Here is a 228677-nt window from a genome sequence, read left to right as displayed (position 1 = left end):
GAAGACCGCCAGCACCAGCACCGATAGCAGGATCAGCGAGCCGATGACCGCCGCCGGATTGCGGCTGAAGCGATACCACATCATGTAACCGGCGCTTAAGCCCCGATCGGTGGGTTCGAGCATTTTCATATCAGCCATCAGCGAGCCTCCTTGCGGCGCAGGCGCGGGTCGATGATCGAGATCAGAACATCCACGATCAGGTTCGCAACGATGAAGAACAGGCCGGCCACCAGCACCACGGCGGTCACGGCATTGAGGTCTTTCTGCAGGATGGCGTTCAGCCCGTAAGAAGCGAACCCGCCCCAGGCAAAGACCATCTCGATCACGAAGGCATTGCCGATCAGCGACGCGAATTCGAGACCCATGATCGTCAGCGGCGCTATGGAAGAGAGCTTCAGCAGGTAACGGAAGATGATGACCCGCTCCGGCACGCCGAAGCTTTGCAGGGTGAGCACATGGTCCTTGCGCTGGTTCTCGATCATCGAGGAGCGCGTGATGCGGGTGATCTGGCCGATGCCGGCCATGGAAAGTGCGAAGGCCGGCAGTGCGAGATGCTTCAGCGCATCGAGCACGACGTCGAAACGTCCGGCCAGCGTGCCGTCGATGAGGATGAAGCCCGTCGGGCCGCCCTGCCAGCCAAGCCCGTGATCGAGCCTGCCGATGATCGGCCAGCCGGAGAGAAACCGGGCGGCCAGCAATTGCAGCGTGATGGCGAAAAGAAAGCTCGGGATCGTGACCCCGGTGAGCGAGAGGATGCGACCGATATGGTCAAGCGGCCGGTCGCGGTAATGCGCCGTGATGACGCCGAGAGGGATGGCAACGGCAAACATGAAGATGACCGAGACAAGTACCAGCTCCACGGTAGCCGGAACGGTCTGCGCCAGATCGGTAGTCACCGGGCGTTGCGACACCAGCGAGAAACCAAGATCGCCGTGCAGGGCATTGCCGATGTAGTCGAGATATTGGACGGCCAGCGGCTTATCGAGGCCCATCTCACCGCGCAGCGCATCCACCTGCTCCTGCGTTGCCGCGGGGCCGAGCGCCATGCGGGCGGGATCGCCCGGCACCACGCGGGCCAGCACGAAAATCATGATGGACAGGGCGATCATGACCAGCACGAAGGTGCCGAGCCTGTTCAAAATCGCGACCAGCGGATGTTGCTGCATCGGTGGAACGTTCCTTGTGCATCGGTTGCGTGAGCACAAGTTTTCACCACATGTCCCTTTGAACAATCTGGAAAAGGTATAGTTTTTTGAAAGATGAGTATAGGTTTTCAAGATTAAATCCCCTATGCCTTTGCGAATGACGCTGCTTCCCCGCACCCGCCTCTGCCGTCGCATCGCCAGCGAAACCGCCGGCGTGGTCTTTCTGCGGGCGCCGGCGGGTGCGGGAAAAAGCGTGCTGCTGGAAATGCTCGCAAAAGAGCTCGGAACCGACGTGTGCCGGACGCACCAGCCGCGAAGCGACGAGATCGAAAATGGCTGTCTCCTGTGGGACGTGCCGGTTTTCGCGCGGGCGGCCCGCATGCCCGCCGCCATTCTGGAGGCGGTGCGTCTGGTGGTCATCGCCTGCCGGCCGGATCAACGGATCAGCGGACTGGCCCGGCAAATCCTGCATCGCGGTTCGCTCACCATCGGGCCGAATGAACTGCTTCTTGGTGAGGACGAGGTGAAAGACCTGCCACCTGAACAGAAGCGCCTCGCACTCCACGACTATGCGGGTTGGCCGGCTTTTCTGTCACTGGCGCGTTTTCCGAATGAAACGCTGTGTGTCGACTATCTGCGGGAAAACTACCTGCCGCATCTTTCTCCCGCCCAGACGGTTGAGCTTTCGTTCTGGCTGGAAAACCCCTCTGCGGAGCCAGAGGCGGACTGGACCGAACTGCTGCCGCCTTTCCTGACTGGAAATCCCGACAGCCACCCCACCCTGATACGGCTTCTGGGCGTGGCTGCTCGGGAACGTCTCGCCACGCTGCAGGCCGGCAGCGCGGTGGTGGAGGTCGCATCGGCTTTCGAAAAGGAAGGCCGGGCGCTTGCGGCCATGGCGATGCTGCTCGACCGTGGTTACGAGACCCATGCCGCGCAAATCCTTGAACGCGCCCATGGGCGCGAGCTGATCTATCGAAGCAGCGTCGACAGGTTTCGCGAGATCATCATGCGGTTTTCGCAGGATATGATCGCAACGAATGAAACCGTGCTCTTCGCCGTCACCCGCGCCCTGCTGAAACAGGGGGAATTGCAGCGCGTGCGCCATCTGCTCGGCAAAAGTCTCGGGTCGGATTATCTCGATCCGCTGAAAGTGCTTGCCCGTGGCTCGCGGTTTTCCTTCGCCGCACGCACCTTCCGGCTGAACCTGATGATTGCCGAGGACCTGACGCCCAATGACGCGGTGATAACCCGCCTCGCCGAGTTCATGGCCGACTACCCCATGGACGACCACGGCAAATGGGCGGCCTATTATAATGCGTTGCTGGAATTCGAAATCCGCCGCCGCAATTTCCGCGAGGCCGAGGCCGCCGCCGCACGCGCCCTGATCTATCTGCGCAAAATGGGCGGACAGCCGCTGCTCCAATTTTTCATCCATCTACACCAGATCGTGCTGCGGCTGATGAGCGGCGATACGCTTCTGGCGCGCCACGCGGCGCAGGAGGCGCGTGCGCGGCTGGAACAGGTGCCGCATGACGCCGTGCAGGAGTTCCGGATGCTGCGGCTGGCGGAAGCGTGCCTTGCCTATGAGGCGGGAAAACCGCGCGATCTCCTGCATTTCGTCGAACATGAATTCGATCATTTCGCCGCGGCCGAGATATGGCCGAGCCTGATGCAGTTCGCCCTGCATTATGCCTCGCAGGTGCTGATCGATCATTTTCCGATGACTGTGCGCCCCGGTTTTCTAGACGGTCTGTGGATCCACCTTTCGGAAGGGCTGCAATTCCACGCGATGATGGAGATCAGGACGGCCATCGCCTATCAGAACGCCAACCGCTGGGCGGATGCGGCCGCGACGCTTTCGGCGATCCGCATGCCAATGGGCCGCAACTGGGTGGAAAGTGCGCATGAGGATCTTTCCCGGCTGACACGCCGAGACGAAATCGCCTATGTCATGGCATGGCTGCGCGATGCGGTGCATCTTTTCACGCCACGCGCCTATCTCTCCCGGCAGATCGACGCGATGATCGCCAATCCCAAGGTCACCAACCGTGAGAAGGTCGCGCTGAAAATCTGGCAGAGCTATGCCGCGCACCAGCGCCGCGACAATGCCGCCGCACGCGCCCATATCCTCACCGCTCTTGAATCGGCAACCCGTCTTGGCTGCAGCGGCGTCCTGTCGGAGGAGCGCATCTTCCTCTCACCGCTCCTGAACAATCGCCGCATCCGCAGCTTCATCGAAACCTCGTCCGATGTCCGCACCGCGCTGTCGATTTTCGCCGCCTCGGTGAATTCACCGCAGGCCCGCGCCCTGCATGGCGGGCTTTCGCAGCGGGAAGCGCAGATGCTGCAACTGCTGGCCAGCGGCATGTCGAACAAGAAGATTGCCCAGACGCTCAACATCTCGGAAGTGACGGTGAAGTTTCATCTCGGCAACCTGTTCCGCAAGCTGGATTGCAAACGCCGCGCGGAGGCGATCCGCGCGGCGAAAGCACTGGGCTGGCTATAAGACTCAGCGGTTGTTCTTCTTGCGCCATTCGGCAAAAGCCGTCTGGTGCTCTTCCTTCGTGCAGGGGTAAAGCCCGATGATCGTCTGGCCGGCCTTGACCTGTTCCACCACGAAATCCTCGTAAGCCGTCATTTCCACCGCCTCGGTCGCCACCTCGTCGGCAATGCCAGCCGGGATGACGATAACGCAATCGGCGTCACCAACGATGATGTCGCCCGGAAACACCGGCGCATCGCCGCAGCCAATCGGGCCGTTGATCTCGATTGCCTCGTGTTTGGTGAGGTTGGTGGGGCTGGAAGGGCGGGTGTGGTATGCTGGAATATCCAGCTCGGCAATGGTGGCCGCATCCCGGAAACCGCCATCGGAAACGATGCCGGCACCGCCGCGAACCATCAGGCGGGTCACAAGAATATCGCCGGCCGAGGCGGCGGTCGCATCCTTGCGGCTGTCCATGACGAGCACATGGCCCGGCGGGCATGTTTCGATGGCGACGCGCTGCGGATGGGCGGGATTGCGGAATTCAACAAGCTGGTTGCGGTCTTCGCGCGCCGGCATATAGCGCAGGGTAAATGCCGGGCCCACCATGTTCTTGCCTTTGTAGCCGAGCGGGCGCACACCCTGAATGACCTGGTTGCGCAGACCGCGCTTGTAAAGCGCCGTCGCCAGGGTAGCGACGGAAATCGTCATCAGTTTTTCGCGCGTTTCATTGTTCATGTCTGTCTCCTCGCAATGGGCGGATGGATGTGTTTCAAGTCCTGTGAATGGGCTCGTCTGTGAAGACGCCGCCCTGATATTTCGCTATCGCGGCCTCCGGGTCGGGGTGCGGTACGTCGCGTTCGATTTCCGCCCGGTAATGTGCAGCATTGTCGCGCCGCTGCCAGCCGAGAAAATCGACATGGGAATTGTCCCACCAGCTGTCGTCATTGGCCGAAACGCCCCAGATGACCGGGCAACCGAGTTTCTGCACGCGGAAGGTGGCCTCGATCAGCGAGACGAAGTCACCGTAGCTGAGCCAGGTCGATAGCATCCGCCAGTTGGAGGGCTTTTCTTCGCAAGACCCTATACGGACGATGGCCGTCTCCTGGCCGAATTTGGAGTGGTAGAGGCTTGCCATCGCTTCACCGAAAATCTTCGAGACGCCGTAAAGGCCGTCCGGCAGAAAGGGCGTTTCCGGCTCGAGCTGCTGTCCCTGCGGATAATAACCGATCGTGTGGTTGCTGGAAGCGAAGAGAATGCGCGGCAGGCCGTTCTGCCTCGCCGCTTCGTAAAGATTGTAGACGCCGCGAAGATTGGCGGCCTCGATGGGATCAAAAGCCTTTTCTACCGAAATACCGCCGAGATGGACGATGCCATCGCAGCCCTTCACCAGTTCATGAACCGCCGCCTCCTCTTCGAGCCGGCAGCGAACAAGCTCCTCATGGGGTGCTGCCTCACCGAGATCGACGACGTCGGAAAGACGGATCGTCTCGGCGACATGGCCAAGCCGCCCGCGCAGCATGCTGCCAAGCTTGCCGCCGGCGCCGGTGATGAGTAATCGCTTTAACATGTCGCGTCCTCAGAAAATATCGGGCTCGCCGGCGGTGCGGCCGAAATCCGTCTGCAGGAAGTCGAAATCGCAGCCTTGATCGGCCTGCGTGACATGCTTGGAGAAGAGATAACCATAACCGCGTTCATAACGCGCTGCCGGCGCCTGCCAGGTGGCGCGGCGGCTGGCGATTTCCTCTTCGCTGACCAGCATGTCGAGACGACGCTGCGGCAGATCGAGGCGCACGATATCGCCGGTCTTCAGGAGCGCCAGCGGGCCGCCGACGAAGCTCTCCGGTGCGACATGCAGCACGCAGGCGCCATAGGAGGTGCCGGACATGCGGGCATCGGAAATGCGCACCATGTCGCGGTGACCCTTCTTGATCAGCGCCTTGGGGATGGGCAGCATGCCCCATTCCGGAAAACCGGGACCGCCGAGCGGACCGGCATTGCGCAGCACCAGCACATGATCCGGCGTGACATCGAGGTTTTCGTCGTCAATCGCCTTCTTCATCTCCGGATAGCTGTCGAAGACCAGCGCCGGGCCCTCGTGAACATGGTATTTCGGATCGCAGGCGGCGGGCTTGATGACAGCGCCATCCGGACAAAGATTGCCGCGCAGCACCGCAAGCGAGCCTTCCGCATAAACGGGATTATCGAGCGAGCGAATGACGTCGTCATTATAGACCTTCGCACCCTCGAGGTTTTCGCCCATGCTGCGGCCGGTCACGGTGAGCGCCGAACAGTCGAGACGGCTTTCGAGCTGCTTCATCAGCGCCCGCAGACCGCCGGCGTAATAGAAGTCCTCCATCAGATAGTCTTTGCCGGAGGGGCGAACATTGGCGATGAGCGGCGTGACCCGGCCAAGTTCGTCCAGTTCATCCAGCGTCATCGGCACGCCGGCGCGCCGCGCCATGGCGATCAGATGCACGACGGCATTGGTGGAGCAACCGGTCGCCATGGCGACGATGGCGGCATTGCGAAAGGCGGTCGCGGTCAGAATACGGTCCGGCGTCAGCTCCTCGGCCACCATTTCCACGATACGCCGGCCGCAACCTGCCGACATGCGCTGGTGTTCGGCATCCACCGCCGGAATGGAGGAAGCTCCCGGCAGGGTGAGGCCAAGGGCGTCGGTGATGGCGGTCATGGTCGAGGCGGTGCCCATGGTCATGCACACACCGGCGGAGCGGGCAATGCCGCCCTGCACGCCACGCCATTCCTCGTCCGTGACGTTACCGGCACGGCGCTCGTCCCAATATTTCCAGGCATCCGAACCCGAACCCAGCACCTTGCCGGCATAATTGCCGCGCAACATCGGGCCTGCCGGCAGATAGATCATCGGCACACCGGCCGAGATCGCGCCCATCACGAGGCCGGGTGTCGTCTTGTCGCAACCACCCATCAGCACCACCCCGTCGAGCGGATGCGAGCGAATCATTTCTTCCGTCTCCATCGCCAGCATGTTGCGATAGAGCATCGATGTCGGCTTGGTGAAGCTTTCGTCCACCGAGAGCGACGGCATTTCGACGGGGAAACCACCGGCCTGCAACACGCCGCGTTTCACGTCCTTCACCCTTTCAGGGAAATGCGAGTGACAGGTATTCAGCTCCGACCAGGTGTTCAGGATACCGATGACGGGTTTGCCGACAAAATCCTCCTCCGCATAACCGAGCTGCATCATGCGTGAGCGGTGGCCGAAGCTGCGCAGGTCGTCGGGAGCGAACCAGCGGTCGGAACGGAGTTTTCTATCGGTCATGTCAATGGTCCTGCGTTGCGGGTTGCGCCAAAGGCTGTCAGTCCTGCCGGAGCGTCAGCCCGCTCGTCGTATCGAAAAGATGGATATGTTCCAGCGGCGCCGACAAACGGATGACTTCGTCCGCCGATGTCGAGGTCTGGCCGGAAAGATGCAGCGTCACCCGGGTGCCATCGCCGAGATTACCATAGAGATAGGATTCCCCGCCCAGCTGTTCTGCGGTGCGCACAGACATGGTCAGCGCGCCGCCCTCACCCGGCTGCACATGGTTCGGGCGGACGCCGAGCGTCACCTTCTGGCCGGGCTTGTAGGAAAAGCCGGTCTGCGGTAGCGGGATCAATTCGCCGGTGGCGATCTTCAGCGACGGCGTTGCATCCGACGTCACTTCGCCGGCAAAAAAGTTCATCTTGGGCGAACCGATGAAGCCTGCCACGAAGAGATTGGCCGGGCGGTTATAAAGATCGAGCGGCACACCGAATTGCTCGAGCTTGCCGGCGCGCAGGACGGCGATCTTGTCGGCCATGGTCATGGCTTCCACCTGATCGTGCGTCACATAGATCATGGTATTGCCGAGACGCCGGTGCAGGCTTGAAATCTCGCCGCGCATGTCGACGCGAAGTTCCGCATCGAGGTTGGAAAGCGGCTCGTCGAAAAGGAACACGCGCGGCTCGCGCACCACCGCGCGGCCGATGGCGACGCGCTGGCGCTGGCCGCCCGAAAGGTCCTTCGGACGACGCTCCAGCAGCTGGTCGATCTGCAGCATCTTGGAAACCTGGGAGATCTTTTCGGCGATGTCCTTTTTGGAGGTGCCGATGTTCTCAAGCCCGAAGGACAGGTTTTCGCGCACCGTCATATGCGGATAAAGGGCATAGGACTGGAACACCATGGCAAGGCCGCGATCCGCCGCCGGCACGGTGTTGACCACGTCGCCGCCGATGACGATATCGCCGCCGCTCAACTCCTCGAGACCGGAGATCATGCGCAGCAGGGTCGACTTGCCGCAGCCGGAAGGGCCGACGAAAACACAGAACTCGCCGTGTTTGATATCGAGATCGACACCCTTGATCACATCGAGGGCACCATATGTCTTTTTGACCTGACGAAGCTGAATACTTGCCATTGTCGTGTTTCCTCCCTGAGGATTATTTGCCGCCCGTCGATGCAATGCCGGTGGCGATGTATTTTTGCAGGAACATGAAGACCAGCGCGATCGGGGCGAGTGTCAGCACCGTCATGGCCAGAAGATTGCTCCATTCCGTCGTCATCTCCCCCTGGAAGGAGTTGAGCGCCAGTTGCAGGGTGAAGTTGTCGTTGCGGGTCAGAACGATCAGCGGCCAGAGGAAGTCGTTCCAGCGCCACATGATCGCAAGGATGGCAAGAACGGCAAGCGCCGGAGCCGAAAGCGGCAGGATGATGCGCCAGTAGATTTTCCACTCGCTCGCCTTGTCCATACGCGCCGCATCGAGGATTTCATCCGGGATCGTCAGCATATATTGCCGCAGCAGGAAGACGCCCGTGGGTGTCGCTGCACCGGGAATGATGACGCCCCAGAGACTATTGATCATGCCCAGCTGGCTGGTGATGAGAAACAGCGGCACGAGCACGACGGTCTGCGGGATCATCAGCGTACCGACAACCAGCGCCAGCACCGCACCCCTGCCCTTGAACTGGTATTTCGAGAGCGCGAAGGCCGCCATGGAATTGACGATCAGCATGATGATGGTGGAGGTCACCGTGATGAAGGTCGAGTTCCAGAAATAGAGCGGGAAATTGAAGCGCTGGAAAAGCTCGGTGTAGTTTTCCGTCGCCAGCGCCACTTTTTCAGCCGGTTTCAGCTCGTTGAACGGCATCTTCAGGACTTCGGTTGGCTTGGCCGGGTCAACCACCTGGGCCACGAGGCCGATGCGGCGGACCATGCCGAACTTGCGGCCATCCTTGTCGACATAGGCCGGCAGCGGCGCTGCCTGCCCATCCACCACCACGGTTTCCTGGCTATAGGGCAGAAGGCGCGGCGGAAAGCGTTGAAGGTCGGCCTCAGTCTTGAACGATGAGAGCACCAGCCAGACGACGGGACCGAACATCATCAGCACGGCCACGCCGAGATAGGCGTAGGACAGCCAATCGGTCCAGTGCAGCTTGCCGTTACGGCCGCGGGTACGGGTCAGAAATGCGCCAATCCTAGCCATCGACCTTGCTCCTGTTTGCCCGGAATTGCAGGGCGGTCAGCACCACGAGCACCACGGCGAGCAGCAGCGAAGCGGCAGCCGCAAGGCCGAAATTGCGGGGCGTCCCGGCAAAGCCGGTCTGATAGATGAACTGAATGATGAAGGTCGTCGCCGAACCGGGGCCGCCACCCGTGAAGGCAAAGACTTCGTCGAAGGTCTGTACGCCCTTGATGAGCGACAGGACGAGAACGACGAGCATGGTGGGTGCCAAAAGCGGCAGCGTGATGCGCCGGAAGATACGCCAGGGGCTCGCCTTGTCGAGCTGCGCCGCCTCATAGACATCGCGCGGGATCGCCTGCAGGCCGGCCAGAAGAATGAGCGTGTAAAAACCCATATGCGCCCAGACCGACAGGAAGACCGACCAGCCGAAGGCAAGATTGGCTTCGAGCAACCAGTCGACCGAACCGAGGCCCAGCCCCTCCATCGCCGCATTGAGAACGCCGAAACGCTGGAGAATCCACTTCCAGATCAAGGCCACAACGACGGGCGACAGCAGCACGGGGAAGAAGAAGACGGCACGGAAGAACCCGCGCGCCCGGATATCGCGGTTAAGCACGATGGCCGTGATCAGCGAGAAGCCGACCATGAAACCGACCTGCAGCACCACGAAGAAAACCGTGTTCCAGACGGAGCGCCAGAACAGGTCACGCTGACAGGAATTGGGGTTGAGGTAATTCTGACAGGAAAGAAGGACCGAGAAATTTTCGCCGCCCACGGCAGGGCGTTCGGAAAGCAATATGTGTTCGCTGCCTGTCACGGAATAGGCCATGTTCAGCACGATCGGCAGAAAGGCGAAGACCGCAAACAGAATCAGGTTGGGTGTGAGAAACACCCAGGCAATTCGCCGATGGCCGAGAACCTTTTGCAGAAAGGCAAAGGGCAGTTCAACGATGCCCATCACGGGCGCAAGAAATTTATACATGAGGGTCCTCCTTCGATCCGGCGCGGCGCGGCATGCGCCGCGCCGGAAGGCGATGGATCACTTCGCCTGTTTCAACGCTTCCTCGAGGTCCGTCTTCGCGCGGGCCATGGCCTCATCAACGGTGCTTTCACCGACGATGGCCTGCGTGATGCGCTGGACGGAGATGTTGAACATGGCGCGATTGTTCTTGTAACCCTGATAGGCATAGGCAATCGGGCTGAGGCCGGGGATCTGGTCCAGCCAGGCGTTCATGGCCTTCTGCGTCGCAGGCGTCGCACCGGTATAGGTCACGCCCTTGTCGGCCACGGCCTTATGGGCCGGAACGTTGCGGGTGCGAACGGTGAAGTCGAGATAATTCTCGTCCTGAGCCATGAAGTTCAGGATATCGGCAACGATCTTCGGGTTTTTGGTCTGCTTGAAGCCGACGATGCCGGTACCACCAGGCATGCCGGTGCAGGCTACGCCACCGCAGGGCTGCGGCACGACTTCCCAGTCAAAGGCATCGCCCACCTGGCTGTCGAAACGCGCGGTCTGCCAGCTGCCGGAATAATAATAGACCAACTGGCCGTTGATGAATTCCTGCGCGGCGTCACGGTAGGTATTGCCGCCCTGTCCAGCCCAGACGTCACGCGCCATGGTGCCGTCCTTGTTCCATTCCACGAATTTCTTCACGAAGGTCGTGAAGCCTTCATCAACCAGAATGGGCTTACCATCGGCGTCGAAAATCTTCGCGCCATAGGAAATGGCCGGGCCGGCAATGCGGTGGCCGGAACGGTCGATGGCCATCGGGTAAGGCGTGCCGGTTGCCTTGGCGACGGCATTGGCGGCCTTCGCCCAGTCGTCCAGCGTCGCATCCTTGCCGGGAACGGCGACATTGGCCTGATCGAACAAAGTGCGGTTGATGAAGGCGCCGGTGATGGTCAGCTGGGTATGCATGCCGTAGATGCCCTTGTCGTCAGGGCCGCTGCGATACCATTTCAGCACGTTGGAGAAATTGTCTTCCCAATATTTCGCGTCCACATAGGGCGTGAGATCGAGATAATAGCGGTTGAGGCCGCCAAGGTCGGTCACGGTTGCGAAATCCGGGCCGCTGCCGCCGGCAAGCTGCACGGGCAGGCCTTCCAGCAGCGCCTTGTAGGGCACGACGTCGGTGACGATCTTCACGTCCGGATGCTGCTTTTCGTAACGCGCGAGAATGTCTTTCAGAATTTCGCAGCCGTTGCCGTCATAAGCGCAGGTGAAGCGCACTTCCTCAGCCGCCTGGGCCGCGCCCGCAAAGGACGCCGCGCCAATGGCGAGCGCCAATGCCATGCTGTATTTACCGATCATCTCTTTTCCTCCCTTAGATGATTATGCGTTGGCGGATGCGCGCGGAGCCCAGCCCTTGATCCATTCGCCTTCTGCGGCGTCGGACAGGCGGACCGGCTTTCCTTCCCGCACCGAGCGATAGATGGCGGTGACGAGTTCGATGGACTGCAAACCATCGTTCACAGTCACTTCCTTACCGCCGCGTCCTTCCATCGCGTCAGCAATGGCTTCGACAAAACCGGCAAAGCCGTTTTCGCCATCGCCGACCGTCGCCAGAACGGCGTCGATCTGGTCCTGCGTGGTCGGTGCACGGGCGATGAAGCGCCATGTGTCTTCGGCCGGGCGATAGGGCAGCGTGCCGCTCTCGGCGGTGAAGCCTTCGAAGCAGAAACGGAGTCGCGACGTATCTTCGGCGGCACCGAGCGTCACCGAGCTCGTCGCCAGCGCACCGCTTTTCATGCGGAAGCTGAGCGCCGCGCAATCTTCGGTTTCGATCGTGTTGACGCGCGTATCGGCCATGGCGAACACTTCGTCGACCGGGCCGAGAACGTGGCAGAGAAGATCATGGGCGTGGATGGCATGGCCAAGGATAGCGCCGCCGCATTCGCCCTTCCACGTACCGCGCCACGGAATGTCGTAATAGCTGGCGCCACGGTTCCAGTGAACTTCCGAACTCGCGACAAAGGCCTTACCCGCAAGGCCGGCATCGATGAGCGCGCGAAGCTGCCGCATCGCATGTCCGAAACGGTACTGGAAGACGGGAAACACGCCACGGCCGGTCTTTTTGACGGAGTCGATCAGCGCATTTGCCTCCTCAAGCGAGCGGACGAGCGGCTTTTCGCAGACCACATCCTTGCCCGCCGCATGTGCCTTCAGCGTCACGGGAAAATGCAGGTGCGGCGGCAGGCAGACGTCGATGAGCTGAATGCTCTCATCGGCCAGAATCTCATCGAGATCGGTCGTCAGACGGATGGACGTATCCTCACCCGCCACGGAGCGGGCGCGCTCGAGATCGAGGTCGCAGATCGCCTTGACGGAGAAGCGCTCCGGCAACGCCTGATAACCCTTCAGATGCAGGGCGCCGATGCCGGCACCAACGATTGCAACGCCAATCATGCCTTTGCTCCTTCGGCCTTGGCCTGCGCCTGAAGCGACAGGTCGCATACCTTGAACACATGCTCCTGCGTCATCGCCGTTTCGGTGCGGTTGCGGATGTCGTCGCACAGCCGGCCGAAATAGGGCAGGCCGGCACCGGAGGCGTCAATATATTCGCAGCGGTCCCCATTCACGAGAATGAGACGGTCGGTGCCTTCCTTGTTGCCGACATCGACATATTTGCGCAGTTCGATGTAACCCTCGGTGCCGAGGATCGTGAGGCGGCCGTCGCCCCAGGTCGGCAGCGCATCGGGCGTGTACCAGTCGACGCGGATATAGCCGTGGCCTTTGTCGCCGCGCAGCACCACTTCGCCGAAATCCTGCAGGCCCGGATCGCGCGGGTTGGCATAATTGGCAACGGTGGCAGCCACGATCTCCACTTCGGTCGAACCGGTGAAGAACATGAACTGGTCGATCTGGTGGCTGGCGATATCGGTGATGATGCCGCCGTAAGCTTCACGCTCGAAGAACCACTTCGGGCGGATCTGGCGGTTCAGACGGTGCGGGCCGAGACCGACGGTCTGGATCACACGGCCGATCGCACCCTGCGCAACGAGTTCGGCGGCCTTGGTCACGCTCGGAACTTCAAAACGCTCGGAGAAATCGACAGTCCAGATGCGCTTGGTCTTCGCCACCGTCTGGCGAAGGCGATCGAGCTGTTCGAAGGTGGTGCAGCCCGGCTTGTCGGACATGACGTCCTTGCCGGCTTCCATGGCGGCGATGGCAAGATCGGCGCGCTTGGAGGGAATGTCGGCGATCAGCACGAGATCGATGCTGCCATCGGCCAGCAGAGCTTCCTTCGAGGTCGCGCGCGGCACATCCGGGAAGCGCTTGACGAAGCCTTCCACCACGTCTGGCTCGCCTTCGGTCCACCAGCCGGCGAATTCTGCGCCAGCATCCAGCATGTTCTGGGCCATGCCGAAAATGTGCCGGTGCTCTATGCCGAGAGCGACGAACTTGATTGCTTTAGTCATCCTGCAGTTCCACTTCCTTGCCGGTGTCGGCCGAGTTGATGATCGCGTCGATCAATCTGTGAGACAAAAGAGCCGCTTCGCCGGTGACGACCGGGACGCGCCCTGAGGAGATGGCGTCTGCGAAATCTTCGAAGACGCCCTGATGCCATTCATGCGTGAAAGCCATGGGGTCGGCCCCGCCGCCCGTGCCGGATGCCGCGCCGCCAAAGGTCTCCTGCCGGCCATCGCGCCAGTCGACATGCAGGAGGCCCGAGGCGAGCCGCAGGCTGGCATTGTCGAAATGCAGGACAATCGATTCCGGAGCGCCGGGGAAACTTGCGGTGCTTGCGACCAGCGAGCCGACAGCGCCATTCTTGAAGCGCAGGCCGGCCGCGACATAATCCTCGGTTTCCATGCGATGAAACCGCGTCGTCGCCGCCATGGCCTGAACGCGCGAGACCGGCCCTGTAAGGCTCAGCGCCAGATCGATGGTGTGGATTGCCTGGGAGATCAGAACACCGCCGCCGTCACGCGCCAGGGTGCCGCGACCGGGTTCATCATAATAGGATTGCGCGCGCCACCACGGCACGGAAATTTCGCAGAGACCAAGCGCCCCGAGCGTCCCGCCATCCACAAGCTCACGGGCTTTTTGCGATGCAGCCCGCATGCGGTGCTGGAAGATGATGCCGAGCGTGACGCCGGCCTCACGACAGAGGGCGACAAGGCCGCCGGCTTCCTTCGTGTTCCGGGCGACGGGCTTTTCCATCAGAATGTGTTTGCCCGCCTTTGCGAGCTGTCCGACGATATCGATGCGGGCATTCGGCGGCGTTGCGACGATGGCGAAATCGACATCCGCATCGCGCGCGGCTTCCTCGACCGAGGAGTAAACGACGATCTCATATCCGGTATGTTTCGACGCTTCGGCGGCCAGCGCGCTGGCGCGGCCGGAGCCACCGTCGACTAAGCCCTTCAGGCGAATTTTTTCCGGACTTGCCGCACAGGCGAGCACATGCGTCTTCGCCACCATTCCGGCGCCAACGATGACGCAGGTCTTGATATTTTGCATTTCGGGAGCCTCCTTCCCAATACGCGATCATTTGCATACCGGTATGCCGGTTGTCAACAGACTTGTGTTCCGGTATACCGGTTATGAAAGTGCTGGAGGGTATATGCCAAAAATTCCCGTAACAGGTGGGACCGTGCCGACAATGGAGCGATTGGATCTTAATCGTCCGGTCGTGGACCAGATCTATTCCGCGCTGAAATCGGCGATCCTTTCCCGGGAGCTTTTTCCCGGCCAGGCGGTTTCGGAGAACGAAATCGGACAGTTGTTCAATTCCAGCCGAACGCCGGTGCGCGAAGCGCTGAGCCGCCTGCGGGATGACGGCCTGATCGTCACCCTGCCAAGCCGCGGCACCTATGTCTCCAGATTATCGGAAAAGCACATTCGCAGCGCGCAGTTCATCCGCGAGGCGCTGGAGGTCGCTGCGGTTTGCAGGCTATGCCAGATCGGCATAACGGCGGAGGCCGAGCAGGAGATCGAACACGCCCTCACCGGCCAGCGTGCAGCCATGCACCGCGGGGACAGAAAGGCTTTCCGTGTGCATGACGACCAGTTCCACAGCGCGCTTGCCGCCGCGACGGGGCTTGAGAGGCTGGAGACGCTATTGATCCGCGAAAAGGCGGGGCTGGACCGTCTGCGCGCGCTCGCCATCACCGACGAGGCGCATATGGCGCGGCTGCTCTCCGAACATGAGGCGGTTTACGATGCGATCAAGGCCGGGGACGAAGCCCGTGCGACCGATGGTTTGCGCAAACACCTGAGACGCGTCCTCGGCATTCTTTCGCAGGTTTTCGAGAACCACCAGGACTATTTCGAATAATTCCGCACCATCATCTTCAACGGTTCGAGCATCATGAATACGGCAAATCCTGAAAAAGCGCTCGCCATGTCGCAGGCGAAACTTCTGTGCGACACGATGAGCACGCTTGCTGAATCCCCCGTTTGGGATGAGCGGCGACAGGCGCTTTTCTGGTGCGATATACTCGGCAAGGCGGTGCGGTCCGCAGCGCTCGAGCCCGGCCTTTATCGCGAATGGGCGTTTCCCCATACGGTCTCGAGTCTCGGTCTCTGTCGGAACGGCGACCTCATCGTCGCCTGCGGTATGGATATTGTCATCCTCGATCCGGAGAGCGGCAAAACACGCCTTCTCCATTCCCTGCCGTCACCGGACGGCATTCCCTGCCGGCTGAACGACGGACGGATCGGCCCCGACGGCGCCTTCTGGGTGGGAACCATGCACAATGTGCCACTCGCGGACATGGAGCCCCATGGTGAACTTTGGCGGATCACCGAAAAAAGCGCCGAGCGCATGCAGACCGGCCTGACATGCCCGAATGGCCTCGCCTTTTCCCCGGACGGCTCCATCATGTGGCAGAGCGATTCCGTCCAGAAATGGATACGCCGGCGAAAATTCGATAGCAGAAACGGCACATTCGATGAGGGCGTGCTGGTGGCCCGGATGACGGAAGAGACGGGAAGACCCGATGGCGGCTGTCTCGACAGCAGCGGCACCTATTACAGCGCTGGCGTTTCCGCTGGCCTGTTGAACGTTTTCACGCCCGATGGCAAGCATGCGGAGGTGCTCGCAGCGCCCGTCCCGCACCCCACCATGCCGTGCTTCGGAGGACCTGATTTCAGCCTCCTTTTTCTGACGTCACACCGCCACAACATGTCCGAAGACCGGCTGGCGAAAGCACCATTTTCGGGCGGCGTCTGGGCGATCCCGACAAAAACGAAAGGCTTTGCCGCCTTTCGTTTTGGCGAAGGCGGATAAAGCCCGGAAACCGGATCAGGATTCCTACTCTTCCCGGAAGGCGCGGCTGATCTGGTCGGTCAGCGGCTTGGCGATATAGGACAGCGCCGTCCTTTCGCTGGTCTGAATGAACGCCTCGGCCGGCATGCCCGGCACCAGCGGCGCATTGTTCAGCTTCTGCCGCTCGGAAACCGGCACGGAAATCCGCGCCAGATAATAGGAGAGACCGCTGCGCTGATCGGTGGTGATATCCGCCGCGATGCGGCTGACATGGCCTTCCAGTTCCGGCGTGACACGCTGGTTGAAAGCGGTCATGCGCAGCATGGCCTTTTGCCCCACCTGAAGCTGATCGATATCCTTCGGCACGATCTGCACCTCCAGCGCCAGCTCGTCTCCGTCAGGCACGATGAACATGATCGGATCCGCCGGCGTCACCACGCCGCCCACCGTGTGCACGGCCATTTCATGCACCACGCCGGATTGCGGCGCGACGATATCGATGCGCTTCAGCTCGTCTTCGGCGGCAACCTTGCGCTCGACGAATTCGCCCATCTGCGCCTGTATTTCCCGCAGTTCCCGCCCGACCTCGGTGCGCAATTCCTGATCGATCTGCAGGATTTGCAGCCTGGTTTCGGTGATGCGCCCTGCCGTCTGCGCCTGATAGGCGATTTTTTCGCCGCGCTCGCCGCCGAATGTCGCGGCCTGCGTCTGCAGGCTGTTCAGCCTCTGCACCGAAACGATACCCTGTTCGCGCAGCGATTTCTGCGAGGTGATTTCAGCCTCCAGCACGGCAAGGCCGTTATCATAGGCGACTTCCTGCGCCTTCAGCCCCTCAATCTCATGTTCGAACTGGGTGATGCGTTCGGAAAGCTGTGCTTTGCGCCCTTCGCGATAGGATTTGCGGAATTCGAACAGCTTGGTCTCGCTGCGCATGGCGGAGGCGACATCGGCATCGTCTTTTCGCGCCATCAACGCCTGCGGAAAAACGAGCTCCGGCAGATCGTCGCGCTCGGCCTCCAGCCTTGCCATGCGCGCATTCAGCTCATCCAGACGCTTGGTCACGATGGCGAGATTGGCGCGGGTCTGGGTCGCATCAAGGCGCATGACGACATCGCCGGCCTTTACCCTGTCGCCCTCATTCACCAGAATTTCGCCGACGACACCGCCACTCGGGTGCTGCACCTTCTTGCTGTAAGAATCCACAACCAGATGGCCGGAGGCGACAACCGCGCCGGCAAGATTGGTCGTCGCGGCCCATCCGCCGACGCCGACCAGCAGCGCAACACCCGCGGCAAGGCCGGCAACAAGATGTTTGCGGATGGAGCGGGACACATGGCTGCGCTGGTCAATGTTTGACATCCGCCTCTCCTTCCTGGCTGTTCTCTTCACGGACGTCTTCCAGCACCAACGCCTGCGGCTGGGTATTGGCGACGACGCGCAGCGGCGAGATCGTCTGGGCGGATGCGGTAAATCCCTTGGCCGCCTGCGCCTGCGGAACGCGCAGTACCTTCGACAGAACCTCGTCGCGCGGGCCGAAGGCCTTCATCCGCCCCTCTTCCATCATCAGAATGAAATCGACAGCACCGATGGCACTCGGCCGGTGGGCAACGACGACGGCAATGCCGCCTCGCGCCTTGACCGAGGCAATCGCCTTGACCACGGCGGCTTCGCCTTCCGCATCGAGATTGGCGTTGGGTTCGTCCAGCACGACGATGAAAGGATCGCGGTATAGCGCGCGGGCAAGGCCGATGCGCTGGCGCTGCCCGGCGGAAAGCGCCGAACCCGCCTCGCCGATATCGCTGTCATAACCCTTTTCGAAACGCAGGATCAGTTCATGCGCACCCGCAGCCCTGGCCGCCGCGATGATGGCGTCAGGATCGGGATTATCCTCGAAACGGGAGATATTTTCACCGATCGTGCCGTCGAACAGCTCCACGCCCTGCGGCAGATAGCCGATATGGCGGCCCAGCGCCTCACGGTCCCATTGCTCGAAACTTGCACCGTCCAGCCGTACCTTGCCGGCCGCCGGCATCCACGCGCCGGTGAGAATGCGCGCGAGCGTGGATTTACCCGAGCCGGAGGGACCGATGACGCCGAGCGCGTTTCCGGCGGTCACGATGAAGCCAAGCCCGGTGACGGTCGGTTTTCTTTCTCCCGGCGGAACGATGGCGACGTTTTCGACCCGCAGTTCCTTTTCAGGCTTCGGCAGGGCCATGGCGGCGGCATTGGCCGGCATCTGTGCAAAAAGCTCCCTCAGCCGCGCCCAGCTCTGCCGGGCGGCCACGAAGGACTTCCAGTTGGAAATGGCGAGATCAACGGGCGCGAGCGCCCGGCCCATCATGATCGAACTGGCGATCATCACGCCGCCGGAGGCCTCCTGATTGATGACGAGCCACGCGCCGACCGCCAGAATGGCCGATTGCAGCACGACCCGCAAAGACTTCGCGATGTTGCCGAGACCGCCGGCCACATCTCCGGCCTTGCGATTGGCGGCGAGATAGGCCTCGTTGGAAATTTGCCAGCGTTTTCCGAGCCGGCCGCCAAGCCCCATGGCCTGCACGACTTCGGCATTGCGGCGCGAGGCCTCCAGCTGCCGGTTGCGGGCCATATTCTCGACCATGGTGTCGCGGATCGGCTTCTGCGAGAAGATATTGGTGAGGATCGTCAGGGAGACAAGCAATATCGCGCCGGCGAGCGCCGTCACACCGATCCAGAAGTGAAACAGAAAACATATGCCAAGATAAAGCGGCATCCACGGCAGATCGAAAAAGGCGGTCGGCCCCGTGCCGGAGAGAAAACCGCGCACATTATCGAGATCGCGCAGCGGCTGGAGACCGTCGCCCGGCATGCGGTTGACGAGCGGCAGACGCACCACCGCATCATGCACCCTGCCGGAATAACGCATGTCGAAATCTTCACCGATGCGGATCAGAACGCGGGCGCGGATGATATCGAGCAGGCACTGGAAGCCGTAAAGGCCAAGCGCGAGAATGGCGAGCCCGACCAGCGTCGGCAGGCTGCCGCTTGCCAGGACCCGGTCATAAACCTGCAGCATGAAGAGCGGCGACGTGAGCGCGAGTATATTGACCACGCCGCTGACGAGCGCAACGCCGAGAAATGTGCTTTTAAGGGGCGAAACAACCGCCGCAGTGAGGGACTGCGGCGGCGTCTGCTGGTGGTTTTGAAAGCCCACAGCCTGATTTTCCTTTACGCGGCAAGCGCCGATGCGCTGGCGAAAATGAAGTCCGATGCGTCGAGCACATTTGCATCGACGCCATTCAGTGTGACGGAGACGGACGTGTCTGTGGCAGAAAGGATAACGGCATTTCCATTATCGTTATACCACAACAAATCGTCCACCGAAGTTGCCCCCCAGGCGGAAACGTCAAGCGTATCCGTGCCATCCTGGTAGCCGTAGGTGCCGGTCGGGCCAGTCGCCACAACGTCGTTGCCGCCGGAGAATACGAAGGTGTCTGCGCCGGCAAAGCCGGTCAGGGTGTTGGAGGCAGCCGTATCCTCGATGACCGTGCCAGTGGCCGCGAAGTAATCATAAAAACCGGCAAGCGAACCGAAGCGGGCGAGCTGATAAACGGCAAGATCGAGAAGATCGCGGGCACCGGCAAGCGAGTAGGCGCTGTCGGGATCGATCAGCAGTTCCTGCTGGCTGACGGCGATGCCGCTGGTGGACTGGCTGTAGCCAGTGCCCAGAACGATGCTGTCGACCGAACCCGTCAGGTTGCCCTGGGAGTACTGCAGAGCGCCGCTCATGACGATGCCCTTGCCGCCGGTGCTGCCATCGCCCCACGCCTCATAGGTCGTGTTCGGATCGATGGTGGTGGTGGCGAGAGAGCTGGTCTGAGCGTCGTAGAACGCACCGTATGTCGAACCGAAACCGCTCGTCCAACCGTTGAGGTAGCCGATCAGATCGGAGGAAGACTGCGTCAGTTGAATTGTGGTAGCCATAGGTGTACTCCTTTGCTGGCCAATATCGATACCTTCGTCCTGTGGCGAAGGCGTTTCATCTCCGGGACGGGCTGCAACCCAGCCCGGAGAATTTCTTCCACGGTTCAGAACTTCACGTTCATCGTCGCGATAAAGGTGCGGCCCGGCGCCGTGTAAGCGCTTGCCGCCGGGATGTATTTGCGGTCCGTCAGGTTGTTGACGGCGAAGCGAAGCGTGGCCTTGTCGTTGAAGGCATAGGAACCGTAGAGATCCACCGTCGTGTAAGGATCGGTCACCTCGCGCAGATTGCCTTCCGTATCCAGCGTGCGCGACTGTGTCGGCGTAACGTGGTTGAGCCTTGCGCCCAGCGAGAATTTTTCATCGAAGAAACGCATGCCGCCATCGAGCGTCAGCTTCACCTTGGGCGCGACGTCGCCCGGCCAGGCAACGATTTCGCCCGTTGTGGTGGTCGTGCCGTTGGAAAAAACCTGCGTCTTTTCAGGCCATTCTGTTTTCAGAAAGGTTGCCGAACCGCCGATCCAGAAACTGCGGGCATCGTAATTGCCCTCGAATTCAAGCCCGCGCATATAGGTCGTGCCGTCCAGATTGACGAAGCTGGTATAGGTGCGGTCGAGCACCTGATCCGTAACGAGATAACCGAGCGCGATATAGTCCTTCACCTCGCGGCGAAAGGCAGCCATTTTTATGCGAATGGAGTCGTCGTCCAGCAGCACGCCGTCGAAGCTCATATTCGCGCCGACTTCATAGGTCGTCGCTTTTTCCGCACGCAGGGCCTGGTTCGGAGCGTATTCGTATCCGGGGCTGTCGCCCGGACGCGCTCCAGCGAAAAATGCTTCGAGAATTGTCGGCGGACGCAAGCTCTGGGAATAGCTCACATAGGGGCGGAACCAGTCGACGGGTTTCAGTTCAATGGTGGCGGAGGGCAGCCAGGCGCTGTAGGTGCGATCGATATCGACATTGTGCGATGGATATTCGGGGACCGGCGTACTGGTGGTTATACCGGTGCCCGGCATGCAGTTGGCCGATGTACGCGGCCAAATGCTGGCGAGAAAAACATTATAGCGGGATGCCCATATGGGGGAATTTGCAGGCAGAAAGACCCGATTGAAGTATTCCAGGGCCGTATAGTGATTGCGAACAAGGTCGCAAGGCACACTTGTCGTTACTATCGATTCCTTGACACTATAATAGGTCGCAGATCCTTTCAGGCGCGACCAGTCGTAACGCACACCGCCACTCAGCGTGATCCACTCGGCCGGCTCAAGCTCGCCATTAAGGAATAGGCTGGCGACATCGCGCCGCCCGGCAGGGCTGAATGACGTGTAGCTGCTGGCGAAAGAAGGATTTTCCGCGATTTTGGCGCTTGTCGCAACGGATGTGGCAATGTCCCGGAAGGCTTCTGCCCCATAGTTCAGACTGAGCGCGCCCGCCGCCGTATCAAAGCGACTGGTATTTTCCAGGCTGCCGCCGAAGCTGCGCAGGCCCATGTCAAGGTTCGTTTCGGCCGCGTATCTCTCTCGTTCCGCCCGCAGTTCATGCGTCATATTATCGTTCAGCCACAGCGACGACTTGAGGTCTATGAGTTCGCTCTCGGGGTCCCAGTCCAGCTTTGCGACGACGCTGTCGTTTCGCACGCTTTCCCGGTCGATCACCGTGGAAGCGCCTTGAACGAAATCATTCTCCTGATGCATCCAGGAAAGCGAAGCCTTCACGTCGCCGAAGTCGCCTTCGCCCTTGAAAAAGGTCGACCAGCCGTCGCGGCCGAGCAAATCCTTCATCGTCAGCGCGGTGCTGCGAGCCTCGCCTTTTGTTCCGATCTTGTATTCATCCATGATCGTGCGGCTGTAGCCGGCGACGAAGGAGAGAGGACCATCCGGCGAGCGAACGGCGCCGAGAACCGAGCCCTGAAAATCATAGCCATTGGTGCCGCGAGAAACATTCGCTTCCCCGCCCTTGTTTTCACCCTCGGCAATCAGATCGTCGGCGCTGACGGTTCGGAACTCGACCTTGCCGCCCAGAGAGCCGACATTGCCTGAGCGCGCATTGGTTATTTTCTCGATCTCGACGGCACGGATGAAAGCGACATCCACATAACCCTGCCCGGCACTTGCGGTGTAGCTCGTGGCGCCGCCGAAGGCCGCACCACGCTGCGCATTCTGCCGCGCGCCATCGATGGAGACGACCACGCGGCCGCTTTCCTGCAAACCGCGCACATTGGGCGAAACGGTTGGAAAGCTGCCATTGCCCTCGCCGGCATAAACACCGGAAACCCGGTTGAAAACATCGCGCGTGTTGCGCACCCCGGCCGACTGGATCGCCTCACGGCCGACCACGCTGACACTGGCGGGCGTTTCATAAACCCAGTCGGGCGTCCCCTGATAACCGGAACCGGCAATGGAGTTGCGCCCGGTCTTGCCGGTCAGGGTAATGGTTTCCAGAACCGTCGTACCCTCCGCCGCGGAAAAATCGACGGTCGATTGCCCCGTGCCGATGACGACGGTTCTGCCATTGCCGGCGATACGGAAATTGACGCCCGTTCCCGCCAGCAACCGCGACAGCGCCTCCCGCACCGTGAAACTGCCGGTGACGGCATTGGTGCGCACATTTCCGGCCGCGGGCGTGGCAAGCGTGACCTGAAGGCCGGATTGCCGCCCGAAAGCACCCACGACCGATGACAGCGACTGGGCGGGAATGTTGAACGGCCGCGTCGCCCCCTGCTCGCCGCCTGGACGCTGGGAATTGGCGGTGTCAGCTCCGGTCTGGGCCAGAACGGGCGTCGCGAATGAAACGGCGACTGCCGTTGTCGCCAGCAGCACGGCCCTGCGAGCCTGCTTTGCTGCTTTTTCCCCTGAACCGGTCTTGCATGTCTGGAGGCGCATATTGCTTTTGTCTTCCTGTCTTTCGCTCCGGATATATCTTGACCGGATTACTCAACAAAAAGACGATTGCCTCGTCGATTTTTTTCAGGCTTTCGGAAGAAATTTTATAAATGACTGAAAATAAATATGATTTTTTGTTTCGGAATGTTTCAGAAGCGGGTGATGATGCGCGCGCTGCCGCCAATCGCATGCACCTTGCCCTTGTAGGGTTCCACCAGGGCTTCCAGCGCGCGATCCGGGTCGCGCAGATCGTAAAAGCCCGTCACCCTCTGCTCGGCAAGCCGCTTGTCGGCCATGGTCAGCCATGCCGGATGGTACCGCTGGATCTGCTCCACGACCGAGCCTATCGTCGCATCGACCACATAGAGTTCGCCGTTGCGCCAGCCGCCAATATCCTCGACGGAAACAGTCTCTTTGCGGATTGCGCCGGAAGCGTCGACAATCAGCATCTCGCCCGGCACCAGCCGCGTTGGCGGCGCATTGCGGAAAGACGCCTCCACGGAACCGTGCGCCAGCGCCACCTGGGTTACGCCGTCCGTCAGGTCGACGTCGAAAGCCGTGCCCAGCACCTGAACGGTCACGTTTTTTGCCTCCACGACGAAGGGACGCGTTTTATCCGGCACGACGTCGAAAAAGGCTTCCCCCTTCAGCACCGTCACATTGCGGCGGCCATTCGTGAAATCCGTTGACAGCGCGCTCGCGGCGGCAAGCTGCACTTTGCTACCGTCTTCGAGGATGATCGTGCGGCTTTCGGCAGTGGTGGTCTGATAGTCCGCCTCCAGACGAACGAAAAATGCCGGAACGAACAATACCGCAAGACAGAGGGACGCCGCCGCCACGGCCGCGCCGGCATAATGCCGCACGGACCAGCGCCGCCGCTGCGGCTTTGTCACGGCCTTGCCGGGCAGATGCGGTGCATCTTCCCAGAGGTTCTTGAATTCTGGCTCCACCAGGCCGAGATTGCGCCACGTCTTGCATGTTCGCTCCCAGGCGAGACGGTTTGCCGGCGCTGCCGCCAGCCATTGCTCGAACTCCGCCTTGAGCCGCGGTTCCGCCGAGCCAGACTGCAAGCGCAGCAGCCAATCGGCCGCCTCCTCCGCCTTACCGGCCGGCAATTCAATTTTTTTCTCTGGATCAATGGTCATTGAACCGGGCCAGTTCCTTTGCGGGGCGGAGGAGAAGCGTCGTCTTCTGCATTGCTATAAAGACGTTTGAGGAAGAGATTTTTTTCACAAGGCAGGACAATCGGGACTATTTTACTTCATTTCTTTGGTAATCGCGGCAATGCTGCCCTTGATCAGACGATGTGCGCTGGCCACGGACACGCCAAGGTGACGCGCAATCTCTTCCATATTGTAACCACCGAATCTGTGCATTTCCAATGCCACCCGCGCCTGAACCGGCAGGCCGGCCAAAATAGTCCGCATCTGCCGAACTTCGTCGCAGAAAAGGGTATGCTCTTCCGGCGTACCATTGTCCTGCGGCACACCCCAGAACGGCGTATCGTCCGGCCGTTCCCGAAGGTCCTGGCGGCTGCGCCGGCGATTGTCGAGCGCAAGATTGCGAACGATGCGGAAGAGATAGGATTTGAGGTTGGAAGGATTGCCGGAGGCCTCGGGAACGAATTTCAGGAATGCTTCCTGAACCACGTCCTCCGCATCCGCCCGCGACCCCAGAATGAGGGTGGCGTATTTGATCAGGTCGACCCTATGCGCGACGTAAGCGTTATAACGCTTGTCATCTTCCCGTATGCCCATGTCTCAACCGAGAGAAATTTCAAGGATCGACGAAACCTGCCGCCCCCGAATGGCCGCACAGCTCTGCCGCTCAAAGCTCTAGCATCCAAACCGTGGATCGAACAGATATTTCATGACTATTATCATCAAGAATTTGTGCAGGCTGCATCGAGCGGACCCGGCAGCGAAGGCGGCCGGGTCTTGACCTGTCAGATGGCCCCGTCGACAATGACCATGGGTCTGCCCTGCGAGCAGGGTTCGATACGGGCATCGATGCGATAAATATCGCGCAGCATCTCCGGGGTTATAACCGCCTCCGTGCTACCGCTCACTACCATTTCACCACGCGCGATAACCATCGTATTTGCGCAATAACGAAGCGCGTGGTTGAGGTCATGGAGAGCGATCAGCACGATCATGCCGGTCTTCTGCGCCAGATCGGTAACGAAGCCCAGAACCTCGATCTGCCGGTGAAGATCGAGCGCAGACGTCGGCTCGTCCATCAGCAGCACTTCCGGCTTTCGCGCGAGTGCCTGCGCCAGCGAAACAAGCTGCCGCTGACCGCCCGACAATTCGCCAAGCCCGCGGAAAGCAAGGTCATGGATTTTCAGCGCCTTGAGAATGGCGTCGATCTCGAAAAGCTCATCGTCATGGACCCGCCAGCCGCCGCCCTGCTTGGCGGAAAGAAGCACGGATTCATAGACGGTCAGCACGGCATTGGCGCCGGTATCCTGCGGCATGTAGCAGATGGCGCGGTTGCCGCGAGCCGTATCGGAGAGCTCGACCAGTCCGGGGCCGGAAATCAGGCTGGCGATGCGCTTGAAAAGCGTCGACTTGCCGGCGGCATTCGGGCCGATCACCGCCGTCACACTGCCGCTTTCCAGCGTATCGATGCCAACCTTGGAGAGAACCGTGATGCGCCCATAGGCGGCGCCGACATCTTTCAGTGCGAGCGCTACCATGCGCGCCTCCTGTTGCCGAAAATAAGCGCGAAGAAGAACGGAACACCGACGAGCGCCGTGATGACGCCGATAGGCAGAATAGCGCCTGGAATGAGAATCTTGCTGATGACCGAGGTTGCCGACAGAAGCAGCGCGCCGCAGATCACCGAGCCGGGCAGGAAGAAACGCTGGTCCTCACCCACCACCATGCGGGCGATGTGCGGACCGACCAGCCCGACGAAACCGATTGTGCCGACAAAGGAAACCGGAATGGCCGCCAGCAGGCTGACCGTCAGCATGGTCGTCAACCGCAGCCGCCGGACATTGATGCCCATGCTGGCCGCCTTGTCATCGCCGAGCCTCAGCGCCGTCAGCGCCCAGGCATTGCGCATGAACAACGGCACGGTGACGAGGAGGATGGCGGCGGTGATATAGACCTTGTCCCAGGTCGCCTTCGTCAGGCTGCCCATGGTCCAGAAAACCACGGCGGCAAGCGCCTGTTCGGAGGCCAGATATTCGAGCAGCGACAGCGCCGCATTGAAGGTGAACACCAGTGCGATGCCAAGCAGCACGATGGTTTCGACCGTCACCCCGCGAAGCGTCGAGGCGAAATGGATGAAGAGAGCCGCGACCATGGCCATGATGAAGGCGTTGATCGGCACCATGTAATGCACGGCGCCCGGAAAGATCGCCACGCCGCCAACCAGCGCCAGCGCAGCACCGAAGCTTGCCGCCGCCGAAATGCCGAGCGTGAAAGGGCTTGCGAGCGGGTTCGACAGGATGGTCTGCATCTGCGCACCCGCAACCGAAAGCGACGCTCCGACGGTCACCGCCATCAGCGCGATCGGCATGCGAATATCCCAGATCACCACCCGGAGCTGGTTTCCAACGGCGGCCGGATCGGCAATCGTCGCCAGAACCTCGGAGAGCGAATAGCGCGCCGGACCGAGCGCCATGTCGGCGGCCATGCTGAAACACAGGGCGATAAAAAGCCCGAAGAGGATGATTATCCTGCGCGCGGCAAGGGCGCGATATTGATCGCGCCCACTGATGCCAACCGCGCCTTCATTCAGCGAACTCATTGGTTCAAACCTTTTTCGAGCGAGGCGAAATAGCCCGGCTTGTAGGTGACGGGGAGAAATTTGCGGTGAAACTCCTCGAAATTCTTTTCCGGATCGAGATCGGCGAAGAGATCGGGATGGAACCACTTGGCGAATTGCTGGATCGGGAAGAATTCGTAGGGCGCGCCGTAGAACTGGTGCCAGACGGCATGGACATTGCCTTGCTTCACGGCCTTAAGTTCCGGAAACGGCGTGCGCTTCATCAGATTGGCCAGTCGCTCACGGGAGAGAGCCATATCCGCCCCGCGTCCGACAGGAACGAACTGGTTGATGTCGGATTCGGCGGCCCAGTTGGAGCCGGTGACGATGACGTGGTCAGGATCGGCAACGACGAGCTGTTCGGGATTGAGATCGCCGAAGGTCGTCTTGATGATGCCGTCGGCGATGTTGTGGCCGCCGGCAAGATCGACCATCGCGCCGAAATTGACCGGTCCGAAAGTGCGGCAGCAATTGTTTTCGCCGGAAATGCCGGGCGCGCGTTCGATGAAGACGTTCGGTCGCTTCAAGTCCTTGACGCTGGCGAGCCGGTCGGTCACGCGGGCGATTTCGGCACGGCGATAGGCGATGAATTCCTTCGCCCGCTCTTCGGCGCCGAAGAGTTTGCCGAGAATTTCGACCGAGGCTTCGCTGTTCTTTTCAGGATCGATGCGGAAATCGAGATAGATGATCTTGATGCCGGCGGCGGCGGCCTTTTCTTCGAAACCGCTCTCATTGGCGGACTTCTCCGCTTCCAGATTGAGGGTGATCACATCGGGCGAAAGGGTGATGGCCGTTTCCAGGCTGAAATCGCCCTGCGGCACGTAACCGAAGCGCGGCAGTTTCTCGATCTGCGGAAAACGCTCGACATAGGCGGTGTAGCTGTCGGGGTCCTTCTTGAGAAGATCGTCACGCCAGCCGACGATGGTGTCGAAGGTCTTTTCGCCCTTGAGCGCGGCAATGACATGTACCTGGCGCGCCTCACCGACGATGACGCGTCTGGCCGGCAAATCCAGCTCGACTCTGCGACCGGTGACATCGGTAATCTCAGCCGCCAGAACCGGCACGGCGAGAAGGGAGAAAGCCAGCACCGCAAGATGCCTGAGAGCGTTGAGCCGCATGAGCAGTCCTCATTGAGTTCCAAAACAAAGCGATAAAGCCGCATGGCTGCGGCTTTATCCATCGGTCGGACGGCGCTCCCCTTCACCGTCCCTTTATTACCTGGCGTCCTTCAGCGAAACGAAGTAGCCGGGCTTGTAGTCGAGCGGCAGGAAGCGGGCATGCAGTTCCTTGAAGGTCGCCTCCGGGTCGAGATCCTTGAAGAGGTCCGGATGCAGCCACTTGGCGATTTCCTGAACGGCCACGAACTGATAGGGATTGTTGTAGAACTGATGCCAGATGGCGTGGACATTACCGTCCTTCACCGCCTGCACGCCGGTGAAAGCCGGGCGCTTGATCAGGTTTTCAAGCTTGCGATGGGCTTCCTTCAGATCCGCGCCATAACCGACGCCGACCCAGTTGCCGCCCGGAACATAACCGTTCCAGTTGCCGCCGGTGATGATGATCTGCTCCGGGTTGGAGGCAATGATCTGTTCCGGATTGACGGTGCCGAAAGTGCCGGGAATGATGTCCTTGGCCATGTTGATGCCGCCGGCAAGCTCCACCATCTTGCCGAAATTCTCGTTGCCGAATGACATGCAGCAATCGTCGGAATAACCGCCGGCGCGCTCCATGAACACCACGGGCTTCTTCGGATTGGCCTTTTCGAGCGTATCGGTGACCTTGGCGATGGAGTCGGCGCGGAACTTGATGAAGTCCTCGGCGATCTTCTCCTTGCCCGTCAGCTGGCCCATGAGGCGCATGCTCGGCTCGGTATTTTCCATCGGCTTTTCACGGAAATCCACGTAGACCAGCGGAATGCCAACCTTGGCGAGCTTTTCGATATAGCCCGCTTCTTCGGTGGCCGTCTTGGCGTCGATATTCATCAGGATCACGTCAGGCTTCAGGGCAACAGCCTGTTCTATGTCGAAAGTGCCGTCCTTCATGCCGCCGAAAGTCGGCAGCTTGGCGATCTCCGGATACTTGGCGAGATAGGCCGCATAGGTTTCCGGGTCGGCTTTCGCCAGATCGTCGCGCCAGCCAACCACGTGCTGGAAAGGGTTTTCCTTGTCGAGTGCAGCCAGGAAATAAATCTGGCGGCCTTCACCGAGGATGACGTGCGATACCGGCACATTCACCTCGACATCGCGGCCCGTCACATCCTTGACGGTGACCTTTTCGGCGAATGCAGGCCATGCGGCGGATACGAGAAGGCCAAGGGCAAGTGCCGCAGATTTGGCTGAGATGCGCATCGGATATTGCTCTCCAGTGTTGACTGGCGCGGCTGTATTATTTTCTGACTGTACTAGTCAACATTTATGTTTTAGAGCCATTCTTAACTGACCGGTACATGAGTTGAAGACCGATGATCGACACAATCCAATATGGCAAAAACGACAGTCTGAGAGACGAAATCAAATCCTATTGGTCCGGCCGCGCCGCGACTTTCGACCTTTCCCCCGGACATGAAATTTTCTCCGAAGACGAGCGCGAGGCCTGGCACGCGCTTATCCTGAAACATCTCGGCCGCGGAGAAGGCCGCAGGGCGCTCGATCTTGCCAGCGGCACCGGCGTCATCTCGCACCTGATGGACGATCTCGGTTTTCAGGTCACCGGCATGGACTGGTCGGAAACCATGCTGGCGCTTGCCCGTGAAAAAGCGAAAAGCCGTGACCGCAGCATCCGCTTTTTCGTCGGCGACGCCGAAAACACGATGGAGCCGGATGAAAGCGCCGATGTCATCATCACCCGTCATCTGGTCTGGACGCTGGTGGACCCGCAGGCAAGCTTTGCCGAATGGTTCCGCGTTCTGAAACCGGGCGGACGGCTTCTGATCGTTGACGGCGATTTCGTAAATACCGGCTGGCGCGAAAAACTGGTGAAGAAACTGGCGGCCGGTCTCGAAAGCATCGGCCTCGTCAAACCGGACCAGCCGCACAAGCCGGCGGACCCGGAAAACACCTTCAACAGCATTCTTTCCCGCGTTTATTTTTCGAAGGGCGCAAGGGCTGGCGATGTCGCGGCGCTGTTGCGTGCGACCGGCTTCGAACCTGTCGCAATCGATCAGGAGCTTCAGGCCATTCACCGCGCCCAGGCGAAAAATTTCAGCCTGCTGAAAGGCATTCTGCGCGGGCTGCAGCATCGTTATGCGGTGTGCGCAGTGAAGCCGGGGAACTACTCCGTCACCCCGGACTAGATCCGGAGTCCAGTGCGATCAAGTCCTTGATCGCAAAAGACTCTTCCGACGGCGCAGACGCGCCGCGGCTGGATGCCGGATCTAGTCCGGCATGACGGATGGGAGCTCAGTGCAGTCTCATTTTCCAGCCCGCTCGAATAATTCCTCCAAGCGCGGCTTCGCCCGGCCGGGCACATCCACCGTCCTGTAGCTTTGCGGCAAGGCCGCCTCGCCGACCTTGATCAGCATGACCATGCCCATGCCGTAATGCGGCGAGCATTTGATGCCGTAAAAGCCCGGCTTTTCAAAGCCGGTCTCGAATTCGTCATTGATCCGGCTTTTGAAACCTTCGACACCTTCCGGGATCATGCCATCGATGGTCGCGGCATTGTGGCTCTTGTGGGTGGGCACGAAGCGCACACGGTCGCCGGGGACGATTTCCAGAAAGTCGGGTTCGAACACCATCGGGCCTTTTTCTCCCCGGTTCAGCATTTTCACCTCGAAGGTCTCGGCGGAAGCATGAAAGGGAAAACCCATGCTTATCGCCACGGCAATCCCGGCAAAATTCAGCAATTTCATCATCGTGCCAGTACTTTCCTTGCATGCTCGGCCCGCCCGTGGGCCGGCAGAAAACGAATATGGGAAAAGCCGCCCTCATCCGTGGTGACGACGCATTCTACCCCGAAGACGGCGGCTATTCTCGCCGGTGTCAGAACCTCGCGCGGCGGACCGACCGCAATCATCTCGCCCCGGTGCATGATGGCGACCCGGTCACAGAACATGGCGGCGTGATTGAGATCGTGCAGCGCCGCCACAACGGTCAGGCCCTGCCGGCGCACCAGATCGAGCAGGCCGATCTGGTGGCCTATGTCGAGGTGGTTGGTCGGTTCGTCCAGAAGCAGGATATGCGGCTCCTGCGTCAATGCGCGGGCGATATGCAGGCGCTGGCGTTCGCCGCCGGAAAGATGGTGCCAGTTGCGCTCCGCCTTATCGGCCATATCGACATTGGCAAGTGCTGCATCAACAATGGCGTCATCCTGCTGCGACCAGGCGGAAAGCGGCCCGAGATAGGGCGTGCGCCCAAGTTCCACCGCCTGTCGTGCGGTGATGCGTTCGGTGGTTTCGGCCTGCTGCTCCACGAAGGCAAGCCGGCGGGCAAGGTCTCGCCGTCCCAATGAGGCAAGCGGCTCATCCCCGAGCGTAACGTGCCCCCGGCGCGGCTTGCGAATGCCTGCCAGCATGGAAAGCAGTGTGCTTTTGCCGGAACCGTTCGGTCCGATGATGCCGAGAAACTCACCCGAACCGACATCGAGCGAGACCCCACGCACAATATCGATATTGCCGGCATGGAAATGCAGGTCGTGAGCGGATAATTTCATGAACGCCCCCTCTTCTGCCCAAGGATGAAGGCAAAGGCGGGCGCGCCGACGAGCGCGGTGATGACGCCAATGGGCAGCACCTGCCCCGGGATGACAATGCGCGAGAGAATATCCGCGACGATCATGAAAACCGCGCCGGTCAGCGCCGTCACCGGCAGCAATATGCCATGGCGAACGCCGACGAAGATGCGTGCGGCGTGTGGAATGACGAGTCCCACGAAGCCGATGGAGCCCACCAGCGACACCATCGCAGCCGTCATGATCGCCGAAACGGAGATCAGCACCGCATAGACCCAGCGCACCGGAATGCCGAGCGAGGCAGCAGCCTGACCGCCGAAGGCGAAGGCATCGAGCGCCCGGGCATACCAGAGACACACCGCAAGTCCCGCAAGACTGATCGGCAGCGCAAGCCAGACATCCGGCCAGCGCACCCCGGAGAGGTTGCCCAGCAGCCAGAACATGATGCCGCGCGCCTGTTCGGCATTGGCGGATTTGGTGACGATGAAAGAGGTCATGGCATTAAACAGCTGCGACCCGGCCACCCCCGCCAGAATAATGGCGCTGTTGCCGTGTCCCGCCCGCACCGCCAGAAGGCTGACCAGCGAAAACGCAACGAAGGCACCGATGAGCGCCCCGGCCGGCATCGTCAGGAACCCCGCTCCGAAGCCAAGCAGCGCGACAGCGACGGCACCGGTGGAGGCGCCAGCGGAAATGCCGAGAATATAAGGATCGGCAAGCGGATTGCGCAGAAGCGATTGCAGCACCGCCCCGGCCAGCGCCAAAGAAGCGCCGCAACAGGCGGCGACGACCGCGCGGCTGAGACGATAACTCCAGACGATGCCCTCATCCAGCGGCTCCAGCGGATAGGCCGCATGGAAGACGCGGTTGGCGATTGTTTTCGCCACGACGTCGAAAGGAATGGCGGTCTCGCCGATGGCCGCCCCGGCCATCAGCGCGACGAGCAGCAGTGCGAGCGCGGCAAAAGCCAGCCCTACTCTGCCGAGAGGGATGGAAAGACCGTTCACTTCGCGAGGCCGGCAGCCGAAATCGCCTCGGCCAGCGTTTCGATGCCTTCAATGGTGCGAATGGTCGGGTTCATCGCCTGCGCGTCCATCTCGAACACATGTCCTTCCTTGACGGCTGGCATGATGCTGGCCACGGGATCGGTGGCGAGGAACTTCAGCTTGACGGCGACATCATCGGCGGGGAAACGGCGGCGATCCATCTTGCCGGCAACGATGATGGACGGATTGGCCTTGGCGATGGTTTCCCAGCCGACGGTCGGCCATTCTTCATCGCTTTCGATGACGTTCTTTAAGCCCAGCGCGGACATGATGTAGCCGGGAGCGCCATTGCGGCCAGCCACATAGGGATCGATATCCAGCTCGGCGCTGGAGAACCAGAAGACAGCCGAAAGCTTGCCATTTGCCGAGGCGATCTTGGCGCGGGCGGCTTCTTCACGCTTTTTCAGGTCGGCAACGACCTCTTCACCGCGATCCTGCACGTTGAAGATTTTGGCGAGATCGCGGATTTCCTGGTAGATCAAATCCATGGTGAAGACGGTGTTGCGCACGCCGTCGCCGCCGCCGGAATTGTCCTTGCCCATGCAATCGGCGGGCGAGGTATAAACGGGAACGCCAAGCTCGGCGAATTGCGCCGGTGTTCCGACAACGCCTTCCGGGCCGATCTGCCACTGAAACTGCGTCGTCACGAGGTCCGGCTTCTTGCCGATGACCGCCTCGAAGCTCGGATCATTGTCAGCCAGCCGCTCGACCCTGGCATTGGCCTCTTCGTAGCCCTTCAGAACCGGACCGATCCACAGCGCCGTGCCGACCACCTTGTCGGCGAGGCCGAGGAGGTAAAGAACCTCGGTCGTGCTCTGGCCGACGGACACGGTGCGGGCGGGCGCCTGCTTGAAGGTGATCTCCTGACCGCAGCTGTTGATCGTCAGGGGATAGGTCGTTTCGGCAGCATTGGCGCCGGCGACAGGCAAAGCCGCAAGCGCAGCGGCCAGAAAACCGGCATGGACAGGCAGGCGTCTAGAATGAAACATGTGTTCTCCAGTCGAAAGTAAATCTTATTCCAGAGCAGCAGGCGTCAGAACGCGCAGCAACAGCGGGACGTCTTGTACGGAGAACGGCAATAGGACGCAAACGAAATGTTATGAAATAACATTACAATCTCCTCCTCCGGGCTTCCCCGCCCGTAACGATGGTTTATATTTCGACGGCAGGTCTCCTGGCTCACGGATTTGCGTCACTCATCTGCCTTCCCGCATTCCGGAGAATACAGTGGCATGACGCCTGAAGCGTCACGGGGATGAACGACAATCCGCTTACAGTTGCGGGGGCAGCCACGGCATTGGGCGAAAAAGATCGCCGGCACCATGTTCCCTATTAATCCCTTCGCCTTTCGGCTGCAGGAACCGTCGCTTTCTCACATAAGGGGCAAGAGGCGGGGCGTCAATTGCGATAGTGCCGCACCTCAGCACAAAGACGGGCTTGCCAGGGCGAAAATCTTTGCGGAACCGGAGCCTGCCGGTTGCGGCGCGCCTTTCGACATGGCGGTGAGCGTTTCGATCCCCACCAGCCCGGATTGCGTCAGAAACTCGGTCAGAAGACCGCTATCCCGCACGGTATCGAGACGGACAAGCTGATCGTCGAGATCGGAAAAATGTCGCCTCACCAACGCAATCGCATCCGCCTCGTCACCGGCGATGACCGGGCCGACAATATGGCCCCGCCCCGCCGCACGCCGCAATGCAAAGGCGGCAAGACGATCAGCCTCGAACAGGCCGTAACCCGTATTTTCCTGAACAAGGCGTTGCAGGACGCCCCGGCGCGAAACACCGAAAGCCGCCCGATCCAGATCCACCACGGCGGACAAATGATCCCAGGACAGCGGCTCGATTCTCTGCTTTCTTCCAAGCGTCGGCATCTCGGCAGGGCAGCGCACCTTGCCGCGCTGGAGATGTACTTTCTCCGTATCCCCGGAAAAACCCAGCCGTGCGAAAAGCCGTCGCGAGGCTTCCGTGGCGTTCAACCGCAGGGAGGCATCAGGGTAGCCCGCGATGAGTTGGCCCACCAGCCATGGTCCAACGCCCTGCCCCTGCAAACGGGGAGAAACGATGACCATGCCGACCGTCGCGACACCCTCATCATAAGGAAACAGCATTGCCGTTGCGACAACGCGATCGATCTCGTCAAGCGCGGCAAGCCCGACGCCGCACTGCCGCAGGAAACACCATTCGTTTGCGTGATATCGCCATCCGACAGCCATGGACAAAGCATGCAGATGATCGGCCTCCACATCGGCGATATCCACTGTCCGCAACTCGAAACTATCGACCTTGAGCAGCTCCATGACAAACGGCTCTCATTCCCTCCGGCGCGGAACCTAGATCCCGGCAGCCCAGCTCACGACATCCGAAGATAACCAGCCTCGCCAGCAGGAATTTTCCGAAAGCGCTGGAAGGACACAACAATCTACTGAAATCACCCGTATTTCAGCAGATAAACGCCGCAGGCCGCTCTAAGCTTTTCGGCGTTGAAGCGACGGAGACAGCCATGAACGCAATCGACATTCTGGAGCGTCTTGTCGGCTTCCCGTCGGTGGTCGGAACCGCCAATGGCGACATCGCAGGATGGATCGCCGATTATCTGGAAAGCCACGGCGCAAAAGTATCGCTGCTTGCCGGCCCGGAAGGCGACCGCGCCAATCTCTTTGCCAGCTTCGGCCCGACCGATGCCAGCGGATACATCCTTTCCGGCCATATGGATGTGGTGCCTGCCGGTGAGCCGGAATGGTCCTCCGATCCCTTTACGCTGAGAACCGAAGGCGAGCGTCTCTACGGACGCGGAACCACCGACATGAAAGGGTTTCTGGCCACGGTTCTCGCCGCAGCACCGGCATTTTCACGCATGGCGCTGAAGCGGCCCGTTCACATCGCCTTTTCCTATGACGAGGAGGCGGGCTGCCGTGGCGTTCCGCATCTCATCGCCCGCTTGCCGGAACTATGCGCAAAACCGGCGGGCGCAATCATCGGCGAACCGAGCAATCTGCGCGCCGTGCGCGCCCACAAGGGCAAGGCCGCCGCACGCATCGCCATTCGCGGACGCTCCGGCCATTCCTCGCGGCCGGATCAGGGCGTGAACGCCATTCATCTGATGACCGGCATCATGGCAAAGGCGGTCGAGACCGCACAGGGTCTCACCCAGGGGCCTTTCGAAGCGACGTTCGAGCCGCCCTATTCCTCCCTGCAGATCGGCACGGCGAAAGGCGGACAGGCGATCAATATCATCCCCGATCTCTGCGCCATCGAACTGGAAGCGCGGGCGATTGCTGGCGTATCGCCGGTCGCCCTGCTCCAGCCGGTGCGCGACGGCGTCGAAGCGCTCGCCGTCAAGGGCATCGACATAGAATGGACGCCGATGAGCGATTATCCGGCGCTGTCCCTTGCCGCAGATGCGCCGCTCGTGAAGCTTCTGGAAGAGTTGACCGACGCGCCCTGCATCGCCGCCGTCAGCTATGGCACGGAGGCCGGGCTTTTTCAGGCGGCCGGCATCGATGCCATCATCTGCGGCCCGGGCGATATCGGCCGCGCCCACAAGCCGGACGAATTCATAACGGCCGGTGAACTGTCGGCCTGCCAGTCAATGCTGGAAACACTGGCGAGCCGCTGCACGGTTTAAACCTTCGGAACCACGGATTTCAGATGACTTTCTTCTTCAATTCCGACGCGAAGCGCGGCGAGATTTTCCGGCAGGCTCTGGCCCGCGACCTGCCGGAACTACCTTTTTCGATGGATGCCAAAAGCGTCGATCCGGATGCGGTTCGGTACGTCATTACCTGGACCGTGCCTGATGATATCGGCCGCTACCGCAATCTCGAAATCCTGTTTTCCATCGGTGCGGGCGTCGATCAGTTTCACATCGACACCGTCCCTGCGCATGTGAAAGTCGTGCGCATGGTGGATGAAGGCATCATCCGCATGATGCAGGAATATGTGAGCCTCGGCGTGCTGGCGCTTCACCGCAACCTGCCGGTCTATTTGAAACAGCAGCGCCAGCAACTCTGGAAGGCCCTGCCGCAGCGTCAGGCGGAAGAGTGCCGGGTGGGCGTTCTCGGCCTCGGCATGCTGGGCGTTGCGGCGCTGGAACGGCTGAAACCCTTCGGTTTTCCGCTTTCCGGCTGGAGCCGTTCACCGCGCGAGATCGATGGTGTGACCTGCCATCATGGCGAAGCCGGATTGTCCACGATCCTTTCGACCAGCGATATTCTCGTTTGCCTGCTGCCGCTGACCGACGAAACGACGGGACTTCTGAATGGCGAACGCCTGGGGATGCTTCCCGAGGGTGCGGGGCTGGTTCACGCCGGGCGCGGCAAACAGCTCGACCACGACGCCCTCATCGATGCGCTGGACAGCGGCAGGCTTTCGGGTGCCGTGATCGACGTCACCGATCCGGAACCGCTTCCGGAAGACCACGCCTTCTGGACGCATCCGAAAATTCTCCTGACGCCGCACATCGCCAGCGTCACCCAGCCGCATTCGGCAGCACGCACCGTTGTCGAAAACATCAAACGATACCAGTCCGGCCTCGAGCCGCTCGGCCTCGTCGACCGCAATCGCGGATATTGATCATCCCGTTCCAGGAAAGGACACCCATGCCGCTTCTCAAGACCATCGACACGCACCCCGCCTTCGAACCGAAAGCCTCCAAGGCCCTGCCGGAACGCCTCATTTCCGGCGATCCGTCCTTCAAGACCTGGCCGCTGGACGAAGCCCGCAACGGCACCGTCCACACCGGCATCTGGGAAGCAACGCCGGGCGAAAGCCGTTCGATCAAGGGCGAAGCCTTCGAATTCTGCCATATTCTCGAAGGCGTCATCGAAATCACGCCGGAAGGCGGCGCACCGCTGCGTTATACGGCTGGCGACAGTTTCGTCATGAAGCCGGGCTTCGTCGGCGTGTGGAAAACCATTGAAACCGTGCGCAAGATCTATGTTACGGTGAACGGATGAACTGGGAACCGGCCATTTTCGAAATCACCCGCGACGGCTATGTGCTGAGCACCGATCCGGCACGGGTGGATTTCGATCTGGTCCATGGTTTTCTCGCCCGCGATTCCTACTGGGCGCAGGGAATGACCGCCGACCGGCTGAAGCGGGCGCTTTCGCATTCGCTGCCGGTCGGCGTTTACGCCCCTGACGGTTCCATGGCCGCCTTCGCCCGCCTGGTGACGGATTATGCCGTTTTCGGCTATCTGCGCGATGTCTTCACGGTGGAGGATCATCGCGGTCGCGGCCTTGCGTCCTGGATCGCCACCGAGATACGCAAACACCCGGAGCTTTCGACGGTATCGAGCTGGATGCTGGCGACCCGCGACGCCCATGGCGTTTACGAAAAGGCCGGTTATCGCGCCGCACCGCATCCCGAATATTACATGACGGTGCCGAAACCGGGCGAGGATTGAACAACCCTCCCTATGGGTCACCTCGGCCGTCCTCATAACCTGGGGCTATGACCCTTACCCCATAAATGCTTGGCCCTTTTCCGGTCCCGATGACAGCATCGTCCGCACTGGAAAAGGAGACGGAAGAGATGGGATATCGCATTGGCGTCGATGTTGGCGGGTCGTTCACGGATTTTGCCGTGTTCGACGATGGGACCGGCGCGCTTTCCACCCTGAAAGTGTTTTCCCGCCCCGATGCGCCCGGAGAAGAAATCCTTCTCGCGCTGGACACGCTGAAAAAGCGCGACGGCATCGAAGCGAAGGACGTTTCCTATTTCACCCATGGCACCACCGTCGGCGTCAATACCGTTATCCAGCGCAACGGCCAGAACGTCGCGCTGTTCACCACCGAAAATTTCGAGGATGTGCTGGGCGTTGCACGCCTGAAAATTCCGCAGATCCACAATCTCTATTCCGTGCGGCCGGAACCGCTCATCCCGCGTGAACGCGTTTTCGGCATAGCCGAGCGCATGCTGGCGACCGGCGAGGTAAAGCTCGCCCCAAACGAAGAGAATGTAGCGCAGGCTGTCGCCGGCGCCCTTGCAGCCGGTTGCGACGGAATTGTGCTCGCCTTCCTGCATTCCTACCGCAATCCCGAAAACGAACTTGCCGTGAAGGCGATGATCGAACGCATCGCTCCGCAATTGCCGGTGGTCTCATCTGCCGAGACATGGCCGATCATCCGCGAATATGAGCGCACCATCACCGCCGTCATCAGCGGTTATGTCCAGCCGCGCGTCGCACATTACCTCGACCGTTTCGAAACAGTGCTGCGCGGGCAAGGCATTGCCTGCCCGCTCCTCATCACCAAGACCAATGGCGGTGTCATGGGCATCGATCAGGCGCGGCGGGAATGTGTGCAGATGATCCTGTCGGGCACAGCTTCCGGCGTCATCGGCGCGGGTTATCTGGCAAAGGCCAGCGGCTTTGACCGGGTGATGAGCCTCGATATCGGCGGCACCAGCGCCGATGTGGCCGTTATCCTTGATGGCGAGGCCCAATATGGGGTCGGCGAGCTGATCGGCGATTTCCAGATTCATGTCCCTTCCGTTTCCGTCAGTTCCGTCGGCCAGGGCGGCGGCTCGGTCGCATGGGTCGACAGTCTCGGCCTGTTGCAGGTGGGGCCGGAAAGTGCCGGCTCGACGCCGGGGCCGGCCTGTTACGGACGCGGCGGCAACCGCCCGACGATCACGGATGCCATGGCGGCCGCCAATCTCATCGGCCATATGCCGCTCGGTTATGGCGCGGTGACCGTCGATCACGGCGCATCGCGCGCCGCGCTCTCGCCGCTCGCCGAAAAACTCGACCTTTCCGTCGAGGCGCTCGCCGGCAACATCGTCGATATCGCCGTCTCCGGCATGTATGCGGAGGTGAACGCCCTCACCTCCCGTTTCGCCATCGACCCACGCGAATTTCACCTCTTCGCTTTCGGCGGCGCCGGCGCGATGCTCGCCTGCTTCCTCGCCCGCGAGCTGGACATGAAGGGTGTGGTGGTGCCGCCCACCCCGGGCGTCGTTTCCGCGCTCGGCGGCCTGATTGCCGATCTGAAGAACGATTTCATCCGAACCACCTATTGCGATGTGAACGACAGGGAGGTCTCCGAACTCGCCCCCCTTCTCGCCGAAATGCAGGAAACCGGCCGCAATTGGTTGAAAGAACAGGGTTTTAACGGCGATTGCGAGATGCGGCTTTCCGCCGACATGCGCTATCGCGGCCAATCCTACGAAATCGAAACCACGCTCCAGCCGGAATGGCTGGGCAGCGGCGACGCCGGCGCGATAAACAGAGCTTTTCATGAGGAGCATGCCCGCCTCTACGGTCATTCCGATGAGCGGGCGGCCGTGCAGATGGTCAATCTCAGGCTCGTCGTCTCCGGGAAAACACCGAAGCCGCCGCTTCGCGAGACAGGCGTGGCCACGGGCCCCGCAACACCGCGCTTTCACACGAAAGGATGGTTTGGCGGCATGGAGCACGACTTGGCGATCTATCACCGTGACGATCTGGCGGCCGGCCACGATTTCAACGGTCCCGCCATCGTCCTTCAGGACGACACCACCACCGTCGTGCCGCCCGGCTTTTCGGTCCATGTGGACCGTTTCGGCAATCTCGTCATTACCAAGCGGGAGTTTTGACCCATGACCATCGATCGCCGCAATCTCAAGGTGCTCGCCAATTTCTGCTCGGCCGCCGCCGATGCCATGGCCTTTACGCTGATGCGCACCGCCCATTCCGCCTTCGTCAAGGAAACCGAGGATTTTTCCTGTCAGGTGGTGACGCGCGAAGGGCTGGCCTTCGCCAATCCCCGGCAATTCGGTGCGCCCTGGTATAGCGGCATCGACTACGCGCCGCTGCTTTCCATGTTCGAGGAATATGAAGAGGGCGATATCTGCATCACGAACGACCCCTATAGCGGTTTCGTCGCCACCCACTCGCCGGATATCCACATCTGGAAACCGGTCTTCCATGAGGGCAAAATTGCCTGTTTCGTGGTCGGACACATCCACAATACCGATGTCGGCGGCGCGGTTCCCGCCTCATTGTCCCGCTCGCTTTCCGAAATCGAGCAGGAAGGCCTGCGCATCCCGCCGGTCAAGCTCGTTCGCAAAGGCAGGCTCGATCCCTTCATCATCGACATGATGAAGGCCAATGTCCGCATGCCGGAGCAGAATATCGGCGACCTCCACGCCCAGATCGCCTCCGTCAATATCGGCGAACGCAAGATGCAGGAGATCATCGCCCGTTTCGGCTTTGACGATTTTCTGGACGGTGTGCGCCAGATTTTCGACTATGCGGAAGAGCAGACCCGGCAAATCCTCACCCGGGTGCCCGATGGCGACTATTTCTTTGCCGATTATGCCGATGAGGATTCCGTCGGCGGCCGGCCATGCCGCGTGGCACTGACGCTGAAAATCCGCGGCGGCGAAGCCATCCTCGATTATACCGGCAGCGACCCGCAGCTCGGCTCGTCGCTGAACATGCCGACCGGCGGCCGAGAGCGGCATTCGCTCGTCATGGTGGGCCTGACCTATGTGCTTTATACGCTCGATAACAGCCTGCTCCTGAATGCCGGCACCCTGCGCCCGGCGCGGGCCGTGCTGCCGGAAGGCACGATCGTCAATTGCCAGCGCCCGGCCGCCGTCGGCATGCGTTCGCTGACCTGCGCCATGACCCAGATCGTCACCATCGGCGCTTTTGCAAAGGCGCTGCCTGAGCTTATTCCCGCCGCCTCACCCGGCGGAAACGCCATCATGAACATCAAGACCAGCGACAGGAACGGCCGCCCGGTCATGGCCTCCATCGGCCCGGTTGGCGGCGGCGGCGGCGGCACGCCCTTCTGCGACGGCAGCGATGGCGCGGGCGGCGCCACCGGTTTTCTGCGCAACACGCCGATTGAAATCAGCGAAGCGGAAGTACCGATCCTTTTCCGCCGGTATGGGCTCCAACGCGACACCGGCGGAGCAGGCCGTTTTCGCGGCGGGCTTTCGGCTGTCATGGAGTTTGAAATATCCTCCCCGGAAACGGTGGTCACGGCCCGCAACCGCAACCGTTCGGTTATGGCGAGCTGGGGTGTCAACGGCGCAGGTCCGGGGCTGATTTCCCGCTTCCTCCGCAATCCCGATACCGAGGGCGAAATCTCGCTCGGCAATACCGATATCGTCCATTGCGGCCCGGGCGATGTCATTCGTGTCATAGGACCGGGAGCCGGCGGTTACGGCGACCCCTTCACCCGCCCGCCGCAGGCCGTGCTGCGCGATGTGCGGCGTGGTGCGGTCTCAGCAGAAAATGCTGCAAGGCACTATGGGGTAGCGCTCAACGGTGATGATATCGACGAAGAGGCGACGGCTGCCCTGCGCGCCGCGCCGCGCCGGAAGACGGACGATATCATCAGCTACGGACCGGAGCGGCTCGCCTTCGAGGCGGTCTGGACCCGGGAACGTTATGATCTTCTGACGCAATTCCTGCAAAAATCGCCCGTGGGATGGCGCTTCTTCCTGAAACACCGGGTGTTTGAAGCGGTTGAAAACGAGGGCGATGATCCCCGCCCCCTTAGCGAGCGGATGGCCGGGATTTTCGACCGGATAAGCGCCCGCTACGGCGTTTGACCAGCGGCCTGCGTTCGCCGCCGAAGATTGCGCTGTCTGCCGGTGGCAAAACAGGATTTTCATTCACCGCCCGCGCCGCAGTCGGTCGATGCTGCTTGCCATCAGGGATTAGCGTTGGGGCATATCCAAAGAGGATTCCACATGACGCTCAGCTTCGATCCAGACAGCTTATCCCTGCCGATCGGCCACTTCATCGGCGACCGGCTGGTTCCGGCGGCAAACGGCATCGACATGCACCGCCCTTCGGACGGCATAGAATATGCTGGTTGTCCCAAGGCGGATGCGGCGCTGGTCGATGAGGCTGTGCAGACTGCCAAGGCCGCGTTGAAGAGCAGCAACTGGGGCGGCGTGCGCCCGCGCGAGCGCACAAAGGTCTTGCAGCGCTGGGCCGACCTGATCGAACAGGAAGCCGAGACGCTGGCGAAAATCGAGGCGCTCTCCTCGACGCGACCGGTGGGCCAGCTGATCGCCGGCGATATCGCCGTCACCGCCGAACAGATCCGTTTCTTTGCCGAATTCGCGGACAAGGAAGGCGGCGATCTGGTGCCGACAGACGATGCAAGCCTCGGCATGATCATGACCGAACCCTATGGCGTCGTCGGCGCCATCACGCCGTGGAATTTCCCCGTCTCCATGGCCGGCTGGAAGCTTGGTCCGGCGCTCGCCGCAGGCAATGCCGTGGTGCTGAAACCTTCTGAAATGACGCCCTTCTCCAGCATCTTCATGGCGCAGCTGGCGATCAAGGCCGGATTGCCGGCAGGTCTCATCAACATCGTGCTGGGCGACGGGCCCGTGACCGGCAATGCCATCACCGGACACCCTGATATCTCCAAGGTCAGCTTCACCGGCTCCACGGCCGCGGGCGCCGCCATCATGGCCAACATCGCCCGCACCGGCATCAAGCCCATGACGCTGGAACTTGGCGGCAAGAGCCCGCAACTGGTCTTCGCCGATGCCGATATCGAGAAGGCGGCAGCGGCCATCGCCGGAAATATCCTCTCCAATGCCGGGCAGGCCTGTGTGGCGGGCTCGCGCATCATCGTCGAAGAAAGTGCTGCGGATGCCCTTTCCACCGCGATCATCGCCCGCATGAAGGCGGTGAAGCCCGGCCCGACCTGGGACGAGACGACGCAATATTCGCCGATCATCTCCGAGGTGCAGCGCAAGCGCATCGACGGCATCGTGCAGGCGGCGGTCGCCCATGGCGGCGAATGCCTGACCGGCGGCGCGATCATGGACGGTCCCGGCTATTTCTACCAGCCGACGCTGATCGCCAATGTCGACCAGACCTCCCCTGCCGTCACTGAGGAAATCTTCGGGCCGGTGCTGACGCTGCAGACCTTCCGCACGGAAGAAGAGGCTCTGGCGCTTTCCGACCATCCGACCTACGGTCTGGCGGCGGGTCTTTTCAGCCGTGACGTCTCGCGCGTCATGCGCCTGTCCCGCGCCATCCAGGCGGGCACGATCTGGGTCAACCGTTACGGCCGCTCGCGCGACCACATATTGCCGACTGGTGGTTACAAACGCTCCGGCATCGGCAAGGATCTCGGACGCGAGGCCTATCTCGCCAACCGCAAGAGCAAAAGCGTCCTTATCGGACTGTAACAGGGGTAATGTCTTGAAAACGCATCGCATCGCACTCATTCCCGGAGACGGCATCGGCAAAAGCGTAACGGACGCCGCATGGCAGGTGCTCAACGCCGCCGCCAAAACCTCCGGTTTTGCGCTTGAAGGAACAGAATTCCCCTGGTCGTGCGCCTTCTACAAGGAAACCGGCGCGATGATGCCCAAGGACGGCATCGAAACACTGCGCGGCTTCGACGCCATTCTGCTCGGTGCAGTCGGCTGGCCGGCGGAAGTGCCGGACTCTGTCTCGCTGCACGGCCTGCTGCTGCCGATCCGCAAGGCTTTCGTGCAATATGCCAATATCCGCCCGCACCGGCTTCTGCCCGGCGTGCAGGGGCCTTTGAAGGCCGATGGCTTCGACATTCTCTGCATCCGTGAAAACACGGAGGGCGAATATTCCGGCGCCGGTGGCCGCGTGCATCAGGGCACCGATGATGAAGTTGCCGTCGAAACCTCGATCTTCACCCGCAAGGGCGTGGAGCGCATCCTGCGCTTCGGCTTCGAACAGGCGCAGAAGCGTCGCGGCAAGCTTGCCTCCATCACCAAGTCCAATGCCCAGAAATATTCGATGGTGTTCTGGGACGAGGTAACCCACAAGCTCGCTGCCGAATATCCCGACGTCGAGGTTTCCAGCTATCACATCGACGCCATGGCGGCCCGCATGGTCATGGCCCCGGAAAGCCTCGATGTCGTGGTCGCCTCCAACCTCTTCGGCGATATTCTGACCGACCTCGGCGCAGCCATTCAGGGCGGCCTCGGCTTTGCCGCCTCCGCCAATATCAATCCTGACCGCAGCGCGCCGTCCATGTTCGAGCCGGTGCACGGTTCGGCCCCTGATATCGCCCATCTCGGCATCGCCAACCCAATCGCCGCCATCTGGTCCGGCGCGATGATGCTCGAGCATCTCGGCGAAAAAGACGCGGCTGTGCGTATCATGACGGCGCTCGAAACGGCGACCGGCCGGGGTATCGGCACGGTGCCGGGCAAGGACAAGACAGACGCCATCACCGCCGCGGTTCTTGCGGCACTCGACTGATTTCGGAGACAGATGATGCAAGGTTTGAAGGACAAGGAACTCTTTCGCCAGACGGGCTTGATCGGCGGCGCCTGGAAGGCGGCGGCATCGGGCAAGGCGGTCGATGTGATCGATCCGGCGACGCAGGCGGTCATCGGCACCGTGCCGGATATGGACGGCGCAGAAACCCGCGCGGCCATCGAAGCCGCCAACGCCGCCTTCGGCCCGTGGAAGAAAAAGACCCACGCGGAGCGCGCAGCGCTTCTGGAAAAATGGTTCGCGCTGATGATCGAGAATATCGACGATCTTGGCCTGATCCTGACCACCGAACAGGGCAAGCCGCTTGAGGAGGCCAAGGGCGAGATCCGCTACGGCGCATCCTTCGTCAAATGGTTTGCCGAAGAGGCCCGGCGTATCGGCGGCGGTACCATCCCTTCACCGACGCCGGACAGGCGCATCGTGGTGCTGAAGGAACCTGTCGGCGTCTGCGGCATCATCACGCCATGGAATTTCCCGAACGCCATGATCACCCGCAAGGTCGCGCCGGCACTCGCCACCGGCTGCACCGTCGTCATCAAGCCTTCGGAATTCACACCCTATTCGGCGCTCGCGCTTGGTGTGCTTGCCGAACGGGCCGGCATTCCCGCGGGCGTCATCAACATCGTCACCGGCATGCCGACTGATATCGGCAATGAAATCATGGCCAATGAGACGGTTCGGAAAATTTCCTTCACCGGCTCCACCCGCGTCGGTTCGCTTTTGATGCGGGGCGCTGCGGACAGCATCAAACGCCTGTCGCTGGAACTGGGCGGCAATGCGCCCTTCATCGTGTTCGACGATGCCGATCTCGATCTCGCCATTGAAGGCGCGCTGGTTTCGAAATTCCGCAATGGTGGCCAGACCTGCGTCTGCGCTAACCGGATTCTGGTGCAGTCCGGCGTTTATGACGCCTTTGCGAAGAAGCTGGCGGATCGCGTCGACGCCATGCGCGTTGGTCCCGGAACGGAAGCGGGCGTCTCCATTGGCCCGATGATCAACCAACCGGCGATCGCGAAAATCCGCGCCCATATCGATGACGCCGTTTCCAAGGGTGCCACGGTCATCACCAAGCCGCGCAATCTGCCGGAAGGTCCGCAATATACAGCGCCCGTGGTGCTGACGGGCGCAACGACGGCGATGCAGCTGGCAAGCGAGGAGACTTTCGGACCGGTCGCTCCGCTCTTCCGTTTCGAGACGGAGGAAGAGGCGCTCGCCATCGCCAATGGAACACCCTTCGGCCTTGCCGCCTATTTCTACACCGAGAACCTCAAGCGCGCCTGGCGTGTGGGCGAAGCGCTGGAATTCGGCATGGTCGGCCTCAACACCGGGTTGATCTCCACCGAGGTCGCCCCTTTCGGCGGCGTCAAGCAATCCGGCCTCGGCCGCGAGGGTGCACAGATCGGTATCGAAGAATATCTGGAGACCAAGGCCTTTCATATCGGTGGGCTTGCCTGACGCCCACTTCTTTCATCCCCGCCTAAAGGGCCGCTCTGCGGCCCTTCTTTTTTTGAAGCGCGGAATTGAAAAAGCGGCATTGCGGGAATTGGAAATACAGTCCTGACACAAATAGGTTTGGAAAAGCGCAGCATTTACACTCCGTCACCCCGGACTTGGTCCGGGGTCCAGCGCAATCAAGTCCTTGATCGCAGAAGACTCTTTCACCGCGCAGACGCGCGGTGGCTGGATGCCGGATCAAGTCCGGCATGACGGAAAAACTAACAGCCCTTCTACTGAATCTTGTCCAGCATCTTGTAATAAAAGCCCACCAGCGGCAGGAACCACGGCTTGCCGAAATGACCGGGAACCGCCGGCCAATCAAGCCCCTTTAGCGGGTTCTTGTCCGGCCGTCCCAGAATGGCGTCAGCCATAATCATCCCGAGATGCGTCGAGAGCTGCGCACCGTGGCCGGAATAGCCCATGGCGTACCAGACGCCGTCATGAAAACCGGCGCGCGGATAACGGTCCTTGGTCATGTCCACCAGGCCGCCCCAGCAATAATCGATCGGCACATGGGAAAGCTGCGGGAAGATGCGATGCAGACTTTCCGTCAGGATCGCACCGCTTTTGGCGTCCGAACGCTGGTCCGACGTGGCGGAAAAGCGGGCGCGACCGCCGAAGATCAAGCGATTGTCCGGCGCAAGCCGGAAATAATTGCCGATATTCATGGAGTTGACATAGGTGCGGTTACCCGGAACCGAGGCCTGAACCTCGGCATCCGTCAGCGGCCGCGTGGCGATGATGAAACTGCCGACCGCGATGATGCGGCGACGGAAATAACCGAAGCCGGACGGCGTGTAGGCGCCGGTCGCCACCAGAACATTGTCGGCCGTCACCTTGCCGCGCGGAGTTTCCAGTTCATGGGTCCTGCCGTTCTGGATGTGCTTCGTCACCGCCGCATTTTCGAAGATCACGGCGCCATGACGGCTGGCGGCTTCGGCAAGGCCGGCCACATAGCGGCCCATATGCATCATGGCGCTCTTCTTCGAGAGCATGGCGCCATAAAAGGGCGAACCGATCTCCGACTTGAGATCGGCCGCGGAAAGAAGCGCCGTATCGGGATCGACCTCGGCGTGAACCGCTTCGAAATTCTTCGCCAGACCTTCGAAATGCTGCGGTTTCGACGCCATTTTCAGCTTGCCTGCCCGGCGGAAATTGCACTCGATCCCCTCCTCGGCAATCAACGCCTCCAGCGTATCGATGGAGGAATCGAGCGCCTTGTAGAGCGCGATAGCCCGCTCCTTGCCGAGTTCCGCCTTGGCGGAGAGATAGGAATGGGCAAGGCCATTGTTGAGATGGCCACCGTTGCGGCCCGAAGCGCCCCAGCCCACGCGCTGCCCTTCCAGAACGACGACGCGCGCACCGGCTTTCGCAAGCTGGCGCGCGGCACCGAGACCCGTGAAGCCGCCGCCGATGACGGCCACATCATAATGGCCTTCGACAGGACCTTGCGCCGCCCCGGAAAACTGGGGCGCCGTGTCGTGCCAATAGGAGACGAGCTTCATGATCAATGTCCTCTCTTACAGTCCGACAACGCCCGCAAGGCCGGAAATGTCTGAAATTTCCGTGTAACCGTAATAGGGATTTGCAGGTTCATGGCCACGGTTGACCCAGACCTTGTTCTTGATGCCGAGGTCATGGGCGGACATCAGATCGTAGCGGAAGGAGGACGACACGTGCAGGATGTCCTCCGGGCCGCAACCGAGCATGTCGAACAGATATTCGAAAGCCTTGAAATGCGGTTTATAGGCCTGTGCCTGCTCTGCCGTATAGACGGCATGGAACGGTGCGCCGAGTTTGGCGACATTCGACATGATCTGTGAGTTCATGGCGTTGGACAGAATGACCAGCGGGATCTCCTTGGCGACCTTGGAAAGACCCGCCGGAACGTCGGCATGCGGCCCCCACGTCGGAACCCGCTCATAGACCATTGCTGCATCTTCATCCTTAAAGGCTACACCATTGCGCTTGCAGGTGCGCGACAGGGCATTGTGGACGACCTCTGCATAAGGCTTCCAGTCATGCATGACCTCGTCGAGACGATAGGCGGAAAAATTCTTGATGAACTCTTCCATCTCCGCCTCTCCCAGACGATCACCGTAGAGATCGCGGGCAGCCTCTGCCATCTGGAAATGAATGAGCGTGCCGTGGCAATCGAAAGTGATGTATTTAGGGCGGAAGATGGTCATGTCGTCGTCATCCTTGCTTGGGGATTGGTGGTGGCTGCAATAATCAGATCATAGAAAGCCTTTGCCCGGTCGGCGCACCGCAATTGCCATTCGCGGAAGCAGATTGTTGCGTATGCAGCCGCCAGTTTGGCAGAGAGTTGCGTTGAGGCAAACCGGAAGCCGCCGCCAGTCCCCGGTTTACGGCCGGATGCGAACAGGACGCGGCATAAGATGCGGCGGCGGATAAAAGCAACAGCGAAACATATCGAACCTTCCCATTTGTCGGGACAATCTTCTTTCGGCATCGGTCTATCAATGAATAAGCAGAAAAACGGAGTTCCGGCATGCAGGCGAGCCTGATCGATATCCAAACGTTTCAACCGGACCACCTCGACGCGGCCGTTGAACTTTCCCGCCAGGCCGGCTGGCCGCACCGGAAAGAAGACTGGGCGCTGGTCCTTTCCCTGAGCAAGGGTTTCGTCGCCCTGGAAAACGGGCGCGTCGTCGGAACCGCCATGGCGACGGTTCTTGGAGACACCTGCGCCACTGTCAATATGGTGATCGTGGACGAGAGCATGCGCGGCCGCGGCCTTGGACGCCAGCTGATGGGCGCGGCATTGGACGCAGCAGAAAATCGCGAGTGCCGTCTTGTCGCTACGGCCGACGGTCTGCCCCTTTATGAAAAGCTGGGCTTCGCCGCCTGCGGCGAGGTGCTCCAGCATCAGGGCATTCCGGTGGTGAACGACAGACCGGAAGGTGTCACCTGGGCGGAAACCATCGATCCGGCCGAACTCGCCGTGCTCGATGCGCAGGCTTTCGGTGCGGATCGCACGACCCTCTTTGCAGCACTTGCCGACAGGGCGCGTTTCGCCCTCGTGCAGGAACGGGGCGTCATCAAGGGCTTTGCAGCACTTCGCGCCTTCGGGCGTGGCGAAGTCATCGGCCCGGTCGTCGCGGAAAATGCTGAAATCGCGAAAAATCTGATCGCATTCGTGTTTTCTGAACGTCCCGGCGCATTCCTTCGTGTGGACACCACAGCCGATACGGGGCTTGCCTCCTGGCTTGCCGAACGCGGTCTTGGCCATGTCGGCGGCGGCATCGCCATGCGCCGGTCGAAAACCGAAATCCCCGCCGACAAAAAACTGAAAACATTCGCATTGACCAGCCAGGCGCTGGGCTGAATCCGGAGAGACCCATGTTAAGCAATTCACTGATCGAACTGGATCGCGCCCATCTGGTGCACCCTGTCTCCTCCTTCCGCGGCCATGAGAAGCTGGGTGTGCGGGTGCTGCAATCGGCACGCGGCGCCAGCGTCACCGATATGACCGGCCATCAGCTCATCGACGGCTTTGCCGGCCTATGGTGCGTCAATGCCGGCTACGGCCATGACAGCATCGTCGAGGCGGCGGCAAAGCAGATGCGGGAATTGCCTTATGCCACCGCCTATTTCGACATTGGCAGCGAACCGGCCATCCGGCTGGCCTCCGAGCTTGCAGACCGCGCGCCGGGCGATCTCAACCACGTCTATTTCACGCTTGGCGGCTCCGATGCGGTGGACAGCACCATTCGGTTCATCCGCTATTACTGGCATGCCAAGGGCCAGTCGCAGCGCGACCAGTTCATTTCCATCGAACAGGGTTATCACGGCTCCACCACCGCCGGTTCGGGCCTCACCGCTCTGCCCGCTTTCCATGCCGGTTTCGGCGTGCCCTACGACTGGCAGCACAAAATCCCGTCGCACTACGCCTACCGTAACCCGGTGGGAAGCGACCCGGCCGCCATCATCGCATCCTCCCTGCAAATCCTGAAGGACAAGATCGAGACGATCGGTCCGGACCGCGTCGCCGCCTTCTATGCGGAACCGATCCAGGGTTCCGGCGGGGTTCTCGTGCCGCCTCCCGGCTGGATCAAGGCCATGCGTGACCTCTGCCGGTCCTATGGCATCCTCTTCGTCGCCGACGAGGTCATCACCGGCTTTGGCCGCACGGGGCCGCTGTTTGCCTGTTCCGACGAGGATATTGTGCCGGACTTCATCACCACCGCCAAGGGCCTCACCTCCGGCTACGTGCCGATGGGCGCCGTCTTCATGGCGGACCACGTCTATGATACAATAGCCGACTTCGCAGGCGAGGCCGCAATCGGGCATGGCTACACCTATTCCGCCCATCCCGTCAGCGCCGCCGTCGGCCTCGAAGTGCTGAAACTTTACGAGGGCGGGCTGCTGGAAAATGGCCGCCGCGCCGGTGAAAGGCTGATGGCGGGGCTTGAGAGCCTGAGAAGCCATCCGCTGGTCGGCGATGTCCGCGGGCGCGGCATGCTCGCCGCCATCGAACTCGTGACCGACAAGGACAAGAAAACGCCGCTGCCGGCCGCTGCGGCACCCGCACGCAAGGTTTTCGACCGCGCCTGGGAAAACGGTCTGATCGTGCGCGCCTTTGCGAACGGTATTCTGGGTTACGCGCCGCCGCTCTGCTGCACCGACAGCGAGATCGACGCCATCATCGAGCGGACGCTGAAGACCCTCGACCAGACGCTCGAAGACCCCGCGGTACGGGCCGCCATGGCCTGAGGCGAGCCGGGTGGCGTTGCGGCATCCTCTCGAAATGTCGCAACGCACCGCATATTCGCAATATTCTGCCGAAGAGCCGATCCATTTCGGCGAATCCGGTGTGCCGAAAGTGCCAAACTATTAATGCAAACGGCACTAAACGCCATAAAAAAGGGCGTAATCGTAAATGGGAACGGGGCAAGGATCCCGTCCGGGAACAGAATAATCTGCCGCAGGCTCCCCAAGAGGCTTAAGGCGGCAAAGCGGAGACCGACATTGCCCAAAAAACTGAGCGACTTCAAATATATGAGCTTCGACGTGGTGGGGACCCTCATCGATTTCGAAGGCGGCCTGAAATCGACGCTGGCCGCAATCGGCGCGGAAAACGGCGTGGAGGTCGATGGTGAAAAGGCGCTCGCGCTTTACCGCGCGGCCCGTTATTCCGACGCGACCGACCTGTTTCCGGATGACCTCGTCCGCGTATACCTGATCATCGCTCCCGAACTTGGCCTGCCGGCGGAACGCGCATTCGGTGAACGCCTGCGCGATGCGGCAAAAAGCTGGAAAGGCTTTGAAGACAGCCGCGCCGCCATGGCCGAACTTGCCAAGACGCATCGCCTCATCGCCATGACCAACGCCCAGCGCTGGGCCTTCGAATATTTCTCGAAGGAACTCGGCAATCCGTTTCATGCCGCTTTCACGGCGGATGACACCGGCACCGAAAAACCCGATCCCGCCTTCTTCGAAAAGGTCTTCGCCTTTGTGAAAAGCGAAGGCGCATCGAAGGACGACATTCTGCACGTCGCGCAAAGCCAGTACCACGATATCGGCATTTCCCGGAAACTGGGCATGACCAATTGCTGGATCGAGCGTCGCCACGCCCAGAAAGGATATGGCGGTACGATCGAGCCGGAAAACTTTACCGAGCCTGACTACCACTTCACCTCGATGGCCGGCCTTGCCGAAGCAGTGAAACAGACGGGCGGCTGAGCCGCCCCGCCAATGGCGTGCCGCGAACTGGGATGCGGCATGCCGGAAATTTCTTCAGACGCATTTCAACAAATCATACAAAAGGGGAAGACCATGAGTGACAGGATTACAAACTGGACCCGCTCCGACGATGCCGCCGTTGAACAGGCGATCCGGCGCGGCGCAACGCGGCGTGAGCTGCTTCACATGCTGCTGGCGGGCGGCGTCGCCCTTTCCGCCGGTTCGGCCATCCTCGGCCGCGCTTCAAATGCCGTGGCCGCAACGCCGGTATCCGGCGGCACGCTGAAAGCTGCCGGCTGGTCCTCCTCCACCGCCGATACGCTCGATCCGGCAAAAGCCTCACTTTCGACGGACTATGTTCGTTGCTGCGCGCTCTATAACCGTTTGAGCTTCCTCGATGTTTCCGGAACACCACAGCTGGAGCTGGCCGAAGCTATCGAAACGAAGGACGCCAAAACCTGGACTGTGAAGCTGCGTTCCGGCGTCACCTTCCACGACGGCAAGGCCCTGACGGCCGACGACGTGGTTTATTCGCTGAAGCGCCATCTCGATCCGGCCGTCGGTTCCAAGGTCGCAAAGATTGCCGCGCAGATGACCGGCTTCAAGGCTCTTGACAAGAGCACAGTCGAAATCACGCTCGCGAACGCGAATGCCGACCTGCCATCCATTCTGGCCCTGCACCATTTCATGATCGTTGCCGACGGCACCACGGATTTCTCCAAGGGCAACGGCACTGGCGCTTTCAAGCTCGAAAAATTCGAGCCGGGCGTGCGTTCGATCATGAGCAAGAACACCAATTACTGGAAGTCTGGCGGCCCGCACATCGACAGCTTCGAATTCATGGCGATTTCGGACGACAATGCACGCGTCAACGCCCTTCTTTCCGGCGATATCCAGCTCGCGGCTTCCATCAACCCGCGTGCACTTCGCCTGCTCGACAAGCAGGACGGTGTCGTTCTGTCCAAGACGACATCGGGGAACTACACCAACCTCAACATGCGTCTTGACCAGGCGCCCGGTAACAATGCCGATTTCGTCGCCGGCATGAAGTCGATCGTCAATCGCGAGCAGATCGTCAAGGCGGCCCTGCGCGGCCTCGGCGAAGTCGGCAACGACCAGCCGGTTCCGCCGATGAGCCCCTATCACAATCCGGACCTCAAGCCGAAAGCCTTCGATCCTGACAAGGCGAAGTTCCACTTCCAGAAGGCCGGCCTCATTGGCCAATCCATTCCGGTCATCGCGTCGGATGCGGCAAGCTCTTCCGTCGACATGGCGATGATCATCCAGGCTTCCGCCGCCGAAATCGGCGTCAAACTGGATGTGCAGCGCGTGCCTTCGGACGGTTACTGGAGCAATTACTGGCTCAAGGCGCCTGTCCATTTCGGCAACATCAACCCGCGCCCGACACCGGATATCCTGTTCTCGCTGCTCTATGCTTCCGACGCACCGTGGAACGAAAGCCAGTACAAGTCGCCGAAATTCGACAAGCTGATGCTCGAAGCACGTGGCATGCTCGATATGGACAAGCGCAAGCAGATCTACTTCGAACTGGAAACGATGATCGCCGACGAAGCCGGCACCATCATTCCCGCCTATATTTCGAATGTCGACGCCATCAGTTCCAAGCTGAAGGGGCTGGAAGCCAATCCGCTCGGCGGCATGATGGGTTATGCCTTTGCGGAATACGTCTGGCTCGAAGCCTGATAGACCATGGGGCCGGGCGCGAAAATGCGCCCGGTAGCCTTTCCGTCGTTGCGGAAAGCCTCCACAATCAGGCACGTCGCAGGAGCATGTGAATGAACAGCCGGATATTATCCCTTATCGCCAGGCGGCTGGTCGTCATGCTGACGACGCTGCTTATCGTGTCGTTTATCGTCTTTTCCGCCACCAGCCTGCTGCCCGGCGACACGGCGACGATCCTGCTTGGCCAGGCGGCGACGCCGGAGGCCGTGGCCGGCCTGCGCACCGCCATGCATCTCGACGATCCGGCCCTCCTGCGTTTCGTCCGCTGGCTTCTCGGCCTGCTGCAGGGTGAACTCGGCACGTCCTACGCCAACAACATGGCGATTGCCGATCTTATCGGACCGCGCTTCGTCAACTCCATGAAGCTTGCCGGCATTACCACCATCATCGCCGTGCCGCTGGCGCTGACCCTCGGCATCAGCTCCGCCATGCTGCGCGGAACGCTTTATGACCGGGCCGTAACCGTGCTGACCATCGGCGTCATCTCGGTGCCGGAATTCATGATCGCCACACTCGCCGTGCTGCTTTTCGCCGTCTATCTGAAATGGCTTCCGGCGCTGTCGCTGGTCAGCGAGGTTCACACGCTTTTCGATGTGCTGCGGGTCTATGCCATGCCGGTCATCACGCTGACCTTCGTCGTTTCCGCACAGATGATCCGCATGAGCCGCGCCGCCGTCATCGAGACGCTGGATACGCCCTATGTGGAAATGGCGCTTTTGAAGGGCGCGCCGCGCATGCGCATCGTGCTTCGCCATGCGCTTCCCAATGCGCTCGGCCCCATCGTCAATGCGGTGGCGCTGTCGCTTTCCTATCTCGTCGGCGGCGTCATCATCGTCGAGACAATCTTCAATTATCCCGGCATTGCCAAGCTGATGGTCGATGGCGTCGCAACCCGCGACCTGCCGCTGATCCAGAGCTGCGCGATGATCTTCTGCGTCGGTTATCTCCTCCTCATCACGACGGCGGATATCATCGCCATCATGTCCAATCCGAGGCTGCGCTGATGGCCGACAATATCAAAACAACTTCGGGGACCTCGCGTTTGGGTTACAAGATCAACGCAGTCGGCGTTTTCGGCTTTCTCGTCATTTTTTTCTGGGCCATGGTCGCAATCTTCGCGCCCTATCTCATTCCGCATCCGGTCGGTGAGATCGTCGATCTCGATTATTTCGGGCCGATGACCTCCGATCTCTGGCTCGGTTCCGATTATCTCGGCCGTGACGTGTTCTCCCGCATTCTCATGGGCGCGCGTTTCACGGTCGGTATATCGCTCGCCGCCGTCACCATCGCCTGCACCTCCGGCGTCGTGCTCGGCATGTGCGCCGCCGTCATCGGCGGCTGGTTCGATGCGGCGCTCAGCCGGTTTCTCGATGCGGTAAATTCCATTCCGAGCAAGCTTTTCGGTCTCGTGGTCGTCGCCGCCGTCGGCTCTTCCATTCCGGTGCTGATCATCACGCTCTCGGTCATCTATACACCGGGCGCCTATCGTTTCGCCCGGGCGCTCGCCGTCAACGTCAACACCATGGATTTCGTCACCGTCGCCCGGGTGCGCGGCGAAAGCCTGTTCTACCTCATCGGCTCTGAAATCCTGCCGAACATCGTCCGGCCCGTCCTGGCCGATCTTGGCGTGCGCTTCGTGTTCATCGTGCTGCTTTTATCGGGCCTCTCCTTCCTCGGCCTCGGCCTGCAGCCGCCGAATGCGGACTGGGGGGCGCTGGTGCGTGAGAACATCGGCGGCCTGCCGTTTGCGGCCCCCGCCGTCATCTTCCCGTCGCTGGCCATTGCCAGCCTGACGATCAGCGTCAACCTGCTGATCGACAATCTGCCGCAGAAAATCCGCGACAGGAGCGAATAATGAGCAATCTCGTTGAAATCCGTGGACTGAAAGTCGAGGCCACCACCGATTCCGGCCGCCGTATCGACATCATCAAAGGCGTGGACATCGACATCGCCGATGGCGAAATCGTCGCGCTGATCGGCGAAAGCGGTTCCGGCAAGACTACCATCGCGCTGACCCTGATGGGCTATGCCCGGCCGGGCTGCCGCATTTCCGGCGGCAGCGTCAAGGTGGCGGGCCAGGACATGGTGCAGCTTTCCGAAGTCGAACGCGCCAAAGTCCGCGGCACAAAAGTGGCCTATGTGCCGCAAAGCGCCGCCGCCGCCTTCAACCCGGCGCAGAAAATCGTCGACCAGGTCATCGAAGTCACCCGCATCCACCATTTGATGCCGCCGCAGGAAGCACGCACGCGGGCGGTGGAACTTTTCAAGGCGCTGTCGCTGCCCAACCCCGAGACCATCGGCGAGCGTTACCCGCATCAGGTGTCAGGCGGCCAGCTTCAGCGCCTCTCCGCCGCAATGGCGCTGATCGGCAATCCGAAGCTGGTGATCTTCGACGAGCCGACCACCGCGCTCGACGTCACGACCCAGATCGAGGTTCTGCGCGCCTTCAAATCGGCAATGCGCAAGAACGGCATCGGCGGCGTTTATGTTTCGCACGATCTCGCCGTTGTCGCCCAGATCGCCGACCGGATCGTTGTGCTGAAAGGCGGCGAGGTTCAAGAAACCGGTACGACCACGGATATCCTCGAAAATGCCCAGCATCCATACACGAAGGAACTGCTGACGGCTTTTCATGACAAGGCGCGTGTCATCACACCCGCCAGACAGGAGCAGGCAACGCCGCTGCTGGACATCGAAAAGCTGATCGCCGGTTACGGAACGAAGGGCGAAGACAAGATGCCGCTGGTGCGTGCGGTGGATAACGTCAGCCTTTCGGTCTATCCCGGTCGCAATCTCGGCATCATCGGCGAATCTGGTTGCGGAAAATCGACGCTGGCGCGCGCCATCGCCGGCATTCTGCCGGCGGCCGGCGGCCATGTCATTTTCGAAGGCCGGGAACTGGATGCGGATGCACGGCGTCGAACCGGCGACCAGCTACGCCGGATGCAGATCGTGTTCCAATATGCCGATACCGCACTCAACCCGTCGAAACCCATCGAGGATATTCTCGGCCGGCCGCTGACCTTCTATCACGGCATGAAAGGCAAGGCGCGCGACGCCCGGATCGATGAGCTTCTCGATATGGTGAAGCTGCCGCGCTCGGTGCGTCACCGCCATCCTTCCGGCCTTTCCGGCGGGCAGAAGCAACGCGTCAATTTCGCCCGCGCACTTGCCGCCGAACCCTCGCTCATCATCTGCGATGAAATCACCTCTGCGCTCGATACCGTGGTGGCGGCCGCGATCATCGATCTTCTCGGAGAACTGCAGCGGGAGCTGAACCTCTCCTATATCTTCATCAGCCACGATCTTTCGGTGGTGGAGACCATCTGCGACGAGATTGTCGTGATGTATGGCGGGCAGAAGGTGGAGCACCTGGAAACCGAAGCGATCAAATCGCCATCCCATCCCTATTCGAAACTGCTGTTCTCCTCCGTGCCAAAACTCGACCCGACATGGCTCGACAATCTCCAGCAGGATGCGGAGCTGGTGCGGGCGTTTTCGAAAAGGTGAGAATGAAATGATACGGCCCGGCAACGGGCCGCTCCCTCCACCTCACAGCGGAAACAGGCTGGTCAGCGGCATATGCGATTTGATGATCGGCGATTTCAGCACCACGAAGCTGAAATATTTGTCGATGCCGACATCCATATCGGTCAGTCGTTCCATGATCGACTGATATTCGACGATGCCAGAGGTGACGAATTTCAGCAGGTAATCGTAACCGCCCGAAACAAGGTGGCATTCCACCACCTGGTCGATCTTTTCGACAACGCCGAGGAAGCGGGCGAAATCGATCTGGCGATGGTTCTTCAGCGTGATTTCCGTAAACACCGTCAGCGTCTGGCCGAGCTTGTTGATGTTGATCTGCGCCGAATAACCCTCGATATAACCTTCCGCCTGCAGCTTCTTCACCCGCATCAGGCAGGGGCTTGGCGACAGATTGACAAGTTCCGCCAGCTCGACATTGGTGATGCGACCGTTTTTCTGCAATTCGTAGAGGATCTTGATATCGATCCGGTCAAGTTTCATCACGTGCGGAACCCCTTTTTTGTTTTTTGAACACGCGGCATAAAATTCTGGCGCGGCAAAGGAAATCTTACCACATGGGCGAGCCCTGTCGACGTGGGGATATTTTTTTGATGCAGCATAAAGAGTTGCAGAGGCCTCGCCCAACAGCAGGAGATTCCGGCAAGAGGCCCAGTCTGGCAGCGTTTACACGCCGGCTGAGGTAAATTAGGACGAATATAAGGAGTCCGACCATGCCCGCCCCGCTGCAACAGATCACGACATCGCCGGAACTGCCGACATCCGCAGACGCCGTCATTATCGGCGGTGGAATCGTCGGTGTCTTCGCCGCCTATTATCTTGCCCGGCGCGGCCTGAAAGTGGCGCTGGTCGAAAAAGGCCTGATCGGGGCCGAGCAATCCAGCCGCAACTGGGGCTGGTGCCGCCAGCAGAACCGCGACGCCCGCGAATTGCCGATTTCCACCAAGAGCCTGGCGCTCTGGGAAGAGTTTGGCGCAGAGAGCGGCGAGGACACGGGTTTTCGCCGCTGCGGGCTGTTTTACCTGAGCGACAATGAGGCCGAACTTGCCGGCTGGGCGCGCTGGCGCGACTTTGCCATTACCGCAGGCGTGACGACCCATATGCTGAGCGCCGATGAGGCGAGCGAACGCGGCCGATCCACGGGAAAGCGCTGGAAGGGCGGCGTGTTTTCGCCGACGGACGGCACGGCCGATCCTTCCATGGCGGCGCCCGCCGTGGCGCGCGCCATCATCAAGCTGGGCGGCACGGTGCATCAGAATTGCGCCGCACGCGGGCTTGAGACGGAAGGCGGCCGGGTCAGCGCCGTCGTCACCGAAAAAGGCACGATCCGCACCAAAACCGCCATCATGTCCGGCGGGGCCTGGGCGTCGTCCTTTTGCCGGCAGCTCGGCATTCGTTTCCCGCAGGCCTCCGTCCGATCTTCCATCCTCTCCGTCACACCGGGTGCGGAGGGGCTGCCAGATGCGCTGCACACCGCCGCCGTTTCGGCAACGAAGAGAAAAGACGGCGGCTACACGCTCGCCATCAGCGGGCTGGGGCGCATCGACCCGACGGCGCAGCAGATGCGGTTTGCCCGTGAATTCATCCCGATGTTCCTCAAGCGCTGGCGAAGCCTGCGGCCGGGCGGGCTGGAAGGCATTCGCGGCGGCCACGAGACGCTGAAACGCTGGCGGCTCGATGCCCCGACACCGATGGAACGGGTTCGTATTCTCGATCCGAAACCCAACGCCGCCGCCATCCGCGAGAGCCATAGAAGGGCGCTGGAGCTTCTGCCCGCCCTCGGGAAAACGCAGATTTCCGCCGCCTGGGCCGGTTTCATCGACAGCACGCCCGATGGCGTGCCCGCAATCGGCGAAACCAGCGAATTGCCCGGCTTCATTCTCGCCGCCGGTTTCAGCGGCCACGGTTTCGGCATAGGGCCGGGCGCCGGCCATCTGATCGCCGATATCGTGACGGGCTCGAACCCGATCGTCGATGCCGCCCCCTATCACCCCAGCCGTTTCCTGAACTCGTCCTGGGGCAAGGTCGCGGATTTCTGATCATCGCTTAGTGGGATGCGACAGGCTGACCAAGACGGAAACGGCCAATGTGAAAATCCGCAATCGGCGTCGCGGTGTTTCCGGTCGCTATCAGCTCCGCCATCACGTCGCCGACACCCGGGCCGATCTGGAAACCGTGACCGCTGAAGCCAAAGGCATAATAAAGGCCGGAGGTTGCGGCACTGTCTCCCATGACCGGCAGATCGTCGGCCATGTAGCCTTCCACGCCGGACCAGGTACGGATCAGCCGGGCATGGCGCAAAGCGGGCGCCAGCCGCAGAAGCTGACGCAGCTGGGCATCGAGCCCGGCGGGATCGTATTTCGCCCGGCGTTCATCCAGCGCGGCGGCGCATCGTTTCACCCCGCCGAAAATGACGTTTCCGCGCGGGATTTGCCGCATATAGATCACTTCGCCGGGAATTTTGGTGGAAACGCCAACGACCGGGTGAATGAACCATGGCAAGGGTTCCGTCACGCCCATTTGCGGGCCGGCAACCTCCAGCGGTACCGCCTCGCCCAAAGCGCCAGCAAACCCGCCGCCCCATGCGCCGCTGGCGACCAGCACGACGGGCGCGCGATAATCCCCTTCCGCCGTCATCACCCGGAAATCCTCACCGGCCTTTTCGATGGCCAGAACCTCGCAATTTTCCACGATCGTTGCACCGTCCCGCTGCGCCGCACGGGCGAAGGCGGGCGCGACGAGGCGCGGATTGGCGTGACCATCATGCGGCGACCATGATCCGGCAACCGCTTCCGGTCCGATAAAGGGGAATTTCTGCCGGATGACCTCGCGCGGGAGGATATGCAATTCCAGACCATATTGTGAAGCATCGTCGCGGTATTTCTCGACCGTGGCGATCTGTTCTTCCGTCCAGAGAAACCGGATATGGCCGACGGGCATGAATTCCACATCCGCGCCGGTCAGTTGCGGGATGCGGCTCCAGATATCCCGCGATCTGTTGGCGAGCGGAAGCTGCCCGAGGTAACGGCCCTGACGGCGCACATTGCCGAAATTGGTGCCGCTCGCCTGCTGGCCGACGAGGAAACGCTCCAGCAGAATGACGCTGACGCCGCGTTGCCGCAGGAAAAACGCCGTGGCCGTTCCGACAATGCCCCCGCCGACAATAATGACATCCGCCTCCGCAAGCGCGTTACGCATTATCGTCTCCCCTCACAATCGCCAGCGGCAGCGGTTTTACGGGCGCCTGCCCGCGCAGCCGTCCCGCCGATTCGACCGGCAGACCAGAGGCGGCGGCGACAATCTCCTGTCCCGCCTGCCCGCAGAACCGCCCCTGGCACCGGCCCATGCCGGCCCGCGAGAAAGCTTTCGAGCGATTGACTTCCGTTGCACCCTTGCCGGTCACGCTCGCGCGCAGCTCTCCCGCCGTTACCACCTCGCAGCGGCAGATAATCGTGTCGTCGGCAAGTGTCTGCGCCAACTGGTGCGGCCAGGGGAAGGCCCAGGCCATTCCCTGCGCAAAGCGCCTCGCAGCTCTCAATTGCTTCCGGCAGTGGCCGATCTCCGCGCGGGGTGGCTTCAAACCCTGATCCTCAAGAAGCGCGAAGGCGGCAAGCCGGCCGGAGGCTTCCGCACCATCTGCACCGAGAATACGCACGCCATCGCCCGCCAGATAGACATTCCGCACCGAACTGCGCCCCATATCGTCCACATCCGGCAACCATTGCCGGATCGTCGGATGAAAGGAGAAGCGGCAACCGGCAAGATCGGCAAGCTGGCTTTCCGCCCGCAGATGATAACCCATACCGACCGCATCGCAGGCGAGGCGCGTTTCCTCACCGGAGGCATTCCGGTAGCGGATACCGGTCACACCGCTCTCGGCGTCACCGATAATCTCTAACGGTGCAATGCCTCGCTCGATCCTTATCCCGCCGGCCAACAGCGCCCCAACTAGCCGCATGCCCTTGAGGAGCTGCAACGGCCGCGCCGTCATCCCCGGCAGACCCTTGATCTGCGTGGAAAACGGCGTGGTATCCAGCACCGCCACGGGGGCCGCGCCTGCCTTCATATATTGATAAGCCACGAGATAAAGCAGCGGTCCCGTGCCCATGAAAACCACGCGCCGGCCTATCGCGCAGGCCTGCGCCTTCAGGGATATCTGCGCCGCGCCAAGCGAAAAACATCCCGGTCTCGTCCAGCCCGGCAAAGGCATGATGCGGTCGGTCGCACCCGATGCGATGATAAGGGCATCGAAATTGAGAGCTTCGGCTGTCTCGGCGCGCTGAATATGAATGCGATTGTCGCGGATTGCCCATGCCAGGGTCTGCGGCCGGTAATCGATATGGCCCGAAAGCCCATCGAATGCCTCGTGCAAGGCCTTCGCCTTGCCCGCTTCCGTGCCGTAAAGGGCCGCATAGGAACGCCGGAAATTTTGCGGCTGGCGGCGATAGATCTGGCCGCCGCTGCGATCTCCCTCATCGATGACGACGGGGCGGAGCCCCGCCCGCACCAACGCCTCGGCGGCACGCGTACCGGCGGGGCCGGCGCCCACGATCACGACGCGCAAATCGGCCATAACCCCTCCGGAACCTCGGTTCTGATATCCATGCCCGGGAGTACGGCGGTGGAACACGCACGCAGCCGCTCACCTTCACCCGTCCAGACCAAGCAATCCTGACAGGCGCCCATCAGGCAGAACCCCGCCCGCTCGCCATCGGCGAACTCGGACAAACGGGCAAAGCCGCGCGAGAGCATCAGCGCCGTCAGCACTGTGTCTCCCTCCAGCGCCTCTACCGGCATGCCGTCGATCAGGACGGGGCAAGCCGCGCGTCGCTCTTCGGCGATGCGCCTGAATCTGGCCAGCATCCGCGTTTCCTTTCCCGAAATCTTCGCAGGCACCTCTCCTGCACCCTCACAGATTTCCACGGCAGAAGGTTTCCCGCCAATCGCAAATGGTCGCTTGAACAGAACCCTGGGTTATGGAAGAGATGACGCTGGAGGTTTCCATGAACGCCCGACAGCTTGAAATTTTCCGCGCCATCATGCGCGACGGCTCCGTGACGGCGGCCGCCAATTCGCTTGCCGTTTCCCAGCCCGGCGTCAGCAAGGTGCTGCACCATCTGGAAAGCCAACTGGGTTACAAGCTGTTCGAGCGCATTGGCGGGCGGCTGGTGCCGACGATGGAAGCGCATCTGATCTATGAGGATGCCGACCGGGTTTTTCGCGAACTTGAAGTTCTGAAAAAACTGACGCGCACGATTAGCGAGCGCAAGCTTGGCCTTCTGCGCATCGGCGCCAGCCTGCCGGTCACCTATTCCGTGCTACCCGAGGCGCTGCTGGCATTCCGGCAAGCGCATCCGACCGTCAAAATCCACCTCAACGCCCTGCCCAAAAAAGAGATTGCCGAACAATTGCTGCTGGGCGACATCGATTTTGCGGTAACGCTTTCCACCATTCAGGCGCCGACGGTGCGCAGCGAAATCCTCGCCTCCGTGCCGGTCGTGGCAGTAATGCGGCATGATGATGCTCTCGCCGAAATGATGACGGTCACGCCCCGCGACCTCGCCGGCAGACCGCTGATTTCCTATGGCAACCATGCGGACGAGATCGGCCCGCAGCTGAACGAGGTCTTCGAACGCGACGGGCTTGTGCGCGACGTTTCGGTGCAGGTCACCTCATCGGTCGGCGCCGTACCGCTGGTACGCGGCGGCATCGGCATCGCCCTTGTCGATGGCTTGGTGCGCTGGAACAGTTTCGAGGGGGTGACGGTGCGCCCATTCATGCCTGACGTAACGATGAATGTCGCCGTTTCCACCAACACGGCCCGGCCGCTCTCGCGTTTCTTCAAACCCTTCGTCGGTGAATTGCGAAAGCTCTTTCGCGCCCTTCCCGCCCAGAATTGACGGACTGCAATACCCGCAAGGCCTGAGCCTGCGGGTATTGCAGTCCGCCGCATGTGTTCGACCGGTCAGCTTTTCGGCAGGCCGGGAGGGTTGGTCCGCGATTCCGGCAGGGCTTCTTCCGATAGCTGCCAGCGATCCAGAATCTTCGCGTAAGCGCCGCTCTTGATCAGGTCGTTGGTGGCAAGCGTCAGCGCATCGGCCAGTCCCGATCCCTTGCGGGTGGTGATGGCGACATCGGACCGCTCCGGCCAGCCGGCGGAAAGGGTGCCGACACGCTTGATGGTCTTGTCACGCGCGGCGATGAAGACCAGCTGCGCATGCGGCTGGACGATCACATCCGCCCGCCCCGCTGAAAGCGCCACAAGCCGGGTCGCTTCATCATCGTAATATTGCAGCTCGATCGGCTTCAGTCCGGCGGCGACGTTTTCGTCGCTCCATTTCAGCAGAATACGCTCCTGATTGGTGCCGGCGCCGACGATGATCCTCAGGCCGGCCGCGTCCTTCGGCTCGCGGATGGCGGTTATGCCGCTGTCTGCCTTGACGAAAAATCCGTGCAGGCCCTGACGATAGGTGGAGAAATCGAACTTCTCCTTGCGCTGCTCGGTAACGCCCACATTCGAGATCACCGCATCGTATTTGCCGGAGGCAAGCCCCAGCGGCCAGTCAGCCCAGGCAACCGCCACCAGTTCCAGCTCCAAGCCGAGGCTGTCGGCCACCACAAGGGCGTAATCGGGATCTGCGCCGACCACCGTTTTTGCATCCGTCGCATAGGTCGCGAGCGGCGGTCCGCCGGGTGCGACCGCGACGGTGAGTTTGCCCGGCGTGACGAATTTGAAATCCTTCGGAACGGCGGCAATCGCGCCGGGGTCTTTTTCAACCCGGATGCGGCCGGGCTGATCCGGCGACAGGTCGAAAACATCCGTTGCCGAAGCCGATGCAAAACCGGCGATTGAGAGAAAGGCGCCAAGCGTGGCCGTGGCGAGACGAGAGGTGAAGGTCATTGTGGTTTCCCGATAGAATGCCCGATAGAATGACTGTGGGACGGAGGTAGCGCGGACGGGAGGATGCCCGCGCTACCGGCTGAGTGATGTCCCACCTTCAACTCAGCTTTTGGCAACTCAGCTTTTTCGAAAATCTGGCCTCAGCTCTTGGGCAGGCCGGGCGGATTGGTGCGGGATTCGGTGATGGCTTCGGAACCGAGATTCCAGCGGGCGAGAACCTTGCCGTAATTGCCGTTCTTGATCTGGGCGTTCAGCGCGGCGGTGATGGCGTCCGCTATGCCTGTGTCCTTTTTCGAAGCGACGGCGATCTCGGCCGCTTCCGGCCAGCCGCCGGAGAAGGTGCCGACAAGCTTCGTCTTCTTCTGGCTTGCCGCCTGAAAGGCAGAGGTCGCGTTGGGGCCGAGATAGGCATCCGCGCGGCCGGATTGCAGGGCGACGTCAAGCACGGCCTGATCGTCATAATATTGCACCTCGGTATCGGCCAGTCCCTTCGCCTTGTTGTCCTTGATCCATTTCAGCAGGATCTGCTCCTGATTGGTGGCGGCCCCGACGATGACCTTCAGCCCTGCGACATCCTCCGGCTTGCCGATTGATGTGACCTTGCTGTTATTGCCGACATAGAAGCCGAGCAGATCGTTGCGGTAGCTGGAAAAATCGAACTTTTCCTTGCGGGCTTCCGTCACCGTGATGTTGGAAGTAACGGCGTCATATTTGCCGGATGCAAGACCGAGCGGCCAGTCCGCCCAGGCGATAGGCACAAGCTGCAGCTCAAGGCCAAGGCTGTCGGCGACCAGCTGGGCGATATCCGGCTCCACGCCGATCGGCGTTTTTGTGTCGCTCGCATAATCCACCAGCGGCAAGCGGAAGGGAACGGTCGCGACCGTCAGCTTTCCATCGGCAATGAACTTGTGGCCGGCGGGCAGAAGCTTGATTGCCTCTTCCACCTTTTCGACGCGCACCCGCCCCTTCTGTTCAGGCGACAGGTCAACCTCCTGCGCATGCACGACCGGGATGAGCGCAGCAGTGGCGGTGAAAAGACCGCCGGCAAGCAGGGACAATAATTTCGATGAAAAAGCCATGTGAGTGTTTCCTTTGTTGTTGATTAGAGAACTTTTGCGAGAAATTCGGCCGTGCGCGGGTGGTCCGGCTTGTTGAACACTTTCTCCGGCGTGCCCGTTTCGAGAATGCGGCCCTGTTCCATGAAGACGACCCTGTCGGAGACTTCGCGGGCAAAGCCGATTTCGTGGGTGACGATGATGAGCGTGACGCCGGAGCGGGACAGCTCCTTGATGACATCCAGCACCTCATTGACCAGCTCCGGGTCGAGCGCGGATGTCGGCTCGTCGAAGAGCAGCACCTTCGGCCGAAGCGCTAAGGCCCGGGCAATCGCCACGCGCTGCTGCTGTCCGCCGGAAAGCTGACGGGGGTAAGCACCGGCCTTCTCGGCCAGACCGACACGGGCCAGAAGATCGCGCGCCTCTGCTTCCGCCTGTTCTTTCGATATGCCGCGAACCACGACCGGCGCTTCGGCGATGTTCTCAAGCGCCGTCAGATGCGGGAACAGATTGAAGCTCTGGAACACCATGCCCACTTCGGCGCGGCGCTTCAGAATGTCCTTTTCCTTCAGCTCATAAAGCGTGTCGCCTTTCTGGCGATATCCGACCAGCTCGCCGTCGATGGCGATGAAGCCGTCGTCGACACGCTCCAGATGATTGATGGAGCGCAGCAATGTGGACTTGCCGGAGCCGGACTGACCGAGAATGGTGGTGACGCTGCCTGCCGGAATGGAGAGCGTGACATCGTCCAGCACCTTCAGTGTTCCGAAGGACTTGGAAACGCCGTGGATATTGACCGAACCGCCACGATTGCCGAGCTGGAAACTTCCCGTCCTGGCGGCAGCCGGTCTTTCAATGGGGGGCGCTGGCGTCTCCACCGCTTCCGGCAAAGGCCTGCGCGGCAGGAAGGTGCGATAGAGCGTGGCAAACAGCGAGGGCGGCGGATTGCGCAGCGCGCCGCGCGAGAAGTGGCGTTCGATGTGGTGCTGAACAATGGAAAGCGCGGTCAGGATCACCAGATACCAGACGGTGGCGACCATCAGCAGCGGGATCACTTCCAGATTGCGGCGATAGATGATCTGGATCGTATAGAACAGCTCCGGCAGCGCGAGGATATAGACCTGCGACGTGCCCTTGGCCAAGCCGATAATATCGTTGAAGGCCGTGGGCAGGATAGAGCGCATCGCCTGCGGCAGGACGATGCGGGACGCCTGCCGCCTGCGCGGAAGGCCGAGCGCGGCGGCAGCTTCGAGCTGCCCCTGATCGACTGAAAGGATTCCGCCGCGAACGATTTCGGAGGCGAAAGCGGCCTGATTGAGCGTCAGCCCCAAAACGGCCGCCGCAAAGGGCGTCATCAGCTGTGTCGTATTCCAGCTGAAGAAATTGATGCCGGTATAGGGCACACCGATTGTCACGGTTTCATAGAGATAGCCGAGATTGTTGAGGATCAGCAAAAGCACGATCAGCGGGATGGAGCGAAAAATCCAGATATAGGTCCAGGAGACAGCGACCAGCAGCGGCGACCGGGAAACACGGGCAAGCGCCAGCAGGGTTCCCAACACAAAACCAAACAACGCACCGAGCGCGGTCAGGAGCAGCGTCCGGCCGAGACCCACCAGCACCGGTTCGGCGAAGAACCATTCGGCAAACACATCCCAGCCCCAGCGCGGGTTGCCGAAAACGGAATGCACGACGGCGGCAATGATGAGGACGGAGAAAACCGTGCCCACCGTCCGCAGCGGGTAGCGGGCCGGAACGATGCGGAAATGGGAGTAACCGCCCGTGATCGGTTCACTCTTCTTGTCGCCCACGGCGAGATGCGGAAAATCAGAGGCTATCGTCATCGGAAAAAGGCCTTTCACGGATGGGCGGAAGAGGGTTGCGGCCGCACAGTCGCTATCGGCGCTCCTCCCGGAACAGAGACGGGTGCGGGTTCGGACAGCCATTTTTCGAAGGGCAACGACCGGATCGTCTCGGGATCGGCCGCGGTATCGAACAAAGCGCGATAACCATTGGTGAGATAAAGACCGACCGCTTCCGGCTGACGGAAGCCGGTGGTCAGATAGACGCGGGCATAACCCTGCCGGATCGCCTGCTGCTCCAGTTCCCGGAGCACGATTTTCGCAAGCCCTTGCCGGCGATGGGCGGAATGGGTCCAGACCCGTTTGAATTCCGCCGTTTCGTCGTCGTAACGCATGAAGGCGCCGCCGGCGATCGCTTTGCCGTCGCGCAGGAGCAGCAGGAAATTGCCCGATGGCGGGCTGAAGGCTTCCGGCGGATATTTGTTCAGCTCCGCCTTGGCCCCCTCCGCATTGAAGAATGTGCCGTAGCGGCTGTCATATTCGAACAGCAACTCCTCCAGAAGCGGCGCTGCGAGCGGATCCTTGACCGATGTGTAGAAAAAACTGTCGCTCATGTCCTTGTCCTAATTTTCGCGTCAGGAGAGATAGGCTTCCGCCAGCCGCACCCAGAAGCGTGCTGCCGGCGCGATGATCGCGTCGTTGAAATCGTAGTGGGGACTGTGCAGCGGTGCGCTGTCGCCATTGCCGACGAAGAGATAAGAACCGGGCCGCTCCTGCAGCATGAAGGCGAAATCCTCGCTCGCCGTGCGCGGCTGGAACGCTTCGGCGATCTGCCCGGCGGCGAAATGCCGTTTGGCGACATCGCGGGCGAAAACCGTCTGAGGGATGTGGTTGATGACCGGCGGGAAACCGCGGGAATAGGCGACCTCTGCCTTCGCGCCGAAGCTCTCGGCCTGCGCTTTGGCCAGCGCCGGGAGCCGCTCCTCCAGCCTGTCACGCACGGCAGGCGAGAACGCCCGGGCGGTGATCTGAAGCTCGACGCTTTCGGGAATGACGTTGGAGGCGGTTCCGCCATGGATGGAGCCGACCGTCAGCACCGCCATCTCGCGCGGATCGACATTGCGCGAAACGATGCTCTGCAGGGCGGTGACGAAGCTTGCCGAGGCGAGAACCGGATCGACCGTCTCATGCGGCGCGGCGCCATGCCCGCCCTTGCCGACGATCCGCACCTTCGCCTTGTCGACGGAGGCCATGGCGGGGCCTTCGACGAAGCCAAACTGTCCGGTGTCGACACCCGGCCAATTATGCAGGCCGAAGACGGCATCGACCGGAAACCGCTCGAAAAGCCGGTCCTTTATCATCGCCCTTGCCCCGGCGCCGATCTCCTCGGCCGGCTGGAAGATCAGCGTCAGCGTGCCGGAAAAACTCGATGTTTCGGCAATATACCGGGCAGCGGCAAGCAGGATCGTCGTATGGCCATCGTGACCGCACGCATGCATGACGCCCTGCGTCTGGCTGGCATAGGCAAGGCCGGTTTCCTCGACAATCGGCAGGGCGTCGATATCGGCGCGAATGCCGACGCGTTTTTCGCCATGACCGCGTTTCAACGTGGCGACAACGCCGTGGCCGCCGACACCTTCCGTCACCTCATATCCGAACGACAAGAGATAGCGGGCAATGAGCGCCGCCGTGCGTTTTTCCTTGAGCGAAAGCTCGGGATTCCGGTGGAGATCATGCCGGATGGCGATGCTCTCGTCGATGAAGGCAAGGATTCCCCGTTCGGCGTCGTCCTGCGGACGCGCGCCGTCAATGCGGATATTCATGGTTCTGTCTCCTGCGCGGCTCGCTACGCGCCGCGTCTTGAAATCTGCACCGGGCGGCAATCGTCTCCGCCCTGCAGCAAGCTCAGGCGATGGCCTTGTTCGACCCGTTTTCGCGGCGGGAATAGACGCTTTCCCTGAAAGGCAGGCCGAGATGGTCGCGCAGCGTCGCCCCTTCCAGATGCGGATCGAAATAACCGCGCCGTTGCAGCACCGGGATGACGAGGCGGATGAAATCGTCCAATCCCTCGGCAATCACCGGGAAGCCCAGAATGAAGCCATCGGCCGCATCGTGCTCCACCCAGCGGATGATTTCGTCAGCCACCTTGTCTGGCGTGCCGATAAAACCTTCACGCGGGGTCGCTGCCTCCAGCGCCGCCTCGCGCAGCGTCTGGTTCTTTTCCTTGGCCCGCCGCTTGATGCGGTCGGTCGTGGAGCGGAAACTGTTCTTGCCGATCTCGCCGAGCTCAGGGAAAGGCTCGTCCAGCGGATAGGCGCTGAAATCATGATGATCGAAGAAACGGCCGAGATAAGCGAGCGCATCCTCGATGGTGATGAGGTTGCGAATGACGTCGTATTTCGCCTCCGCTTCCTCCTGCGTCTCGCCGACAATCGGGCCGATGCCGGGGAAAATCTTCACATCGGCAGCGGACCTGCCCTGCGCAACGGCGCTCTGTTTTACACGCTTGAGGAAGGTCTGGTTTTCCTCCAGCGAAGCGGAATTGGTGAAGACCGCATCCGCATGTTTGCCCGCAAGACCGATGCCGGCATCGGAGGAGCCGGCCTGGAATACCACCGGCTGCCCCTGCGGGGAACGCTGGATATTGAGCGGGCCTTCCACCTGGAAGAAGCGGCCCTTATGGCCGAGCGTGTGGAGTTTGGCGCGGTCGAAGAACTGTCCCGTCTCGCGGTTGCGCAGGAAAGCGTCATCGTCCCAGCTGTCCCACAGGCCCTTGATCACTTCGAGATATTCGTCGGCAATCTCGTAACGCAGCGCATGTTCGGGGTGGTTGCGGCTGTAATTCTTCGCCGTACCTTCAAGCGGCGTCGTCACGGCATTCCACCCGGCGCGGCCGCCGCTCAGCAGATCGAGCGAGGCGAACTGACGGGCAATGGTGAAGGGGTCGCTATAGGAGGTCGAAACGGTGCCGGCGAGACCGATCTTCGAGGTCACGGAGGCGAGCGCCGAAAGGATCGTCAGCGGCTCGAACCGGTTGAGGAAATGCGGGATCGACTTGTCATTGATATAGAGCCCATCCGCCACGAAAGCGAAGGCGATGCCCGCCGCTTCCGCCTTCAGCGCGGTCTTCCTGAAGAAGTCGAAATTGACGCTGGCATCCACCGGGCTTTTGGGGTGCCGCCAGGCATTCATGTGCCCGCCGGGGCCCTGTAGCATGATGCCGAAACGGATTTTCTTTCTCGTCATGTCATTCCCTCCTCAGAGAAAATTACGCCGCCCGGGAAAGGCGATGCGTGGCAAGCAGTTCTATCGAGGCAAGCCGCTGATCGGCACCGACATGCGGCGGCTCGATGATGAATTCCTCGATGCCGTGCTCTTCGGAAAGCGCACGAAGCGCCTTGTGAATATCCTCCGGCCCGCCATGCAGGACGTTGGGTTTTCGCTCTTCGATGCGGTAATCGGTATCGCCGGACTGCCGGGCGAATTCCTCCGCCTGTTCTCGGCGGCCGAGGTTGAACGCCCTGCCGTCGCTGAGGAATACCCGGTAGATGCGCTGACCTTCCACCTGTCTCGCGGCATGGGCGGGGTCGCTGGCCGCAAAAGCCGACAAAGCAAGGATCGGAGCGCTTCCGCCGCTTTCTTCCCGAAAAGCCGAGAGGCTGCGGCGGAGAACCTCCGCATCGCCATTGAGATGGCCGGCAAAGACGAAATTCCATCCCCTTGAAGCCGCAAGCCTTGCGCTTTCCGGGCTGGCGCCGAGCAGAAATCGTTCCGCAGCGACCGGTGGCGCAGGTGTCGCCTGCAGTCCGGCCTGTGCGTGGTCCTGCGGCGCGGCGCCGGACAAAAACGTGGTGAGTTCACTGAAGGCCGTTTCGAAATCCGGTTTGCGGGCAGGATCATAGGCCTGCTGCAAGGCCGAAGTCGCCAGCGGCAACCCGCCCGGTGTCTTGCCGATGCCGAGATCGACCCGGCCGGGCGCAAGCGACGACAGCACGTTGAAAACCTCGGCGACCTTGTAAGGGCTATAGTGTTGCAACATGACGCCGCCCGAGCCGACGCGGATGTGGGAGGTTTTCGCCAATATCCACGAAACCAGCGCTTCCGGTGCGGAACCGGCAAGCTCCGGCGAATTGTGATGTTCGGCCACCCAGAAACGGCGGTAACCCAGCTCTTCGGCGCGCCTGGCAAGATTGATCGTGTCGCGGAATGCACTCGCCGCGTCCTCACCCGTTGGAACCGGGCTCTTGTCAAGCAAACTGAGCGTATACATCATCACCTCGCGTGTCTTTGATGCATACTTTGTCTACCGATTTTATATTCTAATAAAGGATGATCGTTCCACGTTGCAGCGCGATCAGAGAAAATATTGTTTTCAGTGATGTTTTCCGAAGCCAGCCCTGGCAAAGCCATCGGTAAGGCAGGAGGAATGACCAAAATGGGCGCAACAGGCCGCTTTCAACGCCAAACCCGGACGAAACGGGCTTGCGCCGGAATTCGCTAAAAACTACTTAGTAAGTTAGGAATAATATGGCTCGGCGCTGCAAAACGTGCCGACTCTCTTTTCGGACCATGCGATGTTGACCAAAAAAGGCAAATACGGATTAAAGGCTCTTGTCGATCTGGCGCGGTTGCCCCAGGGCGAGACCGCCTTCGTGACCGAAATTGCAACCCGCAACAATATCCCGAAAAAATTCCTGGACACTATTCTTCTGGAGCTGCGCAATAGCGGCATTCTGCGCTCCAAGAAGGGCCCGAATGGCGGTTATTCGCTGTCGAAAATGCCATCGGAAATCATGATCGGGCAGGTCATCCGCACGCTGGACGGACCTCTGGCCCCCATCCGCTGTGCAAGCCGCACGGCTTTTGAAGCCTGTGACGACTGTGATGATCCGGAGACCTGTCAGGTTAGGGTTTCGATGACGGACGTGCGTGACGCCATCGCAACCATTCTGGACAACATGACACTCGCACAATTCGTGGCCAAGGACGGGCAGAACGCCCGCTCCATTCCGGCCGGCGAATAGGATTCCGCACGGCCCTTCATTCGAGCTTCGCCTATTGCCCGCGCAGATCGTCGTCCAGCGACGCGATCAGCCCGGCTTCACTGACGCCTTCGACAAGGCCGAGGCGCGCCATCAGGATTTCAAGCGTGATGGCATTGTTGCGAACCGAACGAAAGGTGACGTTTTCCGCTCCCACCTGGGCCGCATCGATATTGGCCGCAAGGCTGGATATTTGCGCCTTCAGGAGTTCGATGGCGAGAAATATTTCGCCTATCACGGGTCGCGCCGCGCCATCGCCGGCCAGCCTGTCGATCAGCAGCGCCGAAAGTTCACGCTGCTTCTGCCCCAGAGCCACGGCGGCTTTCAAAAGGGTGGAAACGGAAACGGCCAGATTTCCCGCGCCCTGAGCCAGAAACACCACCTGATCCGCGCGTAACAGACCTTCCCATGACGTATTGGGGCGGTTGCGCAGAACAACGAGCAAAGGCTGCCCGGCCGTGTTGACGGCCGGCACGACAATCCAGTCCGCGTCGCCCCTCACCGAGCCCGCAACGTCATCGGGAAGCCGCAGGGCGTAGTCGTCTTCCGTCACCGTAACGGCCTGATCCAGATCCGCGGCAGATATTGCCAGTGCGAAGGTCTCGCCAAGATCGAGACGGGCGAAGAGCGCCTTGCGCTGGTCTTCGCTGCCGGCATTCCTGATGAATTCAAGCGCGGTGAAATGTTCAACGAGATCATGCGCCACCGCCGCATCGGCTGCGGAAATGATGGCGAGCGCCTGCGAGAGAACATCGTTGGTGATGTCCGTTCCGCCCAGTTCCGTTGGAACGGAAAGAGCAAGAAGACCGGAACGGGCGATCCGCGCATGGATTTGCCCGGGACTTTCAACGGCGCAGTTTTCGGCGATCGTGCGGGCAACGGTCAGCACATCGATATCCGCGCCGAGGCGTGGAGGAACGAAACGAAGTCTTTCGCCGAGAGGCGTGACGGATCCCATGCTCAACTCCCTCAAAGAATGACAAAGTGAAAGCGCCGAACGACCGGCGCTCAGTCCAGAGAATGATAACGCCCGTTTTGATAGAGCAGCGAATGGCCGGAGCCGATGCGGATCGCCTCAACCTTGCCGATGACGATGACGTGGCTGTGCCGTTCGATCGTCTCTTCAATGGTGCAATCGATCGCGGCAACAGCGTCTTCGAGAATGGGCGCACCGCTCGACAGCCGTGTCCATTCCGCACCGCGATACCGGTCCGGGCCCTTCAGGCCGCCGATGCCGGCAAACTGATTGGCGACGAACTGATGGTTCGCCCCGACGATGTTGACGGCAAGATGACCGAAACGCTGCACCACCGGCCATGTGGATGAGGATCGGTTGAGCGCCACCAGAATGCGCGGCGGATCGACCGACAAAGCGGTGGCCGAGGTCACGGTCGCGCCCGTTCGCTCGTCGCCCTCGCCCGCCGTAATCACGCTGACACCTCCGCCCAGCGTTCTCAGCGCCGCCTTGAGGCTGTCGGCATCCGCCGCCCTGCCGGCGACCGGGTCGCGGAGGTTGATGAATTGTTGATCCTTGGCCGCATATTGCAATGTCATCGGGTTGCTCCTGAAAACAGCTGAATTGTTCAATAGCTAGCAGCGGCAGCGGGGGGTGAAATAGACATCGTTTTCCATAATGATAATATTCTATAGAAATAATGTTTTATGTGTCGCCGTCCGATTTAGCCCCGCCGCAAGGATATCTGCCGAAAAGGTGGGAGGCAGAGGTCGCCTCCCGTCGAAGGATCAGGATCCGGACACCAGCTTGACGTTGCCGCCATGACCGCCACCACCGAAAACCTGTTTCGCGCCGAAAGAAGATCGTATCTGGTTGCGGGGCCCGCCGAGCCCGATTTCCGGAAACAGCAGTTCGGATAGCCGATAGGCTTCCTCCAGATGCGGATAACCCGAGGCGATGACGGTATCGATGCCCAGCGCCTGATATTCCCTGAGCCGCGCCGCCACCGTCTTCGGCGAACCGACCAGCGCCGTGCCCGCACCCGAACGGACGAGACCTATGCCCGCCCACAAATTCGGAGAGACTTCCAGCCGGTCGCGCCGGCCATTGTGGAGCGCCTGCATTCTCGCCTGGCCGACGGAATCCGAAGCCCTGGAGAAGACCTCCTGAGCGGATGCGATGGTTTCGTCGGAGAGCTTCGAGATCAGCCGCTCGGCATCGGCCCATGCTTCCTCATCGGTTTCACGCACGATGAAATGCAGGCGGATTCCGAAGGTAACCTTGCGCCCTTTTTTGGCGGCGGCGGCGCGCACCTTGGCGATCTTTTCCGCCACCTGCGCCGGCGGTTCGCCCCAGGTGAGATATTTGTCGGTGATACCGGCGGAAAACTCGATGCCGGCATCGGAAGAGCCGCCAAAATAAAGCGGCGGGCGCGGTTCCTGCACCGGCGGCAGCCCGAGTTTCGCGTCCACCGCCTTGATATATTTGCCGTCGAGGCTTCCCTTGCCGGTTTCGATCAGCGAATTGAACACCTGGAAGAACTCATCGGCGTGGTCGTAACGCTCGTCATGCGGCAGGAAGATGCCGTCACCGGCCAATTCCTGCGCGCTGCCGCCAACCACGATGTTGAGAAGCAGCCGGCCATGGGAAACGCGATCGAGCGTCGAAGCAAGCCGCGCATAATAGGCGGGCGAAGCGACGCCCGGACGGATGGCGACGAGGAATTTCAGCTTCTCGGTATAAGCAGCGAGATTGGCCGCAAGGATGAAGGATTCTTCACAGGCGACACCGGTGGGGATGAGCACGCCTGAATAACCGAGCCGATCGGCAGCCTGAGCTATTTCCCGGAAATAGCCGGGATCGGCAGGACGCGAAAGATCATCCGAGCCGAGATAGCTGCCATCGCCTGAGGTGGGTATGAACCATAGAAAATCGAGTGGTTTATCGGATGTGCTCATCGGCAGTTCCTTTGCAATCTGCCCTTGGGCAATGCGCTTGATGATAAAAGGGTAGCCAATTCCCCGGCGCGTTTAAGAAATTTTGTTCCAATTTCCATCCGGCGAGGAGAGTTTCTCTCCCGGATGAACCGCGCTGCAAAGGGAAAAGGAACCCTCGCTGATGGTCGTCAGAAGACCGGATAAAGGCCGAGCATCGCAAAGTTCATTTCGCAGATCTCTTCCCGTTCGAGTTCGAGATCGCTTCTCTCCTGCCTGATGCGTCCGGAATGATCCAGAGGATGAAGGCTGACCTGTTCCTCTTCCCGCGGCTGACGCCGGGTCAAACCGAACAGATCGAAAGTAAACGCATGAAGTCCCTGCGGCATGTGCGCCTCCTTTGCTCAACTCCCCTTATCCTCAGGCGACCGTCCGAAATCGTCAATATTTTCCATAAAATTACTATTCTATAATTGGAGGATCGCCGGCAAATGTGGACTAAGGTTGCGGCGGCGGGAAAAAATCCGTTTCCGGCTACCAGTAATCGGGCACGGAACCGAACGATCAGTCATTTCCTCAAAAATGTGCTTCGCCCAGGGCAATCAATCTACGCAATCTCGATCCGGCCACCGCCTTTGTCGATGCGCCATCTGCCTTCAACCGCTCGAAAAGAGCATAACCCTCAGGCCATCGTCCGTAGCCGCTGGCAATATTGATATGTCCGACGGCGCCGAGATTGATGAGATCGCTCCCCCAAAGGCTCGTACTGCGCGCAAGCTCTTCGGCATCCATGTAGGGATCGTTCATGCTGCCCACGACTAGGCTGGGGAAAGCAAGCGGTTGCTGCGGAAACGCGCCGAACCGGACGATACAGGGATGCATCGCCTCGACGCGGTCGAGATGGGCGGGTGCGACCAGAAGCGCGCCCTTTATCTTGGCGGCCGAGAGACGAGACGCCATATTCGCCACCAGCAGGCAACCGAGGCTGTGGGCGACGATATAAGCGCTTTCGACTGTCGCCAGCGCGGCCTCGAGACGATCGAGCCAGTCCGCGAGAACCGGGCATTGCCAATTGTCCTGATCGACCAGCCGCGAGTCGGGATCATCCAGCAACCAGTGCCGCTGCCAATGTCCTTCATCCGAACCATTCAGGCCAGGGACAATCAAGGTGGTACACATGCCTGCTCCATGGGTTGTGGACGGTATGTCGCAAGCATGGTGAATTTCGCGATTTCCGTCGACTATTGCCTTGCTCACCTTTCGAAGCCTCGCGAAAAATCGATCCAGGCAATTTCGATCATGCAGAAAAAGCGTTCTCCAGGTCGGAAATAATTTCGTCCAGAGGGAATCATTTCCTCAAATTTTTTATATAGAAAATATATGCAATATAGTCTTTCCAGACGGAAAGCTTTTCCTCCGCCGCATCACAAAAGAAACGTCGCTGCTTCGCCGGGCCGCCGCCGCTTTGCCATTCTCGCAGCTGCGGAGGCTTGCGCCTCCCCGTAGCCACAAGTGGTGAAGGCCAAATGTCAGCAGGGCCATTCCACCGCACCATAAAACGAAAATTCAGGCGGATAATGTGAGCAGCACAAGCGAATTTCTCTGGTACATCCCCAATGACGTCAAACCCGGCCACCGGGGCGACGCCGTCAGCGAAGACCACAACAGTCTCGATACATTGACGAGCCATGCCAGGACGCTTGAAACCCATGGCTGGAAAGGCGCGCTGATCGGCACCGGCTGGGGACGTCCGGATACATTTACGGTGGCGGCGGCGCTTGCGGCCCGCACCACCACATTCGAGCCGTTGATCGCCATCCGTCCCGGCTACTGGAAGCCGGCCAACCTCGCATCGGCCGCCGCCACGCTCGACCAGCTTTCCGGCGGTCGAGTTCGGATCAACATCGTTTCCGGCAGGGATGAGCTTGCCGCCTATGGCGATGAAGAAGGCGATCAGGCGCAGCGTTATGCCCGCACGTAAGAATTCATGCGGCTGGTGCGGCGGCTCTGGACCGAGGAGAACGTCACTTTTAATGGCGATCATTTCCGGGTGACGAACTCCACGGTTTCGCCGCGCATCGCCGCGCGCGAGGGCCGGCCGCATCCCAAACTCTATTTCGGCGGCGCTTCCGAAGCAGCCGAGCAGGTGGCCGCAACCGAGGCCGATGTGCAGCTTTTCTGGGGAGAACCGCTCGCCGGCGTGCGCGAAAGGATCGAGCGGCTGAGAAAATTCAGCGAAAAGCTCGGCCGCGATCTGCCGCCGCTGCAATTCGGCCTGCGGATCACCACGCTGGTGCGAAAAACCACGGCCGAGGCATGGCGCGATGCGGAAGCGAAAGTTGCCGAGATGGCCGCAAACAATGGCGTACGCTGGAATGACCATCTTCAGGCCGTGGCGGTCGGCCAGCGCCGCCTGCTGGATTTGCACCGTCAGAGCGACGTGCTGGACGACAATCTCTATACCGCGCCGGGCAAATTCGGCGGCGGCGGGGCGGGAACCACATGGCTTGTCGGCTCGGCGGAAGATGTCGCCGCGTCACTGCGCAAATACCGCGCGCTGGGCATCAGCCATTTCGTGCTTTCCGACACGCCCTATCTCAAGGAAATCGAGCGGCAGGGCGAGAGCTTGCTGCCGCTGCTGCGGGATTGATGAGCGTGGCTTGAATATGGACGGCCCACCTTGGACAAGGCCGCCCGTTTGCTTTCAACCGCCCGCCGCCTTGATGCTCTGACGACCGAGAATCGTTCGGATCATATGGCTCTGCGGCGCATGCGCCCTTGCCGTTATGGCATCGCGGTGATGGCGCTCAAGATCGTAATCCCGGCGCAGGCCGCGATTGCCGCCAAGCTCCAGCGCCAGATCAGTCACCGCCACGGCATTGTCGATAACCACATGACGAACGGCCAGTGCATCGGTTCCCACCCTCTCCCCCGCATCGACATCGCGGGCGACTGAGAGAAGGAGGCGTCGGTTCGCCGCCAGCAGCACTTCGATCTGGCCGAGACCTTCCTGAATGCGGGGGATGGAGGAGAGCGGTGCGCCAAGACTTGCCGGAACATGGCCATTCAGATGGCGCAACAGATCGTCCCGCGCCGAAAGCGCGACACCGTGATAGACGGAAGCCAGCAGAACGAAGAAATTATAACCGTCCGCCTCATCGCGCCGCAGCGGCTCATCCGCCGGCTGCTCGGCGACGATATCGGCAAGCGGCACCTTCACGTCTTCCAGCACCAGATCATGGCTGGCTGTGGCGTACATGCCGGTCGCCTCCCATGCTTTTTCCTGGGCGATGCCAGCCGCATGGAGAGGGACCAGAAGCTGGATGAGGCGCGGCATCTCTTCCGTCGTCACGGCAAGCACGATCGCCCATTTCAGGCCCGGTAGGCCGGTGACGAAGCTCTTGCGGCCATTGACCACCCAGAAATCGCCCTCGATCCGCGCCGTCGTTTCCGGCAGGCCGCCATGGGCCGGCGAACCGACACCCGGCTCCGCCTGCGCATTGTTCAGGAGCGCCGGTTCCCTGCTATTGGCGGCCAGTACCTTTGCAGCAAGTGCTGCCGGCCACTTGCCGCGCCGTATCGCGGCATGAACGCTGTAATGCATGGCAAGGATGAGGGCGGTCGACGGATCGCCTTTTGCAATGGCCGTAATGACGGCATGTGCCGTTTCCATGCCCTCGCCCCAGCCGCCATCCTTTTCAGCCGTGACGAGACCCAGCAGGCCGGGTGGTTACACCCTGCAGCCGCCGCGAGCACCCGACGACATTGCTGAATTCGTCGAAAAGGTCGTGCCGGTGCTTCAGGATCGGGGTGTTTACCCGCGCCAATATGAAGGCGCGACGATCCGCGACCGCTATGGCCTGCCTTATCCAGATTGAATAGCAGCGGTGGCGCTATCGCAAATGTCGATCTCCCGCCCCTCCCGCATGAGGCGGGAATGGCGGGAACGGAACATATTATTGGCCCGTCGCCACTTTCAAAACCGGCTGCCCGCCTGAGAGCTGCGGCAGGACGGAGGCGAAATCCGTGACGATCTGGCGATAATCTTCCGGCTGGAATTCATAGGGCAGTTCGAGGCGGAATTCCGAGACGTGCGGCAGAACGGGATCGCGCGACAGTCTCTCCAGAATTTCGTCCGTCGTTCCAACGATATCGGGCAGGAAAAGCGTGCGGCGCGCGCCATGCGGCGTGGTCGTGCGCTTGTCACGCTCGGCGGCGAATTCCTTGTAACGGCGGCGGGTCGCGGGGCTCGCGCTATCGGTCGGCAGGATCACGCGGCCAAGAGCGACACGCGGCTGGCGCTCATGCGCCCATTCCTGCCGGAAGCGGCTGACCAGCGCCGCCTGCGCGGTCAGAAAATCATCGGTATTTTCGCCGCTGACGATATTGCCCGTCAGAAGATTGAAGCCTGCCTTCCCCGCCCAAAGCGCGGAATTCTGCGATCCACCGCCATACCATAGCCGGTCCGTCAGCCCCCTGGCGACTGGACGCAGGCGCGGCACCTGCGCGCCGGCCGCATTACCCGCTTCCGTCTCGCTGGATAGCGGTTCCGACCGCAGGGCCCTTGCCAGCTTTTCGGCGCGGGCATGGCTGTAATCGGCATCGGGAACCGTATCGACATAATCCGAAATAAGATGGGCGAAGGGTGGCGCGCCCACCGAAACCCCGACATTCAACCGCCCGCGCGACAGGACATCCACGGTGGCCAGATCTTCCGCCAGCCTGAAGGGATTTTCGTAACCAAGCTGAATGACGGCGGTGCCGAGGCCGATCCGTTTCGTGCGCTGCGATGCCGCCGCGAGGAAAGTCGCCGCCGATGACACGCCCCGTTCCAGATGGCGCTGGCGAACCCAGGCGCTGTGATAACCCAGCGCCTCTCCGGTTTCGAAAAGCCGCAGGGTTTCTTCCAGCCCTCGTGCCGGATCGTCGTCCTGATAATTGCCGGGAACGAGAAAGGCAAATTGGGAGATATGGGAAAGAGGCATGGCTGTACATCCGGAAATGACTGTTGAAGCTCAGCAGCGCAGATGCAGCCATCCCCGTTCCGGACAGCCGTTCAATGCGGCGCATACCCATGTAGAATGCATGATGACAGGCACGGCTGGCACGGCATGTTCGTTTATAGTCCCGGCCTTTGTTGAAAGATCATTGCGCGATTCAATAGTCTACTAAAATTATGGATTACCACCCCTCCTTTGGAATAGGCCGCGCTCACGCCTCCCGCTGGACCTTCTTCTCCGAATGGCAAGATATCCCTCAGTCGCCCTCTCACATTGAAGAGCTGTGCAACACGATGCGCAAATGGCCTTGATTTTCCGCACCAACATGTAATACAGATTATCATACATGTTGACAAATAACACATACATGTATGACATTGCAGCAATCACAAACGCTGCCATACCTGCATGAGGGAGGAATTATGATCATCACCGACGTCGAGGTCCGTGTTTTCCGCACGACGACCCGTCGCCACTCGGACAGCGCCGGTCACGCGCATCCGGGGCCGGCGCATCAGGTGGAACAGGCCATGCTGACCATCCGCACGGAAGATGGACAGGAAGGCCACTCCTTCACCGCGCCGGAGATCGTTCGCCCGCATGTCATCGAAAAATTCGTCAAGAAAGTCCTGATCGGCGAGGACCATCGCGACCGGGAACGACTGTGGCAGGACCTTGCCCATTGGCAGCGTGGTTCGGCCGCGCAGCTGACCGACCGCACATTGGCGGTGGTGGACTGCGCGCTTTGGGACCTTGCCGGCCGCTCGCTCAACCAACCTGTATACAAGTTGATCGGCGGTTATCGCGACAAAGTGCTGGCCTATGGCTCCATCATGTGCGGCGACGAGCTTGAAGGCGGGCTGGCGACTCCGGAAGATTACGGCCGCTTTGCCGAAACACTCGTTAAGCGCGGCTATAAGGGCATCAAGCTGCACACATGGATGCCCCCGGTCAGCTGGGCGCCGGATGTGAAGATGGACCTCAAGGCCTGCGCGGCCGTGCGCGAGGCGGTCGGCCCCGATATTCGCCTGATGATCGACGCCTTCCACTGGTATTCCCGCACCGATGCGCTGGCGCTTGGGCGTGGCCTCGAAAAACTCGGCTTCGACTGGATCGAAGAGCCGATGGATGAGCAATCTCTGTCCTCCTACAAATGGCTTTCCGACAATCTCGATATCCCGGTCGTCGGCCCCGAAAGTGCGGCCGGCAAGCACTGGCACCGGGCCGAATGGATCAAATCCGGCGCCTGCGATATTCTGCGCACCGGCGTCAACGATGTCGGCGGCATCACCCCGGCGCTGAAGACCATGCATCTGGCTGAAGCCTTCGGCATGGAATGCGAGGTGCATGGCAATACCGCCATGAACCTTCATGTTGTCGCCGCCACCAAGAATTGCCGCTGGTATGAGCGCGGCCTGTTGCACCCCTTCCTCGAATATGATGACGGCCACGATTATCTGAAATCGCTGTCGGACCCGATGGATCGCGACGGCTTCGTGCATGTCCCTGACCGGCCGGGCCTTGGCGAGGACATCGATTTTACCTTCATCGACAACAATCGGGTGAGGTAAGGGGCGATGAAAACGGTGCTCGCCTTCGGAGACAGCCTCACCTGGGGCGCGGACCCGGCAACGGGTCTGCGGCACCCCGCCGAACACCGCTGGCCGGAGGTGCTGGAGGCGGAGCTTTCCGGAAAGGCGAAGGTTCATCCGGAAGGGCTTGGCGGGCGCACCACCTGCTACGATGACCATGCCGGCCCGGCCTGCCGCAATGGCGCGCGGGCGCTTGAAGTCGCGTTGTCCTGCCACATGCCACTCGATCTCGTCATCGTCATGCTCGGCACCAACGATATCAAACCGGTGCATGGCGGGCGTGCGGAAGCCGCTGTTTCCGGCATGCGGCGGCTGGCGCAGATTGTCGAGACCTTCATTTACAAACCGCGTGAGGCCGTTCCAAAACTGCTGATCGTCTCCCCGCCGCCCTGCGTCGCGGGCCCCGGCGGAGAGCCCGCGGGTGGGCGGGACATCGGGCAATCGCTCAGGCTTGCGCCGCTTTACCGCAAACTCGCCGCCGAACTTGGACATGCCTTTTTCGATGCCGGGTCGGTTGCCAGCGCCTCACCGGTGGATGGCGTGCATCTGGACGCGCCGGCAACGGCGGCAATCGGCCGGGCGCTAGCAGCTCCGGTCAGAGAGATTCTTGGCTGATCCTGCGACGCCCGAGGAGGAACCGGGCGTGTGGATCAAAACGTGGAAAGGCCGTATGAACCGGCCGTATTGGGAGGAAAGATGAAACATTTTCTTGCAACCGCAGCACTTGGCGCCCTGCTGATCGGCGCCATGCCGCTCAGCGCCTTTGCCGAAACGCCGAAGGACCAGCTCATCGTCGCCACGACCATGAGCAATATCCTCACCCTCGATCCCGCCGCCATTACCGGCCGCGAGACCGTGCAGGTGCTGAACAATGTCTATGACACGCTGGTCGTGCTTTCCCCGAAAGATCGCAGCGTTCAGCCTCGCATTGCCGAACGCTGGGAGATTGCCGAAGACCGGAAATCCATTCGTTTCCATCTGCGCGCCGATGCCAAATTCGCTTCCGGCAATGCCGTGACGGCAAAGGACGTGGCGTGGAGCCTAAAGCGGCTGCTTGCCCGCAACCTGGCGCAATCCTCCTTCCTGAAAACCCGCGGCTTCAAGCTGGAAGAGGCCGACAAGCTCTTCGTTGCCGAAAACGACCAGACCTTCGTGCTGAATATCCCGAAGCCCGACGATCCCAACCTTCTGCTGATGATCCTTGCGCAGAACGGCCCCGGCTCGATCATCGACAGCAAGACGGCGCTTGAGAACGAGAAGGACGGCGATCTGGGCGGCGCATGGCTGACGCTGAATTCCGCCGGCTCCGGCCCCTTCAAGCTGACGCAGTGGAAATCCAACGAATATATCATCCTCACCCGCAACGACGATTATTGGGGTGAGAAGGCAAAAATGAAGCGCATCCTGATGCGCCATCTGCCGGAATCGCAATCGCAGCGGCTGATGCTGGAAAAAGGCGATATCGACGTTGCCTATTCCCTTCAGGCCCCGGACCTCAAATCGCTTGAGGCCGACAAGGCCGTCACCATCGAATCCACACCCGGCTCCGGTTTTTATTACCTCAGCGTTTCGATGAAGGATGAGCGCTTCGCCAACAAGAAGGTGCGCGAGGCCCTGCGCTACCTGATCGACTACGACGGTCTCGACAAGGCGGTCATGCCCTATTACGGCAAGCTGCATCAGCGCTACCTCAGCACTGGCGTCATGGGCACGCTGCCGGATCAGGGCTACAAGCTCGACATCGAAAAAGCCAAGGCGCTTCTGGCCGAGGCCGGTTATCCTAACGGTTTCAAGACCACGCTGCGCGTGCTTTCGGAAGACCCCTTCATGAAGGCGGCAACGGCGATCCAGAACACGCTGGCGCAGGCCGGCATTCAAGCCGAGCTGATCAGCGGCTCCGGCGACCAGATCTATGGCGCCATGCGCGAGCGGAATTTCGAACTGCTGCTCGGCCGCGGCGGCGGCGGCCAGCAGCCGCACCCGGACAACAACCTGCGCTCCATCGCCTATAATCCCAACAATGCCGATGATGCCAAGCTCACCAATTACCAGAGCTGGCGCACCAGCTTCTTCGATGAGAAGCTGAACAAGATGATCGAGGCAGCGCTTGTCGAGCGCGACGCGGCGAAACAGACGAAGCTTTATGAGGAGCTGCAGGGCTATATGGACGAGATCGTCATGTCCATTCAGCCCTTCTCCGAAGTCATCGACACCGCCGCCTTCCGCAGTGACGTCAAGGGCATGATCGTCAGCCCCTGGCTTTCGCGGTTTGAAGAGGTGAGCAAGGAGCGGTAATTCGCCGACACAGCGGTTACTCAGGAAAAGGCGCGGCTAACACCGCGCCTTTTTGCTGTAACAAAGCCCCACTTAGCCAATGTGTCAGGCGCAAGCGAAGCCTCCTCACTCCGTCACCCCGGACTAGATCCGGGGTCTAGTGCGATCAAGTCCTTGATCGCGTAAGACTCCTCTCACGGCGCAGACGCGCCGTGGCTGGATGCCGGATCTAGTCCGGCATGACGGAAGGCGGGTCTCGCACTATGTCAGTAGCCTATGCGTAATTGGCGGCCCGCCATCCCCGCCGTAGCCATTCCAAAAAAATGCCCGGCAGGGAGGCCGGGCAAGGAAGGAGGATGTTATTATCCGTGACGCCCCGGAGGAGGACGGTCACGGTCTTGGAGCCGTCACGCGCCTTCATATTCCAGCGAGGCGCCGATCAGTTCGCGCGCATAGGGATGCGTCGCGCCATTGCCGGCGATAGCCTCGCGCGGCAGAATTTCGGTGATTTCACCACGCAGCATCACCGCGAAGCGGTCGCACATGTGATCGACGACGGCGAGATCGTGAGTCACCATGATATAGGTGAAGCCACGCTCTTCCCGCAGGCGCTGGAGGAGATTGAGGATTTCCGCCTGCACCGAGACATCGAGCGCAGACGTCGGCTCGTCTAGCAGCAGCAGCGACGGTTCGAGGATCAGCGCCCGGGCAATCGCCACGCGCTGCCGCTGGCCACCGGAAAGCTGATGCGGGAAGCGGTCGAGGAAAGAGATGGGCAGTCCGACATCCGTGATGACCTTGCGCATCCGCTCTTCCCGGTCGCCGAGCTTATGGATCGCAAGCGATTCCGAAAGCACGGTGCGCACGGACTGGCGCGGATGCAGCGATCCGTAGGGGTCCTGAAACACCATTTGCAGCATGCGGCACCGCTCGATCAGCGGCATATCGCGCACCGACCTGCCGTCGATGAGGATATCGCCGGTCCAGAAATCGTTGAGCATGGAGACGCAGCGAAGCACGGTGGATTTGCCCGATCCGCTTTCGCCGACCAGCCCGAAGCACTCGCCCGGCTCGACGCGGAAGGATACGGAAGGCAGCACTTTCAGCGCCGTATGGCCGCTGCCGAAGGTGATGGAGAGATCGCGAGTTTCAACGGAAACGGCCATTATACGTTCTCCTCCAGCCATTCGGGGCGGCGATCGAGCACCGCAAGCGGCGCACGCGAGCCGCCGATACGCGGCTGCGCCGCCAGCAGGCCGCGCGTATAGGGGTGCTGCGCCTGATCGAGATCGCGTGCGGCGAGCGTTTCCACCACCCGGCCGGAATACATGATGAGCACACGGTCGCAGAAATTCCGCACGAGATTAAGGTCGTGGCTGATCATGATGAGGCCGATGCCGCGATCACGCACGAGACCGTCGAGAATATTCAGCACCTGCAGCCGCACCGTCACATCGAGCGCCGAGGTCGGCTCATCGGCGATGACGAGATCGGGATCGGCAAGCAGCATCATGGCGATCATGACACGCTGGCCCATGCCGCCGGAAATCTCATGCGGATATTGTTCGTAAACACGGGCGGCATCGCGGATTTTCACCGCATCGAGCATGGCCAGCGCCTTTTCCCGGGCCTCGGCTTTCGAAGCCTTGAAGTGGCGCAGATAAGTCTCCGTCACCTGGTCGCCGACCCGGCGGATGGGGTTGAGGGAGAATTTCGGATCCTGAAGGATCATCGACATGCGCCGGCCGCGAACCTTCAACATCTCCTTCTCATCAAGCGAGAGAAGATCGAGACCATCGAAATCCAGCCTGTCGGCGGTGATCGTCGCCGACGGCAGGAGGCGCAGCAGGGCGCGACCGACGGTGGATTTGCCCGAGCCGCTTTCACCGACGATGCCGAGCCGTTCCCGGCCAAGGGTGAAGGAGATGCCGCGCACCGCCTCAGTCGGCGAGCCGCCATAACGGATACGGAGATTTTCGACGTCGAGGATTGGTTTTTCCATGGCCCTATCTCCGGTTCATCTGCTTCGGATCGAGCGCATCCCGCAGGCCGTCGCCGAGGAGATTGAAGGCGAGGCTGACGGAGAGGATCGCAATGCCGGGGAAGGTGACGAGCCACCAGCTATCCAGCATGTAACGCCGGCCGGTGGCGATCATCGCCCCCCATTCCGGCAGCGGCGGTTGCGCGCCGAGGCCGAGGAAGCCGAGGCCGGCGGCGGTGAGGATGACGGTCGCCATGTTTAGCGTCAGGCGGATGAGGACCGAGGGCAGGCACATGGGCATGATCGACTTGACGATGATGCGCAGCGTCGATGCGCCCTGAAGCCGCGCGGCGGCAATATAATCCGCCTTGCGAAAAGTCATGGCTTCGGCGCGGGCAAGGCGCGCAATCGGCGGCCAGGAGGTGAGTGCAATGGCGATGATCGCATTGTTGAGGCTCGGGCCGAGCGCTGCGACGAAGGCGAGCGACAGGATGAGGCTCGGGAAGGACAGGAAGATATCCGTGATGCGCATCATCACCGTATCGAACTTGCCGCCGAGATAACCGGAGGCCGTGCCGACCAGAAGGCCAACGGGACCGACGATGATCGAGACCAGCGAGATGATGGTGAGTGTGATGCGTGCGCCCCAGAGAAGGCGGCTGTAGATATCGCGCCCCAACTCGTCCGTGCCGAAGACGTGGCCATTACCCGGAGCCTTCAGCGTATTGGCGAGATCCTGCGCGTAGGGGTCATGCGTCGCAAGCCAGGGCGCGAAAATCGCAGCGATGACCAGAAGCAGCAGCACAGCCAAACCGAAGGCCGATGTCGGGCTTTTCAGGAGGAAAACCACGATGTTCTTCAGCGCATTCAAGGGCACCGGAAGGCGGAAGGAGGTTTCTGTACGGGCCGTCATCAGCGGGTCCTCGGATCGAAAAAGCGGTAGAGAATGTCGGACAGGAGATTGAGCCCGATAAAGATGACGCCAACGATAAGCACGCAGGTCATCACGGCATTCATGTCGCCGATAATAAGATTGCTGGTGAGATATTGCCCGAAACCCGGCCAGGCGAAGACGGTCTCGATGAGAACCGCCCCTTCCAGCAGCGAGCCGTAAGCAAGCGCAATGATGGTGACGAGCTGCACGCGGATATTACCGAAAGCATGCAGCCACACCGTCTGCCGCTGCGACAGGCCTTTAACGCGAGCGGTCGTCACATATTCCTGGCCCAGCTGGTCCAGCATGAAGCTGCGCGTCATGCGGGTGATATAGGCCGAGGAGGAATAACCGAGCAAAGCGGCGGGAAGGATGAGGTGGTTGATGGCCGACCAGAAGACCTCCATATCGCCCGCAAGCAGGCTGTCGATGAGCAGAAAGCCCGTCCGCTCCTCGACCAGACCGATATAGAACTGGTCCATGCGTCCACCGCCGCCGACAAGGCCGAGATGGGCGTAAAAAACGATCAGCGCGATCATGCCAGTCCAGAAGATCGGCATGGAATGGCCGAACAGGCTGAGCACCCGCACCAGATGATCCTGCCAGCGGTCTTTATTGACGGCGGCATAAACGCCCATGGGAATGCCGAGGCCGGCGCCGATCAGGATCGCGAAGGTCGCCAGCTCCATCGTCGCCGGCATGACCCTGATGATGTCTTCGATGACCGGACGCCCGGTGCGGATCGAGGTTCCGAAATCGCCGGTGAACACGTCTCCCAGATAATAGAAGAACTGTTGCCACAGCGGACGGTCGAAACCGAGCGCGTGATAGACCTGTTCATAGGTTTCGCGCGTCGCATCCTCGCCTACGATCGCCCGCACGGGATCGGCGGGCATCAGGCGGCCGATAAAAAAGGTCAGCAGCAGCAATCCAAGCAGCGTAACCGCAATACTTCCGATGTGGCCGGACAGGCCATATAGCGAAAGGCGTCTTTTTGACATGATTCCTCCCTTGCCAGAGATCGACCGCGCAAGTGACCAGGGCGCAATCCTGTCTGACAACTATCGGCAAGTTGTCACAGGTGTTGGAGACTGTCAAGCGCATGCCAGCGAAATCCGTATTGGACGAGGTTCCGAAATATGTGTCCGGGGTGGAATTTCGGACGGGACTCACCCCGCTTTCGTTTTTTTGGGGAAAAGGGCCTGCGTTGCCGCAACCGCAAAAGCCTGTATTCTCGGCCTTGCGGAATGCGCCGATACCTGTCCCTGGCTATGATACCAATAAGGTGCGTACTTCAGGGGGAGGAAAATATGGCTGACATGACGCTTCTGGCATTTGCCGTGGCCGCCATTATCGGAATTGCAACACCCGGCCCCACCCTTTGCTGGCGCTTGCCAATGGCTGGAGATTCGGAATACGCCGCGCCATGATCGGCATGGCCGGCGCTGCTCTCTCGGGTTTCATCCTGGTCGGCGCGGTTGCATTGGGATTGGGCTGGCCTTCTATCGGCGGGCAACTGCGTAAACCATTGATATATGGTCGGGATCACTCCACCGCTGTGCGGGAGCGCAGAAGCACCTTGTAGCGCTCAAGGCTGCCGCGCAGATGCGCCGCCATATATTGGCGGGCGGCATCGGCATCGCCTTCGATGATGGCGTCAACGATCTTCGCATGCTCCTCCTGGAGATGCAGGTTGTAGTCCTTCGGACGCGACCCGGGCGCCGCACCCTGCAATTCGCCGCGGGGAATGATGCCGGAGCGAATGAGCTGAAGAAACTCTGGAAACCGCCTGTTCTGCGTCGCCTGTGCAATGGCCAGATGGAACTCGAAATCGGCGTCCCGCGTCGGCAGGCCGGCGGCGAGACAATCACCAACGCGCCGATGCGCATCCACAATCGCCTCCACCTGCACGGCGGAACGGCGCGATGCCGCAAGCCCGGCGGATTCGACCTCGAAAACGGTGCGCAATTCCAGTAATTCGATCACCGAGGAAATTCGCCCGACGGCCAGATCGTTAAAGGGCAGCTCCTTGGCCGGTTTTACTTCGACAGCAAAAACACCCGCGCCCTTGCGCGCTTCAACAAGGCCATCGGCGCGCAGAATGGCGATGGCCTCGCGCACCACGGTTCGGCTGACGGAATATTCACGCGTCAGTTCGCTTTCGCTTGGAAGACGGTCGCCGGGGCGGAACACACCCTCCGACAGATCCCGCCGTAATGCCGAACTGATTTTCGCCGCGAGCGATACCCCCTGCTTCGTGCTGCTCTCAACGTCCATTCCGGCCCACCTGTTTTAAACTTGTCTGGCATGTTAGCAAACGTCCGCTACATTGCAAGGGCCGGGCCTGCGCACCACCGGGACGAATGGCCGCCCTCACGCTGCAGCCATGGCCGAACTGCTGGAAAAGCGGCTCCTATATTCACCCGGTGAGAGGCCAAGAATACGGTGAAACACCCGGCGAAAGGCGGCTGAATCCTCATAGCCCACCGACCAGGCGATCTGATCGACCGAACGGCGGGTGAATTCCAGCAATTCCCGCGCCTTGCCGACCCGCAGATGCTGAACATATTCGATGGGCTTCATGCCGGTGGCCGCCTTGAAGCGGCGCAGGAAGGTCCGCTCCTCCAGCCCGGCATGGCCGGCCATGTCGGTAACGCTCGTCGCCCGCCCGGCGCGGGCCTGCAGCCAGTGCTGCACCTTCAGGATCGGCTCATCGCCATGCGTCAGCCTTGGAGCAAAGCTGCTATAATGACGCTGTTCGCGCCCCGAAGGATCGATCAGCAGGAACTTTCCGGTCTCGATCATCACCGAAGGTCCGAGCAGTCGGTCGACGATGCGCAGGCCAAGATCGGTCCACGCCATCAACCCGCCAGCCGTGATGATATCGCCATCCTCGATGACGATCTTGTCGATCTCCAGCCGGATATCGGGAAAACGTTCGCGGAACCGCTCGGCAAACAACCAGTGGGTAGTGGCCGGGCGACCGGACAAAAGACCCGTCGCGGCGACAATGAAGGAACCGCCGCAACTGGCGGCGAGCGTCGCCCCCTGCGCATGGCGATCCAGCAGCCAGCGGGCGTAAGGCTCGGCTTCCGCGATTTCGGCCGGCCCGGTCAACCGGCCCGGCACAACGAAGATATCGGGATGCCCCGGCCCGCCGGGCTCGGTGTCATGACAGCGGGAAAATTCACCGCCTTCGCCCATGCTCCAGTGGCTGACCCGCAATTTAGGCCCGCCGCGATCCTGTGAAAATACCGACGCGATGGCGAAAAGATCGGTGATGCCATGCACCATGGCGATCTGACAGTCCCGATAGAGGACCAACCCCACTTCCAGCGCGCTTCCCGTTACACCTGCCATGCGCCCCACACCCCGTTTTGTCAGTTTCGGCTCGTTTTCTGTCAGAAGCGCCAATCCAGCCCCGGCGGCCTCCAGAGTATCTCTATTCCCACGGGACGCAAGCAAGCTCCCTGCAACAGGAGAGAGAGCCATGACAACGATCACCACCAGAGACGGAACGCATATTTTCTACAAGGACTGGGGCCGCAAAGACGGCCAGCCCATCATCTTCTCCCATGGCTGGCCGCTCAGCGCCGATACATGGGATGCGCAGATGGTGTTCTTCGCTAACAACGGTTTCCGCACCATCGCCCATGACCGGCGCAGCCACGGCCGCTCCGATCAGGTCTGGCATAACAATACCATGGATCAATATGCCGACGATCTGGCCGAGCTGATCGAACAGCTCGATCTTCACGACATCATTCTGGTCGGCCATTCCACCGGCGGCGGCGAGGTGACGCGTTATATCGGCCGCCATGGCACGGCCCGCATCGCGAAAATCGCCCTCATCGGCGCGGTGCCGCCGCTGATGCTGAAGACGGAAAGCAATGCCATCGGCCTGCCGATCGATGTTTTTGACGGTATCCGCAAGGGCACCTATGACAATCGCAGCCAGTTCTTCAAGGATCTGACCATTCCCTTTTACGGCTACAACCGCGAAGGCGCCGTGATATCCGAAGGCATCCGCGAGGAATTCTGGCGGCAGGGCATGATGGGCGGCCTGAAAGGTCAGCTCGACAGTATTCGCGCCTTTTCGGAAAGCGATTTCCATCAGGACCTGAAGGCCTTCGACAAACCGACGCTGGTTCTGCACGGCGATGACGACCAGATCGTGCCGGTCGGCGCATCCGCGCTTTCCACGGTCAAAATCGTCAAACACGCGGTCCTCAAAATCTATGAAGGCGCCGACCATGGCCTGACGCAGACCCATCAGGACCGGTTCAACGCCGACCTTCTCGCCTTCATCAACGCCTGAAACCGCCGCACAAAGGAGACACGGACATGACACGGAATACATTTCTCATCACCGGCGCATCCGACGGCATCGGCGCGGTCTATGCCGAACGTCTGGCAAAACGCGGCCATGATCTCATTCTCGTGGCGCGGCGCGCCGAAAAGCTGAAGGCGCTCGCCGCACAGCTGGAAAAGGATCATCATATCGCAGTCGAGGTTCTCTCCGCCGATCTTTCCAGGGCGGAAGACCTCGAAAAGGTGGAGGCGCGGTTGCGTGAGGACCGGCGGATTACCGGCCTCGTCAACAATGCCGGCATTGCCGGCGAGGGCGCAATCACGGCGCTGGACCCGGCCTATGTGACGACGATGATCAACCTCAACATTCTTGCCGTCACCCGGCTCGCGGCAGCCATCGCACCGCGCCTTGCCGCCGATGGCAGGGGCACGATCATCAACATCACCTCGGTCACAGCTTTGATGCCGGCGGCGTTCACCGCCGTCTACCCGGCCACCAAGGCCTTCGTGCTTGCCTTCACCGAGGCGCTGCAGGCGCAGCTTTCGCCCTCCGGTGTGCGGGTTCAGGCCGTCCTGCCGGGCATCACCCGCACGGCGATCTGGGAAGAGGAACGGCTCGAAGCCATTCCGGCCGCCATGGTCATGGATGTTTACGACATGGTGGATGCGGCCCTTGCCGGTCTCGACCTCGGCGAAGCGCTGACCATTCCTTCCCTGCCGGATACGGCCGATCTCGAAAATTTCCTTGCGGCGCGCGCGGCGTTAAGGCCCAATCTGTCGCATGCACTTGCCGCCAGCCGGTATCGTGCAGCCAAAACCGAATAGAGGGAGACGTATCATGATCCTCGGACTGACAATTCCCCAATTCACGGCATTGCATGTGGGCTTAAGCTTCATCGGCATTGTCACCGGACTGATCGCCCTGCCCGCTTATGCGGCGGGGCGGTGGATGCCCCGCATGATGGCGATTTTCCTCGTCACCACGCTCGCCACCACACTTACCGGCTTCCTGTTTCCAATCGGAAATTTCACACCGGCACTCGGCGTCGGCATCATTTCTACCCTCGTTCTGGCTATCGCACTGGTTGCGCTTTATGGATACGGTCTGAATGGCAGGGCGCGCATCATTTATACGATCACCGCCACGATCAGCCTTTATCTCAATATGTTCGTGTTGATCGTTCAGGCTTTTCTCAAGGTCGAAACACTCAACAACCTGGCGCCGAACGGCAATGAGCCACCCTTCGTGGTCGCCCAGACGGTTCTGCTTGTTGCAGCCATCTGTCTTGGCTGGAAGGCGACACGCCGCAGGCTCGCCGTCTGAAGCGAGCCTGAATTCGAACCGGTTTTCGCGAACATGCCTTGTGCCCCAATATTTCGGGCGCAAGGCATGTTTTTGCATGTCCGATACAGGCAATCTCCGCCCACCCGTCACAAAACGAAGAAATCCCGTGTCTAGGATTTCCTTCCGAACCTTTCCTGAAAATACGGCAGGAGACATTCGGAAACGAGGGCAGTCCGCGCCCTTGCAAACATACAATATACATTATATAATAATATATATTAAATTATTACAACAGGAGGTGCCGATGAATGCCGTGAAGATCAACGAGCGTCTGACAGTTGCGGGCCAGCCGATGATCGCCGATTTCCCATCGCTCTCCGCCCAGGGTTATAAAAGCATCATCAACGCCCGGCCTGATGGTGAAGAGCCCGGCCAGCCGGGCAATGCCCAGGAAAAAAGCGCCGCCAGCGCGGCGGGCATGGATTATGGTTTCATCCCGGTCAGCGGCCCTACCATTACCGAAGCCGATATCCGCGCCTTCCAGCAGAAAATGGCGGAAGCGGAAGGTCCTGTTTTTGCCCATTGCAAGGGCGGCACCCGCGCGCTCACGCTTCATGTTCTCGGGGAAGCGCTGGATGGGCGCATCGAAAGAGACGATATCGAGGTTTTCGGCAAGGCGCATGGCTTTGACCTTTCCGGCGCCACCCGCTGGCTGGACCGGCGCGCTGCGGCGGTTCCGCACGTCAAGGCATTCTTCGATCCGCGCACATGGAGCGTGCAATATGTCGTGTCCGATCCCTCCACCGGGCGCTGCGCCATTATCGACCCGGTCTATGATTTTGATGAGAAATCCGGCGCGACCGGAACGATGAATGCCGACGCCATTCTGGACTATGTAGAGAGCCAGGGTCTGTCGGTGGAATGGATTCTCGATACCCATCCGCATGCCGACCATTTTTCCGCCGCCCATTATCTGAAGCAGAAGACCGGCGCGCAGACGGCGATCGGCGCGAAGGTCACCGGCGTGCAGAAGCTCTGGCAGGAGAAATATAACTGGCCGGATTTCAAAACCGATGGCTCGCAATGGGACCGGCTGTTCGAGGCGGGCGACAGGTTCAATATCGGCTCCCTTGAAGCGCGCGTGCTGTTTTCGCCCGGCCACACGCTCGCTTCCGTGACCTATGTGGTGGGTGATGCCGCCTTTGTGCACGATACGCTTTTCATGCCCGATTCCGGCACCGCGCGCGCCGATTTCCCCGGCGGTAGCGCCAGGGAACTCTGGGCGTCGATCCAGGACATTCTCGCCCTTCCCGACGAAACACGGCTTTTCACCGGCCACGATTATCAGCCCGGCGGCCGCGCGCCTAAATGGGAAACCACGGTCGGCGAACAGAAACGCAGCAATCCGCATCTTGCCGGCATGACGGAGGAGGGCTTCATCCGCCTCAGGGAAGCGCGGGATCGCACATTGCCGATGCCGAAGCTCATTCTCCACGCGCTGCAGGTCAATATTCGCGGCGGCCGCCTGCCGGAGCCGGAAGCGAATGGCAAACGTTACCTGAAATTCCCGCTCGACGTGCTGGAGGGCAGCATATGGTAAAGGAAAACGCGCTGGAAAAGCCCCGGCATATTGCAGAAATCCCTCTCCCCGCCATGGAAGAGCGGGCTGTCGAGGTCGCGCTGCTTCTGAAGACGCTTGCCCATCCTGCGCGGCTGATGCTCGCCTGCACGCTGGCGCAGGGGGAATTTTCCGTCGGCGAGCTGGAGGTCAAGCTGGATATTCGCCAGCCGACGCTTTCCCAGCAGCTGGGCGTCCTGCGGGAAGCCGGTGTGGTCGAAACCCGGCGCGACGCCAAGCAAATCTTCTACCAACTGAGCGAAGCGAAAGCGGCGCAACTGATAGAGGCCCTTTACACCATATTCTGCGCGCCGGAGGAGGAGACCCCGTGAGCCCCTATTGGCCCTCTCTTTTCGGCGGCATGCTGCTCGGTCTTGCCAGCATTCTGCTGTTTCTTTTCAACGGCCGCATTGCCGGCATCAGCGGGATAATGGGAAAAATGCTCGGCAGGGAGCGGCGTCTTGCCGATCTCGCCTTCGTCGCCGGCTTGCTGGCCGGGCCTTATATCCACGCCGCCGCATTCGGCCGGCTGCCTGCCGTCACCATAGTTTCACCATGGCCGCTCATCCTCATTGCCGGCCTGCTGGTGGGTTTTGGCACACGCATGGGCTCCGGCTGCACGTCCGGCCATGGCATCATGGGGCTGGCGCGATTTTCCCGGCGCTCCATCGCCGCGACCGCCACCTTCCTGATCACCGGCATTTGCGTCGCGACGATAGTGGGAGCCCTGTCATGAAAAATCCGGCCGTGGCGCGTGTTGTCCTGGCATTGGCCGCCGGAGCGCTGTTCGGCTTCGGCCTCTCGCTCTCCGGCATGGTCGATCCGGCCCGTGTTTCCGGTTTTCTCGACGTGGCGAGCGGCCATTGGGACCCGAGCCTGATGTTCGTTCTCGGCGGTGCCGTGATGGTCGCCGTGCCGGGTGTGCTGCTCAGCCGACGTCTCGCCAAACCGGTCCTCGCAGAGGATTTCAGCCTTCCAGTAAAAACCCGCATCGACCGGCCGCTCATAACAGGCTCGGCCATTTTCGGCGTCGGTTGGGGGCTTGCCGGTTTCTGCCCCGGCCCGGCACTATCGGCTCTCGCCCTCGGGCTTGTGCCGGTCGTTCTTTTCGTCAGCGCCATGATTGCCGGCATGCTGGTCCACGACCGCCTCTACGCAAAGCAGCCATAATGCAAACGCTGGTTCGGCGCGCGGGGAACGGGCCGTCGCGCGGGGCTGGAACGCTCCCGCGCGACTGCGTGTGATTAGAGGTCGATGAGGCTTTTGCCTGTCATTTCGGGCGGCAGCGGCACATTCATCAGTTGCAGCAGGGTGGGGGCGACATCGGCGAGAATGCCGTCATGCAGCTTCGCACCTTCCGGGCCACCGAAAAGGATCACCGGCACCGGATTGGTGGTGTGCGCCGTATGCGGGCCACCGGTCACCGGGTCGACCATGGTTTCGCAATTGCCGTGGTCGGCAATGACAAGCATAGCGCCACCCACTTTTTCGAGGGCGGCAACGACCGCACCAAGCCCACGATCCACGGCTTCACAGGCCTTGATTGCGGCCTGCAGATCGCCGGTATGGCCGACCATATCGGGGTTGGCGTAATTGGTGACGATCAGATCGTAACCCTTGCCGATTGCCTCAACGAATTTTTCCGTCACTTCCGGCGCGCTCATCTCCGGCTGCAGATCGTAGGTCGCAACCTTCGGGGATTTCGGCATGAAGCGGTCTTCGCCGACCTCCGGCTCTTCCTTGCCGCCATTCAGGAAGAAGGTGACATGCGGATATTTTTCCGTCTCGGCAAGGCGGAACTGCGTAAGCCCCTGCTTCGCCACCCATGCGCCCAGCGTATTGACGATATCGCGCTTGGGATAGGCCGTGGTCATGAAATCATTGTGCCGGGTGGAATATTCCACCATGCCGAGCAGCGCCGAAAGGACTGGCTTTTCGCGCGAAAAACCATCGAAATCGTCCGCCCCTATGGCAAGCAGGATTTCACGGGCACGGTCGGCGCGGAAATTCAGGCAGAACAGGCCGTCGCCGGCCTTGAAGCCCTCATAGCCGTCGATCACCGTCGGCAGGATGAATTCGTCGGTGACGTTGTTTTTGTAGCTCTGGGCAACGGCGCTCACCGCATCCCGCGCGTGTTCGCCTTTCGCCAGAACCATGGCGTCATAGGCTTTCTCGACGCGCTCCCAGCGATTGTCGCGATCCATCGCATAATAGCGGCCGATCACCGTGCCGATGCTTGCCCCCTGCGGCAGGCTTGCCACCAGCGCCGCCACAAAATCTTCAGCAGATTGCGGCGCGACATCGCGGCCGTCGGTGATGGCATGTACCACCACCTTCAGGCCGTGGCTGATCATCAGCTTCACCGCCGCCTGGCCGTGGAGGATATGGCCATGCACGCCGCCATCGGAAACGACGCACATCAGATGCGCCACACCACCCGCGGCCTTCACCGTGGCGGCGAAATCAAGCATCGCCGCATTGCGGAAAAAGCTGCCATCCTCGATAGCCAGATCGATCTGGCCGAGATCCATGGCGACGATGCGGCCGGCGCCGATATTGGTGTGGCCAACTTCGGAATTGCCCATCTGCCCGGTGGGCAGGCCGACATTCGGGCCGAAGGTGGTGAGCCTCGCATTCGGGCAGGTGGCGAAAAGCCGGTCCATGGTGGGCGTATTCGCCAGCACCGGCGCATTGCTGGAGGTGTCCTCGTTCAGCCCCCAGCCATCGAGAATAGTCAGGACAACGGGTTTGGGAGTGCTCATGGGAGGACCTTCTTCTTCATTCGGTTGCCGGCGGAGGGCGGACCGCCGGGCACCGGAGCGCCCTCTTCCGCCACTATGATCATGATGAGAAAACATGCTTCTCGTTCTTCTCTTCTATACCCGAAGATGACGAACGCAAGCCTATACCGACAGCGAAACAGTTCCGTGAAGGTCGAAAACGCGGGCTAAGAAATGCTGTCATGACACGAATACGCCCTCATTCCTGTGCTTGTCCCAGGAATCCAGCCGACGCGCGTCTGCGCGGTGGAGAGAGTCCTTTCAGCCCAAAGACTTGGGCTGGCTGGATCCCTGTGACGAGCACAGGGATGAGGGAGCACGGATCGCCTTCACTCGATGAAAATAAGCGCGGGCTTCTCCAGCAATGCCTTGACGGCCTGGATGAAGACTGCCGCATCCCACCCATCGACAACCCGGTGATCGAAGCTCGATGAGAGGTTCATCATCTTGCGCGGCACAAACCGCGTCCCGTCCCACACCGGACGCGTCATGATCTTGTTGACGCCGATGATCGCCACTTCGGGGTGATTGATGATGGGTGTCGAGACCACACCGCCCAAGGCTCCCAGCGAACTGATGGTGATGGTGGAGCCCATCAGCTCTTCCCGATGCGCCGTGCCGGTGCGGGCGGCTTCGGCGACGCGTGCGACTTCGTCCGCGCATTCCCAAAGACCGAGCGTTTCCGTGTGGCGCACGACCGGAACGGTGAGACCCGACGGCGTCTGCGTGGCGATGCCGATATGAACCGCTTCATAGTGGCTGACGACCCCTTTGTCGTCGTCAAAGGTGGCATTCATGCCGGGATGATCGGCAACGGCTTTCACCAGCGCGCGCATCAAAAACGGCAGGATCGTCAGCTTCGGTTGCCCGGAACGGCGATTGCCGTTCATGGTCGCGCGCAAATCCTCCAGATCGGTCACGTCGACTTCCTCGACATAGGTGATGTGGGGAATGCGGGAGGCGGAAAGCACCATCTTCTCGGCAATTTTGCGCCGCAGTCCAGTTATCTTCACTTCCTCGACGGCGCTATCGTGCGGCGCTACAGGTTCAGGGCGTTCCGGACGACCCCGTACCGTTAAAAACCCATCGAGATCGGCATGGGTGATATGCCCGTCCGGCCCCGTGCCCTTGACCTTGGTGAGATCAATATCGAGATCGTCGGCGCGCTGGCGAACGGCGGGAGACGCCAACGGTTTATGATGCGGTTCGGCGGCGGGCGCCGGCGGCGCCTCCTCGGGCTCTCGCGCCGTCGGCTGGGCTTCAACAGGTGGTGGCGTGTCCGTCATGTCGGCAGGCGCTTCCGTCATCTGGGTGGGCGCTTCCGCTTCCGGCACGCTGCCATTGGGAGCGGCGGCCGCGACATCGGTTTCGATGCGCAGGAGCGGCGCCTTCACAGGCACGGTATTTCCGACCGTCACGGCGAGCCAGGTGACGACCCCCGCCACCGGGGACGGGATTTCCACCGTCGCCTTGTCGGTCATCACCGCGGCCAGCACCATGTCCTCATGGACGAGATCGCCCGGTTTGACGTTCCATTCCACCAGTTCGGCTTCCGCCACACCTTCACCGACATCAGGCATCGTGAGAACAAATTCCGCCATAATCAGGCCTCCATGACTTCGACAAGGGCGCGCCCGACACGGGCAGGTCCCGGAAAATAGTCCCACTCCTGCGCATGCGGGTAAGGCGTATCCCAGCCCGCAACGCGGACGACGGGAGCCTCGAGGTGATAAAAACAATGTTCCTGCACCAGCGACACGACTTCGGCCCCGAAGCCGGAGGTCAACGTCGCCTCATGCACCACGACGCAGCGGCCGGTCTTGGAGACGGACTTCACGATGGTATCGAGATCGAGCGGCAGCAGGCTGCGCAGATCGATGATCTCGGCATCCACACCCGTCTCTTCCGCCGCCGCCAGCGCCACATGCACCATGGTGCCATAAGCGATGACGGTGACAGCGTTTCCGGGACGGCGTATCTCGGCCTTGCCGATGGGAATGGTGTAGTGCCCTTCCGGCACCTCCCCCATCTCGTGTTTGGACCAGGGCGTTACCGGCCGGTCGTGATGCCCGTCGAAGGGACCGTTATAAAGCCGCTTCGGCTCCAGAAACATCACCGGGTCGGGGTCTTCGATGGATGCGATCAGCAGCCCCTTGGCGTCATAAGGATTTGAAGGAACCACCACCTTCAACCCGCAGACATGGGTAAAAAGCGCTTCCGGGCTCTGGCTGTGCGTCTGCCCCCCAAAAATGCCCCCGCCGGTCGGCATTCTGAGAACGATGGGGCAGGTGAAATCGCCATTGGAGCGATAGCGGATACGCGCCGCCTCCTGGGTGATCTGGTCATAGGCGGGATACATGTAATCGGCGAACTGGATTTCGACGCAGGGGCGCAGGCCATAAGCCGCCATGCCGATGGCCGTGCCGACAATGCCGGACTCGCTGATCGGTGCATCGAAACAGCGGGTCTTGCCGTATTTTCCCTGTAGCCCCTGCGTGGCGCGGAACACGCCGCCGAAATAGCCCACATCCTCGCCGAACACCACGACCTCGTCGCTGCGCTCCATGGACACATCCATGGCGCTGCGGACGGCTTCAATCATCGTCATTCTTGCCATGTCTTACCATCCTGCCTTCTGGCGCTGGCGGGCGAGATGCGGCGGCATCTCCTCGTAAACGCCTTCGAAAATATCCTTTTTCGGCGGTTTGCCGCCCTCATGCAGCGTGCCGTGGCTTTCCGCCTCGCGCTGCGCATCAAGCACCTCATCGGCAATTTCCGCCTCCGTCTGCCGGTGCCTTTCCTCCGACCAGACGCCGCGCAGGATGAGGTGTTTTTTGAGCCTCAGAACCGGGTCGCCCAGCGGCCATGCCTCGGATTCCGTCTTGGGACGATAGGCGCTCGGATCGTCCGACGTGGAATGGGCGCCGACACGATAGGTCACATATTCGATCAGCGTCGGGCCGAGATTGCGGCGCGCCCGTTCCACCGCCCAGCGCGCCACGGCATAAACGGCGAGATAATCGTTGCCGTCGACCCGCAGTGCGGGAATGCCGAAGCCCAGCCCGCGCGCCGCAAAGGTGCCGGAGCCGCCGCGCGCGATGCCCTGAAAGGTGGAAATCGCCCATTGGTTATTGACGATGTTGAGAACGACCGGAGCCTTGTAGGTGGAGGCAAAGACCATCGCCGAGTGAAAATCCGACTCCGCCGTCGAGCCGTCGCCGATCCATGCTGCGGCGATCTTCGTATCGCCCTTGATGGCCGACGCCATCGCCCAGCCGACCGCCTGCACATATTGCGTGGCGAGATTGCCGGAGACGGTGAAAAAACCATGCTCCTTCGAGGAATAAAGCACCGGCAACTGACGACCATGCAGTGGATCCAGTTCGTTGGAATAGATCTGGTTCATCATGGCGACGAGTGGATAGTCATCGGCGATCAGCAACCCTGCCTGCCGATAGGTCGGGAAATTCATGTCGCCCTTGGAAAGCGCCTTTCGGAAGGCGCAGCTCACCGCCTCTTCACCCAGATGCTGCATGTAGAAGGAGGTCTTGCCCTGCCGCTGCGCCATCAGCATGCGCGCATCGAAAGCCCGAAGCCGCATCATGTTTTTGAGGCCCACCAGCAAGTCTTCATCCGAAAGCAGCCCTGCCCAGGGTCCGACGGCCTCGCCCTGGTGATTGAGGACGCGAATGATGGAATAGGCAAGATCGCGCATGCTTTCCGGCGCGGCGTCAACCTCCGGGCGCGGCACGGAACCGGCCTTGGGTATTTTCACATTGGAGAAATCCGGCTCCCCGCCGGGCCGCACCGCAGGTTCGGGAACATGCAGGCTGAGACGTGGCGTTTCGGTTATATCCATTCTACTCCTCCCGTCGCGATCTCCTCCAGACCGCGAAACAACTCTCAAAGGTTCCGCGCGATCACCATCCGCTGGACATCGCTGGTCCCCTCGTAAATCTGGCAGATGCGCACATCGCGATAGATCCGCTCCACCGGATAATCCGCCATGTAGCCGTAACCGCCGTGAATCTGGATGGCGTCCGAGCAGACGCGCTCGGCCATTTCGGAGGCGAAGAGCTTGGCCATCGAGGCCTCCGAAAGACAGGGCTCTCCCGCCTCCTTCAGCGCCGCCGCATGCAACACCAGTTGCCGCGCCGCCTCAATGCGCGTCGCCATATCCGCAAGGCGAAACGCCACCGCCTGGTGCTCCACGATTGCCTGCCCGAAGGCCTTGCGCTCGCGCGCATAATCCCGCGCCGCCTCGAAGGCGGCCTGCGCCATGCCGACCGCCTGCGCGGCGATGCCGATGCGCCCACCTTCCAGATTGGCAAGCGCGATGCGATACCCCTGCCCCTCTTCGCCCAGCCGCAATTCGACTGGGACCGCCATCTCGGTAAAGGCGATCTGGCAGGTATCGGATGAATGCAGGCCGAGCTTTTCTTCGACCCTTATGACCTCGTAACCCGGCGTATCGGTCGGCACGATGAAGGCGCTGATGCCCTTCTTACCCGCCGCCGCATCGGTAACGGCAAAGACGATGACGACATCGCCATTTTTGCCCGAGGTGATGAACTGCTTCGCCCCGTCGAGAATATATCGGTCGCCATCGCGCCGGGCGCGGGTCTTGAGGTTGGAGGCATCGGAACCGGCCTGCGGTTCGGTCAGCGCAAAACCACCGATCCATTCGCCGGAAGCCAGCTTAGGCAGGAAACGCTGCTTCTGGTCTTCGGTGCCGAATTTCAGGATCGGCACGCAACCCACCGAATTGTGAACGCTCATGATGGTGGAACAAGCCCCGTCACCGGCAGCGATTTCCTCCAGCGCCAGAGCATAAGCGACGGCACCGGTTTCCGAGCCGCCATAGTCCTCGGAGACCAGCATTCCGAGGAAGCCGAGGTCTCCCATCTCCTTCAGTTCGTCTTTCGGGAACCGGCTTTCCCGGTCACGCGAAGCAGCCCCAGGGGCGAGCCGCTCGCGGGCGAAATCGCGGGCCATGCCCCTGATCTGCTGCTGGGCTTCGTTCAGGATCATCGCCGCCTCCCCTTAATATCGCTCTATGCCGAGCGCGGTTGCTTCGCCGCCGCCGATGCAGACGGCGGCCACGCCGCGCTTCAGCCCTTGGCGCTGCAAAGCGGCCAGCAATGTGACGACGATCCTCGCGCCGGAAGCGCCGATGGGATGGCCGAGCGCACACGCCCCGCCGTGCACATTCACCTTCTCATGCGGCAGATCGAGATCGCGCATTGCCGCCATCGCCACCACGGCAAAGGCCTCGTTGATTTCGAACAGATCGATATCCTTCGCCGCCCAGCCGGTTTTATCGAACAGCTTTTTCATCGCGCCGATGGGAGCCGTTGGATATCCGGCGGGTGCATCCGCATAAGAGGTTTGGCCGATAATGGTCGCCAGCGGTGACAGGCCCCGCCTTTCCGCTTCGGAGCGACGCATGAGAACGAGAGCGGCAGCGCCATCGGAAATCGAACTGGAATTGGCCGCCGTCACCGTTCCGCCATCGCGGAAGGCGGGCTTCAGTTGCGGGATTTTTTCCGGCTTCGCCTTGCCCGGCTGCTCGTCCACCGAGATCTCCCCGACGGGTGCTATTTCCGCTTCGAAAGCCCCCTCAGCAATGGCACGCCGGGCGCGCTCCAGCGAGGTCAGCGCATAGTCATCCTGCATGGCACGGGTGAACTGGTAGGCTTCAGCACAATCTTCCGCGAAAGTGCCCATCAGCCGACCCTTGTCATAGGCGTCTTCGAGGCCATCCAGAAACATATGATCGGTGAGTTTGCCGTGGCCGAGACGATAGCCGTTGCGGGCGCGGTCCAAGAGATAGGGCGCATTGCTCATGCTTTCCATGCCGCCCGCAAGCACGATTGAAGAGCTTCCCGCCGAAATCTGGTCATGCGCCAGCATGATCGCCTTCATGCCAGAGCCGCACATCTTGTTGATGGTCGTCGCGCCAATCGTATTGGGGATTCCGGCGGCAATGGCCGCCTGTCTGGCCGGAGCCTGCCCCTGCCCGGCCGTAAGCACGCAGCCCATCAGCACATCGTCAATATCAGTGGGTGGAACCGCAGCCCGTTCGACGGCCGCGCGGATCGCCGCCGCACCGAGATCGGGCGCGGCCACCGATTTGAATTCGCCCTGGAACCCACCCATAGCAGTACGGGCGGCCCCAACGATCACGACAGGGTCATGCACAGCCAAATTCACCTCCCTTGGTCATTCTCTCACTTCAGAAAACGACCATCATCGCGATCTCCTCCAGACCTCGACAAAAGCATCGGACCGAAAAGTGTGCCGCGGTTTTCGGATAATCCGATGCCAAGCAAAAACCTAGAGCGGTCCATCGCTCTAGGTGAACGCTATCACTATCTCGAATTCATTTCAAAGCTATTTTGATTGACAGTTTTTTGATTGGCGATATCTTTGATCCAACAATTAGTCATATCATAGAGCAAATGATCCATGATTGAGCTCGACAGTTTCGACCGCAAGATTCTGCATGTGCTCGGCGATGACGGGCGGGTGAGCTGGCGCGATCTGGCGGCGCGGATAGGTCTTTCCTTCACGCCGACGCTGCGGCGCGTGCGCAAGCTGGAAGAGGAAGGCATCATTCGTGGCTATACCGCCGTGTTCGATGAGAACCGGCTGCTTGGCAATATGGGTGTCTTCATCTCCGTCACGCTGGAACGGCAGATCAAGGAAGCGCTGACGACCTTCGAACACCATGTCGCCTCCATTCCGGAAGTGGTGGGCGGTTATCAGACCAGCGGCAGTTCGGATTATCTGATCCACGCCATGGTGCGGGATCTGCCGCATTATCAGGAGCTTCTGGATTTCCTGACCACGGTTCCCGGCGTGTCGCGCATCCAGTCCAATTTCGCCATCAAGACATTCGTGCGCCGTTCCGCCGCCTTCACCGGGGGTGACGCGCCGTAATCGAGGGTTGCCGGCGCGGAGGAGGCGCCGGCCGCTGATAAAAGGGACGGCGGCAAGGGTCGTCCGGAGGAGGAGACGCGATGAGTTTGAACCTCGCCGCCATTTTCGATGCCGATCTCGGCCCGGAAATCGCAGCATTGCGCGACAGCGCAAGTGCATTCGCAGACGATAAAATTGCCCCTTTGGCGGCGGAGATCGACCGCGACGACCGTTTTCCACGTAAACTCTGGCCCGAGATGGGTGAGCTCGGTCTGCACGGCATCACCGTTTCGGAAGAATTCGGCGGTGCCGATATGGGCTATCTCGCCCATTGCGTGGCGATGGAGGAGATAAGCCGGGCTTCCGCTTCCATCGGCCTTTCCTACGGCGCTCATTCCAACCTCTGCATCAACCAGATTCACCGCTGGGGAACGCAAGAGCAGAAGCACAGATATCTGCCGAAGTTGGTCTCCGGCGAGCATGTCGGTTCACTCGCCATGAGCGAGACTGAGGCCGGTTCGGATGTCGTCTCAATGCGGCTGAAGGCGGAGCGCAAAGGTGATCACTATGTGCTGAACGGCGCGAAAATGTGGATCACCAACGGCCATGAGGCCGATACGCTGGTGGTCTACGCCAAGACGGATATGTCCGCCGGCCCGCGCGGTATCACGGCCTTCCTGATCGAAAAGGGCTTCAAGGGGTTTCGCCCGGCCCAGAAACTCGACAAGCTCGGCATGCGCGGCTCACCTACATCCGAACTGGTGTTCGAGGATTGCGAGGTGCCGGAAGAGAACATTCTCGGCCGCCTCAATGACGGCGTGACGGTGCTGATGAGCGGGCTGGATTATGAGCGCGCCGTGCTGGCCGCCGGCCCGGTCGGCATCATGCAGGCGGCCATCGACCTGGTGCTGCCCTATGCGCGTGAGCGTAAGCAGTTTGGCAAGCCTATCGGCGAATTCCAGCTGGTGCAGGGCAAGCTTGCCGATATCTACTCGTCCATGAATGCGTCGCGCGCCTATGTCTATGCCGTGGCGCGGGCCTGCGACAATGGCCGCATCACAAGGCAGGATGCGGCGGGCGCGATCCTCCTTGCCGCCGAACGGGCGACGCAGGTGGCGCTGGACGCCATCCAGCTTCTCGGCGGCTCCGGCTATGTCAATGAAAGCCCGGCCGGACGGCTGCTGCGCGACGCCAAGCTTTATGAGATCGGCGCAGGCACCAGCGAAATTCGCCGGATGCTGATCGGCCGCGAACTGGTCAAGGGCAACGGGTGAGGACACGATGAAGCTTACTTCAAGTCTGAACCGCGACCCGACCTTCGCTGCCAATGTCGATTTCATGTCGGGGCTGGTGGATGACCTGCGCCAACACGTCGAAAAAATCTCGAAAGGCGGCGGCGACAAGGCCCGTGAACGGCATCTTTCCCGCGGCAAATTGCTGGCGCGCGACCGGATCGAAACACTTCTCGACCCCGGCAGTCCATTCCTCGAATTTTCGCAATTCGCAGCTTACGAGGTCTATGACGAACCCGTTCCCGCCGCTGGCATCGTCACCGGCATCGGCCGGGTCTCTGGCCGCGAATGTGTGATCGTCGCCAATGATGCGACGGTAAAAGGCGGCACCTATTATCCGCTGACGGTGAAGAAACATCTGCGCGCGCAGGAAATCGCCACGGAGAACCGCCTGCCCTGCATTTACCTCGTGGATTCCGGCGGCGCGAACCTGCCCAATCAGGACGAGGTGTTTCCCGACCGCGATCATTTCGGCCGCATCTTCTACAATCAGGCCAATATGTCGGCACAAGGTATCGCCCAGATTGCCGTGGTGATGGGCAGTTGCACGGCGGGCGGGGCCTATGTGCCTGCCATGAGCGACCAGTCCGTGATCGTCAAAAATCAGGGCACAATCTTCCTCGGAGGCCCGCCGCTGGTGAAGGCCGCGACCGGCGAGGTGGTGAGCGCGGAAGAGCTGGGCGGCGCGGATGTGCATTCCCGGCAATCCGGCGTCACCGATCATTATGCCCGCGACGACCGCCACGCGCTGGCGCTGACCCGGCGGATCGTCTCCACGCTGAACCGCCGCAAACAGGTGGAACTGGATATTCGCGAGCCGACGGAGCCGCTTTATCCGGCTGAAGAGCTTTATGGCATCGTTCCCGCCGATACGAGAAAACCCTTCGAGGTGCGCGAGATCATCGCGCGTCTGGTGGACGGTTCCGAATTCGATGAGTTCAAGGCGCTTTACGGCACCACGCTAGTCTGCGGTTTTGCCCATATCCACGGTTATCCTGTCGGCATCATCGCCAATAACGGCATCCTGTTTTCGGAATCGGCGCTGAAGGGCGCGCATTTCATCGAACTCTGCTGCCAGCGCAGCATCCCGCTGGTTTTCCTGCAAAACATCACCGGCTTCATGGTCGGCAAGGCCTATGAGGCTGGTGGTATCGCCAAGGATGGCGCAAAGCTCGTGACTGCGGTCGCTTCAGCCAAAGTGCCGAAATTCACCGTCATCATCGGCGGCTCGTTCGGGGCCGGTAATTACGGCATGTGCGGGCGGGCCTATTCACCGCGCTTTTTGTGGATGTGGCCGAATGCCCGCATTTCCGTGATGGGTGGCGAACAGGCGGCGTCCGTTCTGGCGCAAATCCGCCGCGACGGCATCGAGGCCGATGGCCGCCACTGGTCGAAGGAAGGCGAAGAGGCGTTCAAACAGCCGATCCGGGAAAAATACGAGCGGGAGGGACATCCCTATTATGCCAGTGCGCGACTTTGGGACGATGGCATCATAGACCCGAAGGATACACGCCTCGTACTTGGCCTCGGTCTTTCCGCCGCGCTCAATGCACCGATTGAACCCACCCGTTTCGGCATATTCAGGATGTGAGGCGACCATGTTCTCGAAAATACTGATCGCCAACAGGGGCGAAATCGCCTGCCGCATCATCCGCACCGCCGCCAAGATGGGTATCCGCACCGTCGCAATCTATTCGGATGCCGATCGTGACGCCATGCATGTGGCGCTTGCCGACGAGGCCATCGTCATCGGCCCTGCCCCTGCGCGGGCCTCCTACCTCGATGGCGAAAAAATCATCGCCGCCGCCAGGGCAAGCGGCGCGGAAGCGATCCATCCGGGTTATGGCTTTCTCTCCGAAAATGCCGGATTTGCCGAGGCCTGTGCCGCCGCAGGGCTCGTTTTCATTGGCCCGCCGCCGCAAGCAATCCGCGCCATGGGTGGGAAAAGCGAGGCGAAGGCGCTGATGGCAAAGGCCGGCGTTCCGGTTGTTCCCGGTTATCACGGTGACGAACAATCGGAGAAACGACTGGCAAGCGAGGCGGATACGATCGGTTATCCGGTGCTGCTCAAGGCCTCAGCCGGCGGCGGCGGCAAGGGCATGCGTATCGTCCGGCAAAAGCGCGACTTCGCAGCGGAGCTTGCGGGTGCAAAACGCGAAGCGCTGGCCGCCTTCGGCAATGACCGCATGCTGATCGAAAAATACCTTGAACGGCCGCGCCATGTGGAAGTGCAGGTCTTTGCCGACGGCCACGGCAAGTGTGTTTCGCTTTTCGAGCGCGACTGCTCGATCCAGCGCCGGCACCAGAAGGTCATAGAGGAAGCTCCTGCCCCCGGCCTGCCCGATGCGCTTCGGCAGCGCATGTATGAAGCGGCGGTCGCCGCCGCCCGCGCCATCGATTATCGCGGCGCGGGAACGGTGGAATTCCTGCTCGACCCTTCCGGCGACTTCTATTTCATGGAAATGAATACGAGGCTCCAGGTCGAACATCCGGTCACGGAATATATTACCGGGCTCGATCTGGTCGAATGGCAGATCCGCGTCGCCAACGGAGAGGCCCTGCCGGAAGACTGGGCGAATCTGAGCATAAACGGCCATGCCATCGAGGCACGGATTTATGCCGAAGACCCGGCGCATGATTTCCTGCCGTCGATCGGCACCATCAGCCATCTGGTTTTTCCCGATCAGGGCCCTCACGTCCGGATCGACAGCGGCATCCGCGCCGGCGACGCCATCACCGTGCATTACGATCCGATGATCGCCAAGCTGATCGTCTGGGACCGAGATCGCCCCTCGGCGGTGCGGCGTCTGCGGTTGGCGCTCGAAAATCTGGCGATCTGCGGCGTCACCAGCAATGCCGCCTTTCTTATGCGGCTTGCGGGACTGGAGGCCTTCGCGAACGCCGATCTCGACACCGGTTTCATCGCCCGTAACGAAGCGGCGCTGTTTGCTCCGACAGCAACGGACGGGAACGAGATAGCTATGGCCGCGCTTGGCCTGCTGCTTGCGCGGCAGAAAAACGGAAAGCCAGGTTCGCAGGCCGATCCCCATAGCCCTTGGAACATGACGGCCGCCTTCCGCCTCAACGCGCCAGCGCGGGAAACGCTGTATTTCGTGTTTGACAACCAGCCGCTTGGCGTCGACGTCACGCATGAGGCGGACGGTTTTTCGCTGGAGATCGACGGACGGGCGATCAGCGCCTATGGCAACCTTTTCGAGGACGGTAAATTCCGTGCGACGGTGGAAGGCAGGAAAAGGCAGGGCCATTTCTTTGCAGAGGATGGCCGTTACGCACTTTTTCTGGATGGTGAGCATTATCGCATCAACCAGCCGGATCCGGTCGATATCGCGGATTCCGCTCCCCATACCGGCGGTCTGGAAGCACCTATGCCCGGCGTCATCCGCGCCTTGCTGAGCAGCAACGGTGCCGCGGTTGAGGCCGGCGAGGCGCTTGTGGTGATGGAGGCGATGAAAATGGAGCACACGATCCGCGCGCCGGCGAAAGGCACCGTCACGGCCATCAATTGCAACGAGGGCGATATGGTCGCCGCCGGTGCGGTGCTGGTGGATTTCGAGCCGGAGGCCAGTTGAGATGAGTTGGCCTCAAACCGTCAAAATCGTCGAAGTGGGCGCGCGTGACGGCTTGCAGAACGAAAGCGCCGAGGTTCCAGCCGCCATCAAGATCGAGCTGATCGAACGGCTGGCCGCAGCCGGATTGGCGGCGGTGGAAGCGGGTGCTTTCGTCTCACCCAAAAAAGTGCCGCAAATGGCGGGTTCGAAAGAGGTGTTCCAGGGCCTCGAAAGGCGACCCGGCACCGCCTATCCGGCACTCGTTCCCAATATGAAAGGTTTCGAGGCCGCCCTTGAAGCCGGCGTGACGGAAATCGCCGTTTTCGTCTCCGCATCCGAAGGTTTCAGCCAGCACAATATCGGCTGCTCGCGCGCCGAAAGCCTTGAGCGCCTGCGCGATGTCGCATCAGCCGCGGCCGGCCGGAACATCCTCATGCGCGGTTACCTCTCCTGCATAGCCGGCTGCCCCTATGACGGTACGGTTGCACAAGATGACGTGGCGGCGATGGCCGAAACGCTCATCGCGCTAGGCTGTTACGAAATTTCGCTCGGCGATACGATCGGCATCGGCACGGCGGAGCAGATTCGCAATCTCATCAAGCGGGTGTCTGCCCGCATCCCGCGTGAAAAACTCGCCATGCATTTCCACGATACCTATGGGCAGGGCGTCGCCAATGTGCTGGCCTCGCTGGATGAAGGTATCTCCGTCTTCGACAGTTCGGTGGCCGGGCTGGGCGGCTGCCCCTTTGCACCGGGGGCGAGCGGCAATGTCGCCACCGAAGACGTCGTTTATCTGCTGCAGGGGCTTGGCATTAAAACCGGTATCGACCTGATGGCGGTGGCAAAAACCGGAGACTGGATCAGCCGGCATCTCGGCAGACCGAATGCGGCCCGCGCCGGCAAGGCGCTGCTTGCAGCAAGACAGGAGGGGGACGCGCATGGCGGATGAGTTGCTGAGCGAAAGGCGCAAGGACGTTCTCTGGCTGACGCTCAACCGGCCGGAGGTGCACAATGCCTTAAATGCCGCGATGACGGACGCCCTGACGACGGCCATCCGCACGGCATCCGGTGATGGCGGCCTGCGCGCCGTGGTGATAACGGCTGCGGGAGACCGCAGCTTCTGCTCGGGGGCCGATCTGAAAGAAAGCGCCGGCGGCATGTTCCTATCGCGGGATGGAACCAACCCTATTGCCGATGTGATGCGTGCCATCGAGGGCTGCGACAGGCCCGTCATCGCCCGCATCAACGGTCGGGTTCTGGCCGGCGGGCTTGGCCTCGTCGCCGCCTGCGATCTCGCCTATGCCGCCGACCATGCCGAATTCGGCCTGCCGGAAGTCCGTGTCGGGCTTTTCCCGGCCATGGTGGCGGCGAAGCTTCTGGCGAAGATACCCCTGAGCCAGCTTCAGGAAATGGCTTATCTCGGGGCCGCGATTAACGCCGCTGATGCGGAGCGCCTTGGCCTCGTCAATCGGGCTGTCCCGTTGGCCGAACTCGATGGCGTAGTCGGGGATGTTCTCGCCCGGTTGCGGCAGAATGCGCCGGGCGCCATCGCGGCCGGAAAGGCGGCGTTGCTGAAGATGCGCGATATGCCCTCCAGCGAGCGGCTCGCCTTTGCCGAAAGTGTCATCGCCACAATCAGCGGCAGCAACGAGGCGCGGGAGGGGCGATTGGCCTTTGCCGAAAAAAGGAAACCGCTCTGGGTGGAGTGATCGCCGCCATCTGTCCCGGCACCGGTTTTCTTAAAAGTCGTCATAGGGTTAATCGATAATCCCGATGCGTCCGTTGACCCCGTTCGGCAAATCGAGTTCTATCCAGCACCTTTCGCCGGGCAGCGATTGGGGAAGCCGGAGGAGACCCATGCAGCTTGTAAAAACCGTCGCCGAATTGCGGGATGCCACCGCCGCCTTTCGCCGTGCGGGCAAAACCATCGGCTTCGTACCGACAATGGGCTTTCTCCATATCGGCCATCTGACGCTCGTTGCCCAATCCAAGGCGGAAAACGACGTGACGGTGGTTTCGATCTTCGTTAACCCACTGCAATTCGGTGCGAATGAGGATCTGGCCCGTTACCCCCGCGATCTCGCCCGGGACAGCGCATTGCTGGAAGAGGCGGGCATCGACATTCTTTTCGCACCGGAAGTCTCCGAGATGTATCCGCGCCCGATGCAGACCGTGGTGGATGTGCCCGAACTGGGAAGCCAGCTGGAAGGCGCGGTGCGGCCGGGGCATTTCGCCGGTGTTGCGACCGTCGTGACCAAGCTTTTTAACCTCGTCCAGCCGGACGCCGCCTATTTCGGCGAGAAGGATTATCAGCAGGTAACGCTGATCCGCCGCATGGTCGAGGACCTTGCCCAGCCGGTGCGGGTCGTGCCAGTCGCTACGGTGCGCGAAGCCGATGGGCTGGCCTGTTCTTCACGCAATGTCTATCTAAACCCCGCGGAACGCGCCGCCGCCGTGATCGTGCCGCGCGCACTCGATGAGGCGGAACGGCTTTATGGTGAAGGCTTCGACGACCCCGCCGCATTCGAAGCCGCGATAGAAAAATTCATCGCCACCGAGCCGCTGGCCTTGCCGGAAGTTGTTGCAGTGCGCGATCCCGATACGCTTGCCCCCGTCGCTTCATTGCAGGCGGGGCCGGTGCTGGTGGCGCTGTTCGTCAGGCTCGGCAGCACGAGGCTCCTCGACAACCGCGTCATCGGGCGCGACAGGATCAATCAACGGGAGGCGGCCGAATGAGCGCCCATGGAAAACACAAGCGGCTGACGACGGCCTCCATCCGGCAGATGAAGGGCGAGGCGCGCATTGTCTGCCTGACCGCCTATACCACGCCGATTGCCCGCCTTCTCGATCCGCATTGCGATCTGCTTCTGGTCGGCGATTCCCTCGGCATGGTGCTTTACGGCATGGACACGACGGTCGGCGTCACGCTGGATATGATGATCGCCCATGGCCGCGCCGTCATGCGCGGCGTCGAACATGCCTGCGTCATCGTCGATCTTCCCTTCGGCACCTATCAGGAATCCAAGGAACAGGCGTTCCGCAATGCCGTGCGGCTGATGCAGGAAACCGGCTGCGACGGCGTGAAGCTGGAAGGCGGCGAGGAAATGGCGGAGACCATCGCCTTTCTGGTGGCGCGCGGCATTCCGGTGTTCGGCCATGTCGGGCTTATGCCGCAGCTGGTGCACACCGCCGGCGGCTTCCGCTCGCTCGGGCATTCGGATGCGGAAACGCAAAAAATCTGGCGCGATGCGATTGCGGTCGATCAGGCCGGCGCCTTCGCCATCGTCGTGGAAGGCACCGTCGAACCGCTTGCCCGCGAATTGACCGAAAAACTCGCAGCTCCCACGGTTGGCATCGGCGCATCGCCGGCCTGCGACGGGCAGGTGCTCGTTTCCGACGACATGCTTGGCCTTTTCACCGATTTCAAACCGAAATTCGTCAAGCGTTTCGCCGATCTGGGCCCGGCGGTTTCGGAAGCAGCGGCCGCTTATGCCGATGAGGTTCGCTCGGGGGCGTTTCCCGGGCCGGAGCATACGTTTCAGGTGCGACGGCAATCGCCTTCGGGGAAGTGAGACTATTTCCGTCATGCCGGGCTCGATCCGGCATCCAGCCACGGCGCGTCTGCGCCGTGAAAGACTCTTGCGCGATCAAGGACTTGATCGCACTAGACCCCGGATCAAGTCCGGGGTGACGGGTGTGAGGGACGTCCCTATACAATCCCGCCGCTGCCGCCAACCGAAGCCGGGCGCTTCGCCGCAACATGGCTGCGATAGCCGCTCGCACGATAAGTCGCGACCGGATCGATAGCGCCGCCCGCCAATTGCCGGGCCTGCGCAAGAATCGGTTCCACATCGGTGCGATAGGCCCGCTTCAGCATATCGGAAGCCATCAGCGCATCATTATCCTGCTGGTAGCCGTCGAGGGCCGCGCGATCCACCAGCAGCGCCTGCGCATAGGCGCGGCGGATTTCGTTGGCGCTGGAGATCAGGCTTTCGATCGGGTCCGTCACATTGTGCGACTGGTCGATCATATGGGCGGGATGGAAACCCTTCACGCCGCGATATTCGGCATCCACCAGCTCGTTGAAAACGAGGAACAGGCGGTATGGCTCGATTGAGCCGGCATCCAGATCGTCATCGCCATATTTGCTGTCGTTGAAATGGAAACCGCCGAGCTTGCCGAACTGGATGAGTCGGGCGACGATCATTTCGATATTGGTGTTCGGCGCATGGTGGCCGAGGTCGACGAGGCAGAAGGCCTTTTCGCCGAGCGTATTGGCAATGAGGTAATTGGTGCCCCAGTCCTGCACGACGGTCGAATAGAAGGCCGGCTCGTACATCTTGTGTTCGGAAAAGATGCGCCAGTCATCCGGCAGCGCCTTGTAGATATCGGCCATGGCGGCAAGATAACGCTCGAAACTTCTGGTGAAATTGCTCTGGCCGGGGAAGTTCGAACCATCGCCCACCCACACCGTCAGCGCCTTCGAGCCGATGGCATTGCCGATTTCGATACATTCGATGTTGTGCTCGACGGCCTGCCGGCGCGTGGCGGCATCCGTGTGGCTGAGCGAACCGTATTTGTAGGAATGGCTCTGGCCGGGCGCATCCGAAAACGTGTTGGAATTCATGGCGTCGAAGCCGAGACCCAGCGCATCGGCATGGGCTTTCAATCGCTTCGGGTCTTCCTTGTCCCACGGAATATGCAGGGAAACGTTGGGCGTCGCCCGTGTCAGCTGGTTGATGACGGCGCAATCATCCAGCTTGTCGAAAATGCCGCGCGGCTCGCCCGTGCCGGGAAAACGGGCAAAACGGGTGCCGCCGGTGCCCACGCCCCAGGAGGGCACGGCCACAAAAAATTCCGCGACCTTGGCCGTAACGGCCTCGATATCGATATTGCGGCGCGCAAGCTGGTTGCCCAGCGCCTGATAATCGTCCTTCAGCGCGTGAGCACGCTTGTCGTTTTCCGCCGCGATCACATCGGCAGCGATTTTCGTCTCGGTCATCTCTTCCTCCCAGGCAATGAACACAACAGGTGCTTCGGCCCGCGACGCCACCACCCCGTCATTCCGGCCTTGAGCCGGAATCCAGCCAGCCCAAGTCTTTGGGCTGAGAAGACTCTCTCGCCGCGCAGACGCGCGGCTGCTGGATTCCGGCTCAAGGCCGGAATGACGAAGGTGGGACTTTCGCCACTTCTCAAAGCATCGTGTCTTTTTATATGTCGATATCCACCGACACCCTACCGCGTAAAACTCTGCGCATTACCGGCATCGACATTGATGATGTTGCCGGTGGACTTGGCGGAGGCGTCGGACGCCAGGAAGTAGATCGCCTCGGCGATATCTTCCGGGAAGACATTGAGCTTCAGCATGGAACGCTTGCGGTAATGTTCCTCCAGATCGGTCACTTCGATCTTCGAGGAAGCCGCGCGCTGCTCGCGCCACTCGCCGCTCCAGATTTTAGAACCGCGCAGCACGGCATCGGGATTGACGGTGTTAACGCGAATGCCGGCTTCCGCTCCTTCGAGGGCGAGGCAACGGGCCAGATGAATTTCCGCAGCCTTGGCCGTGCAATAGGCGGAGGCATTGGGCGAGGAAGCGAGACCGTTTTTCGAGGCGACGAACACCACGTTGCCGCCGAGATTCTGACGCCGCAGCAGCCGGAACGCTTCCCGCGAAACGAGGAAATAGCCGGTGGCGAGAATGTCGATATTCTTGTTCCACATGGCAAGCGTCGTGTCTTCCACCGGCGCGGAGGAAGCTATGCCAGCATTGGAGACGAGAATATCCACGCCGCCGAATTCCACGCTCGCTTCCGCGAAGGCTGCGATGACGGCATCCTCTTTCGTCACATCAAGCTTGACGGTACGCACCGAGTCAGTGCTGTAGCGCTTGACGAAATCGGCCTTGGCGGCTTCCAGCGCCGCTTCGTCAATATCCGCCAGAACCACGCAGGCGCCCTCCCCCGCCAGCCTTTCCGCCGTCGCCCGGCCGATACCGCCAGCACCGCCGGTGACGAAGGCCACCCGGCCGGCAAGGCTCTTCGGCTTCGGCATGCGCTGAAGTTTTGCCTCTTCCAGCAGCCAATATTCGATATCGAAAGCCTCCTGCTCCGGCAGGCCCTGATATTCGGACACGGTGGAAGCACCACGCATGACGTTGATGGCGTTGACGTAAAATTCGCCGGCGATGCGGGCAGTGGCCTTGTCCTTGGCGAAGGACAACATGCCAACGCCGGGGATCAGGAAAATCACCGGATTCGGATCGCGCATCTTCGGCGAATTGTCGTGGCGGCAGGCCTCGTAGTAGCGGGTATAATCGGCGCGGTAAGCTTCAAGCGCCTTGTCGAGACCCGCCGTCAGCGCGTCCACATCCGGCTTCGCCGTATCGAGATCGAGGATCAGTGGGCGGATTTTGGTGCGCAGGAAGTGATCCGGGCAGGATGTGCCGAGTGCGCCGAGCGGCTTCAGGTCCTTCGAGTTGACGAATTCGAGAACCGCCTCCTGATCGTCGAAATGGCCGAGCTTGCGTTCCTCACGGCCGATGCGGCCACGGATTTCCGGCATCAGCCGGGCGGCGATGGCGCGGCGTTCGGCAACGGGCAGGCTCTTCGCCACCGCGCCGCCAAAAATCGTCTTGCCTTCGGTCTTGGCCGCAAACCATTCGATCGCCTTGTTGATGATGGCAAGCGTCAGTTCGTAACACGCCTTGGCGTCATTATCCCATGTGAAGAGACCATGGCTTTCCAGCACGACACCCTTGGCCTTCGGGTTGGCCTTGACGAAAGCTTCGAGATCGAGACCGAGCTGGAAACCCGGGCGACGCCAGGGCAGCCAGCCGATATCGTCACCGAAAATCTGCTGCGTCAATTCTTTCGAATTCTTCGAGGCGGCGATGGCAATGATCGCGTCCGGATGCATATGGTCGACATGATCGTAAGGCACGAAACCGTGCAGCGGCGTATCGATGGAAGCCGCGCGCGGATTGAGGTTGAAGGTGCAATGCGGCAGGAAGCCGACCATGCGGTCCTCATCCTCGACACCCTTGTAAATGCCCTTCAGCGCTTCCAGCTTGTCGAGATAAAGCGTCGCAAAACCATCGAGCTTGATGGTGCCGACATCGCCGCCGGAGCCCTTCACCCACATGACGCGGACCTTCTCGCCCGTCAGCGGATCGGTCTCAAGCACCTTTGCGGATGTGTTGCCACCGCCATAATTGGTGATGCGCTTGTCGGCACCGAGCAGATTGGAGCGATAAAGCAGCTTGCCCGGCTCATCGAGCGTTTTGGCATAGGCATCGTCCCAACGGCTTTCGAGAAGGCGGGATTTTCCCGTCATGTCTTCCTCCCAATATCTGTCTGCATTCGCGGAGCCGATACCGGCCCGCCTCCTTTGATGGCAGATATCGCGCATCGAAAAGCATAATGTCAATCAAAAACGATCATAAATTTTCATGTTGCAGCGCGATATTGATTAATTTGATCGTTCTTGATTGACAACGTAAAGAGATTGCGAATAATCACGATCAGGAGGACCCCATGCACGAACGCGAACGCCATCGCATCATCTTGAGCGCCACACAGGAAAAAGCTGTCGTGACGGTGCAGGATATTGCCGAACTGACGGATGCGTCGGAAGCGACGATCCGCCGGGATATCGCCTCGCTGCATGTTCAGGGCAAGTTGCGCCGCGTGCGCGGCGGGGCGGAAGCCGTGCATCCGCCGCAGCTCGGCAATCTGGCCGCGCGGCCGTTCCGGGTGTCCGAATCGGTCAACATCGACAAGAAACGCGCAATTGCGCGCAAGGCCGTCGATCTGTGCCACGATGGCGATGCGATCATCCTAAATGGCGGCACGACGACATTCCAGATGGTGCACTACATGGCGGCGCGCCGCCTGCAAGTCATGACCAATTCTTTCGCCATCGCGGAGCATCTGGTCAAACATTCCAAATGCAGTGTCAGCGTGCCGGGCGGCGCGATCTATCGCGACCAGAGCCTTATCCTGTCGCCTTTCGAGAATGATGCGATCCGCAATTTTTATGCGCGGCGGATTTTTCTCGGTGCGCAGGGCGTGGGAGCGCTTGGCATCATGGAATCCGATGCGCTGGTTATCCAGAGCGAGCAGAAGCTGATGCGACAGGCGGAAGAGCTTATCGTGATGGTCGATTCTTCGAAATTTAGAAAACGTTCCAGCCTCATTTTATGCCCGCTCGAAAATGTCTCGACCATCATTACCGATGACGGGATTTCCGACGAGGCGGCGAGGATGGTGGAAGATGCCGGCGTCGAATTGTTGATCGTCGGCGCGGTGAGGGATGGCAAGACAGCCACCCCACCGGATGAAGAGGATTCTTCTTCGGTCGCCTGAGGAGCACCGGAGGGAGGAAAAAGGTTCAAAACGGGAGGAAAAGGGACATGAAACTTACACGCAGAACATTGACGAGCGCTCTTGCGCTTGGCGCGGCGCTCTCCGTCGCAGGGCTGGGCAGCGTTGCCCAGGCCGCCGATGTGAAGATCGCACTGGTGGTCAAATCGCTCGGCAACGGCTTTTTCGAAGCCGCCAACAAGGGCGCGCAGGAGGCCGCAAAGGACCTCGGCGGCGTCGAGATCATCTATACCGGCCCGACCAGCACCACGGCCGAAGGCCAGATCGAAGTCATCAATTCGCTGATCGCGCAGGGCGTCGATGCCATCGCCATTTCCGCCAATGACCCGGATGCCGTGGTTCCGGCGCTGAAAAAGGCGGCCCAGCGCGGCATCAAGGTCATCTCCTGGGATTCCGGTGTTGCGCCGGAAGGCCGCATACTCCAGCTCAACCCTTCGTCCAACGCGCTGATCGGCAAGATGTGCCTGCAGCTCGCCGCATCGCATCTGGAAGGCGGCAAGGGCGATTTCGCCATTCTTTCGGCCACCACCACCTCCACGAACCAGAATATCTGGATCGACGAGATGAAAAAGCAGCTGAAGGATTTCCCCGGCCTCAACCTTGTCACCACGGTTTACGGTGACGATCTGGCCGACAAGAGCTACCGCGAAGCGCAGGGCCTGCTTTCCTCGCAGCCGAATGTGAAGGTTATCGTCGCGCCGACAACGGTTGGCGTTCTCGCCGCCTCGCAGGCGGTGAAGGATGCGGGCAAGATCGGTCAGGTCTATGTGACCGGCCTTGGCCTGCCGTCTGAAATGGCCGGCGCCATCAAGTCGGGCGCCACCAAGGAATTCGCCATCTGGAACCCGATCGACCTCGGTTACTCCGCCACCCAGATCGCCTATCGCCTGGTGAAGGGCGAAACCGATGGCAAGCCGGGTTCGGAAATCGAAGCCGGTCGTATGGGTAAGATCAAGGTTGGCGAAAACAGCGAAGCGGCGATGGCTGATCCGTTCATCTATGACGCGAAGAATATCGACCAGTTCTCGAAAATTTTCTGATCTAGAGAAGTGACGGCAGTGTGCGGAGGGCACCCCCCTCTGCCCTGCCGGGCATCTCCCCCTCAAGGGGGGAGATCAGCCAGATTATAACACTCGCTCACTCTCAACTTTAGTGATGGCCTCAACGGTGCCGCATATCGATCTCCCCCCTTGAGGGGGAGATGCCCGGCAGGGCAGAGGGGGGTGCCCTTCACCGCTTCAATCAAACTGACCGGTAAGACGGATGATGCGTATCGAAACGAAAATTTTAGATGTCGTCGAGGCTTCAAATTCAACGCCCATTCTGGAAATGCGCGGCATCAGCCAGATATTCCCCGGCGTCAAAGCGCTGGATGGCGTCGATATCGCGCTTTATCCCGGCAAGGTCACCGCGCTGATCGGCGAGAACGGTGCTGGTAAATCCACGCTCGTCAAAATCCTCACGGGCATCTATCGCCCCAACGAAGGCGAAATCCTTCTCGATGGTCAGCCCGTCCATTTTTACAGCGCACAGGAAGCCATCGATGCCGGCGTCACCGCCATTCATCAGGAAACCGTGCTGTTCGACGAGCTTTCCGTCGGCGAAAACATCTTCCTCGGCCATGCGCCGAAAGGTCGTTTCGGTCTGATCGACTGGAAGACCATCAACACGCGCGCCAGAACCCTGCTGGAACAGCTCGAAAGCACCATCGATCCGACGATCCGGCTGAAGGACCTGTCCATCGCCCAGCGCCATCTCGTCGCCATCGCCCGCGCGCTTTCGGTCGAGGCGCGCATCGTCATCATGGACGAACCGACGGCCGCCCTTTCTCGCAAGGAAATCGATGATCTCTTTCGCATCGTCGAAAACCTCAAGCGGCAGGGCAAGGCGATCCTCTTCATCAGCCACAAGTTCGACGAGGTCTATGAGATCGCCGAGAATTATGCCGTGTTCCGGGATGGCAGGATGGTTGGAGCGGGCAATCTCGCCGCCACGCCGCAGGACGAGATCGTGCGGCTGATGGTCGGCCGTGACGTGACGAACGCCTTTCCCAAGCAGGCCGTCACCCTTGGGCCGACGGTTCTTTCGGTGCGCGATTATTCGCATCAGACGGAATTCCGCGATATTTCGCTCGAACTGCGCAAGGGCGAGATTCTCGGCCTCTACGGGCTGATCGGCGCCGGCCGCTCCGAGCTTTGCCAGTCGTTGTTCGGCATTACCCGGCCGGCTTCAGGGCAGGTATCGCTGGAAGGCCAGCCGCTTTCCATCCGCTCGCCGGAAGACGCGATCCGCGCCGGCATCGTTTATGTGCCGGAGGAGCGCGGCCGCCACGGGCTGGCGCTGGATATGCCGATCTACCAGAACATGTCGCTGCCATCGCTCACGCGCACGTCGCGCAAGGGCTTTCTGGCCGCCGCCAATGAATTCGCGCTGGCGCGCAAATATGCCTCACGGCTCGATCTGCGCGCGGCCGCCCTTTCGGTGCCGGTCGGCACGCTTTCAGGCGGCAACCAGCAGAAGGTGGTGATCGGCAAGTGGCTCGCCACCCAGCCGAAGGTCATCATTCTCGATGAACCCACCAAGGGTATCGATATCGGCTCCAAGGCCGCCGTGCACGGTTTCATCAGCGAGCTTGCGGCGGAAGGGCTTTCCATCATCATGATTTCATCCGAACTTCCCGAAATCCTCGGCATGTCCGACCGCGCCATCGTCATGCGCGAAGGCCTGATGGCGGGCCAGTTCGAACGCGCCGATTTTTCTCCGGAAAAGCTGGTGCGCGCCGCCACCGGCAATGCCTGAGAGGGGCAAAACCATGCAACGTCTACTTAAAAATCGCGAATGGCTGCTGGCGGGCATCATCGTCATCATGATCGCCGGTTTTGCGCTGCGCGCGCCCGGTTTCAGCCGGCCCGGCAATCTCGTCAATATCTTCAACGATACCTCCATCCTCATCATTCTGGCGCTTGGCCAGATGGCGGTCATTCTCACCAAATCCATCGATCTTTCGGTTGCCGCCAATCTCGCCTTCACCGGCATGGCGGTGGCGATGACCAATGCCGCCTTTCCGGGAATTCCCCTGCCGCTTCTCATCGCCATGGCGGTCGGCATCGGCGCATTTCTCGGCTCGCTCAACGGCGTGCTGGTCTGGTGGCTAGGCATTCCGCCCATCGTCGTCACGCTCGGCACGCTTACCATTTATCGCGGCATGGCCTTCGTTCTGTCCGGCGGCGGTTGGGTGAATGCGCACCAGCTTTCGCCGACCTTCCTCAATGTGCCGCGCACCATGATCCTCGGCATGCCGGTGCTTTCATGGGTGGCGATCCTCATCATCGCCGGCGCCTGGCTGGTGCTCAGCCGCACCTCCTTCGGCCGTTCCGCCTATGCGTCGGGCGGTAATCCGAGTGCCGCCGTCTATGCGGGCATCGATGTCGGCCGGACGCGCTTCTTCGCCTTCGTGCTCTCGGGCGCGCTCGCCGGTCTCGCCAGCTATCTCTGGGTGTCGCGTTATGCGGTTGCCTATGTCGACATCGCCGCCGGCTTCGAACTGGACAGCGTGGCGGCAAATGTGATCGGCGGCATCTCGATTGCCGGCGGCATCGGATCGGTGGCGGGTGCGGTGCTCGGCGCGCTGTTCCTCGGCGTCATCAAGAACGCCCTGCCCGTCATCGGCATTTCGCCCTTCGCGCAGATGGCGATTTCCGGCGTTGTCATCGTGCTCGCCGTCGTCTTCAACGCCCGCGCCGAAGCGCGAAAAGGCCGTATCATCCTGCGTGACCGCGCAGCAAGCGATCAGGCCAGGGAGGCCGCAGCATGAGCACCATGCCTCAACCAGCGCAGAATCCGCGCATCATTCCAGACAAGCTCGGCACGCCGATACGCCGCATCATGGCCAGTTGGGAAGTGCTGCTGCTTGGTGTTGCGATCCTCATCTTCATCGCCAATTCGCTGGCCTCACCCTATTTCCTCAATGCCTGGAACCTGTCGGACGCGACCTTCAACTTCACGGAAAAGGCGATCATCGCCTTCGCCATGGCGCTGCTGATCATCGCCGGTGAAATCGATCTTTCCGTCGCCGCCATCATCGCGCTCGCCTCCACCGCCATGGGTGCGGCAGTGCAAATGGGGATCGGCACGCCCGGCCTCGTCGCCATCGGCATCGGCACCGGGCTTTTGTGCGGGGCCTTCAACGGTTTTCTGGTCGCAGGGCTGAAACTGCCGTCCATCGTCGTCACCATCGGCACGATGAGCCTGTTTCGCGGCATTTCCTATATGGTGCTGGGCGATCAGGCCTATGGCAAATATCCCGCCGATTTTGCCTATTTCGGTCAGGGTTACGTTTTCTGGGTGATTTCTTTCGAATTCGTGCTGTTCATCGCCATGGCCATCCTCTTCGCCATTTTGCTGCATGCCACCAATTTCGGCCGGCAGGTCTATGTGATCGGCAACAACCCCTTCGCCGCCCGTTTCTCCGGCATACCCGTCGAGCGGGTGAAGTTCATCCTGTTCCTGCTCACCGGCCTGATGAGCGGCATCGCCGCCGTCTGCCTCACATCGCGGCTCGGCTCCACCCGCCCGTCCATCGCTCAAGGGTGGGAGCTTGAGGTGGTGACCATGGTGGTGCTGGGCGGCGTCTCCATTCTCGGCGGCTCCGGCACCATCGCAGGCGTCGTCATTGCCGCTTTCGTCATGGGCCTCGTCACCTTCGGGCTCGGTCTTGTGAATGTGCCGGGCATCGTCATGTCGATCTTTGTCGGTCTGCTGCTCATCGTAACCATCGCCATCCCCATCGTTGTCCGTCGCCTTCGCGCCATGAGAAGTTAAGCCATGCCGGAACTTGAAAAACACGCCTTCAAGATGAAACTCTTTGCCGGAAAAGAGGCCGAATATAAAAAGCGCCATGACGAGATATGGCCGGAACTGGTGACGCTGCTGCGCGACGCGGGTGTGAGCGATTACTCCATCCATCTCGACCCGGAAACTAACATCCTGTTCGGCGTGTTGACGCGCCCGAAGAACCACGGCATGGCGGCCTTGCCCGACCATCCCGTGATGAAGAAGTGGTGGGCGCATATGGCCGACATCATGGAGAGCAATGTCGATAATTCGCCGGTCGCAAAAGATCTGGTGACGGTGTTCCATCTGCCATGAGCGAGGGCATCAAACCGGGCCGCGTCGCGGTCATCGATATCGGCAAAACCAATGCCAAGGTCGTCGTCATCGACACCGGCAGCGGCGAGGAGATTGTCGCTGAGAAACAGGCGAACCCCGTCCTTCGCGATGGGATTTATCCGCATTACGATGTGGAGATGCTTTGTCGCTTCATTCTCTCCGCGCTTCAGCGTTTCGGCCAGAAGCCTGGTTTCGATGCGATTTCGATCACCACCCATGGCGCTTCTGCAGCGCTTCTAGATGCGAACGGCGATCTCGCCATGCCGGTGCTCGATTATGAACACGGCTATCCCGCTGCCATTGAAGAAGCCTATCGCGGCATCAGGCCCGATTTTGCCGAGACCGGCTCACCGCAGCTACCCGTCGGGCTGAACCTCGGCGCACAAATCCATTTCCAGAAAACGGCCTTTCCGGACGATTTCTCCAGAGTGCGCAGCATCGTCACCTATGCGCAATATTGGGCGGGACGGCTGACGGGCATTCAGGCGACCGAAACGACCTCGCTCGGCTGCCATACCGATCTATGGAACCCACGGCGGAGAAGTTTCTCCTCGCTCGTCGCGTGTCTCGGCATCGAGCAGTTGATGGCGCCGGTCCGCTCCGCTTTCGATGTGCTGGGAACAATTCGCCCGTCGATTGCGCTGGAAACCGGTCTTTCACCGCATATGCCGGTCTATTGTGGCATCCACGATTCCAACGCATCCCTCCTGCCGCATCTTCTGCGTCGGGACGGTGATTTTTCGGTCGTCTCCACCGGCACCTGGGTGGTGAATTTCGCCATCGGCGGCGCGGCGGGTTCGCTCGATCCCACCCGTGATACACTCCTGAATGTCGATGCTTTCGGCCGTCCGGTTCCCTCGTCCCGCTTCATGGGCGGCAGGGAGTACGAAATGCTGGCGCAGCAATTCGGGGCCGTGAAAGACGAAGCGATGGACGCGGCTCTCGGCGGCGTGATTGCCAATGGCATGATACTGCTGCCGAGCGTCGTCAGCGGCTCCGGCCCATTTCCGGACAAGGCGGCGCGCTGGATCGGCGAAGCCACGGCCACGGCCGCGGAACGGCACGCAGCGGCGTCGCTTTATCTCGCCCTGATGACGGAATGCAGCCTCTCGCTCATCGGGCGGAAAGGTCCGATCCTTGTGGAAGGCCCCTTCGCCAGCAACACCCTTTATCTGAAGGCGCTGGCCGGCTTTGCAGAGACCGAAGTAACGGCGGTCGAAGGGTCGACGGGCACCAGCGCCGGTGCGGCCCTGCTCACCGGCATCAAGCCGCTTGCCGGTCGCGAGCGCCATTTCACGCCACACGACATTCCCGGCCTCTCCTCTTACCGCAATGCCTGGCGAGGCCACATGGCTTGATGCGAAACGCAAAATGCGGCCGAACGCTCGGCCGCATTTTGATTTTGCAGAAGGATCAGCCCTTGATGAAGGCCAGAAGATCGGCGTTCAGCACATCGGCATTGACGGTGAGCATACCGTGCGAGAAGCCGGGATAGGTCTTCAGCGTGCCGTTTTTCAACAGCTTAACCGATTTCAGCGCGGAGTCGGCAATCGGCACGATCTGGTCGTCTTCGCCATGCAGCACCAGTGTAGGAACGCTGATATTCTTCAGGTCTTCGGTCTGGTCGGTTTCCGAGAAGGCCTTGATACCGTCATAATGGGCCTTTGCGCCGCCCATCATGCCCTGACGCCACCAGTTCTGGATAACGCCTTCATGAACGGTCGCACCATCGCGGTTGAAGCCATAGAACGGACCGGCCGGCACATCGCGGAAGAATTGCGCGCGGTTTGCGGCGAGCGACGAGCGGAAGCCGTCAAAAACCTCCATCGGCAGACCTTCCGGATTGGCCTCGGTCTTGAGCATCAGCGGCGGCACGGCGGAAACGAGAACCGCCTTGGCGACACGGCCGGCGGGTTCGCCATGTTTTGCGACATAACGGGCAACTTCGCCGCCGCCGGTGGAATGGCCGATATGGACGGCGTTCTTCAGGTCGAGGGCCTCAACGACGGCAAAGGCGTCGGCGGCGTAGTGATCCATGTCATGACCGTCGGCGACCTGGGCGGAACGGCCGTGGCCACGGCGGTCATGGGCGACGACGCGAAAACCCTTGGAAACGAAGAACAGCATCTGCGCATCCCAGTCATCGGACGAGAGCGGCCAGCCATGGTGGAACATGATCGGCTGGGCATCCTTCGGGCCCCAGTCCTTGTAGAAGATTTCGGTTCCGTCTGTCGTCTTAACAAAGCCCATGATCGTTACTCCTTCGGTTGCGTTGGCATCTCCAGCACAGCCTGTTGTGCGCCGGTTTGATGGAGGGATGATGACGCAGGATAACGGTTGCAACAATTGCAACAATAATTGGCAATGAATTGCTGTTTATGAAATTATCTTCTCGACCCGCATACCATTCCGGCACACGTGTTGACCCGCTCCGCGCCCTCATGCAAGTGTGAGAACGGGGATGAGCGGCGGACGGTTCCGTGAATTCGGTGCGGCCTCAGTCTACCTCGGGATCGTATTCCCTCGGGCTCTCGTCCTTGGAGAACAGGACACAGGGTCCGCGTGAACCGCGTGGATCATAGGCATATCCCTTGGCGGTCAGCGCCTGCATGATATCGCGAACCCCGGCGAGACCGTAAAGATGGTCATGCAGCTCCACGAATATCCGCTCCACCCCGGTCAGATCGGCCCTGCCGAGCAGATCGCGTTCCGCACCCTCGATATCCATCACGAGCGCGGTGATGCCCCGGCTGGCGATAAATTCATCGATATTGGCGGAAGAAATTTCGATGCGTTTTTCATAGGGGCCCTGATTTTCGTCCATGGACGACATCCAGAGATCCCTGCGGACGTAAAAAGGATAGGAGCTCGGCTCATCGGCGGTGAGAAGCCCCTGCGAAAACACGACATTGCCGCGGCAATTGGCCTTGATCACCCGCTCTGCCAGCGCCGCGGTGGAGGGGTTGGCCTCGAAAGCCCAGACGGAAACATCCTCGATGCCGGCGATGATCGAGGTGATGATCCCGATACCGGAGCCCAGCTCCAGTACGCGATCGCCGGGCTTGATGGCTTTCAGGACGCTGCGGGCCTCTTTCGCCTCATAGCTGCCGTCGGTCAGCGCCTGCCAGATGACCGGCGACACCTCATCGGAAGAGAGGGGAAGGGCAACTCCATGCACGTCCAGTATTTCCATGTCTCAAGCCTTTTCGCAAAACCCGGCCGCTTTGTCGCAATGATCCCATATCGACCGGGAATGCTCTACAGCATCGTTGCGGCAACCGGTATCGGTTTTCGCAAGCAACGCTATGACGTGGTAAAAAATTCAAGATACGGTCGGCGCCAAAACAGGCGCGTCTCAGACGGAACTCCAGGCCACAAGCTCCTTGGCCGGCAACGGTCTGCTGATCAGATATCCCTGAACCTGATCGCAGCCCAGACGCCTGACGCATTCATATTGCTCTTCCGTCTCGATACCTTCCGCAATCGTCGTCATCCGCAGACTGCGGCCGACACCAACCACGAATTCCACGATCGCCAGCGCGTCGCGGTCGCTGGTGATATCGCGCAGGAACGAGCGGTCGATCTTGATCTTGTCGAAGGGCACGCCGCGCAAATTGGCGAGCGATGAGTAACCTGTCCCGAAATCATCCATGGCGATCTGAATGCCGACGGCCTTCAGGCGCGACAGCGTGTTGATCGTCTGGTCGCTCTTGTTGAGCAGGATCGATTCGGTGATTTCAAGCTCGAGCCGGCTCGGTTCCAGCCCGCTTTTCTCAAGCGCGCCCATGACGTTCTGGATGAGGTTGGTACTGTGGAACTGAACCGGCGACAGATTGACCGCCACCTTCATGTCCTCGTCCCAACCCATCGCCTCGCGGCAGGCGGTCTCCATCACCCATTTTCCGAGCGAATGGATGAGACCGGTTCTTTCCGCAACGGGAATAAACACGCTGGGCGGCACATCGCCCCGTACGGGATGTTTCCAGCGCAGCAACGCCTCGAAGCCGCAAAGCTTGCGTGTCTGGGTCGCCACCTGCGGCTGGTAATAGACTTCCATCTCGTCGTTCTGCAACGCGGTCTGCAGATCGGCCTCGAAGGACTTTTTCTCGGTCAGCTGCTTTTGCATGCGGACCTTGAAAACGCTCGCCCGGCCGGGGCCGATGGCTTTCGCCTCATAAAGCGCCAGATCCGCGCGCTTGAACAATTCATCCGCGTCGACGGCGCCGTGCGATATGGCGATGCCGATGCAGGTGCCGATTTTGACCTCCTGCTCGCCCAGCTGGTAGGTGCGGCTGATCTGGTCGATGAGCTTGGTGGCAAGACGGCGGGCGGCATCCTCGTTCAGATCGTCGGAGACGACGGCAAATTCGTCGCCGCCCAGACGGCAGACCATGTCATAATCGCCGCCGATGCCCGAGAGACGCTGCGCCACGGCCTGAAGCAGCGCATCGCCGGCATCGTGGCCGAGCGTGTCGTTGACGTCCTTGAACCCGTCGAGATCAAGCAGGAGGATGGCTGTCGTTCCCGTCCCGCCGAAGGATCGGCGCAACCTTTCGATCAGTTCCTGCCGGAACAGTGCGCGGTTCGGCAGTCCCGTCAGCGCGTCGTGATAGGCGTCGTGTTCGAGCCGAACATTTTTAGCCTGCAATTCCAGCGTCGCGGCGCGCAGATCGTCCGTCAGGCCGCGCATGCTTTTCTGCGCGCGGTTCAGGAGATCATTCTGGCGAAGCAGCAATATGACAAGCGCGATACCGCACAGGATCAGGCCGCCCGCCAGCGCGGTATAGACGATATGCAGCTTGCGCACATCCTCATGGGCCGTATCGATCAGATTGACGTCATAAGCGACGGAAGACGAGGCAAGCGTCGTCATCGGCGCGTCGAGCGCGCTCATCGTCGCCAGCAGATCCGGAACCTCGGCCGGATCGAGGGTGTTCACCCGCTGCTCGAGACGGGCCAGAACGGCATCGAGGCGGGTTACGAGATCCCGCCACTGCTGTTTTTCATTGATGAAGGCCCCGAGATTGCCCTGCTTCAAAAGCTCGAGGCGGCTCAGCATGATGTCCAGACGCAGTTGCAGCTCATCCCGGTCGATCTTGCCGGGATTGAGCGCGAACACGGCCAGCTTGTTCTGGAGGCGCAGATATTCGGCTACGGTCTGGCTGACGGCCCAGGAATCATTGTAGCGGGCGAATTTCTGCAGAGCGGTCTGCCGCTCGGCAATGACGAAAGCGATATAGCCCGTTGCCAGGACGAAGCAACAGATGATCACCGCCACAAGTTTTCGCAAACGGCACCTTTATTCCACTATCAGTTTGGCAACTTGCCATGCGGACCGCGAATAATAGGTCTGCTTCTGCAGCTCCGGATCGCTGTCATAGGGATAGATGACGAACAACGGGCCCTTTTCGCGAACTGTCATGTAATTGCCATCCAGCTTGATCGCCAGGATAACGTTAAATTTCTTAAAATCTTCAATCGGTATCGTGCTGACATAATCGTTGAGAGCGACTGCCGTGACGCTGGTGCCCTTTGCGCCGACGACATCCATCAATTTTGCCAGCGAAACACCATCGAAACGGACACGGCCATCATGCCAGGGCGTCGTCGTCTCCACCGTCACCATGCCGAGCGCTTCCAGCATGTCACGATCAAATACGGCGGCACCCTCGCCATTCGTATTGGCGATGTTTCCGGATATGGTTAATATCGGTTTTCCTTGCGGTTTGGCAATTTCGCCGGCTTCGGCACAGGAAAGCCACGCGAGCGACAAGAACGCACTGAGAAGTACCCGGGCGAAACTCATACTTTTTCTCCATCGATAACGTTCAGGTCGAGGGTTTTCACCAACCTTTGAAGGTCAAGGGAACCGACGCTAGCAATATATATCAGGAATGGATGTTATATCCTTAGTGAGATTTTATCCGTATTTTCTCTAGGTTTTGAGTAAACCCTTTGGATAAGTTTTCCGTCTTATTGTATTTTTTCAGGCCACGCGTCCCATTATGACACAGGCGGCAAGCTGCGGAGACCCCTCCCGATAACTCGTCAGGTCCGACAAAGGCCGAATTGTGGCGAGAGCCTTTCCGTCGTCGCGCAGCTGCATCTGATTCGCCTGAGGCAGCCGGATAAGCGACGCCCCGTCCGCGTGCCGGATTGAAATGACGAATGGCAAATTCCACGTCACGGAAAAATCATGGCGATTGCCGGAGCACACGGTTGAAACGTACCGCCCGGACCTTAATATAAAGGCTGTCGTTTCCGTTTCCGACAATTCCAGAAGCCCCCGTCGGAAATATCCAGACACATGTTCCGCGCAGCGAAAGCCGCGATGCCGGATATCGTCCGGCCAGGAAAATTCTGTTCACGTCTCAGGGCCGGACGGCATTTCGCCGAATTGGCCGCATCATGAAGGTAGCCCCTATGCACACCTATCCCGACATCAAACTTCTCATTGATGGCGAATGGCGAGACGCCGTTTCCGGCAAGACGATCGCCGTGTCCGATCCGGCAACCGACGAGATCATCGGCGCGATTGCGCATGCCGAGAAGGAAGACCTCGATCTGGCGCTTGCCGCCGCCGAGCGCGGTTTCAGGGTGTGGCGCGACACCTCGCCTTTCGAGCGCTCGAAGATCATGCGCAGGGCGGCCGATCTCCTGCGCGAGCGCAAGGACAAGATCGCCTACATCATGACCCGCGAACAGGGCAAGCCGCTGGCGCAATCCGGTACTGAAATCATGGGCGCCGCCGATACCATCGACTGGTTCGCCGAAGAAGCCCGCCGCACCTATGGGCAGGTCATTCCGGCGCGCGCAACCGGCGTTTCGCAGCTTGCCATCAAGCTGCCGGTCGGCCCCGTCGCGGCGTTTACGCCGTGGAACTTCCCGATCAACCAGATCGTCCGCAAGCTTTCCGCAGCGCTTGCCACCGGCTGCTCCATCATCGTCAAGGCCCCGGAAGAAACTCCGGCGTCACCGGCTGAATTGATCCGCGCTTTCGTGGATGCCGGCGTACCGGCGGGCGTCATTGGCCTCGTTTACGGCGTTCCATCCGAGATTTCGGAATATTTGATCCCGCATCCGGTCATCCGCAAGATCTCCTTCACCGGCTCTACTCCCATTGGCAAACATCTGGCCGCGCTTGCCGGCAAACACATGAAGCGCGCCACGATGGAGCTTGGCGGCCATGCGCCGGTGATGATCTTTGACGACGCCGATATCGACAAGGCAATCGAAGTCACCTCGCTTGCCAAGTTCCGCAATGCCGGCCAGGTCTGTGTCGCCCCCACCCGCTTCCTCGTGCAGGACGGCGTTGCCGACCGTTTCCTTGAAGGTTTCGTGGAAGCGACGAAGGCCATCAAGGTCGGCAACGGGCTGGAAGACGGCGTCATCATGGGGCCGCTCGCCAATGAGCGCCGCATTCCGGCGCTGGAAGGCCTCATCAACGACGCCGTTTCCCATGGTGCAGAATTGAAGACCGGCGGCCGCCGCATCGGCAACAAGGGCAATTTCTTCGAGCCGACGGTTCTCGCCAATGTGCCGACCACCGCCAAAATCATGAATGACGAACCCTTCGGCCCGGTCGCCATCATCAATCGCTTCTCGAGCTTCGATGACGCCATCACCGAGGCGAACCGCCTGCCCTTCGGCCTTGCATCCTATGCCTTCACCGGCTCGGTCAAGACCGCGCATGCACTCGGCCAGCAGGTGGAGGCCGGCATGCTGACCATCAACCACAACGGCCTTGCGCTTCCGGAAGTCCCCTTCGGCGGCATCAAGGATTCCGGTTATGGCACGGAAGGCGGCTCGGAAGCGGTTCAGGCCTATCTGGAGACCAAATTCGTCAGCCAGATGAGCTGACGCTTTTTTGGCGAACCCGGAGCATCTGCACCTTCGTCACCCCGGCCTCGAGCCGGGGTCCTGCCAGCACAAGTCCCTGGGCTGAAAAGACTTTATTCGCCGCGCAGACGCGCGTCGGCTGGATGCCGGATCTAGTCCGGCATGACGGAAGAGAGGCCTTATTGATCTGAGAACAGGCAAAATCAGCCACAGCGTTTTTTCGCTGCTTCGGTCCTGCTTGCTTTCGTCTGCATCATTCCCTAAAAGAACAAAAAGTGAACTTTAAGGGGCGATATGAGCGACGCGGCGGCACCGGCACTGAAGGAAATCTTTAACCGCGAGAAACTGCGGCATATCGCCGATGAGACGAAGGCCGTTCATCCGCCATTTGACGTTTCCGCCTTCATGGCGCTCGCCACCGAAAACCTCGAAGCGCTGGGCATCATGCAGCGCATGCGACAGGTGGCGACGAGCCTGCATGCGACACTTCCCGGCGACTATGCCCGCAATATCGAAATCCTGACCGCCGCAGCGCCGGGCATCGGCAACGGTTTCGCCTCCATTTCGCTGCCGGAATATGTGGCGCTCTACGGCCTCGATGATTTCGATCTTTCCATGGAAGCGCTGCATTATTTCACCCGCTTCGGCTCCTCGGAATTCGCCATCCGGCATTTCCTGCAAAAGGATATGGCCCGCACCCTTGCCGTGATGGAAACATGGTCACGGCACGCGAATGAACATGTGCGGCGGCTGGCAAGCGAAGGCTGCCGGCCCCGCCTGCCATGGTCGTTCCAGCTCAAACCCCTGATCGACGATCCCTCGCCCGTCACCGCAATCCTCGACACGATGAAAGCCGACGAGGCGCTTTATGTGCGCAAATCCGTCGCCAATCATCTGAACGACATCACCAAGGACAATCCGGCTTTCGTGCTGGCGCTGATCGATACATGGCCAAAGGACAATCCGCATACACGCTGGATCACGCGGCAGGCCCTGCGCACATTGATCAAGAAGGGCGATGCGGCGGCGCTTGCCCATCTCGGCGCACATGAGGAAGCGGAAATTTCCCTTACGGCATTTCAGGTTACGCCGGACAAGGTTGCGCTCGGCAATCCGGTGCGGATTGCAACCTCTTTCACCTCGACGGCGAAACGGCCGCAGAAACTGGTGATCGACTACGCCGTGCACTACGTGAAGAAGAGCGGCGACGCCTCCGCAAAAGTCTTCAAGTGGAAAGAGATCGAACTTCAGCCCGGCGAGACATGTGCGCTGTCGATCAGCCGCGCCATACGTGATTTCACGACCCGCAAACACTATCCCGGCATCCACAGGGTCGACCTGACAATCAACGGCAAGCTTGTGGCAGAAAGCGCGTTCGAGCTTCTGGGCTGATAGCGCCTCACGCCGCCGGGAAAATCTTCGCCCGGCGGATGATGACGGAACCGCGGTCTCCGGCGGCGACATCGTTTTCCGGCGGCACGTCGAATTCCAGAAGGTCGCCGCCATCGGTGCTGGCAATCACCCGGCGCTCGCCCGCACGGTCGAGAACCCGCGCCACAGAAGCCGGAATGCCCTCATGCAGATCTTCCCACTCCAGATCGCCGGGGCGGGCATAGATGTCCACCGCGCCATCGCCTTGAGCATAGGAAAAAGGCAGCTCGTTATCGCCGACATAGACCTTGCCGCCGCGCGCCACGCCGGACACCCGGTTGGCATCGCCCAGAAAGCGCATGACGAAGGCGCTGTTCGGCTGGCGGCAGACCTCCTTCGGCGTGCCCTGCTGTACGATCTCGCCCTGATTGAGAATAACCACACGGTCAGCAAGATCGAGCGCCTCTTCCTGGTCATGCGTCACGAAAATCGTGGTGATGCCGAGCGAATCGTGAATCTCGCGCAGCCAGCGGCGCAGGTCGCGGCGCACATTGGCGTCCAGCGCCCCAAAGGGCTCATCGAGCAGAAGCACCTTAGGATCGACCGAAAGCGCACGCGCCAGCGCCACGCGCTGCCGCTGGCCGCCGGAAATCTGCGCCGGGAAACGGTCGCCCAGGCCATCGAGCTTCACCAGCCGCAGAAGCTCTTCGACGCGGGCATCGATTGCCGCCTTGTCCCGCTTCACCTTCGAGACCTTCATGCCGAAAGCGATGTTTTGATGCAGGGTCATATGCGGAAAGAGCGCGTAGTGCTGGAATACGAAACCGACGCCCCGGTCCCGCACCGGAATATTGGTGGCGTCCTCGTCGCCGAAAAAGATCCGGCCGCCATCGCTATATTCGAGGCCGGCGACCATGCGCAAAATCGTGGTCTTGCCGGAACCTGAGGGGCCGAGCAACGCCAGAAGTTCGCCGCTTTCGATATCCAGCGAAACATCGCGCACGGCGCGGAAGGTATCGAAGGTCTTCACCACATTTTCGAGGCGGATTTTCATGGGAATCAGGTCTCCGTGGCGATGGCGGCATCGCCGTTGGTCTTCTTGGCCCCGCGCCCGGCGCCGCGTCGTTCCAGCGCCACCTTGGCGATGATGGTGACGACGGCGAGGGTGGCGAGGATCGAGGCCGAGGCAAAAGCGCCGGCCGCCTGGTAGTCGTGGTAAAGCAGTTCGATATGCAGCGGCAGCGTATTGGTCTGGCCGCGAATATTGCCCGATACGACCGATACCGCGCCGAATTCACCCATCACGCGGGCGTTGCACAGCACGACGCCATAAAGCAGCGCCCATTTGATATTCGGCAAGGTGACAGAAAAGAAGGTGCGCCAGCCGGAGGCGCCAAGCGAGGTCGCCGCCTCTTCCAGATCGCGGCCCTGCGCCTGCATCAGCGGGATAAGTTCCCGCGCCACGAAAGGTGCCGTGACGAACATCGAGGCGATGACGATGCCGGGCAGCGCAAAAAGTATCTTGATGTCATGTGCATCGAGGAACGGGCCGAAAAGCCCCTGCAGCCCGTAAACGAAGAGATAGGCGACACCGGCGACGATCGGCGAGATGGAAAAGGGTATCTCGATCAGCACCAGCAGGAAGCGTCGACCGGGGAAATCGAACTTGGTGATCGCCCATGCGGCCGCAACACCGAAGGCCGTATTGACCGGCACGGCGATCAGCGCCGTCAGCACCGTCAGCATGATGGCGTGGCGGGTATCGGGATGGGTGATGGTGGCCGTATAGGCCTTCCAGCCCTGCGAAAACGCCTCGACGCCGATGATGATAAGCGGCGCCAGGACCAACAGGGCGCCTATGACCAGCACAAAAGAAATCAGGCTGCGGCGAACGAGAGGCGAGTCGCCGACGCGCGGCGGTTTGCGATGTGAAGAAACGGCGCTCATCTCTCAGCCCCTCACCGTATAACGAAGCGCACGCGCCTGCAGATAATTGGTCACCGCCAGCATCACGAAGGCGGTGATGAGCAGCACGGAGGCGATGGCGGCGGCGGCCTGATAATCATATTCCTCCAGCCGGATGAAGATCAGCAGCGCCGTGATTTCCGTCGAAAACGGCTGGTTACCGGCGATGAAGATGATCGCCCCGAATTCGCCGAGGCTGCGGGCGAAGGACAGCGACAGACCGGCGAGCAACGATGGCGTCAACAGCGGCAGGATGATCTTGCGGAAAATTTCGAGATCGGAACCGCCGAGCGATTGTGCCGCTTCCTCAAGTGCCGGATCGAGGTCTTCCAGCACCGGCTGCACCGTGCGCACGATGAAGGGCAGGCTGGTAAAGGCCATCGCCACCATGATGCCAAGCGGCGTATAGGCCACCTTGATGCCGAATTGCGAAAGCACCGAGCCGAACCAGCCATTACCTGCGAACAATGTCGTCAGTGCAATGCCGGCAACGGCGGTCGGAAGCGCAAAAGGCAGATCGACGATGGCGTCGACGATGCGCCAGCCGGGAAAGCGGTAACGCGTCAGCACCCAGGCGAGCGCCAGCCCGAAGATGACGTTGAACAGCGTGGCGGCGAGCGCGCAGAGCACGGTAACACGATAACTGGCCACGGCGCGCGGCGAGGAGATGATCGACCAATATTCGGCAGGGCCGAGGCTTGCCGCCTTGAACACCAGCGCCGAGAGCGGCAGAAGCACGATGATGGCAACGTAAGTCAGGGTAACGCCAAGGGACAATTTCAGCCCCGGCAGAACATTCCGCTTCAAACCCCGCCCCCCATTCATCAAAAAGCGACCCGGCGGTTTCCCGCCGGGTCTTTTACCTGTTGCGTATCGCTGTGATTAACGGCTGCCGTAAAGCGTATCAAGCGTCGCGCCGGATGCAAAATGCTCTTTCTGGATTTTGTCCCAGCCGCCGAAGACATCATCGACGTTGACGAGGCGAATGGCCGGGAACTTGTCCTTGAATTCGCCGACGACCTTTTCATTGTGGACGCGGTGGCCGAATTCGGCGGCGATGCGCTGGCCTTCCTCGGTATAGAGGAAGTCGAGATAGCTCTTCGCCAGATCGCGCGATCCGCGCTTGTCGACCACCTTGTCCACCACGGCCACCGGGAATTCGGCCAGCAGGCTGACGGAGGGCACGACGCCTTCCACCTTGTCTGCGCCATATTGCTTGGCGATGCCGCGCGTCTCGGCTTCGAAGGTGATCAGCACGTCGCCGATTTCACGCTCAACGAAGGTGGTGGTGGCGGCGCGGCCTCCCGTGTCGAACACCGGCGTATTGTCGAAGATTTTCTTGACGAATGCCTGAACCTTCGCGTCGTCGCCGTTGAACTTCTCCTTGGCGTAAGCCGTGGCGGCGAGATAGGTGTAACGGGCGTTACCCGAGGTCTTCGGATTGGGGAAGACGATCTTCACATCGTCGCGGGCAAGATCGTCCCAGTCCTTGATACCCTTGGGATTGCCGGCACGCACGAGGAATGACGGGAAGGAATAGAAGGGCGATGCGTCGTTCGCAAAATCCTTCTTCCAGTCGGCGGAAACGAAGCCCTGCTTCACCAGAAAATCGACATCGGTGACCTGATTGAAGGTGACGACATCGGCTTCCAGACCCTCGACGATGGCGCGCGCCTGCTTGGAGGTGCCGGCATGCGACTGGTCGACGGTGATGCCCGGATGCAGCTTGATGAACGCCTCGTTCTCGGCCGCGAAAACTTCGCGGGCGACATCGTAGGATGCGTTGAGAATGGTGGTCGGAGACTGCGCCTGCGCCGCACCTGCAAAAAGAGCGGCAATGGCAGTACCGATAATGAGAAGACGTTTCATGAATACCCCCGGCAATTCGAATGGTGCTCAACATAGCGGGCGGCGGCAACGCCCGCGAGAAACAGCCATGCTTTCCGGGCGCGCGGATTGGAAATTTCACCCAAAGAATATCGACTCCAAAGGCGATGATTTCATATACGGCAAGAAGCCGGATTTCTTTTGCGCCGACCTAAAGACGATGATCGGGAAACAGATTGCCGGAGTGCGCGGCAAAATAAGGCGCAAGGTCCTCCTCCCTCACCTCCTCCAGCCGTGCCGGTTGCCAGCGGGGATTGCGATCCTTGTCGACCAGCGCAGCACGCACGCCTTCGTAAAAATCATGCTGGCGCAATATTTCCGTACCGGCGGCAAATTCCCGCTCCAGGCATTCGATGAGGCTCGCGCTTTCCCGGCCGAGACGCAGCAGCTTCAGGGTCAGTTTCAGACTGGTGGGGGAGCGTTTTTGCAGGACCTCAAGGGTCTCGCGCGAAAACGCATCCTGGCGCGCCGAAAGTGCGGCGACAATCTCCTCGACCGTGTCGAAACGGAATGTCGCGTCGATGATCTCCCGATTTATGGATAAAACGCCTTCACCAGCCTCGACTGCGTGCGCCGCAATTGCCGTCTCGATGCTGTCCGTATCCGCCGCTTGCGACAGATCTTGGACCAACCCGTCGAGACGGTCCGAAGGAACAAGATAATCGGCAAAACCGGCATAGATGGCATCGGCAGCGGTAACGACATTGCCCGTTAACCCAAGCCAGGTGCCGCATTCGCCCGGCGCCCGTGGCAAAAGCCAGGAGCCGCCGACATCCGGGAAGTAACCGATGCCGGTTTCCGGCATGGCGAGTTTTGTGCGTTCCGTGACGATGCGGTGGCTGCCATGGGCTGAAATGCCGACACCGCCGCCCATGACGATGCCGTCCATCAGCGCAATGTAGGGTTTGCCGAAGCGGGCGATGCGATAATTGAGCGGAAATTCTTCCCGCCAGAAATCAAGCACCTGCGGATCGCCCGCCTTGCCGAGGTCGTGAATGATGCGGACATCGCCCCCGGCGCAAAGCCCCCTGTCGCCTTCCCCTGTAAGGACCACACAGGAAATATCGGCATCCTCTTCGAAACGCTGGAGCGCCTGAAACAGGTCGCGCACCATCGGCAAGGTCAGGCTGTTGATGGCCTTCGGGCGGTTGAGGCGGATGATGCCTGCCCCTCCCCGTTTTTCGACGATGACCTGCTCATCCGCTTCCGTTCTCTGTTCCAAGACCGCCTCCTCCGCTGCCCATTCATCCGACCATCTTGGCGGGCCGGGCGCGATCACGCAACGTTGATCTTGTTCCGCGGGAACGTCTTTCGCTCAAACCGCTTTAACGGGCAGAAAATGCCGGAAATCCGTTTTCGCAATGCAGCATGTTTGCTTGACGCCCGGAAAATCATGGCATGTAATGGGTTCTGGAAATGCCGGCATTGATTCCTGTCGAGCGTGTGCCGGACCAAAGCGGAATGTCGCCTTCTCATAGGCGCTGTAAACAGCAACGGGAGACGAGCATGCAGGTTTCGGAACACGAATGGATCAGTAAACGGGCATATACACTCTGGGAAAAGGAAGGCCACCCCCATGGGCGCGACGCGCACCATTGGGAACAGGCCAAGCATGAATTTTCGCTGCTGAAGACATCGGAAGCGACGAAACCCGCAACGCGCAAGAAGGCCGCTCCCAAGGCCGCCGCTGTGGAAGCCGCACCGGATGCGCAAGCCCCGGCAAAACCCAAGGCCCGTGCCCGCAAGGCTGCCGCCGCGAAATAACGGCTCGTAAAGCTCAACTGAAGCCATAAAAGAAAAAGCCCGACAATCATGCCGGGCTTTGTCTGTTTAGCGCGGGTCACAACCCGGATCGCCGATCCGGCAGCCATCGCGGAAATTTTCCCCGGCAGGCGCACGGCGCGTGTCATCCCACTGGCGACGCTCTGGGCGACGCTGGCCTTCATCCTGGTTCTGCTGGCCATTGCGGTCGCGGTTTTCATCTTCCCAGCGGCGGCGGTCGTCGTCGCGACGCGGCCTGTCCTGATTTCTATCACCCTGGTTCCAGTCGCCGTAGCGACGTTCCCAGCGTCCGTCATTCGGGCCACCCTGACGGGGATCACGCCACTCGTCGCGGCGACCATCACGCCAGTCGTCCCGGCGTCCGTCACGCCACTCGTCACGCGGACGCGGACGATCCCATCCGGCGCTCGGAGGCGGGGCGTTCCAGTACCCGCCGGACGGCGGCGGACGGCGCCAGCGGTCGCGCTCGCGGTAGAAGTCGCGGTCACGATAATAGCGGTCCCAATAACGGCCGACTTCGAAGGTGATCACCGGCACGCCGAGATCGCGGTAGTAACGCGGTTCCACATAAACCCGGTTCTGCCGGTAGGTCGTGGCGATATAACGCCCGGCCACCCAGCCGCGGCCGCCCACGAAGGAAACATCGCACCACGGCGTATCAGAAAGGCAACCGTGCACGGTGAGCGGCGCACCATTCGGAATGACCACGACGGCCGGATAAGCCGTGCTCGGGCCGGAGCGCATATTCACATTCGCGGTGGCGAAACCCCGCGTCGCAGCTTCGGCAAGTGCCGGCGCGGCGAGCATGGCCACCAGCGCAATTGCGCCAAATAGTTTTTTCTTCACTTCTTTCTCCTCAAGCAAAGGCCCGCTTTGCCCTTGTCGGCATCCACCCTGTTCGATGGACCAGTATGCGTTCCACATACTGCCACGACCGGAAAATACGCGGTTCTGCATGAACGCAGCATGAAACAAATGAGGCATCCAATCAGTTCCACCTGCGGCAATCAGCGCCCGATAAATCGCCGCCGGAGTGGACCGCCGGTCTTGACTTCGGGGGGCAATCATCCGACTTCAATGCAACAGCAATATGGAGCAGAACCATGAGCGAAACCGCACAGACGACCGTCGACCAGAGCGAAGTGGATCGCTTCTCCGCGATGGCTGCGGAGTGGTGGAGCCCGACCGGCAAGTTCCGCCCGCTGCACAAGTTCAATCCGGTGCGGCTCGAATATATCCGCAACCGCATCTGCGATAATTTCGGCCGCGACCCGAAGGCGCACCGCCCGCTGGAAGGGCTGCGCATACTGGATATCGGCTGCGGTGGTGGCCTTCTCTCCGAACCCGTTGCACGCATGGGCGCGGATGTGGTGGGCGCCGATCCCTCGGAAAAGAATATCGGCATCGCCTCCACCCATGCCCGCGAAAGCGGGGTCAGCGTCGATTACCGCGCCGTGACTGCCGAGCAGTTGCAGGAAGCCGGCGAAACCTTCGACGTCATCCTCAACATGGAGGTGGTCGAGCATGTGGCCAATGTCGATCTCTTCGTCACCACCTGCGCGAAAATGGTGCGCCCCGGCGGCCTGATGTTCGCCGCCACCATCAACCGCACGCTCAAAGCCCGGGCACTGGCGATCTTTGCCGCCGAAAATGTGCTGCGCTGGCTGCCGCGCGGCACCCACCAGTATGAAAAGCTCGTTCGCCCGGAAGAGCTCGAGCGGCCGCTGGTGGCGAGCGGCATGGATATCGTCCACCGCACCGGCGTCTTCTACAACGTGCTGCAGGATCGCTGGAATCTTTCGCCGGATATGGATGTCAACTACATGATGCTGGCGAAGCGGCCGGCGCAGGGGTAATCCCGGACGCTATTTGAGTGAGGTCGTCCTAAAGAAGTTCAGTTGACGTCGTCAGGCAGCACCGGCAGCGGCGCGATCTCGATACCTTCGTCCAGGAGGGCCTTGGCGTCCTGCGCCGAGGCATTGCCGATGATGCCGCGCTCATCCGCTTCGCCATAGTGGATCTTGCGGGCTTCTTCGGGAAATTTATCGCCGACATCTTCCGCATTGGCGCGGATATTGGCAACGGCCTCGCGGATTTTTGCAAGCGCCTCTTTTCGGGCAGTATCCATGGCCAGCGTCTGGCGTTCGTCTTTCTTGCGGGCGGTGGAAACCGAAGGCGCCATCAAAAGCTTGGAGACCTGCACGGAATTGCAGACAGGACAGGACAGGAAACCGCGCTGCAACTGATCGTCGAAATCGTCGCTGCCGGCAAACCAGCCTTCGAACTCATGGCCCTTTTCACAGGCCAGCGCATAACGGATCACGCCGCTTCACCTCCGGCAGGTTTCAGGGGAATAACCGTATCCAGACCGAACTCGCGGGCATTGCGGAGATTGGGAATTTTTCCGCGCGCGGCAGCCACCAGCGAGGTATCGATCTCGGCGAAGATGATCTCTTCGCCAGCGCCGCCGGCAACGGCCAGAACCTTGCCCCATGGGTCGATGATGATGGAATGGCCGAAGGTCTCCCGCCCGTCCTCATGCACGCCGGCCTGCGCGGCGGCGATGACGAAAGCGCCGTTTTCGATGGCGCGGGCACGCAGCAGGATTTCCCAATGCGCCTCCCCCGTCTGTCGGGTGAAAGCCGCCGGAACAGTCAGAACCTCCGCACCTGCCAGCGCTTCCGCGCGGAACAGCTGCGGGAAACGGACGTCATAGCAGATTGCGAAGCCGAATTTCCCCAGCGGAAGTTCGGCGATACGCGCCACTTCGCCGGGTTGATAGGCAGCGCTTTCACGCCAGCTTTCACCGTTGTCGAGATCGACATCGAACATATGGATCTTGTCATAGCTGCAGATGCGCGAACCATCCGGCGCGAAGAGAAAACCGCGATTGGCGATCTTGCCATCCGGGCGGGCAATGGCCGTGGAGCCGACATGGACATGAATGCCGAGTTCGCGGGCAAGACGGGCCGCCGTCGCAACGATGATATCGCCATCGTCATCACGCAGTTGCGCACGCAGCGCCTGCCGGTCCTTCTGGATTGCGCCCGTCATTTCCGGGGTCTGCACATAAACGGCGCCCTCGGCCGCAGCCGCACGCACCAGCCGTTCCATATCGGCGGCGTTTCTTGCCGGATCGACGCCGGAGCGCATCTGAATGGCGGCAGCCTTGAAAACCATCACATCCTCCATACCCGCAAGGTCGCGGCCGATCAGGCGGCCAGCAGCGCGTCCAGTTTACCGGCGCGCTCCAGCGCGTGCAGATCGTCGCAACCGCCCACGTGCTGGCCGTTGATGAAGATTTGCGGGAACGTCGTTCCGCCGGATTTCTCGATCATTTCCTGCCGGTATTCCGGCGTCGTCGTGGCGTTATATTCGGCATAATCCACGCCCTTGCTGTCCAGCAGCGCCTTGGCGCGCGCGCAATAACCACAAAAATCCCGCGTATAGATCGTCACCGGTGCCATGTTTTCAAAGCCCTCGCAAACGTGCGGTAAAACGCACGATAAAGTCATGTCATTCAGGTTTCATATAGGCCCGGAAATGGCCATTGCAAAGGTCAAAACCGTCACATCCGCGGCACCGGCCCTGCGCAGGGCGCGGCTTGCCGCACCCACCGTCGCACCAGTGGTATAGACGTCGTCCACCAGCACCACGCGCCTGCCATGAACATCTGTTTCCCGGCCGGGTGCGAGCGCGAAAGCGCCGCGCACATTATCCCGCCGGGCGAGTGCGGAAAGCCCCACCTGCCGCTCTGTCGGCTTCACGCGCAGCAGCGTGCCGGCAAGCAAGGGCTTGCCGGAGGCCCTGGCCAGATGCCGCGCCAGCTCGGCGGATTGATTGAAGCGGCGGCGCAGGAAGCGGTTGCGATGCAATGGAACGGGCACGATGCAATCGCAGGCATCCACCGTTCCGTCGCTTGCCCTCAGCATCCACAGCGCCATCAGGCGGGCGAGATCGGTCCGGTCCTGATATTTCAGCCGGTGCACCAGCTTGCGGGCGGTTCCCTCATGGCTTGCAACGGCGCGCAGCCGGTCAAAAGGCGGCGGTTCGGCAATCGCCTGCGCGCTGACGAAACCATCTCCGTGGTCCCGCGCGAAGGGAATGCCCAGAACCTCGCAAAAAGGGCGATCGATAAAGGCCACATCCCGCCAGCAATCCGCGCATAAGGCGCCCTCGCCGCCGGTCATGCGGGTGCAGCCCGCGCAGGTTGGCGGGTAGACCATACGAAAGACCGCACGCCACATGTCTCCCGCCGCTGCCGGCACGGCCGCAGACTTCGACAGCAAACCCGAAAACAGACTTTCACCAGCACCCATGAGGTTGACTTTACCGCCGAACGGGTGCCTTTGCGAGAGCGATAGTTCCTTCCCGACACCGGGAAAACGGTGCCCAAAACGGCATGAGACCAACGATACGGCCCGCCGATCCCAAAGGCGTTTGAGGCCGAGCAGGCAAGATGATGGATATTCTCTTTGACCAGGCCCTGATCGAACAAAACCGTCGCCGGGCGTGGAACCGGCGCGACGACAAGGCCCTGTTTCTTCTCGATATGGCGGCCGAAGAGCTGGCCGACAGGCTTGCCATCGTCGAGCGCCAGTTCGAGACCGCAATCGAACTTCACGGCGGCACCGGCGTCACCGCCCGGCGGCTGGCGGAGACCGGCAAGGTGGATACCATTCGCCGTATCGAAACCGAGAGCTGTTTTGCGACGGATGCGAATATTCCCGACGCCGCTTCCATGGAACATCTGCCGCTCGAGGAGGCCTCCGCCAACCTCATCGTTTCACCGCTTGCCCTGCATCTGACCAATGATACGCCCGGCGCGCTGATCCAGATCCGGCGGGCATTGAAACCGGACGGCCTGTTTCTCGGCGCCATTCCCGGCAGCGGCACCCTGCAGGAACTGCGCGACGTGCTGCTGACCGCCGAGGCGGAACTGACCGGAGGCGCCAGCCCGCGCGTCATTCCCTTCGCCGATGTCCGCGATGTCGGCGCGCTTTTGCAGCGCGCCGGCTTTGCGCTCCCCGTGACCGATGCGGAAAGCTACACCGTGCGTTACGATTCGATTTTCCCGCTGATGCGCGATCTGCGCGCCATGGGCATGGCCAATCCGCTGGCAAGCCGCAGCAGAAAGCCGCTCAACCGCGCCTTTTTCCTGCGCGCGGCGGAGCTTTACGCCGAACGATATTCCGATCCTGACGGGCGGATAAGGGCGACATTTTCCATCATCTATGTATCGGGCTGGGCGCCGCACGAAAGCCAGCACAAACCGCTGAAACCCGGCTCCGCCAAGGTGCGGCTCGCCGATGCCTTAAAGACAACCGAGGTGAAGCTGTCCTGAGCGGTCAGCCGAAAGGCTTCAACTCGCCAATGTGTCTACGATGAACTGAAACACGGCATTGATATTGCTGCTTATGCTGCCTGCGCCAGCGATGAGGGCGGCGGAAATCAGCCCGGCGATCAAGCCGTATTCAACCGCTGTCGCACCGTCTTCGCTTTTGCAAAAATTGATAAAAAAATGCAGCACAGGATATTCCCCATCCGCCATCCGGTGCGTTGCGACAACCGGCATCTGCCCTGTTGAAATCAACTCCATCGTAGGTCGGCGATGTGAGGAATCCGTTACCTTTGATGGTAAACGATCAGCAACCGCTCTCGTTGCTATAACCCCTGACCACGCAGGGCATTTCCGGCATTGGCTGGGTGATGCTGCGACGGATGGAATAGGTCTTGCCCACATCGGTCTTCTTGATGGAGCCCGTGCTGATCATGTCGTAATTATCGGGAAACTGCGCCACCCGCGTGGAGGATTTTCCGGCAAGCATGGGAGTGACGATGAGTGAGAGCGCGATAACCGCCGTGCCGAAAAGCAGCGCCACATTGAGTACGCCGGTGCGACGGGATTTGTGGGAATACAAGTGACGACCTTCCACCGTCTTCCAGAAATCCTCGTTCATGAGCAACCTCGTCTCGCGCAGTTTACCGCTTCTTTAGCTTAACAATCTGCCAGAGGGTGCTGAACGATCTCTTAACACAGCCCCGTTTTGGCACGGCAAAGCGCTGCAAACGGGGCATTTTCACGAAGCTGTGACGGGATAATACGCGAGGACCTCGGGGGCTTCCCGATTTTATAGCAAATCCTGCAGGAAGGGGATGAGCGGCTCATCGGCCGGCGGCATGGGGTAATCGCGCAGTGCCTGCGGCTTCACCCATTTAATCGCCTGCCCTTCCCGGCCGTGTGCAATGCCCTCATAACGGCGGCACACATAAAGCGGCATCAGGAGGTGAAAGGTCTCATAGGTGTGGCTGGCAAATGTCAGCGGTGCGAGGCAAGCGACCTTGGTTTTGATACCCAGCTCCTCGTCCAGTTCACGAACAAGGGTTTCCTCCGGCGTCTCGCCATGCTCCACCTTGCCGCCCGGAAATTCCCACAGGCCCGCAAGCGACTTGCCTTCCGGACGCTGCGCCAGAAGAATGCGGCCATCCTGATCGAGAAGGGCGCAGGCGGCGACCAGCAGGATTTTTTTGCCTGCCTCGCTCATTCGCCGGCTCCCTTGCGCCAGTAACGATAACGATAGGCCTCGGAGAACCCGAATTTTTGATAAAGGGCGATCGCCGGCGCATTGGTGGAAACCACCTGCAGCCAGGCGGTTTTTGCGCCGCTGATTCTTGCCCAGCGCAGTGCCGACGACAAAACCTGCGTGCCGAGGCCCTTTTTACGCTGCGACTTTTCGACATCGAGGGAGATGATGCCGGCAAGGTCATTATCCTGCACGCAGATCACGGTCGCGAGCGGATTGCCTTCCACTTCCTCATTGATAAAGAGGCCGAGCGCCGGCTTGATGGAGCTGACGATTTCCGCAATCGCCGGACGGAGCGCCGGATCGCTATCGCTGACCTTGATGCTCGCCTCGACAAAACGGCCGATATCGTGGCTCGGCAGGCTGACCAGCGTTTCGGGCAGCTCCATGCCGGAGAGATCGGCCGTCATGACCGTGACCTCTTCGAACACGGACCAGCCGTCATTCGAGAGAAATTCTCTCAGCTGCGGCGGCATCAGTGTCGTTTCGCGCACCACCAGCGGTCGGCCGAAATCTTCAAAACGCTTGCGCGCCTTTTCCAGCCGCACCGCGCTGTTTCCGTAATCGGACGGGTCGAGCGGCACCACGCAGTTGATGCGCTTGGAGGGGTGCGAGCCCGTCAGGCGGATTTGCCAGCTACCGTCATAAATCACCGACGAGGCAGGCCATGCCCGGAAGCTGACGGCTTCCAGACGGCGAACCAGCGGCAGATTGACGGCCTTATTGTCCTGCATTCTCTTCGGCTCCAACGGTCAGCTCCGATAGTCGCCGTTGATCGCAACATATTCTTTCGTCAGGTCACAGGTCCAGACGGTGGCAGTGCCCTGACCGAGACCTATATCCACCTTCACCGGAATGTCTTCGAGACGCATCACCGCGCTGGTTTCCGCCTCCGAATAATCCGGGTCGCGCTCGCCGTTGACAGCCACGCGCACGCCGCCGAACCAGATGGCGAGGCGGTCACGGTCGGCCATTTCGCCGGACTTGCCGACGGCCATGACGACGCGGCCCCAATTGGCGTCTTCGCCGGCAACCGCGGTCTTCACCAGCGGCGAATTGGCGATGGAAAGGGCAATCTTCTTGGCGGCGGCATCGTTTTCCGCACCCGTTACGGTGACTTCCACCATCTTGCGCGCGCCTTCACCATCGCGAACCACCTGCAAGGCAAGGTCCTTCAGAAGATCGTTCAGCGCGGCGCGGAAGCCGGCAAGGCGCTCGTCGTCGGCGCTCGTTACCTTCACCTGGCCGTCTTCAGCGGCAGCACCTGTCGCAAACAGCATCAACGTATCGGAGGTGGAAGTGTCGCTATCGACCGTCACGGAATTGAATGTCGGGCCAACACCGGCAGACAGCAGCGACTGCAGGGCGGCGGGCTCGATATCGGCATCCGTCACCACGAAAGAGAGCATCGTCGCCATATCCGGCGCAATCATGCCAGCACCCTTGGAAATGCCGTTGATCGTCACGATCACGCCGCCGATCTCGGCGGTGCGGGTCGAAACCTTGGGATAGGTGTCGGTCGTCATGATCGCCTTGGCGGCTTCCTGCCAGAAATCGGCTTCCGCCCTGACATTCATGTCGCCGAGAACGCCGGCAAATTTCGAAGCATCCAGCGGCTCACCGATCACGCCCGTCGATGCCAGGAAGACCTCGCCCTCGGAGCAACCAACGGCAGCGGCGGCGGATTTCGCCGTCAATTCGGTCGCGGCCTTGCCCTTGACGCCGGTAAAGGCATTGGCATTGCCGGAATTGACCACCACGGCGCGCGCCACGCCGCCGCCGAGATTGGCGCGGCAGAAATCGACCGGGGCGGAAGGGCATTTTGATTTGGTGAAGACGCCGGCGACGCTTGCCGGTTTGTCGAACACCATCAGCAGAACGTCGGTGCGGTTCTTGTACTTGATGCCGGCGGCGGCCGTCGCCATGCGAACGCCGCGCAGCGCAGGCATGTCGGGATAGGATTTCGGAGCGAGCGGAGAAACGGCAACGGACATGGGAAGCGCCTGAAATTCTGGAAAAGGGGTCTGGAATGCCTGAGATGAAACGGGGCGGCCCATAGCCGCCCCGTAACATTTGTTTTTACTGCTGCGGCTGAGCCTGCTGTTCCTTCGTGGCTTCGTCGTAGCCCTTCTTCAGCGTCTCATCCATGATTTCGATCTTCTGGTCGGCCTTTGCCTTCTCGATGAGGGCAACGTACTTGTCACGCATGACAAGCTGACGAACCTGCGGCTCGACCTGCTCGAAAGCCGGCGGCGGTGCGATGCGCTTGTCTTCCAGCTTGATGACGTGGAAGCCGAACTGGGTCTTCACCGGAGCCTTGGTGTAGGCGCCCTTTTCGAGGCCGAAAGCGGCTTCTTCGAATTCCGGCACCATGCGGCCCTTGCCGAACCAGCCGAGATCGCCGCCGTCATCCTTGTTGGAATCGGTCGACTTTTCCTTGGCGAGCGCGGCGAAATCCTTGCCCGAATCAAGCTGCTTGATGATGTCCTTGGCTTCGTCCTCGCTGGCGACGAGAATGTGCGCGGCCTTGATTTCCTCTTCCTGCGGCAGGGCTGCGACTTCCTTGTCGTAGCGAGCCTTTACTTCGTCAGCGGTAACGGCATCGACGACATGCTTGCGGAAATAGGCGTTGTGCAGCTCACGGTCCTGGATGAATTCCATGCGCTTCTTGAAATCTTCAGTCTTTTCCAGACCTTCGGCGCTGGCGTTCTTCACCAGAAGCTTGACGTCGATCGCGCCGGAAAGGGCTGCAACCTTCTTCTGCTCATCGGGAAGCTGCGCGAGCTGCGGGTCGAGGTTGCTCATGGCGAGGTCGAGTTCGGACTGGTGGATTTCCAGATCGCCGACCTTGGCGACAACCTTGTCTTCCTGTGCGAAAGCCGGAAGCTGGAGGCCGAGCGTGGCCACAATCACCGCAGCCGCAATTTTATTATAGCGCAACATTTTGAACCTTTCGGGGACAATGCCGGCTCCAGACATGGTTTCCGGCTCTGAAAAAACTTCCAAACACCGGATTGTGGCCATTCTGTAACGGGCAGAACCGTTGACATCATTTGCCCCCCCTCTTATCTGTCACGCAACCTCGCGTCCAGATACGTTGAAGGGCGAAGTCCGTCATTTATGCTGAAATCGGCGTGACGGAGAAAAGCGCCCGGCAAAACGGAATTTCAGAAAGGGCCAGTAAGATGGTCAGTCTCGGCGGAATAGCCCGCAAGTTGTTCGGTTCGGCAAATGACCGCCGCGTCCGCTCCTATAGAAGCAAGATCGCAGCCATCAATGCGCTGGAAGAAGCCACCAAGGCGCTCTCCGACGAAGCGCTGGCGGCCAAGACCGCTGAGTTCCGCCAGCAGCTTGCCGATGGCAAGACGCTGGACGACCTGCTGATCCCGGCTTTCGCCGTCGCCCGCGAAGCGTCGCGCCGCGTTCTGCATATGCGCCCCTTCGACGTGCAGCTGACCGGCGGCATGATTCTGCATGGAGGCGCTATCGCCGAAATGAAGACCGGTGAAGGTAAGACGCTGGTGGCGACCCTTGCGGTCTACCTCAACGCCCTTGCCGGCAAGGGCGTGCATGTCGTCACCGTCAACGACTATCTCGCCAAGCGTGACGCGGCCACGATGAGCAGGCTCTACGGCTTCCTCGGCCTGACGACCGGCGTGATCGTCCACGGGCTGGACGACGACCAGCGCCGCGAGGCCTATGCGTGCGACATCACCTACGCGACGAACAACGAACTCGGCTTCGATTATCTGCGCGACAACATGAAATATGACCGCGCCCAGATGGTTCAGCGCGGCCACAACTACGCGATCGTCGACGAAGTCGACTCCATCCTGGTCGACGAGGCGCGCACGCCGCTCATCATTTCCGGCCCGCTGGACGACCGTTCCGACCTTTACAACACCATCGACGCCTTCATTCCGCTGCTGACGCCGGAAGATTACGAAATCGATGAAAAGCAGCGCTCGGCCAACTTCTCCGAAGACGGCACCGAGAAGCTCGAGAACCTGCTGCGGCAGGCGGGACTGCTGAAGGGCGAATCGCTTTACGACGTCGAAAACGTCGCCATCGTTCACCACATCAACAATGCGCTGAAGGCCCACAAGCTCTTTACCCGCGACAAGGACTATATCGTCCGCAACGACGAAATCGTCATCATCGACGAGTTCACCGGCCGCATGATGCCGGGCCGCCGTTATTCCGAAGGTCAGCATCAGGCTCTCGAAGCCAAGGAAAAGGTGCAGATCCAGCCGGAAAACCAGACGCTTTCCTCCGTCACCTTCCAGAATTATTTCCGCATGTACGAAAAGCTGGCCGGCATGACCGGCACGGCCGCGACGGAAGCGGAAGAATTCGGCAACATTTACGGCCTCGACGTCATCGAAGTGCCGACCAACCTGCCGATCCAGCGTATCGACGAGGACGACGAGGTTTACCGCACTGGCGAGGAGAAGTTCCAGGCGATCATCACCGAGATCAAGGCGGCGCATGAACGCGGCCAGCCGGTTCTGGTGGGCACGACCTCCATCGAAAAATCCGAGCTTCTGGCCCATCTCCTGCGTCAGTCCGGCTTCTCCGATTTCCAGGTCCTGAACGCCCGTTACCACGAGCAGGAAGCCTATATCGTTTCGCAGGCCGGCGTTCCGGGTGCGGTCACCATCGCCACCAATATGGCCGGCCGCGGCACCGACATCCAGCTCGGCGGTAACGTCGACATGCGGCTTGAGCGCGAGCTCGAAGGCATCGAACCCGGTCCGGAACACGACGCCAAGGAACAGGCGATCCGCGCCGAGATCAAAGTTCTGAAGGAAAAGGCGCTCGCCGCCGGCGGTCTTTACGTCATCGCCACCGAACGCCACGAAAGCCGACGCATCGACAACCAGCTGCGCGGCCGTTCCGGCCGTCAGGGCGACCCGGGCCGTTCAAAATTCTACCTGTCGCTTCAGGATGACCTGATGCGCATCTTCGGTTCCGAGCGTATGGACAGCATGCTGCAGAAGCTCGGCCTGAAGGAAGGCGAGGCAATCGTCCACCCGTGGATCAACAAGGCGCTGGAACGCGCCCAGAAGAAGGTCGAAGCCCGCAACTTCGAGACCCGCAAGAACCTTCTGAAATATGACGACGTGCTGAACGACCAGCGCAAGGTGATCTTCGAACAGCGCCTCGAGCTGATGGAAGCCGACAATATCGGCGAAACCGCAGCCGATATGCGCCATGAAGTGATCGAAACGCTCGTCACCAAGCATATTCCGGAAAATGCCTATGCGGAACAGTGGGATATTGCAGGCCTGAAGGCCGGCATCGCCCAGTTCCTCAACCTCGACCTGCCGGTGGAGGAATGGGCCAAGGAAGAAGGCATCGCTGAGGACGATATTCTTGAGCGTGTTACCGAGGCCGCCGACAAATACGCCGCCGAGCGCGCGGAACGTTTCGGCCCCGAGATCATGACCTATGTGGAACGCTCGGTCATTCTTCAGACGATCGACCATCTGTGGCGCGAACATATCGTCAACCTCGACCATCTCCGTTCCGTCGTCGGTTTCCGCGGTTATGCCCAGCGCGACCCGCTGCAGGAATACAAGGCGGAAGCCTTCGAACTGTTCCAGGCGCTGCTCGCCAATCTGCGCGAGGCCGTGACCGCCCAGCTGATGCGCGTGGAACTGGTGCAGCAGGAACCGCAGCAGCCGGAACTGCCGGAAATGACGGCGCATCATCTCGACCCCAATACGGGCGAAGACGAAATGGCGCTGGGCCAACAGGCCGCGCCCGCCGCCTTCGTGCCGGCCGAGGATCGCGATCCGGAAAACCCCGCCACCTGGGGTCGCATCGGCCGCAACGAAATGTGCCCCTGCGGCTCCGGCAAGAAATACAAGCACTGCCACGGCGTTTACGAACAGGCCTGAGGCAGTTGCTGACAGACAAACGAAATCGCCCGCACCCTCGGTTGCGGGCGATTTTCGTTGCACCCCTCGATCGCTGTTGACGGATATCGGCAATTTCCAATATGGGAGCCGGATCGTCTTCCGGAAAAAGCTTTCATGGCCCCTCGCGACTTTGCCGCCTATGTTTTTCTCGCACTCGCGTGGGGAATGTCCTTCCTGCTGCTTTTGCATGTCGTCGAGGCCTTCGGCTGGATCGGCGCGGTCACGCTCCGTTCGCTGGTCACCGCCGTCACCCTGTTTCTGATCGCGATTGCGGCGCGCCGAAAGCTCGCATTTTCCGCGAGCTGGCGCGCCTTCGCCGTCGTCGGCGCAACAACGGTCGCGGGACAGTTGATCGGCCTCTCCTATGCGACGCCGCTGGTCGGCACCGCCATGGCGGCCATTCTGGTGGCCACCATCCCGCTTTTTTCCATGCTCATCTCACAGGTCTGGGGACTTGAACGCCTGACGAAACAGGGCTTTGCCGGACTCATCATCGGCTTTAGCGGCATCTTGCTGCTTGTCGGCTTCCCCGCCGTGCCCGTCACGACCGGCTTCGTCATCGGCTGTGCCGCCGCCCTCGCCGCCTGCATCTGCGCCGCCTATGGCAGCAACTATGCCAGCCGCTATCTCAAGGGCGTGGGTTCGTGGGAAATCACCATCGGCTCCTTTCTCACGGGCGGGCTGATGACATTGCCGCTTCTTCTGGCCGTGCCCCTGCCCGGAGCACCGCGCCTCATCGATTACGGTTATCTTCTCGTACAGGCGGTGGTCATGAGCGGCCTCACCTACATCACCTATTTCAAGCTTGTCTCCTCGATCGGCGCAACCAGGGCGATCAGCGTGGAATTCGCCGTGACCGTCGTTGCGGTCCTCGTCGGCGCGCTGGTGCTGGATGAGCCGCTTTCGCTTCCCCAGCTTTTCGGCGCCGGCATCATCATTCTGGGCTGTGCGCTGGTCCTCGATCTCATGCCAAGGAAAAAGGCTCCGCCCACACCCTCCGGGGCGTGAAGGGTTTATTAGCGTTTTCCACCAATAGTCGTGCTGGTCATTGCTGATCACACGGGATCGCGCCTGCGGCGCGAGGGAAAAATGCAACCGGGCAAATCAGACTACGAGCACTACTGGGACCCGCTAAGGGCGCTCCTCATGCTGCTCGGCATTCCCTATCACGCCTCCCTCCTCTACAGCTATGCCCTGCCATGGGACATCAAGGATTTCGACACCAGCCCGCTTCTGAGCGCGCTGGGTTCCGCACTCGTCACCTTCCGCATGCCGGCATTCTTTCTGGTGGCCGGCTATTTTTCCACGATGGTCATCGGCAAGAAGGGCAAGATGCGCTGGCTGAGACAGCGTTTCCTGCGCCTCGGCGTGCCCTTTATCATCGCGGTCCTTCTGCTCGGGCCATCACAGCTTTTCCTGCTGCAACTGGCCCGCGTCGCCAAAGGCGATATCCCGGCCGACCGGCTGCTTGAGAGCCTGCCCGGCCTGCTGCGCCCGAGCGAACAGTGGATCATGCATCTATGGTTCCTGCCGGCCCTTATCTTCTATTCGATCCTGCTTGCCGGCCTGCTGTTTCTCTTGGAACGTCCGCCAGTAGCCTATGTGAGAGATTGGTTCGGCAGCCTGCGGCAGTGGCATACCTCCCTGTTTTTCGCAATGCTCTGCCTCGTACCTGTTGTGTGGGAATTGATGATCTACGGATCCGGCCAGCTTGCAGCAAAGAGCGGAAGCGGCCTCTTTTTTCTCTATGAACGCGCTTCCGATCCCTATGCGCGTTACCTGCCATTCTTCCTCATTGGCGCGCTGCTGCACCGTGACCGCGCCCTCTTTCACCGCTTTCGCCAGACGGGCCTTCTCACCGGCGTCATCGCGGTGGGCGCCATCGCGACGGCGGTGACCCTGCGCCTGCAACATCCCTTTTCGAATTCGGCCCTGCTGGTGCTGGTGTCGACAATTGCGGCGGTGACGGCAAGCCGTCTGTTGATAGACCTCGCCTGCCGCTATTTCGACAGGCCGAGCCGGCTTGCCAGACGCATGACGGATGCGTCCTTCACCATCTACCTGTTCCACCATCCGCTGATCTACGCGTTCGGGACGCTCTTCATCCTCATTGCGCTGCCGCCCATCCTGGAATTCACCATCATCGTCGCGGCCACCACGACGGCGGCCTATATGCTGCATCAGGCGATACGCCTCAGCCCGCTCGCCCTTTTCCTGTTCAACGGCATTCGCAAGCCACGCGTGGCGGACGATATTGGCACACAAGCCGGCGCGTCCCAAACCCTTCGTTAAGGATGAAGCGCGTATGATCGGCCTGCCTATTCAACTGGAAATGATGGCGTGTGGATCATGGCTATCCTCAACACGGCGGAAAAAGCCTTACCCGCAGGCCTGCGCGCGAAGCTTTCGCCGCTGGTAGCGAAAGTCGCCGTTGTTCTTTCCGGCGGGGATGAGGTCTCCCGCGCGCAGCGCATGGCGCTGGTTGCGTTTGCGGTGCGTATCGTCAGCGCCGGTATAGCCTTCATTTCCCAGATCATTCTTGCCCGCCTGATGGGCGAATTCGAATATGGCCTGTTCGCCTTCGTCTGGGTTCTGGTGATCCTGTTCGGCAATCTTTCCTGTCTCGGTTTTCACACCACCGTCATCCGCTTTTTACCCGGCTATCGTCTGGAAGATGCCCATGACAAGATCATGGGGCTGACCTCGACGGCGCGGGTCTTCGCCATGCTTTCGGCCAGCGCGCTTGCGATTTTCGGTTTCGTTTTCCTGTATTTCTTCGGCGAGCGCATCGCCTCCTATTATCTCATTCCCGTGTCGCTCGCGCTTTTCACCCTGCCGATGGTGGCGCTGGGCGATGTGCTGAACGGCACCGCGCGCGCCAATGGCTGGGCGGTCTCCGCACTCAGCCCCACCTATATCGTTCGCCCGGTGCTGATCCTGCTGTTCATGCTGGTGGCAATCGGTCTCGGCGCGGAAAAGACCGCAACGACGGCCATGCTGACGGCCCTTCTTGCCACCTATGTCACCACGCTTTTCCATTTCGCCTTCATGAACCGCAGGCTTAACCGGCATTTCCGCAGCACGGTCCGCAGGGTGCATTTCCGCCACTGGATAAGGTTTGCCTTCCCGATGTTCCTGATCGACGGCATCGGTTTTCTGATGACCAATTCCGATGTGGTGATCGTCGGGCTTTATCTGCCGCCGGATCAGGTGGGCATCTATTTTGCCGCGGCAAAGACCATCGTGCTGATGCAATTCGTGTTTTTCTCGGTGCAGGCGGCCGCCGCCCCGCGCCTGGCCGCCCTCATGTCGGCCAATGACCGGCAGGGGCTCGCCGGTTTCGCCAGCCAGGCAGCGCGCTGGGCCTTCTGGCCATCGCTCGGCGTCGGCAGCGTGGTGCTTCTGGCCGGCCCGTTCCTGCTGTCGCTGTTCGGTCCCGGCTTCGTTGAGGGTTATGAGCTGATGTTCTTCCTTTTCGCCGGTTTCCTCGCCAAGGCGCTGATCGGCCCGGGGGAAACATTGCTGAACATGGCCGGCAAACAAAAATTGTGCGTCGTGCTTTATATTATTATCTTCGGTTGCAACATTGCACTCAACATGGCGCTCATTCCGGTCTATGGTCTGGCAGGGGCAGCAGCAGCGGTGGCGATAGCCATGTGCATAGAAGCTGTGCTATTGCATATTGCCATTCGCCGCACACTCGGGATCGTCCTTTTTGCCTTCAACGATCCCCGGGCGGGTCAAAACACTGGGAAGGCGGTGTAACGATAAGCATGTCCAGCGATCCAAAGAATCCGGATTTTCAGGACCCGCGCATCGCGGCACTGATGGCGTCTGCGGAGCGTGACCGCCCCGTGGCCGACAGCAGCCGACGCGTGGGCCGCGATGGCCGGGAATTCTGCATCTATCCGGGTCAGCTCGGTTATGACATGCAGGAAGAACTCGACTTTCTGTCCAACCGCGTCATGGAGGCGAATGTCTTCTTCACCGGAAGGCTTCTCGCGCCCGCCATGCCGCGCATCGAGGACAAGTCCGTGCGCTTCGCCCTCATTCGCGATGAGAATGGCGCCAGAAGCCGCATGCGCTTCCTGATGCCCTTTACCGTGGAAAAGCCGGGCTTTTCCATCGGTCCCTCCATCATTCGCGTCTGGGCCAATCCATTCGGGCCGCTCGGCACGCCGCTGGTCGACACCGAGGGCGCTGCCGAAACCCTCGACAATCTTTTCGATGCGCTTTCCGACAGCAACATGCGTCTGCCGAATGTTCTGGTTCTGCCGGACATTCGGCTGGAAGGGCCGTTTGCCCGAATGTTCAAAGCCATCGCGCTCAGCCGCAACCTGCCGGTGACGACGACGGGCAATTATTACCGGCCGATGCTGGAGAGCCTTCTCGATGGCAGGGCCTATCTGCGAAACGCCCTTGCGCCGCACCATTTGCGCGAAATGAACAGGCAGTGGCGGCAGCTCGAAAAACTTGGGGCCCTCTCCTATACCGTTACCCGGCAGCCAGCGGACGTGCGTTACCGCATGGAGGAGTTTCTGGCGCTGGAGGCGAGCGGCTGGAAAGGCCGCAAACGCACCGCGCTGGTCAACGACCGTTATCGCGCCGCCTTCGCCCGCGAGGCGATCACCAATCTGGCCGAAGCGGATGCAGTGCGTATCCACACCATCGATCTCAATGGCAGCGCCATCGCCTCCATGGTGGTGTTCATCACGGCGGGCGAGGCCTATACGTGGAAGACCGCTTTCGACGAGAGCTATGCGCAATTTTCTCCCGGCAAGCTGCTCGTGCAGAAACTGACCGACTGGCATCTGGACGATGCCAATATTCTGCGCAGCGACAGCTGCGCCGTGCCCGATCATCCGATCATGAGCCGCTTCTGGCAGGAACGTCAGGAAATGGGTACGCTGGTCGTCGGGCTTGCCCAGAACAGCGACCGGGACGTGCGGCAGGTTTCCACGCAGGTGGACATGTACCGCAACACCCGCAATCTCGCCCGCAGCCTGCGGCAGAAAATCCTGTCCTTTGGACGCAAGGGCAATTGATCCGAAGGGCGCCAGTGGCGCCCTTCGAAGTTTTCTGACACGGGCAAAGCCTGCTTCAGCGCGAGGCCGTCCGGATCATCTTGCACAGTTTCGTCAGCGCCGCATCGTATCCGCCGCCCAGAATATCGACACAACGGCGGGCGAGCTTGATCTGCTCGGTCCGCGACATATCGTTATAGGCTTGCAGGGCATTGCGCATCGCGCCCGGAGACACCGTGCCCGAGCCGCCGGGACTGGTGGTGCTGCCGCCGGGATTTCCGGGCGTGCCGGTCGAACCGGAGCCGCCGATACCGACGCCAACGCCGAGACCGACACCGCTCGAGCCCCCCACATTGGCCCCGACATTGGCATTGATGCCATCCGAGCCGCCAACGGAAGCGTTCACACCGGCATTGACGCCACTGGAACCGCCGACGGATGCATTGACATCCGCATTGACCCCACTGCTGCCGCCGACCGATGCGTTGACATCCGCACCCAGCCCGCCGCCGCTCCTGCCGCCGACATCCGCACTGGCGTTAACGCCACTGCTGCCGCCAACGGAGGCATCGACCCCAAGCCCGCCGCTGCCATTATCGCCAACACTGGCGTTAACCCCATTCTCGCCACCGATCCCGATATCCAGCGCATGGGCGTTGATCGGCAGGATCAGGCAGGCGGACAGTAATAAATTGCGAGAAAAAGCCCTCATAATTTCCTCCCTATGAGTTTGGCCATTCCCGCCCCGCGTGGAAACTCCACCCTGACATCATAATTCAATTAGTAATTGCGTATATTCTAATTTATTAGAGGTACCTAATATTACCCTAATGCCGCAACTGCAGGTGTCGCGATCCGGCACAGCCACCCTTCGCAATATTTTGATCGGCGGCCCGGCAAAGACGGAAAACCGCACGCGCAAACACGCGCAATTCAAAAAGGATAAGTCAGCTTTGGGGTTGCACGCATGGCCTTGAGCATGATAGACGCCGTGGCATTACCACCGTTGCCCCAATGGCGGAATTGGTAGACGCGCCGCACTCAAAATGCGGTTCCGAAAGGAGTGCTGGTTCGATCCCGGCTTGGGGTACCATTTCCTAAAAGCGCATTGATTTCTCTAAGCTTTGACCAGCATGCGTCAGTGAACTCTTCGACGGTCTCACGCCGCCGAAAAGCTCACGAAACTTTGCTTCCGCGCCTCCGAGTATTACCGGGCTTTCATTTGCCAGATGCGGCGGACTCGATTAGACGAATCCCGTTACACCCCGTGAAGACCGGCGACTTAATTTCGCCATCACGCCCGCCTTTTTGAAAGCCCGTCCGGGATATCTGCTTCTTCGCGAAGTTTGAGGAAAACAACATGGCCAATGCGACCACCGCCGACAATAGCCGCACGCTCGCCGCTCTCGGCGTCACGGCGGGAATGATCTTCACCGTCGGCTCCGCCCTCGGTTTCCAGCATATTGGCGGTTATACGCCCTGCGCGCTGTGCCTGCTGCAGCGCGATCCCTATTATTACGCGATTCCGCTGGGCATATTGGCCATTGCGACCAGCGTCTTCAAATTGCCGGTCCAGATCACCCGGCTGCTGCTTGCCCTTATCGGCGTGGCGATGCTGATCGGCGCCGGGCTCGGCGTTTATCACGCCGGTGTGGAATGGGGTTTCTGGGAAGGGCCGATCACCTGCGCAACCGGGGCGCCTTCCATCACCACCAATGCCGGCGATCTGCTGGGCAATCTGAACGCCATCAAGGCCCCCTCCTGCAACGACGCTGCCTTGCGGGTGCTCGGCCTTTCCTTTGCGGGCTGGAATGTCATTGCAAGCGTTGCACTTGCGGCAGTCGCCTTTTTTGGCGCGAGCCGTAAAAGCCGGTAAGCGGAAAACCGCGTTGCAGTCCTCGAAAGATCAGGGCTGCAGCTCGGTATCCCAGTAAAGATAGTCCATCCAGCTTTCGTGCAGATAATTGGGCGGGAACAGCCGCCCGTTATTGTGCAGATCCTGAACCGTCGGCTGGAAGGGCTTCTGCGCCGGGAACATGCCCGCCTGCTTGGGAAGCTTGCTGCCTTTTTTAAGGTTGCAGGGAGAGCACGCCGCAACGACATTGTGCCAGGTGGTTTCACCGCCATGCGCGCGGGGAATCACATGGTCGAAGGTCAATTCGTCCCGCGTGCCGCAATACTGGCATTCGAACTTGTCCCGAAGGAAAACGTTGAAGCGGGTGAAGGCGGGGTTGCGGGTGGGCTGCACATAGGTCTTGAGGCTGACGACGCTCGGCAGCCGCATGGAAAAGCTGGGGGACGACACCGCGTGATCATATTCTGCAATGATGTTCACACGGTCTAGAAAGACGGCCTTGATCGCGTCCTGCCAGGACCATAACGACAAGGGATAATAACTCAGTGGCCTGTAGTCTGCGTTCAGAACGAGCGCCGGCAGGGCCTGTGGTGAAACTGCAATCGTCAAGGGCTTCTCCTGAGCGATTCGGCATCTGCACTTGTATATTAGGTCCGTTGTTACAGGATTGTGAAGCCTATAAATGCAGCGGCGAAGAGCTTAATTTTTGAGCCGCAGAATGGCCTTTTTCGCATTCCTGACGATCGAACGGCACGGGACACCTCCTGGCGCTGTGACACCGCTGGCCGATGCGGCAGGAAGGCGATTCGGGCCTTCGCCAGGCACAAATCCTTCTCACACCGGATGCACTATCGGTGATATGATTACCCCCGACGGACGACTGGAAAATCAATGCGCGCCGGGCATGGCAAATGTGCGGCGGCGGCATTCATCATTTCCGTCAATGGAGGAACGGTCATGAGGTTGGGCAGGCAGCAAGCAGCAGCATTGCGGGGCGGTCTGGCGGCCGGCGTCCTGACCGCCATGATCTTCCTCTCCGTGGGCGCCCACGCCCAGCAATATCAGAATTTCGAAGTGACGCCGGATGGCCGCGGCGGAGCGCAGGGAACGATCGGCGGGCGCAATTTCGAAGTTTACCGAAATTACGACCGGCCGCCGGCAAGCCGCGCCTCCCCCGAGACCCGGCGTGAACTCAGGCGGGCTGTCCCGCAGCAGACCTGTATTGTCGACACCGAGGGCAGGACCCGCTGCAGGTGAGCGCGAACCCGGCTTTCCGGCTGTTTTCAGCGCGCTGTAACAAAATTAGATTTCGTTAAAATGCAATCTATCGACTTAAACGGCCCGCAAGAATGGGTCGCTATGGTGCCAGGCACAAGACAAGACAAAACAATTGTGCAGGGGCAAGGACATGGCGAAGAGAACAATCCGTCTGGCAAAGATTTTTGCCGTCGCTGCCGGCGTGGCGGCAAGTGTTGCGACAACGGCGTCCGCCGTCCAGCTCGGTGGCCTTGCCCAGAAGCCCGGCGCCTCGCGGCCCGGCCAGTTCATGACCACGAGCCGTCCGACCATCGCACCCATTGCCTTTGCGAAATTCTGTGAAAGCGCCGCCGACCAGTGTCTCCGGATTGGCGACCGCGATACAGTGGAACTGAGCAAGCAGAAGCGCACGGAACTCCAGCGCATCAACGCCGAGATCAACACCTCGATAATCTATGCCAGCGAACAGGACGGCGAAGACGACTGGAAACTGAACCCGGCAAGCGGCGACTGCGAAGATTTCGCGGTGACCAAGCGGCAACGCCTCCTGCGCGCCGGCTGGCCTTCAGGCGCCCTGCGCATCGCAACAGCCCGCACAACGGATGGCATAGGACATGCCGTTCTGGTGGTCAGCACCAGCCAGGGCGATCTGGTGCTGGATAACCGCACCAATGTCGTCAAGCCATGGAAAGCGGTGGATCTGAAATGGATCAAGATCCAGTCGCACGAGGACCCGCGTGTCTGGCTGAAACTCTAGAACACGGTTTCAGGCTGAGCCGCCCTTTCGGAGGGCAGGCATTTCGGTTGACGGTTTAAGGCGCCGTATCTTTCGACCATCAAAACGGGTATTCTTTCCCCACAGAATCGGCGCGTCAACGCAGCTTTGGCGGGCAATGCGACAGCCGCCTTCAACGCTCTTGACCTTGTGCGGGAGAGACAGTATCGGCAGCTATGCCCAAGGTGCTCAACTGGATTCGCGGTCGTAAACAACCAGCCTCCCGCGACGACCGGAGGCGGCGCAGAATTGACCTTGGCGACAAGCCGGCCTCCTTTCCGATCTATGCCATTGGCGACGTGCATGGCAGCCTCGACCTGCTGTTGCAGGCGGAGCGGAAAATCCTTGCCGATCTGGGGCACGACCCTTCTCCCGCGCTGGTCGTTCTCCTCGGTGACTATGTCGATCGCGGGCGCGATTCCCGTGGCGTTCTCGAACATTTATTGCAGCCGCCACCCGCGCCGCTGCGCCGCATTGCGCTTTGCGGCAACCATGAGCAGCTCTTCCATGACTTTCTCGAAAATCCGCAGCAGAATATGCACTGGCTGCACTTCGGTGGCCGCCAGACGCTTTTATCCTACGGCGTCGATATCGACTATTTCCTGCAAAAGGGCCGCCTGAGACTGCAGCCATTCAGGGACGCCCTGCTCGGCGCAATTCCGCAACCCCACCGCCAGCTTTTATCCAGCCTGCCGATCTACGCCCGGATAGGACCCTATATTTTCGTGCATGCCGGCTTAAGACCGGGATTGCCGCTGGAGGCGCAGACGGATGAGGACATGCTCTGGATCCGGGAACCTTTCCTGTCGCAGGGGGCCGGGCTGGACCTCGTCGTCATCCACGGCCACACGCCGGTAACCGAACCGGAAACCGGCCCGCAACGGATCGGCATCGACACGGGTGCATTCACCACGGGCAGGCTTACCGTTCTCAGGCTTTCGGATGCGGGCTTGCACCTGATCGGTTGAGATGAACAATCGGCTCATTTCCAGAAAGACGACCCTGATGCGCGCGCGCGACGGATTGCGGAGTTTTCACGCTCTCCTGAACTGCTGTTTCCAGCTTTCGATTGCCTCCACCGGCAACTTTATCGGCGGCACCCCGCTCCCGGAAATCCAGTTCGACATTCTGTCGAAATCCTTACGATCCATGGCCGGCAAACCAGTATCCTTGGAAATTTCCGTGGCCCGGTTGTCGACTTTGACGATTAGGGCACGGCGAAATTTCTGCATCGCACGAATGCCGCCATGCAGGCGCGTTCCCACGAAATCCACATCCTCATTATCAAGAAAGTGGTTATAGGCCGCGAGCGTCGGATCGATGAACTTCAGCCCGGAAATATTCATGGAAGCAAGATAAGCCGCATCTTCGCGCTGCTGCGGCCAGAAATAGACGTTGTCGTAACGATCCTTCAGAATTTCAATCATCTTCTTGTCCTCCTCCTGGCGGTTGAGGTAGAAGGTCAGCGTTGTGACAACGGAAGAGGCCTTGGAAGTAGGGATGGACCTGCAATGGTCCGGATCAAGGCCCCACATGGTCGGGCAAGAGGTGTTCAGAACCTTCTTGCCCAATGACCTAAGTTTTTCGGCGGTGTAATTATCACGCACCGCATGTGTGAATTCATCCGACAGAATTTTTTTCAGAATCCAGCGCGAATAAGCGTTCGGCTGTTTCATGTAATTCATCCAGCCGCAGCCGAGCAGAACAGCCTCCCGGAAGGCGAATGCATCCCACGGCAGCAACTTCCACAAAACGCGGGCTTCCATGTTCGATGCGAGAATATTGGTGCCGGCAACAAAGGCAGCTTCGCTCTTGCGCAGCAGCGATTTCGAGACGTTCGTCATATATTCATGCGTCGCCACATGATAGGGATAAGCTTGAGGAACAACCTCAAGCAGCACCTCCTTGACGGCATCGAGAATGATCTGATCGCCGAGATTGTCCGAGGCTACGGTTGTATCGAGAATGGTAATCGTCTTCATTGGAACCTCGTCCTGAAATTAAGTCGTTCTGCAATTTCATTTTCGTGAAAAAAGCGCCCTGGCCTCTTTGAGCACCCCCCGTATGTCCCCGGGCATGGTGATAAAAAGCAGAGCCGGATAGATCACCGCCCCTGCCGAGACCAGCAGGCATAGTGTTACCGGTTTGGAGAAACGTTCCCCCATCATCCAGTAAAGACCGCTAACCAGAACAGCCATGGTGAAGGCCGCGATGAGCGGTGGCATGCAGGTGCGAAGCGTGCCGCCTATCGAAATGCCGGCGCTGTTTCGGACACTGACCAAAGCGACCGGCCAAGTCAGATAAGCCCGCACGACATGAGCGAGAGTAACCGCCACCAAGCCGAAAGGCGCAGCGGCCAGACCAAGCCCACAGCCGATAACAACCTGCAAAAACGACAGGTACAGGGTTTTTCCGCCCTGCCGGATGGCGGTCAGCAGTGGCCAGACGAATGAATTGGCGACAAACGGCAAAGCTGTCAGACACAATAATTGCGTGACCGGTGCGGCGGCCGCCCAGTTTTCGCCGAAAGCAACGGGAACAAGAACAGGCGCCGTGGCCGCAAGACCGAGGAAACATGGGAAAGCAATGATGCCCGACAGCCGGATGAAGCCGAAATAGGCATGTTCGAGGGATTTGTTCTCGGCATTGATGCGTGCATAGCTCGTCAACGCCACCGATGTCAGTGGAATGACGGCCAGCTGACTGACGAGATCGATGCACCGCCATGACAACCGGATGTACCCCACGGCCGCGGTCGAGAGAAAGGTCGCGGCAATCAGCTCCTGCAGCCGGACATTGAGACCCACCAGGAAATTTGCCGCAAAGATGCGCGACCCGAAACTCCACTGATCCGCTACATAGGCTCTGATGAAACGCGGACGCGGGATCCATCCACAGGCAATCCAGTTCATACAAGTCGTCACAAGACTGGCAATCAGCCTCTGCACGACCATTGCCCATACGCCCCACCCATTCAGGGCCAGAGCGATTGCGATCACCCCGGCAAGAAAATTGGACAGGAGCGCACGCATGGCAAGCTTGCGAAACGCGAACTCACGCTGCAGGCGGGCTTCATGAATGGTGCCGGCACCCATAATGAAGAGTACGGTGGAGAGCGCCATCAAGACCGGGCTGAGTTCTGCAATTCCAAACAGGCCCGCGAGGAAAGGCGCCGCCAGCGAAAGCAAAGCGCACAGCACGGCTCCCCACAGGAGTGAAAACCAGAAGGCCGTGTCGGCATAGTCTTCGTCCAGCTCCGGTCGCTGCAGCACCGCCTCCGGCAATCCACCGCGGGCGATGACGAGGATGATATCCACGAAAACCGTTGCGATGGCGACAAGCCCAAACTCGTCCGGCGTCAGCAGGCGCGCCAGAATGAGGAAGACGACGAAAGACAGAAAGACGTTGCCATAACCGCCGACCGCACTCCACAGGGCGCTCGTGACCGAGCGCCTTTCAAGACGGGGAGCGTTTTCGTCCAACTTCAACATCTGCAAAACCCGGAAACACGGGAAGGCGCCCTGCCCGCGGCTGAAAGATCAGCGCGTGGCATCCGCAGGCCCGTCATGCGGCTGCAGCCTTGCTTTTCGCCAGCACGTCTTCATAGAGTTTCACATAATTTTCGCCGACCCGCCGTGAGGTGGATTCCTCGACGATGTTTCCGAAATCGGCCTCCGTCGGCAATTGCTCGCGCGAAAGCGTCAGCACCCGGCGGATACGGGCGGCAAGGTCGGTGGCGTTGCCTGGCTCAAACAGCCAGTCATGGTTGGTCTCGCCAATCAGCTCCGGAATGCCGCCGGAGGCTGCGCCGATGACCGGCACGCCCATGGCATACGCCTCGTAGATCGTGCGTGGCGAAGGCTCCGCCCAGAAGGAAGGAACGATGAGCACGTCTATCTCTTCGAGAAACTCCTTCGGTTTCGCCCAGCCGACGAATTCAATCGGCAGATCGCCGGCCTGAGCCGTGAAGCGTTCGATCGAATCGTCCATCGCATGGCCGGCGACCAGACAGCGCCAGTTGCCGTGACCGATTTCCTTGAAGGCATCGACCATGTTGCCGACGCCTTTTTCCGTATTGATACGACCGATATAACCGAAGGTCAGCGGCCGGCCAGTGCGGTCGATCTGCCGGCGGGCGACGGGATCGCCCTCGGGAACCGTGCAGGAATAAAAGATGACGCGGCGCAGGCTTTCCGGAATGTGGTGGAAAAGCCCGTGATTGACATGCGTCTTGAGGATTTCCGTGCCGACGCTTGCGACAGCCGCGATATAGCGCTGGGTGAATTTCTTGGTGAAATTCACCGCCTGGCAGCCGAGATGGATGTGCTCGCAGGGCTTGCCGCCCTTGAACATGGCGGCGTTGCCGCACAGGAGATCATATTCGCAGATCGTGTGAACGATTGGAATGCCGCGCTTATGCGCCGCCCGCCAAACCAGCGTCGTCACATCCAGAAGCGAGTGGGTGTTGAGAACGTCAGGTTTGAAATCGTCGAGAACGGCTTCGAACTGCTTTTCGACGTCGAAATTCCATTGCTGCTTGAGCTTCTGCATGCGCCGCTGCTGCGGCGAATATTGCGGCCAGTCCTCGAGCCAGAAATCGTTGTTGTGGAACATGCGGTAAACGGTCACGCCGTTGCGCATGGTTTTCGGTTCGGCCTGTCGCTCGATACAGGCGGCGCCGACCGTATGTCCCATGGAAACGAGTTCCTCGGCGAGGTGTTCGACCGAGCGTTCGCATCCACCAACGATATGCGGCGGATAAAGGCTGCTAAGATGGAGAATTCTCATGCGGATACGCTCTGTTTTCCTTCATCGAAAATCTATGGCGTCCATCCCGGGCTCGTTCGTCTCACCTCATTCCAGGAGACCAGTGAGACATCTGCAAAAATAAAAGAGCCGGAGCAGAACTAATGTTTGAAATATGAATTACCAAAATCTACTTTTCAAAAAGCACGGGAATCGGCGCTATTTCAAGTGATTTTTTTTGCGGCGCGGCAAAAGCCATGCGGTGTTGCGAAAAGAACCGGTGTCGTGTTACGGTTTAGCCACTTTAAAGTGCAGGCAATCGGAAGAAATCGGTTGCATTGCAGCTGATGATAATATTCGAGTTGATAATATCTGTTTTATTTCAGAGACATGAATTTCAGGGCGATTGTGGATGCCGAAAACTTCCAGGACATTCTGATCTCGAAGCCTTGGGAGGCATCACCGCCATTTAAACGGCGACGTCCGTGTGATGACGTCCGGCTTATATTTTCTCCGGACACACCAGGAGGCGCAGATGAATGGAAAAACGCCGATCGCCATGGGCAGCCTGACACGGCGCAACCTGCTTTCAGCCGCGCCGCTTGCATTAGTCGCCGCCTCCGGTTTGCAGGCCATTCCCGCACGGGCGCAGACGGTTGCTTCGGCCAGTACCGAAGCCTTTCTGGACAGTGTAGGGGTGTGCGGTCACTTCACCCGTCCCACGGGCGTCTATCCGGAACAGTTCGAGCGGATCGTGCCCGAACTCGAAGCACTGGGCGTCCGGCATCTGCGCGATGACGGGCTGATCACCGCGAGAGACAGTCGCGACAGCCCCGTCTTTCGGCGGCTGCGCCGGATCGTGGCGGCGGGCGTTCGCCTCACCATCATCTGTTACGATAATCTAAACCCTTACGTTTCCACGCCGCTCGACAGACTGGCGGATTTTTACGACTGGTGCGACGCGGGTATCGATATTTTCGAGGGCAGCAATGAGCCTAACCTGACGAAGGACCCGCAAAATGCTCCGCGTATTTCGGCGGAGCATCAGGCGGCGCTGCACGACGCCATCCGCTCGGTTCCGCGCCTGAGTGCGGTGCCCGTTGCGGCGCCAAGTTATGTCCTGTCGAACAGAGCGCTGGCGCTGGACCTGAAAAATGCCTGCGATTACGGCAATATCCACGCTTACGCCGGGATGGAGCATCCCGAAACGACCGGTCCGGGGGCACTCTCGAAATCCGTCGCCGCTTCGGCGCATATAGCGGCCGGCAGGCCGGTGCTCGCCACGGAAATGGGCTACCATACCTCGCTGCAAACCAAGACCTTTCATTTCCCCGTCACCGAAGGCATCAAGGCGCGCTATATGCCGCGCATGCTGCTCTGGTGCTTCATCAGCGGTATCCGCCGGTCCTACATCTATGAAATGGTTTCAAGCTTCGCCGCCGATGAGACAAACCCGGAATCCTCCTTCGGCCTCCTGCGCCACGATCTGAGCCGCACCCCAGCCTACGAGGCCGTTCGCGCCCTTCTTTCCCTCTGCAGGGCAGAACGGCAAACCGGACCGGAGAAACGACAGCTCGATTTCCTCACTGCCGATTCCCAAAGGTTGTCGCTGCATCTGGTGAGACCGGACGGTGCTTTGCTCGTGCCCGTCTGGCTTGGAATTTCCGGCTGGCAATGGCCGGCCCGCATCGAAAACCCGCCCGCCGAACGGATTGCAACATTTTCGGTGGCCGGCCAGCATAGTCACGTTATCGCACACCGTTTCCGCGATGACGGCTCCGTGAGCCAGCAGACAATTACGCAGGAAAGCGGGCAATACCGGCTTTCGGTCAGCGACCAGCTTACGGTTCTAGAAGTTTTCTGAATGGCGCCGACGAAATGCCGCATCGCAAAATTGTGTGTATCGCGTCGCGTTATTGCATGATAGCCTGCTTGAATACTGAACTTCCGCCCCGCAAAAGCGGGCGCTGCCGGGTCGCAGCGTCTTGATGCTCTTCAGGGGCGTCACCTTCCCGCCCGAGTGGAGCAACCTCGTTTATCTCGTCATCGTCGTCAGCACCGTCGCCATAGCCCACACCTTCCACGTCCTTGTTGAAAGGCCGGCCAACATCTGGCTGCGTGACCGGCTGATAACAGCGCCACGGAAAGTCGCCGTGTCATGAGCAAACCAGAGAAAGGCAAGGGCGGCCGTTAACAATAGCTGAGGGTTTCCGCCGCAGGTTTATTTTAGCGCTTGATCCTTTGCTTGGGCTGTGCGATTTAAAAAGAAATTTTAGATGTTGGGTAACCTTGCCCGGCATTGGATGTATTTAAAGTCGTATTTTAAAAGATTTGGAGAGTTGGATGCCCCGCATTCGTAACGGCTCGATGCTCGTTGGTGCGATGTTTATTGCCAGCATGGGTCTCTTTTCCGCTGTTGCCAACGCACAGAACGTGGAAACCGCACCGCCGGCCACACCGCAGCAGGCGCCCTCCGTTGAGAGCGCGGCAACAGGCGCACCCGTCAAGGCCGCCGATGAAACCACCGCTGCATTTCTGAGCCGCGTCAACACCACCAATCCGGACACGGTTTCCATTGCCGCAGCGGAACTGTTCAAGCAGTCTCCGACGCAGGGCATGATCAGGGATCTGGTCACCATCGCTTCCACCACGGATGCGGCAACAGCCGACGTAACCGGAAAAGTGACGAGCGGGTTTCCGATCATCGCCGTTTCCACCAGCGCGGCACAGTTCTCCGAACAGCTTTCCGGCCTCATCCTGAGGGACTCCGGCCAGTTGCCGACCATCGTCGCACTGGCCCAGAAGGTCGGCAACAAGGCCTTCTCCGAAGTCGTCGGCGAAGGCCTGGCGCTCGCCCACGCCACCGCGATGAGGAACGGCAACACGATACTCGCAGCCGCCATCCAGTTGCAGACAAAGGGCGCCAACGTACCCGCCGATCTGCTGATCGCCTTTAGCGAAAATATCGAAGGAACGGCTGCCGGTCCGGCCGCCCCTGCGGCGGCCGCAGCGGCGGCTTCGCCGATCGGCGGCGCCGGTTCCTCGCCGGCAAGCGCCAACAGCATCGGCGGTTCGGGAACGGCAGGTGCCGCAGGCGGCACCGCACAGGCGGGTGGCGGAAGCCCGCCGGCTGGCCGCGGCAGATCGCTTTCAACCGGCAGCACCAGCACGACGACGAGCACAAGTCCCGTTTGAGTTTGGCTTTGTCGCCTTTCCCTGAGGGAAGGCTGCTGCCAGTTCTGTGATGCAACCGTGACTTGGCGGGCGCTGCGCCCGCCTAAAAGAGCGAGGCTGACAGTTGTTGCAAAGGCACGATCCCCTGACGATGGCTGACTACGATAAAGGCGGGCTGACGTCCGAGTTTATCGATATCGACGCCGTTCTTGCGATGATTCGCCGGCAGTGGCGCATCGTGCTTGCCGCGGTGGCAGTCGCCGGAGCAATCGGCCTCGCCTTTGCCGCAACGGCCGTTCCGATCTATTCTGCGACGGCGACGCTGCTGATCGACCGCAATAACAGCCAGATTGTCGAACAGCTTTCGACAATCGGCGGAGTCATAGAGGATGAGGCTTCCATTCTCAGTCAGGTCGAGGTGCTGCAATCGGAAACCATCGGGCTTGCCGTTGTCGATAGTCTCAATCTCACGGAAAATCAGGAATTCAGGGCAACGCGTGCGTCGCTTCTGAGCTCGATATTCGGCACGATCCGCTCGCTCGTCAATGTTTCGCAATGGTTCTCGCCAGCGAAAAAAGAGGCGGTGGTTGATAATGGAACCCTGAAGAGATCGCTGTCGGACCAGCTGCTGGATGGCCTCAGCGTCAAGCGCATCGGCCGGACCTACGCGCTGGAACTCACCTATAATTCGACATCGCCGGTTCTCGCCGCGCAGATCGTCAATGCCGTGGCCTCGGCCTATCTGCTGGACAAGCTGAATTCCAAATATGAGGCGACGCGGCGGGCCAGCGACTGGTTGTCCGACCGTATTGCCGAGCTGCGCCAGCGGGCGCTCGAAACCGATCTGGCCGTGCAGAAGTTTCGCGCCGAACATAATCTGATCTCGACCGGCAATAACAGCCTGCTCTCCGATCAGCAGCTGGCGGAATCCAATAGCGCTCTGATTTTGGCGCAGTCGGAAACCGCCAGGGCAAGGGCGCGGGTGCAACGCATCGAACATATTCTCGCCACCGACGATGTCGATGCGGTCGTTACCGATATTCTCGACAGCTCGGTCGCCAACGACCTGCGCAAAAAATATCTCGAAGCTTCCAAGATCGAAGCGGAAATCACCGGCAGGCTCGGCAGCAACCACGTTCAGGCGGTACGTCTGCGCAATGAAATGCAGGAATACCGACGGCTGATGTTTCAGGAAATCAGCCGTATCGCGCAAAGTTACAAAAGCGATCTGGAAGTCTCTGAAGCGAGGGAAAAGTCGCTTGCCGAGAGTGTCGCCAAGGCGACCGACATCAGCAACTCCGCCAGCGAGACACAGGTTCAGCTGCGCGAATTGCAGCGCGAGGCCGAAACCTACAAGAACATGTACCAGACCTTCCTGCAGCGATATCAGGAAGCGATGCAGCAGCAATCCTTCCCCGTGACGGAAGCGCGCGTGATTTCCAAGGCTATGCCGCCCAGAATTCCGAGCAAGCCGAACAAGCCCCTCATTTTGGCCCTGTTCATGATCATGGGCGCTGCGGCCGGTGGCGGCATCGCCATGTTCCGTGAATTCCGCGACCGGTTTTTTCGCACCGGGGAACAGGTTCGAGACGTTCTCGGGCTGGAATTCCTCGGCAATACCCCGCTCATCCAGAACAACAAGGCGATAATAGAAGATCAGGAAGGCGGCCATCCGGCCCTGACGCGCCCCACCAGCGTTGCGCGCTACGCGGTCGACCATCCGCTCTCCTCCTTCGCCGAAACCCTGCGCAGCACCAGGCTCGCCATCGATCTCGGTATTCCCGCCAAAAGCGGAGCGCGGATTGTCGGTGTCGTCTCAGCCTTGCCGAGCGAAGGGAAATCCACGATCTCCATCAATCTGGCGCAGCTGCTTGCCGGGCAGGGTGCGCGGGTCCTGCTGCTGGATGCCGATATTCGCAATCCCGGCGCCACGCGCGCCATGGCGCGTCACGCGAGCGAAGGCCTACTCGAAGTATTGCTGGAAGGCCGTAGCGTGCAGGATGTGCTGCTTCGTGACGAAAAGACACGGCTCGCTTTCCTGCCCACGGTGGTCAAACAGCGTGTCCCTCATTCCTCCGAACTGCTGACCTCGGCGCAAATGCACAAGCTGCTGGCCGAAGTGAGCAATGCTTTCGATTATATCATCGTCGACCTGCCCCCGCTCGGGCCGGTGGTCGATGCACGCGCCATAGCGGGGCGGATCGACGGTTTCATCTTCGTCACGGAATGGGGCAAAACCGCCCGCAGGGCAGTGCGGAACACGGTGGAGAATGAGGTTCATATCCGCAAGAAGTGCCTCGGCGTCGTCCTCAACAAGGTGGACACCGAAAAGCTGAAGCTTTATCGCGCCTATGGGTCGAGCGAATATTATCATTCGCGCTATACACGATATTACCATGACCAGGCGTGACGGTGTGGTGCGCCTGCGGAAAATCCTCGCGGTCGTACCGGTCCTCGTCATTTCCATCTTTGTCCTGTCCGTGGCGGCGCAGGCCTTTTCGCAAAGCCGGCGGTTTTCCGATATTGTCGCATTGGCGCGGATCGCCGACGACAATAATGGCCTCGCGCCAGATCTCCTTGCGGAAACGGTCCCTGAACTCCAGCCCATCGTTAGCGAAAAAATCTGCCGTTCGGATATCGTCAAAGCCGGACTAAGGCTCGTTCTAGCCGATCTCGATGCAAATGGCGTCGATCCGGCATCCGATCCCGGCGCGACGCGTCTCGGTTTTGCCGAAACCTTTATTCGCCATTCGCTCTCTTGTTTTCCCGCAAATGGCGATGTCTGGCTGCGTCTTGCCATGGTTCGCTCGCTGCGCAACGCCTCGCCGATGGAAGTCGCCGTGCTGATGAATTTCTCCCAGCTCTATGGGCCTGCCGATGCCAATCTGATCCGTGGGCGTTTCGTGATGTGGCAGCAGTTTCCGAAGAACACCTTGCCCGAGGCCGAGTCGGCCCGCGAGGCGGATACGGCCGTCGTCTGTGGCAGGCAGGGGGAAATCCTGCGATGGACACTGGCGGAAATCTGCCCAAAGCCACCGCCGGCAGACACAAAACGTCCCGCGCCGCTGTCATGATCTAAAATAATGAAGCGGCTGAGCCGCGTCGATATTCGCGGCATAGCCACCACAAACAATTCCGACAAAGCCCAAAGATATGTCGCTCACCGAAGCCCGATCAGAACCGCTCTCCTCCCCGCAGCCCCCACTGGTGGCGGTTCGGGACTATGTCCGGCCGGTCGCAATAGCCGCATTCTGGGCAATATTTCTGCTGGCGCTTCTCAATAGGGGCGCAACGGAAATAGAAAGTCGCATCGTCGTCACGGCCGGGATCTATCTCCTGCTGTTGCCATCGATCCTCCTGTTCGGACCACCGAAGGCCGGTGCGGGTAAGGTACTCGCAGCAGCCTGCCTTTTATTGGGAGCGCTCATCGTTCAGGTGCTGTTGCAGACCTCCTCCATACCCGGCATCGCGCGCCTCAATCCGGCATGGTCCACCGCCGCCATGTTCATGCAGACTGCGCCAGCCGCCACAATCTCACTGACGCCGGCGGATGACCGGCTCGGCCTCATGAGCGCCGCCCTGCCCTTCGGCGCCTTCATGGCCGGCCTTGTGCTTTTCGATAGCGACGAGCGTGCGGCAAAGACGCTGCGATGGTTCGCAATCGCCGGTGGCTGGCTCGCGCTGTTTTCCATCGTGCAATTCGTGCTTTTTCCCGAAGCTCTCGGCCTCATCCAGAAGCGCTTCTACCTCGGCAGCCTTACCGGCCTTTTTGTCAATCGCAATACCGCCGCGACCTTCTTCGGTCTCATCCTTCTCACGCTCGCCGCACTATTACACAAAAGCCTCCTCGCTCCGGATTGGGCTAGGGTAAAAGCGCTCGTGGCAAATCGCCTCACCGTGCCGGCGGAGCAGAAACAGCTCATCCGCAGGGCCGCTTTTCTTGGCGTCCTCGCGGGCTTTTGTTTCATCGCGTTAATGTTGACGGGATCGCGTGCGGGGATCGGCTCAAGCCTCGCAGCGCTGATTGTCCTGATCCTGCTGATTGTGTTCAACTCTCCCCCCAGAACCGGCCGCAATGGAGCCTCCAGCCGGCGTAGGCAGCGCGGGACGAGACGTCGTGCCGCGCTCCTGATCGCAATCGCCATCGCCCTCTTCGCGCTTTTCGCCAACCGGGTGGCGCTTCGCATGGAAACGCGTTTGGAAGACGATATGCGCTTCTGCTACATGCCGGGCATCGCCCGCGCCATCGCCGACAATTGGCCGCAGGGGTCGGGCCTTGCAAGCTTTACGGAAGTCTATGCGCCCTATCATGTGGCGCGGTGCGGGGTGGACGCCGTCGTCACCCATGCCCACAACGTCTACGCGGAGGGATTGCTGACACTCGGTACGGCTTTCCCGTTTTATCTCGCTTTTTTTGTGCTCATCCAACTGGTGATTTTCATTCGCGGGGCGCTGAAACGCAGAAATTATCGTTATGCCTCTCATCTCGGCCTTGCCGCGCTGCTACTCGTCCTGTTGCATTCGACGCTTGATTTTTCACTGCAGATTCCAGGCTTTGCCATGGCCTATGCCGTTTTCCTCGCCCCGGTCGTCACGCTTTGTCTGAACCCGCCGGGAATGGAGCGGGAAGGCCGCAAACGGCGGAGACAATTTCCGGAAGACGCTGCAATGCCGGTGCCGGTCCGTTCCGACCAGACAGTACAAACGCCGCTTCGTCTGCAATAACGGATTTTACGAATGCAAAACAGGTTTCGTGATCTTGAAGGCGCAGGAATTTGAGCATGCGGATATTGCAAATAACCTCGCTGTTTTCTCCCGATCGGGTGGGCGGCGCGGAAGTATTCGTGGAAGACCTCGCGCGTGGACTTGCGGATAAGGGGCACACCGTCGCGGTGGCCGCCATCTCGCGTGAAGAGCAGGCAGCGGAACAACGCGACGGTTTCACCATTCACCGTCTCGGGCATACCACGCCCTTCTTTATCGGCGACTGGGGGCAACAACCGGAATGGAAGCGAAAATACTACAAGATCGCTGTGCAGCTGGATCCGCGGCTCGTTCGCCGGCTTGCGCGTGTCATCGATGATTTCCGGCCGGACGTGGTCAATACCCATTCACTATCGGAACTGACGCCGCTGATCTGGCCGATGATTCGCAAGCGCGGCGTTCCGCTGGTTCATTCCCTGCATGATTTCACGAGCATGTGCACCAATGGCTCCCTGTTTCATGACGGGCATATCTGCGATGGCAGCAGCAAAAAATGCCGTGCCTTTTCTTATCTCCACCGGCGTTGCCAATGCGCGGTCGATGCTCTCGCCGGCGTCGGTCGCGATATCGTCGAACGCCACGTGCGGGCAGGCTTTTTTACCCATGTTCCCGAAAACCGCCGCACGGTGATCTGGAATGCCATCTCACCACCCGATTCGCCAGAACCGCGCATTCCCCGCACGCCCGGCGAGCCGCTGGTTTTCGGCTATCTGGGCCGCATCGAAGCGGCGAAAGGGGCTGACTTGCTGATAGAAGCGTTGCGGCTTTTGCCGCCGCAGGGCTGGCGAGCGGTCATGGCGGGCCGCGCGCCGGATGGCATCGAGGCCTATCAGCAAAAGGCAGCCGGCCTGCCTGTCGAATTTCCGGGCTATGTGGAGGCTGATCGTTTCTTCGCCGGCATAGATTGCCTCATCGTGCCGCCCCTATGGCCGGAGGCTTTCGGCCGCACAGTCGCTGAAGCCATTTTGCGCGGCGTACCCGTCATCGGCTCAAATCTTGCGGGTGTCGCCGAACAGATCGGCGCGGACAGGCCGGAACACCTGTTCGCCCCGGGCGATGCCGCCGAACTGGCCGCACGCATGGCAGAAGCGATGCGCAATCCCGCCATGCTTGCGGAAACACCTGAAACCCGGGAGCGAATTCGCCAAGGCGTTGAGCCCGAAGGGGTCATCGCGGCTTATGAAAAGCTCTATGCGGATGTGTGCAAAACCGCATGACCGTGACGACAGCGTCCCTCTTCAGGCTGCGGCTCCTTGATTGAAAAGCCGCGCGTAGCTCTCCGCCGCCTTCCGCCACGAATATAATTTGCGGTTTTCATAACCCGCCTGGCGGAGATTTTCTGCCAGTTCTGGATTGTCCAAAAGTCGCTCAAGCGTGTCGACAAGGCTCTGAGCATCCACCGGATCGAAAGTCAGGGCGCCTTCGCCGGCAATCTCCGGTGTTGCCGAACGATTGGAGCAGACGACCGGGCATCCCAGCTGCTGTGCTTCCAGCACCGGCAGGCAGAAGCCTTCATAGGTGGAGGGGACGCAAAGGCAGGCTGCGTGTCGGTAAAGTTCGGCCAGTTGCCGGTCGTCTATGCCGGAAAGCCGGATCAGCCGGGCCTTCAATTCCGGATCGTCCAGCGCGCCGGCGATTTCCTCCGCCTCGTCGCGGCCAACATGCACGAGGCGCAAATCCGGCCATTTTTTACCGAGTATGGCAAAGGCTTTGCCCAGAAGAGCGAAATTCTTATTGGACGTCGCGTTTCCGACCGCCAGTATGTAGCGTCCGGGAACAGGCGGCAGCGTGTCGAAAACCCCGGGATCGACATTCAGTGTGCTATCGGAATGAATGGTGATGCTCTTATCGGCAGCGGCTGGATAGAAACGCCCAAGATCCTTCCGCGTCGCTTCGGATACGCAGATGACCCGATCCGAACCAGCCATCATCAGCTTGAAGATGAAATCGGTCGTCAGGGTCGCCCGCCAGCCGATCTGTTCGGGAATGGTTTTGAAATAAAGATCATGAACAAGGGTGAGACGCCGTTTGCCGCCGAGGGGACTGCCGAAAGGATCGGCATTAAAAAGCACATCGATACCGTGCCGGCGGCAGAGCGCGGGCAGCATCGCGGCCTGACGCACCACATCGAAAACCATGACGCGCGGCCGTGGGATCTGGATGAGCTGCAACCGGCTGCCGCGCAGGTTTTCAGGCAGTTGCGCCCGCGTCCAGGGAGAGCGCAGAACATAGTCGTCACCCGTCTGCTCCAGCAGCCGCTCCAGCAGGCTGAAGGTCACCCGGGCCACACCAGAGGCCTTGCCACCATATTGGCTCGGCATGTTTACGAGAATGCGCATCCTGACCCTTCCGCCTGCCGGCATTGCCTGTTCCTGTCGATCGCCGGACGAAACTTCACGCCGCCTCCGTCAGCAGCGCGGAAACGGAGCGGCAGGTTTCCTCCAGCGAGAAACGCTGGCTCACATCCTCCCGCCCCTTTTGCGCCAGCCTTTCCGCCAGAGCAGGTTGCGACAGGACACAGCCGATCGCCGCTGCCAGCGCCGATGCATCCCCCGGCGGCACGAGAAGGCCGGTTTCGCCGTCACGGATGATTTCGGTAACACCGCCGCCGCGCGTGGCGACAACCGGACGCCCGCACATCATGGCCTCCACCACCACACGGCCGAAGGGCTCGGCAACAATCGAGGTATGAGCGACCACATCCATCGCCGCCATCAGTTCCGGCACATCCGGGCGGAAACCGAGAAAACGGACGCGACCCTCGAGACCGAGACGGGACGCCTGTTTGCGGACGCGCGCTTCATAGGCCTCCTGCCCGAAAAGCGCACCGCCGACGATGACCGCCTGCACGCCCTCCATCGCCGCAATCGCGTCCAGAAACACATGCTGTCCCTTCCATTCGCTCAGCCGGCCAAAAAGGCCGACAAGCGGTTGCGGACCAAGGCCCAGTTCCGCACGCAGCCGCGCGGCGACGCCAGGCTCGTGAAGCCTTGCTTTCGCAGGGTCGAAGCCGTTGTAAACGATGCGAACCTTATCCGCCTCGCCGCCGGCCTCGATGAAAGCCCGGCCCGTCTCTTCGGAATTGACAGCCACCAGCCTGGCGAAAAGGCGCGCAAATGCCAGCGAGGCGCGGCGATTGGTGGCGCTGAAAGCCGGATCGGTGACGATATCGTGTAAAATCCAGACAAGCGGCCGGCGGCTGAGCTTCGCGGCCAAGGCGCAGACAAAAAGCGCCTTTTGCGAGTTGGCGCAGATCACATCATAGTGCCTCGCCTCCCGGCTCAATTGCCAGGCAACCGCCATCACGTCGGCCGCTCCGCGCAACAGGGCCCCGAAGGACGCGTTGCGGCGGATCGACAGCATTTTTTCTCCGGCAGACAGCATGATCGGAGCCCGCCCTGCATCAACGAGATCATCTGCGGCCGCACCGCCACTGAGAAAACAGGCGCGCCAGAAGTGCGGGCCCGCCTTGACGAGGTCCGTCAGAAAAAGTTCGGCGCCGCCCTTCTCTCCGGTATGGCTGACGAAAAGAGCAGATGTCATGGCATCTCTCCTGCCGGATGAGAGGACCGACGATGCACCTGTCTGTGATTGCGGGCATGAACAGCCGGCCGGCAAAAAGAACGAACCTGCCCGAAAGCGACGTGAATATCTTCATCGAAAGCTGCGTGGAACCGCATGTCGCCAGATAAAAACACCAGCCTTAAACCTTTTCTCGTAATAAAATTCAATAATAACAATAATTCTAGAATAATATTCTATTTTTATACTTCAAGCGAAATCAGAGAAAAATTCCTGACGCTCGTTTTTATGCGCTGTTTTCTGTTTCGCGCCCGGCATTTTTCCCCGGTCCTCGTGGCGGAACTATTCTGAAGCCAGACCAGGAGAACGAACGATGACACCGCCCGAACACAACATATGCATATATACGGCGCGAACGGAAGAGGTCGTGGCATGATCGGCTTAACGCTCGGCATACGTCCCGGAAACATGGGTGACATCGGTTTTTCCCTGACCGCGTTCTCGCCCTTGCGGGCCCGTCTGGCGGCCGGCCAGAATGCCACGATCTTCGTGAACGGCGACAGCACCGCCCATGCCGAAGCCGGACCATTTCAACAATTTGCGATGATGCTTGGCGATCTGCACGATACGACTGTTGTTTTATACCGTTGGGCGGAATGGGAGACGAGCGCCGCCACCGGGCCAAAAACCTATGCAGCCCCAGTCACGCTGCGCGCCGGCAAGGAGGCGACGCTGACGCTCTATCTTGCGACGCTGCCCGGCGGCATGGCGGGTTACATGCTTGCGGAACAGCGCGCAGCAGCGCTGAAGATTCCCCGTCCCGATCTCTGCATCATGCATCAGGGCCACAATATGCAGACCTTCGAAGCATCCAGCGGCATTTTGAGCTCCGGACGATCCACCCTGCTCGGACCGCTGGGAATGACGGAATGGCAGTGGCCAAACGCCCCACAACTCGTCACCACCCAGAACCCGTGGCGGGATGGGACGGGTTACGACAAGGTCTATCAGGCAATCCTGGACCTGGGCCGAGCCCATCCGAACCTCACGCTGGTGGATACGCATGCCGCATTTCTGGCGAAAGGCAAGGACGCCGCCCTTTATCGGGACAATATTCACCCAAACGAGGCGGCTCCCGGCTGATCGCCCGGACCCTGTTCGATACCTATCTGGGATCGGCACGCGATAACAACTTCCAGACACCTTGCTGGCCAAAGCTGCCTGCCGCCAATCTCATCGGCAATGGCGATTTCACCGATTGGACTGGTTCCGTTCCGACAGGCTGGGGCATGACTTCGCCAGGTTCCGCCACCAAAACCACCGAAATCATCTTCTCCCCATCCTTCGCAAGCAGCCTCGCCCTCTATCCAAATGGCAGCCAGATCGCCGGGCTTACGCGCAATTTCCGTAACGCGGAAGCAATATCGATGATAGGCAGGACCGTTTCTTTTGCCGTACTTTACAAAAATAACGAGAAGCAGCGCTTGCCTTACGTCACGTTGGTTGCAAAAAGCGGTGGCGCAGTCCGGACAATCGTTTGCTCCGCCCTGCAATTCGGAGGTGCCAACACCTCCGGTAATAGCGGCTGGATGTGGGCGATCGCCAACGGCATCGCCATAGACCCTGACATCAACCCGGCGGGGTATAATTTCTATCTGCGAATCCTGCCGGCATTCGGTACCAGCGCGCCCACCTCAAATGAACCAGTTCACATTCAGCGGATCATTGCCGTCGAAGGGGATTTGCCGAAAGGGGATTTGCCGAAAGGCAATCTGATCTCATGACGAAACGATAAAATATCTTGCGCGGCGACGTCATCGAGCCCACTAATGGTCGCCATATTATATTGATTGCCACGCGGTAGCGCTGTCCTGTGGACGGTGGAAATCCCAACGGCAGACAATGCCCGCAACCGGGAAAAAGGAAGCCTCATCGGAAACAGGCCGGGTCTAAGTCCGCCTATGTTCTGACCGACCGTTTCAGGCGACGTCGACGATCTCGATCTCCCTACCGCCCAAACTGACGAGATCGCCGGCCGCTTTTCCCATCAGCACCCTTGCAACCGGGGAAACATAGGACATCGTTCCCGCAGCGGGATCGGCCTCATCCTCGCCGACGATCCGGAACCGTTGCGTTCGCCCGTCATCGCGGCTGAATGTCACCAGGCTGCCGAAAGCGACGACGCCATCCGCTGGCGGATCAGGCATCAACTGCGCGGTGCGGACCCGCTCGGAGAAATATCGCAGATCGCGTAGCGGGTTGGCGGAAATGCGTCGTCTTTCATTGATGTCTTCAATGGCATTGGCCGCCTCGCAGGCTTCGCGCGCCAGACGCAACTGCTCTTCCAGCGCCTTCAGCCCGGACTGCGTTACCAGATTGGGATGAGGCGAGATTACCCGATCCGGCAGAACGGTTTCGGCTGCGGTTTCCGCACTGTCTTCCTTGGTAAAGGCTACGCTCAATCCTGACACTCCATTCCCGATATACCCAATCCTGCCACCGCCCGCAGGGGCACCGCAAGACCGTGCTGCGCCGGTTCAAAAACGAATATGTAACAGGCGGAAGCGGGTCATGACAACGCGCCCGTTCAACAGCTGAATGCAACCGCAACGGAACATACCCCTCATATTTCGGCCTAACAGGAGGCTTTTTGCCCTGTTAGGGTGTGCGACAGGAGGAGTGAGACACCAACGCTAACGGACAGGAGACGGTTCATGGCCCGGACAGTAGTGAATGCGCTTGGAGACACACTCTATTACAGCGGCAGTTCCAAGGGATTTTTCTCCGCCACGGGTTCCGGCCCGCTGCTCACCGGCACCGCAGGCAATGATTCCATGTGGGGCGACAGTTCCGTCAACGTGACCATGGCGGGCGGCACGGGCGACGATATTTATTATCTCTATTCCAGCATCAATCGCGCCGCCGAAAATGCCGGGGAAGGCATCGATACCATCGATACCTGGATGAGTTACACCCTGCCCGACAATTTCGAGAATTTGCGGGTAACGGGTGACGGGCGTTATGCCTTCGGCAATTCGCTCGACAATATCATCACCGGCGGGTCGGGCAGCCAGACGATCGATGGCGGGGCCGGCAACGACGTGCTGATCGGCGGCGGCGGGGCCGACACCTTTGTTTTCACGAGCGGCAACGGCACCGATCTCATCACGGATTTCAGCGCCAATGACACGATACGGCTCAATGGCTACGGCATCACATCTTTCGACCAGCTTGTCGGCAGCGCCACGCAGCAAGGCAGCGACCTGTGGCTCAATTTTTCGAATGGCGAGGCCATCGTTCTTGCTGGAACGACCATAGACGACCTTCAGGCCGACCAGTTCGAACTCAGCCTCGACCGATCGTCCCTCACCCAGACCTTTGCCGATGAATTCGATACGCTGTCGCTGCGCAGCGGAGATCAGGGCACCTGGGACGCCAAATATTGGTGGGCGCCGGAAAAGGGAAGCTCGCTGACGACGAATGGCGAGGCGCAATGGTATATCAACCCGGCCTATGCCGGCACATCGGAGGTCAACCCTTTCAGCGTCGAGAACGGCGTTCTGACCATCACCGCCGAGGAGACCCCACAGTCGATTGCCGACGAGGTCGAAGGTTATGATTATACCTCGGGGATGCTGAACACCTATTCCTCCTTCAGCCAGACCTATGGTTATTTCGAAATCCGCGCCGATATGCCGACCGACCGGGGCGCCTGGCCTGCCTTCTGGCTCCTGCCCGAAGACGGTTCCTGGCCGCCGGAGCTCGATGTCATCGAAATGCGCGGTCAGAACCCCAATACGCTCATCATGTCCGCCCATTCCAACGCCTCCGGTGAACAGACATCGGTCATCAACAATGTCAGCGTGCCCAGCACCGAAGGGTTTCACACTTACGGCCTGTTGTGGGATGCCGAGCACATAACCTGGTATTTCGACGATGTCGCCGTGGCGCAGACGGATACGCCCGATGATATGCATGACCCTATGTATATGGTCGTCAACCTTGCCGTCGGCGGTACTGCGGGAACGCCATCGGACGCGGATTTCAGCGACGGCTCGCAGATGATGATCGATTACATCAGGGCCTATTCGCTCTCCGACTGGGCAGCATGAATTAAAACACCGGCAGTCGCATCAGGACTGCCGGTGTTTCAAACATCAGCCTGTCGGCTTACGCCTCGTTCAGGCCGATCACTCGGCCGCGAGCTGGGTGCGGGCGCTATTTAGCGAGATCAGGTGCCGCGCCGTTTCCAGGCTTGCCGGCTGCTCGGCGCGATAACGGCGGCCGATTTCCATCATCAGCACGGTGTCGGGCAGGAATGAAAGTTCCGAGAAGATGTCCTGCCAGTCGATATCGCCCCAGCCGAGCGGCATGTGCAGATCGCCGATGCCGAGTGCTGTGTTTTCCTGCGGGAAATAGGGCTGATAGAAGCCCTGCGGGCGGCCGAAGGAATCGTGCACATGCAGATGGCCGGCAACCGGCGCCATGGCGCGAAGTTCATGGCGGAAATCGAGGCCACGATAGGTGGATTCGAGATAGGCATGGCTGAAGTCGATCAGCGCAACGAGATTGTCGTGACCGACAGCCTTCACGGTCGCTGCCACTTCGGCCGGCGTCTGGCGATATTGGCCGTGTTCGGTGGAGAAGATATTCTCAAGGGCGATGCGCACGCCATAGGGCCGGCAAAACTCCGCCAGTTCGAAAAGCGCTTCCCGCTCGCGGCTGTCTGCATCGGCCCGTTCGGCGATCTGGTCGGCACGCAGCGCGCCGCTATGCTGGACGAGAATGCCCGCGCCGATACGGTCGCATAGAACGGCAAGCGCCTTGGCCGCATCGATCTGGTAACGGCATGTCACCGGATCCATGAAATTCGAAGAGACGAGACCGTGCACGGTGTAGCGGAAGTCGAACTGCTTTGCGAGCGACACGAAACGGTCGGCGCGCTCTTCGATGATCCGGCCGCCGGCGATCATGTCGAGGCTTGTTGCGGCGATTTCCACGGTATCGCAGCCAATTTCGGCAAGCGCGCGCAGATCGCATTCGAGGGTGGCCAGTTCGCCATCATCCGAGCCGGCGTTGAAGCCGGTACCTATAAGATTGCTCACTTCGTCATCTCCAGGGCAAGAAGGTCATGGGAGTTCAGACGCCGCACATGCGACGCCACTTCAAACAGGTCCGGGCGGTCGATATTGACGTCGTCTATCCCGGGCGATGCGATGTCGTAAGAAAGTCCCAGGTCGCCGCCGTGTTGGTAAAAAGCGACCGGGACAGGGTGATCCGTTTCCGTTGAAACCGATCACTCAATTAAGTTTCTTCATTTACAGCTTTATGACATTTCCGGAGGCAAACAGCAGGGAGAGCGGGCGTTCGCGGCCGGACAGGCGGCGGCATCGTGAAGAAGTGCGCGGGAGGCTGTCAGAAGGTCAGGTTGCGGACGCTTGGGTCCGCTCAAACGGCGAAATGGCCGCAAATTGCGGCGATAGGCCTGTGCGCCAGAACGTCGACACCGGATGTCTTCCGGCGGGAGGTGCTAACCGAGATTGTGCACCATGAAATAAATCAGCCAGCAATGCGCGATGGCCAATATCGCCCAGGCCCATTTTGCGGCCCTGATATCGGCATCGACAATCCTGTTTCGGATTTCGGCCCCGCCCGACGCTTCTTTTCCGGCTCGATCATCGCCGACGGCGGATGCGGGCAATGTCTGGAAAACGGGCTCGCTGACAACATAGAGCCTGTCGCTGCGCAGAAGCGGGCGCGGCTCGTCCTCAACGCTCTCCGCATCGGAAAGAATATCGTCGTCGGAAACGCAATTCACCGCCACAAGCTGCGATGACATCCCCCCGTTACGCACTTGACCTCTATTGGGCATCATAATGTTCCACACAATAAAAATAAAAATATTCCCGGGTGACTTCCGATAAAGCCGTGCTTTACCGGACATGCCGCAATACGCGCATCCATGCCTTCCGCCCGTTAACCCAAAGAGCGCCCCCCGCGGTCAGGCCATCGGGACTCCCGGCAGACCACGCCTGCCCGCATAGGGTTTTGCCTCCCGCTGGATCAGGAAGACGGATTTTTCCACCGGCAGCGGCTCGATCGTCCGGTAACGCTGAAACCGCCTGGAATATTCGAACCGGATGAGCCTGTCGTCGAACTTGCCCGCCAGAACGCGATAGCCGTTGACGAATTCATTCAGGATTTCCAGTTCTTCTCCCCACACCCAGCCGCCGTAGGACGTCCCCTCATTCGAACGCAGCACGATCTCGAAAAAGTGCCCGCCCGCCACCAACGGCATCCGAAAGAGAATATCGAGATTATCCTCGTCCTCTTCGTCGCCCTTTTCCGCCGACAGCCTGGCATGCGCGACCTTCGCATGGACCAGCGCCGAGACCGGATAGAACGGACGGCCCTTGAACCACATGAATTCACTGACCGCATATCCGACATCGTCGGCACGCTGGTAAGGCTCGATACGCGGCTCGAAGGCCATGTAGCTTCCGTTAAACGCTATCACTGTCGAAAATTCCCGATGCCTGCCCGTCGCATGTCCGCTGTTTTCCACCCGTCATTCATGCTTCTGTCTGCGACAATAGGCAGGCCGCGTCACACCAGCGTCAAATGGAACGCTATGATGACTTTCAATTTCCCGGACACGTTGTTAGATGATGATTCATGAGGGGACGAAAGTGGCTGGGAACGCTGAACTGATACCGATCCGGCTTTTTGGCACCCCGCGCTGTGATGCGGTGCGGGAGGCATTTTTCCCGTCCAAGGGCTTCGCCCTTACCGCCGCCCTCATCCTTGCGCCGAACCAGTCCCTTTCCCGCCAGCATGCCGCATCGCTGCTGTGGGAAAATGTCGAGCAGAAAAGGGCTCTCGGCAATTTGCGGCAGCTCATTCTCCGCCTACAGAAACTGCCCAATGAGGACGATGCCATCCTTCTGACCGAAGGAAACGACCTGAAGGCCGGCAAGCTGGCTCAGCGCACCGACCTTGCCATCTTCCTTGCCGGCGCAAGGGCCGAAGACCCGATGCGGCGGCTCAACGCGCTGCTCGAATTCGGCGGCGAGTTGCTGGAGGGGCTGGAGGCCGGGCAGGACCATCTTTATCTCTGGCTGCTTTCGGAGCGCCGCCGTCTCAGGGACCTGTTCTTTTCGAGCTACACCCAGCTTCTGGAGGAATTGACCCGCTTCGGCCGCGCTAGCTCGAACGACATCGCCAGACTTGCCGAATGCGCCTGCAAGATCGAACCGGAGCGCGAAGAAACCTACCGCGCCGCCATGGCGGCCTATGCGCGGATCGGAAATATCAGCGCCTGCGAGGGCATGTACCAGCTTCTGATGGAGCAGCTTCGTCAGGAGGGTCGTTCGCCGGAAGCCGAAACCGTGGCGCTGAGGCGCAGAATACAAAGTCTGGCCGCCACGATAACGGCCCCCGCCGAGCCGGAAGAAGGCAGTCGCCGAAAATCAATGGCAAAACCGCGTGTCGCATTCGTGCGCCCGGCACGGGTCGACGGACAGCCGGTCTCGCCGGTCATGCAAGCCTTCGTCGAGGATGTCGCCAACAGCCTTGTCCGATACCGCACCTTCACCGTCCTTTCGCCGCACAGCACCTTTGCGCTGGCGCATGACCGGGCCGATGACGGCTACGCCATGCTGCGGGCGGATTACCGCATCATTTCGACCGTGTTCGACGAAACCCGCATGTCGGTTGCGCTGATCGAGGATGCAAGCGGTGAAATCGTCTGGTCACTGGAAGCGGTCCTGACCGAACGACATATCCACGCCGCCTTCCGGCTGCTCTCCAAACAGGTGGCGGCGGCGCTTGCCCGCGAAATCGAGCGGCTTCAGGTGGAGCCCGACCGCAACCATAGCGGCGAGGCCTACCGGCAATTGCTGGAAGGCCAGCAGCTTCTGCGCGGCAAATGCGATCTGCCGCTTCTCAGAAGAGCCCGTTCGATGTTCCGCAAGGCCGTCGATCTCGACCACAGCATGGCGGTTGCCCGCGCCCGCGTGGCACAGAGCCTGCAGCTGGAATGGCTGATGCTGGGCGGAAACGACCCCCATCTCCTGCACCGCGCCAAGGCGGAGGCCGATTCTTCCGTCGAGATCGACCCCGCCCTCGGTGTGGGCCATTGGATGTGCGCGGTGGTGGCGCTCTACCAGCGGGACTTCGACATCTCCGCCGAAAAATTCTTTGAGGCGGAGGCGCTGGCGCCCAATTCGGCCGACCTCCTGCTCCAGCATGCCGATGCGCTCGCTCATTTCGGCGATGCGGAAATCGCCTGGGAGAAGTTCCAGCAGGCCATCGACCTCAATCCGCTGGCGCCCGACATCTACTGGTGGGCTGGCGCCAGCATCGCTTTCAAGCGCGAGGACTACGGCACGGCGGTGGAACTGTGCGGGCGGATGGAAAATGACGAGCCTGCGCTGCGCGTCCTCACCGCAAGCCACGCGCTGCATGGCGATCTGGCCTCCGCCCGGGAATCCGGCAACAGGCTTCAGGAAAACTATCCGGGTATGACGGCGAGGGAGATCAGCAGCCTGTCTCCAGACCGGGACCCGATAGCGAATGAAAAATTCTATCACGCACTTCGATTAGCTGGGATTAAATAGGAGATACTATGTCCTCGCATTTCTTCATTGTCGGAAAAAAGGGTTTCGGCGTTCTCTTCATTCGCACGGCGCCGCTCAGGGTCGCGTCCGTGTCGCATGAGACGATTGCCGCCTATGAAGCCAGCCATCCCGGCGTGGATGGTTATGCCCGCGTGGCAGCCGCCGCAAAGTCCATGCTCGTTCGCCAGAACGGCCAGCCGGAAGCGGAACTGGACCAGGTTCAGATCCAGGGCATCGAAGCCCTCGTCTCCGGCGGCGCAGTGGTTTCCGAAGCCGATTTCGCCTTCATCGGCGAAGTGAACGACGCCGGCTGGGATTTCAACCGCATGGTACAGGCGCCGATCGAAGCGGCCCTGAAGGCTGTCGGCCCGGCCGGCTCCGTCACCGGCGAGCTGTTCGACGCCATCCTTGCCGACGACAGCAACACGGCGCCCTGATCGCGGTCTCGCAGCCTTGACCGGCGCCGATGCTCCCATATCAGCGACAGCGGCTTCAAGGCATGTCGACGCTTCGTTCTTCGATCCCGGACTGCTTCGGCGGTTCGGGATTACCCGTGTCGGCGACGTGACCGGCCTCGATATTATCGGCATTCCCGTCTGGTTCGCGGCCCGGCCCAATTCGCGCGGGCTGTCCGTCTCGCAGGGCAAGGGGCTTGTCGCGGAACAGGCCCGGCTATCGGCGATCATGGAGGCGATCGAAGGCGCGGTCGCGGAAGAAACCCGTAAACATATCGCCGCCTTCAGCTCCGTTCAGGAGATGCGGGATAAGGGAACTCCTCTCATTCCTTTCGAAACCATCGGCAGGGTCGATTGCGACGCGCTCGATCCGCGAAAAGAACGCGCCTGGGTGAAGGGCACATCCATTCGCCGGCAGGGGGAGGTTTTTGCGCCTTACGAACTTGTCGGCATGGATTTCCGGGTGGATTTCCCATGGGACCGGCAGGCCTTCCGCATGAGTTCCCAAGGGCTCGCGGCGGGGTTCGACCATGACCATGCGGTCCTCCATGCCCTGCTCGAACTCATTGAAAACGATGCCTGCTTTCTCGTCGACACTTTCGAGACGCGCGCCATCGCACCGCGACCGGTCCTCATTCCGGCGGGCGTCGATCCTTCCTTCGACGGTCTTGTTCAGCACCTGTCGGATATCGGCCTGCCGCCGTCCTTCTTCGACATGACGAATGGGCTTGGCGTGCCGGTGGCGATGGCGAGCCTGCCCCGGTCGCTTCAGGCGCAGGACGGGCCAGCCACCCGCAGCGCCGCCGGGGCCGCCTGCCGGCCTGATATCCATGGCGCTGCCATTGCAGCCTTGCTGGAGGCGATCCAGTCGCGATTGACCGATATCAGCGGCGCGAGGGACGATCTTTCCCCTCTCCGCTATCAGCGGGATATGGTTGCGGCCGGGTCTTCGGCCTCCGGCGTGCAGCCGATGGAAAGGGTGCCGGCCAATCTCGATTTTATATATGACGCGTCTTCACCGCCATGGCACCAGCTTGCGACGCACCTGTTCGGCGGCGACATCGAGGATATCTATGTCTTTCCGCTGGAAACGGAGGTATCCGGCCTGCATGTGGTGCGGGTTCTGGCAAGCGGCCTTGCTCCGGCCGGCGGCGGCCTGCAACACATCTCGCAGCGCACCCTCGATCACCTGCTGACCGTCGGAGGCCTCGGATGAAGCCGGTGGTTTTTGCAGGCCCGTCCATCCACGGCATCGCAGGCGAACATATGTCCGGTCTCGATCTTCGCGGTCCGGCCGCCTGCGGCGATATTTTCGATGCGGCTCGGCAAGGTGTGGGGACAATCGGGCTGATCGACGGGCTTTACGGCGATTGCGCCGCCGTCTGGCACAAGGAAATCCTGTTTGCACTGGCGAGCGGCGTTACCCTTTTCGGCGCCGCCAGCATGGGGGCGCTCAGGGCGGCGGAATGCGCCCCCTTCGGCATGATCGGCATCGGCGAGATTTTCGAGGCCTATCGCGACGGGCGGCGTTTTTCCGATGCCGATGTGGCGGTGAGCCATGCACCCGGCGCGCTCGATTACCGCCCGCTGACAGTCGCGCTGGTCGATGCCGAGGCGACGCTCGCCGTCTGCCGCGAGACGGTCGCTCCAGAGGAATATGACGCGCTCACCTGCGCAGCCAACAATCTGCATTTTACCCGCAGGACATGGCGCGCCGTCGCCGCGGAAGCGGGCCTCGGCTCCGAGACGGCGAATCTGCTCGCGGCTAATGCGGTTTCCATCAAAAGAAACGATGCGGCAAGGCTTCTGGCAACAATCACGGGAGAAACGTTGCCATCCCCACCGCCGCCATCATGGAAGCTTCAGAATACGATGTTTTTCCAGCAATTGGCAGCAAGGCAGGCGGCAGGGGACAAAAGGTCTTGAGCGCCATCCAGCCCCTGCCTCTTATGCCCGATTGCGGCGGGCTGATCCGCACGATTGCGCTCGCACTACCCGCCGCTTTTTTTGCGGAAAACAGGGCCACTGACACTGTTTCACCGCTCATTCCAATCGGAAACCTGCTCTCGGCCCTGCCCGCAGATATCACCGCTTTTATCGTGACCGATCAAGCCAGTCTCGCGTCAGCGCGAGACTGGCTCGGCAGCCTGCCAGCCTCCTGCGGCACCGAGCTGATACCCCTTGCCGGAAATGACAGCGTTTCGCATCCTTGGATACAGGACATCTTCCATGTGCGTGCGATTGATCCCGCGACAGAATTCGTCCTGGTGGCGGAGAAGGCCATCGGCGTCAGCCTGGCCGAATATCTGGGAGCGGCAACCACGCATGCGGATGTCGCCTTGGCAGGCGGCAACCAGCTTGTCGGCCCGGATTTTCGGCTGGTGGGCCATGCCAGCCTGCAGGATGACAGGGGGATAGGAAGGAATGCGGCCATCCCTTCGCAGCGGTGGCGAAAAATTCAGGCTCTCGACGGCAGAAACATCTTCAGTTTCGGATATCGGCCGGAATATCTCGGCAAAGTCCCGGTCTCTTCCGATTTTTCCACGACGGAGACCTGCGAAGCTGAAATGGCCGGCGAAAAAATGCACCAATGCGGCTTCCACGTTGACCAGTTCGTTTCCGTCACCGGTCTGAGAAGCGGCGGCCGGCCCCTATTGCTCGTTGCCGACCCTGTCGCGCATGGCGGATGCAATACCCGCGCCGCAACCGAGCTGAAACGAAAACTGGACGCCTCGTCACTTTGGCTCGCGCGGCAGGGCTTTGCGATAGAACGAAATCCCATCCCGCTTTCGCCGGCCATCGACACCAACAAATGCCTGCCCAGACTTTACAACAATGTCCTTCTTGAAAATGTCATACGTTCCGGTCAGAAACGGCCATTCGTCTGGGTTCCGCATTTCGGCGATACCGAGTCGCTTGAGGAATTCGATGCAATGAACCGAGAAATTTGGGACAGAATCGGCTTTCAGACCATCGGCGTGGCCGGATGGAGCCATCTTTCCAGCCGCAACGGCGCGTTGCGTTGTGCAACAAAAATAATAAATCGCGGGCCGGACACGCGATTATGAACGAAAAATCGTGCAATTTCGTCAATAAAGCGTCATAATACCCGTGGAAATTGTGTTGAATGTATACCTTCAACGATATTAATTGAGCATCGGATTTAGGAACCTCAACCGGAGGAATTTGTAATGCACGCCAAACTACCCAGCCCGATCGACGTCCATGTCGGCGCACAAATCAGAATGCGCCGCAAGTCGCTCGGCATGAGCCAGAGTGCACTGGCCGGGCGATTGGGCATCACCTTCCAGCAGGTCCAGAAGTATGAAAAGGGTGCCAATCGTGTCGGCGCGTCCCGTCTGCAGGCCATTGCGTCGATTCTCGGCGTTGAGGTCAGCTCCCTGTTCGCCAATGCCACGCCCGATGGCGACCCGGCCAATCCGGCCCTTGGCACGATCAATGCCATGCAGACCTTCGTGGCCTCGAATGAAGGCTTTTCGCTCAACCAGGCCTTTTCGCGCATCAAGAGCGCCGCGGTGCGTAGAAGCATCGTCGCTCTCGTGACATCGCTCGCCGCCACTGAAGCGGCGGAAAATGCCGCCGCGCCGGCGGACAAAAACGACGATTGACGCAGGTGTGACGCTCGCGTGACGCTCGATGTGGTCGAAAATGAACAACGCAACATCATCGCGTTTTCATACTGTCGACTGTCGAGAGGGAATCATGGCGGCGTCTACCACAGATATACTTGAACAGGACAATGCAGACGAGATTCTGGCGCTCGGGCGGATGGTTTCCTATCTTTGCCAGCGCTCGAAATCTCTGGAACTGGGCATGTCGACCTATTTCCTTGAGATGGCATTGTTGTCGCTGGCCCAGGACATCAATCAGCAGGGTCTGCCGCCGGTAAGCGCAGAGCTGAATGTCGGCGCCTTCGCTCAGGCCGATCTGCATTGAGCGCTTTCGCAACGGCCTAGATTCGCCGGGATTGAGCGTTTTCATACCGATCTCCAGTCGCAGCCCGGAAACGGTCTCTCTGCCTGTCCGGCTGGCTCCATCCTCCCGGAGAGGCATTCATATGCCCTCCCCCAAATTTTTCAGGCGTAAGCCATGATGGAGGCCCGGTTCTCGCCGGGCCTCCATTCATATCAAAGCACCGCGCGGCGAAGCTCGGCAGCGGCGGCGACCATGTTGACCAGAGCGGGCCTCACCTCTTCCCATTTACGCGTCTTCAGGCCGCAATCCGGATTGATCCAGAGCTGCCGGTCGTCAAGCCGCTCTCGCGCCAGCGCCAGAAGATCGACCATTTCTCCAACCGCCGGCACGCGCGGCGAGTGGATGTCATAAACGCCGGGACCGATCTGGTTCGGGTATTTGTAGGTCCGAAACGCATTCAGCAATTCCATCTTCGAACGCGAGGTCTCGATGGAGATCACATCGGCGTCCATGGCAGCAATGGCATCGATGATCTGGTTGAATTCGGAATAGCACATATGCGTGTGAACCTGTGTGCGGTCGCCCACGCCGCTGGAGCAAATGCGGAAGCATTCCACCGCCCAGCCGAGATAATCCTGCCAGTCCCGGTGCCGAAGCGGCAGTCCTTCTCGAAGAGCCGCCTCATCGATCTGGATCATCTGCGCGCCGGCTGCTTCGAGATCATTGACCTCATCGCGGATGGCGAGCGCGATCTGGCGGCATGTCAGGCTTCTGGCGATATCGTCGCGCACGAAGGACCAGTTTAGGATCGTCACCGGCCCGGTCAGCATGCCCTTGACGGGTTTGTCGGTGAGCGACTGGGAATATTCCCACCAGCGAACCGTCATCGCTTTCGGACGCGACACATCGCCGAAAATGATGGGCGGACGCACATAACGCGAGCCGTAACTCTGCACCCATGCATGCTGGGTGAAAGCGAAGCCGGAAAGCTGTTCGCCAAAATATTGCACCATGTCATTGCGCTCGAACTCGCCATGCACGAGAACGTCGAGACCGATTTCCTCCTGCCAGCGAATGGTCGCTTCGGTTTCCTTCTCCAGGAATTTTTCATATTGCGCATCGGTCAGCGCGCCCTTGGAATGTGCCGATCTGGCCTTGCGCACCTCCGGCGTCTGCGGGAAAGAGCCGATGGTCGTCGTTGGGAAAAGCGGCAGCGCGATGGCCTGCGATTGCACTTTCTGCCGCTCGGCAAACGGGCTCGCCCGCTTCCTGTCGGCCTCGCCAATCGTCGCGATACGCTTTTGCACGGCGACGTCCGTTACCTTCGGCGAGGATGCACGCGCGGCAACCGCCTTGGAGGCAGCCTCCAGTTCCGTCGCGACAGCAGCCTTGTCCTCACCGAGAGCCCTGCCAAGCGTGGCAAGTTCGCCGAGCTTCTGGGTGGCGAAGGAAAGCCAGCTTCTCAGATCGGCATCGAGGCCGGTTTCCAGTTCGAGATCGACCGGGACATGCAGCAGCGAGCAGGAGGGCGCGATCTGAAACGCCGCCGCACCGCGTGCCGCGATGGCGGGTTCCAATCGGGTAATGATTGCAGCGAGATCAGCGCGCCAGATGTTGCGACCGTCTATGACACCCAGCGACAGGACGCGATTTTCCGGCAACGCCTTCAACACCGTCTCCAGCGCATCGGGCGCTCGCACCAGATCGATATGAAGGGCCGCGACCGGAAGCGCTGCGACGGCTTCGAGATTGTCCTCAAGCCCACCAAAATAGGTGGCGAGCAGGATTTTCAAATCCGGCGCGGCCTTCGACAAAGCCCGATAGGCCGCAGCCAGCGCGTGACGCTCCCCCTCAGACAGATCGAGCACGACGACCGGCTCATCGATCTGCACCCAGTCGGCACCGGCCGCGCGCAGGCGTCGCAGCAGCTCTTCATAGACGGGCAGCAGCCTCGCCAGCAGATCGAGCGGCTTGAAGGCTGCCTCGCGCGCCTTGGCAAGCTTCAGGAACGTGACCGGGCCGAGAATGACCGGACGCGTATGGACGCCGAGCGCCTTCGCCTCAAGGAAGTGGTCGACCGGCTTTTGCGAGGTGAGCACGAAGTGCTGATCCTCTGAAACCTCCGGCACCATGTAGTGATAGTTGGTGTCGAACCATTTGGTCATTTCCAGCGCCGGAACGCCCTGACCATGATGCGAATGTCCTTCATGCCCATGGCCGCAGCCTGCATGGCCTTCGCTCTGGCTGCCGCGCGCCATGGCGAAATAGGTCGAGAGGGAAACATCCCCACCCGCCCATCCATAGAGGGATGGAATGGCGCCCACCATCACGGCCGTATCGAGAACGTGATCGTAGAGGGAGAAATCGTTGGACGGGATATGGGTAATCCCCTTCCCACGCTGAAGCGCCCAGTTTTCGGCGCGCAGCCTAGCTGCGGTTTCGAGCAGTTCCGTGTCGGAAATCTTGCCGGACCAGAAGCCTTCAAGCGCGAACTTCAGTTCACGATGGCGTCCGATCCTCGGAAAACCGAGCGATGCGACTGGAATGGTCTTGTCTGGCATTGTCATACCCCATTTGGTTGTGGGGGCATGGGTAAAGCGGACGCGTGCAGGCCCGGCCTGTGCCGGACCATTGCAGCAACCACCGGGACACCCCGCCCGTGGACGTTATTTTGTCCTGGCAGGTCTCCTGGCTTACGGGTCGTCGCCTTTGTCCGTCTTCCCGGGGTTTACCCCAGTGACGTGTTGGACAAAGGCTCGCCGCTTACAGTTGCGGGGGCAGCTCCGGTCTTGCCGATCGTCGGCGCACCGGATTCCCTCTTAGCTCCGGGATCGAACAAACAAGCCCGGAGAACCATGACACCCGCATTTTTCACCACGGGCGCCACGATGTCAATAGACATAAAGAAATCTTTATATCTTTATTTCACCAAGTTTAGAGCGCCACCGCACCCGGCCCCGGCACCGCACCGGCCGGCACCTTGCCCAGAATGATCATGCCAAGCACCTCGTCCTTGGTGACATCCTGCGTGCGGGCATGGCCTACCACCTTGCCGTTCTTCATCACGAAGACCCGGTCGGCCAGATCGAAGACATCGTGAATATCGTGGCTGATGAGGAAGATGCCGATGCCCTGCCGTTTCAACTCCTTGACGAGATCGCCCACCTGCGCCGTTTCCTGCGGCCCGAGTGCGGCCGTCGGCTCGTCCATGATGAGGATGCGGGCGTCGAACAGAATGGCGCGGGCGATGGCGACGGATTGCCGCTGGCCGCCGGACAGCGCCTTCACCGGTTCCTTGAACCGCCGGAAATTGGGGTTGAGACGCCCCATGACCTCGCGGGCCGAGGCTTCCATGGCGACATCGTCAAGTGTGCCCCATTTCGTCTTCAGCTCGCGGCCGAGATAAAGATTGGCCGCCGCATCGACGTTATCGGCCACGGCCAGTGTCTGGTAGATGGTCTCGATGCCGTATTTCTTGGCGTCGCGCGGATTGCGGATATCGGCATCCTCGCCATTGATGAGAATATCCCCGCCATCGCGCCGATAGGCGCCGGAGAGGATTTTGATCAGCGTCGATTTGCCCGCGCCATTGTGGCCGAGAAGGGCGACCACCTCACCGGGGAAAAGATCGACAGAGGCGTTTTCCACCGCATGGATACCGCCGAAGGAAATGGAAATATTGCGCATTTCCACGAGGGGCGTGACTTGGTCCGTCATAGGAGTTCTCCTCGGTTCTTACTTGGCGCGGGCGCGGTAGATGGTGTCGAGCCAGACGGCGACGACCAGGACCACACCGACGACGATGCGCTGGAAGGGCGTATCGATGCCCACCAGCACCATGCCGGATTGCAGCGACTGCATGACGAGCGCGCCGAGCATCGCACCCGCTATGGTTCCGACACCGCCGGCAAGCGAAGTGCCGCCGATGACGGCCGCCGCGATGGTGTAAAGCTCGTCCAACTCGCCCTGGGCATTTGTGGCCGCGTTGAGACGGGCGGTGGAGATGGCGGCGGCGATGGCGCACAGAACGCCCATCAGCGTGAAGATCTTCACCGTGACCCAGCGGGTCTTGATGCCGGCGAGTTCGGCCGCTTCCGGATTGCCGCCGATGGCGAAGACATAACGGCCGAAACGCAGCCGTGTGGCGATGAAAGTCATGACCGCACCGACGGCGAGCGCCATCAGCACCGGAATGGCGATGCCATGCGAAATGAACAGACCGCCTTCAGGCCAGGCGATGCCATTGGCATCGGCATAGTTGCGGGCGATGTTGACCGGCCATGGATAGCTGTTGACCACCGCCACGAAACCGATGACGACAAGGCAGCCCAGCGCGGCCAGAAAATATTCAGCCCAGACGGGCCGCAACGGAAAGCCGAAACGGCGGCGCTGATGGCGGGAGTTCAGGATGGCCGCAATGATGGCGACGCAGGCGATGACAGCGGCGATCCAGCTCCATGTCGCGCCGATCGAACCGCTGGTACCGCCGCCCATCAGGCGGAAGGTGGAATCCATCGGCGCCACGGTGCGGCCGCTGGTGATGAACCAGGTACCGCCGCGCCAAACGAGCAGGCCGCCCAGCGTGACGATGAAGGACGGCACGTTGAGGAAGGCGATGATGGAGCCCTGCAACATGCCGATGGCGCCGCCGACGAGAATGCCGACCAGAAGCGTGACGATCCATGTGGCCCAATGTTCAAAGCCGAGGATTTGCGGCAGGATTTCCGCCTGCATGACACCCATGATCATGCCGGAAAAACCGAGGATCGACCCGACCGACAGGTCGATATTGCGGGTGACGATGACGAGCACCATGCCGGTTGCCATGACGGCCACGGAGGCGGTCTGCACGGAAAGGTTCCAGAGGTTTCGCGGCGTCAGAAACAGCCCGCCGGACAGGATATGAAATCCGATCCAGATCAGAAGAAGCGCACCGACCATGCCGAGCAGTCTGGTATCCAGCTCGGTGGCGTTGATGAAGCGCGTTATCGAGCCTGTTTTTTCCGTCTTCTGCGACGCTGTAGTATTGGACTGGGTCATATCGGCCATGAACTGCCGGTGCTCCTCACATCTTAGAGCGTTTTCGCTTTTCCCTGAATCGCGAAAACGCTCCAAATCTTTGTCTGGCGCATTTCCGAAGGGAAAACCGGGCTCGACTTTTCCTGGAAATACTCTAAAGGCGCCGCGCCATGAACCATGGCGCAGCGCCCGAACCGGGACCTATTCGATCAATCGCAGGCTTTGACCGTTTTAGCCTTCACGCCCTGGCAGGCCGTTTCCTTCTTGATCCAGCCGGCGTCGATGACGACGTTCAGATTGTCCTTCGTGATGGCGATAGGCTTGAGGAAGACCGACTGCATCTTCACTTTTTTCGGACCGCCTTCAAAGGTGGAGACACCCTTGATCTCGGTCATCTTCTTGCCGCCGGCCAGTTCCAGCGCAATGCCAGCCGCTTCCTTGCCAAGTTCACGGCTGTCCTTCCAGACCGACACCGTCTGCGTGCCGAGTGCGACGCGGTTCAGCGCGGCGAAATCGGCATCCTGACCGGAAACGGGAACCGAACCTGCCATGCCCTGCGCGGCGAGAGCGGCGATTGCACCGCCGGCCGTGCCGTCATTCGAGGCGACGACCGCATCGACCTTGTTGTTATTCTTGGTCAGGAACTGTTCCATGTTCTTCTGGGCATTTTCCGGCTTCCAGCCATCGGTATAGGCTTCGCCGACATTCTTGATCTTGCCGCCGTCCATGGCCGCCTTCAGCACTTCCTGCTGACCGGCGAACAGGAAGTCCGCATTCGGGTCGGAAGAAGAGCCCTTGATGAAGACGTAATTGCCTTCCGGCTTCACCTTGAAGACTTCGGCAGCCTGCAGACGGCCGACTTCCTTGTTATCGAAGGTGATGTAGAAGGCGTTCTGGTTTTCGATCAGGCGGTCGTAACCCACGACCGGAATGCCCTCGGCAACGGCCTTTTCAACGGCCGGACCAATCGCGTCGCTGTCCTGCGCCAGAATGATCAGCGCGTTGGCGCCCTGCGAGATCAGCGATTCCACGTCGGTGAGCTGCTTTGCGGCGGATGATTGCGCATCGGCGGAAATGTATTTCGCGCCGGCCTTGTCGAGCGCTGCCTTGATGGCCGCCTCATCCGTTTTCCAGCGTTCTTCCTGGAAATTCGACCAGGAAACGCCGACGACGAGATCGGCCGCGATAGCCGCGGTATGCAGGGAAACGAGTACGGCTGTACCCGCCAAAAGCTTGGCAAAAGAATTCATGATGTCCTCCCGGTAAGGGCGAAGCCCCGCACCTCCATGCAGGAAAAACGCCCGGAAAAAGCTGCCGGTCTCTGTGGTTTCACAATTTTCTCGACAGTCGAGAAAATTAATGTCAGAGATTCCCCATGCTGTCAACAACGGCTGCGGGCAGCATCCGGGTGCCTTGATCTTCGCTCTGGCATGCGCCATCAGAGTGGATCAGCACGACAGGAAAAAGGCCGTTCAGGGAGCATGCCCCAGCCCATGTCCGCCATTGCAAGTACGGAACTGGTGCGCCAGAAAAACAGCCTGTCGGTGATGGCGGCGCTGCGCCTGCACGGCAACCTTTCCCATACCGACATGTCGTCCTTCACCGGGCTTGCCTCAGCAACCGTGTCCGCCATCACCACCGAGCTTGAGCGGGCCGGTCTCATTCTGCGGAAAGAGCAGCTGGCCACCGCCGGCCGTGGCCGGCCGCGCATTCTCTTCGGCCCGCGCGGCGCTTTCTGCCATGTCGCCATCGTCATCATCTCTTCCGACAGCGTGCAATATTCGCTGGTCGATTATGCCGGCAAGCTGGTGGACCGCTTCACCGAACAGAGGATTACAGCTGAAAAAGGCACATTCGGCGGCGCGATCCTCGCCGGTCTCGCGAGACTTGCCGATCGCTCGCGCATCGACCGGCACGATATCCTCCAGGTGTCGATCAGCAGCAAGGGACTGGTGGATGCGGCCGCGGCAACGCTTGTCTGGTCGCCGGTTCTCGGTGACGAAAGGATCGATTTCCACCGGCTAGTTTCCGGGGATGGCCGCATTCGCGTGACGCTGAACAACGAGACGCTGCTGGCCGCAAAAGCCATCTGGATGCGGGAGCAGGCACGGGAAAACTCAGCGCCGGAAGCCCTCGTCACCCTGTCGCTCGGCCACAGCATCGGCCTTGGCATCGCCCGCTCGACGGGCGGCGCAATCGAGGTCAGCGCTCCCAATTTCGGCCATATGCTGCATCTGGCCGACGGCGCACTGTGCCGTTGCGGCACCAAAGGCTGCATTGAGGCCTATTCCGGGTTTTACGCCATCCTGCGTTCTGCTTTCGAAGCCCCGCCGCAGGCGGAACCGGCGAAATTCGTGCCGATCGCCGAGGTGGACAAGATCGCCGCCTCGGCCCGCACCGGCGCCCGCATGGCGCGGTTCGCCTTCCGCACCGCCGGACTTGCGCTCGGCAACGGCCTTTCACGCCTCTTCAGCCTGCATGGCCATATGCCGGTCTTCATCACCGGCCCCGGCACCCGCTATTTCGATCTTCTGGAAAGCGGCCTGCGCGACGGTCTGGCGCAATCGCAGGCGGTGCGTTTCGGCGGCATGCCGAAAATCGCTTTAGCACCCAACGAGCCGGAACTGGTGTTCGAAGGGCACATGGAACACGCGCTTTCAGCCGCAGACGACTATATCCTGAGCGCCGACGGCCCGGAGAGGCCGGTGAGGAATTCCGGGAGCTGACGGGGCAACCGGCGGATTTTCAGGCCCGCTCCGCCACGGCCTCGGCCTCTTGCCCGCCACAAATCAGCACAGCAACGAAGTCATCGAGATCAGCGGCCTCATCCTTGCTGAGGCGCAGGCCCTGTTTCGTTCGCCGCCAGAGAATGTCCTCGGCCGCGCAGGCCCATTCGTGCTCAACCAGCCAGCGCACCTCGCATTCATAAAGCGTGCCGCCGAAATGCCGGCCGAGGCCGGAGATATCGGTGGCGCTGCCCAACAGTTCCGCCGCCTTGGTGCCGTAGTTTCTGACAAGTCGCTCGGCATGGCGTCCGTCAAGGAAGGGATAACGGGAGACGAGCGATCGCACCTGCGCCTCATATCTCTCAGCACCGAAATCGCCGCCCGGCAGGTGGGAGCCCGCCGTCCACGGCTTGCCCTTTTCGCCAATCGCCGCACCGATCTTTTCCAGCGCATGTTCTGCCAGCCGCCGATAGGTAGTGAGCTTGCCGCCGAAAATATTGAGGAGTGGAGCCTCACCCGCTGTCTCTTCAACCTTCAGCACATAATCGCGCGTCGCCTCCTGCGCTTTCGATGCACCGTCATCAAAAAGCGGGCGAACGCCGGAATAGGTCCAGACGATATCTTCCGGCCGGACCGGTTCGCTGAAATAGTCGCTGGCCGCGTTGCAGAGATAGGAAATCTCCTCCTCGGAGATGCGAACCCTGGCCGGATCGCCCTTGTAATCGCGGTCCGTGGTTCCGATCAGCGTGAAATCGCGCTCATAGGGAATGGCGAAGATGATGCGGTTATCCGGGTTCTGGAAGAAATAGGCGCGCGGGTCGGAAAACTTCTTGCGCACGATGATATGGCTGCCCTGAACGAGCCGGACATTGTGCACGTCGTTGCGGCCGAAGACGCCGGAAAGCACCTTGTCCACCCAGGGGCCGGCGGCATTCACCAGCATACGCGCCTTGTGCGTGGCCGCGCGTCCGGTTTTTTCGTCCAGCGTCTCGATGAGCCACAGCTCGCCTTCGCGCCGTGCGGAAACGACCCGCGTGCGGTTCATGATCGTCGCGCCGCGATTGGCCGCATCGCGCGCGTTGAGGACCACGAAACGGGCATCATCCACCCAGCCGTCGGAATATTCGAAAGCCGTGGCGAAAGCCGGCTTCAGCGGCTCGCCCGCCGGGTCCCTGCGAAGGTCGAGCGTGCGGGTCGCCGGCAAAAGCCTGCGGCCGCCGAGATTGTCATAAAGAAACAGGCCGAGCCGGACCATCCATGCCGGGCGCACGCCGCCTTTCTGAATGGGCAGAACGAAACGCATGGGCCAGATGACATGCGGCGCCATGGCCCAGAGGATTTCCCGCTCCATCAGCGCTTCGCGCACCAGACGAAACTCGTAATGCTCGAGATAACGCAGGCCACCATGAATAAGCTTGGTGGCGGCGGAAGACGTGCCGGAAGCGAAATCGCCCTTTTCCGCAAGCGCGACGGAATAGCCCCTGCCCACCGCATCGCGGGCAATGCCGCAGCCGTTGATGCCGCCACCGATGACAAAAAGATCGAAAATATTCTCGCCGGACATAGAGCCTCCACGACAGCGTCGGGGGATCGCACCCCCATCGTTGAAAGACAATTGCCATAAAAACGAAAATAAAACGAATGTCAAAAGAAAACAAACGAAACACGTTCCGGCAAAGGCGAACGGCAGCTGCGCGCCGTTCACCGTATGGCCAGCCTCTTACGGGGTCTGTGTTTCAGCCGTATGTTTGGGAAACCTGCTCAAGCTCATAGAGCACGCCACCCATATCCTTCGGATGCAGGAAAAGAACGGGATTGCCATGCGCGCCGATCTTCGGCTCGCCATCACCCAGAATTCGAACGCCCTTTTTGACGAGATCGTCGCGCGCCGCGACAATGTCAGGCACTTCAAAGCAGAGATGATGCGTGCCGCCGCCCGGATTTCTCTCGAGAAAAGCGGCAATCGGCGAATCTTCGCCGAGCGGGTGAAGAAGCTCGATCTTGGTATTGTCAGCCTGAATGAAAACCACCGTCACGCCGTGTTCGGGTAGCGATTGCGGTTCCGAGACATCTGCGCCGAGCCCCCTATAACGGGCGATGGCGGCATTCAGATCGGGCACCGCGATGGCGACGTGATTCAATCTTCCGAACATGGCCGTCTTTCCCTCACGCGTTGCGCCTGATGCCTTCTAGCAGGTCGAGCACCTTGTTCGCAGCATCCATGACATTGGTGCCGGGGCCGAAAATCGCCGAGACACCGTGGTCGAGCAGGAACTGATAATCCTGCCGCGGAATGACGCCGCCGACGACGACGATGATATCTTCCGCGCCCTTCTGTTTCAGCGCCTCGACCAGCTGCGGCGCCAGCGTCTTGTGACCGGCGGCGAGCGACGACATGCCGACCACATGCACCTTGTTCTGAACAGCGAGATCGGCCGCTTCAACGGGTGTCTGAAACAGGGGGCCGGCCAGCACATCGAAACCGATATCACCGAAGGCAGACGCAATGACCTTCGCACCGCGATCATGGCCATCCTGCCCGAGCTTGGCGACCATGATGCGCGGCTTGGTGCCGATCCTCTCAGCCACACCGGAAAGCCGGGCGGCGAGCGTGGCAAGTTCCGGCTCGTCCTTGTAGGCCTCGCCGTAGATATCGCTCACCACCTCCGGCACGGCGGCATGGTCGCCGAAGGCCGCACGCAGCGCATCGGAAATCTCTCCCACCGTCGCGCGGGCGCGGGCGGCGACAACGGCGGCCTCGAGAATATTGCCCTTGCCGCTGCGGGCGATCTCGGAAAGTGCTGCCAAAGCGGCGGTCACGTCCTTGCCATCGCGGCGGCGGCGCGTTTCTTCGATGCGGCGGATTTGTGCGGCCCGCACGGCGGCGTTGTCGATATCGAGAACATCGATATCTTCCTCGTTTTCGAGACGGTAACGGTTGACACCGACGATAACCTCCTCGCCCTTGTCCACCGCCGCCTGCCGTCGCGTTGCCGCCTCTTCGATCAGCCGTTTCGGCAAGCCTTCCGCCACCGCCTTGGTCATGCCGCCAAGCGCCTCGACCTCCTCGATCAGCGCCCAGGCCTTCTCTGCCAGTTCGTCAGTCAGGCTTTCGACATAATAGGAGCCGGCCAGCGGATCGACGACTTTTGTGACGCCGGTTTCGTGCTGAAGGATAAGCTGGGTATTGCGGGCGATGCGGGCGGAAAACTCCGTCGGCAGGGCAATCGCCTCATCGAAGGAATTCGTGTGCAGCGACTGCGTGCCGCCCAGCACGGCGGACATGGCCTCGAAAGCGGTGCGGACGATATTGTTATAAGGGTCCTGCTCCTGAAGCGAGACGCCGGACGTCTGGCAATGGGTGCGCAGCATCAGCGACGACGCCTTCTGCGGCTTGAACTCCTCCATGATGCGCGACCAGAGCAGGCGCGCGGCGCGCAGCTTGGCAGCCTCCATGAAGAAATTCATGCCGATGGCGAAAAAGAACGACAGGCGGCCGGCGAAATCATCGACGTTCAGTCCCTTGGCCAGCGCCGCCCGCACATATTCGCGGCCATCCGCGAGCGTGAAGGCCAGCTCCTGCGTAAGCGTCGCGCCCGCTTCCTGCATGTGATAGCCGGAAATGGAGATGGAATTGAATTTCGGCATCTCCTTCGCCGTATATTCGATGATGTCGGCAATGATCCGCATCGAAGGTTCCGGCGGATAGATATAGGTGTTGCGGACCATGAACTCCTTGAGGATATCGTTCTGAATGGTGCCGGAAAGGGCGGCGCGGGGCACACCCTGCTCTTCCCCCGCAACGATGAAACTGGCGAGCACCGGAATGACCGCGCCATTCATGGTCATCGACACCGAGACTTTTTCGAGCGGAATGCCATCGAACAGGATTTTCATGTCCTCGACGCTGTCGATCGCCACGCCCGCCTTGCCGACATCGCCCTCCACACGCGGATGATCGCTATCGTAACCGCGGTGGGTGGCGAGGTCGAAGGCAACCGAAACGCCCTGCTGACCGGCGGCGAGCGCCTTGCGGTAAAAGGCGTTCGAGGCTTCGGCCGTGGAAAAACCGGCATATTGGCGTATGGTCCAGGGCCGGCCGGCATACATGGTGGCGCGCGGGCCGCGCGTGAAAGGTGCAAAGCCCGGCAGGCTGTCCAGATGGGAAATCTTTTGCAGATCGTCAGCGGTATAGAGCGGCTTCACCTCAATGCCTTCGGGCGTGTGCCAGACGAGCGTTTCCGGTGAACGCTTCAGCTCTTTTTCGGCAAGCTGCAGCCAATCCCGCACCGTTTTTTCACCCGACATGCATCTCTCCCCTTCTGCATTTCATTTTAGCACTGTGGCCGGTGATCGTGACGAAAATCGAACGATCCGCCCGCAGGTCCGACACCGTAAACCGCTCCGGCCCACATGCGTTCCGGAAAAACGGCGGCGGCATCACTCGAATTCGAGGATGACTTCATCCACCGCGAGGCTGTCGCCCGGTTTTGCTGCCACTCTGGCAACGCGGCCGCGTTTTTCCGCGCGAAGGATGTTTTCCATCTTCATGGCCTCCACCGTCGCCAGCGCCTGCCCGGCCTCCACCTCATCGCCCTCACCCACCGAAATGCCGGTGATGACGCCCGGCATGGGGCAAAGCAGCAGTTTCGATGTATCCGGCGGCAATTTTTCCGGCATCAGCAACGCCAGTTCCGCCACACGCGGGCTGCGCACATGGGCACGAATATCCATGCCGCGCCAGCGCAGGCGGATCGCAGCACCTGCAAGATCGACCTTGGCGGCGATAACCTCACCCGCGACCGTGAAGAGGCCGAGGCTCTGGCCGGGAAGCCAGCCGGTATCGACGGTGAGCGCCGCCCCGTCTTTAAAACGGACAGCCGTACCATCCGTGCCGGTTTCAACGCTGACCCTGTGACGGGATGCGCCAAACGATACCACCCAGTCCTGACCGACGATGCGGCGGTGATTGCCGATGGTGCCGGAAATTTCGACTGCGCGGCGCTGTAGCCGCTGATGGATGATGGCGGCGATGGCGGAAAGCTGGCGCGCCGTGGCCTCATCCGGTTCAACGCCGGAAAACCCTTCCGGAAACTCTTCCGCGATAAAACCCGTCGTCAGGCGGCCGGCGCGGAAACGCTCATGCTGCATGACAGCCGACAGGAAGGGCAGATTATGGCCGATGCCCTCCACCTCGAAACGATCCAGCGCCTGCCCCATGGCGTCGATGGCGGCCCCGCGATCCTTGCCCCAGGTGCACAGCTTGGCGATCATCGGATCGTAATACATCGAGATTTCGCCGCCTTCGAAAACGCCGGTATCGTTGCGGATGACGGTGCCGTTCTCCTGCGCACCCTCCTGCGGCGGGCGATAACGCGTCAGCCGGCCGATGGAGGGCAGGAAGTTGCGATAGGGGTCTTCGGCATAAAGCCGGCTTTCAATCGCCCAGCCGTTCAGTTTCACATCCGCCTGTCCGAAGGAGAGCTTTTCACCTGATGCCACACGGATCATCTGTTCGACCAGATCGATGCCGGTGATGAGTTCCGTTACCGGATGCTCCACCTGCAGGCGGGTGTTCATTTCCAGAAAGTAGAAATTCCTCTCGCCATCGACGATGAATTCCACCGTGCCGGCCGAATGGTAACCGACGGCTCTCGCCAGCGCCACGGCCTGCTCGCCCATGGCTTTGCGGGTCGCTTCGTCCAGAAAGGGCGATGGGGCTTCCTCGATGACTTTCTGGTTACGGCGCTGGATCGAGCATTCTCGCTCACCCAGATAAAGTGTGTTGCCGTGCTTGTCGCCCAGCACCTGAATTTCAATATGGCGCGGCTGGGTGACGAATTTTTCGATGAAGATACGATCATCGCCAAAGGAGGATTTCGCCTCGTTTTTCGAGGACTGGAAACCCTCGCGCGCCTCGGCATCGTTAAAGGCGATGCGCATACCCTTGCCACCGCCGCCGGCAGAGGCCTTGATCATGACGGGATAACCGATCTGCGAGGCGATCCTCACCGCCTCATCCGCATCTTCGATCAGCCCCATATGGCCGGGGACGGTGGAAACACCCGCTTCCGCGGCCAGTTTCTTGGAAGTGATCTTGTCACCCATGGCCTTGATGGCGCCAACAGGCGGACCGATGAAGACGACACCCGCCTTTTCCAGCGCCTCGGCAAAGGCAGCATTTTCCGAAAGGAAACCGTAGCCGGGATGAACAGCATCCGCCCCGGTCTTCGCGATTGCCTCGAGAATCCTGTCGATGACGATATAGGACTGCGACGAGGGGGCCGGGCCGATATGAACGGCCTCATCCGCTTGTCTCACATGCAGCGCATTGGCATCCGCATCCGAATAAACCGCGACAGTGGCGATGCCCATCTTGCTTGCCGTCTTGATGACCCGGCAGGCAATCTCGCCGCGATTGGCGATGAGGATTTTCTTGATCATGCGGTTATTCTCCCCTCGCATCGTCATCGTCGTCGCGGAATTTCTTTTCATAGGGCATCATCAGGATTGCCGAGGCGGTGGCGGCCGCGCCGAACAGGGATGCAATGGGCATGACGACCAGCAGCACGGGCACGACCGGATTTGCGGCGCGGCCGATGCGCGCGCCCAAACCGCCAATGTCGAGAAAGATCAGCCCTGCACCGACGCAGACGCCGATCAGCACGCCAACTGCCGCATTGAGCGCCATGAAACGCAACATCTGCCGATGATCGAGCCGGGCGGCTTCCGGCGTCATCTTTGGTTTCGGATCACGACCGCCGGATGCCCTGCCTGCGTTGCCACCACGACGTTGTTCCAGCCAGCGTCGCAGCCATTGCAGGTCCATATGAAGTATGTCGACAATCATGCTCCTCCCCCTCAGGAAAAATGTCGCCGCCTGCCCTCAAATTTCGAAGAAATTCTCGAAGGATTCCGGGAAGTTCTGCCGCGCGACGCGCTCGTCAATCACCAGCATCGCCTGATAGGAAAGCGGATCGAAATTCTTCTCCGCCGGCACCACCTCGCGGCCGAAGAGCAGGTTGAGGCGGGCGGCGTCGAGATTGCCGCGCTCGAAGGGCTCGGCACCGAAATGGTGCCAGAGCGAATGCAGGAAGGCGGCATCGATGCGATGCTCCTTGGTGTCGTTGCGCGCCCGGCGGGGTATCATCTTGATAGGCGTTACCCCTTTGGGGTTGGCGCGGCGGATGGTGAACTGGACACCCGTGCTCGGCATGCCGGAGGGAAATCCCTTGTGTTTGGTCATTTCGGGCAGGTTCGCCATCTTTTGTCCTTCCAGAACATTTCCAGTGAAAGCTGCCTTGCTTTTACGTCCGGAAATGCGCCAATTCAAATAGTTAGAGCGCTTTTGGCGCTCTAATCTTTCGTTACGCCCTGCCGATCTTGTCCTGCGTCTTCGTCTCGAAGTCGGAGGCATCGTGGCGTTCATGCAATTGTTCGGACGGATCGCCCGAGGTCTTGTTGACGATCACGCCACGCTTGACCGCCGGGCGTTCGCCGATTTCGAGCGTCCAGCGCATGACGTTTTTGTAACCGTCCGCCTCAAGGAAAGCACCGGCATCGCCATAGGCCTGACCGAGCGCGATCTTGCCGTACCACGGCCAGACGGCCATGTCGGCGATCGTATATTCCGAACCCGCCAGGTAGCGGTTCTCGGCCAGATGCCGGTCCAGCACGTCGAGCTGGCGTTTGACTTCCATGGCGTAGCGGTCGATGGCGTATTTGATCTTCACCGGCGCATAGGCATAAAAATGGCCGAAACCGCCGCCGAGGAAGGGGGCGGAGCCCATCTGCCAGAACAGCCAGTTCAGCGCCTGCGTGCGGGCATTGCCCTCTTTCGGCAGGAAGGCGCCGAATTTTTCCGCGAGGTAAACGAGAATGGAGCCGCTTTCGAAAACGCGCGTCGGCTCAGGCGTCGAATGATCCATCAGCGCCGGAATCTTGGAATTCGGATTGACGCCGACGAAACCGGAACCGAACTGGTCGCCTTCGCCGATCTTGATCAGCCAGGCATCATAGTCTGCGCCCTTGTGGCCGGCAGCCAGCAATTCTTCCAGCATGATGGTGACCTTCTGGCCATTCGGCGTCGCCAGCGAATAAAGCTGCAGTGGATGCTTGCCGACGGGAAGTTCCTTTTCGTGGGTCGGGCCGGCGATAGGCCGGTTGATATTGGCGAACTGGCCGCCATTGCCCTTTTCCCAGGTCCAGACCTTGGGCGGTTCATATCCGGCGGGGAAATTATCTGCGGAGGAATTTTCGGCCATGAAAATGTGTCCTTGTGCGTTTCGGGAGGACATCCGGACATCCGGGCGCCTGAACAAACATATAGTAAGGTGGCCGAAGCATTTTTCCAGCCCTGCAGCAGATCAGAGCGGAATGGTGTCGTGTTTCTTCCAGCGGGTTTCCACGTTCTTGTTACGCAGCGACGCAAACGCGCGGGCGATGCGGCGGCGTGAGGAATGCGGCATGATGACCTCATCGATGAAACCGCGCTCCGCCGCCACAAAGGGGTTGGCGAAACGCTCTTCGTATTCCTTCGTGCGCGCGGCGATCTTTTCCGGATCGGCAAGCTCGGAACGATAGAGAATTTCCGCCGCACCCTTCGCGCCCATCACGGCGATTTCCGCCGTCGGCCAGGCGTAATTCACGTCCGCACCAATATGTTTGGAGGCCATCACGTCATAAGCGCCGCCATAGGCCTTGCGGGTGATCAGCGTCACCATCGGCACCGTCGCCTCCGAATAGGCGAAGAGAAGTTTTGCGCCGTGCTTGATGACGCCGCCATATTCCTGCGCCGTTCCCGGCAGGAAGCCCGGCACATCCACCAGCGTCAGCAGCGGAATATTGAAGGCATCGCAGAAGCGCACGAAACGCGCCGCCTTGCGCGAACTGTCTATATCGAGGCAGCCGGCCAGCACCATCGGCTGGTTGGCGACAACGCCCACCGTCTGGCCTTCGAGACGGATGAAACCGGTGATGATGTTGCGGGCAAAGGCCTCCTGCAACTCGAAGAAATCGCCCTCATCGGCCAGCGCGTGGATCAGTTCCTTCATGTCATAGGGCTTGTTGGAACTATCAGGGATCAGCGTATCGAGACGTGCTTCCAGCCGCGCCGGATCGTCGTGGAACGGGCGCACCGGCGGCTTTTCGCGGTTGTTGAGCGGCAGGAAATCGAACAGCAGCCGCACATGTTCCAGCGTTTCGATGTCGTTTTCATAAGCGCCGTCGGCGACGGAGGATTTTTTCGTGTGGGTGGAGGCTCCGCCCAGTTCCTCAGCCGTAACGATCTCGTTGGTCACGGTTTTGACCACATCCGGCCCGGTCACGAACATGTAGGAGGTATCGCGCACCATGAAGATGAAATCGGTCATGGCCGGCGAATAAACCGCACCGCCCGCACAAGGCCCCATGATGACAGAGATTTGCGGCACGACGCCGGAGGCGACGACATTGCGCTTGAACACATCGGCATAACCGCCGAGCGAGGCCACGCCCTCCTGAATGCGCGCGCCGCCGCTGTCGTTGAGGCCGATCACCGGCGCGCCGTTGCGCACCGCCATATCCATGATTTTGCAAATCTTCTGGGCATGGGTTTCCGAGAGCGAACCGCCAAGCACGGTGAAATCCTGCGAAAACACATAGACCTGCCGGCCATTGATGGTGCCCCAGCCGGTGACGACACCGTCACCCGCCACCTTCTGCTCCGCCATGCCGAAATCCACCGCGCGGTGGGTGACGTACATGTCATACTCTTCGAAGGAACCTTCATCCAGGAGCACGTCGATACGCTCGCGCGCCGTCAGCTTGCCTTTGCCATGCTGCGCCTCGATGCGCTTGACGCCGCCGCCGAGCCGCGCCTCAGCGCGCCGCGTTTCCAATTGCTCCAGAATGCCGGGCATGTTTCCTCCATGCGTTGTGCCACGATCAATAGCCCAGAAAACATTCGCCAAGAAGCCTTGATCGTGCGCGTATGCGTGCCATAAATATTTGCAATGTTTAATTTTGCAAAGTTGCAACATGGCGACGGAAAAACTCTTTATCGGCCGTAAGGTTCGCGGCCTTCGCGAAAACGCCCGCGCCACGCAGGCGCAATTTGCCGAACGGCTGGGCATTTCCGCGAGTTACCTGAACCAGATCGAGAATAACCAGCGCCCGGTTTCGGCCAGCGTTCTGGTGACGCTGGTGGAAAAATTCCAGCTCGACATGGCAGAACTCGCGACCGGTGAAAGCGACCGGCTGGTTTCCGCCGTGCGCGAGGCGCTGAAAGACCCGCTGTTCATGAATTACGAACCGGGGCTTCAGGAGTTGAAGCTGATTGCCCAGAACGCGCCGGGTTTTGCCCATGCGCTGCTACGTGCCCATCAGGCCTATCGCCAGAACAGCGAGCAGCTGGTGCAGCTGGATGACCGGCTGGGCCGCGGCACCGCACAGGTGGAAAGAACCCCCTATGAGGAGGTGCGCGATTTCTTCCACTTCGTCGACAATTACGTTGCCGAGATCGATCTTCTGGCCGAGGAGCTGGCGGAAGAACTGGAGATTGAAGGCGGCGAGACCTATGGCATTCTGGCGGCGCATCTGAAGAGCCGTTACGGCATCCATATCACCCGAACCGAGGCGGCAGGCGGTCTGATCCGGCACTTCGATCCTGCCGGCAAGACCCTTGCCCTCAGCTCCTACATGGCCGCGCCGACCCGCTGTTTTCAGCTTGCATTGCAGATCGCCCAGCTTCACGCCGGCCCAACGGTGGACAGTGTGCTGGCCGGCGCCGGTTTCCGCAATGCGGAAGCTGCGGAAATCTGTCGTATCGGACTGCACAATTATTTCGCCGCAGCGCTCATCCTGCCCTATGGGCAATTTCACCGGGCGGCGCAGGAGCTACGCCACGATCTCGAACTTCTCGCCGTGCGTTTCGGCGCGAGCCTTGAGCAGGTGGCCCACCGGCTGAGCACGTTGCAACGGCCGGGCATGAAGGGCGTGCCGATCTTTTTCGCCAAGATCGACCGCGCCGGCAACATCACCAAACGCCACAGCGCCACGCGGCTGCAATTTGCCCGTTTCGGCGCGGCCTGTCCGCTGTGGAATATCCATCAGGCTTTCGAAAGCTCCGACAGGATCGTGAGGCAATTGGCGGAAACGCCGGACGGCGTGCGCTATCTTTCCATCGCCACGCAGATCGAAAAGGCCGGCGCCGGTTTCAATACGGAAAGACCGCGTTATGCCATCGCTCTCGGCTGCGAAATTTCCCATGCGCAGAATTTCGTTTATGCCGATACGCTCGATCTCGGCAATGCGGCCTCCTTCAAACCGATCGGCATTTCCTGTCGGGTCTGCGAGAGGGTGGATTGCGTGCAACGCGCCGTGCCGCCGCTGAAACGGAAGCTGCATTTCGATCATCTCTCGCGCGGAGCCCTGCCCTACAGTATCGCCGATTTTTAACCCGCTCAGGGCAGCGGCACCATGGCGCGCCGCATGATGTTGGCATAATAGCCCCAGAAAAGCCGCGCGGCCACGGACCGCCATGGCGACCAGATTGTCGCCCGCTCCGCCAGCCATTTCGCTTCCGGCCTCACCTCCAGCGCAAGCGCATGAGCCACCGCCGATCTCAGCGCCACATCGCCAACCGGAAAAATATCCGGATGCCCGCCGCAGAACATCAGATAGACCTCCGCCGTCCACGGGCCGATACCGCGAAGCGCAACAAGCTCGGAAAGGGCCACACGCCCCTCCTTGCGCACCACACCGTCAAGATCGATCTGCCCTTCCGTGACGGCGCGCGCCAGTCCTTCCAGTGTCGTCGCCTTGGCGCGCGAAAGGCCGAAAGTGGCGCGCAATTCCGCCGACGCGCCGAGATAATTTTCCGCCGTGACCGCGCCGCCGGTGCCGGCAAAAATACGCGCCCATATGGCATTGGCGCTGGCGCGCGACACCATCTGCGAGACGACGATATGGGCAAGGCCGGAAAAGCCGGGCTCATGAATGCGCAGTTCCAGCGGGCCGGCTTTTCCGATGACGAGGCCGAGAGCCGGATCGAGTTGGGCGAGATGCTCCAGCCCTTCGCTGATGTCGTCCATCCCGGTAATGATTTTCATGTCCGTCATTCCATATGCCGCCAGCCGGCTGGTAGGGTGCTTTAAAACATGGCAGAAGAAACCATGCCTTCGCCTCTCCGTCAAAAACCGGTTTACCGTTTTGCGCCAAGCCCCAATGGCCTTCTGCATCTCGGCCACGCGCTTTCCGCCTTCCTGAACCACGATATGGCGCGAGACAATGGCGGCCGCTTTCTGCTTCGCATCGAGGATATCGACCAGACGCGCTGCACCCCGGAGCTGGAACAGGCGATCTATGACGATCTTGGCTGGCTGGGTCTCGACTGGGAGAAACCGGTGCGGCGGCAATCGGAGCATTTCGAAGAGTACCGCGTGGCGCTGGACAGGCTGATCGAGGCAGGACTTGCTTACCCTGCTTTTCTAAGCCGTGGAGAAACCAGAGCGATCGTTCGTACTTTCGAGGCGGAGGGCGGGCTCTGGCCCCGCGATCCCGATGGCGCGCCGCTTTACCCGGCCATCGACCGGGAGAGGCCAAGGGCGGAGCGGGATGTGCTGCTCGCCTCCGGCCGTCCGCACGCCTGGCGGCTCGACATGGAAAAGGCGATCCGCGCCGCCGGCATCCCTCTATTCTGGGAAGAGAGCGGCGACGGCGAGACGGGGCAGATCGAGGCCCTGCCAGCGCTTTGGGGCGATGTGGTGCTGTCGCGCTCCGACGCGCCTTCAAGCTATCATCTTTCCGTTGTGGTGGATGACGCGTTGCAGGGCATCACCCATGTGGTGCGCGGCATGGATCTCTATCACGCCACCGCCATTCACCGGCTGTTGCAACACCTGCTGAACCTGCCGCAGCCGGCCTATCACCATCACCGGCTGATCCTGGGCGCGGACGGGCGCAAGCTCTCGAAAAGCGAAGGCAGCACCGGGCTTTCTGCCCTTCGTTCGGAAGGTGCTGCGCCCTCAGATATCCGCCGGCTTGTCGGTCTCGTCTAGTACCTGCCCGCGGCGCGCGCCGTTGCCACCGATATTGCGGCGGATGATCTGGCGGACCTTGTATTTCATCAGCGCGGCATTCACCTCAGCCCCCAGCATGAAGATGACGCCGACCATATAAAGAAACACCAGCACCACCATCACTGAGGCGAGACCGGCATAGGTAGCGGCATAATTGGCGAAGGTGGAGAGGTAATAGGCGAAGATCGCGGCCCCGATGACCCAGAAGATCATCGTCAGGAGAATGCCCGGCCAGACATCCCAGATGCGGCGCTTGCCGGCCGGAAGCCACAGATGCGCCGCCACCAGCCCCGCCGTCAGCACGACGATGGTGCCATAAAGACCGAGGCTGGAGATGGTGTTCAGCACATCCGTCAGCCACGGAAACCGCTGCTCGGCAAAAGATGTGGCGACCGGCACGGCGACCAGTACGATGCTGATGCCGGCAAAGACCACGACGGCGATCAGGACATAAAACAGGCTGAGCAGGCGGGTGACATACCACCAGCGCGTTTCGGTAACACGATAGGCGCGGTTCAATGAAATGCGCAGCGCCTCGACACCATTGGACGCAAAATAGGCCGCCGCCAGCACCGAAATCGTCAGCAGCCCGCCGCGCGGAATGGTCAGCACCTGCTGCACCTGCGCCGCGAGCGGCCCGGCAATCGCCGCTGGCCAGGTGTCGAAAATCAGATGCACTGCCGTTTCGGAAAACTGGTCCGCCCCCAGAAAACCGGCAAGAGCCGTGCCGAAGATCAGGAACGGAAACAGGGCCAGCAGGATCGACAGCGCCATATGGCTCGCCATCGCCCAGCCGTCATCCTCGGCGAAATGGGAATAGGCATCGAAGGCAACCTTGCCTGCCAGGCGCACTGCGGCAACCATGTCACCTCCATTCATCGGCATTTCATTTGTAACTTCGAGCCGAATATGGGAAATCAGCTTCGCTTTGTACAGCGCGCAAGCTGGCCTTTCGGTTCCAGAAGGGCATGGATTTCGCGCGAACGGATTTTAACGGGCCGGGCAATCGGGCCAGAGCAACAGTCGGTTTCCCGGAGCGGCAAATGTCTGAAAAACCCGTCATCATCATTACCGGATGTTCCTCGGGCATCGGCGCCCATTGCGCCGGCGCGCTCCACCGGGACGGCTGGCGGGTTTTCGCCACCGTGCGGCGCATCGCCGACATGGCGGCGCTTGAAAACCAGGGCATCGAGACCCTGATCATGGATTACACCAAGCCGGAGACGATTGCCGCGCTGGTGGACACCGTCGCAGCCCGGACCGGCGGCCGCATCGATGCGCTTTTCAACAACGGCGCCTATGGCCAGCCGGGCGCGGTGGAGGATTTGCCTGTCGAGGCGCTGCGGGCGCAGTTCGAAACCAATGTCTTCGGCTGGCACGATCTCACGCGGCGGGTCATTCCCTTCATGCGCGCCCGGGGTGCGGGGCGCATCGTGAATTGCTCCTCCATCCTCGGCCTTGTGCCTTATCGCTATCGCGGCGCTTACACCGCCTCGAAATTCGCCCTTGAGGGGCTGGGCGTCACGCTGCGCATGGAGCTTCAGGGCAGCGGCATCCATGTCAGCCTGATCGAACCGGGGCCGATCACCTCGAAATTCACCGCGACGGCGCTTGCCCATATCAACGAGCACATCGATCTCGAAAATTCCGCCCATGCGGCGGAATATAAACGCCAGCTGGCGCGCATGGATGGTTCCGGCCCCGTCAACCGCCACAAGCTCGGCCCGGACGCCGTTTATGCCGTGTTGAAACATGCCCTGACCGCCAAAAGGCCGAAACCGCATTATCCCGTTACCGTGCCGGCCAAACAGGGGCTTGTGCTGAAACGGCTCTTGCCTGCCGGACTTTTCTATCGTCTGCTGCGCAGATTCGATTGAGGAGGAGTAATACCGCATGTCCGGCTTCACCACCGTTCTGGCCCTTATCTTCATGGGCCTCGTCGTCATCGTGCTGATACGCGGCCTCTTCAACATGCTGAAGGGACAGGACGCCAACCGCTCCAACAAGCTGATGCAGCTTCGCCTGCTTTTGCAGGCCGTGGCGATTGTGCTGATCATGTTCACCCTCTGGCTCACCGGCGGTGGCCGCTGACATGGTGAAGCTGAACAAGATCTACACTCGTACCGGCGACAAGGGCACCACGGCGCTGGTTTCCGGCCCGCGCCGCCTGAAACACGATCTTCGCGTCGAGGCCTATGGCACGGTGGATGAGACCAATTCGGCCATCGGTGTCGCGCGACTTCATACCGGCGGGATGGAAAAGCTGGATGCCATGCTTTTCCGCATTCAGAACGATCTTTTCGATCTCGGCGCCGATCTCGCCACGCCGGACAGCGGCGAACCGCTTTCCTATGAGCCGCTGCGCGTCGTCGAAAGCCAGGTCACGCGGCTGGAAAACGAAATCGACGATCTCAATGCCGCCCTTGAACCGCTGACCTCTTTCGTGCTGCCGGGCGGCAGCGCTGCGGCGGCCAGCCTGCATATGGCGCGCACCGTCTGCCGGCGCGCGGAAAGACTGATGGTGGAACTTTCCGTTACTGAGAATGAGATCGTCAGCCCGGCGGCGCTGAAATATGCCAACCGCCTGTCCGACTTCCTGTTCGTCGCCGCCCGCTTCGCCAATGATGCCGGCAAGGCCGATATATTGTGGGTTCCCGGCAAGAACCGCTAAAGCGTTTCAATGACGCAACCAAAGGGCGTTCGATGTTCATACCGCTGCACGATGCGAATTCCCTCAAACATATCCGGCTGCAATATGTCACCATCGGCCTCATCGTGGTCAATGTGCTGGTCTGGCTGTTTACCGGGGTGCTTGCCAGCGACACGCAGGCCAATGCCGCAGCCCTCGGCCTCGGTTTCATTCCGGCAGTGGTGTTCGACTACGCCTATCTGGAACCCGCCCTGCAGGTCGTGCCCGATGACCTGACCGTTGTCACCTATGCTTTCCTGCATCTCGATTTCTGGCATCTGGCCGGCAACATGCTGTTTCTCTGGGTCTTCGGCGACAATGTCGAGGATGCGCTCGGCCATTTCCGTTTCCTGATTTTCTACATCGTCTGCGCCATCGCCGGCGCGCTGTTTCACGGTATCGTCGCCCCCACCTCCGAAGGGCCGCTGATCGGCGCTTCGGGTGCGGTTTCCGGCGTTGTCGCGGCCTATTTCCTGTTGCATCCCAGGGTGCGCGTCTGGGTGCTGGTTCTCATGCGCATTCCGCTTCCTTTGCCCGCCTTCATTCCGCTGGCGCTGTGGATCGGCCAGCAGTTCCTGATGCTGGCGCTCGGGCTCGAGGAAAACGTTTCCTGGGGCGCGCATGTGGGTGGCATCATTGCGGGCGCAATCATGGTGATCTTCATGCGCAGGCGAGGCGTTCCCCTGTTTGACCGCACCATTGTTCCGCCGAGGGCGGCACAGTTCAAGAATCCGTCGCAAACGGCGGGGTTGTCGCAAATCGAACGGGGCTATGACGGGAGCAGATGAGCTCTTGTGAAAGAGATAGAGTATTTACGTGAACGTCAACGTAAGATATGCCTTACGTGCATGTGATAATGAAGATTGCTCCGTTGTAATTGCGGGAAAAATGCTTATCCATGTCGCCAACCTGTTTTTGGAGGTCCGCGCGGTCAACTGGCCAAAGCGGACAGGAGTTTGAGGAAAGCCGCCGATGAAAATCCTTGTCCCCGTTAAACGAGTCGTCGATTACAACGTGAAGATCCGCGTGAAAGCCGATGGTTCTGGCGTTGAGCTTGCCAATGTGAAGATGTCGATGAACCCGTTCGACGAAATCTCGGTGGAAGAGGCGCTGCGCCTGAAGGAAGCCGGCAAGGCCGAAGAGGTTGTGGTCGTCTCCATCGGCCCGGCCAAAGCGGAAGAAACGCTGCGCACCGCGCTCGCCATGGGCGCCGACCGCGCCATCCTGATCGAGACCGATGAAACGGTTGAGCCGCTCGCCGTCGCCAAGCTTCTGAAGGGCGTGGCGGAAGCCGAACAGCCCGGCCTCGTCATCGTCGGCAAGCAGGCAATCGATGACGATTCGAACCAGACCGGCCAGATGCTGGCCGCATTGCTCGGCTGGGGCCAGGGCACCTTTGCCTCCAAGGTCGTGCCCGCAGATGGCAAGGTCGCAGTCACCCGTGAAGTCGATGGCGGTTTGCAGACGGTGGAGCTGAAGCTTCCCGCCGTGGTCACCACCGATCTTCGTCTCAATGAGCCGCGTTATGCATCGCTGCCGAACATCATGAAGGCGAAGAAGAAGCCGCTCGACAAAAAGTCGCCGGCCGATTTCGGCGTCGATGTTTCACCGCGCCTGAAGGTGCTGAAGACCGAGGAGCCGGCAGGCCGCAAGGCCGGCATCAAGGTCGGCTCGGTTGCCGAGCTGGTCGAAAAGCTCAAAGCCGACGGCGTCCTCTAAGGTTTCGGAAAAGGGAGATATTCTTATGGCCATTCTTCTTCTGGCAGAACACGACAACGCAACCCTTTCCGACCTGACGGCAAAGACGCTGACGGCGGCAACGCAAATCGGCGGCGACGTCCACGTGCTGGTCGCTGGCTCAGGCGCCAAGGGCGCCGCGGACGCTGCCGCGAAACTCTCCGGCGTATCCAAGGTGCTGCTCGCCGACGACGCCTCCTATGCCAATGCGCTGGCAGAACCGCTGGCGGCGCTGATCGTCTCGCTCGCGCCTTCCTATGATGTCATCATCGCGCCGGCCACCGCCTCGGCCAAGAACGTGACGCCGCGCGTTGCGGCCCTTCTCGATGTGGCGCAGGTCTCGGAAATCATCGAGGTCGTCAGCCCTGACACCTTCAAGCGGCCGATCTATGCCGGCAACGCCATCCAGACGGTGCAGGCGACCGATGCGAAGAAGGTCATCACCGTGCGTCCGACCGCCTTTGCAGCCGCCGCTGAAGGCGGTTCGGCAGCAGTTGAAACCATCGGTGCGGCCGCAAACCCCGGCCTTTCCAGCTTCGTTTCCGATGCTCTGGCATCGTCCGACCGTCCGGAACTGACATCGGCCAAGATCATCATCTCGGGTGGCCGTGCGCTCGGTTCGTCGGAGAAGTTCAAGGAAGTCATTCTTCCCGTCGCCGACAAGCTGGGTGCTGCCGTTGGCGCCAGCCGTGCGGCTGTCGATGCCGGTTACGCGCCGAACGACTGGCAGGTGGGCCAGACCGGCAAGGTGGTTGCGCCGCAGCTTTACATCGCCGCCGGCATCTCGGGCGCCATCCAGCATCTGGCCGGCATGAAGGATTCGAAGGTCATCGTCGCGATCAACAAGGACGAGGAAGCGCCGATCTTCCAGGTGGCCGACTACGGCCTCGTCGCAGACCTGTTCGAGGCGCTGCCGGAACTCGAAAAATCGCTGTAATTTAAGCATAAATTGAAGGCGGCGCGTTTTTTAAACGCGCCGCCTTCTCTTTTTCGGCGATATGCGTAACATCGCCGGCAATAACGCAGACAAAATCCCTGAGAGGAGACCAGCCTATGACCGCCCCCTTTAAGAACATCGGTGTCATTGGAGCCGGTCAAATGGGATGCGGCATTGCGCATGTCTCCGCCATCGCCGGCTACAAGGTCCATATCTACGATCTTTCCAAGGAAGGCATCGAGGCCGGTCTTGCCACGATCAACGGCAATCTCGCCCGCCAGGTCACCAACGGCAAGCTTTCCGACGACGCCCGCAAGCAGGCGCTGGCGCTGATCAGCGGCTCGACCGACATCAACGATCTGGCAGCCATGGACCTCGTCATCGAGGCCGCGACGGAAAACGAAGAGATCAAGCGCAAGATTTATGCGCAGGTCTGCCCGATCCTGAAGCCCGAGGCGCTGCTCGCCACCAACACGTCGTCGCTCTCCATCACCCGGCTCGCCTCCGCCACCGACCGTCCCGAACAGTTCATGGGCATCCACTTCATGAATCCGGTGCCGGTCATGAAGCTGGTGGAACTGGTGCGCGGCATCGCCACCAATGAAAAGACCTTCGATGCGGCAAAGGATTATGTGCGGACGCTGGAAAAGGCGATCACCGTTGCCGAAGATTTCCCGGCCTTCATCGTCAACCGCATCCTGCTGCCGATGATCAACGAGGCGATCTATACGCTTTATGAGGGCGTCGGCTCGGTGGAAGCCATCGACACCGCCATGCGCCTCGGCGCAAACCACCCGATGGGACCGCTGCAGCTTGCCGATTTCATCGGTCTCGACACCTGTCTGTCGATCATGCAGGTGCTGCATGACGGCCTTTCCGACAGCAAGTATCGCCCCTGCCCGCTGCTGGTCAAATATGTCGAGGCCGGCTGGCTCGGCCGCAAATCCGGCCGAGGCTTCTACGACTATCGCGGCGAAACTCCGGTTCCGACGCGCTGACCGAATGCCGGATGAGGGAGGGAAAACCCTCCCGCACGAATTTAAAAATTATTTAGCCTTCACCGCCGATACCAGCGCCTTGGCATCCTCGCTGTCCCATGCCGCCGGGCCGTTCATGGCGGCGAGCAGGCAGCCGTTTTCGTCCAGCAGCAGGGTTGCCGGCAGGCCGAAGGCTAGGCCTTCCTTTTTCAGAACGTTGAAGACGCCCATGGAACTGTCACGGTAGTGCTTCAGGGCATCGATCTTGTATTCATCCATGAAGGCTTTCGGTTTTTCATCCGCGCCGGTATCGATGTTGACGGCCACGACCTCGAAAGCGTTACCGCCCTTTTCCTTTTCAAGTGCGTTCAGCGCCGGCATCTCTTCGCGGCAGGGCACGCACCATGTGGCCCAGAGGTTGAGAAGAACCGTCTTACCCTTGAGATCGGCAAGCGTCATATCCTGCGCCTGCGGCCCCTTGAAGGAGAGGGGAATGACGCGCGGCGTGTCCGTGGCCGACATGGCCGCCACCTGCCCCTTCAGAAACGGCTTCAGCGAGGCGATGCGGTTCGCCGCCCCCTCACATAAACCGGCGTCAGTCACCGCTGCCCCTTGAACCGGGCTCTCAGACCCAATATGCCTGAACCAGACCGCGCCCGCGCCGCTTAAGACACCGGCAACGGCAGCAATTGCAACCAACTTGGCGGAAGGAAGCCTGAACGGCCTTTTTTCTGTCATCGAATACTCCAGGGCACTGCGAACATGGCTGACGGCACAGATCAGAAATCCTCCAACCAGATGTGGGGCGGGCGTTTCGCTTCCGGGCCGTCTGCCATCATGGAAGAGATAAATGCCTCCATCGGCTTCGACAAGAAGCTTTACGCCCAGGATATCCGCGGCTCTATGGCGCATGCCGCCATGCTGGCATCTAAAGGCATTATTTCGCCGGAAGATAAAGACAAGATCACCGATGGCCTGAACACGATCCTGTCAGAGATCGAATCCGGCAGCTTCGAATTCTCGCGCAAGCTCGAAGACATTCACATGAACATCGAAGCGCGGCTTGCAACGCTGATCGGCCCCGCCGCCGGCCGCCTGCACACCGCCCGCTCGCGCAACGACCAGGTGGCGCTCGATTTCCGCCTGTGGGTCAAGGAAGAACTGCAGAAGACCGAGGGTATGTTGACCGCCCTCATCGCCGCCTTCCTAGACCGCGCCGAAGAAAATGCCGATACGGTCATGCCTGGCTTCACCCATTTGCAGACCGCCCAGCCCGTGACCTTCGGTCACCATTGCATGGCCTATGTGGAAATGTTCGGCCGTGACCGCGCCCGCGTGCGCCACGCCATCGAGCATATGGACGAAAGCCCGATCGGCGCGGCCGCCCTTGCCGGCACCGGCTATCCCATCGACCGCCACATGACGGCCAAGGCGCTCGGTTTCCGCGAGCCGACCCGCAACTCCATCGACACCGTCTCCGACCGCGATTTCGCGCTGGAATTCCTGTCTATCGCCTCCATCTGCGCGACGCACCTGTCGCGTCTCGCCGAAGAAATCGTCATCTGGTCGACGCCTCAATTCGGCTTCATCCGCCTGTCGGATGCCTTCTCCACCGGCTCCTCGATCATGCCGCAGAAGAAGAACCCTGATGCCGCTGAGCTGGTTCGCGCCAAGACCGGCCGCATCAACGGCTCGCTGATCGCCCTCCTGACGGTCATGAAGGGCCTGCCGCTCGCCTATTCCAAGGACATGCAGGAAGACAAGGAACAGGTTTTCGATGCCGCCGAAAGCCTGGAACTGGCGATTGCCGCCATGACGGGCATGATCCGCGACCTCGAGGTGCGCAAGGACCGCATGCGCGCCGCCGCCGGTTCAGGTTATTCCACGGCCACCGATCTTGCCGACTGGCTGGTGCGCGAAGCGGGCCTGCCCTTCCGCGATGCCCACCACGTGACCGGCAATGCCGTGGCGCTGGCGGAGAAGAAGGGCTGCGACCTCGCCGATCTTTCGCTGGAGGAATTGCAAGCCATCCACCCCGGCATCACCAAGGGCGTTTTCGACGTTCTGTCCGTCGAGGCATCGGTTGCCAGCCGCACGAGCTTCGGCGGCACGGCGCCTTCGGAAGTGAAGAAGCAGATCGCCTGGTGGCGCGGACGCAACTGATAAAATCGCGTTACGCTGCGATCACAAGAAACAGGGTGCACAAGCGCCCTGTTTTTCGTTATCAGAGAGGCACATATTTCCTTTGGACAGGCCCATGCTTTCAAAAACCGCGCGCAAACTCATCGTTCCCATCGGCATGACGCTCGCCGTCAGCCTTGTTCTCAGCGCCTGCGGGCGTAAGGGCGACATCGACCCGCCGAGCACGCCGGTCGAAATGCGCAACAAGCGCAATGCCGACGGAACGGAGACAAAGCCGGCGACGGCGGAACGGCCGTTCATTCTTGACAAGCTTCTCTGACGGATAAAAGCCTGTGAACCATTTTGGCTATATCGACGGCGTGCTGCACGCCGAAAACGTGCCTGTGCCCGAGATCGCCAAGGCGGTCGGCACGCCATTCTACATCTATTCGACTGCGACGCTCGAGCGCCATTACAATGTGTTTTCCGGCGCCTTTGCGGATGTGGACGCCATGGTCTGTTACGCCATGAAGGCCAATTCCAACCAGGCGGTTTTGAAGACGCTGGCAAAGCTCGGCGCGGGCATCGACGTCGTCTCGGGCGGCGAATTGCGACGCGCGCTCGCAGCCGGCGTTCCGGCAAGCCGCATCATGTTTTCCGGCGTCGGCAAAACGGTTGCGGAAATGGATTACGCGCTGGAAGCCGGCATCTACTGTTTCAACATCGAATCCGAGCCGGAACTGGAAGTCCTCAACCTGCGCGCCGTGAAAGTGGGCAAGCGGGCGCATGTCTCCTTCCGTATCAATCCGGATGTGGATGCGCGCACCCACGCCAAGATTTCCACCGGCAAGAAAGAAAACAAGTTCGGCATTTCCTATGAGCGCGCCCGCGCGGTCTATGCCCATGCCGCCACCCTGCCCGGCATCGAAGTGACCGGCATCGACATGCATATCGGCAGCCAGATCACCGAATTGCAGCCTTTCGAGGACGCTTTCCGGCTGCTGCGCGAACTTGTCGAGGCGCTGCGCACTGACGGCCACACGATCAGCCACGTCGATATTGGCGGCGGTCTCGGTATCCCCTATCGCGATGACAATAATCCGCCGCCGCTGCCGGATGCCTATGCGCATATCGTCAAGAACGAACTGAAGAGCCTTAACTGCAAGATCGTGACCGAACCGGGCCGCCTGATCGTCGGCAATGCCGGCATTCTGGTGACGGAAGTGATCTATGTGAAGGACGGTGGCGAAAAGACCTTCGTGATCGTCGACGGCGCCATGAACGACCTCATCCGCCCGACGCTGTATGAGGCCTATCACGGCATCCGCCCGGTGGTGCAGCCGGCAGAAGATACGCCGCGCATCAAGGCCGATATCGTCGGCCCCGTTTGCGAGACCGGCGACTATCTGGCGCTCGACCGCGAGATGGCTGCGCCGCAGCCGGGCGACCTGATCGCCGTCAGTTCCGCCGGTGCTTATGGCGCGGTGCAGGCCGGCACCTACAACTCGCGCCTGCTGGTGCCGGAAGTGCTGGTGAAGGATGACAAGTTCCACGTCATCCGTCCGCGCGGCACCTATGAAGAGCTGATCGCGCTCGATTCCGTGCCCGCCTGGCTCGATTGATCTCGCCTGCATCACCGGTTGGTCGATCACAATCAAGCGAAGCTGCCTAAAAAATGGGGGTGAGGGCTTGGGTGCCCTCGTCTTCGCCACAAAGAATGTTATCCTTGCTCCGTGACATGAAACAGCTCGCCGTTCCGGGAATGGCGTTCGACGTGGCCAGAACCGGGAGAACGGATTGATGACCACAGCCGGAGAGGACAGGACAGGCAGAAAGCGCCCGACCGGCGCGTTCGCGCAGCGGCCGGACCTTGCCCGCCGGGTTGCCGCCAAGCGCTTCTTCGCGAAAATCGTGCTGCTTTCGGAGAAAATTGCGCCGAAAACGCTGTGGCCTCTCTCCATCGCCGCCGTGTTTCTGGCGCTTGCCTGGTTCGGTCTTTACCGGCAGATGCCGGATTTCCTGCGGCTCGGCGTTGTTTTCGTGCTGGTTTTCAGTTTCATCGCCACGCTTTTGCCAATCCTGCGGCTGAAATGGCCGACGGACCACGATGCATCCCGCCTGCTTGAAGACCGCAACGGTCTCGCGCACCAGCCGGTTGGCGTGCAGGAGGATGAGCCGGCCTTCGATACGCCTTTTTCCCGAACGCTGTGGAAAGAACACCAGATCCGCATGGCGGAGCGCATTGCCGCGCTGAATGCCGGCCTGCCGAAACCCGATATCGCTCGTTATGACCGTCTGGCGCTGCGCGCCATCCCCGCCCTTCTTCTGGCCGCAGCCTTCGGTTTCTCCTATTCCAACGGCGCGGGCACGATTGCCGATGCCTTCCGCAGCCGGCCGGCTGTCGGTCCGCTCAATCCGGATATCCGTCTCGATGCCTGGGTCACGCCGCCATCCTATACCGGCCGCGCGCCGATTTTCCTGACCGGACGTGACGCAACCAACCGTGATGCCGTTTCGGTTCCGCAATCCTCCAAGCTGACGATCCGCATGACGGGCGGCGATGGCGGCGAGGAAGTGACCTTCGAGCCTGAAATGGCAGGCGCGCTGCAAAAGCTTGCGCCGGAAGCGGCACGTGCCGATAGCGCAAGCGGCGATATCGCCGTTCAAACGCCGGCTCGTTCGGCGGATCAGCCGGTCGCGCCGCGCACTTTCGCCATGGATGTTACCGAAAGCGGCATGATTACCGCGAATGGCGAACAATGGGTGTTCAACGTCATTCCCGACCAGCCGCCCAGCATCGCCTTCGACAACATGCCGCGCCGGGCCGTCAATGGCGCGCTGGAAGTGGGCTTTACCGCCAAGGACGATTATGGGCTGAAGGAAGCCCATGCCATCATCGAGCCGATTGGCGTTGCGGAAGGTGCGACCGCGCTTTACCCGCCGCCGGAATTCAAGCTCGATCTGCCGCGGCAGAACAATCGCGAGATCAAGGGCCTGACCAGCCGTAACCTGACCGAACATCCCATGGCGGGAAAACGCGTGCGCATCACGCTGGTGGCGACAGATGGCGCCGGCCAGACCGGCCGCAGCCCCGCGCATGAAATGGTGCTGCCGGGCCGCAATTTCTCCGAACCGCTGGCAGCCTCCATTGCCGAGCAGCGGCAGATATTCTCGCTCGATACGCGCCAGATGCCGAAGGCGATTGCCTATAACGAGGCGGTCGGTCTGCGCCCGGAAGAGACCATTCCCAACACCACGCATTATCTCCTGTTGCAGTCGGCGCAGACACGCATGCGGCTCGCCTATAATGAGGAGATGCTGAAGAACACGGCGGATTATCTCTGGGAGATTGCGCTCGGCATTGAGGATGGCGATCTTTCACAGGCCGAAAGGCGCCTGCGCGATGCGCAGAATGCGCTTTCCGAAGCGCTTCAGCGCAATGCCTCCGACGAGGAAATCGCCAAGCTGATGCAGGAACTGCGCGAAGCCATGCAGCAGTTCATGAGCGAGCTTGCCCAGCGCATACAGAATGCGCCGCAGGCCAACATGAACAGCCAAGCACAGAACGTGCTGCGCCAGCGCGATCTGGAAAACATGATGAACCAGATCGAAAACCTCTCCCGTTCCGGCAATCGAGATGCGGCGCAGGAAATGCTCTCGCAGCTGCAGCGCATGATGAACAATCTGCAGGCGGGCCGCCCGCAGCGTCAGGGCCAGCAGGGGCAGCAGCAGAGCAGCAAGATGCGCCAGCAGATCGACAAGCTGGGCGAAATCCTGCAACAGCAGCAGAAGCTGATGGATGAGACCTTCAAGCTCGATCAGGCGCTGCGCGACCGCATGCAGCGCGGCGACCCGCAGCAGGGCGGCGAAGGCGAAAACGACCAGCAGATGGGCGAAAACGGCCAGCAGCCGCAGCAGGGTCAGCAAGGCGAACAGGGTCAAAATGGTCAGCAGGGCGGACAACAGCCGAGCGACCAGATGACCGCTGAACAGCTACGCGAGGCGCTGAAAAACCTGCGGGCGCAGCAGGATGCGCTCGGCAAGCAGCTCGGCGAATTGCAGCAGGGGCTGCGCGATCTCGGTATGGAACCGGGCGAAAACTTCGGCAAGGCGCAGCAGGAAATGCAAGGCGCCGGCGAGGCGCTGGGCAAGGGCCAGGGCGAACAGGCTGTCGAAGGACAGGGCAATGCGCTGAATGCGCTGCGGCAGGGCGCACAGGACATGATGGGCCAGATCATGCAGGCCATGCGCCAGCAGGGCCAACAACCCGGACAGGGTCAGGAGGGCATGGCGGGCCAGGGCGGCCAGAACGGCCGTGATCCGCTTGGCCGTCCGCGCAGCACCACCGGCCCGGATTTCGGCGATCAGGTGAAGGTGCCGGACGAAATCGACGTGCAGCGCGCCCGCGAAATCCTAGAGGCGATCCGCGAGAAGCTCGGCAACAATCCACCCGGTGAAATCGAGCGGCGGTATCTGGAGCGGTTGCTGGATATACAGTGAGGGTTCGCACAGCTAATGGCGTGCCTCGTTACATCCTGTTTCAGAAGCTAAAGTTTCCGTCATGCCGGACTTGATCCGGCATCCAGTCGGCGCGCGTCTGCGCGGCGGAAAGAGTTCTTTCAGCCCAAGGACTGGGGCTGGCTGGATTCCGGCTCGAGGCCGGAATGACGGAGGCAGGGAACTGCGCTGAGCCAGGGGACTGACCAACAAAAAAGGCGGCCCGACGGCCGCCCTTTAGATCTCTGCTTCCTTACCACTCAGGCCGCCAGCGCGCGCGCCACAGCCTTGCGAATATCCGGAAGCGCAAAGGGTTTGGAAACCACGTCCACAATCTTCGTCGCCAGATCGTCAGCACGTTCGCGCTGCTCGGCATAACCCGTCATCAGCAGGATGCGCATGGCCGGGAAGCGTTCGGCGGCGCGGTGCGCCAGCTCGATGCCATCCATGACCGGCATGCGGATATCCGAAAGAAGAAGATCGAAACTGGTTTCCTGAAGCTTTTCCAGCCCCTGCTCGCCATCCGCCGCCTCATGGGTCTCGTGACCGTCGAGACGCAGCGCGCGAGCGACGAAAGCCCGCAATGCATCCTCGTCTTCGGTAATCAGAATCTTCGCCATTACTCATTGCTCCTGGGCATCATTTCCAGCCGTGAGCAACATCGCAGGCTCCTCTTTTCAAGAGGTAAACACCCAGCCCTTCGCTGGGTGAATGGTTAATGAGGCGTCTCCGCGCTGTGCCGTTCCGGCACGGCAAAGTACTCAGGCGTCGCCGGTCACGACGCCGACAAAGGGCAGTTCGCGGAAGGCGTAAGCGACATCCATGCCGTAACCCACGACGAAATAATCCGGACATTCGAAACCGACATAATCGGCCTCCAGATCTTCCTTGCGCTTGACCTTCTTGTCGAGCAGCACCGCGATGGTGACATTGCGGGCGCCACGCTCGTAAAGCAGTTCCTTGGCGAAACGCAGCGTGCGGCCGGATTCGAGAATATCGTCGATCAGGAGGACATCGCGGTCCTTCACGTCGCTGTCTATATCCTTGACGATCCTGACGCCTTGGGAAACCGTGCCGGTGCCATAGCTCGAAAGCGTGATGAACTCGACTTCAGGGGCAAGGCCGCTGTCATGCAGCGCGCGGATAAGATCGGCCGCGAAAATGAACGATCCCTTGAGCACGGCAATGACCAGTAAATCCTTGGTCGGGCCGCTGGCGATGTGTTTGGCCATGTCGCGATTGCGCTCGGCGATCTGCTCGGCGGTATAAAGCGGCTCGATGTTTTTTCCACGGACGACGGGCATTCTTACTCCTGTGCTGCGCCTTGCCGATTTTACCTTTCAGTAAAAATACGAAGACCACGGGTTAGCACAGTCAGCGTTCGGACGCACCCGCCTCGACGAAGGAAAGCTTGATCTCAGGCGTTTTTCCACCGGGATGGCGCAACTTTGCCGAAAAACCGTGGCTGAAACCGGGCTGCATCTCCTTCACCGGCGGTTCGATGACCATGCTGGCCACCAGCTGTCCCTTGGCGGCGAAGAGATCGGCGCGGAGGGCCGGCACCTCTTCGAGATTGCCGCCATTGTTTTCGACAATGCCGTTGATGAGCAGAGTATCCATGCCATCCGCCTCCATCGGGGTCACGGTGACATGGGAAATGGCGAGCGGGTTCACCGAAGCGGCAACAGCCGGCTTCTCCGGCACGACCACAGAGAGACCGCCCGAGCAGACGAAGACGAAAATCGCAAGCCCCGCCACTAGCGCCGAATAGGCATCCGCCGAAAGACGGGATAATCTGCGGTCCAGCCAGCCGATGAAAGCGAGGCCGAGCACACCGATGGTGACGGGTGGTTTTGCCGCCTGCCGGCGCGCAGCACCGCGATTGTCGTTTCCGGGTTGCCGCGAACGGTTTTCCTTGATGGTGACAAATTCCGCGTCTACCACATCGCGGTCGGGATTTGCCGCCCGCGAAGTGCGGCGCACCGGCGTTTCCGGCATCAGGAGGTCGAAATCGAATGCCGCTTGCCGGCGAGATGAACGGAACATAGCCATAGAATTCCCTGGGTGAGGTTTTCCGGCCCGCAAAACTGGGCATTGCAACGAATCCTGCCAAGTTTTAAATTTAATTGGTTAATGCTTCGCAAAAACGGCTCGCACAGGCCACCGGAACCGGGTTAAACCGCGCCGCCCGGGCCTCTGCGCTTTCGGCTTGCGAAACACCACGAAACGAAGAGACTGGAAGTCCGTTGATCCATTTCGAAAATGTCGGGTTGCGTTACGGCATGGGACCCGAGATCCTGAGGGACATGACCTTCGATATCCCCAAGGGTTCGTTCCAGTTTCTGACCGGCCCGTCGGGCGCCGGCAAGACGACGCTGCTCCGCCTGCTTTTAATGTCGCTGCAGCCGACACGCGGCAATATCCGCATGTTCAACCGCGATGTGTCGCGCATTCCGCGCAGCGAGTTGCCGATGCTGCGCCGCCGCGTCGGCATCGTATTTCAGGATTTCCGGCTGCTCGATCATCTGACGACCTATGAGAACGTCGCCCTGCCGCTGCGTGTGCGCGGCAAGGAAGAGAGCGCCTATCGCAACGATGTGATCGAGCTGCTGAAATGGGTCGGGCTCGGCGAGCGCATCAATGTGTTGCCGGCCATTCTTTCCGGCGGGGAAAAGCAGCGCGCCGCCATTGCCCGCGCCTTGATGGACCAGCCCGAAATCCTGCTGGCCGACGAGCCGACCGGCAACGTCGATCCGCCGATGGCCAAGCGCCTTCTCAACCTTTTCCTGGAACTCAACCGGCTGGGCACGGCCGTCGTCATCGCCACCCATGATTTCGGCCTGATGGACCAGATCGATGCGCGCCGGATGATCCTGACCGAAGGGCGGCTCGACATCTATGAATGAGATCAACCGCAAACAATTGAAGCCGGAAGCGGCGCAGCCGAAGCGCCCGCCCATGCGCATCCGCCCGATGGCGCCCATCCTGCCGCCCTCCAATATTCAGGGCAATGCGCTGATGGTGGTCATCGCCATCATGGCCTTTCTCGCCTGCCTGACGCTGGGCGCCGTCTCCATGGTGCGCGCCACAGCCGCCACCTGGCAGAGCCAGATTTCCCGTGAGATCACCATCCAGATCAAGCCCGAGGACGGGCTGGATATGAATGCGGCGCTGAATAAGGCGCGCAACCTGGCGCTCACCTTCGTCGGCACGCGGGATGGCACCGTCCTCGATGATGCGGCGACATCGCGCCTTTTGGAGCCGTGGCTCGGCAGCGGTCTCGATCTTTCCGAATTGCCGGTGCCGCGTCTCGTCGTCATCACCATCGACGAAAACAATCCGCCCGATTTCCAGGCGATGCGCGATATGCTGAAGGCGGAGATTCCGCAGGCGTTTCTGGACGACCACCGCACGTGGGTCGACAGGCTGGTCTCCATGGCCAGAACCACCGTTATGATCGGGGTCGGCGTTCTTATCCTCGTCTTCACCGCCATGGTGCTGACCGTGGTGTTTGCGACGCGCGGCGCGCTTTCCGGCAACCGGCATATCGTCGAGGTGCTGCACTTCGTTGGCGCGGAAAGCAGTTTTGTAGCGCGCGAATTCCAGAAACATTTCCTGAAGATCAGTCTCAAGGGGGCGGCGGCGGGCAGCGCACTGGCCGCGGCGGTTTTCCTTGTCGCCGGTTTCTGGCAATCGAGCACGGTCGCCACGCCGCAGAGCGATCAGGCGAGCGCGCTTTTCGGCTCGTTTTCGGTCGGTCTCGGCGGCTATTTCGGCATTGCCATGACGATGATCATCATCGCGCTTTTGACCACAATCACGGCGCGCGTGACCGTCATCCGCACCATCGACGATATCGACCGCGTCCGCTCGGATCCATCGAAAAGCGACGGCCTTGCATCGTGAGAACACCCCCGGAATCCTGCGGTAGAACTGAAAGCGTCACAAGCCGGATGTAACCTGCAGACGGTGGACAAAAATGCCTGTTCCTTGCCTTAATCGGCGAGTATTCAGGAGGAATGTTTGTGAGTCGGATGGACCAGGATCAGGCGACAGCGCGACCGGCCAGAAAGGGCCTGTTGTCGCGGCGCGGTCCTCTGCGCCGTTTTATTCGCGGCCTCATCCTGCTTTGCGTCATTGTGCTCGGCGCATTTTCCGGCGGTTTCCTGTGGTTTGCCGATTCCGTCGCCTCCATGCGTCCGCCGGAGGGGGCAAGAGGCGATGCCATCATCGTGCTTACCGGCGGTTATCAGCGTATCGAACAGGCGGTCGGCCTGCTGAGAGACGGCGTGGGCAAGCGGCTTCTGATTTCCGGCGTCAACCCGGCCACCACCCGCTCGCAGATCCGCAAGATGACGCAAGGGTCATCAGACATGTTTTCCTGCTGCGTGGATATGGGCTACAAGGCGATAGACACGATCGGCAACGCCAGTGAGGCGGCAAGCTGGATACGCGACCACAATTATTCCTCCATCGTCGTCGTCACCAATAATTATCATATGCATCGCAGCCTGCATGAATTGCGCAGTGCCAGCCCGCAGACGCAATTCATCGCCTATCCCGTCATCAGCGCCGATCTTGCCCGCACCAACTGGTTCGTGGAGCCGGATGTGGTGAGAACCATGCTTTACGAATATCTGAAGTTCGTGGCGGCAGCGGGACGCGACCTCACCGGCTTCGGCAAGGGTGACGGTCTGCGCAAGGCCGCCGCCGATCATTCCCGGATAAAGACGACAACCGCTTCGTCCTGACCGGCGAGAACGCGCTTGCTGCGGCCCCTTGTTTTCGTGTAGGCGTCTGGCATCGGCATCCGGCATCGAGACCTGTCCAGGGCTTCGGAACGGCTGCGCTCCGGGAAGGCTGTTGATGCTCAAGCTGCGCTCTTTTCTTTTCAATACGCTGTTTTATCTCAACCTGATTGTTCGCATGATCGTGCTGACGCCGATCTATTTCATTCTGCCGCGCAAGATCGCCTATGAAATTCCCAAGAACTGGGCGCGATCCAACCACTGGCTGATGAAGACCATCGTCGGCACCACCTTCGAAGTCGAAGGGCTGGAAAACATTCCCGAAACCGGCTGCATCTTCGCACCCAAACACCAGTCCTTCTGGGACACCTATGCGCTGCTGCCCAATCTTCCCGATCCGGTCTATATTCTGAAGCGCGAGCTTTTGTGGATTCCGCTGTTCGGCTGGTACGCCATGAAACAACGCATGATCCCGGTTAACCGCGCCGCACGCGGGAAGGTGATGCTGAAGGTGATGGAGCGGGCAAAAGAGGAAATGGCCGCCGGTCGCGAACTCATCATCTATCCCGAAGGCACACGCCGCCCACCGGGCGCCGAACCCGAATATCGTTACGGCATCGCAAGGCTTTACCGCGATCTGCAGGTTCCGGTCATTCCCGTCGCCATGCATCCCGGCCTGTTCTGGCCGCGCCGGTCCACCATGCGCTATCCCGGCCATTTCAAGGTGCGTATCCTGCCGGCCATCGAGCCGGGGCTGGACCCCGACGTGTTTTTCAAGCGCCTGATCGATGTAACGGAAAAAGCGAGCGACGAGTTGCTGCTGGAAACCGTGCGCAACAACCCGCATTTGCCGCTGCCGCCGACCGCCGTGAAGCGGATCGCCGAACTTCAGGGCAAGGAAACCGCCGCCGGCTGAGCGGCGAGCGCGCCGACATTTTTGGCGATGCTCTCCAGCAGGGAATCGCGAATGCCCATCTCCTGCAGATGCTGCACGGTGTTGAAGACATAATCCGTATTCGGCCCGGACCGGCCCGATGCGGCTGCAACGATGGTCGCCGATTCGGCAACGCCGAGACCGCCGATATATTGCTCATGCGCGGGATCGGCCACATAGGTTACGGCGCTGCTGCGCCTGCCATCGGAAAGCGCGATGGAAACCAGCCGCTCCTTATAGACATTCGTCACCAGTTCGCGCTCGCGCAGATAGATCATGACGGGGTCGCGGTCCTGCCCGCGCACGCGGAAAGCGACGCCAAGGCAGGAGCCGCCGCGCTCCAGGCCGAGAACGAGACCGGGCTTTTCTTCGGTGCCTCTATAAAAGTTGGAACTGATACAAAGCGAGCGCCGATACCCGTGCAGCCGCGCCTGCTGCCGCTCTTCAAAGGCGAAGCCGGGGTTCCACATCAACGAACCGTAGCCAAAGACCCAAAAATCGTCCATATCCCAAGCCAAATCGAAATTGTCTGAAGTCTGTTCATCGGAGATCAATATGGCAGCGTCAAGCCAATCCGGCACCGCCAAAAAAATCCTCTGGCTCGCCATCGCCATCCTCGTGGTCATCGGACTTTATACCGCCGGGTGGTTTTACGCCGCCGACAGGCTGAAGCAGACGGTTCTGAACGTCATTGCCCCCTCGCAGGCGCGCAGCGTCAGCGGCGAATGCGGCGATATCGCCTTCAAGGGTTATCCCTTCCGCATCGGCCTCTTCTGCTCCAAAGTGACGGTGGATGACAAGGAGAACGGCGTTTCCGCTTCCTTCGGCGAACTTCGCTCGGCAGCGCAGGTTTATAATCCCGGGCACATCGTCTGGGAACTCGATTCGCCCGCGGAAATCCGTTCCGCCCATGGCCTGACAATTTCGGCCGCCTGGCAGAACATGCAGTCCAGCATCGTCACCAAGCTGAAGGGCATCGACCGCAGCTCGCTCGTCATCGACGGGCTGAAGGCACAGGCGATTTCTTCCGTCACCGGCCAGACCATCGATTTCGATGCAGTCAAAACGGAAATGCATCTGCGCCAGAACGGCGCGGATCTCGACGGGGCCATCACGCTCACCGACTCCGCAACCGTCATCAAGGACTGGCCGCAGCTTTTGCCGCGCCTCGACGCCATCGCCGATGTCACCCTTGCCGGCAAGGCGGGCATGGTGGATGGCAGCGACAGTTCGGGCCTGTATGGCGCGAGCGGCGAGCTTCGCCGGCTGGTGGCCGATATTGGCGAGGGCCGCACCATGCGCATCAGCGGCCCCTTCTCCTTCGACAATGAGGGCTATCTCTCCGGCCAGTTCAAGCTGGAAATCGAAAAGCTCGGCGCATGGTCGGACAATGCCAAGCAGGTCTTCCCGCAGCTGCAGTCCACCATCGATACGGCCCGCAAACTGCTCGGCGCGCTCGCCGGCGGCGGCGACCGGGCATCCGTCGATCTCGTTGTGGATCGTGGCCGCGCCACGGTCAGCGGCTTTATTCCGCTTGGGAGAATCCCGCCGATTTGACGTTTAGCCCCATATTCGACGTCATCCTCGGGCTTGT

Annotated in this window: 207 protein-coding genes, 1 tRNA gene, 5 pseudogenes and 2 riboswitches (1 of these 215 running past the window's edge); of the genes and pseudogenes, 101 read left to right on the top strand and 112 right to left on the bottom strand. The window is 60.6% G+C overall.

Annotated elements, in window-relative coordinates:
* Positions 1 to 138, bottom strand: the beginning of a protein-coding gene (locus tag RAC79_RS08990; protein ID WP_020813268.1) for an ABC transporter permease. It extends 744 nt beyond the left edge of the window; 138 of the gene's 882 nt are visible here — the first part of the coding sequence; the start codon lies at positions 136 to 138; its stop codon lies off the left edge, out of view.
* Positions 138 to 1166 (bottom strand): ABC transporter permease, encoded by a 1029-nt coding sequence (locus RAC79_RS08985; protein ID WP_059753288.1) that lies wholly within the window; start codon positions 1164 to 1166, stop codon positions 138 to 140. Before RAC79_RS08985 ends, RAC79_RS08990 begins: the two co-directional genes overlap by 1 nt.
* A 136-nt stretch (positions 1167 to 1302) precedes the next feature.
* Between RAC79_RS08985 and RAC79_RS08980 the strand changes: the two genes are divergently transcribed.
* On the top strand, positions 1303 to 3654 hold the full coding sequence (locus tag RAC79_RS08980) for a LuxR C-terminal-related transcriptional regulator (RefSeq protein ID WP_174039919.1): 2352 nt from the start codon (positions 1303 to 1305) through the stop codon (positions 3652 to 3654).
* A 3-nt stretch (positions 3655 to 3657) separates the two neighbouring features.
* On the opposite strand, the gene RAC79_RS08975 is transcribed toward RAC79_RS08980, so the two are convergent.
* From RAC79_RS08975 to RAC79_RS08930, 10 genes are read right to left on the bottom strand one after another with little or no spacing between them, the layout of a single operon-like run.
* The gene (locus RAC79_RS08975) at positions 3658 to 4368 is read right to left on the bottom strand and encodes a ribonuclease activity regulator RraA (protein ID WP_078052504.1); all 711 of its coding nucleotides are present in this window, start codon (positions 4366 to 4368) and stop codon (positions 3658 to 3660) included.
* Positions 4369 to 4402: 34 nt separating this feature from the next.
* A complete protein-coding gene (locus tag RAC79_RS08970; protein ID WP_125145763.1) occupies positions 4403 to 5200 on the bottom strand; it encodes an NAD(P)-dependent oxidoreductase in 798 nt (265 codons plus the stop codon).
* Between the two features lie 9 nt (positions 5201 to 5209).
* Positions 5210 to 6934 carry an L-arabinonate dehydratase gene (araD, locus tag RAC79_RS08965; protein ID WP_174039920.1) on the bottom strand — a complete coding sequence of 575 codons (1725 nt, stop codon included), beginning with the start codon at positions 6932 to 6934 and terminating at the stop codon, positions 5210 to 5212.
* 37 nt (positions 6935 to 6971) lie between these two features.
* A complete protein-coding gene (locus RAC79_RS08960) occupies positions 6972 to 8051 on the bottom strand; it encodes an ABC transporter ATP-binding protein (protein WP_142844647.1) in 1080 nt (359 codons plus the stop codon).
* Positions 8052 to 8073: 22 nt separating this feature from the next.
* On the bottom strand, positions 8074 to 9117 hold the full coding sequence (locus tag RAC79_RS08955; RefSeq protein WP_121490429.1) for a carbohydrate ABC transporter permease: 1044 nt from the start codon (positions 9115 to 9117) through the stop codon (positions 8074 to 8076).
* Complete coding sequence (locus tag RAC79_RS08950) at positions 9110 to 10078, bottom strand: carbohydrate ABC transporter permease (RefSeq protein WP_174039921.1); 969 nt, start codon at positions 10076 to 10078, stop codon at positions 9110 to 9112. Before RAC79_RS08950 ends, RAC79_RS08955 begins: the two co-directional genes overlap by 8 nt.
* Positions 10079 to 10135: 57 nt before the next feature.
* Positions 10136 to 11407, bottom strand: coding sequence for an ABC transporter substrate-binding protein (locus tag RAC79_RS08945; RefSeq protein ID WP_065657218.1), 1272 nt, complete (start codon positions 11405 to 11407; stop codon positions 10136 to 10138).
* Between the two features lie 21 nt (positions 11408 to 11428).
* On the bottom strand, positions 11429 to 12502 hold the full coding sequence (locus tag RAC79_RS08940) for a Gfo/Idh/MocA family protein (protein WP_125145767.1): 1074 nt from the start codon (positions 12500 to 12502) through the stop codon (positions 11429 to 11431).
* Positions 12499 to 13515, bottom strand: a complete 1017-nt coding sequence (locus RAC79_RS08935; RefSeq protein ID WP_065657216.1) for a Gfo/Idh/MocA family protein — start codon at positions 13513 to 13515, stop codon at positions 12499 to 12501. The genes RAC79_RS08940 and RAC79_RS08935 overlap by 4 nt, the downstream gene beginning before the upstream one ends.
* Complete coding sequence (locus RAC79_RS08930) at positions 13508 to 14560, bottom strand: Gfo/Idh/MocA family protein (protein WP_374996975.1); 1053 nt, start codon at positions 14558 to 14560, stop codon at positions 13508 to 13510. Before RAC79_RS08930 ends, RAC79_RS08935 begins: the two co-directional genes overlap by 8 nt.
* A gap of 103 nt (positions 14561 to 14663) precedes the next feature.
* Here RAC79_RS08930 and RAC79_RS08925 point away from each other — a divergent pair, with 103 nt between their 5' ends.
* Positions 14664 to 15377: a GntR family transcriptional regulator gene (locus RAC79_RS08925; RefSeq protein ID WP_035240481.1), complete on the top strand. Its 714-nt coding sequence runs from the start codon at positions 14664 to 14666 to the stop codon at positions 15375 to 15377.
* Positions 15378 to 15410: 33 nt separating this feature from the next.
* Positions 15411 to 16331 (top strand): SMP-30/gluconolactonase/LRE family protein, encoded by a 921-nt coding sequence (locus tag RAC79_RS08920; protein WP_174039923.1) that lies wholly within the window; start codon positions 15411 to 15413, stop codon positions 16329 to 16331.
* Between the two features lie 24 nt (positions 16332 to 16355).
* Here RAC79_RS08920 and RAC79_RS08915 read toward each other — a convergent pair whose 3' ends face one another.
* The 10 genes from RAC79_RS08915 to RAC79_RS08870 form a co-directional block, all read right to left on the bottom strand.
* Positions 16356 to 17669, bottom strand: a complete 1314-nt coding sequence (locus RAC79_RS08915) for an HlyD family type I secretion periplasmic adaptor subunit (RefSeq protein ID WP_174039924.1) — start codon at positions 17667 to 17669, stop codon at positions 16356 to 16358.
* Positions 17656 to 19503 carry a type I secretion system permease/ATPase gene (locus RAC79_RS08910; RefSeq protein ID WP_174039925.1) on the bottom strand — a complete coding sequence of 616 codons (1848 nt, stop codon included), beginning with the start codon at positions 19501 to 19503 and terminating at the stop codon, positions 17656 to 17658. The genes RAC79_RS08915 and RAC79_RS08910 overlap by 14 nt, the downstream gene beginning before the upstream one ends.
* Before the next feature lie 14 nt (positions 19504 to 19517).
* Positions 19518 to 20273 (bottom strand): hypothetical protein, encoded by a 756-nt coding sequence (locus RAC79_RS08905; protein ID WP_078052495.1) that lies wholly within the window; start codon positions 20271 to 20273, stop codon positions 19518 to 19520.
* Between the two features lie 104 nt (positions 20274 to 20377).
* Positions 20378 to 23152: a TonB-dependent receptor gene (locus RAC79_RS08900; protein WP_142844651.1), complete on the bottom strand. Its 2775-nt coding sequence runs from the start codon at positions 23150 to 23152 to the stop codon at positions 20378 to 20380.
* Between the two features lie 149 nt (positions 23153 to 23301).
* Entirely contained in the window at positions 23302 to 24297 is a 996-nt protein-coding gene (locus tag RAC79_RS08895) for a FecR family protein (RefSeq protein ID WP_174039926.1), read from the bottom strand.
* 111 nt (positions 24298 to 24408) lie between these two features.
* A complete protein-coding gene (locus RAC79_RS08890) occupies positions 24409 to 24909 on the bottom strand; it encodes an RNA polymerase sigma factor (protein ID WP_125145774.1) in 501 nt (166 codons plus the stop codon).
* Between the two features lie 188 nt (positions 24910 to 25097).
* Positions 25098 to 25850: an ABC transporter ATP-binding protein gene (locus RAC79_RS08885; RefSeq protein ID WP_003524635.1), complete on the bottom strand. Its 753-nt coding sequence runs from the start codon at positions 25848 to 25850 to the stop codon at positions 25098 to 25100.
* Positions 25844 to 26911 (bottom strand): iron ABC transporter permease, encoded by a 1068-nt coding sequence (locus RAC79_RS08880; protein ID WP_104679689.1) that lies wholly within the window; start codon positions 26909 to 26911, stop codon positions 25844 to 25846. Before RAC79_RS08880 ends, RAC79_RS08885 begins: the two co-directional genes overlap by 7 nt.
* On the bottom strand, positions 26908 to 28047 hold the full coding sequence (locus RAC79_RS08875) for an ABC transporter substrate-binding protein (RefSeq protein ID WP_174045284.1): 1140 nt from the start codon (positions 28045 to 28047) through the stop codon (positions 26908 to 26910). Before RAC79_RS08875 ends, RAC79_RS08880 begins: the two co-directional genes overlap by 4 nt.
* A 96-nt stretch (positions 28048 to 28143) precedes the next feature.
* Positions 28144 to 29277 carry an ABC transporter substrate-binding protein gene (locus RAC79_RS08870; RefSeq protein ID WP_174045287.1) on the bottom strand — a complete coding sequence of 378 codons (1134 nt, stop codon included), beginning with the start codon at positions 29275 to 29277 and terminating at the stop codon, positions 28144 to 28146.
* Between the two features lie 113 nt (positions 29278 to 29390).
* Between RAC79_RS08870 and RAC79_RS08865 the strand changes: the two genes are divergently transcribed.
* Entirely contained in the window at positions 29391 to 30221 is an 831-nt protein-coding gene (locus RAC79_RS08865) for a class I SAM-dependent methyltransferase (protein ID WP_174045290.1), read from the top strand.
* Positions 30222 to 30338: 117 nt separating this feature from the next.
* Here the strand turns inward: RAC79_RS08865 and RAC79_RS08860 are convergent, their stop codons facing one another.
* The 5 genes from RAC79_RS08860 to RAC79_RS08840 form a co-directional block, all read right to left on the bottom strand.
* The gene (locus RAC79_RS08860) at positions 30339 to 30782 is read right to left on the bottom strand and encodes a pseudoazurin (RefSeq protein ID WP_142844655.1); all 444 of its coding nucleotides are present in this window, start codon (positions 30780 to 30782) and stop codon (positions 30339 to 30341) included.
* Entirely contained in the window at positions 30779 to 31579 is an 801-nt protein-coding gene (locus tag RAC79_RS08855; protein WP_065657204.1) for an ABC transporter ATP-binding protein, read from the bottom strand. The genes RAC79_RS08860 and RAC79_RS08855 overlap by 4 nt, the downstream gene beginning before the upstream one ends.
* Entirely contained in the window at positions 31576 to 32604 is a 1029-nt protein-coding gene (locus RAC79_RS08850; RefSeq protein WP_142844656.1) for an iron ABC transporter permease, read from the bottom strand. Before RAC79_RS08850 ends, RAC79_RS08855 begins: the two co-directional genes overlap by 4 nt.
* Positions 32601 to 33632, bottom strand: a complete 1032-nt coding sequence (locus RAC79_RS08845) for an ABC transporter substrate-binding protein (protein WP_003524647.1) — start codon at positions 33630 to 33632, stop codon at positions 32601 to 32603. Before RAC79_RS08845 ends, RAC79_RS08850 begins: the two co-directional genes overlap by 4 nt.
* A 157-nt stretch (positions 33633 to 33789) precedes the next feature.
* A riboswitch (cobalamin riboswitch) is annotated at positions 33790 to 34024 on the bottom strand.
* Positions 34025 to 34063: 39 nt separating this feature from the next.
* Positions 34064 to 34942 (bottom strand): GNAT family N-acetyltransferase, encoded by an 879-nt coding sequence (locus RAC79_RS08840; protein ID WP_142844657.1) that lies wholly within the window; start codon positions 34940 to 34942, stop codon positions 34064 to 34066.
* 203 nt (positions 34943 to 35145) lie between these two features.
* Between RAC79_RS08840 and argE the strand changes: the two genes are divergently transcribed.
* The 9 genes from argE to RAC79_RS08795 all read left to right on the top strand — a co-directional run bounded on the left by argE (position 35146) and on the right by RAC79_RS08795 (position 46329).
* On the top strand, positions 35146 to 36270 hold the full coding sequence (gene argE / locus RAC79_RS08835; protein WP_142844658.1) for an acetylornithine deacetylase: 1125 nt from the start codon (positions 35146 to 35148) through the stop codon (positions 36268 to 36270).
* 23 nt (positions 36271 to 36293) lie between these two features.
* On the top strand, positions 36294 to 37217 hold the full coding sequence (locus RAC79_RS08830) for a glyoxylate/hydroxypyruvate reductase A (RefSeq protein WP_142844659.1): 924 nt from the start codon (positions 36294 to 36296) through the stop codon (positions 37215 to 37217).
* A 26-nt stretch (positions 37218 to 37243) separates the two neighbouring features.
* Complete coding sequence (locus tag RAC79_RS08825; RefSeq protein ID WP_174045296.1) at positions 37244 to 37600, top strand: cupin domain-containing protein; 357 nt, start codon at positions 37244 to 37246, stop codon at positions 37598 to 37600.
* A complete protein-coding gene (locus tag RAC79_RS08820; RefSeq protein ID WP_174045299.1) occupies positions 37597 to 38052 on the top strand; it encodes a GNAT family N-acetyltransferase in 456 nt (151 codons plus the stop codon). Before RAC79_RS08825 ends, RAC79_RS08820 begins: the two co-directional genes overlap by 4 nt.
* 128 nt (positions 38053 to 38180) lie before the next feature.
* On the top strand, positions 38181 to 40223 hold the full coding sequence (locus tag RAC79_RS08815) for a hydantoinase/oxoprolinase family protein (RefSeq protein WP_174045302.1): 2043 nt from the start codon (positions 38181 to 38183) through the stop codon (positions 40221 to 40223).
* Positions 40224 to 40226: 3 nt separating this feature from the next.
* The gene (locus tag RAC79_RS08810; RefSeq protein ID WP_174045305.1) at positions 40227 to 42194 is read left to right on the top strand and encodes a hydantoinase B/oxoprolinase family protein; all 1968 of its coding nucleotides are present in this window, start codon (positions 40227 to 40229) and stop codon (positions 42192 to 42194) included.
* A gap of 141 nt (positions 42195 to 42335) precedes the next feature.
* Positions 42336 to 43799, top strand: coding sequence for an aldehyde dehydrogenase (locus RAC79_RS08805; RefSeq protein WP_031234532.1), 1464 nt, complete (start codon positions 42336 to 42338; stop codon positions 43797 to 43799).
* 13 nt (positions 43800 to 43812) lie between these two features.
* The gene (locus RAC79_RS08800) at positions 43813 to 44856 is read left to right on the top strand and encodes a tartrate dehydrogenase (protein ID WP_059753366.1); all 1044 of its coding nucleotides are present in this window, start codon (positions 43813 to 43815) and stop codon (positions 44854 to 44856) included.
* 15 nt (positions 44857 to 44871) lie between these two features.
* A complete protein-coding gene (locus RAC79_RS08795; RefSeq protein ID WP_174039938.1) occupies positions 44872 to 46329 on the top strand; it encodes an NAD-dependent succinate-semialdehyde dehydrogenase in 1458 nt (485 codons plus the stop codon).
* A 272-nt stretch (positions 46330 to 46601) separates the two neighbouring features.
* Here RAC79_RS08795 and RAC79_RS08790 read toward each other — a convergent pair whose 3' ends face one another.
* Genes RAC79_RS08790 through RAC79_RS08780 form a run of 3 tightly spaced genes read right to left on the bottom strand, consistent with a single transcriptional unit; the run spans position 46602 to position 48919 of the window.
* Positions 46602 to 47876: an FAD-binding oxidoreductase gene (locus tag RAC79_RS08790; protein ID WP_174039939.1), complete on the bottom strand. Its 1275-nt coding sequence runs from the start codon at positions 47874 to 47876 to the stop codon at positions 46602 to 46604.
* A gap of 15 nt (positions 47877 to 47891) precedes the next feature.
* A complete protein-coding gene (locus RAC79_RS08785) occupies positions 47892 to 48560 on the bottom strand; it encodes a haloacid dehalogenase type II (RefSeq protein ID WP_078053498.1) in 669 nt (222 codons plus the stop codon).
* Positions 48557 to 48919, bottom strand: a complete 363-nt coding sequence (locus RAC79_RS08780) for a hypothetical protein (protein ID WP_174039940.1) — start codon at positions 48917 to 48919, stop codon at positions 48557 to 48559. Before RAC79_RS08780 ends, RAC79_RS08785 begins: the two co-directional genes overlap by 4 nt.
* Here RAC79_RS08780 and RAC79_RS08775 point away from each other — a divergent pair.
* The 7 genes from RAC79_RS08775 to RAC79_RS08745 all read left to right on the top strand — a co-directional run bounded on the left by RAC79_RS08775 (position 48884) and on the right by RAC79_RS08745 (position 57330).
* Positions 48884 to 49720 carry a GNAT family N-acetyltransferase gene (locus RAC79_RS08775; RefSeq protein WP_374996974.1) on the top strand — a complete coding sequence of 279 codons (837 nt, stop codon included), beginning with the start codon at positions 48884 to 48886 and terminating at the stop codon, positions 49718 to 49720. The genes RAC79_RS08780 and RAC79_RS08775 overlap by 36 nt on opposite strands.
* Before the next feature lie 14 nt (positions 49721 to 49734).
* Positions 49735 to 51108 carry an aspartate aminotransferase family protein gene (locus RAC79_RS08770; protein ID WP_174039942.1) on the top strand — a complete coding sequence of 458 codons (1374 nt, stop codon included), beginning with the start codon at positions 49735 to 49737 and terminating at the stop codon, positions 51106 to 51108.
* A 255-nt stretch (positions 51109 to 51363) separates the two neighbouring features.
* A complete protein-coding gene (locus RAC79_RS08765; protein WP_065657190.1) occupies positions 51364 to 52077 on the top strand; it encodes an HAD-IA family hydrolase in 714 nt (237 codons plus the stop codon).
* A gap of 93 nt (positions 52078 to 52170) precedes the next feature.
* On the top strand, positions 52171 to 53781 hold the full coding sequence (locus RAC79_RS08760; protein ID WP_142844668.1) for an ABC transporter substrate-binding protein: 1611 nt from the start codon (positions 52171 to 52173) through the stop codon (positions 53779 to 53781).
* A 92-nt stretch (positions 53782 to 53873) separates the two neighbouring features.
* Positions 53874 to 54824, top strand: a complete 951-nt coding sequence (locus tag RAC79_RS08755) for an ABC transporter permease (RefSeq protein ID WP_003524664.1) — start codon at positions 53874 to 53876, stop codon at positions 54822 to 54824.
* Positions 54824 to 55675 (top strand): ABC transporter permease, encoded by an 852-nt coding sequence (locus RAC79_RS08750; protein WP_059753371.1) that lies wholly within the window; start codon positions 54824 to 54826, stop codon positions 55673 to 55675. Before RAC79_RS08755 ends, RAC79_RS08750 begins: the two co-directional genes overlap by 1 nt.
* Positions 55675 to 57330 (top strand): ABC transporter ATP-binding protein, encoded by a 1656-nt coding sequence (locus RAC79_RS08745; protein ID WP_142844669.1) that lies wholly within the window; start codon positions 55675 to 55677, stop codon positions 57328 to 57330. The genes RAC79_RS08750 and RAC79_RS08745 overlap by 1 nt, the downstream gene beginning before the upstream one ends.
* 42 nt (positions 57331 to 57372) lie before the next feature.
* Here RAC79_RS08745 and RAC79_RS08740 read toward each other — a convergent pair whose 3' ends face one another.
* A complete protein-coding gene (locus RAC79_RS08740; RefSeq protein ID WP_003506856.1) occupies positions 57373 to 57849 on the bottom strand; it encodes an Lrp/AsnC family transcriptional regulator in 477 nt (158 codons plus the stop codon).
* A gap of 230 nt (positions 57850 to 58079) precedes the next feature.
* Here RAC79_RS08740 and RAC79_RS08735 point away from each other — a divergent pair, with 230 nt between their 5' ends.
* The gene (locus RAC79_RS08735) at positions 58080 to 59405 is read left to right on the top strand and encodes an FAD-binding oxidoreductase (RefSeq protein WP_174039944.1); all 1326 of its coding nucleotides are present in this window, start codon (positions 58080 to 58082) and stop codon (positions 59403 to 59405) included.
* Between the two features lie 7 nt (positions 59406 to 59412).
* Here the strand turns inward: RAC79_RS08735 and RAC79_RS08730 are convergent, their stop codons facing one another.
* From RAC79_RS08730 to RAC79_RS08720, 3 genes are read right to left on the bottom strand one after another with little or no spacing between them, the layout of a single operon-like run.
* Entirely contained in the window at positions 59413 to 60564 is a 1152-nt protein-coding gene (locus tag RAC79_RS08730) for an FAD-binding oxidoreductase (RefSeq protein WP_174039945.1), read from the bottom strand.
* Positions 60557 to 61939 (bottom strand): NAD(P)/FAD-dependent oxidoreductase, encoded by a 1383-nt coding sequence (locus RAC79_RS08725; RefSeq protein ID WP_174039946.1) that lies wholly within the window; start codon positions 61937 to 61939, stop codon positions 60557 to 60559. Before RAC79_RS08725 ends, RAC79_RS08730 begins: the two co-directional genes overlap by 8 nt.
* Positions 61918 to 62229: a (2Fe-2S)-binding protein gene (locus tag RAC79_RS08720; protein ID WP_065657183.1), complete on the bottom strand. Its 312-nt coding sequence runs from the start codon at positions 62227 to 62229 to the stop codon at positions 61918 to 61920. Before RAC79_RS08720 ends, RAC79_RS08725 begins: the two co-directional genes overlap by 22 nt.
* 113 nt (positions 62230 to 62342) lie before the next feature.
* On the opposite strand from RAC79_RS08720, the gene RAC79_RS08715 reads away from it, so the two are divergent.
* Complete coding sequence (locus tag RAC79_RS08715) at positions 62343 to 63266, top strand: LysR substrate-binding domain-containing protein (RefSeq protein ID WP_174039947.1); 924 nt, start codon at positions 62343 to 62345, stop codon at positions 63264 to 63266.
* A gap of 65 nt (positions 63267 to 63331) precedes the next feature.
* Here RAC79_RS08715 and RAC79_RS08710 read toward each other — a convergent pair whose 3' ends face one another.
* The 7 genes from RAC79_RS08710 to RAC79_RS08680 all read right to left on the bottom strand — a co-directional run bounded on the left by RAC79_RS08710 (position 63332) and on the right by RAC79_RS08680 (position 71397).
* On the bottom strand, positions 63332 to 64267 hold the full coding sequence (locus tag RAC79_RS08710; protein WP_174039948.1) for an ABC transporter substrate-binding protein: 936 nt from the start codon (positions 64265 to 64267) through the stop codon (positions 63332 to 63334).
* A 140-nt stretch (positions 64268 to 64407) separates the two neighbouring features.
* Positions 64408 to 65346: an ABC transporter substrate-binding protein gene (locus RAC79_RS08705; RefSeq protein WP_174039949.1), complete on the bottom strand. Its 939-nt coding sequence runs from the start codon at positions 65344 to 65346 to the stop codon at positions 64408 to 64410.
* A 23-nt stretch (positions 65347 to 65369) separates the two neighbouring features.
* A complete protein-coding gene (locus RAC79_RS08700; protein ID WP_174039950.1) occupies positions 65370 to 67166 on the bottom strand; it encodes an amino acid ABC transporter permease/ATP-binding protein in 1797 nt (598 codons plus the stop codon).
* Between the two features lie 14 nt (positions 67167 to 67180).
* Complete coding sequence (locus RAC79_RS08695; protein WP_065657179.1) at positions 67181 to 67738, bottom strand: GNAT family N-acetyltransferase; 558 nt, start codon at positions 67736 to 67738, stop codon at positions 67181 to 67183.
* A 21-nt stretch (positions 67739 to 67759) separates the two neighbouring features.
* Positions 67760 to 68947: a M20 aminoacylase family protein gene (locus tag RAC79_RS08690; RefSeq protein ID WP_174039951.1), complete on the bottom strand. Its 1188-nt coding sequence runs from the start codon at positions 68945 to 68947 to the stop codon at positions 67760 to 67762.
* An 82-nt stretch (positions 68948 to 69029) separates the two neighbouring features.
* The gene (locus RAC79_RS08685) at positions 69030 to 70370 is read right to left on the bottom strand and encodes an LLM class flavin-dependent oxidoreductase (RefSeq protein ID WP_078053483.1); all 1341 of its coding nucleotides are present in this window, start codon (positions 70368 to 70370) and stop codon (positions 69030 to 69032) included.
* 22 nt (positions 70371 to 70392) lie between these two features.
* On the bottom strand, positions 70393 to 71397 hold the full coding sequence (locus RAC79_RS08680; RefSeq protein WP_174039952.1) for an LLM class flavin-dependent oxidoreductase: 1005 nt from the start codon (positions 71395 to 71397) through the stop codon (positions 70393 to 70395).
* A 301-nt stretch (positions 71398 to 71698) separates the two neighbouring features.
* Here RAC79_RS08680 and RAC79_RS08675 point away from each other — a divergent pair, with 301 nt between their 5' ends.
* The gene (locus RAC79_RS08675; protein ID WP_059753414.1) at positions 71699 to 72148 is read left to right on the top strand and encodes an Rrf2 family transcriptional regulator; all 450 of its coding nucleotides are present in this window, start codon (positions 71699 to 71701) and stop codon (positions 72146 to 72148) included.
* 31 nt (positions 72149 to 72179) lie between these two features.
* Here RAC79_RS08675 and RAC79_RS08670 read toward each other — a convergent pair whose 3' ends face one another.
* The 5 genes from RAC79_RS08670 to RAC79_RS08650 form a co-directional block, all read right to left on the bottom strand.
* Positions 72180 to 73124, bottom strand: a complete 945-nt coding sequence (locus tag RAC79_RS08670; RefSeq protein ID WP_174039953.1) for an acyl-CoA dehydrogenase family protein — start codon at positions 73122 to 73124, stop codon at positions 72180 to 72182.
* Between the two features lie 50 nt (positions 73125 to 73174).
* Positions 73175 to 73720, bottom strand: coding sequence for a flavin reductase family protein (locus RAC79_RS08665; protein ID WP_149741745.1), 546 nt, complete (start codon positions 73718 to 73720; stop codon positions 73175 to 73177).
* Positions 73721 to 73909: 189 nt separating this feature from the next.
* Positions 73910 to 75079, bottom strand: coding sequence for an FMNH2-dependent alkanesulfonate monooxygenase (gene ssuD, locus RAC79_RS08660; RefSeq protein ID WP_020808882.1), 1170 nt, complete (start codon positions 75077 to 75079; stop codon positions 73910 to 73912).
* Positions 75080 to 75246: 167 nt separating this feature from the next.
* A complete protein-coding gene (locus tag RAC79_RS08655) occupies positions 75247 to 75444 on the bottom strand; it encodes a hypothetical protein (protein ID WP_174039954.1) in 198 nt (65 codons plus the stop codon).
* 187 nt (positions 75445 to 75631) lie between these two features.
* Positions 75632 to 76234: an alpha/beta hydrolase gene (locus tag RAC79_RS08650; protein WP_174039955.1), complete on the bottom strand. Its 603-nt coding sequence runs from the start codon at positions 76232 to 76234 to the stop codon at positions 75632 to 75634.
* 400 nt (positions 76235 to 76634) lie between these two features.
* On the opposite strand from RAC79_RS08650, the pseudogene RAC79_RS08645 reads away from it, so the two are divergent.
* A pseudogene (locus RAC79_RS08645) lies at positions 76635 to 77705 on the top strand (LLM class flavin-dependent oxidoreductase).
* 54 nt (positions 77706 to 77759) lie between these two features.
* On the opposite strand, the pseudogene RAC79_RS08640 reads toward RAC79_RS08645, so the two are convergent.
* Positions 77760 to 78779 (bottom strand): annotated as a pseudogene (locus RAC79_RS08640) (acyl-CoA dehydrogenase family protein); the annotation flags it as partial.
* Positions 78780 to 78783: 4 nt separating this feature from the next.
* Between RAC79_RS08640 and RAC79_RS08635 the strand changes: the two are divergent.
* Positions 78784 to 78933: pseudogene (locus tag RAC79_RS08635) on the top strand (nitrilotriacetate monooxygenase); the annotation flags it as partial.
* Between the two features lie 78 nt (positions 78934 to 79011).
* Here the strand turns inward: RAC79_RS08635 and RAC79_RS08630 are convergent.
* The gene (locus tag RAC79_RS08630) at positions 79012 to 80040 is read right to left on the bottom strand and encodes an LLM class flavin-dependent oxidoreductase (protein WP_142844683.1); all 1029 of its coding nucleotides are present in this window, start codon (positions 80038 to 80040) and stop codon (positions 79012 to 79014) included.
* 437 nt (positions 80041 to 80477) lie between these two features.
* On the opposite strand from RAC79_RS08630, the gene RAC79_RS08625 reads away from it, so the two are divergent.
* The 3 genes from RAC79_RS08625 (at position 80478) to RAC79_RS08615 (ending at position 83942) form a co-directional block, all read left to right on the top strand.
* The gene (locus RAC79_RS08625; RefSeq protein WP_065657151.1) at positions 80478 to 81626 is read left to right on the top strand and encodes a mandelate racemase family protein; all 1149 of its coding nucleotides are present in this window, start codon (positions 80478 to 80480) and stop codon (positions 81624 to 81626) included.
* 6 nt (positions 81627 to 81632) lie between these two features.
* The gene (locus RAC79_RS08620) at positions 81633 to 82262 is read left to right on the top strand and encodes an SGNH/GDSL hydrolase family protein (protein ID WP_142844684.1); all 630 of its coding nucleotides are present in this window, start codon (positions 81633 to 81635) and stop codon (positions 82260 to 82262) included.
* A gap of 81 nt (positions 82263 to 82343) precedes the next feature.
* Entirely contained in the window at positions 82344 to 83942 is a 1599-nt protein-coding gene (locus RAC79_RS08615; protein ID WP_142844685.1) for an ABC transporter substrate-binding protein, read from the top strand.
* Between the two features lie 386 nt (positions 83943 to 84328).
* On the opposite strand, the gene RAC79_RS08610 is transcribed toward RAC79_RS08615, so the two are convergent.
* From RAC79_RS08610 to RAC79_RS08595, 4 genes are read right to left on the bottom strand one after another with little or no spacing between them, the layout of a single operon-like run.
* Positions 84329 to 85087: an ABC transporter ATP-binding protein gene (locus RAC79_RS08610; RefSeq protein ID WP_065657148.1), complete on the bottom strand. Its 759-nt coding sequence runs from the start codon at positions 85085 to 85087 to the stop codon at positions 84329 to 84331.
* Positions 85087 to 85923, bottom strand: coding sequence for an ABC transporter ATP-binding protein (locus tag RAC79_RS08605; protein WP_065657147.1), 837 nt, complete (start codon positions 85921 to 85923; stop codon positions 85087 to 85089). Before RAC79_RS08605 ends, RAC79_RS08610 begins: the two co-directional genes overlap by 1 nt.
* 4 nt (positions 85924 to 85927) lie before the next feature.
* The gene (locus tag RAC79_RS08600) at positions 85928 to 86815 is read right to left on the bottom strand and encodes an ABC transporter permease (RefSeq protein WP_142844686.1); all 888 of its coding nucleotides are present in this window, start codon (positions 86813 to 86815) and stop codon (positions 85928 to 85930) included.
* Positions 86815 to 87837 carry an ABC transporter permease gene (locus RAC79_RS08595; protein WP_142844687.1) on the bottom strand — a complete coding sequence of 341 codons (1023 nt, stop codon included), beginning with the start codon at positions 87835 to 87837 and terminating at the stop codon, positions 86815 to 86817. The genes RAC79_RS08600 and RAC79_RS08595 overlap by 1 nt, the downstream gene beginning before the upstream one ends.
* A 309-nt stretch (positions 87838 to 88146) precedes the next feature.
* Between RAC79_RS08595 and RAC79_RS08590 the strand changes: the two are divergent.
* Positions 88147 to 88331, top strand: a pseudogene (locus RAC79_RS08590) (LysE family translocator); the annotation flags it as partial.
* Positions 88332 to 88381: 50 nt separating this feature from the next.
* On the opposite strand, the gene RAC79_RS08585 reads toward RAC79_RS08590, so the two are convergent.
* Positions 88382 to 89113: a FadR/GntR family transcriptional regulator gene (locus RAC79_RS08585; protein ID WP_035261197.1), complete on the bottom strand. Its 732-nt coding sequence runs from the start codon at positions 89111 to 89113 to the stop codon at positions 88382 to 88384.
* Positions 89114 to 89209: 96 nt separating this feature from the next.
* Positions 89210 to 90196 carry a GlxA family transcriptional regulator gene (locus RAC79_RS08580; protein WP_142844788.1) on the bottom strand — a complete coding sequence of 329 codons (987 nt, stop codon included), beginning with the start codon at positions 90194 to 90196 and terminating at the stop codon, positions 89210 to 89212.
* A gap of 130 nt (positions 90197 to 90326) precedes the next feature.
* On the opposite strand from RAC79_RS08580, the gene RAC79_RS08575 reads away from it, so the two are divergent.
* The 7 genes from RAC79_RS08575 to RAC79_RS08545 all read left to right on the top strand — a co-directional run bounded on the left by RAC79_RS08575 (position 90327) and on the right by RAC79_RS08545 (position 95220).
* Positions 90327 to 91154, top strand: a complete 828-nt coding sequence (locus RAC79_RS08575) for an alpha/beta fold hydrolase (protein WP_174039956.1) — start codon at positions 90327 to 90329, stop codon at positions 91152 to 91154.
* 26 nt (positions 91155 to 91180) lie between these two features.
* Positions 91181 to 91972: an SDR family NAD(P)-dependent oxidoreductase gene (locus RAC79_RS08570; protein ID WP_374996973.1), complete on the top strand. Its 792-nt coding sequence runs from the start codon at positions 91181 to 91183 to the stop codon at positions 91970 to 91972.
* Between the two features lie 13 nt (positions 91973 to 91985).
* Positions 91986 to 92471 carry a hypothetical protein gene (locus RAC79_RS08565; protein ID WP_078053455.1) on the top strand — a complete coding sequence of 162 codons (486 nt, stop codon included), beginning with the start codon at positions 91986 to 91988 and terminating at the stop codon, positions 92469 to 92471.
* A gap of 265 nt (positions 92472 to 92736) precedes the next feature.
* Positions 92737 to 94032, top strand: a complete 1296-nt coding sequence (gene blh, locus RAC79_RS08560; RefSeq protein ID WP_078053454.1) for a bifunctional sulfur transferase/dioxygenase Blh — start codon at positions 92737 to 92739, stop codon at positions 94030 to 94032.
* Positions 94026 to 94382, top strand: a complete 357-nt coding sequence (bigR, locus tag RAC79_RS08555) for a sulfite-sensing transcriptional repressor BigR (protein ID WP_078053453.1) — start codon at positions 94026 to 94028, stop codon at positions 94380 to 94382. The genes blh and bigR overlap by 7 nt, the downstream gene beginning before the upstream one ends.
* Entirely contained in the window at positions 94379 to 94786 is a 408-nt protein-coding gene (locus tag RAC79_RS08550) for a YeeE/YedE family protein (protein WP_142844690.1), read from the top strand. Before bigR ends, RAC79_RS08550 begins: the two co-directional genes overlap by 4 nt.
* Positions 94783 to 95220: a YeeE/YedE family protein gene (locus RAC79_RS08545; RefSeq protein WP_078053452.1), complete on the top strand. Its 438-nt coding sequence runs from the start codon at positions 94783 to 94785 to the stop codon at positions 95218 to 95220. Before RAC79_RS08550 ends, RAC79_RS08545 begins: the two co-directional genes overlap by 4 nt.
* A 74-nt stretch (positions 95221 to 95294) precedes the next feature.
* On the opposite strand, the gene gpmI is transcribed toward RAC79_RS08545, so the two are convergent.
* From gpmI to RAC79_RS08515, 6 genes are all read right to left on the bottom strand, one after another.
* Positions 95295 to 96812 carry a 2,3-bisphosphoglycerate-independent phosphoglycerate mutase gene (gpmI, locus tag RAC79_RS08540; RefSeq protein WP_080857374.1) on the bottom strand — a complete coding sequence of 506 codons (1518 nt, stop codon included), beginning with the start codon at positions 96810 to 96812 and terminating at the stop codon, positions 95295 to 95297.
* 347 nt (positions 96813 to 97159) lie between these two features.
* On the bottom strand, positions 97160 to 98431 hold the full coding sequence (locus RAC79_RS08535) for a dihydrolipoamide acetyltransferase family protein (RefSeq protein WP_174039959.1): 1272 nt from the start codon (positions 98429 to 98431) through the stop codon (positions 97160 to 97162).
* A gap of 2 nt (positions 98432 to 98433) precedes the next feature.
* Complete coding sequence (locus tag RAC79_RS08530) at positions 98434 to 99447, bottom strand: alpha-ketoacid dehydrogenase subunit beta (RefSeq protein ID WP_142844692.1); 1014 nt, start codon at positions 99445 to 99447, stop codon at positions 98434 to 98436.
* Positions 99448 to 99450: 3 nt separating this feature from the next.
* A complete protein-coding gene (locus RAC79_RS08525; protein WP_142844693.1) occupies positions 99451 to 100689 on the bottom strand; it encodes a 3-methyl-2-oxobutanoate dehydrogenase (2-methylpropanoyl-transferring) subunit alpha in 1239 nt (412 codons plus the stop codon).
* A gap of 44 nt (positions 100690 to 100733) precedes the next feature.
* Positions 100734 to 101861, bottom strand: coding sequence for an acyl-CoA dehydrogenase family protein (locus RAC79_RS08520; protein WP_142844694.1), 1128 nt, complete (start codon positions 101859 to 101861; stop codon positions 100734 to 100736).
* A 12-nt stretch (positions 101862 to 101873) separates the two neighbouring features.
* A complete protein-coding gene (locus RAC79_RS08515) occupies positions 101874 to 103037 on the bottom strand; it encodes an acetyl-CoA C-acyltransferase (protein WP_142844695.1) in 1164 nt (387 codons plus the stop codon).
* A gap of 261 nt (positions 103038 to 103298) precedes the next feature.
* Here RAC79_RS08515 and RAC79_RS08510 point away from each other — a divergent pair, with 261 nt between their 5' ends.
* From RAC79_RS08510 to panB, 8 genes are all read left to right on the top strand, one after another.
* On the top strand, positions 103299 to 103772 hold the full coding sequence (locus tag RAC79_RS08510; RefSeq protein ID WP_035221263.1) for an Lrp/AsnC family transcriptional regulator: 474 nt from the start codon (positions 103299 to 103301) through the stop codon (positions 103770 to 103772).
* 80 nt (positions 103773 to 103852) lie between these two features.
* Positions 103853 to 105025, top strand: a complete 1173-nt coding sequence (locus RAC79_RS08505) for an isovaleryl-CoA dehydrogenase (protein ID WP_374996972.1) — start codon at positions 103853 to 103855, stop codon at positions 105023 to 105025.
* A 7-nt stretch (positions 105026 to 105032) separates the two neighbouring features.
* Positions 105033 to 106634, top strand: coding sequence for a carboxyl transferase domain-containing protein (locus RAC79_RS08500; RefSeq protein WP_374996971.1), 1602 nt, complete (start codon positions 105033 to 105035; stop codon positions 106632 to 106634).
* Between the two features lie 7 nt (positions 106635 to 106641).
* Positions 106642 to 108633 (top strand): acetyl-CoA carboxylase biotin carboxylase subunit, encoded by a 1992-nt coding sequence (locus RAC79_RS08495; protein ID WP_374996970.1) that lies wholly within the window; start codon positions 106642 to 106644, stop codon positions 108631 to 108633.
* 1 nt (position 108634) lies between these two features.
* Positions 108635 to 109561, top strand: a complete 927-nt coding sequence (locus RAC79_RS08490; protein WP_374996969.1) for a hydroxymethylglutaryl-CoA lyase — start codon at positions 108635 to 108637, stop codon at positions 109559 to 109561.
* Positions 109551 to 110321: an enoyl-CoA hydratase-related protein gene (locus tag RAC79_RS08485; protein ID WP_374996968.1), complete on the top strand. Its 771-nt coding sequence runs from the start codon at positions 109551 to 109553 to the stop codon at positions 110319 to 110321. Before RAC79_RS08490 ends, RAC79_RS08485 begins: the two co-directional genes overlap by 11 nt.
* A 148-nt stretch (positions 110322 to 110469) precedes the next feature.
* On the top strand, positions 110470 to 111348 hold the full coding sequence (panC, locus tag RAC79_RS08480; protein WP_374996967.1) for a pantoate--beta-alanine ligase: 879 nt from the start codon (positions 110470 to 110472) through the stop codon (positions 111346 to 111348).
* Complete coding sequence (gene panB / locus RAC79_RS08475; protein ID WP_125145840.1) at positions 111345 to 112184, top strand: 3-methyl-2-oxobutanoate hydroxymethyltransferase; 840 nt, start codon at positions 111345 to 111347, stop codon at positions 112182 to 112184. Before panC ends, panB begins: the two co-directional genes overlap by 4 nt.
* Before the next feature lie 137 nt (positions 112185 to 112321).
* On the opposite strand, the gene rhaI is transcribed toward panB, so the two are convergent.
* On the bottom strand, positions 112322 to 113614 hold the full coding sequence (gene rhaI, locus RAC79_RS08470) for an L-rhamnose catabolism isomerase (RefSeq protein WP_149741714.1): 1293 nt from the start codon (positions 113612 to 113614) through the stop codon (positions 112322 to 112324).
* A 233-nt stretch (positions 113615 to 113847) separates the two neighbouring features.
* A complete protein-coding gene (locus RAC79_RS08465; protein ID WP_142844703.1) occupies positions 113848 to 115944 on the bottom strand; it encodes a bifunctional rhamnulose-1-phosphate aldolase/short-chain dehydrogenase in 2097 nt (698 codons plus the stop codon).
* Positions 115945 to 116144: 200 nt separating this feature from the next.
* On the opposite strand from RAC79_RS08465, the gene RAC79_RS08460 reads away from it, so the two are divergent.
* The 7 genes from RAC79_RS08460 to RAC79_RS08430 all read left to right on the top strand — a co-directional run bounded on the left by RAC79_RS08460 (position 116145) and on the right by RAC79_RS08430 (position 123520).
* The gene (locus RAC79_RS08460) at positions 116145 to 116975 is read left to right on the top strand and encodes a DeoR/GlpR family DNA-binding transcription regulator (RefSeq protein ID WP_142844704.1); all 831 of its coding nucleotides are present in this window, start codon (positions 116145 to 116147) and stop codon (positions 116973 to 116975) included.
* Positions 116976 to 117022: 47 nt separating this feature from the next.
* Positions 117023 to 118033, top strand: coding sequence for a rhamnose ABC transporter substrate-binding protein (gene rhaS, locus RAC79_RS08455; protein WP_035262533.1), 1011 nt, complete (start codon positions 117023 to 117025; stop codon positions 118031 to 118033).
* 223 nt (positions 118034 to 118256) lie between these two features.
* Positions 118257 to 119792, top strand: coding sequence for a sugar ABC transporter ATP-binding protein (locus RAC79_RS08450; RefSeq protein ID WP_161987817.1), 1536 nt, complete (start codon positions 118257 to 118259; stop codon positions 119790 to 119792).
* A gap of 13 nt (positions 119793 to 119805) precedes the next feature.
* Positions 119806 to 120807 carry an ABC transporter permease gene (locus tag RAC79_RS08445; RefSeq protein ID WP_142844705.1) on the top strand — a complete coding sequence of 334 codons (1002 nt, stop codon included), beginning with the start codon at positions 119806 to 119808 and terminating at the stop codon, positions 120805 to 120807.
* Positions 120804 to 121814 carry an ABC transporter permease gene (locus tag RAC79_RS08440; protein ID WP_142844706.1) on the top strand — a complete coding sequence of 337 codons (1011 nt, stop codon included), beginning with the start codon at positions 120804 to 120806 and terminating at the stop codon, positions 121812 to 121814. The genes RAC79_RS08445 and RAC79_RS08440 overlap by 4 nt, the downstream gene beginning before the upstream one ends.
* Positions 121815 to 121817: 3 nt before the next feature.
* Positions 121818 to 122141 carry an L-rhamnose mutarotase gene (gene rhaM / locus RAC79_RS08435; RefSeq protein WP_174039967.1) on the top strand — a complete coding sequence of 108 codons (324 nt, stop codon included), beginning with the start codon at positions 121818 to 121820 and terminating at the stop codon, positions 122139 to 122141.
* Complete coding sequence (locus RAC79_RS08430; protein ID WP_174039968.1) at positions 122138 to 123520, top strand: FGGY-family carbohydrate kinase; 1383 nt, start codon at positions 122138 to 122140, stop codon at positions 123518 to 123520. The genes rhaM and RAC79_RS08430 overlap by 4 nt, the downstream gene beginning before the upstream one ends.
* Before the next feature lie 55 nt (positions 123521 to 123575).
* Here RAC79_RS08430 and RAC79_RS08425 read toward each other — a convergent pair whose 3' ends face one another.
* The 4 genes from RAC79_RS08425 to RAC79_RS08410 form a co-directional block, all read right to left on the bottom strand.
* Positions 123576 to 124412, bottom strand: a complete 837-nt coding sequence (locus tag RAC79_RS08425; RefSeq protein WP_003522568.1) for an alpha/beta fold hydrolase — start codon at positions 124410 to 124412, stop codon at positions 123576 to 123578.
* A gap of 247 nt (positions 124413 to 124659) precedes the next feature.
* Complete coding sequence (locus RAC79_RS08420; protein WP_003522567.1) at positions 124660 to 125355, bottom strand: FkbM family methyltransferase; 696 nt, start codon at positions 125353 to 125355, stop codon at positions 124660 to 124662.
* Positions 125356 to 125517: 162 nt separating this feature from the next.
* Entirely contained in the window at positions 125518 to 127440 is a 1923-nt protein-coding gene (locus tag RAC79_RS08415) for an EAL domain-containing protein (RefSeq protein ID WP_336509892.1), read from the bottom strand.
* Between the two features lie 21 nt (positions 127441 to 127461).
* A complete protein-coding gene (locus RAC79_RS08410; RefSeq protein ID WP_003522565.1) occupies positions 127462 to 127968 on the bottom strand; it encodes a molybdopterin-dependent oxidoreductase in 507 nt (168 codons plus the stop codon).
* A gap of 617 nt (positions 127969 to 128585) precedes the next feature.
* Here RAC79_RS08410 and RAC79_RS08405 point away from each other — a divergent pair.
* Entirely contained in the window at positions 128586 to 130022 is a 1437-nt protein-coding gene (locus RAC79_RS08405; protein ID WP_065657118.1) for an NAD-dependent succinate-semialdehyde dehydrogenase, read from the top strand.
* A 273-nt stretch (positions 130023 to 130295) separates the two neighbouring features.
* Positions 130296 to 131393, top strand: coding sequence for a DNA alkylation repair protein (locus tag RAC79_RS08400; RefSeq protein ID WP_125144874.1), 1098 nt, complete (start codon positions 130296 to 130298; stop codon positions 131391 to 131393).
* A gap of 7 nt (positions 131394 to 131400) precedes the next feature.
* On the opposite strand, the gene RAC79_RS08395 is transcribed toward RAC79_RS08400, so the two are convergent.
* The 5 genes from RAC79_RS08395 to RAC79_RS08375 form a co-directional block, all read right to left on the bottom strand.
* On the bottom strand, positions 131401 to 132426 hold the full coding sequence (locus RAC79_RS08395; RefSeq protein WP_003522562.1) for a sulfate/molybdate ABC transporter ATP-binding protein: 1026 nt from the start codon (positions 132424 to 132426) through the stop codon (positions 131401 to 131403).
* A 5-nt stretch (positions 132427 to 132431) separates the two neighbouring features.
* Positions 132432 to 133319 (bottom strand): sulfate ABC transporter permease subunit CysW, encoded by an 888-nt coding sequence (gene cysW, locus RAC79_RS08390; RefSeq protein ID WP_174039969.1) that lies wholly within the window; start codon positions 133317 to 133319, stop codon positions 132432 to 132434.
* A gap of 3 nt (positions 133320 to 133322) precedes the next feature.
* On the bottom strand, positions 133323 to 134162 hold the full coding sequence (gene cysT, locus RAC79_RS08385) for a sulfate ABC transporter permease subunit CysT (protein WP_174039970.1): 840 nt from the start codon (positions 134160 to 134162) through the stop codon (positions 133323 to 133325).
* 57 nt (positions 134163 to 134219) lie between these two features.
* Complete coding sequence (cysP, locus tag RAC79_RS08380) at positions 134220 to 135206, bottom strand: thiosulfate ABC transporter substrate-binding protein CysP (RefSeq protein WP_174039971.1); 987 nt, start codon at positions 135204 to 135206, stop codon at positions 134220 to 134222.
* Between the two features lie 169 nt (positions 135207 to 135375).
* Complete coding sequence (locus RAC79_RS08375; RefSeq protein WP_374996966.1) at positions 135376 to 136446, bottom strand: enoyl-CoA hydratase/isomerase family protein; 1071 nt, start codon at positions 136444 to 136446, stop codon at positions 135376 to 135378.
* 284 nt (positions 136447 to 136730) lie between these two features.
* On the opposite strand from RAC79_RS08375, the gene RAC79_RS08370 reads away from it, so the two are divergent.
* Entirely contained in the window at positions 136731 to 136988 is a 258-nt protein-coding gene (locus RAC79_RS08370; RefSeq protein WP_080857395.1) for a DUF2934 domain-containing protein, read from the top strand.
* Positions 136989 to 137054: 66 nt separating this feature from the next.
* Here RAC79_RS08370 and RAC79_RS08365 read toward each other — a convergent pair whose 3' ends face one another.
* The gene (locus RAC79_RS08365; RefSeq protein ID WP_174039973.1) at positions 137055 to 137852 is read right to left on the bottom strand and encodes an SH3 domain-containing protein; all 798 of its coding nucleotides are present in this window, start codon (positions 137850 to 137852) and stop codon (positions 137055 to 137057) included.
* A gap of 257 nt (positions 137853 to 138109) precedes the next feature.
* Between RAC79_RS08365 and ubiG the strand changes: the two genes are divergently transcribed.
* Positions 138110 to 138862, top strand: coding sequence for a bifunctional 2-polyprenyl-6-hydroxyphenol methylase/3-demethylubiquinol 3-O-methyltransferase UbiG (ubiG, locus tag RAC79_RS08360; protein ID WP_065657110.1), 753 nt, complete (start codon positions 138110 to 138112; stop codon positions 138860 to 138862).
* A 38-nt stretch (positions 138863 to 138900) separates the two neighbouring features.
* Here the strand turns inward: ubiG and RAC79_RS08355 are convergent, their stop codons facing one another.
* The 4 genes from RAC79_RS08355 to RAC79_RS08340 are packed head-to-tail and all read right to left on the bottom strand — an operon-like array spanning position 138901 to position 141325.
* Positions 138901 to 139329 (bottom strand): DUF1178 family protein, encoded by a 429-nt coding sequence (locus tag RAC79_RS08355; RefSeq protein WP_003522554.1) that lies wholly within the window; start codon positions 139327 to 139329, stop codon positions 138901 to 138903.
* A complete protein-coding gene (locus tag RAC79_RS08350; protein ID WP_142844712.1) occupies positions 139326 to 140186 on the bottom strand; it encodes a carbon-nitrogen hydrolase family protein in 861 nt (286 codons plus the stop codon). Before RAC79_RS08350 ends, RAC79_RS08355 begins: the two co-directional genes overlap by 4 nt.
* A gap of 32 nt (positions 140187 to 140218) precedes the next feature.
* Entirely contained in the window at positions 140219 to 140473 is a 255-nt protein-coding gene (gene grxC / locus RAC79_RS08345) for a glutaredoxin 3 (RefSeq protein ID WP_003522552.1), read from the bottom strand.
* Between the two features lie 60 nt (positions 140474 to 140533).
* On the bottom strand, positions 140534 to 141325 hold the full coding sequence (locus RAC79_RS08340) for a ComF family protein (protein ID WP_020809607.1): 792 nt from the start codon (positions 141323 to 141325) through the stop codon (positions 140534 to 140536).
* A gap of 143 nt (positions 141326 to 141468) precedes the next feature.
* Between RAC79_RS08340 and RAC79_RS08335 the strand changes: the two genes are divergently transcribed.
* Entirely contained in the window at positions 141469 to 142350 is an 882-nt protein-coding gene (locus RAC79_RS08335) for a methyltransferase domain-containing protein (protein ID WP_142844714.1), read from the top strand.
* A gap of 18 nt (positions 142351 to 142368) precedes the next feature.
* Here RAC79_RS08335 and RAC79_RS08330 read toward each other — a convergent pair whose 3' ends face one another.
* The 6 genes from RAC79_RS08330 to RAC79_RS08305 form a co-directional block, all read right to left on the bottom strand.
* Positions 142369 to 142557, bottom strand: a complete 189-nt coding sequence (locus tag RAC79_RS08330) for a Flp family type IVb pilin (RefSeq protein ID WP_065657290.1) — start codon at positions 142555 to 142557, stop codon at positions 142369 to 142371.
* Between the two features lie 94 nt (positions 142558 to 142651).
* Positions 142652 to 142966, bottom strand: coding sequence for a hypothetical protein (locus RAC79_RS08325; RefSeq protein ID WP_065657104.1), 315 nt, complete (start codon positions 142964 to 142966; stop codon positions 142652 to 142654).
* A gap of 171 nt (positions 142967 to 143137) precedes the next feature.
* Positions 143138 to 143551 (bottom strand): 8-oxo-dGTP diphosphatase MutT, encoded by a 414-nt coding sequence (gene mutT, locus RAC79_RS08320; RefSeq protein ID WP_003522547.1) that lies wholly within the window; start codon positions 143549 to 143551, stop codon positions 143138 to 143140.
* A complete protein-coding gene (locus RAC79_RS08315) occupies positions 143548 to 144324 on the bottom strand; it encodes an N-acetyltransferase (RefSeq protein WP_065657103.1) in 777 nt (258 codons plus the stop codon). The genes mutT and RAC79_RS08315 overlap by 4 nt, the downstream gene beginning before the upstream one ends.
* A gap of 18 nt (positions 144325 to 144342) precedes the next feature.
* Positions 144343 to 145584: a bifunctional glutamate N-acetyltransferase/amino-acid acetyltransferase ArgJ gene (gene argJ, locus RAC79_RS08310; RefSeq protein WP_065657289.1), complete on the bottom strand. Its 1242-nt coding sequence runs from the start codon at positions 145582 to 145584 to the stop codon at positions 144343 to 144345.
* 85 nt (positions 145585 to 145669) lie between these two features.
* The gene (locus tag RAC79_RS08305) at positions 145670 to 146533 is read right to left on the bottom strand and encodes a peptidylprolyl isomerase (protein WP_035237262.1); all 864 of its coding nucleotides are present in this window, start codon (positions 146531 to 146533) and stop codon (positions 145670 to 145672) included.
* A gap of 242 nt (positions 146534 to 146775) precedes the next feature.
* Here RAC79_RS08305 and secA point away from each other — a divergent pair, with 242 nt between their 5' ends.
* The 5 genes from secA (at position 146776) to RAC79_RS08280 (ending at position 154559) form a co-directional block, all read left to right on the top strand.
* Complete coding sequence (gene secA / locus RAC79_RS08300) at positions 146776 to 149493, top strand: preprotein translocase subunit SecA (RefSeq protein ID WP_174039974.1); 2718 nt, start codon at positions 146776 to 146778, stop codon at positions 149491 to 149493.
* A gap of 135 nt (positions 149494 to 149628) precedes the next feature.
* Complete coding sequence (locus RAC79_RS08295) at positions 149629 to 150522, top strand: DMT family transporter (protein WP_174039975.1); 894 nt, start codon at positions 149629 to 149631, stop codon at positions 150520 to 150522.
* 81 nt (positions 150523 to 150603) lie between these two features.
* Positions 150604 to 151806: a glucans biosynthesis protein MdoC gene (mdoC, locus tag RAC79_RS08290; RefSeq protein ID WP_080857402.1), complete on the top strand. Its 1203-nt coding sequence runs from the start codon at positions 150604 to 150606 to the stop codon at positions 151804 to 151806.
* A gap of 57 nt (positions 151807 to 151863) precedes the next feature.
* Positions 151864 to 153279 (top strand): Wzx-type polysaccharide biosynthesis protein UppV, encoded by a 1416-nt coding sequence (gene uppV, locus RAC79_RS08285; protein WP_174039977.1) that lies wholly within the window; start codon positions 151864 to 151866, stop codon positions 153277 to 153279.
* An 8-nt stretch (positions 153280 to 153287) separates the two neighbouring features.
* On the top strand, positions 153288 to 154559 hold the full coding sequence (locus tag RAC79_RS08280; protein WP_065657099.1) for a GNAT family N-acetyltransferase: 1272 nt from the start codon (positions 153288 to 153290) through the stop codon (positions 154557 to 154559).
* Between the two features lie 55 nt (positions 154560 to 154614).
* Here RAC79_RS08280 and uppQ read toward each other — a convergent pair whose 3' ends face one another.
* Positions 154615 to 155250 carry a polysaccharide biosynthesis GNAT family N-acetyltransferase UppQ gene (gene uppQ, locus RAC79_RS08275; RefSeq protein WP_142844720.1) on the bottom strand — a complete coding sequence of 212 codons (636 nt, stop codon included), beginning with the start codon at positions 155248 to 155250 and terminating at the stop codon, positions 154615 to 154617.
* A gap of 296 nt (positions 155251 to 155546) precedes the next feature.
* Here uppQ and RAC79_RS08270 point away from each other — a divergent pair.
* Both RAC79_RS08270 and RAC79_RS08265 read left to right on the top strand, forming a co-directional pair.
* Positions 155547 to 155631 (top strand) — tRNA-Leu (locus RAC79_RS08270).
* 267 nt (positions 155632 to 155898) lie between these two features.
* The gene (locus tag RAC79_RS08265) at positions 155899 to 156414 is read left to right on the top strand and encodes a disulfide bond formation protein B (RefSeq protein ID WP_078053374.1); all 516 of its coding nucleotides are present in this window, start codon (positions 155899 to 155901) and stop codon (positions 156412 to 156414) included.
* A 30-nt stretch (positions 156415 to 156444) separates the two neighbouring features.
* On the opposite strand, the gene RAC79_RS08260 is transcribed toward RAC79_RS08265, so the two are convergent.
* On the bottom strand, positions 156445 to 157002 hold the full coding sequence (locus tag RAC79_RS08260; RefSeq protein WP_003585610.1) for an HNH endonuclease: 558 nt from the start codon (positions 157000 to 157002) through the stop codon (positions 156445 to 156447).
* Positions 157003 to 157350: 348 nt separating this feature from the next.
* Between RAC79_RS08260 and RAC79_RS08255 the strand changes: the two genes are divergently transcribed.
* The 3 genes from RAC79_RS08255 to RAC79_RS08245 all read left to right on the top strand — a co-directional run bounded on the left by RAC79_RS08255 (position 157351) and on the right by RAC79_RS08245 (position 159393).
* On the top strand, positions 157351 to 157650 hold the full coding sequence (locus RAC79_RS08255) for a hypothetical protein (protein WP_162856828.1): 300 nt from the start codon (positions 157351 to 157353) through the stop codon (positions 157648 to 157650).
* 151 nt (positions 157651 to 157801) lie between these two features.
* Entirely contained in the window at positions 157802 to 158407 is a 606-nt protein-coding gene (locus tag RAC79_RS08250) for a transglutaminase-like cysteine peptidase (protein ID WP_003520892.1), read from the top strand.
* 194 nt (positions 158408 to 158601) lie between these two features.
* Positions 158602 to 159393 carry a metallophosphoesterase family protein gene (locus tag RAC79_RS08245; protein WP_174039978.1) on the top strand — a complete coding sequence of 264 codons (792 nt, stop codon included), beginning with the start codon at positions 158602 to 158604 and terminating at the stop codon, positions 159391 to 159393.
* A 66-nt stretch (positions 159394 to 159459) separates the two neighbouring features.
* Here the strand turns inward: RAC79_RS08245 and RAC79_RS08240 are convergent, their stop codons facing one another.
* The 3 genes from RAC79_RS08240 to RAC79_RS08230 form a co-directional block, all read right to left on the bottom strand.
* Complete coding sequence (locus tag RAC79_RS08240) at positions 159460 to 160407, bottom strand: polysaccharide pyruvyl transferase family protein (protein ID WP_125144884.1); 948 nt, start codon at positions 160405 to 160407, stop codon at positions 159460 to 159462.
* Between the two features lie 36 nt (positions 160408 to 160443).
* Positions 160444 to 161916, bottom strand: a complete 1473-nt coding sequence (locus RAC79_RS08235; RefSeq protein WP_142844751.1) for a lipopolysaccharide biosynthesis protein — start codon at positions 161914 to 161916, stop codon at positions 160444 to 160446.
* 73 nt (positions 161917 to 161989) lie between these two features.
* Positions 161990 to 163213: a glycosyltransferase family 4 protein gene (locus tag RAC79_RS08230; protein WP_125144886.1), complete on the bottom strand. Its 1224-nt coding sequence runs from the start codon at positions 163211 to 163213 to the stop codon at positions 161990 to 161992.
* 493 nt (positions 163214 to 163706) lie between these two features.
* Between RAC79_RS08230 and RAC79_RS08225 the strand changes: the two genes are divergently transcribed.
* From RAC79_RS08225 to RAC79_RS08195, 7 genes are all read left to right on the top strand, one after another.
* The gene (locus tag RAC79_RS08225) at positions 163707 to 165035 is read left to right on the top strand and encodes a hypothetical protein (protein ID WP_142844752.1); all 1329 of its coding nucleotides are present in this window, start codon (positions 163707 to 163709) and stop codon (positions 165033 to 165035) included.
* Positions 165036 to 165159: 124 nt separating this feature from the next.
* Positions 165160 to 165333, top strand: coding sequence for a hypothetical protein (locus tag RAC79_RS08220; RefSeq protein ID WP_236781172.1), 174 nt, complete (start codon positions 165160 to 165162; stop codon positions 165331 to 165333).
* Between the two features lie 181 nt (positions 165334 to 165514).
* Positions 165515 to 166366, top strand: a complete 852-nt coding sequence (locus RAC79_RS08215) for a hypothetical protein (RefSeq protein ID WP_142844753.1) — start codon at positions 165515 to 165517, stop codon at positions 166364 to 166366.
* 130 nt (positions 166367 to 166496) lie between these two features.
* Positions 166497 to 168755, top strand: coding sequence for a polysaccharide biosynthesis tyrosine autokinase (locus tag RAC79_RS08210; RefSeq protein WP_142844754.1), 2259 nt, complete (start codon positions 166497 to 166499; stop codon positions 168753 to 168755).
* Positions 168742 to 169419, top strand: a complete 678-nt coding sequence (locus RAC79_RS08205; RefSeq protein ID WP_161987822.1) for a hypothetical protein — start codon at positions 168742 to 168744, stop codon at positions 169417 to 169419. Before RAC79_RS08210 ends, RAC79_RS08205 begins: the two co-directional genes overlap by 14 nt.
* Before the next feature lie 79 nt (positions 169420 to 169498).
* Positions 169499 to 171070, top strand: a complete 1572-nt coding sequence (locus RAC79_RS08200; RefSeq protein ID WP_142844755.1) for an O-antigen ligase family protein — start codon at positions 169499 to 169501, stop codon at positions 171068 to 171070.
* Positions 171071 to 171126: 56 nt separating this feature from the next.
* Entirely contained in the window at positions 171127 to 172326 is a 1200-nt protein-coding gene (locus RAC79_RS08195; protein WP_174039980.1) for a glycosyltransferase family 4 protein, read from the top strand.
* Positions 172327 to 172347: 21 nt separating this feature from the next.
* Here the strand turns inward: RAC79_RS08195 and RAC79_RS08190 are convergent, their stop codons facing one another.
* Both RAC79_RS08190 and RAC79_RS08185 read right to left on the bottom strand, forming a co-directional pair.
* The gene (locus RAC79_RS08190) at positions 172348 to 173448 is read right to left on the bottom strand and encodes a glycosyltransferase family 1 protein (protein ID WP_174039981.1); all 1101 of its coding nucleotides are present in this window, start codon (positions 173446 to 173448) and stop codon (positions 172348 to 172350) included.
* A gap of 55 nt (positions 173449 to 173503) precedes the next feature.
* Positions 173504 to 174652 (bottom strand): glycosyltransferase family 4 protein, encoded by a 1149-nt coding sequence (locus tag RAC79_RS08185; RefSeq protein ID WP_174039982.1) that lies wholly within the window; start codon positions 174650 to 174652, stop codon positions 173504 to 173506.
* A 411-nt stretch (positions 174653 to 175063) separates the two neighbouring features.
* Between RAC79_RS08185 and RAC79_RS08180 the strand changes: the two are divergent.
* Positions 175064 to 176415, top strand: a pseudogene (locus RAC79_RS08180) (SGNH/GDSL hydrolase family protein).
* A 195-nt stretch (positions 176416 to 176610) separates the two neighbouring features.
* Here RAC79_RS08180 and greA read toward each other — a convergent pair.
* The gene (greA, locus tag RAC79_RS08175; RefSeq protein ID WP_174039983.1) at positions 176611 to 177093 is read right to left on the bottom strand and encodes a transcription elongation factor GreA; all 483 of its coding nucleotides are present in this window, start codon (positions 177091 to 177093) and stop codon (positions 176611 to 176613) included.
* Between the two features lie 252 nt (positions 177094 to 177345).
* Between greA and RAC79_RS08170 the strand changes: the two genes are divergently transcribed.
* The gene (locus RAC79_RS08170; protein ID WP_174039984.1) at positions 177346 to 178743 is read left to right on the top strand and encodes a family 16 glycosylhydrolase; all 1398 of its coding nucleotides are present in this window, start codon (positions 177346 to 177348) and stop codon (positions 178741 to 178743) included.
* 78 nt (positions 178744 to 178821) lie between these two features.
* Here RAC79_RS08170 and RAC79_RS08165 read toward each other — a convergent pair whose 3' ends face one another.
* From RAC79_RS08165 to RAC79_RS08155, 3 genes are all read right to left on the bottom strand, one after another.
* Positions 178822 to 179736, bottom strand: coding sequence for a TIM barrel protein (locus RAC79_RS08165; protein WP_174039985.1), 915 nt, complete (start codon positions 179734 to 179736; stop codon positions 178822 to 178824).
* Positions 179737 to 180161: 425 nt separating this feature from the next.
* Positions 180162 to 180470 carry a hypothetical protein gene (locus RAC79_RS08160; protein WP_236775008.1) on the bottom strand — a complete coding sequence of 103 codons (309 nt, stop codon included), beginning with the start codon at positions 180468 to 180470 and terminating at the stop codon, positions 180162 to 180164.
* A 162-nt stretch (positions 180471 to 180632) separates the two neighbouring features.
* Positions 180633 to 181124, bottom strand: coding sequence for a hypothetical protein (locus tag RAC79_RS08155; protein WP_080857422.1), 492 nt, complete (start codon positions 181122 to 181124; stop codon positions 180633 to 180635).
* Positions 181125 to 181296: 172 nt separating this feature from the next.
* Here RAC79_RS08155 and RAC79_RS08150 point away from each other — a divergent pair, with 172 nt between their 5' ends.
* The 7 genes from RAC79_RS08150 (at position 181297) to RAC79_RS08120 (ending at position 187661) form a co-directional block, all read left to right on the top strand.
* Positions 181297 to 183249 carry a BTAD domain-containing putative transcriptional regulator gene (locus RAC79_RS08150; protein WP_174039986.1) on the top strand — a complete coding sequence of 651 codons (1953 nt, stop codon included), beginning with the start codon at positions 181297 to 181299 and terminating at the stop codon, positions 183247 to 183249.
* 8 nt (positions 183250 to 183257) lie between these two features.
* Positions 183258 to 183686, top strand: coding sequence for a hypothetical protein (locus RAC79_RS08145; protein ID WP_003520863.1), 429 nt, complete (start codon positions 183258 to 183260; stop codon positions 183684 to 183686).
* A 37-nt stretch (positions 183687 to 183723) separates the two neighbouring features.
* Positions 183724 to 184920 (top strand): YcaO-like family protein, encoded by a 1197-nt coding sequence (locus RAC79_RS08140; protein ID WP_174039997.1) that lies wholly within the window; start codon positions 183724 to 183726, stop codon positions 184918 to 184920.
* Positions 184917 to 185630, top strand: coding sequence for a TfuA-like protein (locus RAC79_RS08135; RefSeq protein ID WP_142844765.1), 714 nt, complete (start codon positions 184917 to 184919; stop codon positions 185628 to 185630). The genes RAC79_RS08140 and RAC79_RS08135 overlap by 4 nt, the downstream gene beginning before the upstream one ends.
* A complete protein-coding gene (locus RAC79_RS08130) occupies positions 185627 to 186772 on the top strand; it encodes a hypothetical protein (RefSeq protein ID WP_142844766.1) in 1146 nt (381 codons plus the stop codon). Before RAC79_RS08135 ends, RAC79_RS08130 begins: the two co-directional genes overlap by 4 nt.
* 123 nt (positions 186773 to 186895) lie before the next feature.
* Positions 186896 to 187333, top strand: a complete 438-nt coding sequence (locus RAC79_RS08125; protein WP_003520859.1) for a helix-turn-helix domain-containing protein — start codon at positions 186896 to 186898, stop codon at positions 187331 to 187333.
* Between the two features lie 94 nt (positions 187334 to 187427).
* Positions 187428 to 187661, top strand: a complete 234-nt coding sequence (locus RAC79_RS08120; RefSeq protein ID WP_065657079.1) for a hypothetical protein — start codon at positions 187428 to 187430, stop codon at positions 187659 to 187661.
* Between the two features lie 191 nt (positions 187662 to 187852).
* Here the strand turns inward: RAC79_RS08120 and metE are convergent, their stop codons facing one another.
* The 4 genes from metE to xylF all read right to left on the bottom strand — a co-directional run bounded on the left by metE (position 187853) and on the right by xylF (position 193909).
* Positions 187853 to 190201 (bottom strand): 5-methyltetrahydropteroyltriglutamate--homocysteine S-methyltransferase, encoded by a 2349-nt coding sequence (gene metE, locus RAC79_RS08115; protein WP_142844767.1) that lies wholly within the window; start codon positions 190199 to 190201, stop codon positions 187853 to 187855.
* A gap of 99 nt (positions 190202 to 190300) precedes the next feature.
* Positions 190301 to 190513, bottom strand: a riboswitch (cobalamin riboswitch).
* A gap of 61 nt (positions 190514 to 190574) precedes the next feature.
* Entirely contained in the window at positions 190575 to 191357 is a 783-nt protein-coding gene (locus RAC79_RS08110; RefSeq protein WP_059753655.1) for an ATP-binding cassette domain-containing protein, read from the bottom strand.
* A gap of 18 nt (positions 191358 to 191375) precedes the next feature.
* Positions 191376 to 192680 (bottom strand): sugar ABC transporter permease, encoded by a 1305-nt coding sequence (locus RAC79_RS08105; RefSeq protein ID WP_374996978.1) that lies wholly within the window; start codon positions 192678 to 192680, stop codon positions 191376 to 191378.
* 188 nt (positions 192681 to 192868) lie between these two features.
* A complete protein-coding gene (xylF, locus tag RAC79_RS08100) occupies positions 192869 to 193909 on the bottom strand; it encodes a D-xylose ABC transporter substrate-binding protein (RefSeq protein ID WP_142844769.1) in 1041 nt (346 codons plus the stop codon).
* Between the two features lie 243 nt (positions 193910 to 194152).
* On the opposite strand from xylF, the gene RAC79_RS08095 reads away from it, so the two are divergent.
* Complete coding sequence (locus tag RAC79_RS08095; protein WP_161987826.1) at positions 194153 to 195385, top strand: ROK family transcriptional regulator; 1233 nt, start codon at positions 194153 to 194155, stop codon at positions 195383 to 195385.
* 19 nt (positions 195386 to 195404) lie between these two features.
* On the opposite strand, the gene RAC79_RS08090 is transcribed toward RAC79_RS08095, so the two are convergent.
* The 8 genes from RAC79_RS08090 to RAC79_RS08055 form a co-directional block, all read right to left on the bottom strand.
* A complete protein-coding gene (locus tag RAC79_RS08090) occupies positions 195405 to 196949 on the bottom strand; it encodes a glycerol-3-phosphate dehydrogenase (RefSeq protein WP_174045481.1) in 1545 nt (514 codons plus the stop codon).
* 172 nt (positions 196950 to 197121) lie between these two features.
* Positions 197122 to 197538, bottom strand: a complete 417-nt coding sequence (gene mce, locus RAC79_RS08085; protein WP_080857427.1) for a methylmalonyl-CoA epimerase — start codon at positions 197536 to 197538, stop codon at positions 197122 to 197124.
* Between the two features lie 13 nt (positions 197539 to 197551).
* Positions 197552 to 199693 carry a methylmalonyl-CoA mutase gene (scpA, locus tag RAC79_RS08080; RefSeq protein ID WP_142844771.1) on the bottom strand — a complete coding sequence of 714 codons (2142 nt, stop codon included), beginning with the start codon at positions 199691 to 199693 and terminating at the stop codon, positions 197552 to 197554.
* Between the two features lie 132 nt (positions 199694 to 199825).
* Positions 199826 to 201829 (bottom strand): acetyl/propionyl/methylcrotonyl-CoA carboxylase subunit alpha, encoded by a 2004-nt coding sequence (locus RAC79_RS08075; protein WP_142844772.1) that lies wholly within the window; start codon positions 201827 to 201829, stop codon positions 199826 to 199828.
* Between the two features lie 4 nt (positions 201830 to 201833).
* A complete protein-coding gene (locus RAC79_RS08070; protein ID WP_142844773.1) occupies positions 201834 to 202235 on the bottom strand; it encodes a hypothetical protein in 402 nt (133 codons plus the stop codon).
* A 36-nt stretch (positions 202236 to 202271) separates the two neighbouring features.
* Positions 202272 to 202649, bottom strand: a complete 378-nt coding sequence (locus RAC79_RS08065) for a hypothetical protein (protein WP_003520841.1) — start codon at positions 202647 to 202649, stop codon at positions 202272 to 202274.
* 103 nt (positions 202650 to 202752) lie between these two features.
* Positions 202753 to 203649: a glutathione-dependent disulfide-bond oxidoreductase gene (yghU, locus tag RAC79_RS08060; RefSeq protein ID WP_078053346.1), complete on the bottom strand. Its 897-nt coding sequence runs from the start codon at positions 203647 to 203649 to the stop codon at positions 202753 to 202755.
* 102 nt (positions 203650 to 203751) lie between these two features.
* On the bottom strand, positions 203752 to 205284 hold the full coding sequence (locus tag RAC79_RS08055; RefSeq protein WP_142844774.1) for an acyl-CoA carboxylase subunit beta: 1533 nt from the start codon (positions 205282 to 205284) through the stop codon (positions 203752 to 203754).
* Between the two features lie 118 nt (positions 205285 to 205402).
* Here RAC79_RS08055 and RAC79_RS08050 point away from each other — a divergent pair, with 118 nt between their 5' ends.
* A complete protein-coding gene (locus RAC79_RS08050) occupies positions 205403 to 206821 on the top strand; it encodes a short-chain fatty acyl-CoA regulator family protein (RefSeq protein WP_142844775.1) in 1419 nt (472 codons plus the stop codon).
* Between the two features lie 5 nt (positions 206822 to 206826).
* Here the strand turns inward: RAC79_RS08050 and RAC79_RS08045 are convergent, their stop codons facing one another.
* The gene (locus RAC79_RS08045) at positions 206827 to 207483 is read right to left on the bottom strand and encodes a DNA-3-methyladenine glycosylase (protein WP_161987827.1); all 657 of its coding nucleotides are present in this window, start codon (positions 207481 to 207483) and stop codon (positions 206827 to 206829) included.
* A 39-nt stretch (positions 207484 to 207522) separates the two neighbouring features.
* On the opposite strand from RAC79_RS08045, the gene gluQRS reads away from it, so the two are divergent.
* The gene (gene gluQRS, locus RAC79_RS08040; protein WP_080857433.1) at positions 207523 to 208422 is read left to right on the top strand and encodes a tRNA glutamyl-Q(34) synthetase GluQRS; all 900 of its coding nucleotides are present in this window, start codon (positions 207523 to 207525) and stop codon (positions 208420 to 208422) included.
* Here gluQRS and RAC79_RS08035 read toward each other — a convergent pair.
* Positions 208390 to 209307, bottom strand: coding sequence for a YihY/virulence factor BrkB family protein (locus tag RAC79_RS08035; protein WP_142844778.1), 918 nt, complete (start codon positions 209305 to 209307; stop codon positions 208390 to 208392). The genes gluQRS and RAC79_RS08035 overlap by 33 nt on opposite strands.
* 179 nt (positions 209308 to 209486) lie before the next feature.
* On the opposite strand from RAC79_RS08035, the gene RAC79_RS08030 reads away from it, so the two are divergent.
* The 7 genes from RAC79_RS08030 (at position 209487) to RAC79_RS08000 (ending at position 214804) form a co-directional block, all read left to right on the top strand.
* Positions 209487 to 210320, top strand: coding sequence for an SDR family oxidoreductase (locus tag RAC79_RS08030; RefSeq protein ID WP_078053342.1), 834 nt, complete (start codon positions 209487 to 209489; stop codon positions 210318 to 210320).
* Between the two features lie 16 nt (positions 210321 to 210336).
* Entirely contained in the window at positions 210337 to 210534 is a 198-nt protein-coding gene (locus tag RAC79_RS08025) for a twin transmembrane helix small protein (protein WP_065657065.1), read from the top strand.
* A 1-nt stretch (position 210535) separates the two neighbouring features.
* Positions 210536 to 211114, top strand: coding sequence for a cob(I)yrinic acid a,c-diamide adenosyltransferase (locus RAC79_RS08020; RefSeq protein ID WP_142844779.1), 579 nt, complete (start codon positions 210536 to 210538; stop codon positions 211112 to 211114).
* Between the two features lie 32 nt (positions 211115 to 211146).
* Positions 211147 to 211920, top strand: coding sequence for a rhomboid family intramembrane serine protease (locus RAC79_RS08015; protein WP_174039990.1), 774 nt, complete (start codon positions 211147 to 211149; stop codon positions 211918 to 211920).
* A 184-nt stretch (positions 211921 to 212104) separates the two neighbouring features.
* Positions 212105 to 212851 (top strand): electron transfer flavoprotein subunit beta/FixA family protein, encoded by a 747-nt coding sequence (locus RAC79_RS08010; RefSeq protein ID WP_065657064.1) that lies wholly within the window; start codon positions 212105 to 212107, stop codon positions 212849 to 212851.
* 25 nt (positions 212852 to 212876) lie between these two features.
* Positions 212877 to 213806: an electron transfer flavoprotein subunit alpha/FixB family protein gene (locus tag RAC79_RS08005; protein WP_078053341.1), complete on the top strand. Its 930-nt coding sequence runs from the start codon at positions 212877 to 212879 to the stop codon at positions 213804 to 213806.
* A gap of 116 nt (positions 213807 to 213922) precedes the next feature.
* Complete coding sequence (locus RAC79_RS08000; RefSeq protein ID WP_003523331.1) at positions 213923 to 214804, top strand: 3-hydroxybutyryl-CoA dehydrogenase; 882 nt, start codon at positions 213923 to 213925, stop codon at positions 214802 to 214804.
* Positions 214805 to 214852: 48 nt separating this feature from the next.
* Here RAC79_RS08000 and RAC79_RS07995 read toward each other — a convergent pair whose 3' ends face one another.
* Positions 214853 to 215521 carry a TlpA disulfide reductase family protein gene (locus RAC79_RS07995; protein WP_065657062.1) on the bottom strand — a complete coding sequence of 223 codons (669 nt, stop codon included), beginning with the start codon at positions 215519 to 215521 and terminating at the stop codon, positions 214853 to 214855.
* Positions 215522 to 215545: 24 nt separating this feature from the next.
* Here RAC79_RS07995 and argH point away from each other — a divergent pair, with 24 nt between their 5' ends.
* The 4 genes from argH to RAC79_RS07975 all read left to right on the top strand — a co-directional run bounded on the left by argH (position 215546) and on the right by RAC79_RS07975 (position 221404).
* Complete coding sequence (gene argH / locus RAC79_RS07990) at positions 215546 to 216946, top strand: argininosuccinate lyase (RefSeq protein ID WP_035262163.1); 1401 nt, start codon at positions 215546 to 215548, stop codon at positions 216944 to 216946.
* Between the two features lie 94 nt (positions 216947 to 217040).
* Positions 217041 to 217244: a lipoprotein gene (locus RAC79_RS07985; RefSeq protein WP_003497438.1), complete on the top strand. Its 204-nt coding sequence runs from the start codon at positions 217041 to 217043 to the stop codon at positions 217242 to 217244.
* A 13-nt stretch (positions 217245 to 217257) separates the two neighbouring features.
* A complete protein-coding gene (lysA, locus tag RAC79_RS07980) occupies positions 217258 to 218526 on the top strand; it encodes a diaminopimelate decarboxylase (RefSeq protein WP_174039991.1) in 1269 nt (422 codons plus the stop codon).
* Positions 218527 to 218704: 178 nt separating this feature from the next.
* Complete coding sequence (locus tag RAC79_RS07975; protein ID WP_174039992.1) at positions 218705 to 221404, top strand: TIGR02302 family protein; 2700 nt, start codon at positions 218705 to 218707, stop codon at positions 221402 to 221404.
* Between the two features lie 257 nt (positions 221405 to 221661).
* Here RAC79_RS07975 and RAC79_RS07970 read toward each other — a convergent pair whose 3' ends face one another.
* The 3 genes from RAC79_RS07970 to RAC79_RS07960 all read right to left on the bottom strand — a co-directional run bounded on the left by RAC79_RS07970 (position 221662) and on the right by RAC79_RS07960 (position 223447).
* Positions 221662 to 222021 carry a response regulator gene (locus RAC79_RS07970; RefSeq protein ID WP_046799828.1) on the bottom strand — a complete coding sequence of 120 codons (360 nt, stop codon included), beginning with the start codon at positions 222019 to 222021 and terminating at the stop codon, positions 221662 to 221664.
* A 141-nt stretch (positions 222022 to 222162) separates the two neighbouring features.
* Positions 222163 to 222705, bottom strand: coding sequence for a hypoxanthine phosphoribosyltransferase (gene hpt, locus RAC79_RS07965; protein ID WP_004445644.1), 543 nt, complete (start codon positions 222703 to 222705; stop codon positions 222163 to 222165).
* Positions 222706 to 222775: 70 nt separating this feature from the next.
* A complete protein-coding gene (locus RAC79_RS07960) occupies positions 222776 to 223447 on the bottom strand; it encodes a hypothetical protein (RefSeq protein WP_174039993.1) in 672 nt (223 codons plus the stop codon).
* A 200-nt stretch (positions 223448 to 223647) separates the two neighbouring features.
* Here RAC79_RS07960 and ftsE point away from each other — a divergent pair, with 200 nt between their 5' ends.
* From ftsE to RAC79_RS07940, 4 genes are all read left to right on the top strand, one after another.
* Positions 223648 to 224307 (top strand): cell division ATP-binding protein FtsE, encoded by a 660-nt coding sequence (ftsE, locus tag RAC79_RS07955; protein ID WP_003497447.1) that lies wholly within the window; start codon positions 223648 to 223650, stop codon positions 224305 to 224307.
* Positions 224300 to 225307 carry an ABC transporter permease gene (locus RAC79_RS07950; RefSeq protein ID WP_174039994.1) on the top strand — a complete coding sequence of 336 codons (1008 nt, stop codon included), beginning with the start codon at positions 224300 to 224302 and terminating at the stop codon, positions 225305 to 225307. The genes ftsE and RAC79_RS07950 overlap by 8 nt, the downstream gene beginning before the upstream one ends.
* A gap of 128 nt (positions 225308 to 225435) precedes the next feature.
* Positions 225436 to 226152 carry a YdcF family protein gene (locus RAC79_RS07945; protein ID WP_161987828.1) on the top strand — a complete coding sequence of 239 codons (717 nt, stop codon included), beginning with the start codon at positions 225436 to 225438 and terminating at the stop codon, positions 226150 to 226152.
* Positions 226153 to 226267: 115 nt separating this feature from the next.
* Complete coding sequence (locus RAC79_RS07940) at positions 226268 to 227065, top strand: 1-acyl-sn-glycerol-3-phosphate acyltransferase (RefSeq protein WP_065657055.1); 798 nt, start codon at positions 226268 to 226270, stop codon at positions 227063 to 227065.
* On the opposite strand, the gene RAC79_RS07935 is transcribed toward RAC79_RS07940, so the two are convergent.
* Positions 227038 to 227589 carry a gamma-glutamylcyclotransferase gene (locus tag RAC79_RS07935; RefSeq protein ID WP_065657279.1) on the bottom strand — a complete coding sequence of 184 codons (552 nt, stop codon included), beginning with the start codon at positions 227587 to 227589 and terminating at the stop codon, positions 227038 to 227040. The genes RAC79_RS07940 and RAC79_RS07935 overlap by 28 nt on opposite strands.
* A 49-nt stretch (positions 227590 to 227638) precedes the next feature.
* Here RAC79_RS07935 and RAC79_RS07930 point away from each other — a divergent pair, with 49 nt between their 5' ends.
* Entirely contained in the window at positions 227639 to 228640 is a 1002-nt protein-coding gene (locus tag RAC79_RS07930; RefSeq protein WP_142844784.1) for a DUF2125 domain-containing protein, read from the top strand.
* The last annotated feature ends 37 nt before the right edge of the window (positions 228641 to 228677 follow it).

This window comes from Agrobacterium sp. LR_9, assembly GCF_041954855.1.
Taxonomy (GTDB): Bacteria; Pseudomonadota; Alphaproteobacteria; order Rhizobiales; family Rhizobiaceae; genus Agrobacterium; species Agrobacterium leguminum.
The sequence above is the reverse complement of the archived record's forward strand: the minus strand, read 5'-3'. Positions and strand labels throughout refer to the sequence as shown.

Bases quoted from the DNA above. Each gene is read 5' to 3' on its own strand.
- RAC79_RS07935 (WP_065657279.1), bottom strand. From the start codon at position 227,589: ATGGACGATTTTTGGGTCTTTGGCTACGGTTCGTTGATGTGGAACCCC.
- RAC79_RS08860 (WP_142844655.1), bottom strand. From the start codon at position 30,782: ATGATGAAATTGCTGAATTTTGCCGGGATTGCCGTGGCGATAAGCATG.
- RAC79_RS08565 (WP_078053455.1), top strand. From the start codon at position 91,986: ATGATCCTCGGACTGACAATTCCCCAATTCACGGCATTGCATGTGGGC.
- RAC79_RS08405 (WP_065657118.1), top strand. From the start codon at position 128,586: ATGCACACCTATCCCGACATCAAACTTCTCATTGATGGCGAATGGCGA.
- cysP (WP_174039971.1), bottom strand. From the start codon at position 135,206: ATGAAACGTCTTCTCATTATCGGTACTGCCATTGCCGCTCTTTTTGCA.
- RAC79_RS08930 (WP_374996975.1), bottom strand. From the start codon at position 14,560: ATGCAAAATATCAAGACCTGCGTCATCGTTGGCGCCGGAATGGTGGCG.
- RAC79_RS08250 (WP_003520892.1), top strand. From the start codon at position 157,802: ATGGCGAAGAGAACAATCCGTCTGGCAAAGATTTTTGCCGTCGCTGCC.
- RAC79_RS08440 (WP_142844706.1), top strand. From the start codon at position 120,804: ATGAGCACCATGCCTCAACCAGCGCAGAATCCGCGCATCATTCCAGAC.
- RAC79_RS08010 (WP_065657064.1), top strand. From the start codon at position 212,105: ATGAAAATCCTTGTCCCCGTTAAACGAGTCGTCGATTACAACGTGAAG.
- RAC79_RS08110 (WP_059753655.1), bottom strand. From the start codon at position 191,357: ATGACGGACCAAGTCACGCCCCTCGTGGAAATGCGCAATATTTCCATT.
- RAC79_RS08420 (WP_003522567.1), bottom strand. From the start codon at position 125,355: ATGGAAATACTGGACGTGCATGGAGTTGCCCTTCCCCTCTCTTCCGAT.
- ubiG (WP_065657110.1), top strand. From the start codon at position 138,110: ATGAGCGAAACCGCACAGACGACCGTCGACCAGAGCGAAGTGGATCGC.
- RAC79_RS08595 (WP_142844687.1), bottom strand. From the start codon at position 87,837: ATGTCAAAAAGACGCCTTTCGCTATATGGCCTGTCCGGCCACATCGGA.
- RAC79_RS08580 (WP_142844788.1), bottom strand. From the start codon at position 90,196: ATGGCAGGTGTAACGGGAAGCGCGCTGGAAGTGGGGTTGGTCCTCTAT.
- RAC79_RS08585 (WP_035261197.1), bottom strand. From the start codon at position 89,113: ATGGACGTTGAGAGCAGCACGAAGCAGGGGGTATCGCTCGCGGCGAAA.
- metE (WP_142844767.1), bottom strand. From the start codon at position 190,201: ATGCCAGACAAGACCATTCCAGTCGCATCGCTCGGTTTTCCGAGGATC.
- RAC79_RS08135 (WP_142844765.1), top strand. From the start codon at position 184,917: ATGAAGCCGGTGGTTTTTGCAGGCCCGTCCATCCACGGCATCGCAGGC.
- RAC79_RS08715 (WP_174039947.1), top strand. From the start codon at position 62,343: ATGGAAGAGATGACGCTGGAGGTTTCCATGAACGCCCGACAGCTTGAA.
- RAC79_RS08025 (WP_065657065.1), top strand. From the start codon at position 210,337: ATGTCCGGCTTCACCACCGTTCTGGCCCTTATCTTCATGGGCCTCGTC.
- RAC79_RS08065 (WP_003520841.1), bottom strand. From the start codon at position 202,649: ATGGCGAACCTGCCCGAAATGACCAAACACAAGGGATTTCCCTCCGGC.
- RAC79_RS08960 (WP_142844647.1), bottom strand. From the start codon at position 8,051: ATGGCAAGTATTCAGCTTCGTCAGGTCAAAAAGACATATGGTGCCCTC.
- RAC79_RS08705 (WP_174039949.1), bottom strand. From the start codon at position 65,346: ATGGCTTTTTCATCGAAATTATTGTCCCTGCTTGCCGGCGGTCTTTTC.
- RAC79_RS08810 (WP_174045305.1), top strand. From the start codon at position 40,227: ATGACCATCGATCGCCGCAATCTCAAGGTGCTCGCCAATTTCTGCTCG.
- argJ (WP_065657289.1), bottom strand. From the start codon at position 145,584: ATGTCCGTTGCCGTTTCTCCGCTCGCTCCGAAATCCTATCCCGACATG.
- RAC79_RS08050 (WP_142844775.1), top strand. From the start codon at position 205,403: ATGGCGACGGAAAAACTCTTTATCGGCCGTAAGGTTCGCGGCCTTCGC.
- RAC79_RS08000 (WP_003523331.1), top strand. From the start codon at position 213,923: ATGACCGCCCCCTTTAAGAACATCGGTGTCATTGGAGCCGGTCAAATG.
- RAC79_RS08220 (WP_236781172.1), top strand. From the start codon at position 165,160: ATGCTCTTCAGGGGCGTCACCTTCCCGCCCGAGTGGAGCAACCTCGTT.
- RAC79_RS08235 (WP_142844751.1), bottom strand. From the start codon at position 161,916: ATGTTGAAGTTGGACGAAAACGCTCCCCGTCTTGAAAGGCGCTCGGTC.
- RAC79_RS08170 (WP_174039984.1), top strand. From the start codon at position 177,346: ATGGCCCGGACAGTAGTGAATGCGCTTGGAGACACACTCTATTACAGC.
- RAC79_RS08785 (WP_078053498.1), bottom strand. From the start codon at position 48,560: ATGACCATCTTCCGCCCTAAATACATCACTTTCGATTGCCACGGCACG.
- RAC79_RS08230 (WP_125144886.1), bottom strand. From the start codon at position 163,213: ATGAGAATTCTCCATCTTAGCAGCCTTTATCCGCCGCATATCGTTGGT.
- RAC79_RS08735 (WP_174039944.1), top strand. From the start codon at position 58,080: ATGCCCGCCCCGCTGCAACAGATCACGACATCGCCGGAACTGCCGACA.
- RAC79_RS08940 (WP_125145767.1), bottom strand. From the start codon at position 12,502: ATGATTGGCGTTGCAATCGTTGGTGCCGGCATCGGCGCCCTGCATCTG.
- RAC79_RS08625 (WP_065657151.1), top strand. From the start codon at position 80,478: ATGATCATCACCGACGTCGAGGTCCGTGTTTTCCGCACGACGACCCGT.
- RAC79_RS08950 (WP_174039921.1), bottom strand. From the start codon at position 10,078: ATGTATAAATTTCTTGCGCCCGTGATGGGCATCGTTGAACTGCCCTTT.
- RAC79_RS08980 (WP_174039919.1), top strand. From the start codon at position 1,303: ATGACGCTGCTTCCCCGCACCCGCCTCTGCCGTCGCATCGCCAGCGAA.
- blh (WP_078053454.1), top strand. From the start codon at position 92,737: ATGAATGCCGTGAAGATCAACGAGCGTCTGACAGTTGCGGGCCAGCCG.
- RAC79_RS08775 (WP_374996974.1), top strand. From the start codon at position 48,884: ATGCAGGCGAGCCTGATCGATATCCAAACGTTTCAACCGGACCACCTC.
- RAC79_RS08655 (WP_174039954.1), bottom strand. From the start codon at position 75,444: ATGCCGCAGGGACTTCATGCGTTTACTTTCGATCTGTTCGGTTTGACC.
- RAC79_RS08095 (WP_161987826.1), top strand. From the start codon at position 194,153: ATGTCCGCCATTGCAAGTACGGAACTGGTGCGCCAGAAAAACAGCCTG.
- RAC79_RS08900 (WP_142844651.1), bottom strand. From the start codon at position 23,152: ATGCGCCTCCAGACATGCAAGACCGGTTCAGGGGAAAAAGCAGCAAAG.
- RAC79_RS08015 (WP_174039990.1), top strand. From the start codon at position 211,147: ATGTTCATACCGCTGCACGATGCGAATTCCCTCAAACATATCCGGCTG.
- uppQ (WP_142844720.1), bottom strand. From the start codon at position 155,250: ATGAGGGCTTTTTCTCGCAATTTATTACTGTCCGCCTGCCTGATCCTG.
- RAC79_RS08535 (WP_174039959.1), bottom strand. From the start codon at position 98,431: ATGGCGGAATTTGTTCTCACGATGCCTGATGTCGGTGAAGGTGTGGCG.
- RAC79_RS08925 (WP_035240481.1), top strand. From the start codon at position 14,664: ATGCCAAAAATTCCCGTAACAGGTGGGACCGTGCCGACAATGGAGCGA.
- RAC79_RS08410 (WP_003522565.1), bottom strand. From the start codon at position 127,968: ATGAGTTTCGCCCGGGTACTTCTCAGTGCGTTCTTGTCGCTCGCGTGG.
- RAC79_RS08915 (WP_174039924.1), bottom strand. From the start codon at position 17,669: ATGTCAAACATTGACCAGCGCAGCCATGTGTCCCGCTCCATCCGCAAA.
- RAC79_RS08460 (WP_142844704.1), top strand. From the start codon at position 116,145: ATGCACGAACGCGAACGCCATCGCATCATCTTGAGCGCCACACAGGAA.
- RAC79_RS08030 (WP_078053342.1), top strand. From the start codon at position 209,487: ATGTCTGAAAAACCCGTCATCATCATTACCGGATGTTCCTCGGGCATC.
- RAC79_RS08760 (WP_142844668.1), top strand. From the start codon at position 52,171: ATGAGTGACAGGATTACAAACTGGACCCGCTCCGACGATGCCGCCGTT.
- RAC79_RS08670 (WP_174039953.1), bottom strand. From the start codon at position 73,124: ATGGGATCCGTCACGCCTCTCGGCGAAAGACTTCGTTTCGTTCCTCCA.
- RAC79_RS08330 (WP_065657290.1), bottom strand. From the start codon at position 142,557: ATGGCGGATGGGGAATATCCTGTGCTGCATTTTTTTATCAATTTTTGC.
- RAC79_RS08020 (WP_142844779.1), top strand. From the start codon at position 210,536: ATGGTGAAGCTGAACAAGATCTACACTCGTACCGGCGACAAGGGCACC.
- RAC79_RS08710 (WP_174039948.1), bottom strand. From the start codon at position 64,267: ATGACCTTCACCTCTCGTCTCGCCACGGCCACGCTTGGCGCCTTTCTC.
- scpA (WP_142844771.1), bottom strand. From the start codon at position 199,693: ATGTCGGGTGAAAAAACGGTGCGGGATTGGCTGCAGCTTGCCGAAAAA.
- RAC79_RS08790 (WP_174039939.1), bottom strand. From the start codon at position 47,876: ATGAAGCTCGTCTCCTATTGGCACGACACGGCGCCCCAGTTTTCCGGG.
- yghU (WP_078053346.1), bottom strand. From the start codon at position 203,649: ATGGCCGAAAATTCCTCCGCAGATAATTTCCCCGCCGGATATGAACCG.
- RAC79_RS08945 (WP_065657218.1), bottom strand. From the start codon at position 11,407: ATGATCGGTAAATACAGCATGGCATTGGCGCTCGCCATTGGCGCGGCG.
- RAC79_RS08445 (WP_142844705.1), top strand. From the start codon at position 119,806: ATGCAACGTCTACTTAAAAATCGCGAATGGCTGCTGGCGGGCATCATC.
- RAC79_RS07950 (WP_174039994.1), top strand. From the start codon at position 224,300: ATGAATGAGATCAACCGCAAACAATTGAAGCCGGAAGCGGCGCAGCCG.
- rhaS (WP_035262533.1), top strand. From the start codon at position 117,023: ATGAAACTTACACGCAGAACATTGACGAGCGCTCTTGCGCTTGGCGCG.
- RAC79_RS08750 (WP_059753371.1), top strand. From the start codon at position 54,824: ATGGCCGACAATATCAAAACAACTTCGGGGACCTCGCGTTTGGGTTAC.
- RAC79_RS08280 (WP_065657099.1), top strand. From the start codon at position 153,288: ATGTCCAGCGATCCAAAGAATCCGGATTTTCAGGACCCGCGCATCGCG.
- RAC79_RS08985 (WP_059753288.1), bottom strand. From the start codon at position 1,166: ATGCAGCAACATCCGCTGGTCGCGATTTTGAACAGGCTCGGCACCTTC.
- RAC79_RS08690 (WP_174039951.1), bottom strand. From the start codon at position 68,947: ATGAATATCCGCATTGACGGCGCGCGTCCGCAGGACGACGCCGAACGG.
- RAC79_RS08920 (WP_174039923.1), top strand. From the start codon at position 15,411: ATGAATACGGCAAATCCTGAAAAAGCGCTCGCCATGTCGCAGGCGAAA.
- RAC79_RS08955 (WP_121490429.1), bottom strand. From the start codon at position 9,117: ATGGCTAGGATTGGCGCATTTCTGACCCGTACCCGCGGCCGTAACGGC.
- RAC79_RS08570 (WP_374996973.1), top strand. From the start codon at position 91,181: ATGACACGGAATACATTTCTCATCACCGGCGCATCCGACGGCATCGGC.
- RAC79_RS08465 (WP_142844703.1), bottom strand. From the start codon at position 115,944: ATGACGGGAAAATCCCGCCTTCTCGAAAGCCGTTGGGACGATGCCTAT.
- RAC79_RS08825 (WP_174045296.1), top strand. From the start codon at position 37,244: ATGCCGCTTCTCAAGACCATCGACACGCACCCCGCCTTCGAACCGAAA.
- RAC79_RS08975 (WP_078052504.1), bottom strand. From the start codon at position 4,368: ATGAACAATGAAACGCGCGAAAAACTGATGACGATTTCCGTCGCTACC.
- RAC79_RS08630 (WP_142844683.1), bottom strand. From the start codon at position 80,040: ATGCCTCTTTCCCATATCTCCCAATTTGCCTTTCTCGTTCCCGGCAAT.
- RAC79_RS08700 (WP_174039950.1), bottom strand. From the start codon at position 67,166: ATGACGATAGCCTCTGATTTTCCGCATCTCGCCGTGGGCGACAAGAAG.
- RAC79_RS08295 (WP_174039975.1), top strand. From the start codon at position 149,629: ATGGCCCCTCGCGACTTTGCCGCCTATGTTTTTCTCGCACTCGCGTGG.
- RAC79_RS08970 (WP_125145763.1), bottom strand. From the start codon at position 5,200: ATGTTAAAGCGATTACTCATCACCGGCGCCGGCGGCAAGCTTGGCAGC.
- RAC79_RS08520 (WP_142844694.1), bottom strand. From the start codon at position 101,861: ATGATCCTGAACGAAGCCCAGCAGCAGATCAGGGGCATGGCCCGCGAT.
- RAC79_RS08395 (WP_003522562.1), bottom strand. From the start codon at position 132,426: ATGAAAATCCGCCTCGAAAATGTGGTGAAGACCTTCGATACCTTCCGC.
- ssuD (WP_020808882.1), bottom strand. From the start codon at position 75,079: ATGAGCACATCCGATAAACCACTCGATTTTCTATGGTTCATACCCACC.
- RAC79_RS08615 (WP_142844685.1), top strand. From the start codon at position 82,344: ATGAAACATTTTCTTGCAACCGCAGCACTTGGCGCCCTGCTGATCGGC.
- RAC79_RS08685 (WP_078053483.1), bottom strand. From the start codon at position 70,370: ATGACGAGAAAGAAAATCCGTTTCGGCATCATGCTACAGGGCCCCGGC.
- RAC79_RS08240 (WP_125144884.1), bottom strand. From the start codon at position 160,407: ATGAAGACGATTACCATTCTCGATACAACCGTAGCCTCGGACAATCTC.
- RAC79_RS08265 (WP_078053374.1), top strand. From the start codon at position 155,899: ATGGCCAATGCGACCACCGCCGACAATAGCCGCACGCTCGCCGCTCTC.
- RAC79_RS08510 (WP_035221263.1), top strand. From the start codon at position 103,299: ATGATTGAGCTCGACAGTTTCGACCGCAAGATTCTGCATGTGCTCGGC.
- RAC79_RS08155 (WP_080857422.1), bottom strand. From the start codon at position 181,124: ATGGCCTTCGAGCCGCGTATCGAGCCTTACCAGCGTGCCGACGATGTC.
- RAC79_RS08450 (WP_161987817.1), top strand. From the start codon at position 118,257: ATGATGCGTATCGAAACGAAAATTTTAGATGTCGTCGAGGCTTCAAAT.
- grxC (WP_003522552.1), bottom strand. From the start codon at position 140,473: ATGGCACCGGTGACGATCTATACGCGGGATTTTTGTGGTTATTGCGCG.
- RAC79_RS08335 (WP_142844714.1), top strand. From the start codon at position 141,469: ATGGATATTCTCTTTGACCAGGCCCTGATCGAACAAAACCGTCGCCGG.
- RAC79_RS07970 (WP_046799828.1), bottom strand. From the start codon at position 222,021: ATGGCGAAGATTCTGATTACCGAAGACGAGGATGCATTGCGGGCTTTC.
- RAC79_RS08150 (WP_174039986.1), top strand. From the start codon at position 181,297: ATGATGATTCATGAGGGGACGAAAGTGGCTGGGAACGCTGAACTGATA.
- RAC79_RS07930 (WP_142844784.1), top strand. From the start codon at position 227,639: ATGGCAGCGTCAAGCCAATCCGGCACCGCCAAAAAAATCCTCTGGCTC.
- RAC79_RS08225 (WP_142844752.1), top strand. From the start codon at position 163,707: ATGAATGGAAAAACGCCGATCGCCATGGGCAGCCTGACACGGCGCAAC.
- mce (WP_080857427.1), bottom strand. From the start codon at position 197,538: ATGTTCGGAAGATTGAATCACGTCGCCATCGCGGTGCCCGATCTGAAT.
- xylF (WP_142844769.1), bottom strand. From the start codon at position 193,909: ATGAATTCTTTTGCCAAGCTTTTGGCGGGTACAGCCGTACTCGTTTCC.
- RAC79_RS08340 (WP_020809607.1), bottom strand. From the start codon at position 141,325: ATGGGTGCTGGTGAAAGTCTGTTTTCGGGTTTGCTGTCGAAGTCTGCG.
- RAC79_RS08370 (WP_080857395.1), top strand. From the start codon at position 136,731: ATGCAGGTTTCGGAACACGAATGGATCAGTAAACGGGCATATACACTC.
- RAC79_RS08070 (WP_142844773.1), bottom strand. From the start codon at position 202,235: ATGATTGTCGACATACTTCATATGGACCTGCAATGGCTGCGACGCTGG.
- argH (WP_035262163.1), top strand. From the start codon at position 215,546: ATGGCTGACGGCACAGATCAGAAATCCTCCAACCAGATGTGGGGCGGG.
- RAC79_RS08505 (WP_374996972.1), top strand. From the start codon at position 103,853: ATGAGTTTGAACCTCGCCGCCATTTTCGATGCCGATCTCGGCCCGGAA.
- RAC79_RS08855 (WP_065657204.1), bottom strand. From the start codon at position 31,579: ATGAAATTATCCGCTCACGACCTGCATTTCCATGCCGGCAATATCGAT.
- cysT (WP_174039970.1), bottom strand. From the start codon at position 134,162: ATGAATGGGGGGCGGGGTTTGAAGCGGAATGTTCTGCCGGGGCTGAAA.
- RAC79_RS08600 (WP_142844686.1), bottom strand. From the start codon at position 86,815: ATGACGGCCCGTACAGAAACCTCCTTCCGCCTTCCGGTGCCCTTGAAT.
- RAC79_RS08890 (WP_125145774.1), bottom strand. From the start codon at position 24,909: ATGGGCATACGGGAAGATGACAAGCGTTATAACGCTTACGTCGCGCAT.
- mutT (WP_003522547.1), bottom strand. From the start codon at position 143,551: ATGAGCGAGGCAGGCAAAAAAATCCTGCTGGTCGCCGCCTGCGCCCTT.
- argE (WP_142844658.1), top strand. From the start codon at position 35,146: ATGAACGCAATCGACATTCTGGAGCGTCTTGTCGGCTTCCCGTCGGTG.
- RAC79_RS08605 (WP_065657147.1), bottom strand. From the start codon at position 85,923: ATGGAAAAACCAATCCTCGACGTCGAAAATCTCCGTATCCGTTATGGC.
- bigR (WP_078053453.1), top strand. From the start codon at position 94,026: ATGGTAAAGGAAAACGCGCTGGAAAAGCCCCGGCATATTGCAGAAATC.
- RAC79_RS08770 (WP_174039942.1), top strand. From the start codon at position 49,735: ATGTTAAGCAATTCACTGATCGAACTGGATCGCGCCCATCTGGTGCAC.
- RAC79_RS07995 (WP_065657062.1), bottom strand. From the start codon at position 215,521: ATGACAGAAAAAAGGCCGTTCAGGCTTCCTTCCGCCAAGTTGGTTGCA.
- RAC79_RS08820 (WP_174045299.1), top strand. From the start codon at position 37,597: ATGAACTGGGAACCGGCCATTTTCGAAATCACCCGCGACGGCTATGTG.
- RAC79_RS08005 (WP_078053341.1), top strand. From the start codon at position 212,877: ATGGCCATTCTTCTTCTGGCAGAACACGACAACGCAACCCTTTCCGAC.
- RAC79_RS08400 (WP_125144874.1), top strand. From the start codon at position 130,296: ATGAGCGACGCGGCGGCACCGGCACTGAAGGAAATCTTTAACCGCGAG.
- RAC79_RS08720 (WP_065657183.1), bottom strand. From the start codon at position 62,229: ATGCTGGCCAGATTCAGGCGCATCGCCGAAGAGCGACGCGCGGCTTGC.
- RAC79_RS08895 (WP_174039926.1), bottom strand. From the start codon at position 24,297: ATGACCATTGATCCAGAGAAAAAAATTGAATTGCCGGCCGGTAAGGCG.
- RAC79_RS08035 (WP_142844778.1), bottom strand. From the start codon at position 209,307: ATGGTTGCCGCAGTGCGCCTGGCAGGCAAGGTTGCCTTCGATGCCTAT.
- RAC79_RS08485 (WP_374996968.1), top strand. From the start codon at position 109,551: ATGGCGGATGAGTTGCTGAGCGAAAGGCGCAAGGACGTTCTCTGGCTG.
- RAC79_RS08190 (WP_174039981.1), bottom strand. From the start codon at position 173,448: ATGCGCATTCTCGTAAACATGCCGAGCCAATATGGTGGCAAGGCCTCT.
- RAC79_RS08045 (WP_161987827.1), bottom strand. From the start codon at position 207,483: ATGACGGACATGAAAATCATTACCGGGATGGACGACATCAGCGAAGGG.
- rhaI (WP_149741714.1), bottom strand. From the start codon at position 113,614: ATGACCGAGACGAAAATCGCTGCCGATGTGATCGCGGCGGAAAACGAC.
- panC (WP_374996967.1), top strand. From the start codon at position 110,470: ATGCAGCTTGTAAAAACCGTCGCCGAATTGCGGGATGCCACCGCCGCC.
- RAC79_RS08530 (WP_142844692.1), bottom strand. From the start codon at position 99,447: ATGGCAAGAATGACGATGATTGAAGCCGTCCGCAGCGCCATGGATGTG.
- gpmI (WP_080857374.1), bottom strand. From the start codon at position 96,812: ATGAGCACTCCCAAACCCGTTGTCCTGACTATTCTCGATGGCTGGGGG.
- RAC79_RS08055 (WP_142844774.1), bottom strand. From the start codon at position 205,284: ATGCCCGGCATTCTGGAGCAATTGGAAACGCGGCGCGCTGAGGCGCGG.
- RAC79_RS08500 (WP_374996971.1), top strand. From the start codon at position 105,033: ATGAAGCTTACTTCAAGTCTGAACCGCGACCCGACCTTCGCTGCCAAT.
- RAC79_RS08745 (WP_142844669.1), top strand. From the start codon at position 55,675: ATGAGCAATCTCGTTGAAATCCGTGGACTGAAAGTCGAGGCCACCACC.
- RAC79_RS08195 (WP_174039980.1), top strand. From the start codon at position 171,127: ATGCGGATATTGCAAATAACCTCGCTGTTTTCTCCCGATCGGGTGGGC.
- araD (WP_174039920.1), bottom strand. From the start codon at position 6,934: ATGACCGATAGAAAACTCCGTTCCGACCGCTGGTTCGCTCCCGACGAC.
- RAC79_RS08695 (WP_065657179.1), bottom strand. From the start codon at position 67,738: ATGAGCGACAGTTTTTTCTACACATCGGTCAAGGATCCGCTCGCAGCG.
- RAC79_RS08425 (WP_003522568.1), bottom strand. From the start codon at position 124,412: ATGGGCTTTGTTAAGACGACAGACGGAACCGAAATCTTCTACAAGGAC.
- secA (WP_174039974.1), top strand. From the start codon at position 146,776: ATGGTCAGTCTCGGCGGAATAGCCCGCAAGTTGTTCGGTTCGGCAAAT.
- hpt (WP_004445644.1), bottom strand. From the start codon at position 222,705: ATGCCCGTCGTCCGTGGAAAAAACATCGAGCCGCTTTATACCGCCGAG.
- RAC79_RS08325 (WP_065657104.1), bottom strand. From the start codon at position 142,966: ATGAACGAGGATTTCTGGAAGACGGTGGAAGGTCGTCACTTGTATTCC.
- RAC79_RS08865 (WP_174045290.1), top strand. From the start codon at position 29,391: ATGATCGACACAATCCAATATGGCAAAAACGACAGTCTGAGAGACGAA.
- RAC79_RS08145 (WP_003520863.1), top strand. From the start codon at position 183,258: ATGTCCTCGCATTTCTTCATTGTCGGAAAAAAGGGTTTCGGCGTTCTC.
- RAC79_RS08205 (WP_161987822.1), top strand. From the start codon at position 168,742: ATGACCAGGCGTGACGGTGTGGTGCGCCTGCGGAAAATCCTCGCGGTC.
- RAC79_RS08650 (WP_174039955.1), bottom strand. From the start codon at position 76,234: ATGTGTACCACCTTGATTGTCCCTGGCCTGAATGGTTCGGATGAAGGA.
- RAC79_RS08730 (WP_174039945.1), bottom strand. From the start codon at position 60,564: ATGCGTAACGCGCTTGCGGAGGCGGATGTCATTATTGTCGGCGGGGGC.
- RAC79_RS08845 (WP_003524647.1), bottom strand. From the start codon at position 33,632: ATGTTTCATTCTAGACGCCTGCCTGTCCATGCCGGTTTTCTGGCCGCT.
- mdoC (WP_080857402.1), top strand. From the start codon at position 150,604: ATGCAACCGGGCAAATCAGACTACGAGCACTACTGGGACCCGCTAAGG.
- RAC79_RS08680 (WP_174039952.1), bottom strand. From the start codon at position 71,397: ATGATGTATACGCTCAGTTTGCTTGACAAGAGCCCGGTTCCAACGGGT.
- RAC79_RS08075 (WP_142844772.1), bottom strand. From the start codon at position 201,829: ATGATCAAGAAAATCCTCATCGCCAATCGCGGCGAGATTGCCTGCCGG.
- RAC79_RS08905 (WP_078052495.1), bottom strand. From the start codon at position 20,273: ATGGCTACCACAATTCAACTGACGCAGTCTTCCTCCGATCTGATCGGC.
- RAC79_RS08490 (WP_374996969.1), top strand. From the start codon at position 108,635: ATGAGTTGGCCTCAAACCGTCAAAATCGTCGAAGTGGGCGCGCGTGAC.
- RAC79_RS08875 (WP_174045284.1), bottom strand. From the start codon at position 28,047: ATGCGGCTCAACGCTCTCAGGCATCTTGCGGTGCTGGCTTTCTCCCTT.
- RAC79_RS08870 (WP_174045287.1), bottom strand. From the start codon at position 29,277: ATGCGCATCTCAGCCAAATCTGCGGCACTTGCCCTTGGCCTTCTCGTA.
- RAC79_RS07945 (WP_161987828.1), top strand. From the start codon at position 225,436: ATGGACCAGGATCAGGCGACAGCGCGACCGGCCAGAAAGGGCCTGTTG.
- RAC79_RS08430 (WP_174039968.1), top strand. From the start codon at position 122,138: ATGAGCGAGGGCATCAAACCGGGCCGCGTCGCGGTCATCGATATCGGC.
- RAC79_RS08495 (WP_374996970.1), top strand. From the start codon at position 106,642: ATGTTCTCGAAAATACTGATCGCCAACAGGGGCGAAATCGCCTGCCGC.
- RAC79_RS08090 (WP_174045481.1), bottom strand. From the start codon at position 196,949: ATGTCCGGCGAGAATATTTTCGATCTTTTTGTCATCGGTGGCGGCATC.
- RAC79_RS08620 (WP_142844684.1), top strand. From the start codon at position 81,633: ATGAAAACGGTGCTCGCCTTCGGAGACAGCCTCACCTGGGGCGCGGAC.
- RAC79_RS08935 (WP_065657216.1), bottom strand. From the start codon at position 13,515: ATGACTAAAGCAATCAAGTTCGTCGCTCTCGGCATAGAGCACCGGCAC.
- RAC79_RS08885 (WP_003524635.1), bottom strand. From the start codon at position 25,850: ATGGTAGCGCTCGCACTGAAAGATGTCGGCGCCGCCTATGGGCGCATC.
- RAC79_RS08185 (WP_174039982.1), bottom strand. From the start codon at position 174,652: ATGACATCTGCTCTTTTCGTCAGCCATACCGGAGAGAAGGGCGGCGCC.
- RAC79_RS07960 (WP_174039993.1), bottom strand. From the start codon at position 223,447: ATGTTCCGTTCATCTCGCCGGCAAGCGGCATTCGATTTCGACCTCCTG.
- RAC79_RS08210 (WP_142844754.1), top strand. From the start codon at position 166,497: ATGGCTGACTACGATAAAGGCGGGCTGACGTCCGAGTTTATCGATATC.
- RAC79_RS08125 (WP_003520859.1), top strand. From the start codon at position 186,896: ATGCACGCCAAACTACCCAGCCCGATCGACGTCCATGTCGGCGCACAA.
- RAC79_RS08575 (WP_174039956.1), top strand. From the start codon at position 90,327: ATGACAACGATCACCACCAGAGACGGAACGCATATTTTCTACAAGGAC.
- uppV (WP_174039977.1), top strand. From the start codon at position 151,864: ATGGCTATCCTCAACACGGCGGAAAAAGCCTTACCCGCAGGCCTGCGC.
- gluQRS (WP_080857433.1), top strand. From the start codon at position 207,523: ATGGCAGAAGAAACCATGCCTTCGCCTCTCCGTCAAAAACCGGTTTAC.
- RAC79_RS08105 (WP_374996978.1), bottom strand. From the start codon at position 192,680: ATGACCCAGTCCAATACTACAGCGTCGCAGAAGACGGAAAAAACAGGC.
- RAC79_RS08815 (WP_174045302.1), top strand. From the start codon at position 38,181: ATGGGATATCGCATTGGCGTCGATGTTGGCGGGTCGTTCACGGATTTT.
- RAC79_RS08840 (WP_142844657.1), bottom strand. From the start codon at position 34,942: ATGGAGCTGCTCAAGGTCGATAGTTTCGAGTTGCGGACAGTGGATATC.
- RAC79_RS08315 (WP_065657103.1), bottom strand. From the start codon at position 144,324: ATGCAGGACAATAAGGCCGTCAATCTGCCGCTGGTTCGCCGTCTGGAA.
- RAC79_RS08525 (WP_142844693.1), bottom strand. From the start codon at position 100,689: ATGGATATAACCGAAACGCCACGTCTCAGCCTGCATGTTCCCGAACCT.
- RAC79_RS08215 (WP_142844753.1), top strand. From the start codon at position 165,515: ATGCCCCGCATTCGTAACGGCTCGATGCTCGTTGGTGCGATGTTTATT.
- RAC79_RS08725 (WP_174039946.1), bottom strand. From the start codon at position 61,939: ATGGCCGATTTGCGCGTCGTGATCGTGGGCGCCGGCCCCGCCGGTACG.
- RAC79_RS08255 (WP_162856828.1), top strand. From the start codon at position 157,351: ATGAGGTTGGGCAGGCAGCAAGCAGCAGCATTGCGGGGCGGTCTGGCG.
- RAC79_RS08805 (WP_031234532.1), top strand. From the start codon at position 42,336: ATGACGCTCAGCTTCGATCCAGACAGCTTATCCCTGCCGATCGGCCAC.
- RAC79_RS08665 (WP_149741745.1), bottom strand. From the start codon at position 73,720: ATGACATTGCAATATGCGGCCAAGGATCAACAATTCATCAACCTCCGC.
- RAC79_RS08740 (WP_003506856.1), bottom strand. From the start codon at position 57,849: ATGAAACTTGACCGGATCGATATCAAGATCCTCTACGAATTGCAGAAA.
- RAC79_RS08120 (WP_065657079.1), top strand. From the start codon at position 187,428: ATGGCGGCGTCTACCACAGATATACTTGAACAGGACAATGCAGACGAG.
- rhaM (WP_174039967.1), top strand. From the start codon at position 121,818: ATGCCGGAACTTGAAAAACACGCCTTCAAGATGAAACTCTTTGCCGGA.
- RAC79_RS08830 (WP_142844659.1), top strand. From the start codon at position 36,294: ATGACTTTCTTCTTCAATTCCGACGCGAAGCGCGGCGAGATTTTCCGG.
- RAC79_RS08545 (WP_078053452.1), top strand. From the start codon at position 94,783: ATGAAAAATCCGGCCGTGGCGCGTGTTGTCCTGGCATTGGCCGCCGGA.
- RAC79_RS08245 (WP_174039978.1), top strand. From the start codon at position 158,602: ATGCCCAAGGTGCTCAACTGGATTCGCGGTCGTAAACAACCAGCCTCC.
- panB (WP_125145840.1), top strand. From the start codon at position 111,345: ATGAGCGCCCATGGAAAACACAAGCGGCTGACGACGGCCTCCATCCGG.
- RAC79_RS07985 (WP_003497438.1), top strand. From the start codon at position 217,041: ATGCTTTCAAAAACCGCGCGCAAACTCATCGTTCCCATCGGCATGACG.
- RAC79_RS08350 (WP_142844712.1), bottom strand. From the start codon at position 140,186: ATGGTTTTCAAGGCTGCCGCCATTCAGATGCGCTCCGGCGTCGATCCG.
- RAC79_RS08795 (WP_174039938.1), top strand. From the start codon at position 44,872: ATGCAAGGTTTGAAGGACAAGGAACTCTTTCGCCAGACGGGCTTGATC.
- RAC79_RS07975 (WP_174039992.1), top strand. From the start codon at position 218,705: ATGACCACAGCCGGAGAGGACAGGACAGGCAGAAAGCGCCCGACCGGC.
- RAC79_RS08880 (WP_104679689.1), bottom strand. From the start codon at position 26,911: ATGAGTTCGCTGAATGAAGGCGCGGTTGGCATCAGTGGGCGCGATCAA.
- RAC79_RS08610 (WP_065657148.1), bottom strand. From the start codon at position 85,087: ATGGCCGTTTCCGTTGAAACTCGCGATCTCTCCATCACCTTCGGCAGC.
- RAC79_RS08160 (WP_236775008.1), bottom strand. From the start codon at position 180,470: ATGTCATCGCAGCTTGTGGCGGTGAATTGCGTTTCCGACGACGATATT.
- RAC79_RS08305 (WP_035237262.1), bottom strand. From the start codon at position 146,533: ATGTTGCGCTATAATAAAATTGCGGCTGCGGTGATTGTGGCCACGCTC.
- RAC79_RS08755 (WP_003524664.1), top strand. From the start codon at position 53,874: ATGAACAGCCGGATATTATCCCTTATCGCCAGGCGGCTGGTCGTCATG.
- RAC79_RS08675 (WP_059753414.1), top strand. From the start codon at position 71,699: ATGTTGACCAAAAAAGGCAAATACGGATTAAAGGCTCTTGTCGATCTG.
- cysW (WP_174039969.1), bottom strand. From the start codon at position 133,319: ATGAGCGCCGTTTCTTCACATCGCAAACCGCCGCGCGTCGGCGACTCG.
- RAC79_RS07940 (WP_065657055.1), top strand. From the start codon at position 226,268: ATGCTCAAGCTGCGCTCTTTTCTTTTCAATACGCTGTTTTATCTCAAC.
- RAC79_RS08200 (WP_142844755.1), top strand. From the start codon at position 169,499: ATGTCGCTCACCGAAGCCCGATCAGAACCGCTCTCCTCCCCGCAGCCC.